Annotated in this window: 186 protein-coding genes and 18 pseudogenes (1 of these 204 cut by a window edge); 97 read left to right on the forward strand and 107 right to left on the reverse strand. The window is 69.2% G+C overall.

Annotation, left to right across the window (positions count from 1 at the left end):
* The first annotated feature begins 2,100 nt into the window (after window positions 1–2,100).
* Together AB5L52_RS45240 and AB5L52_RS45245 are read left to right on the forward strand one after the other, a co-directional pair.
* Complete coding sequence (locus AB5L52_RS45240; RefSeq protein ID WP_351580330.1) at window positions 2,101–2,553, forward strand: hypothetical protein; 453 nt, start codon at window positions 2,101–2,103, stop codon at window positions 2,551–2,553.
* 329 nt (window positions 2,554–2,882) lie between these two features.
* Window positions 2,883–3,857, forward strand: a complete 975-nt coding sequence (locus AB5L52_RS45245) for a site-specific integrase (protein WP_351580327.1) — start codon at window positions 2,883–2,885, stop codon at window positions 3,855–3,857.
* 42 nt (window positions 3,858–3,899) lie between these two features.
* Here AB5L52_RS45245 and AB5L52_RS45250 read toward each other — a convergent pair whose 3' ends face one another.
* Window positions 3,900–4,835 (reverse strand): LysR family transcriptional regulator, encoded by a 936-nt coding sequence (locus AB5L52_RS45250; protein ID WP_369369101.1) that lies wholly within the window; start codon window positions 4,833–4,835, stop codon window positions 3,900–3,902.
* 140 nt (window positions 4,836–4,975) lie between these two features.
* On the opposite strand from AB5L52_RS45250, the gene AB5L52_RS45255 reads away from it, so the two are divergent.
* Both AB5L52_RS45255 and AB5L52_RS45260 read left to right on the forward strand, forming a co-directional pair.
* On the forward strand, window positions 4,976–6,220 hold the full coding sequence (locus tag AB5L52_RS45255) for an MFS transporter (protein WP_369369102.1): 1,245 nt from the start codon (window positions 4,976–4,978) through the stop codon (window positions 6,218–6,220).
* A gap of 91 nt (window positions 6,221–6,311) precedes the next feature.
* A complete protein-coding gene (locus AB5L52_RS45260; RefSeq protein WP_351580318.1) occupies window positions 6,312–6,911 on the forward strand; it encodes a cysteine hydrolase in 600 nt (199 codons plus the stop codon).
* Window positions 6,912–7,052: 141 nt separating this feature from the next.
* On the opposite strand, the pseudogene AB5L52_RS45265 reads toward AB5L52_RS45260, so the two are convergent.
* The 3 genes and pseudogenes from AB5L52_RS45265 to AB5L52_RS45275 all read right to left on the reverse strand — a co-directional run.
* Window positions 7,053–7,246: pseudogene (locus tag AB5L52_RS45265) on the reverse strand (Tn3 family transposase); the annotation flags it as partial.
* Between the two features lie 251 nt (window positions 7,247–7,497).
* A complete protein-coding gene (locus tag AB5L52_RS45270; protein ID WP_351580315.1) occupies window positions 7,498–8,238 on the reverse strand; it encodes an SAVMC3_10250 family protein in 741 nt (246 codons plus the stop codon).
* A gap of 176 nt (window positions 8,239–8,414) precedes the next feature.
* Window positions 8,415–8,677: pseudogene (locus AB5L52_RS45275) on the reverse strand (Tn3 family transposase); the annotation flags it as partial.
* A 28-nt stretch (window positions 8,678–8,705) separates the two neighbouring features.
* Between AB5L52_RS45275 and AB5L52_RS45280 the strand changes: the two are divergent.
* Window positions 8,706–9,404 carry a hypothetical protein gene (locus AB5L52_RS45280; RefSeq protein ID WP_369369103.1) on the forward strand — a complete coding sequence of 233 codons (699 nt, stop codon included), beginning with the start codon at window positions 8,706–8,708 and terminating at the stop codon, window positions 9,402–9,404.
* Window positions 9,405–9,661: 257 nt separating this feature from the next.
* On the opposite strand, the gene AB5L52_RS45285 is transcribed toward AB5L52_RS45280, so the two are convergent.
* The 12 genes from AB5L52_RS45285 to AB5L52_RS45340 all read right to left on the reverse strand — a co-directional run bounded on the left by AB5L52_RS45285 (window position 9,662) and on the right by AB5L52_RS45340 (window position 23,319).
* Window positions 9,662–10,360: a restriction endonuclease gene (locus tag AB5L52_RS45285; protein WP_351580309.1), complete on the reverse strand. Its 699-nt coding sequence runs from the start codon at window positions 10,358–10,360 to the stop codon at window positions 9,662–9,664.
* Window positions 10,357–10,626, reverse strand: coding sequence for a hypothetical protein (locus AB5L52_RS45290; protein WP_351580307.1), 270 nt, complete (start codon window positions 10,624–10,626; stop codon window positions 10,357–10,359). The genes AB5L52_RS45285 and AB5L52_RS45290 overlap by 4 nt, the downstream gene beginning before the upstream one ends.
* 821 nt (window positions 10,627–11,447) lie before the next feature.
* Window positions 11,448–13,703 (reverse strand): Helicase associated domain protein, encoded by a 2,256-nt coding sequence (locus tag AB5L52_RS45295; RefSeq protein WP_369369104.1) that lies wholly within the window; start codon window positions 13,701–13,703, stop codon window positions 11,448–11,450.
* Window positions 13,704–13,782: 79 nt separating this feature from the next.
* Window positions 13,783–16,767 (reverse strand): AAA family ATPase, encoded by a 2,985-nt coding sequence (locus tag AB5L52_RS45300; RefSeq protein ID WP_369369105.1) that lies wholly within the window; start codon window positions 16,765–16,767, stop codon window positions 13,783–13,785.
* On the reverse strand, window positions 16,767–17,966 hold the full coding sequence (locus AB5L52_RS45305; RefSeq protein WP_369369106.1) for an exonuclease SbcCD subunit D: 1,200 nt from the start codon (window positions 17,964–17,966) through the stop codon (window positions 16,767–16,769). Before AB5L52_RS45305 ends, AB5L52_RS45300 begins: the two co-directional genes overlap by 1 nt.
* A 235-nt stretch (window positions 17,967–18,201) precedes the next feature.
* On the reverse strand, window positions 18,202–18,921 hold the full coding sequence (locus AB5L52_RS45310) for an IS3 family transposase (RefSeq protein WP_369369107.1): 720 nt from the start codon (window positions 18,919–18,921) through the stop codon (window positions 18,202–18,204).
* Window positions 18,843–19,112, reverse strand: coding sequence for a hypothetical protein (locus AB5L52_RS45315; protein ID WP_369369108.1), 270 nt, complete (start codon window positions 19,110–19,112; stop codon window positions 18,843–18,845). The genes AB5L52_RS45310 and AB5L52_RS45315 overlap by 79 nt, the downstream gene beginning before the upstream one ends.
* Entirely contained in the window at window positions 19,109–19,408 is a 300-nt protein-coding gene (locus AB5L52_RS45320) for a transposase (RefSeq protein WP_351580965.1), read from the reverse strand. The genes AB5L52_RS45315 and AB5L52_RS45320 overlap by 4 nt, the downstream gene beginning before the upstream one ends.
* A gap of 668 nt (window positions 19,409–20,076) precedes the next feature.
* The gene (locus AB5L52_RS45325) at window positions 20,077–21,543 is read right to left on the reverse strand and encodes a UvrD-helicase domain-containing protein (RefSeq protein WP_369369109.1); all 1,467 of its coding nucleotides are present in this window, start codon (window positions 21,541–21,543) and stop codon (window positions 20,077–20,079) included.
* Window positions 21,540–22,016 (reverse strand): hypothetical protein, encoded by a 477-nt coding sequence (locus AB5L52_RS45330; protein WP_369369110.1) that lies wholly within the window; start codon window positions 22,014–22,016, stop codon window positions 21,540–21,542. Before AB5L52_RS45330 ends, AB5L52_RS45325 begins: the two co-directional genes overlap by 4 nt.
* Window positions 22,017–22,018: 2 nt before the next feature.
* A complete protein-coding gene (locus AB5L52_RS45335; RefSeq protein ID WP_351576884.1) occupies window positions 22,019–22,879 on the reverse strand; it encodes a DUF6083 domain-containing protein in 861 nt (286 codons plus the stop codon).
* A 176-nt stretch (window positions 22,880–23,055) separates the two neighbouring features.
* Window positions 23,056–23,319, reverse strand: coding sequence for a helix-turn-helix transcriptional regulator (locus AB5L52_RS45340; RefSeq protein WP_351576881.1), 264 nt, complete (start codon window positions 23,317–23,319; stop codon window positions 23,056–23,058).
* Between the two features lie 176 nt (window positions 23,320–23,495).
* Here AB5L52_RS45340 and AB5L52_RS45345 point away from each other — a divergent pair, with 176 nt between their 5' ends.
* Window positions 23,496–24,512 (forward strand): hypothetical protein, encoded by a 1,017-nt coding sequence (locus AB5L52_RS45345; protein ID WP_351576878.1) that lies wholly within the window; start codon window positions 23,496–23,498, stop codon window positions 24,510–24,512.
* Between the two features lie 242 nt (window positions 24,513–24,754).
* Entirely contained in the window at window positions 24,755–25,390 is a 636-nt protein-coding gene (locus AB5L52_RS45350) for a hypothetical protein (protein ID WP_351576875.1), read from the forward strand.
* Between the two features lie 298 nt (window positions 25,391–25,688).
* Here the strand turns inward: AB5L52_RS45350 and AB5L52_RS45355 are convergent, their stop codons facing one another.
* The 5 genes from AB5L52_RS45355 to AB5L52_RS45375 all read right to left on the reverse strand — a co-directional run bounded on the left by AB5L52_RS45355 (window position 25,689) and on the right by AB5L52_RS45375 (window position 32,617).
* Window positions 25,689–26,141: a hypothetical protein gene (locus AB5L52_RS45355; RefSeq protein WP_369369111.1), complete on the reverse strand. Its 453-nt coding sequence runs from the start codon at window positions 26,139–26,141 to the stop codon at window positions 25,689–25,691.
* Between the two features lie 71 nt (window positions 26,142–26,212).
* Window positions 26,213–30,163, reverse strand: coding sequence for an SGNH/GDSL hydrolase family protein (locus AB5L52_RS45360; protein WP_351576869.1), 3,951 nt, complete (start codon window positions 30,161–30,163; stop codon window positions 26,213–26,215).
* Between the two features lie 446 nt (window positions 30,164–30,609).
* Complete coding sequence (locus tag AB5L52_RS45365) at window positions 30,610–30,945, reverse strand: hypothetical protein (RefSeq protein WP_351576866.1); 336 nt, start codon at window positions 30,943–30,945, stop codon at window positions 30,610–30,612.
* A gap of 306 nt (window positions 30,946–31,251) precedes the next feature.
* On the reverse strand, window positions 31,252–31,797 hold the full coding sequence (locus tag AB5L52_RS45370) for a hypothetical protein (protein WP_369369112.1): 546 nt from the start codon (window positions 31,795–31,797) through the stop codon (window positions 31,252–31,254).
* 436 nt (window positions 31,798–32,233) lie between these two features.
* Window positions 32,234–32,617, reverse strand: a complete 384-nt coding sequence (locus AB5L52_RS45375; protein WP_369369113.1) for a WD40 repeat domain-containing protein — start codon at window positions 32,615–32,617, stop codon at window positions 32,234–32,236.
* A gap of 572 nt (window positions 32,618–33,189) precedes the next feature.
* Here AB5L52_RS45375 and AB5L52_RS45380 point away from each other — a divergent pair.
* The gene (locus AB5L52_RS45380; RefSeq protein ID WP_351033260.1) at window positions 33,190–33,561 is read left to right on the forward strand and encodes a VOC family protein; all 372 of its coding nucleotides are present in this window, start codon (window positions 33,190–33,192) and stop codon (window positions 33,559–33,561) included.
* A 62-nt stretch (window positions 33,562–33,623) separates the two neighbouring features.
* Here the strand turns inward: AB5L52_RS45380 and AB5L52_RS45385 are convergent, their stop codons facing one another.
* The 13 genes from AB5L52_RS45385 to AB5L52_RS45445 form a co-directional block, all read right to left on the reverse strand.
* The gene (locus AB5L52_RS45385; RefSeq protein ID WP_369369207.1) at window positions 33,624–35,156 is read right to left on the reverse strand and encodes an ISKra4 family transposase; all 1,533 of its coding nucleotides are present in this window, start codon (window positions 35,154–35,156) and stop codon (window positions 33,624–33,626) included.
* 69 nt (window positions 35,157–35,225) lie between these two features.
* Window positions 35,226–35,765, reverse strand: coding sequence for a hypothetical protein (locus AB5L52_RS45390; protein WP_369369114.1), 540 nt, complete (start codon window positions 35,763–35,765; stop codon window positions 35,226–35,228).
* 85 nt (window positions 35,766–35,850) lie between these two features.
* A complete protein-coding gene (locus AB5L52_RS45395; protein ID WP_369369115.1) occupies window positions 35,851–39,498 on the reverse strand; it encodes a hypothetical protein in 3,648 nt (1,215 codons plus the stop codon).
* Window positions 39,495–39,911 carry a hypothetical protein gene (locus tag AB5L52_RS45400; RefSeq protein ID WP_369369116.1) on the reverse strand — a complete coding sequence of 139 codons (417 nt, stop codon included), beginning with the start codon at window positions 39,909–39,911 and terminating at the stop codon, window positions 39,495–39,497. The genes AB5L52_RS45395 and AB5L52_RS45400 overlap by 4 nt, the downstream gene beginning before the upstream one ends.
* 329 nt (window positions 39,912–40,240) lie before the next feature.
* Window positions 40,241–40,972, reverse strand: a complete 732-nt coding sequence (locus AB5L52_RS45405; protein WP_369369117.1) for a helix-turn-helix domain containing protein — start codon at window positions 40,970–40,972, stop codon at window positions 40,241–40,243.
* Complete coding sequence (locus tag AB5L52_RS45410; RefSeq protein WP_369369118.1) at window positions 40,972–43,077, reverse strand: hypothetical protein; 2,106 nt, start codon at window positions 43,075–43,077, stop codon at window positions 40,972–40,974. Before AB5L52_RS45410 ends, AB5L52_RS45405 begins: the two co-directional genes overlap by 1 nt.
* 27 nt (window positions 43,078–43,104) lie before the next feature.
* Window positions 43,105–43,701, reverse strand: a complete 597-nt coding sequence (locus AB5L52_RS45415; RefSeq protein WP_369369119.1) for a helix-turn-helix domain-containing protein — start codon at window positions 43,699–43,701, stop codon at window positions 43,105–43,107.
* Window positions 43,702–43,793: 92 nt separating this feature from the next.
* Complete coding sequence (locus AB5L52_RS45420; RefSeq protein ID WP_369369120.1) at window positions 43,794–44,060, reverse strand: hypothetical protein; 267 nt, start codon at window positions 44,058–44,060, stop codon at window positions 43,794–43,796.
* Window positions 44,061–44,072: 12 nt separating this feature from the next.
* Entirely contained in the window at window positions 44,073–44,981 is a 909-nt protein-coding gene (locus tag AB5L52_RS45425) for a hypothetical protein (RefSeq protein WP_369369121.1), read from the reverse strand.
* An 80-nt stretch (window positions 44,982–45,061) separates the two neighbouring features.
* Window positions 45,062–45,532, reverse strand: a complete 471-nt coding sequence (locus AB5L52_RS45430; protein WP_369369122.1) for a hypothetical protein — start codon at window positions 45,530–45,532, stop codon at window positions 45,062–45,064.
* Window positions 45,533–46,529: 997 nt separating this feature from the next.
* Entirely contained in the window at window positions 46,530–48,092 is a 1,563-nt protein-coding gene (locus tag AB5L52_RS45435; RefSeq protein WP_369369123.1) for an FAD-dependent oxidoreductase, read from the reverse strand.
* Window positions 48,093–48,171: 79 nt separating this feature from the next.
* A complete protein-coding gene (locus AB5L52_RS45440; protein WP_351575991.1) occupies window positions 48,172–49,071 on the reverse strand; it encodes a virginiamycin B lyase in 900 nt (299 codons plus the stop codon).
* Complete coding sequence (locus tag AB5L52_RS45445) at window positions 49,068–49,724, reverse strand: CatB-related O-acetyltransferase (protein WP_351575994.1); 657 nt, start codon at window positions 49,722–49,724, stop codon at window positions 49,068–49,070. The genes AB5L52_RS45440 and AB5L52_RS45445 overlap by 4 nt, the downstream gene beginning before the upstream one ends.
* Before the next feature lie 285 nt (window positions 49,725–50,009).
* Between AB5L52_RS45445 and AB5L52_RS45450 the strand changes: the two genes are divergently transcribed.
* Window positions 50,010–50,570: a TetR/AcrR family transcriptional regulator gene (locus AB5L52_RS45450; RefSeq protein WP_351575997.1), complete on the forward strand. Its 561-nt coding sequence runs from the start codon at window positions 50,010–50,012 to the stop codon at window positions 50,568–50,570.
* A gap of 185 nt (window positions 50,571–50,755) precedes the next feature.
* Window positions 50,756–51,100: pseudogene (locus tag AB5L52_RS45455) on the forward strand (MFS transporter); the annotation flags it as partial.
* On the opposite strand, the gene AB5L52_RS45460 reads toward AB5L52_RS45455, so the two are convergent.
* Window positions 51,087–52,061, reverse strand: coding sequence for a site-specific integrase (locus AB5L52_RS45460; RefSeq protein ID WP_351576000.1), 975 nt, complete (start codon window positions 52,059–52,061; stop codon window positions 51,087–51,089). The pseudogene AB5L52_RS45455 and the gene AB5L52_RS45460 sit on opposite strands and share 14 nt — an antisense overlap.
* A gap of 197 nt (window positions 52,062–52,258) precedes the next feature.
* Complete coding sequence (locus AB5L52_RS45465) at window positions 52,259–52,456, reverse strand: hypothetical protein (RefSeq protein WP_369369124.1); 198 nt, start codon at window positions 52,454–52,456, stop codon at window positions 52,259–52,261.
* A gap of 386 nt (window positions 52,457–52,842) precedes the next feature.
* Here AB5L52_RS45465 and AB5L52_RS45470 point away from each other — a divergent pair, with 386 nt between their 5' ends.
* The 3 genes and pseudogenes from AB5L52_RS45470 to AB5L52_RS45480 form a co-directional block, all read left to right on the forward strand.
* Complete coding sequence (locus tag AB5L52_RS45470) at window positions 52,843–53,397, forward strand: hypothetical protein (protein ID WP_351576006.1); 555 nt, start codon at window positions 52,843–52,845, stop codon at window positions 53,395–53,397.
* Between the two features lie 41 nt (window positions 53,398–53,438).
* Window positions 53,439–53,891: an NUDIX domain-containing protein gene (locus AB5L52_RS45475; RefSeq protein WP_351766544.1), complete on the forward strand. Its 453-nt coding sequence runs from the start codon at window positions 53,439–53,441 to the stop codon at window positions 53,889–53,891.
* Between the two features lie 329 nt (window positions 53,892–54,220).
* Window positions 54,221–54,783: pseudogene (locus AB5L52_RS45480) on the forward strand (IS5 family transposase); the annotation flags it as partial.
* On the opposite strand, the gene AB5L52_RS45485 reads toward AB5L52_RS45480, so the two are convergent.
* Window positions 54,780–55,280, reverse strand: a complete 501-nt coding sequence (locus AB5L52_RS45485) for an N-acetyltransferase family protein (protein WP_369369125.1) — start codon at window positions 55,278–55,280, stop codon at window positions 54,780–54,782. The pseudogene AB5L52_RS45480 and the gene AB5L52_RS45485 sit on opposite strands and share 4 nt — an antisense overlap.
* 679 nt (window positions 55,281–55,959) lie before the next feature.
* Here AB5L52_RS45485 and AB5L52_RS45490 point away from each other — a divergent pair.
* Window positions 55,960–59,280: a hypothetical protein gene (locus tag AB5L52_RS45490; protein ID WP_351576014.1), complete on the forward strand. Its 3,321-nt coding sequence runs from the start codon at window positions 55,960–55,962 to the stop codon at window positions 59,278–59,280.
* Between the two features lie 670 nt (window positions 59,281–59,950).
* Here the strand turns inward: AB5L52_RS45490 and AB5L52_RS45495 are convergent.
* Window positions 59,951–61,018, reverse strand: coding sequence for a hypothetical protein (locus AB5L52_RS45495; RefSeq protein WP_369369126.1), 1,068 nt, complete (start codon window positions 61,016–61,018; stop codon window positions 59,951–59,953).
* A 680-nt stretch (window positions 61,019–61,698) separates the two neighbouring features.
* Window positions 61,699–61,842, reverse strand: a complete 144-nt coding sequence (locus AB5L52_RS45500) for a hypothetical protein (RefSeq protein ID WP_351576020.1) — start codon at window positions 61,840–61,842, stop codon at window positions 61,699–61,701.
* 1,024 nt (window positions 61,843–62,866) lie between these two features.
* Between AB5L52_RS45500 and AB5L52_RS45505 the strand changes: the two genes are divergently transcribed.
* From AB5L52_RS45505 to AB5L52_RS45515, 3 genes and pseudogenes are all read left to right on the forward strand, one after another.
* A complete protein-coding gene (locus AB5L52_RS45505) occupies window positions 62,867–62,992 on the forward strand; it encodes a hypothetical protein (RefSeq protein WP_351576023.1) in 126 nt (41 codons plus the stop codon).
* A gap of 94 nt (window positions 62,993–63,086) precedes the next feature.
* Window positions 63,087–63,294: pseudogene (locus AB5L52_RS45510) on the forward strand (transposase); the annotation flags it as partial.
* 166 nt (window positions 63,295–63,460) lie between these two features.
* The gene (locus AB5L52_RS45515) at window positions 63,461–64,087 is read left to right on the forward strand and encodes a hypothetical protein (protein WP_369369127.1); all 627 of its coding nucleotides are present in this window, start codon (window positions 63,461–63,463) and stop codon (window positions 64,085–64,087) included.
* Here AB5L52_RS45515 and AB5L52_RS45520 read toward each other — a convergent pair.
* Window positions 64,064–65,008: a hypothetical protein gene (locus tag AB5L52_RS45520; protein ID WP_369369128.1), complete on the reverse strand. Its 945-nt coding sequence runs from the start codon at window positions 65,006–65,008 to the stop codon at window positions 64,064–64,066. The genes AB5L52_RS45515 and AB5L52_RS45520 overlap by 24 nt on opposite strands.
* A gap of 232 nt (window positions 65,009–65,240) precedes the next feature.
* On the opposite strand from AB5L52_RS45520, the gene AB5L52_RS45525 reads away from it, so the two are divergent.
* Window positions 65,241–65,597, forward strand: a complete 357-nt coding sequence (locus tag AB5L52_RS45525) for an alpha/beta hydrolase-fold protein (RefSeq protein ID WP_351576108.1) — start codon at window positions 65,241–65,243, stop codon at window positions 65,595–65,597.
* 211 nt (window positions 65,598–65,808) lie between these two features.
* Here the strand turns inward: AB5L52_RS45525 and AB5L52_RS45530 are convergent, their stop codons facing one another.
* The 3 genes from AB5L52_RS45530 to AB5L52_RS45540 all read right to left on the reverse strand — a co-directional run bounded on the left by AB5L52_RS45530 (window position 65,809) and on the right by AB5L52_RS45540 (window position 68,284).
* A complete protein-coding gene (locus AB5L52_RS45530) occupies window positions 65,809–67,041 on the reverse strand; it encodes a Mu transposase C-terminal domain-containing protein (RefSeq protein ID WP_369369129.1) in 1,233 nt (410 codons plus the stop codon).
* A gap of 414 nt (window positions 67,042–67,455) precedes the next feature.
* Complete coding sequence (locus AB5L52_RS45535; protein ID WP_351576035.1) at window positions 67,456–67,770, reverse strand: hypothetical protein; 315 nt, start codon at window positions 67,768–67,770, stop codon at window positions 67,456–67,458.
* Between the two features lie 256 nt (window positions 67,771–68,026).
* The gene (locus AB5L52_RS45540) at window positions 68,027–68,284 is read right to left on the reverse strand and encodes a helix-turn-helix domain-containing protein (RefSeq protein WP_351576038.1); all 258 of its coding nucleotides are present in this window, start codon (window positions 68,282–68,284) and stop codon (window positions 68,027–68,029) included.
* Between the two features lie 547 nt (window positions 68,285–68,831).
* Here AB5L52_RS45540 and AB5L52_RS45545 point away from each other — a divergent pair.
* Entirely contained in the window at window positions 68,832–69,638 is an 807-nt protein-coding gene (locus AB5L52_RS45545) for a G1 family glutamic endopeptidase (protein ID WP_351576040.1), read from the forward strand.
* 143 nt (window positions 69,639–69,781) lie between these two features.
* On the forward strand, window positions 69,782–69,925 hold the full coding sequence (locus tag AB5L52_RS45550) for a hypothetical protein (protein WP_351576042.1): 144 nt from the start codon (window positions 69,782–69,784) through the stop codon (window positions 69,923–69,925).
* A gap of 1,117 nt (window positions 69,926–71,042) precedes the next feature.
* Here the strand turns inward: AB5L52_RS45550 and AB5L52_RS45555 are convergent.
* The 5 genes and pseudogenes from AB5L52_RS45555 to AB5L52_RS45575 all read right to left on the reverse strand — a co-directional run.
* A pseudogene (locus tag AB5L52_RS45555) lies at window positions 71,043–71,427 on the reverse strand (ISL3 family transposase); the annotation flags it as partial.
* A gap of 215 nt (window positions 71,428–71,642) precedes the next feature.
* Window positions 71,643–72,671: a hypothetical protein gene (locus tag AB5L52_RS45560; protein ID WP_351576052.1), complete on the reverse strand. Its 1,029-nt coding sequence runs from the start codon at window positions 72,669–72,671 to the stop codon at window positions 71,643–71,645.
* A 10-nt stretch (window positions 72,672–72,681) separates the two neighbouring features.
* Window positions 72,682–72,951, reverse strand: a complete 270-nt coding sequence (locus tag AB5L52_RS45565) for a hypothetical protein (RefSeq protein ID WP_369369130.1) — start codon at window positions 72,949–72,951, stop codon at window positions 72,682–72,684.
* 177 nt (window positions 72,952–73,128) lie between these two features.
* Complete coding sequence (locus AB5L52_RS45570; RefSeq protein WP_351576058.1) at window positions 73,129–73,743, reverse strand: DUF3592 domain-containing protein; 615 nt, start codon at window positions 73,741–73,743, stop codon at window positions 73,129–73,131.
* A 325-nt stretch (window positions 73,744–74,068) separates the two neighbouring features.
* The gene (locus AB5L52_RS45575) at window positions 74,069–74,578 is read right to left on the reverse strand and encodes a hypothetical protein (RefSeq protein WP_351576061.1); all 510 of its coding nucleotides are present in this window, start codon (window positions 74,576–74,578) and stop codon (window positions 74,069–74,071) included.
* Window positions 74,579–75,230: 652 nt separating this feature from the next.
* Here AB5L52_RS45575 and AB5L52_RS45580 point away from each other — a divergent pair.
* The 7 genes and pseudogenes from AB5L52_RS45580 to AB5L52_RS45610 form a co-directional block, all read left to right on the forward strand.
* Window positions 75,231–75,617, forward strand: a pseudogene (locus AB5L52_RS45580) (group II intron reverse transcriptase/maturase); the annotation flags it as partial.
* Between the two features lie 46 nt (window positions 75,618–75,663).
* Window positions 75,664–75,912 (forward strand): DUF5372 family protein, encoded by a 249-nt coding sequence (locus AB5L52_RS45585; RefSeq protein ID WP_369362228.1) that lies wholly within the window; start codon window positions 75,664–75,666, stop codon window positions 75,910–75,912.
* A gap of 130 nt (window positions 75,913–76,042) precedes the next feature.
* Window positions 76,043–76,543: a recombinase family protein gene (locus AB5L52_RS45590; protein WP_369369131.1), complete on the forward strand. Its 501-nt coding sequence runs from the start codon at window positions 76,043–76,045 to the stop codon at window positions 76,541–76,543.
* Window positions 76,544–76,556: 13 nt separating this feature from the next.
* Window positions 76,557–77,570 carry a recombinase family protein gene (locus AB5L52_RS45595; RefSeq protein ID WP_369369132.1) on the forward strand — a complete coding sequence of 338 codons (1,014 nt, stop codon included), beginning with the start codon at window positions 76,557–76,559 and terminating at the stop codon, window positions 77,568–77,570.
* On the forward strand, window positions 77,567–78,775 hold the full coding sequence (locus tag AB5L52_RS45600) for a hypothetical protein (protein ID WP_369369133.1): 1,209 nt from the start codon (window positions 77,567–77,569) through the stop codon (window positions 78,773–78,775). Before AB5L52_RS45595 ends, AB5L52_RS45600 begins: the two co-directional genes overlap by 4 nt.
* Window positions 78,776–78,782: 7 nt before the next feature.
* Window positions 78,783–79,880, forward strand: a pseudogene (gene ltrA, locus AB5L52_RS45605) (group II intron reverse transcriptase/maturase); the annotation flags it as partial.
* Window positions 79,881–80,512: 632 nt separating this feature from the next.
* Window positions 80,513–81,271, forward strand: a complete 759-nt coding sequence (locus AB5L52_RS45610) for a hypothetical protein (RefSeq protein ID WP_351576067.1) — start codon at window positions 80,513–80,515, stop codon at window positions 81,269–81,271.
* Window positions 81,272–81,339: 68 nt separating this feature from the next.
* Here the strand turns inward: AB5L52_RS45610 and AB5L52_RS45615 are convergent, their stop codons facing one another.
* Both AB5L52_RS45615 and AB5L52_RS45620 read right to left on the reverse strand, forming a co-directional pair.
* Window positions 81,340–81,960: a hypothetical protein gene (locus AB5L52_RS45615; protein WP_369369134.1), complete on the reverse strand. Its 621-nt coding sequence runs from the start codon at window positions 81,958–81,960 to the stop codon at window positions 81,340–81,342.
* Window positions 81,961–82,139: 179 nt separating this feature from the next.
* On the reverse strand, window positions 82,140–82,796 hold the full coding sequence (locus tag AB5L52_RS45620) for a phospholipase A2 (RefSeq protein ID WP_351576070.1): 657 nt from the start codon (window positions 82,794–82,796) through the stop codon (window positions 82,140–82,142).
* Between the two features lie 404 nt (window positions 82,797–83,200).
* Between AB5L52_RS45620 and AB5L52_RS45625 the strand changes: the two are divergent.
* A pseudogene (locus tag AB5L52_RS45625) lies at window positions 83,201–84,576 on the forward strand (IS1380 family transposase).
* A gap of 118 nt (window positions 84,577–84,694) precedes the next feature.
* Here AB5L52_RS45625 and AB5L52_RS45630 read toward each other — a convergent pair.
* Window positions 84,695–85,875 (reverse strand): annotated as a pseudogene (locus AB5L52_RS45630) (IS3 family transposase).
* Between the two features lie 146 nt (window positions 85,876–86,021).
* On the opposite strand from AB5L52_RS45630, the gene AB5L52_RS45635 reads away from it, so the two are divergent.
* The 5 genes and pseudogenes from AB5L52_RS45635 to AB5L52_RS45655 all read left to right on the forward strand — a co-directional run.
* Entirely contained in the window at window positions 86,022–86,321 is a 300-nt protein-coding gene (locus tag AB5L52_RS45635) for a hypothetical protein (protein ID WP_351576073.1), read from the forward strand.
* A 384-nt stretch (window positions 86,322–86,705) separates the two neighbouring features.
* Window positions 86,706–87,038 carry a putative quinol monooxygenase gene (locus tag AB5L52_RS45640; protein WP_351576114.1) on the forward strand — a complete coding sequence of 111 codons (333 nt, stop codon included), beginning with the start codon at window positions 86,706–86,708 and terminating at the stop codon, window positions 87,036–87,038.
* 22 nt (window positions 87,039–87,060) lie between these two features.
* Window positions 87,061–87,695: pseudogene (locus AB5L52_RS45645) on the forward strand (MBL fold metallo-hydrolase).
* Window positions 87,696–87,752: 57 nt separating this feature from the next.
* On the forward strand, window positions 87,753–88,511 hold the full coding sequence (locus AB5L52_RS45650) for an IclR family transcriptional regulator (protein ID WP_369369135.1): 759 nt from the start codon (window positions 87,753–87,755) through the stop codon (window positions 88,509–88,511).
* Between the two features lie 65 nt (window positions 88,512–88,576).
* Window positions 88,577–89,806: pseudogene (locus AB5L52_RS45655) on the forward strand (SpoIIE family protein phosphatase); the annotation flags it as partial.
* Between the two features lie 51 nt (window positions 89,807–89,857).
* Here AB5L52_RS45655 and AB5L52_RS45660 read toward each other — a convergent pair.
* Together AB5L52_RS45660 and AB5L52_RS45665 are read right to left on the reverse strand one after the other, a co-directional pair.
* Window positions 89,858–92,431, reverse strand: coding sequence for an ABC transporter permease (locus AB5L52_RS45660; protein WP_369369136.1), 2,574 nt, complete (start codon window positions 92,429–92,431; stop codon window positions 89,858–89,860).
* A 42-nt stretch (window positions 92,432–92,473) separates the two neighbouring features.
* The gene (locus AB5L52_RS45665; protein WP_351576082.1) at window positions 92,474–93,289 is read right to left on the reverse strand and encodes an ABC transporter ATP-binding protein; all 816 of its coding nucleotides are present in this window, start codon (window positions 93,287–93,289) and stop codon (window positions 92,474–92,476) included.
* Window positions 93,290–93,501: 212 nt separating this feature from the next.
* Between AB5L52_RS45665 and AB5L52_RS45670 the strand changes: the two genes are divergently transcribed.
* From AB5L52_RS45670 to AB5L52_RS45755, 18 genes and pseudogenes are all read left to right on the forward strand, one after another.
* Window positions 93,502–94,176, forward strand: a complete 675-nt coding sequence (locus AB5L52_RS45670) for a response regulator transcription factor (RefSeq protein WP_351576085.1) — start codon at window positions 93,502–93,504, stop codon at window positions 94,174–94,176.
* Window positions 94,177–94,265: 89 nt separating this feature from the next.
* Window positions 94,266–95,342: a HAMP domain-containing sensor histidine kinase gene (locus AB5L52_RS45675; protein WP_351576088.1), complete on the forward strand. Its 1,077-nt coding sequence runs from the start codon at window positions 94,266–94,268 to the stop codon at window positions 95,340–95,342.
* A 124-nt stretch (window positions 95,343–95,466) separates the two neighbouring features.
* Window positions 95,467–95,628 carry a hypothetical protein gene (locus AB5L52_RS45680; protein WP_351576091.1) on the forward strand — a complete coding sequence of 54 codons (162 nt, stop codon included), beginning with the start codon at window positions 95,467–95,469 and terminating at the stop codon, window positions 95,626–95,628.
* 616 nt (window positions 95,629–96,244) lie between these two features.
* Entirely contained in the window at window positions 96,245–103,297 is a 7,053-nt protein-coding gene (locus tag AB5L52_RS45685) for an SDR family oxidoreductase (RefSeq protein ID WP_369369137.1), read from the forward strand.
* Between the two features lies 1 nt (window position 103,298).
* The gene (locus tag AB5L52_RS45690) at window positions 103,299–107,849 is read left to right on the forward strand and encodes a beta-ketoacyl synthase N-terminal-like domain-containing protein (RefSeq protein WP_369369138.1); all 4,551 of its coding nucleotides are present in this window, start codon (window positions 103,299–103,301) and stop codon (window positions 107,847–107,849) included.
* Window positions 107,850–107,914: 65 nt separating this feature from the next.
* Entirely contained in the window at window positions 107,915–108,169 is a 255-nt protein-coding gene (locus AB5L52_RS45695; protein WP_351576117.1) for a phosphopantetheine-binding protein, read from the forward strand.
* A gap of 3 nt (window positions 108,170–108,172) precedes the next feature.
* A complete protein-coding gene (locus AB5L52_RS45700) occupies window positions 108,173–109,096 on the forward strand; it encodes an alpha/beta hydrolase (RefSeq protein WP_351576099.1) in 924 nt (307 codons plus the stop codon).
* Window positions 109,093–110,301: a glycosyltransferase gene (locus AB5L52_RS45705; RefSeq protein WP_369369139.1), complete on the forward strand. Its 1,209-nt coding sequence runs from the start codon at window positions 109,093–109,095 to the stop codon at window positions 110,299–110,301. The genes AB5L52_RS45700 and AB5L52_RS45705 overlap by 4 nt, the downstream gene beginning before the upstream one ends.
* 870 nt (window positions 110,302–111,171) lie before the next feature.
* Window positions 111,172–111,690: a transglycosylase SLT domain-containing protein gene (locus tag AB5L52_RS45710; protein WP_369369208.1), complete on the forward strand. Its 519-nt coding sequence runs from the start codon at window positions 111,172–111,174 to the stop codon at window positions 111,688–111,690.
* A 354-nt stretch (window positions 111,691–112,044) separates the two neighbouring features.
* Window positions 112,045–114,591 carry a class III lanthionine synthetase LanKC gene (gene lanKC / locus AB5L52_RS45715; protein ID WP_369369140.1) on the forward strand — a complete coding sequence of 849 codons (2,547 nt, stop codon included), beginning with the start codon at window positions 112,045–112,047 and terminating at the stop codon, window positions 114,589–114,591.
* A gap of 46 nt (window positions 114,592–114,637) precedes the next feature.
* Entirely contained in the window at window positions 114,638–114,754 is a 117-nt protein-coding gene (locus AB5L52_RS45720; RefSeq protein ID WP_369369141.1) for a SapB/AmfS family lanthipeptide, read from the forward strand.
* Between the two features lie 72 nt (window positions 114,755–114,826).
* Window positions 114,827–114,943, forward strand: a complete 117-nt coding sequence (locus AB5L52_RS45725) for a SapB/AmfS family lanthipeptide (protein ID WP_369369142.1) — start codon at window positions 114,827–114,829, stop codon at window positions 114,941–114,943.
* Between the two features lie 72 nt (window positions 114,944–115,015).
* Window positions 115,016–115,126 (forward strand): SapB/AmfS family lanthipeptide, encoded by a 111-nt coding sequence (locus AB5L52_RS45730; protein ID WP_369369143.1) that lies wholly within the window; start codon window positions 115,016–115,018, stop codon window positions 115,124–115,126.
* Between the two features lie 434 nt (window positions 115,127–115,560).
* Complete coding sequence (locus AB5L52_RS45735; RefSeq protein ID WP_369369144.1) at window positions 115,561–117,396, forward strand: ABC transporter ATP-binding protein; 1,836 nt, start codon at window positions 115,561–115,563, stop codon at window positions 117,394–117,396.
* Window positions 117,386–119,149 (forward strand): ABC transporter ATP-binding protein, encoded by a 1,764-nt coding sequence (locus tag AB5L52_RS45740; RefSeq protein ID WP_369369145.1) that lies wholly within the window; start codon window positions 117,386–117,388, stop codon window positions 119,147–119,149. Before AB5L52_RS45735 ends, AB5L52_RS45740 begins: the two co-directional genes overlap by 11 nt.
* Window positions 119,150–119,217: 68 nt before the next feature.
* The gene (locus AB5L52_RS45745; RefSeq protein ID WP_369369146.1) at window positions 119,218–121,365 is read left to right on the forward strand and encodes a prolyl oligopeptidase family protein; all 2,148 of its coding nucleotides are present in this window, start codon (window positions 119,218–119,220) and stop codon (window positions 121,363–121,365) included.
* Window positions 121,366–121,721: 356 nt separating this feature from the next.
* A complete protein-coding gene (locus AB5L52_RS45750) occupies window positions 121,722–122,276 on the forward strand; it encodes a transposase (RefSeq protein ID WP_369369147.1) in 555 nt (184 codons plus the stop codon).
* 88 nt (window positions 122,277–122,364) lie between these two features.
* Window positions 122,365–122,526, forward strand: a pseudogene (locus tag AB5L52_RS45755) (transposase); the annotation flags it as partial.
* A 36-nt stretch (window positions 122,527–122,562) separates the two neighbouring features.
* On the opposite strand, the gene AB5L52_RS45760 reads toward AB5L52_RS45755, so the two are convergent.
* Window positions 122,563–123,363 carry an ATP-binding protein gene (locus AB5L52_RS45760; protein WP_369369148.1) on the reverse strand — a complete coding sequence of 267 codons (801 nt, stop codon included), beginning with the start codon at window positions 123,361–123,363 and terminating at the stop codon, window positions 122,563–122,565.
* 253 nt (window positions 123,364–123,616) lie between these two features.
* On the opposite strand from AB5L52_RS45760, the gene AB5L52_RS45765 reads away from it, so the two are divergent.
* The 3 genes from AB5L52_RS45765 (at window position 123,617) to AB5L52_RS45775 (ending at window position 126,184) form a co-directional block, all read left to right on the forward strand.
* The gene (locus AB5L52_RS45765; protein ID WP_369369149.1) at window positions 123,617–123,910 is read left to right on the forward strand and encodes a hypothetical protein; all 294 of its coding nucleotides are present in this window, start codon (window positions 123,617–123,619) and stop codon (window positions 123,908–123,910) included.
* 191 nt (window positions 123,911–124,101) lie between these two features.
* Window positions 124,102–124,983, forward strand: coding sequence for a LysR family transcriptional regulator (locus tag AB5L52_RS45770; protein ID WP_369369150.1), 882 nt, complete (start codon window positions 124,102–124,104; stop codon window positions 124,981–124,983).
* A gap of 796 nt (window positions 124,984–125,779) precedes the next feature.
* Window positions 125,780–126,184 (forward strand): hypothetical protein, encoded by a 405-nt coding sequence (locus AB5L52_RS45775; protein ID WP_369369151.1) that lies wholly within the window; start codon window positions 125,780–125,782, stop codon window positions 126,182–126,184.
* A 317-nt stretch (window positions 126,185–126,501) separates the two neighbouring features.
* On the opposite strand, the gene AB5L52_RS45780 is transcribed toward AB5L52_RS45775, so the two are convergent.
* Window positions 126,502–127,857: an MFS transporter gene (locus AB5L52_RS45780; RefSeq protein ID WP_369369152.1), complete on the reverse strand. Its 1,356-nt coding sequence runs from the start codon at window positions 127,855–127,857 to the stop codon at window positions 126,502–126,504.
* Window positions 127,858–127,881: 24 nt separating this feature from the next.
* Window positions 127,882–129,108, reverse strand: coding sequence for a M20 family metallopeptidase (locus AB5L52_RS45785; protein ID WP_351577833.1), 1,227 nt, complete (start codon window positions 129,106–129,108; stop codon window positions 127,882–127,884).
* 118 nt (window positions 129,109–129,226) lie between these two features.
* Between AB5L52_RS45785 and AB5L52_RS45790 the strand changes: the two genes are divergently transcribed.
* Window positions 129,227–130,288, forward strand: a complete 1,062-nt coding sequence (locus AB5L52_RS45790) for an Lrp/AsnC ligand binding domain-containing protein (protein ID WP_351577831.1) — start codon at window positions 129,227–129,229, stop codon at window positions 130,286–130,288.
* A 403-nt stretch (window positions 130,289–130,691) separates the two neighbouring features.
* Here the strand turns inward: AB5L52_RS45790 and AB5L52_RS45795 are convergent, their stop codons facing one another.
* Window positions 130,692–130,925: a hypothetical protein gene (locus AB5L52_RS45795; RefSeq protein WP_351577830.1), complete on the reverse strand. Its 234-nt coding sequence runs from the start codon at window positions 130,923–130,925 to the stop codon at window positions 130,692–130,694.
* Window positions 130,926–131,315: 390 nt separating this feature from the next.
* On the opposite strand from AB5L52_RS45795, the pseudogene AB5L52_RS45800 reads away from it, so the two are divergent.
* Together AB5L52_RS45800 and AB5L52_RS45805 are read left to right on the forward strand one after the other, a co-directional pair.
* Window positions 131,316–131,870, forward strand: a pseudogene (locus tag AB5L52_RS45800) (alpha/beta fold hydrolase); the annotation flags it as partial.
* A 488-nt stretch (window positions 131,871–132,358) separates the two neighbouring features.
* On the forward strand, window positions 132,359–132,646 hold the full coding sequence (locus tag AB5L52_RS45805; RefSeq protein ID WP_351766556.1) for an alpha/beta hydrolase: 288 nt from the start codon (window positions 132,359–132,361) through the stop codon (window positions 132,644–132,646).
* Window positions 132,647–132,937: 291 nt separating this feature from the next.
* Here AB5L52_RS45805 and AB5L52_RS45810 read toward each other — a convergent pair whose 3' ends face one another.
* Window positions 132,938–135,472, reverse strand: coding sequence for an amino acid permease (locus tag AB5L52_RS45810; protein ID WP_351577829.1), 2,535 nt, complete (start codon window positions 135,470–135,472; stop codon window positions 132,938–132,940).
* A gap of 606 nt (window positions 135,473–136,078) precedes the next feature.
* On the opposite strand from AB5L52_RS45810, the gene AB5L52_RS45815 reads away from it, so the two are divergent.
* Window positions 136,079–138,880: an AAA family ATPase gene (locus tag AB5L52_RS45815; RefSeq protein ID WP_369369153.1), complete on the forward strand. Its 2,802-nt coding sequence runs from the start codon at window positions 136,079–136,081 to the stop codon at window positions 138,878–138,880.
* Between the two features lie 571 nt (window positions 138,881–139,451).
* Here the strand turns inward: AB5L52_RS45815 and AB5L52_RS45820 are convergent.
* Genes AB5L52_RS45820 through AB5L52_RS45830 form a run of 3 tightly spaced genes read right to left on the reverse strand, consistent with a single transcriptional unit; the run spans window position 139,452 to window position 146,882 of the window.
* On the reverse strand, window positions 139,452–140,030 hold the full coding sequence (locus AB5L52_RS45820) for a PleD family two-component system response regulator (protein ID WP_369369154.1): 579 nt from the start codon (window positions 140,028–140,030) through the stop codon (window positions 139,452–139,454).
* The gene (locus AB5L52_RS45825; RefSeq protein ID WP_369369155.1) at window positions 140,027–143,998 is read right to left on the reverse strand and encodes a response regulator; all 3,972 of its coding nucleotides are present in this window, start codon (window positions 143,996–143,998) and stop codon (window positions 140,027–140,029) included. Before AB5L52_RS45825 ends, AB5L52_RS45820 begins: the two co-directional genes overlap by 4 nt.
* 25 nt (window positions 143,999–144,023) lie before the next feature.
* Window positions 144,024–146,882 (reverse strand): AAA family ATPase, encoded by a 2,859-nt coding sequence (locus AB5L52_RS45830; protein WP_351577817.1) that lies wholly within the window; start codon window positions 146,880–146,882, stop codon window positions 144,024–144,026.
* A gap of 211 nt (window positions 146,883–147,093) precedes the next feature.
* Here AB5L52_RS45830 and AB5L52_RS45835 point away from each other — a divergent pair, with 211 nt between their 5' ends.
* Window positions 147,094–147,843 (forward strand): ATP-binding protein, encoded by a 750-nt coding sequence (locus AB5L52_RS45835; RefSeq protein ID WP_369369156.1) that lies wholly within the window; start codon window positions 147,094–147,096, stop codon window positions 147,841–147,843.
* 165 nt (window positions 147,844–148,008) lie between these two features.
* A complete protein-coding gene (locus AB5L52_RS45840) occupies window positions 148,009–148,344 on the forward strand; it encodes a hypothetical protein (RefSeq protein WP_351577808.1) in 336 nt (111 codons plus the stop codon).
* An 81-nt stretch (window positions 148,345–148,425) separates the two neighbouring features.
* On the opposite strand, the gene AB5L52_RS45845 is transcribed toward AB5L52_RS45840, so the two are convergent.
* The gene (locus tag AB5L52_RS45845; protein ID WP_351577805.1) at window positions 148,426–148,860 is read right to left on the reverse strand and encodes a hypothetical protein; all 435 of its coding nucleotides are present in this window, start codon (window positions 148,858–148,860) and stop codon (window positions 148,426–148,428) included.
* Between the two features lie 772 nt (window positions 148,861–149,632).
* Between AB5L52_RS45845 and AB5L52_RS45850 the strand changes: the two genes are divergently transcribed.
* The 14 genes from AB5L52_RS45850 (at window position 149,633) to AB5L52_RS45915 (ending at window position 163,789) form a co-directional block, all read left to right on the forward strand.
* A complete protein-coding gene (locus AB5L52_RS45850) occupies window positions 149,633–149,887 on the forward strand; it encodes a LuxR C-terminal-related transcriptional regulator (RefSeq protein ID WP_351766558.1) in 255 nt (84 codons plus the stop codon).
* A 160-nt stretch (window positions 149,888–150,047) separates the two neighbouring features.
* Window positions 150,048–150,857 (forward strand): BTAD domain-containing putative transcriptional regulator, encoded by an 810-nt coding sequence (locus AB5L52_RS45855; protein WP_351577796.1) that lies wholly within the window; start codon window positions 150,048–150,050, stop codon window positions 150,855–150,857.
* 252 nt (window positions 150,858–151,109) lie between these two features.
* Window positions 151,110–151,745: a sigma-70 family RNA polymerase sigma factor gene (locus AB5L52_RS45860; protein WP_351577793.1), complete on the forward strand. Its 636-nt coding sequence runs from the start codon at window positions 151,110–151,112 to the stop codon at window positions 151,743–151,745.
* Between the two features lie 222 nt (window positions 151,746–151,967).
* The gene (locus AB5L52_RS45865; protein ID WP_369369209.1) at window positions 151,968–153,530 is read left to right on the forward strand and encodes an aldehyde dehydrogenase; all 1,563 of its coding nucleotides are present in this window, start codon (window positions 151,968–151,970) and stop codon (window positions 153,528–153,530) included.
* Window positions 153,531–153,615: 85 nt separating this feature from the next.
* Window positions 153,616–154,740: an acyl-CoA dehydrogenase family protein gene (locus tag AB5L52_RS45870; RefSeq protein ID WP_351577854.1), complete on the forward strand. Its 1,125-nt coding sequence runs from the start codon at window positions 153,616–153,618 to the stop codon at window positions 154,738–154,740.
* A 35-nt stretch (window positions 154,741–154,775) separates the two neighbouring features.
* Window positions 154,776–156,032, forward strand: a complete 1,257-nt coding sequence (locus AB5L52_RS45875; RefSeq protein WP_351577788.1) for an aminotransferase class III-fold pyridoxal phosphate-dependent enzyme — start codon at window positions 154,776–154,778, stop codon at window positions 156,030–156,032.
* Between the two features lie 32 nt (window positions 156,033–156,064).
* Entirely contained in the window at window positions 156,065–156,580 is a 516-nt protein-coding gene (locus tag AB5L52_RS45880; protein ID WP_351577785.1) for an SRPBCC family protein, read from the forward strand.
* The gene (locus AB5L52_RS45885) at window positions 156,580–157,122 is read left to right on the forward strand and encodes a flavin reductase family protein (protein WP_351577782.1); all 543 of its coding nucleotides are present in this window, start codon (window positions 156,580–156,582) and stop codon (window positions 157,120–157,122) included. Before AB5L52_RS45880 ends, AB5L52_RS45885 begins: the two co-directional genes overlap by 1 nt.
* Window positions 157,119–158,132, forward strand: coding sequence for a beta-ketoacyl-ACP synthase III (locus AB5L52_RS45890; RefSeq protein WP_351577779.1), 1,014 nt, complete (start codon window positions 157,119–157,121; stop codon window positions 158,130–158,132). The genes AB5L52_RS45885 and AB5L52_RS45890 overlap by 4 nt, the downstream gene beginning before the upstream one ends.
* A gap of 70 nt (window positions 158,133–158,202) precedes the next feature.
* On the forward strand, window positions 158,203–158,442 hold the full coding sequence (locus tag AB5L52_RS45895; RefSeq protein ID WP_351577776.1) for a phosphopantetheine-binding protein: 240 nt from the start codon (window positions 158,203–158,205) through the stop codon (window positions 158,440–158,442).
* Window positions 158,442–159,680: a beta-ketoacyl-[acyl-carrier-protein] synthase family protein gene (locus AB5L52_RS45900; RefSeq protein ID WP_351577773.1), complete on the forward strand. Its 1,239-nt coding sequence runs from the start codon at window positions 158,442–158,444 to the stop codon at window positions 159,678–159,680. Before AB5L52_RS45895 ends, AB5L52_RS45900 begins: the two co-directional genes overlap by 1 nt.
* 41 nt (window positions 159,681–159,721) lie before the next feature.
* Window positions 159,722–160,543 (forward strand): enoyl-ACP reductase FabI, encoded by an 822-nt coding sequence (gene fabI / locus AB5L52_RS45905; RefSeq protein WP_369369157.1) that lies wholly within the window; start codon window positions 159,722–159,724, stop codon window positions 160,541–160,543.
* Entirely contained in the window at window positions 160,543–161,019 is a 477-nt protein-coding gene (locus AB5L52_RS45910; protein WP_351577767.1) for a MaoC family dehydratase, read from the forward strand. Before fabI ends, AB5L52_RS45910 begins: the two co-directional genes overlap by 1 nt.
* 88 nt (window positions 161,020–161,107) lie before the next feature.
* Window positions 161,108–163,789, forward strand: coding sequence for a LuxR C-terminal-related transcriptional regulator (locus AB5L52_RS45915; protein WP_369369158.1), 2,682 nt, complete (start codon window positions 161,108–161,110; stop codon window positions 163,787–163,789).
* Between the two features lie 60 nt (window positions 163,790–163,849).
* Here AB5L52_RS45915 and AB5L52_RS45920 read toward each other — a convergent pair whose 3' ends face one another.
* The 3 genes from AB5L52_RS45920 to AB5L52_RS45930 all read right to left on the reverse strand — a co-directional run bounded on the left by AB5L52_RS45920 (window position 163,850) and on the right by AB5L52_RS45930 (window position 168,784).
* Window positions 163,850–165,112, reverse strand: a complete 1,263-nt coding sequence (locus AB5L52_RS45920; RefSeq protein ID WP_369369159.1) for a glycosyltransferase — start codon at window positions 165,110–165,112, stop codon at window positions 163,850–163,852.
* A 731-nt stretch (window positions 165,113–165,843) separates the two neighbouring features.
* A complete protein-coding gene (locus AB5L52_RS45925) occupies window positions 165,844–167,049 on the reverse strand; it encodes an RNA-guided endonuclease InsQ/TnpB family protein (RefSeq protein WP_369369160.1) in 1,206 nt (401 codons plus the stop codon).
* Window positions 167,050–167,731: 682 nt separating this feature from the next.
* Window positions 167,732–168,784 carry a ketoacyl-ACP synthase III family protein gene (locus AB5L52_RS45930; protein ID WP_351767052.1) on the reverse strand — a complete coding sequence of 351 codons (1,053 nt, stop codon included), beginning with the start codon at window positions 168,782–168,784 and terminating at the stop codon, window positions 167,732–167,734.
* A gap of 253 nt (window positions 168,785–169,037) precedes the next feature.
* Here AB5L52_RS45930 and AB5L52_RS45935 point away from each other — a divergent pair, with 253 nt between their 5' ends.
* Together AB5L52_RS45935 and AB5L52_RS45940 are read left to right on the forward strand one after the other, a co-directional pair.
* On the forward strand, window positions 169,038–170,510 hold the full coding sequence (locus tag AB5L52_RS45935) for an MFS transporter (protein ID WP_369369161.1): 1,473 nt from the start codon (window positions 169,038–169,040) through the stop codon (window positions 170,508–170,510).
* Window positions 170,511–170,836: 326 nt separating this feature from the next.
* A complete protein-coding gene (locus tag AB5L52_RS45940) occupies window positions 170,837–172,069 on the forward strand; it encodes a cytochrome P450 (RefSeq protein ID WP_369369210.1) in 1,233 nt (410 codons plus the stop codon).
* 40 nt (window positions 172,070–172,109) lie between these two features.
* Here AB5L52_RS45940 and AB5L52_RS45945 read toward each other — a convergent pair whose 3' ends face one another.
* Window positions 172,110–172,448, reverse strand: coding sequence for a VOC family protein (locus tag AB5L52_RS45945; protein WP_351580042.1), 339 nt, complete (start codon window positions 172,446–172,448; stop codon window positions 172,110–172,112).
* 538 nt (window positions 172,449–172,986) lie between these two features.
* On the opposite strand from AB5L52_RS45945, the gene AB5L52_RS45950 reads away from it, so the two are divergent.
* Together AB5L52_RS45950 and AB5L52_RS45955 are read left to right on the forward strand one after the other, a co-directional pair.
* Window positions 172,987–173,433 carry a DDE-type integrase/transposase/recombinase gene (locus AB5L52_RS45950; protein ID WP_369369211.1) on the forward strand — a complete coding sequence of 149 codons (447 nt, stop codon included), beginning with the start codon at window positions 172,987–172,989 and terminating at the stop codon, window positions 173,431–173,433.
* An 88-nt stretch (window positions 173,434–173,521) separates the two neighbouring features.
* Window positions 173,522–173,752 (forward strand): hypothetical protein, encoded by a 231-nt coding sequence (locus AB5L52_RS45955; protein ID WP_369369162.1) that lies wholly within the window; start codon window positions 173,522–173,524, stop codon window positions 173,750–173,752.
* 399 nt (window positions 173,753–174,151) lie between these two features.
* Here the strand turns inward: AB5L52_RS45955 and AB5L52_RS45960 are convergent.
* Window positions 174,152–174,466: pseudogene (locus AB5L52_RS45960) on the reverse strand (recombinase family protein); the annotation flags it as partial.
* Between the two features lie 302 nt (window positions 174,467–174,768).
* Here AB5L52_RS45960 and AB5L52_RS45965 point away from each other — a divergent pair.
* Together AB5L52_RS45965 and AB5L52_RS45970 are read left to right on the forward strand one after the other, a co-directional pair.
* Complete coding sequence (locus AB5L52_RS45965) at window positions 174,769–175,323, forward strand: nucleotidyltransferase domain-containing protein (protein WP_351580037.1); 555 nt, start codon at window positions 174,769–174,771, stop codon at window positions 175,321–175,323.
* A gap of 166 nt (window positions 175,324–175,489) precedes the next feature.
* Window positions 175,490–175,834: pseudogene (locus tag AB5L52_RS45970) on the forward strand (FAD-dependent oxidoreductase); the annotation flags it as partial.
* A gap of 267 nt (window positions 175,835–176,101) precedes the next feature.
* Here AB5L52_RS45970 and AB5L52_RS45975 read toward each other — a convergent pair.
* From AB5L52_RS45975 to AB5L52_RS46085, 23 genes and pseudogenes are all read right to left on the reverse strand, one after another.
* Complete coding sequence (locus tag AB5L52_RS45975; RefSeq protein WP_351580034.1) at window positions 176,102–176,578, reverse strand: CYTH domain-containing protein; 477 nt, start codon at window positions 176,576–176,578, stop codon at window positions 176,102–176,104.
* A complete protein-coding gene (locus tag AB5L52_RS45980; RefSeq protein WP_351580031.1) occupies window positions 176,562–177,281 on the reverse strand; it encodes an HAD family hydrolase in 720 nt (239 codons plus the stop codon). The genes AB5L52_RS45975 and AB5L52_RS45980 overlap by 17 nt, the downstream gene beginning before the upstream one ends.
* Window positions 177,278–177,943: a hypothetical protein gene (locus AB5L52_RS45985; protein ID WP_369369163.1), complete on the reverse strand. Its 666-nt coding sequence runs from the start codon at window positions 177,941–177,943 to the stop codon at window positions 177,278–177,280. The genes AB5L52_RS45980 and AB5L52_RS45985 overlap by 4 nt, the downstream gene beginning before the upstream one ends.
* Window positions 177,940–178,593 carry an MOSC domain-containing protein gene (locus AB5L52_RS45990; RefSeq protein ID WP_351580027.1) on the reverse strand — a complete coding sequence of 218 codons (654 nt, stop codon included), beginning with the start codon at window positions 178,591–178,593 and terminating at the stop codon, window positions 177,940–177,942. The genes AB5L52_RS45985 and AB5L52_RS45990 overlap by 4 nt, the downstream gene beginning before the upstream one ends.
* Window positions 178,590–179,546: a hypothetical protein gene (locus AB5L52_RS45995; protein ID WP_351580025.1), complete on the reverse strand. Its 957-nt coding sequence runs from the start codon at window positions 179,544–179,546 to the stop codon at window positions 178,590–178,592. Before AB5L52_RS45995 ends, AB5L52_RS45990 begins: the two co-directional genes overlap by 4 nt.
* Window positions 179,543–180,520, reverse strand: a complete 978-nt coding sequence (locus tag AB5L52_RS46000) for an acetylxylan esterase (RefSeq protein ID WP_369369164.1) — start codon at window positions 180,518–180,520, stop codon at window positions 179,543–179,545. The genes AB5L52_RS45995 and AB5L52_RS46000 overlap by 4 nt, the downstream gene beginning before the upstream one ends.
* Before the next feature lie 4 nt (window positions 180,521–180,524).
* Entirely contained in the window at window positions 180,525–180,743 is a 219-nt protein-coding gene (locus AB5L52_RS46005; protein ID WP_351580019.1) for a (2Fe-2S)-binding protein, read from the reverse strand.
* A complete protein-coding gene (locus AB5L52_RS46010; protein ID WP_351580016.1) occupies window positions 180,740–181,681 on the reverse strand; it encodes a hypothetical protein in 942 nt (313 codons plus the stop codon). The genes AB5L52_RS46005 and AB5L52_RS46010 overlap by 4 nt, the downstream gene beginning before the upstream one ends.
* Before the next feature lie 45 nt (window positions 181,682–181,726).
* Window positions 181,727–183,007: a hypothetical protein gene (locus AB5L52_RS46015; protein WP_351580013.1), complete on the reverse strand. Its 1,281-nt coding sequence runs from the start codon at window positions 183,005–183,007 to the stop codon at window positions 181,727–181,729.
* A gap of 28 nt (window positions 183,008–183,035) precedes the next feature.
* On the reverse strand, window positions 183,036–183,830 hold the full coding sequence (locus AB5L52_RS46020) for an ABC transporter permease (RefSeq protein WP_351580010.1): 795 nt from the start codon (window positions 183,828–183,830) through the stop codon (window positions 183,036–183,038).
* A gap of 3 nt (window positions 183,831–183,833) precedes the next feature.
* Window positions 183,834–184,640, reverse strand: coding sequence for an ABC transporter permease (locus AB5L52_RS46025; RefSeq protein WP_351580007.1), 807 nt, complete (start codon window positions 184,638–184,640; stop codon window positions 183,834–183,836).
* On the reverse strand, window positions 184,637–185,578 hold the full coding sequence (locus tag AB5L52_RS46030; protein ID WP_351580004.1) for an ABC transporter ATP-binding protein: 942 nt from the start codon (window positions 185,576–185,578) through the stop codon (window positions 184,637–184,639). The genes AB5L52_RS46025 and AB5L52_RS46030 overlap by 4 nt, the downstream gene beginning before the upstream one ends.
* Window positions 185,575–186,933, reverse strand: coding sequence for a metallopeptidase TldD-related protein (locus tag AB5L52_RS46035; RefSeq protein ID WP_351580001.1), 1,359 nt, complete (start codon window positions 186,931–186,933; stop codon window positions 185,575–185,577). The genes AB5L52_RS46030 and AB5L52_RS46035 overlap by 4 nt, the downstream gene beginning before the upstream one ends.
* Window positions 186,930–188,297, reverse strand: a complete 1,368-nt coding sequence (locus tag AB5L52_RS46040; RefSeq protein WP_351579998.1) for a TldD/PmbA family protein — start codon at window positions 188,295–188,297, stop codon at window positions 186,930–186,932. The genes AB5L52_RS46035 and AB5L52_RS46040 overlap by 4 nt, the downstream gene beginning before the upstream one ends.
* Before the next feature lie 16 nt (window positions 188,298–188,313).
* A complete protein-coding gene (locus AB5L52_RS46045) occupies window positions 188,314–189,420 on the reverse strand; it encodes a PqqD family protein (RefSeq protein WP_351579995.1) in 1,107 nt (368 codons plus the stop codon).
* Between the two features lie 119 nt (window positions 189,421–189,539).
* Window positions 189,540–189,701, reverse strand: coding sequence for a hypothetical protein (locus tag AB5L52_RS46050; protein ID WP_369369166.1), 162 nt, complete (start codon window positions 189,699–189,701; stop codon window positions 189,540–189,542).
* Between the two features lie 796 nt (window positions 189,702–190,497).
* Window positions 190,498–190,618, reverse strand: a pseudogene (locus tag AB5L52_RS46055) (IS5/IS1182 family transposase); the annotation flags it as partial.
* A gap of 64 nt (window positions 190,619–190,682) precedes the next feature.
* Window positions 190,683–191,552: an IS5 family transposase gene (locus AB5L52_RS46060; RefSeq protein WP_369369167.1), complete on the reverse strand. Its 870-nt coding sequence runs from the start codon at window positions 191,550–191,552 to the stop codon at window positions 190,683–190,685.
* Between the two features lie 258 nt (window positions 191,553–191,810).
* The gene (locus AB5L52_RS46065) at window positions 191,811–192,656 is read right to left on the reverse strand and encodes an IS5 family transposase (RefSeq protein WP_351580793.1); all 846 of its coding nucleotides are present in this window, start codon (window positions 192,654–192,656) and stop codon (window positions 191,811–191,813) included.
* Between the two features lie 473 nt (window positions 192,657–193,129).
* Entirely contained in the window at window positions 193,130–193,849 is a 720-nt protein-coding gene (locus AB5L52_RS46070; RefSeq protein ID WP_369369168.1) for a transposase, read from the reverse strand.
* Window positions 193,740–194,138 (reverse strand): hypothetical protein, encoded by a 399-nt coding sequence (locus AB5L52_RS46075; protein WP_369369214.1) that lies wholly within the window; start codon window positions 194,136–194,138, stop codon window positions 193,740–193,742. The genes AB5L52_RS46070 and AB5L52_RS46075 overlap by 110 nt, the downstream gene beginning before the upstream one ends.
* A 407-nt stretch (window positions 194,139–194,545) precedes the next feature.
* Window positions 194,546–195,256 (reverse strand): hypothetical protein, encoded by a 711-nt coding sequence (locus AB5L52_RS46080; RefSeq protein ID WP_351580798.1) that lies wholly within the window; start codon window positions 195,254–195,256, stop codon window positions 194,546–194,548.
* A gap of 315 nt (window positions 195,257–195,571) precedes the next feature.
* Window positions 195,572–196,639, reverse strand: coding sequence for a PadR family transcriptional regulator (locus AB5L52_RS46085; protein WP_369369169.1), 1,068 nt, complete (start codon window positions 196,637–196,639; stop codon window positions 195,572–195,574).
* A 68-nt stretch (window positions 196,640–196,707) separates the two neighbouring features.
* On the opposite strand from AB5L52_RS46085, the gene AB5L52_RS46090 reads away from it, so the two are divergent.
* Window positions 196,708–196,833 carry a hypothetical protein gene (locus AB5L52_RS46090; protein WP_351027619.1) on the forward strand — a complete coding sequence of 42 codons (126 nt, stop codon included), beginning with the start codon at window positions 196,708–196,710 and terminating at the stop codon, window positions 196,831–196,833.
* Between the two features lie 643 nt (window positions 196,834–197,476).
* On the opposite strand, the gene AB5L52_RS46095 is transcribed toward AB5L52_RS46090, so the two are convergent.
* The gene (locus AB5L52_RS46095) at window positions 197,477–198,451 is read right to left on the reverse strand and encodes a RimK family alpha-L-glutamate ligase (RefSeq protein ID WP_351580804.1); all 975 of its coding nucleotides are present in this window, start codon (window positions 198,449–198,451) and stop codon (window positions 197,477–197,479) included.
* Between the two features lie 436 nt (window positions 198,452–198,887).
* Here AB5L52_RS46095 and AB5L52_RS46100 point away from each other — a divergent pair, with 436 nt between their 5' ends.
* On the forward strand, window positions 198,888–200,093 hold the full coding sequence (locus AB5L52_RS46100) for a transposase (RefSeq protein WP_351580949.1): 1,206 nt from the start codon (window positions 198,888–198,890) through the stop codon (window positions 200,091–200,093).
* 228 nt (window positions 200,094–200,321) lie between these two features.
* Window positions 200,322–201,293 (forward strand): hypothetical protein, encoded by a 972-nt coding sequence (locus tag AB5L52_RS46105; RefSeq protein WP_351766730.1) that lies wholly within the window; start codon window positions 200,322–200,324, stop codon window positions 201,291–201,293.
* On the opposite strand, the gene tnpA is transcribed toward AB5L52_RS46105, so the two are convergent.
* Complete coding sequence (gene tnpA / locus AB5L52_RS46110; RefSeq protein WP_351578048.1) at window positions 201,253–201,684, reverse strand: IS200/IS605 family transposase; 432 nt, start codon at window positions 201,682–201,684, stop codon at window positions 201,253–201,255. The two genes, AB5L52_RS46105 and tnpA, sit on opposite strands and share 41 nt — an antisense overlap.
* 24 nt (window positions 201,685–201,708) lie before the next feature.
* Here tnpA and AB5L52_RS46115 point away from each other — a divergent pair, with 24 nt between their 5' ends.
* Window positions 201,709–203,028 (forward strand): RNA-guided endonuclease InsQ/TnpB family protein, encoded by a 1,320-nt coding sequence (locus AB5L52_RS46115; protein WP_369369170.1) that lies wholly within the window; start codon window positions 201,709–201,711, stop codon window positions 203,026–203,028.
* Between the two features lie 49 nt (window positions 203,029–203,077).
* A pseudogene (locus AB5L52_RS46120) lies at window positions 203,078–203,326 on the forward strand (peptidoglycan DD-metalloendopeptidase family protein); the annotation flags it as partial.
* A 280-nt stretch (window positions 203,327–203,606) separates the two neighbouring features.
* Here AB5L52_RS46120 and AB5L52_RS46125 read toward each other — a convergent pair.
* From AB5L52_RS46125 to AB5L52_RS46140, 4 genes are all read right to left on the reverse strand, one after another.
* On the reverse strand, window positions 203,607–203,780 hold the full coding sequence (locus AB5L52_RS46125) for a hypothetical protein (RefSeq protein ID WP_351578042.1): 174 nt from the start codon (window positions 203,778–203,780) through the stop codon (window positions 203,607–203,609).
* Window positions 203,781–204,342: 562 nt separating this feature from the next.
* Window positions 204,343–204,639 (reverse strand): muconolactone Delta-isomerase family protein, encoded by a 297-nt coding sequence (locus AB5L52_RS46130; RefSeq protein ID WP_351578039.1) that lies wholly within the window; start codon window positions 204,637–204,639, stop codon window positions 204,343–204,345.
* An 18-nt stretch (window positions 204,640–204,657) separates the two neighbouring features.
* On the reverse strand, window positions 204,658–206,049 hold the full coding sequence (locus AB5L52_RS46135; RefSeq protein WP_351578036.1) for an MFS transporter: 1,392 nt from the start codon (window positions 206,047–206,049) through the stop codon (window positions 204,658–204,660).
* Window positions 206,050–206,120: 71 nt separating this feature from the next.
* Window positions 206,121–207,029 carry an alpha/beta hydrolase gene (locus AB5L52_RS46140; RefSeq protein WP_369369171.1) on the reverse strand — a complete coding sequence of 303 codons (909 nt, stop codon included), beginning with the start codon at window positions 207,027–207,029 and terminating at the stop codon, window positions 206,121–206,123.
* Window positions 207,030–207,204: 175 nt separating this feature from the next.
* On the opposite strand from AB5L52_RS46140, the gene AB5L52_RS46145 reads away from it, so the two are divergent.
* Both AB5L52_RS46145 and AB5L52_RS46150 read left to right on the forward strand, forming a co-directional pair.
* The gene (locus tag AB5L52_RS46145) at window positions 207,205–207,663 is read left to right on the forward strand and encodes a nuclear transport factor 2 family protein (protein ID WP_351578033.1); all 459 of its coding nucleotides are present in this window, start codon (window positions 207,205–207,207) and stop codon (window positions 207,661–207,663) included.
* Window positions 207,664–207,668: 5 nt separating this feature from the next.
* Entirely contained in the window at window positions 207,669–208,634 is a 966-nt protein-coding gene (locus tag AB5L52_RS46150; RefSeq protein WP_351578030.1) for a TIGR03619 family F420-dependent LLM class oxidoreductase, read from the forward strand.
* 61 nt (window positions 208,635–208,695) lie between these two features.
* On the opposite strand, the gene AB5L52_RS46155 is transcribed toward AB5L52_RS46150, so the two are convergent.
* Window positions 208,696–209,892: an RNA-guided endonuclease TnpB family protein gene (locus AB5L52_RS46155; RefSeq protein ID WP_351578028.1), complete on the reverse strand. Its 1,197-nt coding sequence runs from the start codon at window positions 209,890–209,892 to the stop codon at window positions 208,696–208,698.
* A 151-nt stretch (window positions 209,893–210,043) separates the two neighbouring features.
* Here AB5L52_RS46155 and AB5L52_RS46160 point away from each other — a divergent pair, with 151 nt between their 5' ends.
* Entirely contained in the window at window positions 210,044–210,604 is a 561-nt protein-coding gene (locus tag AB5L52_RS46160) for a cupin domain-containing protein (RefSeq protein ID WP_351578025.1), read from the forward strand.
* Window positions 210,605–210,622: 18 nt separating this feature from the next.
* Here the strand turns inward: AB5L52_RS46160 and AB5L52_RS46165 are convergent, their stop codons facing one another.
* Window positions 210,623–211,975: a helix-turn-helix transcriptional regulator gene (locus AB5L52_RS46165; protein WP_351578023.1), complete on the reverse strand. Its 1,353-nt coding sequence runs from the start codon at window positions 211,973–211,975 to the stop codon at window positions 210,623–210,625.
* Between the two features lie 306 nt (window positions 211,976–212,281).
* Between AB5L52_RS46165 and AB5L52_RS46170 the strand changes: the two genes are divergently transcribed.
* The 9 genes from AB5L52_RS46170 to AB5L52_RS46210 all read left to right on the forward strand — a co-directional run bounded on the left by AB5L52_RS46170 (window position 212,282) and on the right by AB5L52_RS46210 (window position 219,726).
* On the forward strand, window positions 212,282–212,695 hold the full coding sequence (locus tag AB5L52_RS46170; RefSeq protein WP_351027648.1) for a hypothetical protein: 414 nt from the start codon (window positions 212,282–212,284) through the stop codon (window positions 212,693–212,695).
* A gap of 80 nt (window positions 212,696–212,775) precedes the next feature.
* Window positions 212,776–213,963: a glycogen synthase gene (glgA, locus tag AB5L52_RS46175; RefSeq protein WP_369369212.1), complete on the forward strand. Its 1,188-nt coding sequence runs from the start codon at window positions 212,776–212,778 to the stop codon at window positions 213,961–213,963.
* 82 nt (window positions 213,964–214,045) lie between these two features.
* Window positions 214,046–215,290 carry a low temperature requirement protein A gene (locus tag AB5L52_RS46180; protein WP_351766732.1) on the forward strand — a complete coding sequence of 415 codons (1,245 nt, stop codon included), beginning with the start codon at window positions 214,046–214,048 and terminating at the stop codon, window positions 215,288–215,290.
* 14 nt (window positions 215,291–215,304) lie between these two features.
* On the forward strand, window positions 215,305–215,772 hold the full coding sequence (locus AB5L52_RS46185; protein WP_351027653.1) for a nuclear transport factor 2 family protein: 468 nt from the start codon (window positions 215,305–215,307) through the stop codon (window positions 215,770–215,772).
* A gap of 96 nt (window positions 215,773–215,868) precedes the next feature.
* Entirely contained in the window at window positions 215,869–216,315 is a 447-nt protein-coding gene (locus AB5L52_RS46190; protein ID WP_351027654.1) for a nuclear transport factor 2 family protein, read from the forward strand.
* On the forward strand, window positions 216,315–217,349 hold the full coding sequence (locus AB5L52_RS46195) for an ankyrin repeat domain-containing protein (protein WP_369369173.1): 1,035 nt from the start codon (window positions 216,315–216,317) through the stop codon (window positions 217,347–217,349). Before AB5L52_RS46190 ends, AB5L52_RS46195 begins: the two co-directional genes overlap by 1 nt.
* 45 nt (window positions 217,350–217,394) lie before the next feature.
* Window positions 217,395–217,703 carry a muconolactone Delta-isomerase family protein gene (locus AB5L52_RS46200; RefSeq protein WP_351027658.1) on the forward strand — a complete coding sequence of 103 codons (309 nt, stop codon included), beginning with the start codon at window positions 217,395–217,397 and terminating at the stop codon, window positions 217,701–217,703.
* Window positions 217,704–217,725: 22 nt separating this feature from the next.
* Window positions 217,726–218,421, forward strand: coding sequence for an SDR family NAD(P)-dependent oxidoreductase (locus tag AB5L52_RS46205; RefSeq protein WP_369369175.1), 696 nt, complete (start codon window positions 217,726–217,728; stop codon window positions 218,419–218,421).
* A gap of 51 nt (window positions 218,422–218,472) precedes the next feature.
* A complete protein-coding gene (locus AB5L52_RS46210) occupies window positions 218,473–219,726 on the forward strand; it encodes an MFS transporter (protein ID WP_369369176.1) in 1,254 nt (417 codons plus the stop codon).
* Window positions 219,727–219,904: 178 nt separating this feature from the next.
* Here the strand turns inward: AB5L52_RS46210 and AB5L52_RS46215 are convergent, their stop codons facing one another.
* The 9 genes from AB5L52_RS46215 to glgX form a co-directional block, all read right to left on the reverse strand.
* Window positions 219,905–221,152 carry a cation:proton antiporter gene (locus tag AB5L52_RS46215; protein ID WP_369369177.1) on the reverse strand — a complete coding sequence of 416 codons (1,248 nt, stop codon included), beginning with the start codon at window positions 221,150–221,152 and terminating at the stop codon, window positions 219,905–219,907.
* Window positions 221,153–221,156: 4 nt separating this feature from the next.
* The gene (locus AB5L52_RS46220; RefSeq protein ID WP_351027663.1) at window positions 221,157–221,642 is read right to left on the reverse strand and encodes a TrkA C-terminal domain-containing protein; all 486 of its coding nucleotides are present in this window, start codon (window positions 221,640–221,642) and stop codon (window positions 221,157–221,159) included.
* 19 nt (window positions 221,643–221,661) lie between these two features.
* Window positions 221,662–223,845 carry a 1,4-alpha-glucan branching protein GlgB gene (gene glgB / locus AB5L52_RS46225; protein ID WP_369369179.1) on the reverse strand — a complete coding sequence of 728 codons (2,184 nt, stop codon included), beginning with the start codon at window positions 223,843–223,845 and terminating at the stop codon, window positions 221,662–221,664.
* A complete protein-coding gene (locus tag AB5L52_RS46230) occupies window positions 223,842–225,905 on the reverse strand; it encodes a maltotransferase domain-containing protein (RefSeq protein ID WP_369369181.1) in 2,064 nt (687 codons plus the stop codon). Before AB5L52_RS46230 ends, glgB begins: the two co-directional genes overlap by 4 nt.
* Window positions 225,906–225,993: 88 nt before the next feature.
* A complete protein-coding gene (locus AB5L52_RS46235; RefSeq protein ID WP_351027668.1) occupies window positions 225,994–226,764 on the reverse strand; it encodes a MinD/ParA family protein in 771 nt (256 codons plus the stop codon).
* 55 nt (window positions 226,765–226,819) lie between these two features.
* Window positions 226,820–228,070, reverse strand: a complete 1,251-nt coding sequence (locus AB5L52_RS46240) for a SpoIIE family protein phosphatase (protein ID WP_351027670.1) — start codon at window positions 228,068–228,070, stop codon at window positions 226,820–226,822.
* 11 nt (window positions 228,071–228,081) lie between these two features.
* Window positions 228,082–228,570 (reverse strand): anti-sigma regulatory factor, encoded by a 489-nt coding sequence (locus AB5L52_RS46245; protein ID WP_351577991.1) that lies wholly within the window; start codon window positions 228,568–228,570, stop codon window positions 228,082–228,084.
* 14 nt (window positions 228,571–228,584) lie between these two features.
* Window positions 228,585–228,896, reverse strand: coding sequence for an STAS domain-containing protein (locus tag AB5L52_RS46250; RefSeq protein ID WP_351027673.1), 312 nt, complete (start codon window positions 228,894–228,896; stop codon window positions 228,585–228,587).
* Between the two features lie 18 nt (window positions 228,897–228,914).
* A protein-coding gene (gene glgX, locus AB5L52_RS46255; RefSeq protein ID WP_369369183.1) for a glycogen debranching protein GlgX crosses the window boundary here: on the reverse strand, window positions 228,915–230,686 show its 3' portion. 367 nt of this gene lie beyond the right edge of the window; only the last 1,772 of its 2,139 coding nucleotides appear in the window; its start codon lies off the right edge, out of view; the stop codon is at window positions 228,915–228,917.

Below are 230,686 nucleotides of genomic sequence, written 5' to 3' on the forward strand. Positions count from 1 at the left end.
AGTTGGCCTGACGGCCAACCACGGGCCTGACGGCCCGTCAAGGGAACCGTCGCCGTGCCTGACGGCACGGCTGCGTGTCAAGAAACGGGTTGGCCCTGGCGGGCCAACTTGGTTGATTTCTTTGAGGGTTGGCAGGCCTGACGGCCTGCTGCAGCAGAGGGGGTGTGTCCTGCCTGACGGCAGGACTGGATTGAGTTGAGGCCTCTTCCCCTGACGGGGAAGAGTGCCGGCGCCTGTCGGCGCCGGTGATGTCAAAACCGGGTGGCTGCGCAGATATTTGAGTTGTCTCCACTCCCTCTGCCCGGGGAGCTTGGGTGGCTGTGTCCGGCTGTCGCCGGACGGGTGTCGTCTCTCCCAAAGTTCTATCGGGGCTCATACTTCGTCCGGCTGTCGCCGGACTGAGTGGTTATCAGGGGGGTTCGCCTGGCTGGCGCCAGGTGCTTCCTGTGTTCGGGGGCGGGAGTGCATTGCGGTTCTAGGAGGCTGTGGTGGTGAGCGATGAGGGCATGGTCGGGCATGGCTGTGCCGGCGGTGTACGAGGACTGGGCGCAGGTGCCCTGGTTTTTGGTGTCGAAGAGTCAGCTGGCGTCGGGGGATCTTCCGCGGGTGCCTGCGGGGCCGGTTGACGCTCACGTGCGTTCCTACCGTCGGGGGCGACGAAGCTCGGTGGGGCTGTACCGCGTGGAGCGGAGTCGGCCCACTGCGGCGTCGGCGGGGCAGTTGGAGGCTTCGGCACGGCGGCGCACGCTGTCGGCACATGTGTGCCAGCAGTGTGGCGCATGCTGTGGTCGCTCTCTTTCCGTGCGGGAGGGGGACCGGCTGTGTCCGATGTGCTGGCGGATGCGGGAAGTGGCCGCGTTCCAGGTGCAGTTGCGGGAGCGGCGCGGAGATCTCGAGCGGTGGGCGCGGGAGGTGCTGGGAGATCCGGGCTTGGCGGTGGTGTGGGTGGAGGCGGTGAGTGGAGGCCGGACGGCGTCGGGTCGGGTGCGGCCGGCGGCTGCGGCTGTGATGACCGCTGTGGACGGGAGTGGGGGCAGGCTGGTGGATGTGGTGGTGCGGTTCGCCGGGGTGGGCGGCCATGGGGTTCCCCGGGACGCGTGTTCGCCGGCTGAAGGCGCCATGGTGCTGGGGCGTGCCCTGAGTGGGCGGCAGGTGCTGGCGTGGACGGAGGCTCAGGTGTCGGTGCTGAGTGGCCGGTTGGAGAGGCTGGGGCATTCTCTGCGGTTGGAGGTGATCAGTAGTCAGCCGGGAGCTGGGTGGGACGGGTGGCCGATGTCGGTTCGGGATCGTGTGGCGCAGTGGCGTGGGCAGTGAACGGGACCGGGGCGGCTAGCCTCGCCTCACTGTGCGCGGCCGCCGGTCCGCGCCCGAGCCGCACACCAGGTGGTCCCCCCGGACGCACGCTCGCGGGGCCGCCGACCCGGAAGCGGTGATCCGCCCATCGCGGCTCGGCCACGCAGAAGGCTGCGTTCGCTGTCCAGCAACTGGCGTGGTTCAGCGTCGCGCTAGTGACTGCGACATGCGGATGAGGTAACGGATCCGGTAGCCCTGTCAGCCGGGCCCAAGCCCGCGTCGGCGGGGCTTCGAGGCCCTGGGTGCCGGCACGGCGGCCGCGGCCACCTCACGGCCTGGCAGGTGGAGGTCAACCACGCCATCAAGGGGACCAGACTGTCGTTCAACACCGACGCGGTCTTCGCGATTGGCGTTTCATAGGTGGTCACGGCGATCACCGTACGGGCAAGGGTCCAGCTTCCCGCTCCGGAGCGCTGGAAGGCGAGGGGCCGGACCTGCGGGCCGGAATGCTGCTACGGGCGGCGTTCACCGAGGGCCCTACCGGCGTTCCGCCCGGCCGCGGCTCGCTGACGCCAAGTCGCCGTGCCGGGGCCTGCGCACTAGGCTGGAAGTGTCGAATCCGGTCGTGCTGTGGCGTCTTTCGGCAGTGAAATCAGAGATCGTGGAGCGGTCAACTACCGCGAGGTCACGTGACACCGCCACACCGGCAGCCCACGACCCGTTTCCCGGATTGCTCCAGAAAGAAGGTGAGGGGCAATGCGGTTGCCCTCACGCCGGGGCGCGTTCTCGCTTCTCGCAGGGGGGATCATGGTTCTGGCGGGCTACGGCGGCAGTGCCGCGGCGCAGCCTCTCTTGCTCCAGCCGACATTCCCCGGCACGGGAGCCTCCTGTGCCGTACACGAGGTCGGCCGGGCCGTGACGGACGTCCCCCAGGCGTTGGTGGGTACATGGACCAACGGTTCCGGTGACACCCTCATGACGTGGCAGTTCGCGGCCGACGGATCCTATTCCCGTCAGGGCGGGATCTCCGTCGGAAACGCTGGTGCCGTCACGCAGGAAATCGGCAAGTTCTCCGTCCAGGGGGACACCATCCATCTCGTTCCCCAGATCACCCGGGAGAACGACAGCAACGGCGACGTGCACACCGGCCAGCGCGCCCCGTACGACGTCACCGCTTCGCTGAGCAGTGACTCCAGCGGAAACTCGGTCCTGAGCATCGACGAGAACGGAATCACCAACGATTTCACCCGGACCGGATAGGGAAAAACCGGTGTCGGAGCCCGGCGGCCGGGCCGGATCGGCCCCTGAGTCCTAGCTCAGACACCGGGGAGCAAGTAACCCGCTGGTAGCTTTCAGGGCTTCGCGGCCGCGGTCTTCTTTGGGGGGGGTGAGGAACATCGGAACGAAAACCGGCTCTAAGGATCTGTCGGCCCTGGTGGACGGCTGACGGAGCGTCAGCGGCGGGACCCGTCTGAAGCCGTCCCACGGATAACACCCCAATATCTGCGGTAGCTTGATACGTCACCTGCGGTGACGGTCTACGGGGCCGTACGCGAAGCGGCCCTGTTATCTGTGGCAAGGGGGAAGTGGTGCCCACCGTCGTACAGCTGCCGGCCGGGAAGGCGTTGACCGTCCGTGCGGCGGCGGACGTGTTTCTCGACTCGCTCGGCAACCCGAACACGGTCCGGAACTACGGGATCGGGGTGGGCAAGACCGCTGAACGGCTCGGCGAGGCCCGGCCGCTGGCGGCGGTCGCGGACGACGAGATCGGTGAGGTCCTGGAACTGCTCTGGGGCACAGCGGCGGTCAACACGTGGAACTCCCGCCGGGCGGGGGTGCTGTCCTGGCTCGGCTGGTGCCGTGAGCGCGGTTACGAGGGACCGATGGTCCCGGCCTGGGCGAAGCGGCTGGCGGTGCCGGACTCCGAGACCCCGGCCCGCTCGAAGATGGCGGTCGACCGGCTGATCGCGCGGCGCGAGGTGCACCTGCGGGAGAAGACGCTGTGGCGGATGCTCTACGAGACCGCCGGGCGGTCCGAGGAGATCCTCGGCGTCAACATCGAGGAACTGGACCTCGCCGGGCGCCGTTGCCTGGTCAAGGCCAAGGGAGCCCGGACCAAGGTCCGCCGCCGGGGCCAGTCGCGCGAGGACTACGTGCTGGAGCCTGTGTACTGGGATGCCGGCACCGCCCGGCTCCTGCCCCGGCTGCTCAAGGGACGAACCCGCGGGCCGGTGTTCGTCACCCATCGCCGCCCGGGGCCGGGCAAGGTCGTCAGCCCCCGCGACGTATGCCCGGACACCGGGCTGGCCAGGCTGTCGTACGGGCAGGCCCGCGCCCTGCTCGACGAGCACACCGCCCTGCGCGGGCCGGGTATGGGCTGGGACCTGCACGAGTACCGCCATTCCGCCCTGACCCATCTCGGCGAGCAGGGTGCCTCGCTGTTGATGCTGATGGCGAAGTCCCGGCACAAGAAGCCGGAGAACGTCCGCCGCTACTTCAAGCCCTCCCCGGAGGCGATCGCCGAGCTGACCAGCCTGCTTGCCCCTGGCGACGCCCGCCGTTGACCGCCTGCGCCGGGCAGGGCTGGCTCGCGCGGGCGGGGGCGTTCAGCGAGGAATCGCCCAGTTCGGTGTCCAGGTCCCGGTGGCGTCGTGGCCGGCCGCTGTGGTGGCGAGGTGGGTGCGGAGGGTGGCCAACGCGGGGTGGGGGTTGTCGCGGTGCCAGAGGAGCGAGTGCGGGTAGACGGGCGTCGGGTCGGTCACCGGGATGCGGCGAAGGCCGTGGTCGGCGGGCCAGATGAGGCGGGTGGGCTCGCCTATGAAGGTGGCCAGGGCCGGGGTGTCGGAAATGGTGTCGAGGAGCGCGTCGGTGCCGAAGTTGGGGCCGGTCACCTCGATGGTGAGGCCGAACTCGGCGACGAGGTCGTCGTAGTAGGCGCCCCACTCGGTACCGGGGGCGATGCCGGGCATCCAGATCCGGTGCCCGGTGAGCTGGGCGATGGTCACCGACCGGGCGCCCGCAAGTGCGTGGGCGGGGCCGGTGAGGAGTTGGAGCGGCTCGTCGAGGACCCGGACGGAGGCGATGTCCTCCGGCAGGGGCCGGCCGGGCGCGGCGACGGCGCGGAAGGACGCGTCGATCGCACCGGAGAGAATGGCGGTGACGGCCGTCTCGATGTCGAAGAGCATCATCACGTCGAGGTCGATGTCGGGGTGTGCGCGGTGGAAGCCGCGCATCAGGCCCGACTGCGCGCTGCGCGAGGCGAGCACGTCGACGCGCAGCGGACGGCTGCCGGGGCGCACGGACGCGCCTGCACGCTCGGCGACGCGCAGCAGCTCGCGTGCGTGGGGCAGGAACGCCTGACCGTCGATGGTGAGCTCAGCGCCGCGTGGGGCACGGGTGAACAACCGCACGCCGAGGGTGCGCTCCAGCGCGGCGATGCGTTTGGACACGGCCTGCTGAGTGATCGACAGGTCGGAGGCGGCCTTCTGGAACTGGCCCGCTTCCACGACGCCGACAAAGGTACGTACAGCTTCGAGATCCACACCGACCCACCTTAGTGAACAACTGGTAGTTGTGAACTTCTGGCAGGTCAGTTGTTTGACCTGCTGTTGTCCTGCCCGCTTATCTCTCATCGGTCAACGTCAGTTTGTTCGGGTGAGACCTCAAGGGGGGTGCGCTGAGCATGGTGGGCAGGAGACGGTTGGGCCGGCAGTTCGGCTGGCTGTGGGCGTCATATGCGGTGAGCGCCTACGGGTCCGGGCTGGGGTTCGGGGCATTGCCGCTGATCGCCGTGCTGGTGCTGCATGCCGGACCCGCTGAGGTGTCCGCACTGTCCGCGGTGGGGCCTGCGGTGGGTGCGCTGATCGCGGTGCCGCTCGCGCCGTGGGTGGAGTTCCGGCGTAAGCGCCCGGTCATGATCATGATGGACCTGACCCGGTTTACGGCCATGGCGACGATCCCTGTCGCCTACGCCTTCGGATGGCTCAGTTTCGTCCAGCTGCTCGTGGTCTCGGCCGTGGTCGCCGCAGCCAAGATCGCCTTCAACGCGGCCAGCGGCGCCTACCTCAAAGCCCTCGTCCGACCGGACGACCTGCTCGTCGCCAACGCACGGTTCGAGTCCACGAACTGGAGCTCCATCGCGGTGGGACCACCGCTCGGCGGGGCGGCGATCGGCCTGTTCGGGCCGGTCACCACCGTGGTGGCCGACGCGCTCAGCTACCTGCTCTCCGCGCTGGGCATCACCGCGATCCGCGGCCACGAAGAAGCGCCGCGGACGACCGAAAAGAGCCCGGTCCGCGCGGGCGCGCTGCTCGACGGCTGGCGACACATCATGGGCCACCCCGGTCTGCGGTCGCTCTACCTCAACAACATGCTCGTCGGCGGTCTGATCATGGCCACCGAGCCGCTGCTGGCCGTGCTCCTGCTCCGCCAGCTCGGGTTTCCACCCTGGCAGTACGCCCTCGCCTTCGCCGCTCCTTGCCTCGGCGGACTCATCGGCTCCCGGCTGGCCCACCGTGTCGTGGCCCGCTTCGGCCGGCACTGGGTCTTCCGGACCGTCGGCACCCTGCGTGCCATCTGGCTGATCGGCCTGGCCTTTGTCCGTCCCGGCGTCGTCGGCCTCGTCACTGTGATGGCCGTCGAGCTGGCAATCATCGTCAACATGAGCCTGTACACCCCGGTACTCGCCACCTACCGGCTCGAACACACCCCCAAGCAGCTCGTCGCCCGCACCCTGACGGCGTGGTCGATCGGCCAGCAGACGTCCATCGCCCTCCTCACCGCGCTCGCCGGGCTGCTCGCCGACGTCACCGGCCCACGCACCGCTCTCACGGTCGCGGGACTGCTCATCCTGACCACCCCGCTCCTGCTTCCCCGACAGGACCACACGTCACAGCACGAGCCGGAACTGTCTCGCAGCCACTCATGAGGCACCGCAACTCGCCGCCGAAGCCCACAGGCTGCGGCCGGTCCGCCGGTGCGCGTCGACCAGGCACACCACCAGCAAGGAGAACACTCGCGTGAGCACTGCCCCCGCACTTGACCCCACCCACACCGCGCTTCTCGTCATGGACTACCAGCCCGCGATCCTGGCCTTTGTGCCCGAAGGCAAGGACCGCAACGCCCTGCTCGGTCGCGTGCAAGGGGCCATCGCCGACATTCGCGCAAACGGCGGCACCATCGCCTACGTACGCGTCGGCTTCACCGAAGCCGACTGGGACGCGATCCCGGCCACCAACAAGTCCTTCGCCCCGCTCGCCCAACACCGCGCCATGCACCACGAGGACCCTGCCACCACCATCCACGAGCGCCTGGCTCCCCAGGACGGCGACATCATCGTGCGCAAGAACCGCTACGGCAGCATGTCCACCACCGACCTCGACCAGCAGCTACGCGAGCGCGGCATCACCACTCTGGTCGTCTCCGGCATCAGTACCAGCGGCGTCGTCCTGTCCACCGTCATCGACGCGGCCGACCGCGACTACCAGCTCTATGTACTGTCCGACGGCGTCGCCGACCCGGACACCGAAGTCCACAACGTCCTGCTCCACCGGGTCTTCCCCTCACGGGCCCACATCATCGACACCACCGAGCTGCACTCCCTGCTCCGGGCTGGCTGACTCGGACCACGAGCCGATCCCACCCACGGCCGCCGCACCCACCCGGTGCGGCGGCCGCCCGCACTCCAGTGCCAGCCCAGCAGCAGCCCGGAGCTTTCACCGCCGAGATAGCCCCGGCGGTGAATGCCACCCGCACCGGGTTCACGCTTCTTCGGCGGCCTCCGGGCCACGCAGCGGGCGCAGGCCGCCGGGCAGGTCGGGGAGCTGGAAGGAGTACCGGCCGAGCCAACTTTGATGTGATGCCGTACGAACCGTGACAGACGGGCCACGTCCTCGTCGCGGACGTCGAAGCCGTCCGCGCGCAGTTGGTTGACTGCGGCGTCCATGTACCGGGTGCCGAACGCGAAGGCTGACTCGGCGAAGTCGACGGGCTCAGCGTCAGCCTCGCCGCCGCCGAGGACAAACTTGCGCAACTCGACACCGAAGTCGCCCGCCGATCCAACGTAGTCCACCTCGGCCTGCCCACCTTCAGCCAGATCGCCACCCGATCCACCGAGCCCTCGTAGTTGGTCTTTGGCCGGGCGGCGTTCCCGCCGTCCTGGCGCTATCGGCCCGGCAGGCCGCCGAAGCCGTGCCAGTGCTCCCGTCAGCCCCGTTGGGCGTACTCAACGTACAGTGGCGTGGCAAGCACGCTGGGTGGTCCGGCAGGCGTTGGTATCACTGCGAGGATCCGGGCGTGCCCGCACAGCCGCACCGGCTCGGTAGCCCAGCGATCGCGGCGGTCGTTCCCAAACTGCGCAGTTCGGCATAGAACCCAGAGCCCATAGGCGAGTCCGTCCGCAATACCAGGTGGGGGAACGAACTCGGTGGTCGCGGCCTCATCGGGCAGTTCGGCGAGTTGGCGAGCGTAGGCGATGACCGCTTCCAGGTAGAACCATCCCACCCGCTGTTCCGGCGTCTCCCCTGACTGCCAGCGATCGAGGACATGGACGGAGGAGCCCACGAGCACGAACGGCGGCTCGGCGTGAGTGGTGGCGAAATAGACCAGTCCGGCGAGCGCATGGCCGGAGTCCGGTTCCTCGCTCACATAAGCCGACGTGGCCGCGTCACCGAAGCGGAACTCATCTTCGAACTGGATCCAGTCGCCAGCACGGAGATCCGTTTCGGTCCGCCGCCGAACGCCTTTCGTCTTCTCGATCATCTTCACCGTGGCGTCCAGCAGCGAGATCGACGACGGCTGCTGCGACTCGCTCGGCAGCGTTGCCTTGGCCGTTGCAACCCCGACGTTGACGCCGGTCTCGAAACCTAGCCGTCTCCGGAGACGGCCGGGCAGTTGCGGGACCAGCGCCCGCATCTTGGTCTCTGATAAGTAGAGCAGGTCGCGCATGATGCCCCCGGCGTCCCGTGACCAGTGTGGTCGGCTGTTGCGACAATGAGGCGCAGTGTTTCATAGGTGGTCACGGATCGTCATGGCACACGGACGCTCCCCGCAGTCGAAAATGACACAGCGTGACCAAGTGCTCTGTTTCGCATGCATTTCCTCCGCACCCCTAGTTCAGAGAAGTACGTCGCCAGCCGCAGATAGGTCTGGTCGACGTGGGACAGCCGCCCGTACTTCAGGGCGTCTGAGGCCCCGATGACCGGGGTGTAGCCGACGTTGCAGCTGTGTGCGCGACCAGCAGCGCGGTGATCGTCACGTGCAGGTCCTTCAGTCGGGCCTCGCCACCGGTGACGGAGGTGAACGCCTGATCGGCGCCGGTCCACGAGAACACCTCCAGCAGTGCCTCCGGCAGGTCGACACGGGGCCGCGCACTGTTCGCCGCCGCGTCCCAGCTCGCTCACCTCGCCGGCTGGATGGCCCAGAACGAAGGCGATACCCCCCAACTGCGCGGCATCACTCAGCGCTACTACGCGCACGCTTACCGCCTCGCGGCAGAAGCTGGTGACCGAGAACTCGCCGCCACCGCCCTGCGCGGCCTGGCTGTCCAAAGCATCGACCTCGGCCACCAGGCCGAAGCCGTCCAGCTCAGCGAAGCCTGCGTCGCCTACGGCCGCAACCTCGACAACCCGCGCGCCATCGCCTACTACAACGCCACCCTCGCCAACGCCGCAGCCCAGGACAACGACCGCCCCCTCGCCACCCAGTACCTCACCCTCGCCGAGACCCCCATCGGCAAACCGCCCACCGGCCCCGGCGACTCCTGGGCGGCGCACTACTCCCCCGGCCGCTGGGCCCACGAAACCGGCATGATCCACAGCCGCCTCGGCGACCACACCGCCGCCGAGGAACACCTCCGCCTCGCCCTCGGCATCCACGGCCTCGACCGGCGCCGCACCCGCGCCATCGTCTTGGCCGACCTCGCCGGCGTACGGCTGCGCCAGGGCAATGTGGACGACGCTCTGTCGACCTGGTCCGGCTTCCTCGACTGCGCCGACGGCGTCCGCTCCGTCAAGGTCCGCACCGCCCTTCAGGACATGCTCGTACGACTGCGCCGGTTCCCGGATGCTCCGCAGGCTCATCACCTCAGGACACGGGCCGCCGCTCTCGTTTGAGGTCACGGCCAGCCTCGTAGCGGGAGTCGGGGTTGGGGTCGTGACCACGGCCCGCCGGCGGGGCTCCAGCGGTACAGCAATCCTCGCCGCGATGGACAGGCTCTTGGCCCCCTGCCCTCCTCGGCGATCAACTCTGAGAGTGCTGAGCAGACGCGGCATCTGAGCCACCCGGCTTTACAACCGCCGCCAGCCCAGATTCCTGTCGTGGGGGCTCGCCAGAGTGCCTGGCAGCCCCCGCGTCGGGCACGGGGCGAGGCTCAGGAGAGCTGTGATGGTTTGCGGGGCGGGGGAAGCGCGGGCAGCAGTTCCCACAGCGGCCGTGATCCCGCGGCCCAGGCAGCGAGCAGCCGACGGTCGACGAGGTGCAGGCGCTGCTGCCGGGCAAAGGTGCGGCCGGGTTGGGTGATCCTGCCGTTGGTGACCATCACGACGACGTCCGCCTTGTGCACCGGGCGTCCCGTTCCGTTGAGGACCTGCAGTTCCGGGGTACCCACAGCTGCACCCCGATCGCCGTGCCGGCGGTGCTTGCACTGGATCACCCAGCGGCGGCCCAGCGGGTCGGTGGCCTTCACGTCTGCTCCCAGATCGCCCTGCCCGCCGACCTGGACGGCGTCGGTGCAGCCGTCCCGGTTCATCAGGTCACGGATCGCATATTCGAACTGCTGGTGGGACAAAGCGTCCAGCTGGGCCAGTCCGTAGCGCAGGGCACGTGCCTGCGCTTTTTCCCACTGCGCGCGTTGTGTGCGCTGCTGCCACCATCCGATGCTGCCCAGGACGGCAAGTACGGCCACGACAAGCAGCAGCCACCAGTGCGCGATCAGCCAGTTGACCACCATCACCACAAGGCCGAGCATCGCGATGGCGACCACGCCCAGGGCGACGTGGGCATCCTGCCGGCTATGTCGGCGGCTGGGGCGCCGGGGGGTGCGTCGCCTGGCGGGCGGGCGGCGGGTCATCGCCCACCTCCCAAGGCGGAGAGGTCGATCGGATAGGACACGTTCGGCGTGGGCGCCGCCTTCCGCGGCTTGGGGGTGTCGAACTTGATCGGGTACGACACCGTCGGGCGCGGCACGGCGTCTCCCGGGGTTTTGTGTGTGGTCTGGTCGAAGCGGACGGGATACGACACCGTCGGCCTGGGCTGTGGTCCCGCTCCGCTCTCATCCTGGCCGCCGGCGTGGCCGAAGCCGAGGACGACCAAGCCGAAGACAGCAAAGACCGTCATCTCCCGGCGCGCTCCCGGTGCCCACCGGTAGTGCCCGCGTACGGGTGTTCCGTCCGAGCGCACGTACGGCCGGACTAAAGGCATCGAGCCCTCCCCTAGATCGCCTTGTTCCCCGCGTCACGTAAATCCTGGCGGCGGACACTGACAACTGATCACGCTCGACACCTCAACCCTATTGAGATTTAGGCGAGTTCAGGACACGAGACCTCGAGTTCCCGGACTCTGCGACAAGGATGCCGCGCGTCGGACGGCCCGCTCTCAGGGGATGGCACCGGCCGGGTGATCAGTCTTCTCACCAGGGCAGTCCGGTCACACTGCCGTTGGACAGCACCCGCGGTCAGCCGCTTCGCCGGGCACCGTATCCCGCGTCCAACAGGTGTGCCGGTCAAGCCATTTCCATAAAGTCTGTCGTCAGCTGCGGTGCAGATTCGAAGGAGGCGGTCACGCAGGTCACTGTGCTCCCACACGCCACAGCAGGCAGGTTGGGACACGTCATCACCAGGGTGGTCTGGGCAACACGCCGCAGGAGTGCGCCTGGCGCGGTCCCGCACGGCGTGCGAACGGGTGCGGGACCGCGTGCCCAGCCGTCCTGTCCGAGCCGGGTGTACACGACCATACGGACGGTCAGGCTGAAGGAGCGCTCGACGCACTGTGCGGCGGCGTCAGGCTGTAGCCGAATGGCAGACCTACGCCTCACTCGGGGGGCGCAGGCAGCATCCGCACTGCTGGCTGCACTGGAGGAAGACTGCCGCCAAGCCCCGGGGCCACTCACCCAGACGATCGCCGCAGCACGCCGGTAGGGCCACGGCCACCCGCCGAATCTACAGGCCGAGTTGGGTGAGGGTCTGGCGTCGCTGGGGGCTCAACGCTGCCTTACGGCGGCGCAGGTTGGTCAGCCACTGGCCCAGGCGCACGGGGTCGCCTTCGACGTCTTCGATGTGCCGTTGGGGAACGTTGAGGTGGCCCTCCCGCTCGAGGAACGCTCGCGCGGCAGCCAGGCCTCGTTGAAAGGCACGCTCACGTGCGGGCAGTTGGGGCTGTGGCGGGGTGGAAGCAGACTCTGGGAGCAGGTCGAGTCCGAGGGCGGTGAGGAGGCGTTGCTGCTCGGGGTGTAGGCCTAGGGCGTGTGCACGCTGGGCCTGGAGCCACTCTCCCGCCTCGGGAGCTGTCTTGGCGTCTGTGAGGCTCCGGCGGGTGTCGTGGTAGGCGCGTTGCCAGGTGATCGGCCAGGACGGGTTCCACCACCGGTCCAGGGCAGTGAGGGCCGCAGCGCGTTCGGCGGTCAGCTGGTCGGCGCGCGTGCGTTGGGTGGCCAGCCAGCGGCCCAGGGCGAAGTCGTCATGGATGGTCTCGACCGGTACGGCCAGGTGACCATGGCGGGCGGCGTAGGCGGCGGCATGGGCAAGGCCGCGGTCGAAGGCCTGCTGGCGGGGGCGCCAGATGATGCCAAGGCGTTCGAGAGCCTGGGTGCGTGCCGGGTCGAGAGCGCCAGTGGTGTGGAGGTGGCGCTGCCAGGTGAGCCAGCGGCCCAGAGGGTAGCCGGTGGAGTCTTCGTAGGTCTGGGGGACGTCGAGGTGGTCGTGGGTGTGGTGGTAGCGGCGGGCGGCCTTCAGTCCGCGGCGCCATTCGGCGCTCTTGGGGGCCAGTACCCGAAGGGAGAGGGCGAGGGCGACCTCTTCGGCCTGGGTGGGGCGGTCGAAGTGCAGCCATGCCTCGGGGTCTTCGGGGGGCATGGTGGGGCGGTGGGTGCGGGGGTCGGCCAGGCGTGCTTCGAGGCGGTCGTCGTGGGCGCGCAGGGCCTGGATGGTGTGCCAGAGCGGGGTGTAGGCGTCGGCGCCGAGGAGGTCGTCGGGGTCTTCGCCGGGGGTGAGGTACACGGGGACGACGAGGGTAGCCTTCTTGCCTGCGCCGGGTTGCTGGCGCAGGGCACGGCCGACGGCCTGGACGGTGTCGACGGGGCTGTTCTTGGGGTCGGCGAAGACGACGGCGTCGATGGCGGGCACGTCGATGCCCTCTCCCAGGACGCGGGCGTTGGACAGGACGGCCGGGGTGTGGGGGTCGGTGTGGGAGGCGAACTCGAGCAGGAGGCGGCGGCGGGTCTGGGGGGTGTGGCTGCCGCTGATCCAGTCCGCCCACAGGCCGTCGGGTCTCAAGCTGGCGGGGAGGGTGGCAGCAGTCGCGTGCAGGGTGGTGGCGAAGGCGCGGGCGTCGGCGACGCGGTGATGGAAGGTGAGGATGCGGCGCAGTTGGTGGTCGTGGATCGCGCGGAGGGCGGCGACCTGGCGGCCGGCCAGGCGCAGTCCGTCGACTCCGGCGCCGGGGCCGGTGGCGAGCCAGTCGCGCAGGTCTGTGTCGGTGACGACGGGGACGAGGATCTGGTAGTCGGCGAGCAGGCCGAGGTCGATGGCGTCGGAGAGGGTCAGGCGGTAGGCGACGGGGCCGAAGAGGTTTTCGTCGTCCATGGAGGCCACCGCCTCCGCGTCCCCGTCCTGGTCGGCGTCGGCGTCCGCGTCCCAGATGCGTGGGGTGGCGGTCAGGTAGAGGCGGCGGGCGGCGGGGACCTGATCGTCGTGGTGGACGGCGGCCCAGGCCTTGCCCAGGCGGCCGGCGGTGCGGTGCGCCTCGTCGATGACGACGAGGTCCCAGGGGGGAAGGTTGTGGTCGCGGTGGGCGGTGACCACGGCGGGCAGAGAGGCGTAGGTGGCGTAGGCGGTGACCCGGCCGGTGTGGGCCGAGGCGGCGAGGGCGGTCAGCTCGGCGGGGTCGGTGGTGAGGGGGACGTCGCTGCCGAGCGGTTCATGGTCGAGAGCCTGGCGCGCGGAGCACACCGCGATGGCGGGGCCTTTGCGTCCTGCTGCGCGCCAGGCGCGGATCGTCTGCGACAGCAGGTCCAGCGTCGGCAGCAGCACCAGGACCCGCCCGCTCGGGGCGATGCGGGTGGTGGTGCGGGCGGCGATCAGGGTCTTGCCGGTGCCGCAGGCGGCGATCACGCTCGCGCGGGCGTGGTCGCGGAGCGTGGCGGTCGTGGCAGCGACGGCCTCCCTTTGGTGGGGCCGCAGCTCGATATCGGGGGCCATGGAGGTGTACCGCTCCGGGGGGGTCGGCTGGGTGCTCCAGGAGGGCGGGGCAGGGTGCCCCGCCCTCCTGGAGTGCAGGTTATTCGGCTGCTTCGGTCAGGTGGACGAGGGTGGAGCCGGTGGGGCTTTTTCGGACGTGGAGTCGCTGGGTGATGCGGCGGCGTAGTTCGGGGATGTGGCTGATGACGCCGACGGTGCGGTCGTGGGCGCGCAGGGAGTCCAGGACGTCGAGGACGTTGTGGAGGGTGTCGTCGTCGAGGGTGCCGAAGCCTTCGTCGATGAAGAGGGTGTCGAGGGGGTTGCCGCCGGCTTCGTGGGTGACGACGTCGGCCAGGCCGAGGGCGAGGGACAGGGAGGCAAAGAAGGATTCGCCGCCGGAGAGTGTGTCGGTCTTGCGGGGGCGGCCGGTCCAGGAGTCGGTGATTTCCAGGCCGAGGCCGGAGCGGGCGCCGTGGGCGGCTTGTTGGTCGGAGTGGCGCAGGGTGTAGCGACCTTCCGACATCCGGTGCAGTCGCGTGTTGGCGGCGGCAACGACCTGTTCGAGGCGGGCGGCCAGGACGTAGGCCTCCAGCTGCATGCGGACCCGGGTGCCTGGTGCGTTGCCGGTGGCCAGGTCGGCGAGGTGGCGGGCGGTGTTGTGGGCCAGTTCGAGTTCCTTCAGGTGTTCGACGGCTGTGCCCAGGGTGGTGGCGAGCTGGGTGAGTTCGCTGGTGCGGGTCCGGGCTGCGGTGGCGGCGGTCACGGCCTGGGCATGCTGGTCGTCTGCGGCGGCGCGCCGGGAGGCTGCCGCGTCGACGTCGGCGGGTGGCTGGGCGGCTGCGTGTTGGAGGGCGGGGTCGTCGATGACGGCTTGGTGGGTGGCGCGGGCCTCGCGCCACTGGTTGATCTCTTCTTCCAGAGCGTTGATGTCCTGTTCGCTGAGCAGGGCCTGCTCGGCGGCGGCGAGAGTGTCGAAGCCCTGGGAGGCGGCGGCGTCGGTGGCTTCGCTGGTGCGGGTGTGCAGGGTCTGGGTGAGGGTGGCAGCGGTGCGTGATGCCTCGGCTGCCTGCTCGAGATGGTCGGCGGTGCGGGTGAGGTCGTCGATACGGGCTGCCAGGGTGGGAGCGGTGCCGCGGGCGGTGTCGAGTTTCCGGGTGAGCTCGGCTTGTTGCCGGGACAGAGTTTCGTGGGTCGCGGTGCGGGCGGACAGGCCGGCGGTGGCGGTGCTGTCCTGCTCGGTCATGGCCGTGTGTTCGCGGTCCAGTTTGAGGAGTTCTTCTTCGACGATTCCGCGATCGGCGGCACGCCTGAGGGCGTCGGCAAGGTGCTGGGTGAGTTGGTCGTGTTCGGTCTTGAGGGTGGCCAGCGTGGTGTCACCGGCTTCGCCGGTGGCGCCTGCGGCGTTCTCCCGCAGCTTCTGCAGTTCGGCGGCGACCGCGTCGCGCTGCTCTAGGGCTTGCTGGTGGGTTTCCTCAGCGGCCTGCTCGGCCTCGCGGGTGGGATATCCCTCGGGAGCCTGGGCGGGGGCCGGGCAGGGCGCTCCGTCGGTGAGGCCGGCTGCGAGTTCGGCGGCCATGCCCTCGGTGCGTCGGCGGCGGATGTCGATGTGGGCCTGGGCGGCCTGTTCGGCTTCTTTCTGCGCGGCGGTCAGGCGCTGTTCGGCGGTGGTGATCTGCGCGAGGTGGGCGTCGCGGCGCTGAGCGGCTGCCAGGCGTATGCCGAGGGCGTCCAGCTGGGCCTGGTGGCCCCGGCTGTCTTCCTCGGCCTGGCGGGCGGCTTCCCTGCGGCCCTCCAGGAGGACGCGCTGGGTGGTCTCCTGGTCGAGCCAGTCGCGGGCGGTGCGCTGCTGGTTGGTGAAGTCTTGCTGCTCGGCGTCGATGCGTTTGAGGTCGGCGGTGAGCTGGCGGAGGGTGTCTTCCTCGGGGAGGAGGGTGTTCAGCACGGCGGTGTCGTCGCGCAGTTGCTGTCCGGCCGTGGCGAGGTCGGCGGCCTGAAGTGTGGCATGTTCGGGGAGCAGTCGGGTGCGGGCGTCCCGTTCGGTGTCCTGGGCGCGGGCGTGGTCGGTGCGGGCGGTGGTGACGGCGTGCAGCAGGGGTGTCAGTTGCTGTGCGCGGCGGGCCTGTTCACGGTGCCGGGCCAGCTCCTGCTGGTGGGGGGTCTGTTCGTTGAGCCGGTCCATGTGCTCGCGGGCTGCGGCGTGAGCGGTCTGGCGCTGGTGCAGTTCGCGGGTGTCGTTCTCCAGCTCTTGGTGGGCGAGCTGGTTCTTTCTGGCGGTTTCGGCGTCGCCTTGGGCTTGGAGGGCATCGGCCTGGCTGGCCTGGGTGAGGTCGTGGGCCCAGGTCAGGGCAGGGCTGGTCAGAGAGTGGGGATCGTCGGGGGTGGGGGCGTCGTGCTCGGACTTCAGGTTGGGGCCTGCGGCCTGGTGGATACGGGAGGCAAGGTGGAGAACCTCGTCGCGGGCGGTATCGCGGGTCTTCTGGACGGTGCGGCTGTGGTCGTTCAGCCAGCGTTCGATGAAGGCGTAGCGGTCGGTGTGGAAGAGCTTGCCGAGGAGTTCACGGCGCTGGGGCGCGGCGGCGTAGAGGAACTTGGTGAACTCGTTCTGGGGCAGGAGGACCACCTGGCAGAACTGAGTCCGGCTCATGCCGAGCAGGTCTTTGATCTCTTTGCCGGCTTCCTGGTGTGACTTGCTGGAGGGCTCCCAGTGCCCCTGGCCGAGGGAGTCGGTCGTCCACCGGCTGAGCCGGGTCTCGGCTTTCTGGAGAGTGTCGCCCGTGCCGCTTCTCTTGGGGCGCTTCTGCTGGGGGACGCGGTCGATGAGCAGCCGCCGGCCGGCGACGGTGACGTCGAGGGTGACCTGGGTGAGCAGGTTGTCCGGGGCGTGGTGACTGCGCAGCATCAACTCGCGGTCGACCGGGGGTTCGCCGTACAGCGCGAAGCAGATAGCTGTGAAGAGGGTGCTCTTGCCGGCGCCGGTGTCGCCGTGCAGAAGGAAGAGGCCGTCGGCAGCCAGGGCGTCGAAGTCGACGGTGTGGGTGCCGGCGAAGGGACCGAAGGCCTGCAGGGTGAGGTGGTGCAGACGCATCAGACGGTTTCCTTCTGCAGTTCGTTCACGCGGGCGGCGTCGACGGCCTTTTGGAGCAGGACGTGTTCGTCAGGGGTGGGTGCAGTGCCGCGCAGGTCGGCGATGAAGTCGCAGGCGATGTCGAGTTCGCCGCGGCCTTGGAGGCGCTCGGTGTAGGTGGGGGTGTCGGTGGCCTGGGCGGGGATGAAGGGACGCTGGTGCTTGAGGCTGAGGGTGTGGGGGAAGCGGCGGCGCAGGCGGGCCATGGCCTCGAAGGGCAGGGCGGCGTCGGTGAGGGTGACCTCGAGCCAGGCGTCTTTCAGGTGTTCGTGGGCGGGGTGGGTGAGCAGGTCGTCGATGAGGCCTTCGATGCGTTCCAGACGGTGGGGCTTCGGGCAGGGCAGCCGTTTGAGAACGGGGGCTGTACCCGCGGCGGTGAGGTCGACGAGGGTGAGGGACTTGGTGTGGGTGGCCTCGGAGAAGGAGTAGGCGAGCGGGGAGCCGCTGTAGTGGACTCGGTCGGTGACCTTCTGGGAGCCGTGGAGATGGCCGAGAGCGACGTAGTCGATGCCGTCGAAGACGTCCGCGCCGACGTGGGCGACCCCGCCGACGCTGAGGTCGCGTTCGCTGTCGGACTCTTCTACGTGCTGGTCCTCGCTCTGGCCGGTCCCGGGGGTGACGAAGGCGTGGGCGATGACCACTGAGCGGGTCCCGGCCGGCTGCTGGCTGCTGAGGTCGGCATGGATCCTGTCCAGGGCTGCGGTGAGCACCGCGTGGTGGGAGGCGGCTTCCGCCTCCAGTTGATGGCGCACCATCGACGGTTCGAGGTAGGGGATGCCGTACACGGCGACCGGGCCGTCGGCATCCGCGAGGAGAACGGGGATGTCGCAGGTGGCCGGGTCGGTCCTCAAGTGGATGCCGGCACGGGCGAAGAGGCCGGATCCGAGGCCGAGGCGGTGTGCGGAGTCGTGATTTCCGCTGATCATGATGATCGGCACGTCGAGGTCGGCGAGCTGGTGCAGGGCGCGGTTGAACAGGCGTACGGCGTCCAGGCTGGGGATGGCCCGGTCGTAGATGTCGCCTGCCACAAGGATCGCGTCGACGTCCTCAGTACGGGCGGTGTCGACCAGATGGTCGAGGAAGGCTTCCTGGGCGGGGATCAGGTCTTCTGTGTGGAACCGGCGGCCCAGGTGCCAGTCCGAAGTGTGCAGAAACCGCATGAGCACAGACCGTAACCACAGAGACGACAGCTACGGGCGGTTTTCACGATAAACAGTCTCATTGCAGGGAGTGCAGGAATTAGGAGAGGGCCGGTTTCTCTGCGCCGGCCGTCGCTCAAGCGGCGGGCCTGCACAACGGGCATCACTGGGGTGTGCTGCTGCGTTTGCATCCCTCCCGCCTGGACGCGTGCGCTGCGCGATCTGAAGTTTCCCCGCGATCTCGGACACTCGTTCGTTATGCCGCGAGGGCGTGCTGGTGCCGTTGCCGGGTCTCTGCCGGGGTGAGGTAGCCGAAGACCTTGTGTTTGCGAAGGCGGCGGCGGTTGTAGAACGTCTCGATGAAGGCGAAGACCTCGGCGCGGGCGGTGGCCCGGTCGGGCCAGACACGAGTGCCGATCTCTTCCTTGAGCAGTGCCCAGAAACTCTCCGCAGCGGCGTTGTCGAAGCATGATCCGGTGCGCCCGCAGCTTTGCCGCAGCCCCAACTCCTGCATTAGATCCCCGAATTGGGTCGATGTGTACTCGCTTCCGCGATCACTGTGGATCACGCAGCCGGGCTGCAGGTGGCCCCGGCCGTGGGCCATGTCCAGGGCGTTGACGACGAGTTCGGCGCGGTGGTGGTCAGCCATGGCATAGCCGACGACCTCGCGGGTGGCCAGGTCCAGCCAGCAGGCGAGGTAGAGCCAGCCCTCGGCGGTGGGCAGGTAGGTGATGTCGCCGACCAGTTTGGTTCCGGGCGTATCGGCGTGAAAGTCGCGGCCGATCAGGTCCGGGGCCGGCTTCGCCTTCTTGTCCGGCCGGGTCAGCGAGCGGTGCTTGCGGCGGGTAACACCGCGGATGTCGCGCTCGCGCATCACGCGGGCTATGCGCTTGCGCTTCACCCGCCGCCCGAGGCGGCGCAGCTCGGCGTGGATACGCGGGACACCGTAGGTACGGCGGGAGGCGAGGTGCAGCACGGTGATCTCGTGCGCGAGTGCGTCGTCGGCGGCTGCGCGAGTGCGTCGTCGGCGGCCTGGCGCCTGCGGCGGGCGGCTTCGCCCTCGCGCCAGGCGTAGTAGGAGGAGCGGGCCACGTGCAGCACCCGGCACAGCAGGGTGACCGGGTAGTTCGCCTTCTCCGCATGGATGAACCGGTACAGCTCGCTCACCGGTCGTTCTCCTTCACGAAGAAGGCAGTCGCTTTTTTCAGGATCTCAATCGTCTGCTGCTGTTCGCGGTTCTCCTTGCGCAGCCGCCGCAGTTCCTCGCGCTCGGCGCTGGTCAGCTCGCCGCTCTGACCCCCGCCCCGGTCGGCCTTGGCCTTGCGGTACCAGCCGCGCAAGGACTCCGAGCTGATGCCGAGTTCCCGGGCCACCGCGGTGACCGTCTTGCCCGAGGAGTCGACGAGCGCGATCGCGTCCCGCTTGAACTCCTCGCTGTACCGCTTCGTGTACTTGCTTCCCACCTGGTGCTACTTCCTCTGGACCCTCAGGTCCCAGTCTCCAGGTGTCCACGATCAAGGGGAAGCTTCACGTCGCGGCCGGCATGGCCTGCACCATCACGCCGGCAGCAGCACGTCGCTACTCTCCTCGCCCCGGCATCCGATTCATCCCTATCGATAACTATCCCGGCTCCGCCGTCGCAGTCGCGCACCGGCCCAACTCTCTGAACCCACTTGTCACGGCCTTTGTCGAAGCTGCAGAGACCGTTCGTGATCGCGAGTCAGACACGATTCAGAGGATTGAGCGCTCCGACGTCGCGTCGGTGATCTTCGGCCCGAAGACTCTGGCCACGGTTCGTCGCTCGGCCGCAGCTGTGGAACGCCGAACTCGGAGGCTGGCCAACCGGTACGAGTGTCAACGGCCATGTCGTTCTCCCCGTAGGCGGCCAGGAGTTCGCCCCGCTGGCGGCCATCGAGATGTCCCCGGTGGCGGCCAGTCCCAGTCGAGAATGCCGAGGGCGGTGTCCAGGCGGCAGTGGGGGCAGGCCGCTACCTCGCGCGGGATTGTGCCGGTGTTCCGTGGCAAGATCATCCGGGCACTCGCGGGTCGTTCAGTTCCAGCATCACCAGGTTGCCGCGGCTCTACGATGCAACGGGCTGGCTGGTCGTGATCACGTGCTGAAGCAAGGGTGTCATCTGGTTGGGTTTCCATCCGGGTGGTGGTCAATCCATGACAGTCCGACCATGTCCAGATGATGGCGCGTGCGCGTGACGGCTACATAGGCAAGACGGGCCTCGCTGTCCTCGATGGGCCTGGGTCGGGGGCATCCGTTGGCGTCTTCTTGGTCGCTGTCCTTCGGTGGGGTGAAGTCGTCGGCGATCCTCACGCAGGCCCATTCACGCCCCTTGGCCTTGTGTGCAGTCGAGACGGTCACCTCGGCCTGCTGTTCGGGAGCGAGTGCGGCCACGGCCTTGAGGATTGCGTCGGCGCCGTGCTTGTCGACGAGGTCGACCAGGGGCTGCAGTTCGCGTCCGGCGGGATCGTGGGCGGCGTAGTCCTGCAGTTCTCCCCAGGTCGGAAAGAGAAGGAGTTCGGGGTGGGTGGTACGGCGGCCTTCCTTCAGATCGCGGGCGGCCAGAGCGAGAGCCCTCAGACTGTCGCCTCCCCCGACCAAGGCGACCCGTTGTCCGTCGGCCATCAACGCCATGACCTGGGCCATGGCGCCGACGTTGGTACGGCACAGGACGGCGTCGGGGCTGGTGACGGGGCCGATTTCGGTCGGCACGGCGGGGGTGCCGGTGAGTCGGATCGGGGCATCAGCCAGGTGCAGCCAGCGGTTGGCTTCCTCCGCGAGATGGGGGCCGAAGCGGAAGGACTGGGACAGGGTCAGGTGGGTGCCGTCGAAGCCGGTCATGACGTCTTTGGCGCCGCGCCAGTGGTAGATGGCCTGGGCGGAGTCGCCGACCATGACGAGCTGGGTGTGGCTGCGCTGGTTGAGGAAGATCTGTTCGACGACGGGGTTGGTGTCCTGGGCCTCGTCCAGCAGCAGGAAGTCGGCGTTCAGTGTCGGCTGGGTGAGGGACCAGATTTTCAGGTAGTGGTCGTGGTCGAAGCGCACGGCGCCGTCGTCGGGGTGCTGCAGGTCGCTCCAGGCCTTGCGGGCGAAGGGCACGATGTGGATGGCGAGTTCGCGGTGGAGGTCGTTGTCTTCCAGGCCGCGCAGCTTGGGCACGTGGTGGCGGGTGATCTTGTCGTCGGCAGTGTGGCAGAAGCGGGTCACGGTGCGCAGGGCGGCGTTGGACAGGGCGCGTTGGGAGACCTCGCGGTCGCCGATGCGGACGGCTTTGGTGAGGCCGAGGGCTTGTCCGGTCTGCCAGGCGGGGCGGCGGGGGGCATTGAGGCGGCTGGTGTAGCGGTGGCCGACGGCGGCGTAGGCCAGGGCGTGGGCGGTCTTGCACTGGACGGTGCGGGGGAAGCGGGCGGTTGCGTCCTGGGCGATGGCCCGGTTGTAGGCGAGGTAGCGGCCGCGGCGTTTGGTGGCGTGGGCGAGCAGGGCGAGGGTGGTGGTTTTGCCCGTGCCGGCGCCGGCTTGGAGGGCCAGGTGGTTGCCGGCGTGGAAGGAGTCGGCTGCTGCGGTCTGTTCGTCGGTGGGCTTCATGGCGTGGGGCTTTCGGGGAGTCGGGTCAGTGCGTGTCCGACGGCGGACAGCAGGTAGGCGGGGCTGGTGTGGGCCAGCAGGTGGCGCACTGCCCGCTCGAGCCGGTCGGTCTCCTGGTCGGCGTGTTCCGCCAGGGCCCGGTGCAGGGCCAGTTCCACGAATCGCTCGGGTGTCTGGGCCGCACAGCGGGCATAGGTCTTGAGTGCGGCGTATGTGGCGGGCGGGAAGGCGACGTTGAGCAGGATCTTGTGGTCTGCGTCGGGGTAGTGCGTGGTGATCACGTCGATGGGCAGCCGTGCCCCGAGCTGGCCGCGCAGTCGGTGTGCCGCTCGGTGGGGGGTCTTGGCGGGTACGAGGGCCATGAGGCGGGTGGTGTCGTGGTTGGCGGCGAGCGGTAGCACGCGGGCGGCCTGGCGCAGGGCCGCCGGGGAGAGGGGGCGGGTGAGAGTGATCTCCAGGGCGTGGTGCGGCATGGTCACCCCTGCCTGTGCCGACGTGCTGTGGGGTGTGGCAGGCGGGTGTGGATGTGGGCTGTGTGCAGGAGGGGGTCGAAGGGTTTCCAGACGGTCAGAGCGAGGTCCGCGGCTGTCGGTGCGCAGGCGTGGGCGGGGCAGCGTTGGGCGCGCCAGCGCAGCTGTTGTGCGTAGGGAAGGTGGCTGAGGTCGTAGACCGTCATGAGGGTGTCGGGCAGGGTGAGCTGGCCGTGGTGGGGGGGCGGACAGCAGTAGCCAGCGTCCCTGGGGGTGTGCTGCGTCGAGGACGGTGTGGGTGCAGCGGTGTCTGGTGCGGGTCTGGGCGACGCAGCGGATGGTTTCGATCGAGCCGTCGCCCAGGTAGCAGGTGAGCAGGATCCTGGCGACCGGGTCGGGCGGAGCAGCGTGGGTGCTGGGGGTTTGTGTGATGGTGGGGTGGGGTGCGGGGTGAAGGTGCCGGCGTCGATGCGGCGTCTTGCGTGGAGGGCGAGTTGGCGGCGCAGGGTGTCGAGGCGGGGGCTGCGTGTGCGGGGTCGAGCGGAGCCGGGGCACAGGGCGGCGTGCGGGATGCGGCACCATCCGGTGTCGTCATCGTGCGGGTGGGCGATGCCGCTGCTGAGGTGCCAGCGGCACGCCTCGGGAACGTCCGTGGTGAGAAGTTCGGTGGGGTGCAGAGCGATGGGCCGGTCGTCGTGACGCTGGTACCAGTCGATGCGGTTGCCGCAGTGACGGCAGCGGCCGGTCTGTCCGGCGCGCAGCAGGCGGCTGGGGCTGTTCGCCGAGATCTGCAGAAAGCGGCGGGGAGGGATGGTGCGGGGGCTGCCGTCCCAGTAGCGGTCGGCGTGTGCGGGGTGGGGGCGCATGGCGGCGACCGTGCCAGGTGCCGCGCCGGTGGATGGCGGCGGCTTCCGGGGATGTCATGCGGATGGCTCAGCGAGTGGGAACGCACGCCCTATTGGTGGATCTGTCGTTCGAGATGGTCTCACCTGCATGGGTGGTCTTCATCGCGCGGCGGGGGCCGCTTGTACGCCGTGTCTGGTCAGCGTTGGGGTGTGCCGGGGAGGGGGTGGCCGTCGCACAGGGAGGTGAGGAAACGTTCGATGGGGACGTCGAAGGCGTGTGCCAGGGCGTGCCAGGTGGTGATGTTCCCGGTGGTGCGGCCGTGTTCGAGGTCGATGAGCGTACGTCGGGCCAGGCCGCTGCGTTCGGCGAGTTCGTCGAAGGTCCATCCGCGCTCGCCCCTCAGCCGCGCGAGTTCGACGCGCAGGGCGATGAGGTTGGGATCGGGCGGGAAGATCGTCACCCCACCATCCGACGGTGCAGCCCTCTGCCCTGTCAGTGCAGACTCCTGCACTATTTGGTCGGTGAGTCACGGCGGTCGGGGGTCTGCACTACCGTGCGTCCACCCTGGTACGCATGCCCGGCTGTTGCAGGCGTACCAGCCCCATGAGGCGAACACGACAGGAGGACAGTCAGCCGATGAGGCTCGCCGGCCCAGCCGTACGGCGGATCTGGACGGTGGAACTGCAGTCACGGGCAGGCAGACCCGGCCTCGTGTGCGCCCACTGCACCGCCCACACGTCCCAGTTGGACGGCGCCTCCGCGCGGTCCGCCGCCCTGGCCCACCTCGCCTGCCATGCCCGCGCCGATGTGCTGCCAGGACACCTGCGGACCTGCCAGTGCCGGGAACGAGGGTGCTCATGGCATCCGCGTCACCGCGGCTGCGCCGGCCCCGTCCTGCTCGCTCTCACCCGCGACCGCAACGGCCGCACCTGGCGGCTGGCCGATGCCTGCGCCGCCTGCGCGGCGGCGACCAGCCACACCGCCATCGTGCCGGACACGGTCCTTGCCCCACACCGGTCACGGCCTTCCAGGTGCTCGCCGGCCCCAGCATCCGTCAGGCCGAAGTCGGCAGCATCCGATGAGCGGCTGCGCGTACGGGAGATGCTCACCTACCTGGCAACTGCGCTCCCCCGGTTCACCTCCCCCGCCGCCCGGCTGCTCGCCCTGCAATGCGCCCTGCGCGCAGACGCCCGCGGGCGTCTGCGGGTGCCGCACGGCCTGCTGCGGGGTATGCGGCTGCTGGGGCGCACCGAACTGTGGCAGGAGCTGGCCCAGGCTCACTGGCTCTATCTGCCCGATCTCAAGCCGACGCCGGTTGAGGTGCAACTGCGTGATGCCACACTCCTGGACCAAGCACCCGGTCGCCCTACGCGCTGCCGCGCCGCTTACTGGGCGCTGCACCCCGCACCGTGGGCTTCGCCGGCCACAGCGCCGCCGGCCGTACGACTGGCGGCACTGGTGCTCGCCGCTCACACCACCGCTCATGACCGCCACAGTGTCGACATGGACATCCTCGGCCGCCTGTGCGGACACTCCCCCGAGCAGACCGCGGAACTGCTCGACCAACTCGTGAGCACCCGCGCGCTATCCACCTGGCACTACAACCAGCACTCTGGCGAAGTCCTCTGGATACTTCCCAACAGCATGCACTGAGCGGCCCTACGGACACCCCTGGGACGACGCTATGTGCTGGATCCCTGGAAACCTGCTCGAGCAACAGACATCACTCAAAAGCGACAGTACAGTCCACCTGCCCGTACTATCTCTGCTCCGGGGCTACTCACAGCATTGCCGCTGATGTCCTCTCGGCACCAGCCCTGGGGACATGTGCTTGGCTCTCTGCACTGCGTATCCTGCGCGCCCGCCCAGAAATCCGAAAGGCAGGAACGACCTCTATGTCCGAGTCCACCGCTGTCATCACTGAACTGACATCGCAGTACGCCACCCAGCTGACCAACGACATCGACCGCAACGCCAAAGAGCAGGAACGCATCAGTGCAGAAATCATCGACTTGCAGCAGCAGTTGACCACGCTGCAGCACGACCACACCGCGCTGGTGAACATGCGGCAGGCTCTGGGTGTTCAGCCGGGCACGGCAGAATCCGCGGCCGCGCCCCGCAGCTCCGCCGTGCCTGCCGCTCGGAAGAAGACGGCCGGCCAGCAGGACACCAAGGAACGGGCAGGGGCCAAGAGGGGCACCGCTTCGCGTGGCCGCGTCGCGGCCAAGACGGCCAAGGCCTCCGCAGGCAAGGCCAGTAAGACAGGTCAGTCGACACTGGTCGAACTCGTCCGCCGTCACCTCACCGGCCTCGGCGAACCGCGCTCGGCCGTGGAGATCGCCACGGCGCTCGGCCAGGCCCACCCGGAGCGCGGTATCAAGACCACCGTCGTGCGCACCACCCTCGAAGGGCTCGTGGCCAAGAACCACGCCCAGCGCACCAAGCAGGGCTCCTCCGTCTTCTACACCGCCCCCGAAACGGCCAAGCAGGCGGCGCCTCAGGGCGAAGCCCAGGCCGAGCAAGCCGAATAACACCGTCTGACAGCACCACACTGCGGCAGCTGCTTCGGCGTACTCATTGCTGCACACCTCGGACCGACCAAGCGCCCGCGGGTGGGGACCCTCAACCTCCCAGGCGGCCCGCCCGGGCGACATGCGCGACCGGGCGGCCGGTGGTGCGGACTTCGCGGACGGCCTGCTGGCGGAGCTCGTCCGGGTATTTACGTGGTGCTGGCACTGCTCGTGGTTCTCCTTCGAGCCAGGATCATATGCCTGGCTTCACTCCACGAAACCGGCGTCAGCTCAGTACCGCGGAAATCCTGTCAGGTGGTCAGCGGTACAGAACGACAAGGGATGCAAGGAGAAGTGCGGCTGCTGCGGAGAGTCCCAGGATTCTGTAGCGGCTCCACGCGGCCAGCGCGAGGAAGGATGCCCACGCTCCGCCCGTGATGGTGACAGCCCACCAGCCAGCGCTCGTCTGGGCGGCGGCGAGCGGGATCGGAGCCAGCAGGAGCGTCGGCGGTATGACCGCGAGCCGTGGCCTGATGTTCAGCTGCTTGTAGACGATGATCAGAGAGATCAGTGCCGTTGCGAACGTGAGGGGGATGACGGCCACATCCCACCAGGTGAAGCAGAGGCCGTCTGTCGTCTCGCATGCCTGGTTACTGTGATGCTTGACCCAGGAGAAGAAGCGGCAGGCACCGTAGGCCAGCGCCGCGCCGGTGACAGCCGCTCCGGATACGCGCGGCACGATGGGCCTGGACTCTGCGTTGGGCGTGTTCATGCCTACAGGCTTTCGTAAACGGTGGCTGGAGGCCTGAGTAGGAATACTCAGGCCCCCAGTTCAGTCATCTGTCACTTCCCCTGGAGGGTCTGCTCCAGGGCGTCCGCGTAGAGACGGGCTCCTGCGGGCTTGGGGTGGAATGACTGCATGGACGGCGCCGGTGCGTCGTTGTCCGCCTGCTCCCGTCCGGTCTCCACGATGCCGTGGATGCTCTCAGGATTTCCGCAGACGCCCTTGCCGTCGAACTCGTCCCGAGGGTCGGAGAAGGCCGCCCACGATCCGGCGTCCTGGGTGGCTCCCTTCATCTCGGTTGCGAGCGTGTCGGCCACACTGCGTATCCAGTCGTTTTCGACGTCCTCGTAAGCACCGGGGAGGCAGCTGTGGTCCTTCTCCACCAAGCGCGGGTAGCCCATGAGGACAACCTTCGCATGCGGTGCCTTGGCATGGATGGCGTTGAGGGTTTTCACGATCTGAGGTCGGACCGCGTCGTGCAGCCACTTCGGCGCCCAATCCTTCAAGGCACCAGTCGTACCGCTCGTCTTGTCGCCGGTAGCGGGATCGATGTTGTCCAACTCCGCATACGGGCACGTGGTCGTAGCCGGGACCGGGATGTCAATGCACTTCGCCATGATGTCGGAGAAGCGGGCATCGTTGCCGCCGATCGACATCGTCACCAGGGTGGTGTTGTCGTCGAGGTAGCCGGCCTGGATCTGAGGTACTTCGTCGGATCCCTGCTGTTTGTCGAGGACGTTGTAGGTGCGTGCCCCGGAGCAGGCTACGAAGTGGTAGTCCATCTGTGCATCGAAGTTGTCGGCCATGGATCCTATCGACTTGCTGTAGCCAGGCAGGGTCGCCTGCCGCGACCATGCCAGCTTGGAACGGTGGCACTTGTCGATCAGGTTGTCGTTCAGCTTGTCGTAGTGGTCGGTCTCCGGGAACAAATCGGCGCCACCAGGGGCAGTGGCTCCTTCGCCCGACGAATATGAGTCCCCCATAGCCACCACGAAGTTCGCCGGCTTGGACGCGAGGGGCTGGAAGGCGACGGCGCCCCAGGCGATATCCTCGTCGGCCGTTCCGTCGACCGTCGCGTTCGACAGCTCGACCTGCGGAGTGCCGGTGAAGTGGAACACGCCGAGGCTGACCCATCCGCCCGCACGCTGGAGCACGAACCGCTTGGCACTCTTGCTGTCGGAGCCGTGGACGACGTAGGCGGCCTGCCGGGTCTGAGCGCCGGTGTCGGGCAGGTGGACCAGAACGCGTGCCCAGTTGAGGTTCTGGCCGAGGGTCCAGGTGCCGTCGATGGTCATATAGCCGCCGTCGCCGCCGAAGTGGTCGGCGTTGCGGGTGCGGGTGTACCAGTAGTGGCCACCGTAGCCGCCGCCCACCGAGTGCAGATCGGCCTTCGCTTCGTAACGGCCTTCCGTGCCGGGGTTGAACGAGAACCGGAAACTTCCCGCGGAGTGGATCGTCGCGCAGCCGCTCTGGTCGCTCCAGGACGGCGTTCCGTCCGGGACCGAGGCAACCACCTTGGAGCCGTCCGGGGCACCGGAGCACACCGGCGTACCGGTCTGGAGCCGGTAGCCGCGCCCCGGTTCCTGCACCAGCTTCTCGTACTTGATGTTCTCGTGGCCGCAGCTGGTGGCGCAGTCGGCCTTCCAGGTCACGTTCGGCTGGTTCCACCAGTACTGCGCGTAGCACTCCGCGTCCGGGCACTTAGGCGGCGTGCTGGTGTCGCAGTTGTTCTTGGAGTTGCAGAACGCGTCCAGCGGCGGCTGGACGGCGGTGCGCTGGGCGACCAGGGTCCACCAGGCGGGCCGGAAGCCCGCCGAGGAGAAGCCGGACTCACCGGGCCAGTCCTGGCGGCCGGAGGTGGCGTAGGAGAAGCCGGTGTCCTGGGACCAAGCGGCCCAGCCCATCACCTTCTCCTCGTACGGCCAGTCCTGCGGATGGGCCGCATCCTTGTTCGCCGCCGGTCCGTCCACATCGGTGTTCATGAACGGATGGCCCCAGCCCTTGGCGTAGATCGGGTTGGCCGGATTGTTGTACCAGCCCAGGCCCCAGTGGCCGGAGTGCTGGCCGGCCTGCGACGGAGGGTTGAAGCCGAGGTTGTAGTTCCACACGGCGGTGAACCAGTTCTCCACCCTGGACGAGTCGTCGTTGTTGACGGTGATCTTCTGGCCGTCCTGGTGTACCTCGTTCCACTTGTCCGCGAGGATCTTCAGGGAGGCCGCGACGTTCGTCGCGTAGTCGATCGCGACGAGCTTCTGCAGGCGCGGGTCCAGGCTGGTCTCGTGGTTCTTCTCGTGACCGGCCAGCCGCATGCCGTCGGTCACCTGGCCGACGCCGTAGCCGCAGTCGGACTCGTCCCAGTTGATCTGCCAGTAGGCGGCCGGGTCGTTGGGGTCGGCCTTGTGGCCGTAGTAGCCGTCGACGGCGGCCAGCGGGTTGCCCATCTGCCCGGGGATCGATCCGCCCTCGGCCTGCCACAGGTTGGACTCCTGGGCCATGATGCCGAGGACCACGTTGGCCGGGATCCTGCCGCCGCCGGCGAGTTGGGGCAGTGGGAACAGCGACTGCGGGTCGACGGTGCCGAGGCCGGCCTGGGCACGGTAGCCGCCCTGCCGGATGTAGCTCGCGCTCAGATCACCGCGTACAGCCATGTCAACGGCCCACTCGACCTGGTTCGACGTCGGCTGCAGCGCCTGGACGTTGACGTCGTTGCGGGACACCGCGCACCAGCGGTCGTCGTCGGTCGGTGGGCTCACCGTCAGCCCGGCAGCCTTCGGGGAGCGCTTGGGCCGGGTGTGCGTTGCAGTGGCGGTGGCGAGGACCGGGGAGGGATCGTTGCCCGAGCCGTCACCGGCGTCCTTCTGCACGCTCTGCGTCAGCCTGGTTCCGGTGGTGGTGGCGGTGCTGGTGACCGTCAGGGGCTCGTCGCCGACGGCGCCCGACGTCGCGGTGCGCGGGGCGGGCTCCTCGGACTTCGTGAAGCCCTTGCCCGCGTCCTTGATGTGCGCCAGGCCGGCGCGCACACCGGGGGCGAGGACCGGGTCGACCGCGAGACGGCCGTCGGAGGAGATGTCGGTGCCGGCCGGGGCGCCCAGGCGGGTGACGCCGGTTCCCGCAGTGGCGGAGGTGCCGTGGGGACGCCCGGTGAGGAAGACCCTGCCCGCGCCGCCCTGCACGAGGTCGAGGTCGCCGAGCCGGCCCGAGGCGATCCTCTTCGGCGTGCCGCTGCCGGTGAACAGCTCGGCGTGCGCCGTGGAGTCGCCCGTGCGGTCGAGGAAGGCGACCGTGCCGTCGGCGGCGGGCCGGATGTCGAACGGAGCGCTGTCCGCGTCCGCAAGGTTCTTCACCCTGCCGGAGCGGTCGAGGTGGACCAGGCGGCTGCCGAGTGCGCCGACCGTGCCGTCCCGCACCGGAACAGCGCTCGTGATCTCGCCCTTGGCCGCCACCGTGCCCGTGGTCTTCCCGGACACGTCCACGGTGATCACCCGGGACCGGGTGTGCGCGGCGTCGTTCATGTCCCTGAAGCCGGTGAACACGGCCTGGTGCGTGGTCGTGTTGCAGGACGGGTCGAAGGAGGCCAGCGACACGGTGAAGGGCAGTTTCGTCACCTTGCCCGTCGTCAGGTCGACGATGGCGGCAAACGCGCCGCCCTGCATCAGGTCCGGCTTGTTGGTGAAACTGCGCGGGGCGTAGACAACAGCCGTGTGCCCGCGGTCCATCAGGCACTGGTTGCCGATCCAGGAGTCCGCCGGCAGGCCCGGCTCGGCCAGGACAGCGGCGGTCTTCCACGCGTACGCCTTGTCGCTGTCGGCGACGAGGATACGCAAGCCGTCCGCGTCGGCGGCGGCGGTGACCGCACGGTCCGAACTGGTCTGCCAGTCCCTGCCGAGCTTTCTGTCCGGATCCGTCACGCGGCCGGGAGGCGCCGGCGCGGCGTGCGCGTTGTTGCCGTGGCCGGGGCTGGGTGTCGGCGCGGCAGCGGCGGGTGCTGCCTGCAGCAGGCCGCCGGTCAAGGCCGCGCAGGTAGCCAGGGCAGCTATGGGCAGGTGTGCTCTTTTTCTTCGTCTCAAGAGAGCTTCCCCGTTTCGAGTTGAGAGGTTCCCCTGCCTGGTCGGGGCAGGGCTCGGCCGCCCACCCTCGGGGGGAGACGGCCAGAGCGTGGGCGCGAGTGCGAAGCGAGTTGGCTGGCGGTGGAGGCGCCAGCGGCGCGGACTGCGGACCCGGACTTCTCCAGCCGGGTCGCTCACCCTGGAAACGTGGCGGCAACGACCGCGTACACGTCCATGCCAGAGCTGGTGAACCAGCCGACCACGTGGTGCCAGCCGCCATGGGCGCAGTCGCGCATCAGCGTGTGCGTCCTACATGGGGGCCAGTCGCGCCCCGGACCGACTCACCAAACAGCTCGCGCGAAGAGGCCGTTCTGGATGGTGGTCGGGAAGAGCGTCGAGATTCGGGTTCTCTAGCCCTTGTATTCGGTCCGCTCGACACTCTCGATGGTGATGTGCGGATGCGCGGGGGGCATGTGGCCAGGGTCGCTTACCGTCAGCTCAGTCGGCCACGAGGTCCCCGGATACAGGCCGACAACATCCGCCGATTCGCTGGCCGTTGTGTCGAAACCGCCCGGCCCCGTAACCCGAAGGCGGAATCGATAGAAGGCACGCTTGGTACCACTGTTGACCACCTCGACAGGGACCGTCAGCGCATCTCCGTCCCGCCTAGCCGTGTACACGGTCACGTCTCCTTGGCGGATGAGCGGAGGTCCGAAGTGCTCGCCGCCCTTGGCGATGCCGGTCACTGGCGACGGCGTATTGGTCACTCCAGGCGGTGCAGCCAGCCTGCGCCCCCTTTCCGCCGTCTGTCTGGCCGCCTCTGTGCTGTCAGGCCCCGGAGTGCCAGTTGACGGGTTCGCAGCAACCGACGGCGCAACGGGGGCCGGCGATGAGGGGACTGCTGCAGTGCCCGGCCGATGGCTTTCCTGATCATGCCCGCACGCATCGGTCATCGCTCCGGCAGCGACGAGCAGGACAAGGAGCCGACGGGACACCGGCGTACGTATGGGCATGAACATGTACCTCGTAGAAAGAGAGGGCCGGGGGGAGGGTCAGTCGCAGGAGCCGACGTGGACTTGCCGGTCGATGAACGCGACATCGCCGTCCCACATCAGGGCGTGCACCAGGGCACAGCGGGGCTGGAAGCTCGGATCGCTGCTCTCGTACTTGGCCGGACCCGCGTAGTCGAAGAACGAGCCCTCATCGGCCTTGCAGGTGGTCCAGCACACCTGCAGCTTCATGTGCTTCTTAACCCCGAGGTTGTTGTCGAACAGGGCGCATGCCCCTTTCGGCTCTCCCTTCACTTCCTTGAAGTACGTGAACAGGGTTCCCAGTCGGCGGGAATCCGGAAGTGGTTCTACATAGGACAGTTGGTAACCGCTTCCGCACAGCAGGCCGCCAGCTTGTACCGCTGCAGGATCGGCCGCCGCGAGGGCACGCGTCTGCGGATCACGCGCCGCACTCGGTGAAAACTCCACGTTGGTGCCGGGCACCTTCTCAGGAACCGGATTCGCGTCCTGGGCCAGAGCTTGCGGGGCCGCCAGAACCGAAGAGACGAAAGCTGCGGACACGGCAAGAGCAGGCAGCCACTTGCGCATAGCGTCATTCCCCCATGTTGAAGACACAAAGGGGCCTCGCCCGTGGCGGCACGTGCGTAATTGCGGTCCCCGTTGTGCTGAGCGTGTGTTGGTCGTTCACTCCCGTCCCGCCCGGATGATACGGGCTGGCAGTTCCCCAACTGCCCGAGAGCGGACCGTCACTCTATGCCCACAGTCAGCAGCAGACGCAAGAGCATAAGACCCGACATGGCGAAGAGACGACGCCTGCAGAAGGGTAAGCGGAATCGGAGGGACACCATGTGCCCCATACCTTCGACTACAGAAACGGAGCGCGCAGGACACGCGCGAACCATGGCAGAAATCCGCACCATGTTTGCACCCTGACCAAAATGCTGCAATCACTGCGCGGTGCATCGTCGGTGCGCACCGCGGCATCGTGTTGGTGACGGCCGACCTGGAAATGCAGTGATCTACGTCACTGGCATGGCGGTTGGTAGGGACGGTCCGGCAGGTACTTCTTCCAGTCCTGCTCGGAGATGGGGTCGCCGACCGCGTTGCAGAGGTCGGCGATGACGTGCTGCGGATCGGCATCCCACAGGTCGATGCCCGCGGAGGCGCGGACGACGGCGAGGGTCTTGCCGTCGGGAGTGAATGCCAGGGAGTAGAAGCCCGATGCGGTCGGCATATAGAACTGCCGGGTGGGTGAATCCGGATCGCTCACGTCCCAGACCTCGGGGCGAGAGTCGTAGTCCTTGTTGGTCGCGATCAGCGCGAGGCGGGTCCCGTCGGGGCTGAAGGCCAGCGGGCCCTGGAGCTTGCCGGTGGACACCTTGACGGGGGGGACCGACGAGGCGGTCACGTCGGACGTCCCACATCCGGAGCGTTCCGGTGTCGTCGTAGAGCGCGAAGAGCTTCCCGTCCGGCCGGAACGCGAAATGAGCGTACTCGGTGCCGGTGGGCGGGCGCACCGACCACGACGCGGACGGGTGCGCGGGATCGGTGACGTTCCAACTGCGCACCAGTGGACCCGCTGTTGGGCGGGCCGCCTTCGTGTCGCCTTTGGCGGTCTCGTTCATGATCAGCGATCTGCCGTCCGGGGAGAAGCCGAGTCCGTACCCGGTCGTCTCGATCGTGGAGATGTACCGCGGATGCCGGGGGTCGGCGATGTCGTAGAGCCGGACGACCTGGGGCTTGGGGTTGCTGGCCACGACGCCGTTGTAGTCGGAGACGGCAAGGAGGGGCTTGGTCGGGCTGAAGGCCAGCGCCCCCACACCGTTGTTCACCTCGATCATGCCCAGCTTTTGCTTCGGGCTGGCGGTGCTGCGCAGAAAGAGATGGGTGTGGCTCTTCTGGAGGGGTGAGCCGATGCGACTCGGCGCCTTCGTCTAGCGTGTGCTTCGCGCAGGTTCAGTGATCCAGACCGGAGGCGCCATGTCCTTGCAGATGAAGTTGAGCGCGATAACGCTCGACTGCCCTGATCCGCTGGCTCTGGCGGCGTTCTATCAGAAGGCCACCGGCCTCGAACCGCACCCGAAGTCAGATGCCGAGTTCGCCGGACTCACCCGCGAGGATGGCTTGTTCATTGGCTTCCAGCGGGTCGACGACTACCGGGCTCCGAGCTGGCCGGACCAGATCGTTCCCCAGCAGTTGCACATCTGCTTCAAGGTCGTGGAGGAGCTGGATGAGGCCGAGGCCCAGCTGTTGGAGCTGGGTGCGGGCAAGCCAGAGCAGCAGAATGAAGACAGGTATCGGGTCCTCACTGATCCGGCGGGGCATCCCTTCTGCATCGTGAGCGAGCGGTAGACGTCGGCGGACGTGCTGACGTCCATCCCGCTGGGTTCGCTTGGTTCGAGTGACGGCCGCGATCAAGCGGTGAGGGCGTAAGTGCGCTCGTTGGGGGTCGGGTAGAGGCGTTCGTGCTTGCGGCCGGCGTGGTAGCGCCAGTAGGGGGCAAGGTCGCCGTTGGAGACGACGGCGCGCAGTCGCAGGACGGCTTCCGCTCCGGGCAGGCCCCAGCGGGCGCCGGTGATGTCGAGGCGGTCGGCGATCAGGTGGCGGCAGGCTCCCTCGACCGCGCCGGTCGCGATGGGCCACCCGTTGTTGAGCGCGGTGTCGTAGTGGAGCTGGTCGAGGTGGCCGGTCAGGTAGCGGTGGCAGGCGTCGACGGCCTCGCGCCGCGAGGCCGTCAGCTGTTCCCGCTCGGCCTGGGTGGTCATCTCGGCGGCTGCGCGAGCCGCGTCGCCCGAGAGGATTGCGGTCAGATGGTCGGCCGCCCAGGCCTCGGCCTCGGTGGTGCCCGGTCTGTGGAAGGCATGGGCGCAGGCCCAGACATACTCGGCGACGTGCACGAAGTCCAGCAGGACGTGGACTGTGACGCCGCGTCGGCCGGTCTCCGCTGTGATCAGGTCGAGCTGGTGGCGGGCGCCGTCGACGAGGACGACCCAGGGCCGCAGGTGTTTGGGGTCGCGTGCCTGGGCCTGGTCGAAGGCGTCGGCGATGACCTGCTCGGGCGAACGGACCAGCGAGGCGGTGCACCACTTGTTTACCGCTCTCGGCCCGTGGCGGGCGGGCCGCAGGCCGTTTCGGCCGCCGGGTGGATGGATCACATCGTGCGGGCGCCTGGGCGCCGGGCGTGTGTCGAAGACGCAGGCGACGGTTGCCATCGGCTTCCGGTTCGGTTTCTCGCCCGGCGCGAGTCGGCCGCGATGGCTGGCCGCGGCCTTCTCGGCTGCCCGGCGAGTGGGCTCACGCAGGGCCTCCGGGCGCATGACCACGCCCTTGCCGTCCACCTGGACCACGAGCGGCATCTCGCGGCTGCACGGGACTGGGATCACGGTCCGGTAGAAGTCGTCGACGTCGACCGCGGCCGCGACCACGAGCTCTTCCAGTCTGCGCTTGCCCAGCACGTTCCCGCAGCGGCGTGTCACCGCGTCGTGGGCCTGGTCGAAGGAGCCGCGGACGGCCTCGGTGACGGCAAGCCGCCGTAATCCTGTCGAGTGCCGGCCCGCTGGCAGGGACAGTGCCTGGTCAGCGGGGTGGACGTTGCCCAGGCCCGGTCCCCGGTGCGCGACCCGGGTGACGCGGACGGTCCCGAATACGGTGGCCAGCCACCGCGAGTGCCCGGCCTCCCGCCAGGGCCGCACTCGCCCCTCCGGTCCGGTCACCGCTGGGCCGGCACCGGCGCGGACCTGGTGCTCTTCCTGCCTGGCCCGCAGGTCCAGATGGTCCTGCAGCAGCAGGCGAAGCAGTTCGCGTCCGGCCGCGTCGAGGTATTCCTCCAGTTCGGCGTGGGTCCAGGTGGTCGCCGGACTTCCTGACAGCGTGTGCATTAGCGTCTCGAAGGCGCTGAGGGAGCGCGCAAAGGGGTCAGCGGTGCATCGGGTGTCGTACGGTGTCATCTCCAGGGCTCTTCCCGCCGGCATCGATTGGGTCGCACCTTCGAATGTAGGCGCGGAAGAGCCCTGCTGTTAACGGGAGTTGGGCGGTTTGCCCGTCCGGGGGTGGGCCGGGGTGAACATCCCTGGCGTGTCCTCGTCCAGCCAGCCGCGCTCGACCAGCCGCTTCAGCTTCGAGCGGGTTCCCTCAATCTTCCCGGTCTCGGCCGGCAGCCCGATCCGGGGCACGATCTGCTTGGCGCGGACCGGTCCGGGCGCGTCCGCCACCACTTCCAAGATGTCGCGATATACCTGCGGCAGGACTTCCACCCCCATGCCGGGCTGCCATTTCGGAACGGTCAGTACCCCGACCACGTGCCGTTCGGCCCCCGCATACGCGGACGTCGTCGGCTCACTCGCGGTCGGCCGGTCCGCATCGAAAGCCGCCGCCTTCTCCGGGATCATTTCCGCGAGCACCGCGGCAACCGTCTCGCGCGTGATCCGCAACCGCTCCAGGCTCTCCCGCGCCAGATCCAGCTTCCCGGACAGCTCGGCGAGCTCGGCTTCGAGCCCCTCCACGCGCAACCGGGCAGCCGCCTCGCGTGCCTCCAACTCCTCGAACAGCGAGCCCATTCGACACCCCTCCTCCACCACCACGGTAGAGAGGAGAGGCAGCGAACACAGCCCAGCCAGCGTTCTCGGAGTTCAGCCATTCCCTTCAGAGGAACCGCACCCGAAAGAGATTGGCGTACGTCTTCTTGCCCTGCTTGTAGACCTCGGTGTCGGCGAGGAGGTTGCCGTCCGGGCTGAGGGCGATGTCCTGTCCCGTGAACATGTCGGGGGCGACCGTCGTGGCCAACGGGTTGGATCGCAGATGCCGGAGACTGAGATCCCGCAACCAGTTCGTGCCCACGCCCTGGTAGGCGAGGAGCAGCTTTGTTCCGGACATCGCGAGGGACAGTTGGCCTCCGGTGCCGGGCGCCGGTGGTATGAAGCCCTCCGCCCCCGGCTGGGCGCCGTTGGAGAGGTCCCAGACCTGGACACCGCGGGCGGTGGCCTTGAGCAGCCGTTCGGCGTTGCCGGGGACGAACAGGGCCACCCCGCCGTCCGAGCCAGAGCCGGTATTCTCCACGCCTGGCAGGACCGCGTCGGTTCCGTAGGTGTAGATCCAGGTCTTCCAGCCACCGCCGCAGCTCGCGACGATCCGTTTGCTCTTCGAGGCGAACGCCATCGAGGTCACACTGTCGGTACATCTGCTGGAGCCGCTCGACACGCCTTTGTCCGCTGCCACGACCTGTCGGGGAGCCCGCGGGTCGTCGAGCGTCCACAGGGCCAGGTCGCCACTGAGCGCGAGGGCGTCCTTCGTCTTGGGTTCCTCGGCCGGTGCCGCCAGCAGTCCGCCCGCATTGTCGAAGGCGATCCGGTGCAGGGGCGGTCGTACGGGTCCGAAGGAGTCGGACGTGTACGGCGCCGCGCGCAGCGTGGCGACGGGTGTGGTGCCGGTCGCCTGCCACAGCTGTACCCGCCCGTCGACGCTCGCGCTCGCGAGCAGCCCGCGCTTGGGGGAGACGGCCAGGGAGTCGACCTGCTTGCTGTGGCCCCGCAGCGCGGACAGGGCGTGCGGTGCCGTCGGATCACGGGTGTCCCAGCGGAGGATCTCGCCCGCTGACGTACCGGCGAAGAGGGTGTTCCCGTCCGTGCCGAAGACCAGCGCGGTGACCGTGTCCGATGTCGTGGGCGCGGCCAGCTTCCGCGGGCGGTCGGGGTGGGAGATGTCCCACAGCCGTACGGTCGTCGAGGTGGAGCCTTCGTTGTCGTAGGTGGCCGCGGCGAGCACGGTGCCGTCGGCGGCCACCGCGATCGGGCCGGGCAGAATGCCGCCGATCCTTCCGTCACCGTTGCGGGTGCGCAGCACGATCGAGTCGCCGGTGGAGATGGCGAGCACCCGGCCGTCTGCGCTGTAGGAGAGGTCGTAGGCCGGATCGTCGCCGTTGATCACGCCGGGGGTGCGCTGGCTGTTGAGGAGGGCGCTGCGGCCGGCTTTGTGGTCGAGCCGGTACGAGAGCAGGCTGAGTTGCTTGGCCAGGCCGGGGTGGAGCTCGCGCTGGCCCTCGGCCTCGGCGGCCAGATACCGGGCGAGGTCGCGCTGTTGGGCCTGGTCGGCCCGCCGCCAGTAGATCCCGGCGCCGACCAGACCGGTCGTGGCCAGCAGGGCCAGGACGACGAAGAAGGTGAACGCGGCACGGCGTCGGCGGCCTTCGCGCGTGTGCTGGCGCCAGGAGCTCTCCATGAACTCGGCGGACACCGAGGCGAGTGGTGGGGCGCCCGGGGCGGCGGTGCGCTCTCGCATCGCGGCGAGCCGGTTCCCTCGGTACAGCAGGGAGGGGTCCCGTTCGGAGCGCTCCCAGGACGCCGCGTCGGAGGCGAGCTGCTGGCGGGCGCGCAGCACGTCACGGTCCTCGTCGATCCACTGCTCCAGCTGGGGCCAGGCGCGCAGCAGCGCCTCATGGCTGATGCGGACGGTGTCGAGGTCGAGCGTGAGCAGCCGGGCGTCGGCGAACCGTTCGATCGCGTCCCGGGCGACCGTCTCGTCGGGCACCCCGTGCAGGAGTACGGGCCATTCGACGGGCTGCGCGGTGTCGGCGGCGTCCTCGCTCACCCGGGCCAGCCGGGGCAGCATGAGACGCGCGGCTTCCTGGCCGGCCGCGTTGAGCCGGCTGTAGACGTTCTCCGCGGTGGTCGCGACGGCCTTCGTGATGCCGCCGGTGGCGAGGTAACCGGAGACGGTGAGCCGTAGGCCCTCGCGCTCCTTCCACGTCTCCTGCAGCACGTGGGACAGGAGGGGCAGCGCCTCTGCGGGGGCCCGTCCGCCGGTTGCCCTGCCCAGCTCTTTCAGGATGAGGGGGGCGAGCTCGTCCTCGAGTTCCAACTGCGCGGTGGCCGCCGGTTCCTCGATCGAGGCGCGGAGTTCGCCGGCGTCCATCGGATCGACCAGCAGCTGGCTCTCGCTCAGGACGGTCCGCAGTTCGGGGTGTGCGACTGCCTGAGCGTAGAAGTCCGCCCGCAGCGCGAAGACCACCAGGGCCCGCGGCTCGTGGCCCTCTCCGGGCCGGGCCAGTGCGGTCACGGCCCTCAGGAACGCCGTCTGTTCCTCCCGGTCCGTACAGAGGGTGAACAGCTCCTCCAGCTGATCGACGACCATGACCAGCCGTTGCCCCGGGTGGTCCAGCAGCGGGTCCACAAGTTCGGCCGCGTGGCCGTTCGCCAGCAGCGACTCTGCGGCGTCGGACGACTCGGGCGCGAGGGCGTCGGCCAGATTCCGAAGCGGGTTCTTGCCGGGGGTCAGACGCCGGCTGCGCCAGCCGGTCGACCTGGGCAGGCCGGGTAGTCCATGGGTGCGCAGTCCGGCCAGCAGACCGGCATTGAGCAGGGAGGTCTTTCCGGAGCCGGACGCCCCGACGAGAATCAGGGGGCCGGGTCCGCCGAAGGCCGCCGCCGTCGCCTTCACAAGGCGCTCGGTCATCGTTGTCCGCCCGGCGAAGACATCGGCCCGGTCCACCGTGAAGGGGCCGAGCCCCGGGTAGGGGCAGACGCTGTCAGCGGGCGGCTGCCGTTCCGGTGTGGAGGCGCGGGTCCGAAAAGCCGGGTTCGGCGCGATGACGAGGTTGCCGGAGAGATCTCCGCTCACTCGCCGGGGTACGGGTTGCTGTCTGTCCCGCAGCTTCCGATCCAAGGCGTAGTAGACCGCGTCCAGGGTCAGCGACTGCTGCCCCTCGGTGTCGCCGTGCTCCAACAGCTCCAGGAACGCTCCGGTGAACGTGGTGTGTTCGGCGTCCTCCGGAGCGCGGGCCAGTAACTCCGCCGACCCGAGGAGATACATCCCGTTCCCGGGGGCCGCGTTGAAAGCGGTGACCAATGAGGTGCCGCCGAGCGACGCGCGCCCAGAGAAACAGCAGTCGAGCACGACGACTTTGGACGCCGCCCCGCTCGCCAGCACCGCCTCCCGCAAGGCGGCGAAGGAGTACGCCTGGTGCTCGGCCATGCCGGGAGTGAGCTCCGCGGTGTTGCCGGCGGCCAGATACAGATCCCCGCCCGGGGTGAGCAGACCGTGCCCGATGAAGTAGACCAGCAGAACGGTGTCGGCCCGCTTCGTCGCCCTGGCCACGGCGAGGGCCATGCTCTGGGCGTCAGCAGGGTCGAGCACCGCCGTCACATGTTCCGGGCGCACCCCGCAACGCTCGATCAGAGCCGTCCGCAAATCTCTGAAGCTGCCGGCGACCGAGGGTACCGAGGGCAGTCCGCCGTCCTGGTGCGTCGCGGTGGCGATCAGCAGAACCTGTACGCCCGCGCCGTCCAGATCGGTCATCGGTCCTCGCTGCGCTCGGGCGGGACGATCTCCAGGGTCGCGTCACCTTGCTGGTCCTGCGCGCCGAGCAGGACCGCGACGTCGGCCACTTGCTGCCGTAGGGCTGCCGCGTCGAGATCGGCCACGTTCCTGGCGGAGAGTTCCAGTGAACGGCGGTCCGGGAGCGTCACCTTGATGTGTATCTCACTGCGCCGGGCACGCAACCAGGCAATGACGGTCGTGGCCAGCGCAGTCGCCGCGGCACCGGGACCAAGGGCCACCGTCAACGCCTCGAGCAAAGGCCCGAGCGTGCCCTTCTCGGGTGGGCTCTCCTTGCAGCCGACTCGGCCTCTCAACTCGTCGATATCTGTCAACCAGGCGTGCAGTGAACGAAGTTCGTCAGCCGCCTTCGGGCCGTCGGTGTTCAGCGTCACTTCTCACAAGCCCCCGTCGCCGCCGCGTGTAACCCGCTGCCTTCACGGCTGCAATGAGATTAGCGGCCGCTGCTGGGCCTGACTAGGGCCCTGTTCTCCACGGAACAAAGGTGACTCCACCCTGCAGCGGTGCAGTCGTTCGAGGATCCGGTCAGGCAGGGCAAGAAGCAGGGGAGCCGCGTCCGGCGACCTCGTCGGTGTCCGCAGCAGACCGAAGCGTCACCGAGGTCGCCTGCGCGCGGCTTCACCACCGTGGCGCCTTACAGCCGTACCCCGCGCGATGGTGCCGGGAAGGCCTGCAAGAGGCGAGTGGGTGCTGCCGCATGGCCTCATGTTGCTGCTGGCCGGGGGCGCCAGGTGCGGATTTCGAGGTGGACGATCTGGGCATCGGGGCGGATGCGTCCGGTCTCGACAAGCCACTGGTGGACGGCTGTCGTGACGTCTCCGCCGGCGGCGTCGACGCGGCGGGCGATGTCGGCGGCGTCGAAGCCTCCGGTCTGGGCGGATCCGTAGGAGCGTTCCTCGGTGTGGTCGGCGCGTTGGACGACTTCGCGGCGGATGCCGGGTGAGTCGGTGCGGCTGCCGGAGGGGTGCAGGTAGGCCGTTTTGGCGAGGCGGACGGTGAAGGCCAGGCGCAGCCCGAGGCGGGCGGCTTCGGCGATCAGGGGGCGTAGGCGGGCGGAGCCGGAGGCGATGGCTTGGTGGCCGACGCGGCCGGTGCCGGTGCCGGTGGGGGTGATCAGGACGGCTTTGGTGCGTACGCGGGCGCGGGTGCCGGAGGCGGTGGTGCGGCGGGTGATGTGGCGGGTGGCGATGGCGGCGAGTTCGGGCAGGTCGGTGATGCCTGCGACCTCGACAGCGGCCAGGACCTCGCGGAGGGCGGGGACGAAGGCGGCGCCCTTGTTCTTGGTGTAGAACTGCGAGACCAGGGAGGGGTCGCGGTCGATGATGCGGGCGATGTCGCGCTTGGTGTAGCCGGCCTGTTGGAGCCGGTCGGCGAGGCGGGCGGCTTCGTTCAGCTCGCTTTGCTGTCCTGGTTGGTTGCGGCGGTGGGGCGGCATCAGGCCTCCTGGCCGGCGGTGGTGGTGAGGGCCGTGCGTCCGGTGTCCCGGAGGGTGAGGAGTTCTTCTTCGGTGGTGGGGGCGGGCAGGGGGCCGGTGAGGCGGCCTTTTAGGAGGTAGTCGCCGGGCTGGTGGTGGTGGGGCCAGTTCTGGGGCTGGGTGAGGTAGAGGGCGTCGGTGCGGAAGGCGATGACGGTGCCGGGCGGGGTGTGCAGGGCGCCGGCGTAGGTGTTGTCGTCGCGGTGGCGTTGGGTGAGCAGGGCGGCGCGGGCGGCTGACCAGATGGCGGCGGCCCATTCGGGGTGGGCGTTGGGGTCGCGGGCGAAGCCGGTGGGTTTCTGCCAGGTGATCAACTGGCCGTCGAATCCGATGATTTCGGCGTCCGGCGGTACGTCGCGTTCGGCGGTGCGGGGGGTGGTGCCGGTGACCATGCGGGGGCGCTGGGCGAAGGAGCCGATGCCGTACAGCAGGATCGAGCGCACGGCGCGGGAGGCGAGGTGGGCGGCGCGGGCCTGCTCGGGGTTGCCCTGGAAGTGGGCCTGGGCGGAGAGGTTGGTCCAGGCATCTTTGAGTTTCTTGGCCCAGTCCTCGAGGGGTTTGCCGTCCTCCCACAGGATGCCGTCGAGGATTTCGATCTTCCACGGCGTGAGGGGGTTTGTCAGGGCGGTGTGGATTTCGGGGCCGCCGGCCCAGGTGGTGAAGGTGGTGCCGGGGGTGGCCGGGTAGTGCCAGGCGCGGTCGCCGGGGGCGGGTGCCGGGAGGAGGCCGACGTGGTTCCAGGTGTCGGGGACGGTGACCCGTACGTGCCAGTGCCCGCACCCGTACAGGGCGCGGATCTGTTCCTTCTCCGGCCAGGAAGCGAAGGTGTGGGCGGTGACGCGGCGGGGGGTGCCGACCGGAGACTTCCAGGTGTGTTTGGCGTAGGCGAAGGTGCGGTCGTACTCGACGAGCTGGGGCAGCATGTCCGGGACGCGGGGCGGGGTGATGAGTTCGTTGCGGCCCTGGCCTGCGGTGGCGTGCAGCAGGCCGCGCAGTTCTTCGGACAGGACGGGGAAGCCGTCGGCGTGCTGGCCGCGTTGGGGGATGGTGCGGGTCCACAGGTCGCGTCCGGTCTGGGACGGGGAGCCCATGAGGACCGCGTCGTTCCAGTGGCGGCGCAGGGCCTGCCACAGCAGCACGAAGGCGTCGCGGACGATGTGCGGGTCGTCGCCGGCGATGTCGAACCACTCCCCCACCGAGCGGATCTCCACATGCTGTTCGCTGTTCTCGCGCTGGTAGCGGCCGACGGGGTTGCGGGCGTGGACGAAGTGCCCGGCCATCCGGTCGCGGCCCCGGCCGGTGTCGGTACGCCAGCCCGGGGTGGGGGCGTTCAGCCAGGCGGCGACCGCGTCGCGGAGGTAGGGGTAGCGGTCGGCGCCCTCGTGCCAGGGGTCACCTGCGGTGATGTAGATGCGTTCCACGCCGTCGGGGACGGTGTGGAAGACGGCGGTGAGGATGTCCGCGGCCGACCGGGCCGCGAGGTCGAGGTGGTGGGTCTGGTTGCGGTGGACCAGAACGCCGGTGGTGGTGTCCAGGAAGACGGTGGAGCGGGTCTGCTGGGTGAAGTTAGGCCGGGTGGAGGCCAGGCCGGGGGTAGGGGCGAGCCAGGCATCGCCGCTGGCACCTGCGGGGATGGAGGGCAGATTCCGCGGCGTCTGGGGCGCTGCGGGCGCCTGCGGGGCTGCGGGTTCGGCGGGGGCGGATGGCGGAGCGGGTCGCGCGGCGGCGGTGGTCATCGCGGGGGCGGCCGCTGCCTGCTGCAGCGGAGGCGGTGCGGCTTCCGGGGCGGCCTGAGCCGCGGGCGGCTCAACCGCCAGCGGCTGCGGGGCGTCGTTCACGGCGAGGCTGTCGGGGGCCAGTGCTGGGGCGAGGGCAACGACGTCGGCCACGCCCAGTCCGGCCGCCGGGGCGATCCGCTCTGCCTTCGCCTTCGTGTAAGAGGCCAGCTGGACGATCAGCTTGTCGCGGTCCGCTTCCTGCTTCGCCAGTACGGCCCGGGTCTTTTTGATCTGGTCCCGTACGGTGCGCAGATCGGCGAGCGCGGTGCTGTAGCTCTGTGCGTCCATCGGAGCTTCCTTGTCCGGAGCGGAGGTTCAGCCGGCGGTGTGGGTGGCGACGTAGGCGATCGCTCCGCCCGAGTGGGAGGCGAGCCGGGTGCCCAGGAGCAGTTCGGCGAGTCTGCGGTCGCCGTCCGCGCTGGAGGTGATGGCGGTCTGGGGGGTGGCCAGGTCGGTGACGTAGCCAGCGAGGCGGGCGTCGGGGAAAGCGTGACGGCCTTCGGTGTTCTTCTCCCACGTGTGCAGGCCGGTCAGGACGGCCACGACGTAGCCAGACAGGGTCACCGGCAGCACTCCCCCGGCCGCGACGCTGGCCGCGTCGCATCGCCACCAGCCGCGTAGTGCCTTGAGGAGGTCGTCAGGGGTGAGGGATGTGGCGAAGCCGATCCAGTCCCGGTCCGGCTCGTCGGCCCGCTGAGCCGCATCTACCCGCAGCACGGCGATCTCCTTCGCCTCGACCTGGTCCAGGGCTGCCTGCCTGCGTGTACTGAGGGCCTCTACGACAGCGAGGGGGATCATGACACGTACGCCGCGGTGGGACAGGCCGGGCAGTAGTCCGGCCTGCACGAGACGCCGGAAGGTGGTGACAGCGCACCCCAGCTCCTCGGCCGCTTGTCCGGTCGTCAACAGCACCGAACCACACTCCCGTATGCGGACTCTGATATCTGATTAGGCATTAACATTAGGGCTGAACGGAGAGGCTGTCAAAGGACAGAGCCGGGGTCTCATCCTCCGTACCCCAGGCTTCCTCGGCGGCCGGGCCGTCCGCGTTGGTCTTGATGAAGGCGGGAGGCGATGCCTCCGGCGACGCTGCACCCTTGTTCCGTCTGGTTCTCGTCGACCTCCAGGACGGTGAGCTCGGGCCAGGTTCTCAGCTCCGCGAGGGCGCCTTGTGCCAGGCGCTCGCCCGCGCCGGGACGGGCCGCTTCGAGTTCCTGGATCATGGCGGCGGCCTGGGTCCGGGCGGCGCCGGCGAGCACGTAGTTGACCATGCGGTGTGCCCCCTACTCGCCCAGACGCAGTTCGAAGTAGCGGTCCGTGCGTGCCGTCCAGTTCGGCTGTTTGCGGTCGTCATCGCGTGCGGCGAGCGTGTAGATACCGTAGGCGGCGCGCAGCCGGGCCTCGCGTTCGGTCTCATCGTGCTGAGCGGCGAGTGCCTTGACCTGCTTGCGGCGCAGGGGGCGGTTCAGTTCGTGCACGACGACGGGCGGCAAGGCGGGGTTGGCCGCGAGCAGCTGGCTGGCCGACTGGCCGAGGCGTTCGGCGAGCGTGGCGGCCTGGTCGGCGGTCAAGGCCCGTTGGCCCCTCCAGACGGCGAGCGCCTGGGGCGGCGGCAGTTTCAGTTCGGCCCCGAGCTGCGGGGCAGTGATGCCATGGTCACGAAACAGCTGGTTGAGGCCTCCCGATCCCTGAGGTACCCACCGCGCCGAGGCAAAGAGCGCGAGCTGAGCAGCCAGGACCGCGCGGTACTCGTTGGCCGGCGCGGACGAGACTGTGCCACTCCCCCACTGCGTACCGGGCACGGCGTCGGCGAGCGTGCGGGCGGTGAGGGCGGGAGGACGGTTGGTCAGCTCGCTGACCTGCCGGTCCAGCACACACCACGGAAGGGTGGTCTCCAGGCCCCACCACAGGGCCAGTGACTGTTCCAGAGTGGTTGCCTGGGCGGGCAGGAGCAGGGTGTGGGGGTCTGCGTACCGTTCGAAGGAAGCCGGCACGGCGCGCAGGGTGTCATCGTCGCCGGCCGCTGTGATCAGCAGCAGCTGGATGGTGTCGTCCCATACTGCGCGCCAGATCTGGCCGGGCTGCGGGTCCTGGGGTGGTGCGGTGGCCACCTGGCGGACGGCGTCGGGCACCTTCAGTCCCGCCGCGGCGGCCACCAGCCGTTGGTAGGCAGTGGTGTGGACAGAGCTCATACCGTCTCCCCCGTCTCCTCGGCTGTGGTCCATCAGCGCATTCTCTTCTCACTGGATCCAGACGACGTAACTGGGGCTGTTCACGAAGGAGCCTCCCCGCAGCGCCGCAGCAGGGCGGCCACGACTGCCTGGGGGTCGCTGTCCGCGGACAGGGCGGTGCGGAGCGTTGTCTTGAGGTTCGCCAGGACGGCAGCCGCATGGGCTTGCCGGATCTCCAGCAGCTGCGCCGCGTGATGGGCGTCCTCGTCGAGGTAGGGAAGCAGCAGGCGTTCGTTGGGCGAGAGTCGCTGCCAGATGTCCTCGGCTACTCCGTCAACCCCCGTGGGGTCCGGTGCGGTGGTGGCCGCGTACTGCTCGATGAGTTCGGCGACGGTCCCTTCATCGGCGTACAGCGCGGTGAAACGGGCCGGCGCCAGGAGCTCGAACCGGGCCTCGAGGACCTTGGCGAGGTCTTCCTCCCGCACCGCTCCCTGGGCGTACTGGAGCACGCACCGGAGGATGGTCTTGAGGGCATGGACCGTCTGCTTGGGGGTGGGCCGGAATGGTTCCATCGGGTGATACCGACACCTGTCACCCGTGCCGCCTGGGCGATGAGATCGTCGAGATCTCCCTGCCACACAGCTCCTTCGGCATGGTCGGCCAGCGCCCAGCGCGGCGGTGAGCCGCTACTCTTGCGGTAGGCCGTGTCCTCGTTCATCAAGCGGGCGATGCGGCGCCGGAGCTTGCCCCGCGGCGTCTTCTTCGCCTCATCGATGAGGAAGTTCTTGATCGACGTGAGGAACAGCCGCTCCAGAGAGGCCTCATCTGCGGCCTGAGCGAAACAGACGGTCACGAACCGTTGTCCCGCTCCTTCCTGGGACAACATCGCACGGATCACGTCGTACGCCGCGTCATCGCTCCAGACGGTGTATCCCTCAGGGGGTGGAAAGCCGGAGGCCCGGCGCACCTGGTGGACCAGCCGCCGCAACAGATCAAACGTGGCCGGCTCGAACTCGCCGGTCTGCAGCTCCTCGAAAGCCCCGCTTGCCACGAGCCACCCCCGATCCCCTGCTCCCCGCTCGGCACCTGCAGCCGCGGGGCTTCGGGTCTACATACACCAACATCCCCCCCCCCCCCCCCCCCCCCGGGTGCGCGACGCGCCCAAAGTCCCCTCGTCCGCGAACACTTGGAGCTTGCCGCTACAGCCTGCACTGCAGGCACCATGCGCCTTCAATACCGGCGCTCCCACGACCACCACTACCGGCGGCTCCCCACCCCTGAGCAGTCAACGCTCCTACTGAGCAGGCGACGCAGACCTTCCATAAAGAGCAGGTCAAACCACCTTACCGAGTCCTGTTCCCAACCCAGCACCAAAGCTACCCGTAAGTAACTTCTGCCGAACTCCGCCCCCTGAACCTGAGCAACACCCTGGTCAGCACCCAGGGACTGCTCACTTCCAAGAGAGCCGCAACAGCCGGGACTGAGGTGCGGGCGGCCGCCACACCGGGTGGGGGCGGCGGCCGTGGGCGGAATCGGATCGTGGTTCGAGTCAGTCAGCAGAGCGGCGGATCAGCCCGGCGTCACCGCACCCGCTGGCACTCCGAACCACTCCTCCAGCGCCTCCGCCAGCCCGGCCGTCGATGTCGGCGCCTGCGCCCCCGCGTCGGCCGCCCAGGCCGTGAAGCCGTCCGGACGGACGAGGACCGCCGCCAGTTCCGGGCGGGACGGGCAGCCGGCCGTCAGGGTGTGGACGCGGCTGGCATACCCCGCAGCGAGGGCCCGGAGCTCCGGGTCGTCGGTGAGGTCGAGCAGGAGCGCCCGGCCACCGTGGAGGTGGTCCGCGAGGCGGCTGCCGTCAGTGAGTTCGAGGTCCGGGGTGCTGCGGCCGGTCAGCGGGTGCTCGCCCGGCATCTTGTACCGCACCCCGCCACCGTTGAGCCGTGCGGTGAGGTACGTGGTGCCCGCGACCGTCTCCGCCAGGTCGCTGACGATCTCGCGCAGGGCCCGGGACTGCGGGTCCGGGCGCATGGCCGCGACCTGGGACCGGGTCCAGTTTAAGACCCACGCACCGACCGGATGCCGCTCGGAGGTGTACGTGTCCAGCAGCCTTTCCGGCGCCCGGCCGCCGATCACCGCGGCGAGCTTCCAGCCGAGGTTCATTGCGTCCCCGATACCCAGGCTCAGCCCCTGGCTCCCGAACGCGGAGTGCACGTGCGCTGCGTCGCCCGCCAGCAGCACCCGGCCCTTACGGTACTCGGTGACCTGGCGGGCGTGGTCGGTGAAGCGGGTCGCGGTCCGCACCCCGGTGATCGTGACGTCCACGCCGGATACGTGACGCAGCCGCGCTTGGAGGTCCTCGGGGGTGACCGGCGCGTCCCGGTCGGCCGGCGGGCCGTCGAACTCCACGGTGACGATGCGGCCTGGCATCGGCCCGTGGGCGTATACCCCGGTGTCCGTGGCGGTCCAGCCGACCTTCAGGTCCTCGGCGCCGGTCATCTCCACGACCGCCTGGTGACAGGTGATCTCCGGGTCCGTACCGGGAAATTCGAACCCCGCGAGCTTGCGGACCGTGCTGCGGCCGCCGTCGCAGCCCACGAGCCAGCCGGCGCGTATGGCCCCGTGGCTGGTTCGCACGGTGACGGCCTCGTCGTCCGCGTCGAAGCCGGTCAGCTCCACTCCCTGGCGCACGTCGACGCCGAGTTCGTCCGCCCGCTCGCCGAGCAGCCGCTCGATGTCCTGCTGCGTCACGAAAGCGATCTCGGCGGCGAGTCCGGCGTCGCCGAGGCCCGGCTCCGTACGGTCGACCAGGTCGGCGCGCAGCATGATTCCGGCGAAGTGCCCGACGATCCCGAGCCCTTGGCCCGCGGCCCCGCCTGCGTCCCCGCCGTTCCGCTCGCGTATGAATGCCTGGAAGCGGTCTATTGCCTGCTGGTGCACTTTGGCCAGCGCGGGCAGCAAACCCCGGCGGTACAGCGCCTCGGCGCTGGGCGTGGTGATCGCGCCGCCCTTGATCGTCGGGTTCACTTCGGTGAGGCGCTCCAGGACGGCCACCCGCGCGCCTCCGAGCAGGAGCTCGCAGGCCAGCATCAGTCCGACCGGGCCGCCTCCGGCCACCACTACGTCATAGTCCATGGCGCCCACTAGGAACTTCCTCTCCGGCCGCCGTGCGGGCGACCGCTGTTGACGGTAGATGAAAGGGGGGCGGGTCTGTTCAGGTGGCGCTGCCCACCGGAGCGATGCGGGCGAGCGCGCCGATCTCAAGCGCGGTCCACAGGGCGCCGTCGGGACCGACGGTGATGCCGTGCGGTTCGGAGCGGGGAGTGGGCAGGTCGTGGACGGTGACCGAGCCGTCGGGGGTGATCGTGCCGACGCGGTTGCCTCCCCATTCGGTGAACCAGGCGATGCCCTGTTCGTCGACGGTGACGGCGTGCGGCCGTGCGGCGCGGTCGGGCAGCGGGAACTCGGTGATCTGCCCGTCGGGAGTGATCCGGCCGATCTGGCCGGCGGCGATCTCGGTGAACCACAGAGCACCGTCGCGGCCCGCGGCGATCCCCACCGGCGCCGCTTCCTTCGTCGGCAGGGAGTGGAGGGTGACCGCGCCGTTCATGTCGATCCGGCCGATGGCGGTGGCCTGGTTGAGGGTGAACCACATCCCGCCGTCGCCGCCGGCGGTGATCGCGGACGGGAACGCGCCCGTGACGGGGAGCGGGAACTCGGTGACGTCGCCGTCGACGGTGATGCGGCCGATGCGGTCGGCGGCGGTCTCGGTGAACCACAGCGCACCGTCGGGCCCCGCCGCGATGCCGAACGGCCCGCAGCTGGGTGTGGGCACGTCGAATTCGTCGATGTCGCCGTCGGTGGTGATCCGCCCGATCCGGTCGGCCCGGTACTCGGTGAACCACAGCGCGCCATCCGGGCCGGGCGTGATGACGGTCGGTCCGCAGTCGGGGTCGAGGCGGTGGCTCGCCGGTTCTTCGCCGGGGACGAGCCGGCTGATCCGGCCGCTCTGCACGAGGGTGAACCACAGCGCGCCGTCCGGTCCCGTGGTGAGGGCGTAGGGTCCGGCCGCGCTGTCGGCCACCGTGTGCTCTTCGACGGTCACGTGGGTCACAGGGGCCTCCCCAGGCCGTGCTCGGCGGCGATGCGCTCGATGTCGGCCGGGGTTCCGGCCATGATGGTGCGGGCGTGCTCGGTGACCAGGTCGGCGGGCCAGTCCCACCACGAGGCGCGCAGCAGTCGCTCGATGTCGGCGTCGGTGAAGCGCTGCCGGATCGGTCTGGCCGGGTTGCCGCCGACGATCGTGTAAGGCGGGACGTCGGCGGTGACCATCGCGCCGGCCGCGATGATGGCGCCGTTGCCGATCCGCACGCCGGGCATGACGGTCGCCCGGTAGCCGAACCAGACGTCGTTGCCGACGACCGTGTCACCGCGGCTGGGCATGGCGGTGACGATGTCCAGGGTCTGCTCGGCCCACCGGCCGCCGAACATGGTGAACGGGTACGTGGACACCCCCATCGCCGGATGCCCGGCACCGGCCATCAGGAAGGTGGTTCCCGAGGCGATCGCGCAGTACTTGCCGATGACGAGACGCTCCGGCCCGTAGGCGTAGAGGACGTTGCGGCGCTCGAAGTCCGTGGCGCCGTCCGGATCGTCGTAATACGTGTAATCGCCCACGTCGATGTTCGGCGAAATGACCAGTGGTTTGAGGAACACCACGCGCTCGTGTGCGGGCAGCGGGTGGACGGTGGTCGGATCAGGCGACAAGGTGCGTTCCTTTGCTGGGGCAGGACCCGGATGTGCCTTCATGCGTTGGGCTGTCAGGCGCTCTCGGGGCCGGACAGGGTGACCCATTCGGGCAGCGCCGCTCCGCTGCCTACGACCGCATGCGATGCAGCCATGCGGATCCCCCTCAATCGGTAGTTGCGCCCGGCCACGGTCGACGCGAGTGGCGATACACCCGAGCGCTCTAAAGCAGCCATTGGCTGCGTTAGATGACTATAAGGAGGATCGCTCCACAAACGCAAGCCCTGGCTGCGTTAAGGTGGGAGCATGAACGAACGACAGCGAGCCCGGCGGCCCGGCGGGCGCAGCGCCCGCGTCGGCGCGCAGGTGCACCAGGCCGTCACCGACCTGATCAGCGAGCGCGGCTACGGCAACTTCACCGTCGGCGACGTCGCAGCCCGCGCGGGCGTAGCCGACAGCAGCATCTACCGTCGGTGGGGCAGCCTGGAAACCCTGCTCACCGACGTGGCGCTCGCCCGCCTCAACGCGCAGTCGCCGATGCCCGACACCGGGAGCCTGGCCGGCGACCTGCGCACTTACGCGGCCCAAGTGGCCCGCGAGATCACCGGACCCGACGGCCCGGCGGTGCTGCACCTAGCCGTCACCCTGTCGAGCAGCGGTCAGCTGCAGGCTGGTGACGACCTCCGCGCCGAACGCATGCGGCAATTGCAGTCCATGCTCGATCGCGCCCGCGAACGCGGCGAGCACGCACCCGACGCGTTCGACGTGCTGGACCACATCCTGGCTCCGATGTATATCCGCGTCTTGTTCGGCATGGTCCCGCTCACCCCGGACTACGTCGACGGGCTGGTCGACCGATTGCTGTGACCTCGACCCGGTTCCCGCGATCACGGGTGTGATACTGGTGGGCTCGCCTATTCAACTGTCGCCAGTTCCCCGGGGAGTCCAGCCGCCGAGGCCCGGCTCCGTACGGTCGACCAGGTCGGCGCGCAGCCGAAGTGCCCGACGATCCCGAGCCCTTGGCCCGCAACCCCGCCTGCGTCCCCGCAGCGGCGAGTACCACGCTCGGCTTCCTCGCGGCCATCTCACTGGGACACGGCTGGAGTGCCCCGGCCGTCGCCACGGTGTCCGTGGTCTGTACCATCGGCGAGATTATCTATGCTGGCAGCGCTACCGCGTTCGTCACCGCCCTCGCCCCGGCCCATGTCCTGGGACGCGCCCTCGCCTCCTTCCAGATCTCCACGGGCTTCGGCCTTGCCGTCTCTCCGGCGGTCATCACCGCTTTCGCCTCCCGCGACTCGGCTGCCCTCTGGGGCAGCCTCGCCGCTGCGACGCTTCTGTCCGCCTCCGCCGTTGCCACCGAGAAGGATCAAGGAACGCGGCTCAGCGGTTGCTGACGCCGGGCGCGAGCAGGCTCGTGAGCTCGGCGATCGCCTCGGGGGAGGGCTTGAAGTAGCGGCGGACGTTCTCCGGTTTCTTGTGGCGGGACTTCGCCATCAGCATCAACAGCGAGGCGCCTTGCTCGCCGAGGTGGGTGAGGGCGGAGTGGCGGTACTCGTGCAGGTCCCAGCCGGTTCCCGGACCGCGCACGGCGGTGTGCTCGTCGAGCAGGGCGCGGGCCTGGCCGTAGGAGAGGCGGGCCAGGCCGGTGTCCGGGCACACGTCGCGGGGGCTGACGACCTTTCCCGGGCCGGGGCGGCGGTGGGTGACGAAGACCGGGCCGCGGGCGCGGCCGCGCAGCAGGCGGGGCAGGAGCCGGGCGGTGCCGGCGTCCCAGTAGACGGTCTCCAGCACGAAGTCCTCGCGCGTCTGCCCGCGGCGGCGGGCCTTGCTGCGGGCGCCCTTGGCCTTGACCGGGCAGCGGCGCGCGGCGAGGTCCAGGTCCTCGATGTTCACGCCGAGGATCTCCTCGGACCGCCCGGCGGTCTCGTAGAGCATCCGCCACAGCGACTTCTCCCGCAGATGGACCTCGCGCCGGGCGATGAGCCGGTCCACGGCCACCTTCGAGCGGGCCGGGGTCTCGGAGTCCGGCACCGCCAGCCGCTTCGTCCAGGCCGGGACCGCCGGGCCGTCGTAGCCGTACGACTCGCACCAGCCCAGCCACGACAGCACCGCCGCCCGGCGGGCGTTCCAGGTGTTGACCGCCGCGGTGCCCCACAGCCGTTCCAGGGCCTCGCCGATCTCGTCGTCCGCGACCGACCCCAGCGGGCGGGCCTCCCCGATCCGCTCGGCGGTCTTGCCGACGCCGGTCGCGTAGCTGCGGACCGTGTTCGAGTTGCGGAGCGAGTCGAGGAAGGCGTCGGCCGCCGCTCGGACGGTCAATGCCTTCCCGGCCGGCAGTTGCACGACGGTGGGCACGGCTTCCCCCTTGCCACGGATAACAGAGCCGCTTCACGTACGGCCCGGAGAACGTCACCGCAGGTGACGAACCAAGCTCCCGTAGATAATAGGGCGCTATCTGCGGGACGACTTCAGGCGGATCGCGGAGCCGACACCCCGTCAGCCACCCACCAGGGCCGACGAAGGCTTAGCGCACGATCTGACACGGATGTTCCTCAACCCCCCAGCTCCTGGTCGACCATGCCGGGCAGTTCCCAGCCGTGCAGCGGCGCGGAAGCCATCACCATCTGGAGCGCGACCAGGTGGTGGCACTGCTGTCCCCCGGCGACTTCACTGGCCAGGTCGAGCAGTTCCTCCACCGTGAACGCCTCCTCCTCCAGACCTGCCCACGTGGCGAAGGCGTACCCGGCCACGTGCCCCGGCCGCCACGGCTTCCTCCAGGACGACGAACGCGTCCCGCGTCGCGCGGTGCAGGGTCAGGCGGTCGCCGGGGCGGGCGCGCTCTGGGTTGTGCAGCAGGACCAGGTCCAGCCGCTCGCGCCCGAGCTCTCGCGGTTGCGGCGGCACGTACGCGGCAGCAAGGCTGTGCCCGGCCGACACCTGGGGAGGCGCGAGCTGGACTGGTGTGAGGCGAGCTGTCGGGGTGTGGCGGTCATCGCGCGCGTCCCTACCTGGTCCTGTGGTATCGGTTCCACCGCCCTGGCGCGGTGGGCGGCGTGCGTCTGTGAACGTGCTTCCGTGGCGGGGCCTATGGGCAGCCTCAGTTCGATTGCCTGTCGTTCGCAGCCTCAGGAGAGAAATGGCAGATCCGAACGGGACACGACCCGCGACCACCGAGCCCGGCTCTTCGATTGCCGCCAGTGGTAGTGCCGAAGAACTGACGCCGCGGGAGGAACGGCTCCACAAGGCTGCCCAGGACTTCTCCCTGGAACGCTACAAGTACATCCTCCAGCAGATCCACACCGTCAATGAGAACGTCTACAAGTTCCTCGCCATCTACCAGGCGCTCGCCACCACCGCGGTCGGTGCGGCAGTGGCCCTGTTCGTCAGCTACCGGCAGTGGGGCATGGCGCCGGCAGTGGCACGTACGGGGGTGATCGGCCTTCTGTTACTCGAAACGGTCGTAGCGGTCTTCACCGAAATCCTGATCTTCATCGGCATACTGAACTGGCTTGACTACCGCAGCGAGGAATGCGAGCTGACCGATCGCGCCGTCCGCCCGGGATTCCGGAAGCGGCCACGCCCGGGTAACTTCTTTCGCTGGTACGAGACCTACATCATGGCGTTCATCGTGGTGTCGACCCTCTTCATGTGGACGTACGCCATGGTGTTTATGCTTCCGATGATCAGGTGATCCCAGTGATCCGGCTGTTCACGCTGAGAGGAGCGCAACCGATGGATGAGACGGTCGCCGTCGCCGGGCGCGACTTCATCGGCGTCGGAGTCGGTGCCCTGGTCTTCGACGACGCAGGACGTGTCTTCATGGCACAGCGCGGTCACCGAGCCAAAAACGAGGCCGGATCGTGGGAGTTCCCTGGCGGGTCCCTCACGTTCGGCGAGCGGCTTCAGGACGCGGTGTGCCGCGAGTTCTTCGAGGAGTACGGGATCCGCATCGAAGTAACAGGCTTCCTGGGCATGTTCGACCACATCCTTCCCAAGGAGAGCCAGCACTGGGTATCGGGCACGTATCTCGCCCACCACCTGTCCGGCCTTCCCATCATCCGCGAGCCCGACAAATGCGACGCCATCGGATGGTTCGACCTGGACGGGCTCCCCGAACCGCTCTCTGAGATCACCCGCCTCAACCTGGAAGCCTACGAACGCATGTGGCCTGACGGCCCACGATGACGCGCATCGGTGCCTTCCCAGATGACGCAGCCATCCGCACCGCCGACAAACTCCCCACGCTCGCCGACTTCGGGTTGGACTGGGCGGCGTAGAGAGGAGCGGGGCGACGGCCGGGCCGGGCGATGGCGAGTGTTCGACCACATCCTTCCCAAAGAGAGCCAGCACTGGGTATCGGGCACGTATCTCGCCCACCACCTGTCCGGCCTTCCCACCATCCGCGAGGGTGAAGCTTCCCCTTGAGCGTGGACACCTGGAGACTGGGACCTGAGGTTCCAGAGGAAGTAGCACCAGGTGGGAAGCAAGTACACGAAGCGGTACACAGAGGAGCCGAGCGGCGCCGGGTTCGCCGGCGGCGCCTCGCGCGGCTGAAGGCCGCCGCTCTGGGGCGTTCGCGGGGCGGGCTGACCAGCAAGGTGCACCTCTCATCCGAACGGCGCTGCCGTCCGCTGTCCTTCGTGCTCATCCCCGGGCAGGCCGCCGACAGTCCGCAGTTCATCCCCGTCCTGCGGGGCATCATGGTCCGCGGCCCGGTGGGCCGGCCGCGCACCCGGCCCGACGCGGTCGCCGGCGACAAGGCGACTCCTCCCGCCGTAACCGCAGCCACCTGCGCATACGTGGGATCAAGGCGGTCATCCCGGAGAAGGCCGACCAGGCCGCCAACCGTAAGAAGAAGGGCCGCCGCGGCGGACGGCCCGTGACCCACGACGCCGAGCTCTACCGAGACCGCAACACCGTCGAGCGCCTGATCAACAAACTGAAGGCGTGGCGCGGTATCGCCACCCGCTACGACAAGACCCTCGCCAGCTACCTCGCGGCACTCCACCTCCGCGGCGCGATCATCTGGCTCCGCAGCCTCCGCCCACCGGCACCAGTGACTGGCGCCGGACGCTAAAGAGCGAGCTTGAACCCATCGTGACTGCGCGCGAAGCCCAGCCCGCCATAGAAGCGGTGCGCGTCCTCGCGCCGCTTGTTGCTGGTCAGCTGGACGAGCGCGCAGCCACGCGTGCGGGCCCGCTCGATCGTGCGCTCCATCAAGATCCGTCCGAGCCCGCCGCCCCGACGGTCCGCGCGGATGCGCACCGCCTCGATCAGGGCCCGCTCGGCCCCGCCCTTGCCCAGCCCCGGGATGTACGTCACCTGCAGACAGCCAACCACCCTGCCGCCATCACCCTGGTCGTCGACGCCTTCGACCAGGACCAAAATTTCGTTACGCGGGTCCGCGTCGATCGCCGCGAAAGCCTGCTCGTACGCCTCATCAACTACGAGCGTCGCCGCGTCCACCACCCTCTCCTCGTCAGCGAGCAGAGCGAGCACCCCGGGCAGGTCGGCGCGTGTCGCGGGGCGCAGCGTGAGAGCGGCCACGTGGACGGATTCAGAGACAGCTGGCATGGCACCGACCATAACCGGCCCCTCATCGGAACCTTCCACCCTGCTCCTGATCACGACTCCGCACAGGCCCTAGTTGCCGCACAGTGCGCTTGTTGGGCGGGTGTGCGTTGGGGTGTGTTGTGGCGGTGTTTCTTCGCCCTGATTGCCAGCGTGCGCGCCCCTCGTAGTGCCCGCAAGTTCGGAATTGCCCCCCCGTGCCGCGTAGAGACTGGCCTCGCGCGGTCACCAGTCGGACAGCCCCCCTCGTGAAAGCGCGAGGCTAGTCCAGGTCGGCCCAACGGCCTTGGTTCTGCGGCCCATCACGGTATTGCGGGCAATGCCGATTTGACTCGGTCCTGGGGAGGGCGTGCACTGGAAGTGATGTCAACGTCCTCAGTTCGCCGAGCGGAGCCTGGGACCTGACTGTCCGGTGTGGTCCGACGCGGTGCGGGAAACACCCAGAGAAGGCGCTCCTGCTCACAGAGGAAAAGGGGCCCTTATGTCAGCGAGTCCTGCGGGTAATGCCGGGCCCGGGAGTGCACCGGATCTTCTCGAATTCCCCACAGAAGCACGGCGATTTCCCACAGAAGCACGGCGACACCGCCGGCGCGGTCCATTCCGGCAACCGGGCTTCCTGAGCCTGCACAGTGACCCGAGCGGGCAGCCACGGTTCGACCTGTGGCAGGCGGGGGTGGCCGACATGCGCCGCATGCCCGTCTACACCGGAGCTCCTCCGCCTCCCGCGCCCGGTCCTGGCGGTGACGGCGGCGCCCCGACGGTGACGGCGGGTATCCGGGGGACTCAGTGGAGTCAGATCGGACCGAGTCCGATCCGCGTCGACCACGAGCAGATCTACCAAGGGCAGGGACCGGATTCGGGCGAGGTCGTGGACATCGCCATCGACCCCCAGGGGACCACCGACCAGGTGATCTACATCGCCTGCAACGACGGAGGCATCTGGAAGACCACCGACGGTGGCACGACCTGGCAACCGAAAACCGACCTCATGCCTTCCCTGTCCATGGGTGCTGTGGCGCTCGAACCGGGAAATCCCTCCACCGTGTACGCGGGCACCGGAAACATCTTTGACGGTGGTGGTCAGTTCACAAAGGGTGTGGGGATCTACAAGTCGCTCGACGGCGGCGAGACATGGAGTGTCCAGGGTGCCGCGGCATTCACCAACGGCTACATCAACCGTATGGTGCTGCCGCAGCCCGGCGTCCTGCTCGTGGGCACGCTCAACGGCCTCTACCGGTCGGTGGACGGCGGCCTGAACTTCGGGGCGAATGCTCCTGCGTTCAACGACGGGCGCCCGGTGATAACGGGATACGTCACAGATCTCAAACTCGATACGCACTCACCGACGACCACGGTCTACGCCTCGATCTGGGGCCAGGGTGTATTCATCTCGACAGACGCCGGCGCGACGTTCCCCACCAACCTGTTCGCCAACCCCGGTGCGCCGCCCGCGGGGTTTCGCTTTGTCAGCTTCGCCCAGTCGACCCGGCCCGACGGCGCGACGCTGTACGCCGGCGTGGAGGGAGCGGCGGCATCCGCGTACGACCTATACAAGTCGAGCGACTCCGGTGCCCACTGGACCGTGATGCCCGCGGGAGCCACCGCCGCGGGCCCAAGTCCTCAGTTGGCCTACGACCAGACGGTCGGCGTCGATCCGTTGGATCGCAACCGGGTCTACCTCGGCTTCCAGGAGCTGCACCTGTCCATCGACGGTGCCAACTCCTTCAACGCGGTCCCGATCTCCCAGAACAGGATTCACTGGGATCATCACGCCCTCGTCTTCAGCCCCGCCTCCCATGCGCCGGCGACCGCGCCGACGCCGTTCTACGTCGGCACCGACGGGGGGATCTCCAGCACGCGCGACGGCGGTACCACGTGGGCGAATCTGAATGAGGGGATCGCCACCAACCTCTTCCTGGGGATCGGCATCGGAACCGGCAACAGCGGCAACAATGCCTACACATACGGCGGCACCCAGGACACCGGCACCCTCGGGCACCGTCCCGAGTTTCCCGGTGCGGACTGGCACCTCGGCGTCGACGGTGACGGCGGCCCGGTCGCGGTCGACCCGGTGAACCCCTTGCGCGTGTACGGGTCCGACGACGGATACTTCATCTCCACCATGGACGGTGGGAGCAACTGGGTCTTCGGCGCCACTGGAATCCCACCGGACGTCTCCCGAATCGCCATCGACCCGAACAACAGCTCCAACGTGTACGCCGCCGTCGGCCCGGCCCTCTACCAGAGCACCAACACGGCAAGCACGTTCACCTCGATCGCGAACTTCTCGTCCGACATCCTTTCCATCGCGACGACGCGGCTCGACTCCAACACACTCTGGCTCGGGCTCCAGGACGGCAGCGTCCGGCACACCGAAAACGCCCTCTCCGGAACGAGCTCGGTGTGGCAGTCGTCCACTCCCGGAGCACCCTCCGGCATGCGGGCCGAATCCGTCGCCATCAGCCCGGCCAATCCGTATCGCGTGGTCGTCGCCTTCACCGGATTCTCCTCGATCAGTCCCACCAACCGCACCAAGCACGTGTTCCAGACGGTGAACGGCGGCGCCACGTGGACGGACATCAGCGGAACCGACGGCGGTGACCCTACCCGGAACCTGCCGGACCTTCCGCTGCACTCGGTGGTCCTCGACCCCGGTAACCCCAACGGCAGCCCCGGCGTGGGCCGCCAGCATGTCAGGTCCAACGGCACCGAGCTCCTCAGCCCCGGCCTGGACGGCGTCGTCCTCACGTCGCCCACCGGTACCTACTGGGCAAGGCAGTCCATCGGCACCACGGCCACGTACGCGGACGCCGCCTGGGACGGCCGGCAATGGGTCCTGGTGGGGTTGAGCAACAGCATCCTCACCTCGCCCGACGGCGTCACATGGACCGCGCGGAACGCGGGAGTTCCCCCGGACAACGCCCTGCAGGGAATAGCGTGGTCGGGGCAGCTGCTCGTGGTGTCCAACGCATCGACCGGCAATGTCGTCACCTCCCCGGACGGGCAGAACTGGACGATCAGATCCCTCGGCACCGCCAACGCTCTGCTGGGTATCGCCTGGGACGGAACACAGTTCATCGGCGTGGGCTACGCGGGCACCGTCGTCACCTCCCCCGACGGTACGACCTGGACGGCCCGGAGCTCGGGTACGTCCGAGAACCTGGTGGCGATCGCCGCCGGTTCCGTCCGCGTGGCAGCCGGGGACAACGGCACGATCCTGACGTCCCCTGACGGCGTGTCATGGACCTCCCAGGCCTCGGGCGTCAACGACCAGATCACCGACATCGCCTGGTCGGGCAGTGGCTTCGTGGCGGTGACCAACAGCGGTGCGGTGCTCACGTCGCCCGACGGCACGGCCTGGACACGGCAGTCCTCGGGGACCAACTCGCGGCTGCTCGGTGTCACCTGGCACCGAGGTGGGTTCGTGGCCGTGGGCGACTGGGACATCCTGACGTCCGTCGACGGCATTCACTGGACGTCGCAGCTGGCCGGGCTGGGCATTCCCACGATCGTGGTGGCGAGCGACGCGGGGGTCATGCAGTCGGTCGACGAGGGGGCGAGCTGGTCCGTCCTCGGCGTGGGCCTGCCCACCGTCGACTGCAAGAGCCTTGGCCTCGACTCCAGCGTGAGCCCGTCGCTGCTCCGGGTCGGCACCTATGGACGCAGCGTCTTCGAGCTCAAGTCTCCCAGCGGCCCCGTTCTGGCCACCGACGCGAACCTCGCGTTCGGCGCGGTACCGGTCGGCAGCAGCGCGACTCTGCCACTGCGCTGCTTCAACGTGGGTTCGAGCACCCTCTCCGTGAACACGAGCGGCGGTACCGGAAATCCGCACTTCGCCATCACGCCCGCGGCCAACGTCGCCCTGAGCCCCGGAGACGAGTACGGCTTCACGGTCACGTTCAAGCCACCCGGCACCGGCCACATGACCGCCAGACTGCACTTCCGCACCACGGACCCGAGCCGCCCCATGCACTTCGTCTTCGCGAGCGGGACCGGGGTCTGACGGGCCGCGCGGCACAGGGACACCTCCCTGGTCCGCCGCGTACGGCAGGTGGCGGGCCGGGGAGGGGTGCCGGGCGAGGGTGTCGGCGAACGGCTGGCGGGCGGTGTTCTTCATCGTCTTCAGCACGGAGTCTCCCTGGGGGTGTGCCTGTCTTCGGTGGTGGGCTCTGCCACGAAACCACAAGAGAAATATGCCGCACTATAATCACCAACGGGAGGGGGTGCGCCTGCTTTTCACGCGAATTGGCACGTCAGCGGGACGCCTGCCACCGTACGGTGGTTTGACAGGACTCCGAGAGAGGGGTCCGAGGGTGTGACTGCAGCCGAGTGCAATCCGCCGCGCCTGGTTGTCGGCGCGGGGGCGGTGCGACTGGTTCGTGCACACCGAGCGAGACGGACTGCTCCGCAGGGAACGCACTCGCCGAGTGGCGATGAGGTGGGCGCGAGGCTACGGCGAGCCGTGCGCGGTCTCGCCGCAGGATCTCGTTCCCGAACTCGCTGGCCGGGTCGCGCTGTACCCCGGCGAGGGGCCTGACACGTACGTTCCGCGTCGCTGATCGCATGCGGGCTCAAACGGTGAAGGGCCGGGGCCACCAGAACTTCCGTTCTGATGGCCCGGGCCCTGAATGGATCAGCCTTCGGCCGGATTCGTATGGAGGCCTTCTGCCGGTTCAGCCGTGCACGGCGGTACCGGCCGGGTAGATCGTCTTGGGGCGTCGGGAGCCGTGCCGGTGGTCGGTGAGCGCGGCGAGCAGCTCGGCGGGTTCGGGCTGCTTCTCCTCGCTCAGGTAGCGGATGTCGTTGCCCTCCGGCGGGGTCCCGGTCTCCTTTCCGATGGGGTGGCGCCGGCTGACGGCGGTGCGCCAGCCGTAGCGCTCGTCCCACACCAGGGCGGGTGCACCGGAGCCACTCAGCAACACGGCCGCGGCGAGAACATCGCCCTCCATGCGATGCACCACGACGTCCTGCTGCTCCGCCAGACCGGCGCCGACCAGGACGTCGGCGACGCGCTGCAGGTACGGCTGGACCTGCCGGGCGCGCAGCTCGGTGGCGGCGCTGGCAAGGGCGGTGCGCTGTACCGCGGTCGGGTAGCCGAGACGGGTGGCGACTGCCTCGGGGGTCAGGTGCGGTTCGGCCTGCAGCAGGTCGGCGATCCGCTCCCCGCGCAGCCGGGGCAGGGCTCGCGCGGCCGCGGCGTAGGACAGGCCGAGGCGCTCCTGGACGGTTGCGAGGGTCACCGCCGGGTCCTCGTCGAGCAGGTCGCCGACCCGGGCGAAGATCTCGTCGCGTGGCACCATGTCCCCGCTGCCCTTCGGTCGGCCCTTGGGCCCGGTGCCTGCGCCGGCGTCCTTGCCCGTGCGGAAGGCCTGCACGATGCCGCGCGGGCAGTGCTCAACACCCTTGACCGTGATCAGGTGGGGGGCAATCTGGGGGTGTGTCTTGTAGTTCTTGTCCCAGGTCTTGGGGCTGACGCCCAGCTCGGCGGAGGCTTCGTTGCGGTCGAGGAGGTCCTGCTCGTCGTCCTCCTGCTGCGGTTCGGGGACGGGTCGGCCGGCCAGGTGGGCAGCGGTCTGCTCGCTGTCCCACAGCTTCACCCGCGCCCCGTCGGAGCTGATCAGGGGCGGGAAGTCCTCGGCGGCATAGGGCTTCTTGTTGCGGAAGGTGCCGATCGTCACGCCCATGGCGGCGGCGAGCTCTTCGCTGTTCTGGGCGTACTTCTGGCGTCCGGCGCGGATCATCACTTGCTCCTCGTCGGTTGTGCAGGGCGCCGGCGGCGGCGTTGCGGGCGGGGGTTATGCCGTGAGGGTGGGCGTTCCGGCGGCGGTGGCAGGCCGCTGGGTTTCGAGAGTGCGAACGGCGACGCGGTATCGGTCCTGAGCAGTGCCGGTTCACGCGCCCTGAGCCGTCCTACAGGGCCTCGAACAGCAACAGCTCATCCAGGAATCGGCAGGCCGGGGCGTCGACGAGGCGAGCACCGAGGTCCTCCAGGACCCGATCGTGGCGCGCCTCGAGTGCAGTGCAGCATGACGGAACTCCTTGACGACGCTGATGACTTCGGTACCCGGTGTGCCTGCCACAACACACCCAACGAAAGAAAGTTACCGGACTTACATCATCGCGGGTAAGGAGGCGTTCCTCGAGCCTGTCGCACCGCTACACTCACAGGTCGACGCAACCCGTGCGGGTCACTTCCTGTCCTCAAGCGGTGTGTGTCTTCGGTTGGCCGGTGCCCTTGCCACCCGCCTCGGCGGATTGGGCGCCAGCCGCTTGCTTTGTCCGCGGCCAGCCGAGCGTCCCTGCAGCGTAGGTGCCCCGCCGACGGGGGACGACGGGGCAGGATCAGTCTCGCAGCCCAAGCCCCGCCCCGGGCGGTATTCGCCGCACCCGCGCTTCCCAATGGCTGAGTCCGTGCGCTCGTTCAGCCGTCCTGCTGCCGGCCGAGGATGGCGGCGAGCTGGGCACGCTGCTGCTCTTCATCGGCCATGACCTCGGCGAGGACTTCCCGGTCGATGCAGCCCTCGACGGCCTCCATCACCAGGCGCTTGAGTTCGGCCGGTTCCATATTCGACCTCCTACTGCATGGGGCGGTCGAGGTCGAAGCCGTAGCGGCGGGCGAAGCCGGGCCAGCGCGGATCGTCCCTCTTTCCTTCGGCCGGCGGCAGCTGGTACTCGCGAACCTGCCCGTCTGTCAGCAGGACTGGTGAAGAGGCAGTGTTCCAACGCCTGGCAAGCGGCGAGGTAGTCCGCCCAGCTGTCCTGCGCGAACCGGGCCCACTTGTGCGCGTGCCTGGGTGCTCGTTCTGCACCCTCCGCCGACGGCGTTCTCGAATCCCACCGGTCTGCCGCCCCGGTCCGGCCGTACCGGGGCTCATTGCCCGGGAGTCGGCCGCCGAGCAGCTGGCCCCCGCTCGGGGCGGGGACCAGCTGCACCAGACTGTCAGCCCGCAAGCGGTACATACGATTCGAGGCGGTCGAGACGGGCAAGGAGCAACTGGTACACGCCCCGCAACAGACACTCAGCGTCTTCGCCGCTGCCTCGCGCCAGGCGGCGGCCTGATCCGGCCCGGTTCCAGGCGAACTCTCCGATCCTTGCTGCCGCCGCCACTGGACCGCCGCCCCGGGGGAGCCGTGGACGGCGGCCCAAAACGGCGCGGCGGGCAGCGAGTTGGTGCGAACGCGTTCCTTCCGCGTCCCGGCCAAGGAGGGTTTGCCGGGGCCTCGCCCCGCGCACCTGCGCAGGGGAAGCGTCCCGCTGTCCCGGGCCGTCCGCGATCGCCAACACAGGGGGCGCTCGAAGCGTGTCCCGCAGCGTCCCGCTGAAGGGAACCTGTGACCGCCGGACCCCACGAAGCCCCGGGCCCGTCGTCCCAGGGCTTCTCCGTGGCAGGTGACCACCACCCGGCTCAACGACCCGGGCCCGGCCCAGTCACCCCTGCGCTGATTCGGGCCCCGGGGTCGCAGAGGCCGTCCTCAACGAGCAACTGGTACACGCCCCGCCGGGAGCCGCCCCGCTTCCGGGGCGGGCACAACCATTCGCGCCCGTCACCGGCCCCGCCTCCGCTCGCGGAGCACCGCCAGGCGCCACCATGAGCAGAGGTGCCCACCGCGCCCCCGCCAGGCGGGGCCTGGTCACCGATCCCGTGATCCTCGGCCTCGTCAGCCTCGTCATCGCCGAGTTCCTCGTGGTGACACTGGTCCTCGCAGCCAACTGAAACGCGGAGGTTAGCTGGTCGGTCCAGTGGGCATCAAGTTGGATCACGTTGATCGTGGTCGCGGAAAAGGCGTGCTGGAGGCGGCCTTTCGGCAGGAGGCAACCGCAACGACGTCACCCAGCTCATGCCGCTCATCCAGGCCGTCCCGCCGGTGCGCGGCCGACGCGGACGGCCCCGCCGACGGCCCGACAGTCTCTACGCCGACCGCGGCTACGGCCACGGCAAGCACCGCAAACAGGTCCGGGCCGTCGGGATCACCCGTTATCGCCTGCCGCGGCACCGAACACGGCTCAGGACTCGGTGTCCACCACCTGAAGGGCTTTCACTCCATGAGGTGAAAGCCCTTCAGTGTTGTCCGGGTGTCCTTTCGGGTGGTCGTGTCGTGTTACGGGGCGGACCGCCAGGGTTCCCGGTGATCCGCTGTGTCAGGTTGAGAGCCCGAGCCCCTGAAGCGGAGGTGTCGACGCCATGGCGTCTGTGTTGGACCGCGGCATGACCGCGGTCCTGGTACTGGCCGCGTTGGTGGTGACGGCGAGCTGCCAGGGCGGGGGCGCGCCCACGAACCACACGACGACGCAGCCGACGTCAGCAGCGTCGACCACCACGAACGAAACGACGACGCCCTCTCCGGGCGGAAACCACCAGCACGGCACCATCGACGTCTTCCCGGGCCGCGGCTCGGAGCACGAAAGCGCACCGGCGATCAGCCTGTCGGCCTCGCAGGTGGGCGAGCCGGTCACGGCAACGCTGACCGTCCACAACGGGACGGGAGTGCCCCAGCCCCTTCAGAACTTCGCTGCTCCCGGCACCGAGGACACCGGGACGACCACGATCACCGACGACCCCTGTTCCGGGACGACGCTGCGGCCCGGTGACAACTGTGACGTGGTGGTCGAACACACCGCCTCGCAGCCGGGGCCTTACACCGCAAACCTGGTCATGACGACCCCGGAGGGCACCGTCACGATCCCTGTCACCGGGGAAGCGGTCGAGCCCACCACCATCAGCTCGGGCACCGCGACGCCCACGCCCAGCGCCAACGAGACCACGACACCCGCACCCATCACCACATCACCCAGCGCTGGCTTCACGTGAGGAGGAGATCTCCATCCAGAGACTGTCGTTGTCGGGCAGCGCCACCACGTCGCGGTCTGTCCAGTGCGAGGCGTTGGAGACCAGGTAGAACCTGGCCGGCGCTTTAGCGAGGATACGGAAGTTGAGGTACTCGTAGCGGTACGGCCCGCTCCCGCTTCCATGGTCGATCAGGGTGATGTGCGGGGCACTGGTCATCAGGGGCACCCGTGAATGGACCGCCACGTAGGGCATGCCCTTGTAACCCTGCTTCGCCAGGGAAATGGCGTTGCCCCGGCCGAGTGCTGCCACATACCGCACCATGTCAAACAACAGGCAGAGCGTCAGCAGCCCGAGGAGCAGGGCGCCGCCCGCCAGCCACAGTCGGTCGCCGGTGCGTGCCGGCCGGCTCTGTGCCTCTGAGGTCTGTCCCACACGCAGCAGGACCGCGAAGAAGGCCAGTGTGGCGCCCAGGGCCATCACCAGGGCCGGTGCTAGCTCGCGCAGGAGTTGGCCGTGCGGGAGCGGGACCAACAGCTTGTTCTCGAAGAAGATCGGGACGCCCACCACCATCATGACCAGACCGGCGGCGAGCAGTCCACGGATCACCGCACGGCGCCAGGCCACATGCGCGGGCATGGCCAGCCAATGGCCCACCCAGCCGAGCAGCAGCAGCACGGTCAGGCCACCGACCAGCAACAACCACAGCGGCAGAAAGAGCGCGCTCGGGCTGTTGGCCAGGGTGCCCTGGAAGGAGAAACCCAGGTCCTCGGGGAGCACGCCCAGAGTCGTGTAGTACGCCTTGGTGTAGACGCTGCCGAAGTAGTAGAGCAGCCCCACGACGATGGTTCCCGGTGCGGCGATGTAGGCCGCCTTTTCCAGGTACCCCGACTTAGGAAGGCGTGACGGCGGCGGCACTTCTGACGGCAGCTGAGGCTCGGGCACGGCCCCAGTCTGTCGACCGCTCTGCCCACCCGCACCCGGGACCGCGCCGCCCGGCTGATCCACAGCCCTCAGCGGCCCAGCGCGCAGGGCGCCGTCCGTCCCTTGCCGGTACCCTGCGCACTGGGGGCCCGCATGCCGGATCGTGTGGGCCGTGGCAGCTGTCCACCTTCGCCACCGTCCGGCTGCGGACCAAAGGCACCCGCGGCGCCACGACGGCGAGTGCGTGGACGCGGTGAGCGGCCGACGCAACGAAACCTATCTGGCGGTGGACGTACCAGCGCAGCTGGTGGCCCACTACCAGGTCTCCAACGCGCCCCGGAGCTGGGCGGCCATGGGGTACTCCACCGGCGGGTTCTGTGCCGCCAACGTCGCCTTCCACCACCCGGCACGGTACGCTGCCGCCGCTGCTCTGTCCGGATCTTCAGCCCAGTCACCGACGCCTCCACCGGGGACCTGTACCGGGGCAGGCGCGGCGTGCGGCAGTGGAACAACCCGCAGTGGCAGGCCGCACACCGGCACATCGACGTGTCCCTGTACGTCGTGGCGGGACGGGCCGACCCCGAGGCACAGCGTGCCATCTGGCATCTGAAGGCCGCTGCCCGGGGCCGCGTTCCCATCACCACAGGTGAGTCCCCGGCGGGCGGACACAACTTCACCGTGTGGTCCAAGACATGCCCAGCCGCGTTCGACTGGCTCGCCGGCCACCTCCCGGTGTCCGTGCCCTTGCCCGCACCCCAACCCCAGGACTTGGGGCGGATGAGCCACGGGCAGGACTTCACCTCCCCCTCCGGACCATGGCTTCAGGCGCGCGCCGTCCTCGGGATGAGCGGCGCGCCCGCCCACAGCTCGTTCTTGCTGTCAGTCCCACCGCGGGCCGGGGGCCCGGCGGGCGGGATGAGGCCCGGCATCGCCAGATCCGACAGGGCGGTGCCGGCGGCCTGGGCGAGCTCGGCCTCGGCCTGCGCGGTGGTCAGCGCGCCAAGCCACCGGGGCGCCTCCGGCTGGTTCACAGCGGCGTAGCGCTCGCGCTGGGAAGCCTCCAGGTCCTTCTTCAGACGGCGGGCGCGAGCGGCCCGCGCCCTTCGAACGGCGCTGATCTGTTCGTCGGTGGCCTGGTCGGCAAGGTCCGCAGAGCCCAGGTAGCGGCCGGTGGCCGCGTGATAGACCTCGATCCGGTGATCGTGGTGGGGCATGAAACGGAGTCGGACCTGAATACCTGCCTGGCCGGTCATCCACGGCCCCACATAGTCGCGTCGCCTGAAGCGGATGCCGCGAGTGGTCAGCGTGCGGGTGCCAGCGTCTTCCAGGGTGAAGGTCCACAGATCCGCGGCCGGCACGTCCCGCAGCGGGGTGGGATCGTCCTGCCACGCCTCAAGCGGAGTCTTGCCCCGCAAGGGCGCGGGGCGATGCTCGGTGTTCCACCACGAAGTCCAGGCCAGCAGGCGGGTGGTGAAGTCCTCGAAGCCGAGCAGCCCTTCGTCCTTCGGGCGGGAAGCCCGTTTGCCGGGGCACGGCTGGCGGGCATAGCCGGGCGTCGAAGCCAGGAACATGCTCTCCACCGCCCGGTTCAACCCCTCCACGGTGCCCTTGAGGTGAGGGGCGTAGGCGGGCAGGTCCTCCACCGTCACGTCCAGCAGATCGAACGCCGCGGTCACCGTCCGGGACAAGAAGTCCTTGCCGCGGTAGACACGCACCTTCTCCGGCAGGCCGCCGAACGGACCGTAGGGCTCCTCATGCAGGACCGCGGAGCGCAAAGCGGCCAGCACCGATTCCCGCGACGGATCCCCCGGCGTGACTGCCGCGCCCGTGATCGCGTTCGTCGCGCAGTCGATGAACCACGTGATCCACGGCCTGCGGGCCCTGCCGTCGACGTCGACCAGCAGCGGGGACTGGACGTGGTCGGTCTCCCACACCTGGTTACGCCAGCCCCGCGGCCGGGCCAGGAACGCATCATGCTTGCGCGCCGCCCGCTCACCACTCGCAAGCCCGGCCCGCTCCCCCGGCATCAGATCCCGCTGGATCGCCCGGTGCAAGGTGGGCAGCGACGGCGGCGGAGCCGCAGGCGGGGACTGCCGGGCCGCGCGGGCAGTCAGCTCGCGGTGGACCGCGGCCACGTTGCCCTTCCACAACGCCAGCAGACGGCGCACCTCCGGAGTAACCGTGAAGCGGTCTTTGCTCTGGGCCCGCGCCCCAGGCTCCGCGGCCGCAGACACGCTCGGCAGCGGCCAGCCACCGCCACACCGTGCGCTCGGTCACTTCCAACGACTCGGCTATCAGCCGTACATGACGAGTGGTCAATCTCCCTTCCTGCCGCAGGGCGAGCAGACGGCGCACGGCAGGGCCGCGCAGCGCCGACAGGGAGGAAGAAGGCAGGCCTCCCCGCGCGTCCGCACCGTCCTCGTGCACGCCGGAGCGGGAAGCGCCCTCTCCCGGCCCGGCCGCGCCGGTCACTGCGGCCCCATGAGCCGTGCGCAGGCCCGCTCCAGCATCCGGCGGTCCACCACCGCACGGCTCTTGCCGTAGGTCTCGGCGGTCAGGTGCGAGGTGAGCTTCGCCCAGGTCCGGAAATTGCCGTGGCCCACGTGCTCGTCCACCCACGCGACATCGACCTCGCTCACGTCCTCCCACAGCAGGTGGAAGGCTGTCATCGCCGCTGCCACCTCGCCCGGGCGAAGACGCGGCACCAACTCCCAGGTCAGCACCCGAGAGGCCAGCGCGGGCACCCGGCGCCGCGCCCGTTCGCTGCCTGCCCCCGCGAGCACGAGTGCCGTGTCCGGGTGGTCCCACAGCCCGCGCAGAAACTCCAGCGCCGGCCCCGAAGGCGCTGTGCCTCGTCCAGTACCAGCACGCGGGGCTGTCTCAACGCGTTCACCAGCATCAGGTCGGCCTCTCCCGCCCCGCGCGGCAGACGCCTGCCCAACTCGAGGGCGTCCGCGAGCACCCGGCGCAGTTCGGGAACCGTCGGGTGCACACCGACGTGGACCCAGCGGACCCGCAGCGGCCAGCCGGCGCCTCAGCTCAGCGACATTCCCTCCCACCTCGCCAAGCAGCGCCCACACCTCGTCCGACACCGCGTACCCCGGCCTCCATCCGCCCGGTCGACTTCGCCTGCTCCAGCCAGCGCCACACCGTGCGCTCCGAAACACCCACCGTCTCAGCAACCGCACGCACATGCCGGGTCGACAACTCCCCCGCCTGCTGCCGCTCCAGCAAACGACGCACCACCAACGCCCTGGGCAGCACAGCCCCACGGCCGACTCCTACCGCTCGATCCACCCCGCGATCACACCGGCCGAGCCCACCTCAGCGCATAAGAAATCTTGAACCTGAGACAGCATCAGCTGCCATGCGATAAAGCCCCACGACAGTGGTCCCGCCCATCAATCTCTCACCTCATGACAGCGACCCACCCACCCACAAACAGCCACTGACCAGCCCCACAACACCTCACCCCAGAACACCACCACCGACTCTCACCACCACCGACACGAAGCCGAGAGATCGCAGATGCCGAGTTCGGGCAGGAGATGTTGATCAAGCGAGTCCAGGATGTTGTTGAGTTCCGGGAACGCCTCGTCGGTGTGTCGGTCAGTCGAAACGGATCCTAGATCCCCAGCTCAACGCTTCGCTCATCCAGTGATCGACAGCGGATTTGTCAAATAGGGCTAAACGCAGGTCAACGTCTTGCCGTGGCCATGACCCGTTGAGCACGCTTGCGTGCACCGTCTGAGGAGAGCGGGCCCGCTCGTGGCGGCGTCACCCGGTGCCGGGCGGCCCTGTGCCGTCGGACCGGCAACCCCACGATCAAGGGAGTCCCCCTACCATGCCCCAACGAGCTTCCGCCTGCCTGCTCACTGTCGCCACGACCATAGCCGTCACGGCCCTCACAGCCCCCGCCGCCCGGGCCGCCGCCCCCACCACCCACAGCGTGCTGGAGGCCCGGATCAACGGCACCGCCGCGAGCCGGCAGACCCACGACTTGCAAGGGCTCAGCGACGCCACGAAGACCAACGCCACCTCGGGTAACTGGTCCGGTTATGTAGCCTCCGGCTCCTCCGGCACCTACAAGTCCGTGGCCTCTTCATGGATTCAGCCCGCGGTCAAGTGCGACTCCCACGACTCCTACTCGTCCTACTGGGTCGGCCTGGACGGATACCGGAACAAAGCACTGGAACAAACCGGAACCGAAGCCGACTGCATCGGTGGAAAGGCGCACTACGGCGCCTGGTGGGAGGTAATTCCTGCCGCCGAGAGCCCGTACTCGGTCACCGTCGCCCCCGGCGACCACCTCACCGCCTCCGTCAAGGACAACGGCGACGGCACCTTCACCATGATGCTCTCGGACAGCACCCAGGGCTGGACGAGGGCCACCACCCACGCCGGGTCCGCCGGCTACCAGGACAGCTCCGCCGAGGTCATCGCAGAAGCCACCACCGCGAACGGCAGCATAGCCAGCCTGCCCGACTTCGGCTCGGTGGACTTCTCCGACTCCCAGGCCAACGGCACCACGTTCGGCAGCCTGTCGCCGACCCCACTCACCATGCAGAACCACGACAGCGGTGATGTGATGGCGAAGCCAGGCGCCATCTCCGGCGGGGACTTCGCCGTCACCTGGGAGAGCCCCAACTGACATCGGCTCCTATCCGCTCATCGGCCGCTGGTTCACCCTTACCCACTCGTCGCAACAGGGAGCGAACCAGCGGCCGCTCATGGTGAGTTGCTGGAACCTAGCGGCCGCGTCGGGCCCTAGGCTGCTTGGGCACGGTGGACGGCATGGGAAGCGTTGACGAACGGCAAGAGGCCCTGGCGCTGGCCGCGCAGGCCCGCGACGCGGCACGGGCGGCAGACCGCACGCCCTGGCAGCGGGCCCTACGTGCGATCAGCGGCGGCAGATGGAGCCGACAGCCCACCGGCTAGACCGTGATCACGCTGGATGCACCCTGGCAGGACACTCCCCCTTCGGAACGGCCCGGCTGGAGGGAGCGCGCCGAACGACTCGGGGTCCCTCGAGGACCAGGCGGACATCAAAAGACTGAAGCCCTGGCTTAACTGCCGTACGCAGGATGATCGGGCCCGTAGCCGGACGTCTTCTCAGTGAACCAGGACGGGACCTGCCCCTTGGGCTCGGCACCCTCGCTCCGCAACGATGCCCCGAACCGGCTCGCCGCCTTGTGGGTGACGGGGCCGGCAAGGGGCGCCGGCCACAGCTGGAACAGATAGGTCTCCACCGGGTCACCCTCGTCGCGTACGTCACCGTCGTCGCGGTGGCGGCCGTGGACCAGGAGACGGTAGGTGCCGGGGCCGGGCAGAGCCAGCTGAGGAGCGTCCTCGGGGTTTTCTTCGCCAGGGCCGATGCAGATGCGAGTGGTGGTCCAGGTGATGGAGAGTGCGGTCCTCCCTGCCCTGGCCGACCGTACACGACACCGAATCGACGCGGCGCGTCGACAGCGTGGTGAGGTGCGCGACAGCGCTGTGACGCGGCTCCGGTGTGGGGGCTGCTTGCGCATCCGCAGCGAACATGACACCGACCGCCACAAAAGCGGTCAGGAGAGCCGCCCCCCGTTTGAGCATTCTCACGAGCTGATCCTTTCGCTGTTTTTGGCGGGACCATGCTTCGCATGCGCTTGACGGGGCGTCAACGCCCTATACATGTCCAGTAGTTCTTTTCGGACGCCGGTGACACCTGGGGAGGGGCGCCTGTGCGGTGGCTAGGCGCTGGCTGTGAGGTACCGGGCACCGGGGCAGGACAGGGCTTCCTGTCCGAAATTCTCTTTCCGCGTAACGGAAGCCCCGCAGCTTCGGACGCAGAGAGTGTGGAGAGTTCGGGAAAAGAGTGAAGCCCCGCCGGTGCAAGGAACGTACTGACTGAAGGTGCTGGCCAGAGTGGCCTCGTCAGCAAGGTGGGCAGCGTCTATCCCGGCGGCGAAGTAGCAGAACTAGGACCGGCTGCCGCGTCCCGCTGCGCGTGAGCGCGCGAAGCGCGCGGCCCGGGGGGACGCGCAGCGAGCCCCGGGCACGCGGCAGGGCGGAACGGCAAGCGCAGCGCGGTGCTGCGGGAAACGGGCACGGCCAGCAGGCCGGCCAGGTGTGCGGCCGCCCGGCCGCATAACTCCCGCGCCACCTGGGATATCTGCCCGACAAGACGCACCGTGCGGCGCTGACGGCGCTCCAGCAGTCCGGGAACCTGCTCGCGGAAGGTCTGCCGCCGGCAGCCCAGGGCCAAGCCAGCCGCCGTACGCGCAGATGGACGACGACCTGGCGGCCGTCGACCGGCACGTCCCTCACCGTCCGGCGGTGATTGTCGGTGTCCCGCACACCGGACACCGCACCGCCGCCTCCCGGGTCCGAGCCGTGACCGCCACCGCGTCACCGCCGTCCGCCACGTCCTCGACGACCAATGCCGGCAGCCCCGAAAACACCGTCCCCACAAGGGAGTTGATATCCACAAGATCGTGATCAAGGACAGCTACTCGGCGTCACCACCGACTACAGGCGAGAGCCGAACGATTTACAGTCCCTGATGGGCCGACCTGCGCAATTCCCGTAGATCATGTGCTGATCACATCGCGAGGTTGTGCCCCCTGGGAGCGCTCGGTCACTCACACGCGTCTGAGTAGCCGGACTCGTGCACGTGTCATGCCGGGGGCTTCTGCAGCCAGTCCGCTTCGGTGGTCCAGAACATGTGGCGCGCACCGAGGTAGTCGCGGGCGAAGTCCGTGAACCGTTCGCGGGTGTACGGCTTACCGGTCTTGGGATCCTTGGCGTTGATGTCGGGCTCCTGGACGGCCATCGCGACGAGGGGAAGGGCATCCTTGTATTCGTGGAGGAACTTGTAGGAGTTCTCCATCTGGTACTTCCGGTCCGGCAGGGTGTCCGGTCCTCCGATGCCGATCTTCTTATCCCTGGCGAGGTCGAACATCTCCTTCATGCGCTTGTGGTCGTCGTCATCCGGCAGGAAGTTGATGTACTGGATGAACTGCGTCCTTGTGAAGACCTTCCTGCCGTAGCGCATGTTGTCGATCTCGGCATCGATGTAGGACTTCGAGGTGTACTTGGTCTGATCCTTCTTGGTGTCCACCTCGACCGCGGTCTCCGGAAGGTTCACCCCGGCGAGCTTGCCGTCGAACTTCTCCGCCATCGCCTTCAGCATGGCCTGGAAGTCTGCTCGCACCTCTTTGTTCCACTGCGCGACCATGGCCCCATGGGTCGTGGGGTTGTCAGGGTTCTCATCGACCGTCGGCGCGACCCCGCCCTCGTCCTTCACATATTGGGGAACGTTGGCGTCCTTCATGGCTACATCGAAGAACCGATCCTGAACCTGGACGAACAGCTTCTTATGGCGTTCCTGGAGATACTTCAGGGCATTGTCCAGCCGCGACCACTTGTACTCCCCCTTCTTCCCCTCAAGGGCCTTCCAGGGCGCCACCACCTGTACGCCACCGATGTCCGTACGGTCAATCATGGCCTTGACCTTCGGGTCCTCGCCAGACGTGGCATCCTCGAATGCACCGAGCGACATGTACAGATTGTCCGTCACCTTGCCGTGGGACACCGAGGCGGCGGCCTTGTCGGGGGCGGGAGCCGCGGCGGCCACCCCAACGGTAGCCGTCAACGCCACGGCCGTGAGGACAACAGATCCGACTGCACCACGTTGCATCATCATGAACGAGACGCTAGGGAAACGCTCTAAGTGAAATATAAGAGCGTCCGTCGTCACTCCCGGTGTCGGCACTCCCCGCCACCGATTCCTCCCGGCACTGCACATAGGCGTGTGCCGCTGCAGTGTCGGCGTCGGCGTACGCGATGACGACGGCGCGCCGTTCGTCCATGGCGCGGCCGAGGTCGGTGAGGGTGTTGGCGAACGGCTGGCGGGTGGTGTTCTTCATCGACTTCAGCACGGAGTCCCCTGGGGTGTGCCTGTCTTCGGTGGTGGGCTCCGCCACGAAACCCAGAGGAGAAATATACCGAACTATCATCACCGGTGGGAGGGGAACGCGCCTGCTCTTCACACGAATTGGCAGGTCAGCGGATCGCCCGCCACCGTGCCGGGTTTGACAGCACGCCGAGCGGCGCACCCCGCATCTCGTTCGGGGACACTGCTGCGCGGGGCAGTACGGTCCTCAGGGGGCCGGTTCTGCCATCCGCTGACCACCGGCTGCTTCAGGTCGCTTCTCCGACTTTTGCAGGGTGCGGCGCCGTATCGTGACCAGGGTCGCTCCGGCCAGCAGAAGGACACTCAGCACCAGTGTCACGAGCATCGGGAATGTCACGGTCGGCGGATGCTTCACCCAGTCCGTCGTCAGCACGCGGGTCGGATCGTGTGGATCGTAGGTCACGGACACAGGGCTTCCGGGAACGAGACCGTCAGGACGCCTGCCTCCCCAGTCGCTGAGCACCGTGTTGACCTCTCCCTTGGGGGCGTCGAACCGGATCTTGATATTGCCCGGGCTGCCGAACTTGTCCCGCGGAGATGACGTGACCGTCGCCCGCGTGGCGACTCCACGCGAACGCAGGTCACTGACAAGTGACTGAGAGGGAAGCAAGAAGACGAAGAAGCCGCCGAACATCACAAGGAACAAGACGAACATCGTCGCGATCAATCGCCGCTGCGGCAGCTTGGGCTGCCGCAAGCTGGAGCGCAGTCTGCGCGACTCCGCTTCCCACGCCTGCCGTTCGGCTGACTTCGCCGGCTGTTTCCACTCGCCTTGCGGACGCTTCTTCTTCTTTTTTCCCATGGTGTCCGATTCCTCTGAGTCATAGCCCGAGCCAGCCGCCCACCGTCTCGGCCGTATCGCCTCTTCCCTCGCCGACGTCCCTGACCGTGTTCGTGACAGCGAGAATGGCCTGCTTGCAGGTGTTCCGTGTCGAGGACACAGCAGGCAGCGTAGCCAAGCCCCTGCACTCACCACGAAACCCGCCCCCCAGCGCCATCACACCACGACAGGCCCTCGGAACGGGTCGAGCAATCCTCCGCCATCTGCATGCACTGAGGCGTTGCAGGACTGAGCCGTGTCATCGGCCAGGCTGCACTGCCGGCCGGCCACACCGCGTTCAGGGATGTCAGACCTTCGGGTCGGAGGACGTGAAAACACAGCCCGAGTCGATACTGATGAACATGAACGACTTGTCCTGTACGCCCACCCCGACCCACCAATGGGACTTGGGCAGCGCGCCCCCGACCCTGGCCATTCTCGGGTCCGGGATGTCGAGCCTGTATCCGGCCTTGGCGAAGTACGCCTTAGCCGCGTCCATCACGGGCTGAGAGGCATCCTTGCGAACATTGACCTTCAGAACGTAGGCGTAAGAGAACCTGTGCACACCAGGTGTCTCAGTCGAGCACTTCGACCAACGGCTGCTGTCAACCGACGCGGTGGCCGATCCGATGGTCGGGCGAACCGCTTCAAGCGTCTCCTGCGCAAGCGACTGCGCCCTCTCCACCACCGACTTGGGATCGGTACCGCCGAATCCTGGCCCTCCGCAGCCCGCTGTCGCCGCCAGCGCTGCCACGGCAGCGGCCGCAACGACGGCAATCCTCCGGTGCGGTCCGGGACGGCGATCTTTCTGTGTCATGCACAGCATCGTGCCGACAAGCCCCGAAGCCCGCATGAGTAGACCTACTCGTACGCCATGAGGCGTTGTTCGATTGTGTGGAGGTGAAAGACCTGCACCCCGGCCCTGTCGCAGCAGGGTCGTGAAGCTGAGGACAGCCTGACCCGGGAGGTGCCGGGGAGGGTGGGAGTAGTCCTGACAAAGCCGGGACGTGCCAGTACTGCCAGATAGTGCGGGTCCGGCGAGCGAGATGGAGAGGTGTACGAGAGGAACCGGCGTTTTAAGTCCCTCAACGGCTCACCGGCTCGAACCTGGTGGATATGGGCCGGAGGCGATGCGCACCCAAACCCCCCTTGAGTTGCGGGGTACTTGGGGAACTCCTTGGGCGGGTCTGAGTAGGCCTGCCGGGAGGCCGTACTGAAGGTCTGCGGCGTAGGTACGGCGATATCGCAGGGACATAGTCGGGCGCCTACTCCGTCGAACGATCGGCAATGAACATGGGAACCGCCTGGTGACAGCTCCAGGTCCCGCGTGGCCAGCGCGGAGGCCGGGATGGGTCCACCGTCGGCCGACAGCGCCGGGCGGGGCGGAGCCGCCGTAGTACTCCGAGCCGGGGAGAGCCCGCGCACATGGGGAAGGGCGGCAGCGGAATCGAGAAGGGAAGGAGGCTGCAATGCCGAAAGACGCACCGCTGAACAGCGGTGCTCCGGAGGCCCCGATGGGGTCTCACCAGCGGGTATCGGGGATGCAGGCCAAACTTCACTGTTGGGCGGCGGCCGATCCCGGCCGCAGGTTCGACGATCTGTACAACCTCGTGCACGACCCGGCGACGCTGCTCGTGGCGTTCGAACGGGTCGCGGGGAACAAAGGCGCCAAAACCCCCGGAGTTGACGGCCTGACGGCCGTCAACGTGGAAGAGGAGATTGGCACTTACGGGTTCCTTGAGGACCTTCGCCGCGTACTGAAAACGGGTGAATTTCGCCCGCTGCCGGTGCGTGAGCGGAAGATCCCCAAGCCGGGCGGCTCGGGCAAGGTCAGAAGCCTAGGCATTCCGACGGTCACGGCATAGTGCCCGATCGTCCAGGCCGTCTTTGGGTTTTGTGACGGTGACGCATCCGTTCCACGCGATGGCGGGTGAGCGTCTGGAGATTCTTTACGCCAAGCGCCGGGGTGGTGCGCTGGTGTTCGTGTGTGCGTACGGGGTGGCCCGGACCGTGACGCTGCCGCAGGCGTGGACGGATCGTGGGGAGGTGCCGTTGGACCACCGGCTCTCGGTTGAACAGCTGTGTGCTGCACGGGAGCTGGCGGATGCGCTCCTCCGCCGGGGTGAGCGAGTGGTGGGCGGGGCATCGTGAAGGCGGCGGGGATGGGCCGGTCGCGGGCCTCGGTGAGGCCAGGGGCGAGGGCTGATGCCGCAGGTGGGTGCGTTGTGCGAGCAGGTGATGGTGCTGGCCAACATGGCCGAGTCGGCGCTGGGTGGCGGCCGTGAACGGGCTGTCGAAGATCACGGCGTCGCACCGGTCGAGGACGGCGGCGGTCTACCTTCGGCAGTCGACGTATGTGCAGGTCCGCGACAACACCGAGTCCACGCTGCGTCAGTACGACCTGGTGGAGAGGGCCGTGGAGCTGGGGTGGGCCCGTGAGGACGTGCTCGTCATCGACGCGGACCTGGGCCGCTCGGCGAAGTTCGGGACGGAACGCCTGGGGTTTCGGGACCTGGTCGCGCAGGTCTGCCTGGGCGAGGTGGGGGCGGTCTTCGGGCTGGAGGTGAGTCGGCTGGCCCGGTCCTCGGCGGACTTCGCCCGCCTGCTGGAGCTGGCCCGCCTCACCAACGCGCTGCTGGTCGACGCCGACGGCGTCTACGATCTCGCGGACATCAACGACCGCCTCCTGCTCGGGCTGAAGGGCAGCATGTCAGAGGCGGAGCTGCACATCCTCGCCGGCCGGCTGCACGGAGCGAAGCGGGCCGCGGCCGAGCGGGGCTGAGCTGCGGTTCCCGTTGCCGGTCGGCTATGTCTACGACGACGAGGGCATGTGTGTGCTCGACCCGGACCAGGAGGTGCAGGCCGCGATCGCGGACGTGTTCGCCGTGTTCCAGGAGCAGGGCTCGGCGTTCAAGGTGGTCGGCGAGTTCGTCGGGCGGCGTTTTCCGTTGCGCGCCTACGGTGGCATCTGGGCCGGTCAGCTGCGCTGGGGCAAGCTCACGCACTCTCGGGTGCTGGGGGTGCTGCGCAATCCGAGCTATGCGGGCACCTATGTTTATGGCCGGTACGTCACCCGGCGCACCGTCCGCCCGGACGGCAGCGTGAACACCGGGATCGTGCTGCGGCCCCGTGAGGAGTGGCCGATCGTGCTGCACGATCACCACGAGGGCTACATCGGCTGGGCCGACTACCTGGCCATCGAGGCGAAGCTCAAGGCGAACTGCACGCACGACGGGGCCCGCCCGCCGCGCGAGGGGCTGGCCTTGTGTCAGGGGATCATGTTCTGCGGCTCGTGCGGACGGCCCATGACCACGCGCTATTACGAGCATCAGCAGGCGGCTTATGGATGTTCGTCGTCCCGCGCCGACCACGAGGCCACCGCGACCTGCCGTTCGATCCGGGCCGACGCGGTCGACGAGCCGGTGGCCCGGCTGCTGCTGAGTGCCCTGTCCCCGGGGCAGATCGAGCGGGCCCTGGCCGCCGCCGACGAGGTCACCGTCCGCCACGGCCGCTCTCATCGGGCAGCCGAACTGGCGGTGGAGCGGGCCCGGTTCGATGCCCAGCGCGCCGAGCGCGCCTTCAACGCGGTCGAGCCGGAGAACCGGCTGGTCGCCCGCACACTGGAGTCCCGTTGGGAGGCCCGGCTGGCCGCTCTAACCGAGGCAGAGGCCGCGCTTGCCCAGGTCCGCGAGGCCCGGCCGGCACTGCCGGACCGCGACGGGCTGCGGGCGCTCGCTGCTGATCTGCCCGGGCTGTGGTGGGCTGCCACGACCAAGGACGGGACCGCAAGCGGCTGCTGCGGACCATGATCTCGGACATCACGCTGCTGCCTGAGACGGACCGCACCCGGGCCCGGATCGGGGTGCGCTGGCACACCGGCGCCACCGACATCCTCGACATCCGCCGCCCACACACGTCCGCCCAGAACCGCAAGACCCCAGCTGCGGCACGGGAGTTGATCGCCCGGCTCAGCCCCAGCCACAGCAACACCGAGATCACCGCCGAGCTCGCCCGGGCCGGGCTGACCACCGGCACCGGCCAGCCCTACACCGTCACGGCCGTCAAGTGGATCCGCTACACCTACAAGATCCCCTCCTCGTCGCCGTTCGGCGACGGGGAGATCGGCGTCGACGAGGCCGCGAAAATCCTCGGGATCACCGCGAATGCCGTCTACTACTGGCTCACCCATGACCGCCTGACGGGCCGCAAAGATGCCTCCGGACGATGGTGCATCCCATGGAACCAGCAGGTCGAGGCCGACTGCCGCCGCCAGATCGATGCCTCCGGCCACCTCGTCCCACGAGAGAGCCTCCCGCACGGGATGCAACCCGATGAACTCACCATCCAACGGACTGCCGACCGCCTGGGCGTGAACTGCCATGTCCTCTACTACTGGATCCGCATCGGCCGGCTCACCGCGCGCAAGGGTCCGGACGGCCGCTGGTGCATCCCCTGGGACGCACACGTCGAGACCTGCTGCCGAATCTGGCTCGCACACCCGGAACAGTTCGCTGCCCGCGGGGTCGGCAGCCGTCCGCTGCCGGCCAGCGACACGGCCGACGCCGAGTTAAGCATCCAGCAGGTGGCAGCCCGCCTGGGAGTACTCCCCGCTGCGATCGCCTACCAGGTCAAGGCCGGACGACTTGCGGCCAGGCACCGCGGCAACGGACGCGTCGCGATCCCCTGGAACACCACAGTCGAAGCCGATCTCCGCACACAGCTGACCCGGCTCAAACATCCCGGCCCTACCGGTCCCGGCAGTCACCCGCTGCCCGCCGACGTCGCCGCCCGCGGCGAGATCAGCGTCCAGGACGCCGCCGCGCGGCTCGGCATCCGGCCCGGCACCATCTATCACTGGATCTACTGCGGCGACCTCACCGCCCATCGAACCGCCAACGGCCGGGTCGGCATCCCCTGGACCGCCGGCGTCGAGGCGGCCTGCCGCCAACGCGCCCTGAAATGCACGAAATTCACCCCCCAATCCCGAACGAGTACAGCAGGAGGGGCAGTATGAAGCCACCATGCCGACCGTCACCGACCGCGTGGTCCAGGCCGCACTGAAACTGGTGCTGGAACCGATCTTCGAGGCTGGGTTCCTGCCGGTCTCCTACGGTTTCAGGCCGAAACGGAGAGCACACGACGCGATCGCCGAGATCCAGATGTTCGGCACCAAGGGCTACAGATGGGTGCTGGACGCCGATATCGAGGCGTGCTTCGACTCGTTCGACCACACGGCCCTGATAGACCGGGTGCGCAAACGGATCAAAGACAAGCGCGTGTTGGCACTGGTCAAGGCGTTCCTCAAGGCCGGCGTCCTCACCGAGGGCGGCGGACGCGAGGAGACCTACACCGGTACTCCGCAAGGCGGCATCCTTTCACCCCTGCTGGCCAACATCGCCCTGACCGCGCTCGATGAGCACGTACACGGGCCGTGGCTCCAAGGAGGAGAACTGTCCACCCAGGGCAGGCGGGCCAGCCGTCGCAGAAGGGGACTGCCGTGCTGGCGGATCGTCCGTTTCGCGGACGATTTCGTCGTCATGGCCAACGGTCACCAGAGCGACGTGGAGAACCTGCGCGAGGACATCGCCGATGTGATCAGGCCCCTCGGGCTGCGGCTGTCACCGGCCAAAACCCGGGTGGTCCACATGGCGGACGGCTTCGACTTCCTGGGGTTCCACATCCAGTGGCGCCGCAAGAAGGGAACGAGCACATGGCACGTCTACACCTTCATCGCGGACCGACCCGTCCGACAACTGAAGGAGCGTATCCGGGCCCTGACACACAGATCGTCGCAGCAGAGACCAGCCCACGTCATGACCAGGCTCAACCAGATCATGCGCGGGTGGGCGAACTACTTCAAGCACGCGGTATGCAAACACACCATGTCGGCCTTGGCGCATTTCGTATGGCGCAGGGTCGTCACGTGGTGGCGCACGCTGCACCGCTGGAACGGGACGGATGTCTACCGCTGGCTCCACGACCCGGCAACGGGCCGCTGGAAGAGCCCAGTCGTGGAGGGGACCGAGCTGTTCAATCTCGCAGCAGTCCCCATTACTCGGTATCGCTACCGAGGAGTCGTCAAGATCCCAAGCCCATGGCCCCTGCACAACCACGCCTGACAGCAGAAACCGTGGAGAGCCCGGTGCGGTGAGAGTCGCACGCCGGGTTCGGTGAGCGGCCTGGGGAAACGGGTCGGCGGCAACGCCGAAACCGCGCCCCAGGCCGACTCTACATCCGCTGATCCACGGCAGGGAGCCGACAGCCGTCGGGCGAGCTCCGGCATCCTCGCCTCATCCGATACCGGATGACCGGTGGTGCACGACGTATAGCCCAGTGGGAGCCGAGGCCATACTCGACCACCGGGACTGAGAGATGGCGACACAAGGGACAGGGCCCGGTAACGAGCGTGTCATCCGAGGCCCGACCCCCGCGCGTGGCGCTGGTCGTCATGGGACACAACGACGAGGTCGCCGCCGGGGGGGGGACCAACACAGCGACGGCCCCGACGCCGGGCGGGAGTCGAGGCCGTCACTACACGAAACCGGTGGGGACCGATTCACATCACTGACACGCGTACAACGCGTTGCGCGGACGAAGGTCACTGCCAAAACTCTGCGCCGCACTGACATCTACTCTGCGCCCAACAGGTGATGTCGCCGCGCGTGACCATTTCAGTGACGGCGTCCGCCTAGTCGGGCCGGAGGATCTCGCGCCTCGGGGTGACGGTGCCGGCCGCCCATAGGATCGGCAGATGATCAGACGACCTCCTTCGCCTCCCCCCTCCGTGTGCTTCGATGTGCCCGACGGGCACGGTGTCATCGAAGTGACCGGCGACGAGAGTGGCAGCCTGCTCCTGCTCGCCGGCGACCCGGTGTTCCTGGAAGCCAGCGACGGCCGCGGCAGCGTGGGCTGGCTGGCCGCCCGCGCAGGCACGGGCAGCCCCAGTCTCTCCGAGGTCAAGTACCTCACCGACTGGCTCAGCGCCCCCGGCCTCGTACCCGATCCGCGCACCGGCCAGGCTGAGCCACCGGATCCGGAACGCCTGCGCCCGCTGCTGTCACTGCTCGCACCCGGACGGTACGTGATGACGGCCGCGCTCGCTCCGCACCAGCTGCGAGTTATCCACCCGCGCGCCCTCCAGGTCCACCACTGGTACGCCGACGAGGAACTCGCGCTGGTGACCACCGACGCGTGGCCACCCCACGACCACAGAGCGGTGCGCGGCTATCGCGACCGTATCCGCGCCGGGCACGACCTGCCCGCGCTGGTCGCACTGTTCCCCACCCCCGACAGCTGCGTGGGCTACCTCCTCGACGGACACCACAAACTCGCCGCGTACCAGCACGCGGGGACCCCTCCACTGATCATCAGGCTGACCCCCCAAGTACCCCGCCCCCTCCGGCACGACGACCTCAACCGAGCCCGAGCCGCATTCTCCGACATCGCGCCCCCGCATCAGGACGACGCACTGGACAGCGTCCTCGCCGACATGCAGACGGAATCCGCCTGACTCACATGAGCGCTGCGGCCCTCCTCACGGCCACTGCCCGTTCGCTCGGTCCCCGCCGATGCATGGCGTCAGGCCGCCAGCCCGAGCTTGCTCAATGCGGTGGTCCAGTCGGTGACAATGGCGTTCTGCGCTGCCTTGAGCGTGACCTTGCCGGAACAGACAGCCGTGTGCAGCTTCGTCTCGACCACCGGGTCCTTCAAGTTGTTCACCCCCGAACCCGGCTTATGACCCGGGTCGGCCGGCTCCACCCACAGGTTACGGGAGTCGTTCGGGTCACCGCCCAGCTGGAGGCTGAGGAGATGGTCGTACTCGGCGTCCTTGAAACTGCCCTTGTAGCCGTACGAGGCAGCGTTCAGCTGCTTCTCCTTGCCTGTAACCGCCTCCGGCGGCCGGATCCCCTTGGTGTAGCCGCCCTTGCGGCAGATGGTCGTGGCCAGATTCGCCTGCGTCACCGCCGGCGAGGTGGCCCCCGGCGTGCACTTGGGATCCGGAAGCGGCTCACCCTTCTCATACCGGTAGTGACAGCTACCCGCAGGCGGCTGCTGCTGAACCGTGTACGTCGTCTGCGGCCCCGCACCCTGAGGGATCTCCCCCACCGGCCCCGCGGCCGCCGCCGAACCCGACGGCCCAGCCGACGCCCCGTTCTTCCCCGCCGTGCCCCCACCCGAACCCGAACCGGACGACGCCACGGTCGGTCGCCACGGCGCCAGGTGGGGCGAGTGCGAGGGACTCCAGCTCTGTCTTCGCACAGCGGTGTTGCGCTCCCTCGCCCCGTGCGTACAGCCGATCCCTTGGACCACCGCCAGATCAGTCGAACAGGAACCCTGTTCGACTGATCAAGCCTGCTATGTGGCAAGCGGACGCCCTCTTACCGTTCACCGTCCGAGGGCTGGAACGCACCGTCGGGGTGGTTCTGGCTGTCGAAGGGGCTGCCAGAGCTGCCGTCGAAAGCCGGGAGGTCGTTGACGAAGCTCGGGAGGTTGGTGCCGACGGCGACACCTCCGCTGAGCGGTTCGCCCTGCACAGGGCTGGTCTTGCCCTCGTTCTCGAGTGTGGTTAGGTCCGCGTCGAACTGCCGGTTGGCATCACTCATGCTGTCTTCGTTCCACCGGCCGTTCGTTTGGAGGGTGCGATAGGCGACGTCGTGCCGCTTGCAGGCGATTTCCGCAGCACCGCCTCTCAGGACATCGCTTGTGGAGCAGCCGTCAGCGTCCCACCGGATGCCGTTGTCGTCGATGACCTCCGGCCCAGCCGGTGGCTTTATGGGGTTGGGCCCCTGGCTTCTAGTGGGGTTGTTCTCCTGCTCTTCCTGCGCGAACTGGTCCAGTGGTTCGTGCATGATGCGGTTGAAGTTGTCCACGCTGAACTGACTGTTGGGGAAGCTGACGCCGGAAGGAGAAGGAGCGTCGTCCGCGTAGGCGGCGGACGTGGCCCCGAGGAGCCCGGTGAGGCTGAGGGTAGCGACGGCAGCGCCGGCGGAAAACCGCTGGCCCATACGTCGGGTTGGCGCACGGTGCTTTGGCATGATCTGTCTCCTTTGCTGGATCACTTGCCAGCGGGAGTGCCGGCCGGCTCGTCCAGTCGGTGTAGAAGCATGAGAAAGCACAGGTCAGAGGTGTAACAAGCGCTGGCGGTATGTCCTGGGGCCAGGCCTGTGGGGGCACGTCTTCACGCCCCGGGGGGCCAGTCCCGATACCTGCGGAGCGCCTCGCGTACAGCTACGGCCACGGTTCTGCGCTTGGGGGCACGGCATCCGCTCGGCGTGGAGAACCGAGCAATAACTGCGAGTACCAATCACATCGAGGTCGCTCTCGCCCCGATGTATGTCCCTCGGTATCGTCGTGGTCGTGTCCCAGAAAGTGCCTCTGACCAGCGAGAATGAGGATTGCTGAGGTCCTTGTTCCCGTCACCGCCGGAGGCACTTTCCAAGTGAAGAAGCGTATCGGGTCCTACCCGCGTGTCCGCGTCGAGGGCGGCGGTCGTGGGGTCGTCTCGCAGGCCGGGGCCATGCTGCTGGTCGAGACGATCCGCAAGTCCGGTCTCGACACGGCGATATCGGCGGCGCTTGAGCCGTGGCGGAAGGCCCGGGCGGTGCACGATCCGGGCAAGGTCCTGCTGGATGTCGCGCTCGCGGTGGCACTCGGCGGGGACTGCCTGGCCGACGTGGGCTTGCTGCGGGCTGAGCCGGCCGTGTTCGGGCCGGTAGCCTCCGACCTCACGGTCTCCCGGCTGATCAACACGCTGGCGTCGGGCGGACGGCGGGTCCTGGCAGCACTGCGCACCGCCCGTGCTGAAGTACGCGAACACGTATGGCGGTTGGCCGGTGAAGCAGAGCCGGACGCGGGCGGGCAGGTGATCGTGGACATCGACGGCGTCCTCGTCCTGGCCCACTCCGAGAAGCAGGACGCAGCCGTGACCTGGAAGAAGACGTTCGGCCACCACCCGCTGATGGGATTCGTCGACTACCGCCGCAGCGGTCCGGCGAGCCGGTCGTGGGCCTGCTGCGGCCCGGCAACGCGGGCTCCAACACCGCCGCCGACCACATCGAGGCCACCAGACTGGCCCTGGCCCAGCTGCCGAAACGGTTCCGGCGCGGCCGGCAGACGCTGATCCGTACCGACTCCGGTGGCGGCACCCACGAGTTCGTCGCCTGGCTCGCCCAGCGCGGAAGGTGGCTGTCGTACTCGGTCGGCATGACCATCACCGACGCCATCCACCAGGCCGTCCTGAAGGTCCCGCCCGCGGCCTGGACACCGGCCGTCGAACCCGACGGCGACATACGCGACGGCGCCTGGGTTGCCGAACTCGGCGGCGACTGCCTGACCGGCTGGCCCAACGGGCTGCGGCTGATCGTGCGGAAGGAACGGCCGCACCCCGGTGCCCAGTTGCGCTTCACCGACGCCGACGGCATGCGGTTGACCTGCTTTGCCAGCAACACAGCGGGCGAGGCGATCGCCGCCCTTGAACTGCGCCACCGCCAGCGTGCCCGTGCTGAGGACCGCATCCGCGCCGCCCGCGCCACCGGCCTGCGCAACCTTCCCCTCCACGGCGCCGCACAGAACCAGATCTGGCTGGAGATCATCCAGATCGCCTTGGACCTGCTGGCCTGGATGCCCCTGCTCGCTCTCACCGGCAAGGCCCGCCTACGGGAGCCCCGCCGCCTTCGGCTTCGGCTGTTCTCCACCGCCGCGCAGCTCATCACCACCGGCCGGCGCCGCTACCTCCGCCTGGCCAGGCACTGGCCCTGGGCCGACGTAATCAGCGATGCCCTGGACCGGCTCCACGTCCTCCCGAACCCCGGCTGACCGGCACGTTCCCGTCCCTGCGAGCGGCACCACTCCGACCGGAGCCGTGGAACCCGGCGCACACCCGACGCGACAACCGGGCCGTCGGGGCCTTCCCCGTGACCGTGGACACCGGTTGTCATGCGGCGATAGCCAGCGTAGTTGATCGCTGCTCGTAGGCGATCGGGCTGATCTGGCCGAGGCGGGAGTGCCGTCGGCGGGTGTGTTGTAGCGGGTCGCCCATCGGAAGACCGCGAGACGGGCCTCACGGGCCCCGTTCCACCGTTTCCGTCCCTGCAGCGTCTCGCGTTTCATGGTCGCGTTCAGGCTCTCCACGGTGGCGTTGTCCGCGCTCGTGCCCACCGCGCCGCGTGATCTGGTCACGCCGAGGTCCGAGCAGACCTGGGCGAACTCCTTCGACACGTATTGAGCTCCGTTGTCGCTATGAAAGATCACCCCGCGCTGGCCCTCGGCGCCGCGGGCCGCCGCGGCGGCCCTGAGCGCGTCGGTGACCAGCTCCGTGCGCATGTGATCGGCGATCGACCAGCCCGCCAGCCACTTCGAGCAGAGGTCCAACACCGTTGCCAGATATAGGAATTGGCCGCCTCCGATCGGCAGGTAGGTTATGTCGCCCACATACTTGGTGTTCGGCGCCTGGGCGGTGAAGTCGCGCCGCAGCAGGTCCGGCACCGGTGTCGCCGACGGCTCGGGAATGGTAGTGCGGACCTTCTTGCGCAGGTGCAGCCCGACGATGTTGAACTTGCGCATGACGCGCTCGACGCGCTTGTGATTGACCCGCTCGCCGCCGTCCCGGAGCTCGGCGGTGACGCGCGGTACCGCGTAGGTGCCGTCCGATTCCCGGTGGATTTCACCGATGCATTCTGCGAGCTCGGCGTCCGCCTGGGCCCGGGCGGCCCGTGCGTCCGCGCCAGCCAGCCACCGGTAGAAGCCGGACCGCGAGACCTGCAGGATCCGGCACAGCCACTTGACGTCGAAGACGCCACGGTGATCGTCGACGAACTGGAAGCGGCTGCTCACCAGCTGATCTCAGGCGTAAAATACTTCGCGGCCCTCCGCAGGATCTCCCGCTCGAGCTCGAGTTCCTTCACCCGCGCCCGCAGCTGCCGGTTCTCCTTCTCCATCGCCGTGGCCTCCACCGCCCCGGGCCGGGCGGCCTGCTCGGCGTCCCGCACCCACGCGCAGCGTCTCGTGGTTGATGCCCACGTCCTTGGCCACCGAGGCGTACGTCCCACCCGGGCTGGCGCGGTACAGCGCGACGGCATCGGCCTTGAACTCAGGCGAGTACTTCGACGTCCCCAACGGGAACTCCTGTCCTATGGATCTTCACGATCCAATGATCAGGGTGTCCACGATCAAGGGGCAACGCCCTTGAGGCTCAAAGCAACGGAAGGAAGCTGCCGTCGAACGCGTGGATGGCGATGTGCCGCCTGGGCTGGACTACCTCCGTGGCGGATGGTGTGAAGGCCAACGACCGGATCGTGCGCATGGCCCAGGAGCAGGCCGGGCGCGCTCTGCGGTCAGCGAAATGGCGTGCCGACGTGGCTGGCTGGGGCCTGGCCGCCTGGCCTGCCGATCCGAAGAAGCGGATCTACGGAGAGTGGGATGCGGTACGCGAGGCGATACCGGGCGGCGAGTACATGCCGTCCGGCATCATTCGCTCCCGCACCCGGCAGATCACTGCCTTTGAACCCTTCTCATCCTGTGGTTCGCAGCTGATGACGAGGCGCTGGTGGGGGTTCGTTTGACGCGGCAGGGCTCCTGGTCGTTCGGTTGGTGATCTCACTCCTCAACGCCCGGACAGGAGTTTCAATGACCGAGTCAAGCCGCCTGGGCGACCGGCTGGCGGGGGTGAAGGTTCGCCCGTCGTTCAGGAGCGCCCGGAGCACGTTGACCCGGCCCCGCCGGCTGGGACTGCCCGAGTCACGCCTTTGCGGCTGGCAAGGGACCCCCGTTTCCAGCCTGGATGGAATTGCAACGCCGGACATTTCCAGCAGAGGGCAGCGGTGGGGCAGGGTGAAAGAGCTGGCTCACCCGGAGCGGCACCCGTCACCGCACGGACCGTTCCCGGTTCTCCCGCGCAGCAACTTGCCGGCAATCCACCCACACGACCTACCAGCGAAAGAGCCATGATGATCTTCATCACCGTGAAGTTTCCCGTCCGTCCCGAGCGGAGTGCGGACTGGATGGACCTTGTCGACGACTTCACCCAGGCCACCCGACGGGAGCCGGGCAACCTGTTCTTCGAGTGGTCCCGCAGTGTGGACAACCCGCACGAGTTTGTCCTCGTTGAGGCATTCCGCGATGCCGATGCGGGTCGTGAACACGTCGAGTCCGCGCACTTCAAGCAGGCCACGGAGGCCATGTCGTACGCCGTCGCCGCAACCCCGAAGATCGTCAGTATCGAGATACCCGACCGCGAGGGCTGGGACCTGATGGGAGAGGTCTCTCCCCGTGAGGCATGACGACACCTACAGCGGCGGAGCGGTGACAGTCGACGGCCCGCCAGCCGTGCGCAAGCTGGCAGCTGTGACCATTACGAAGGTCGCGGTCGGCCCGATGGACAACAACGCCTACTTGCTGCGCAACCGAGCCACCGGCCAGCAACTGCTGATCGATGCCGCGCATGACGCCCCACGCTCCTGCGTCTGGCCGGTGACCGCGCCCTCTGCGCAGTAGTTACTACACACTCGCACGAAGACCACTGGCACGCACTGCGCGCGGGCGTTGACGCGACGGTGGCGAGGACTCACGCTGGTAGACACGATGAGGACGGCATCCCCGTGCCCACCGCGGTCCTCGTCGATGACGGGGACAAGATCTACCTGGGCCGCATCGAACTCGTCGCTTATCACCTTGCGGGGCACACGCCAGGCTCCATCGTCCTGCTCTACGACGATCCGCAAGGGCCCCACCTTTTCACCGGGCACTGCCTATTTCCTGACGACGTAGGCAACACCTTCAACGATTCGGCCGCCTTCGCCCGCCTCCTCCACGGAGTGGAAGCCACGACCTTCAATCGGCTGCCCGACACCACCTGGGTCCATCCTGGCCACGGCCGGGACACCACGGTGGGCACGGAGCGGCCCCCCTTGCAAGAATGGCGGGAACGGGGCTGGTAGCCGACTCGACCGGGCACAGGCGTACAGAACCAAGACGAACGACAAGGAGAAGGCGCCATGCCAGGTCAGACCGGGCCGCGGGCAGCGGAGCGCACCCTTGAGGTGCTGGAACTCGTCGCTGACGCGGCCGGGCCAGTATCGGCCAAGGCCCTGGCCCGCAGTCTCGGCTGCGCGCTGTCCACCCTGTACACCCTGCTCACCCCACTCACCCAACGGGGATACCTGGTACGCACAGACGGCGGCTACGTACTCGGCTACCGGGTCCCCGCCCTGCACCGCTCATTCCAGAACCAGATGGGTGTGGACGACGGCATCGACGGGCTGCTGGCGCGGCTGCAGCACGCCACCCGCGCCTCGGCCAACTACGTGGCCTTCCAGGGAAACGGCCTGGTGATCGCGGATGTCAGGACCGCCACCCCCCGAGGCAAGGAGCAACCTGCTCTGGGCGTCGGTATCGACCCGCGCACCCACGCCTACGCCCACGGCAAGATCGCACTGGCGGCTGCGAGCCCGACAGCCCGCCGCCGATACCTGGAACAACCCGGTCTACGCCGGTTCACTCCGCACACGATCGCGTCCGCCACACGACTCGACGAGGAACTGCGGCGAATCCGGCGCTTCGGAGTCGCTCTGGACGTTGAGGAGGCCCAGCCAGGACTGGCCTGTCTGGCAGCGCCCGTACTCGGTACGGATGGGACCCTGATCGGGTGTGTTGCCCTGTCCGTCCATCCGGATGAACTACGCGTCAATCAATCGGTGTTGATCGCCACCGTGCGAGGAGCCGCCCAGGAGGCCACGCAAGTCAACCACCACTGAGCTTGTTCTTGAGCTTGATGTAGCCGTCGATGCCGACGGCCGCCAACTGCACCTGATGGCCGACTGCGCAGGAACTCGCCGCCCGCGCGTCGATCTGCATCGACAACGCCCGCCGCTACACCCGCGAACACAACACCGCCGTCACCCTCCAGCACAGCCTCCTGCCCGGCAGCATGCCCGAGCAGAACGCCCTCGACGTCGCCCACCGCTATCTGCCCGCCCAGGCCGGCGTCGGGGGCGACTGGTTCGATGTCATCCCTCTGCCCGGCGCACGCGTCGCCCTCGTTGTCGGCGATGTCGTCGGCCACGGCCTGCACGCCGCTGCCACCATGGCCCGCCTGCGCACCGCCGTACAGAATTTCTCGGCCCTCGACGTGTCACCCGACGAGCTCCTCGCCCGCCTCGACGATCTCGTCATGCGCCTCGACCAGGAAAGCACCGCGGCCGGACGCGAACCCGTCATCATGGGTGCCACCTGCCTCTACGCCATCTACGACCCCACCACCGGCATCTGCGACCTCGCACGCGCAGGCCACCCCCTGCCGGCCCTCGGCCACCCCGACGGCACCGCGGACTTCCCCAGCCTCCCCGCCGGCCCCCCGCTCGGCCTCGGCGGCATGCCCTTTCAGGCCGCCCGGCTCCGCCTGCCCGAAGGCAGCAGCCTCATCCTCTACACCGACGGTCTCATCCAGGACCGCCACCGCGACATCACCACCGGCCTGACCGCCCTGCACACCGCGCTCGCCCACCCCGGGCGCACACCACAACACACCTGCCAGGCCATCCTCGACGCCCTGCCGCCCACACACGACAGCGACGACATCACCCTGCTCGTCGCCCGCACCCAGCGCCTGGCCCCGGAACACATCGCCCACTGGGACATCCCCTCCGACCCCGCCGCCGTCTCCCACGCCCGGGCCAACACCACCCGGCAGCTCGCCGAGTGGGGCGTACCGGAAGCCGCGTCGGCCGGCGTCGAGCTCATCATCAGCGAACTGGTCACCAACGCCATCCGCTACGGCACCGCCCCGATCACCCTGCGCCTGCTGTACGACCGGGTACTCACCTGCGAAGTCTCCGACACCAGCAGCACCGCACCCCACCTTCGCTACGCAGCCGAAGACGACGAAGGCGGCCGCGGCCTTTCCCTCGTCGCACGCCTCTGCGAACGGTGGGGCACCCGCTACACCCCCAACGGCAAGGTCATCTGGGCCGAATGCTCCCCGTACACCGCCGAAGAACCGTCACCGGAACCACACCTGCTGATCAATATCGATGACATCCCCGAGATTTGAACCGCCCCGGTTCGAGTGGAGTGACGGGTCCACGACCATGACCGAGCCCGGTCACTGGGCGGTGATGGACGTCAGTATCTTCAGCCGGGAGGCGCGGTGGGCCGGCCAGAGTGCGGCTAGCACTCCGACCACGAGGGCGATCAGGAAGAATAGCCCGAGCCGGTCCCAGGGCAGTGCCATTGCGTAGGTCGGCAGCGCCTGGCCTGCCAGCTTGCCGCCGGCCCAGGCAATGAAGACGCCCACGCCGATGCCGAGGACCGCGCCGAACAGTGAGATCACCACGGACTCCAGCCGGACCATCTGCCGGATGCCGGAGCGGGACAGGCCGATGGCGCGCAGCATTCCGAGCTCGCGGGTGCGCTCGAAGACCGACATGGCCAGGGTATTGATGACAGCGAGGACTGCGATGACCATGGCCATGCCCAGTAGCCCGTACATCATGTTGAGCACGGTGTTGGCTTCGCCGGCCTTCTCGCGGCGCAGGTCGTCTTTGTCCTGGACCTTGAGCAGCGGGCTGTTGCCGAGTGCGTCACGGATTTCCTTCTCGAGCCCGTCCGCCTTGCCGCTCGCGGCCTTCACCAGGATCTTGCTGTCTTTGACGGGCTTGGGGAGGTACTGGTCGACCAGGGCGGTGTCGGCGAGCATGTCGCCGGCGATCTGGTTGTCCTGGTATATGGCAGCGACCTTCAGGTCCCGGATGGAGTTCTTGCCCAAGAAGAAATCGGCCTTGAGGGTGTCACCGATCTTCCAGCCCTTCGCCTTGGCCTTGGACTGCGACACCGCGACGTCTTCGCCGTGCAGCGAGTCGGACGAGCCGCTGACGAAGTGGAGGTCGGTGACCTTCTGGAGCTGGCCGAAGTCCGTGGCGGTCATCTGGCCGTACTTGCCGTCGTTCCCGTAGGCGACGGACCGGATGCCGGCGGCGCCCACCACGCCCGGGAGGTGGGCGACCTGCCGGGACATCTTGGGGTCCAGGCCCTCGTAGTAGTGGGTGGTGATCTGGAAGTCGCCCTTGAAGTCCTTGGCGACGGCCTTGTCCAGGGTCTGCTGTACGGATGCGCCGATCACCGTCATGCCGGTGATCAAGGCGAGACCGATCACGAGTGCTGAGGCGGTGGCGGCCGTGCGGCGGGGGTTGCGCAGCGCGTTCTGCTCGGCCAGCTTGCCCGTGATGCCGAACAGGCGAGTGGTGGCCTTGCCGGCCAGGGCGATCAAGGGGCGGGACAGCAGCGGGGCCAGGATGACGGTGCCGGCCATGATCAGCATCGCGCCGGTCATGGCGGGGGTCAGGCCGGTGAGATCCTGCAGAGTGGACGCGTACAGCATGATCGCTACGCCGAGGGCGGTGACGGCCGCGCCGATGGAGTTGCGCAGCACCAGGCTGCGCGGGGCGGGCGGCGCCTCGGCGGTGCTCAGCGCCTCGACGGGGGCGATCTTGGCGGCCTTGCGAGCCGGCAACCAGGCGGCCAGGACGGTCACCGGCACACCGACGGCGAGCGAGGAGAGCACTGGTGCGGCGCCGATGACCGGCGGGCCGTCGGGGAGGCCGGCACCGGAGGCGTTCAGCAGGGGGCGCAGCCCGAGGGCGATACCGGCGCCTAGGGCGAAGCCGATGGCGGAGGAGACCAGGCCCAGCAGGCCCGCCTCCGCCAGTACCGAGCGCATCACCTGGCGGCGGGAGGCGCCGATGGCGCGCAGCAGCGCGATCTCACGGCTGCGCTGGGCGATGAGCATGGTGAAGGTGTTGACGATGATGAACATACCGATGAACAGTGCGATCCCGGCGAAGGACAGCAGGGTCCTGGACATCGCGTCGCTGTCGGCGGCGATCATCTCGGCCTCGACGGCGGCCAGTTCGGTGCCGCTGGTGGCCTTGGCGCGGTCCTTGGGTAGGGCCTGCTGCACCTTCGCGGTCAGCGCAGGGTCGTCGGTGCCGGGCGTGGCCGCCAGCACCAACTCGTTGTACCGACCGGGGCTTGCGAAGAGTTTCTGGGCGGTGGCGGTGTCGAACAGTACGAGGTCGGCGCCCGCCGTCACCTTCGGATCGTCGGTGCCGACGAGCCCGACCAGCTTCTTGTGCAGGGTCGGGCCGTCGATAGCGAGGCGGACCGTGTCGCCGATCTTGTAGCCGCCGGCCGCCGCGGTCTTGGCGTCCAGCGCGATCTCGTCGTCGTCGGCCGGACCGCGGCCTTCCTTCAGCGGGTACGTGCCGTCCTTGCCATCTTTGCCGGGAACGTAGTTGGTGCCCTTGTTGCCCTGATCGTCGCCCAGCAGTTGGTTGTCCTTGCCCACGAGGTAGACAGTTCCGGTGGCGGTGGAGCGTACAGAGGCCACACCGGGAAGTGCGCGGAGTTTGTCGGCCAGCTGATCGTTGAGCACGGAGGCGGGCTTACCGTCCGCAGGCTCCTTCTCGGAGCGGGCGGCGTCGGACGGCGGCCTGCTGTCGGTTACGGAGACGGCCACGTCCTTCAGGCTCGTGGTCATGGCGTTCTGGTACGCGCTGCTGACGGTGTCGCTGAAGATGAGCGTGCCGGAGACGAACGCGGTGCCGAGGACGACCGCGAGCGCGGTCATCATCAAACGGGCTTTGTGCGCGAAGAGGTTGCGCAGGGCGGTACGGAGCATGGTGGTGTCAGTCCTGGGGTTGCGAGGTCTGGGGCTCGGTCGTCAGCTCGTACGGCCCTTGGAGTCGAATCGGCGCATCCGGCCCAGGACGGCGTCGGCGGTCGGTTCGGGAAGGTCGTCGACGATCCGGCCGTCGGCGAGGAAGATCACACGGTCCGCGTAGGAGGCGGCGACCGGGTCGTGGGTGACCATCACGATCGTCTGCCCCATGGCCTGTACAGACTTGCGCAAGAACCACAGCACCTCGGTGCCGGAGCGGGAGTCGAGGTTCCCGGTCGGCTCGTCGGCGAAGACGATTTCGGGCCGGGAGGCGAGGGCGCGAGCGACCGCCACACGCTGCTGCTGGCCGCCGGAGAGCTGGGCGGGGCGGTGGGACAGGCGGCCGGACAGGCCCACAGTGTCAATGACCCGGGTCAGCCACTGCCGGTCGGGTTTGCGGCCGGCGATGTCCATGGGCAAGGCGATGTTCTCGGCGGCGGTCAGCGTCGGTAGCAGATTGAACGCCTGGAAGATGAATCCGATCTTGTCGCGACGCAGCCGGGTCAGCTCCTTGTCGCCCAGCGAGGACAGCTCCACCTCGCCGATGCGGGCCGAGCCGGAGGAGAAGGAGTCCAGGCCGGCCATGCAGTGCATCAGTGTGGACTTGCCCGAGCCGGAGGGACCCATGATGGCGGTGAAGCGGCCGCGGCCGAACTCCACGGACACCGAGTCCAGGGCGACGACGCGGGTCTCGCCCTGGCCGTAGACCTTGCTCAGATCTGTCGCGCGGGCGGCGACGGCCGCGGTGGCGCGGAGGGGGAAAGAGGAGGCGGCCGCTGTACCGGCAGGGGCAGGGGATGAAGCTTCCTGGTCCGGCATCGCATGCATCGTTGGCTCCTGGAATCGCATTCACGGCGTGCGCCGAGGGGTGAAACCACCAGTGAAGAGCGGGCCACGTTGCATGGGAGTCTCGATTTCTCGATACGTTCCCGATATGCGCGTACACGTTTAATGGAGCCTGGCAGCGGACACCGCCGCAGATGCGGAAGGATCGACGCGGGTCGGATGGCAGCAGATGCAGGAGAGGCCGTATGCGAGTGCTGGTGGTCGAGGATGAGCTCTACCTCGCCGAGGCAGTGCAGGCAGGGCTACGGCTCGAGGCGATCGCCTCCGACATCGTCGGGGACGGCGACTCGGCCCTGGAGCGGCTGAGCGTCAATGAATACGACGTGGTCGTTCTCGACCGGGACATCCCCGGCACACACGGTGACGACGTATGCCGCATCATCGTTGAACGGCAGCTGGGATGCCGGGTTCTCATGCTCACCGCCGCAAGTCATCTTCGGGAGAAAGTCGCCGGATTCGAGGTAGGCGCCGACGACTACCTGACCAAGCCGTTCGACTTGAAGGAACTCGTGGTACGACTGCGCTCACTCGCCCGCCGCCCGCGCCAGAGCACACCTCCCGTTCTCGAATACGCGGGAATCCAGCTCGACCCATTCCGACGGGAAGTCTTCCGTTCAGGACGCTACGTGTCGCTCACCCGGAAACAGTTCGCCGTCCTGGAAATTCTGATGACCGCACGAGGCGGCGTCGTCAGCGCGGAAACACTGCTGGAACGAGCCTGGGACGAAAACGCGGATCCCTTCACCAACGCCGTCCGCATCACAATCTCCACACTGCGCAAACGACTCGGCGAACCGTCGGCCATTCACACGGTGCCCGGCGTCGGCTACCGCCTTGACGAAGCGAGCCAGGACCAGTGAACAGCACGGCGACAGGCCACGAGACCACGTCAGGGCCGACCGCACAGCCCCCGGTCCCGACCTGGCGCCCGCGGCGCCTGACCGCACGCATGAAGCTCACCCTCAGCTATGCGCTGTTCCTCGTCGCCGCCGGCGCCGTCACGCTGGGAATCATTTACCTGGCCATGCGCTACATCCCCACCTATCCGCTGACCGCCGCGAACCCACAGGATTCGACCAGCATCGCCTCCCGCTCGACGATCCTGAATACGCTGGTGGCCGTCTCGTCGTTCGCACTCCTGTTCCTGGCGGCCATCGGCCTGGGAGGCGGCTGGGTGATCGCGGGCCGAGTGCTGCGACCGCTGCACGAGATCACCCAGGCAGCACACCGCGCCGCCAACGGCTCCTTGGACCACCGCATCGGGCTGAGCGGCCGGCGCGACGAATTCACGGACCTGTCCGACGCCTTCGACCACATGCTCGGCCGCCTGCAGCAGTCCTTCGAGTCCCAGCAACGCTTCGCCGCGAACGCCTCGCACGAGCTGCGCACCCCGCTCGCCATCACGCGCACCATGCTCGACGTCGCGACAGCCGATCCCGCCGGCCAGAACTACCCTCGGCTCATCACCCGGCTGCGCGACACCAACCAGCGCGGCATCGAGATCATCGACGCTTTGCTGCAGCTCTCGACCCTCGGGCACACCCCGCTCACCACACACCCGGTCGACCTGGCCGGCCCGGCCGCCGAGGCCATCGCCATCACACGCGAAGAGGCCGAAACCCGCGGCATCACGATCTCCACCGACTGCCGCCCGGCCCTCGTCACCGGAGACAGCGTGCTGCTGCGCCAACTCGCAGTCAACCTTCTGCAGAACGCCCTGCGGCACAACCTCGCCACAGGCGGATCCGTCTCGCTGACCACTGGGCCCGACCCTCTCCGCCGCGGCCGCGCACTGCTGACCGTCACCAATACCGGGCCGCAGCTGCCCGACACGGTCGACACCTTCATCGAGCCCTTCCTGCGTGGCAAAGGGCGCATTTCCGGCGCCCACTCCGGGCACCGCGGACACGGCCTGGGACTCTCCATCGTCGCGAGCATCGTCGACGTCCACGGAGGCGATCTCCACCTGACCCCCAACCCCGACGGCGGGCTCACCGCTCGAATCTCACTGCCCACCCACGGATAGCGCCGCCGCAGGACGATGCCGACCAGCGCGATCCCCCCGGGGGCCGATGGGGGCACTGCACGAGGACCCAGCGCTACTGCCGGACGAGGTGGAGGAGATCCTGCGCTAGGCGTATCCCAACCAGATGGCCATCCGACGCTTCCCGGCCGGGGACGTCGACATCGGCGGCACCAGGATCCCTCTCGGCGACACCGTGATGCTGTGCATCGCCTCCGCCCACGCGACCCGCAGCGCTACCCCGAGCCGGACCGCTTCGACATTCACCGCACGGACAAGGCCCAGCTGACGCTGGGACACGGAGCCCACTACCGCCTGGGAGCTCCCCTCGCCCGGCTGGAAGATCCACACCGCAACTGGGCACCCTGCTGCGACGCTGCCCACAGCTCGCCCTCGACATACCTGCGGGCCAGCTCCGCTGGCGGCCGAACTTCCGCAGCCATGCCCTGAAGAAACTGCCGATCACAGCCGGCTAACTCCCTCAAGCCCCCCGATTCGTGCGAACCGTTCCCTCCGCAACCGCACAAACCGGGTGCCCGAGGTCCTTAGCACGGTCTGTTCTGCGGGCATCCGCTACGTACTTCGATGTATCACGCACGCCTCTCGCTGCCCCTGTGCAAGCAGACGCGCCGATTGCGTCCTCGAGCGACCAATCTCTCTGCGGAGTACCCGTGACAACTGCACCAGTGACCATCCTGGGGATCAGTCCGTTTGGTGAACCCGACCCGAGACTCGTCGCTGCCGTCTGCCGGGCCGGTGGGCTCGGTGTGCTCGACCTCGGGAGGGGCGACCGGCGGGCGCGAGAGGCACTGAGCCTGGTCCGGCAGTGGGTACCGGGGCCGTTCGGTGTGCGTATGGGCGCGGGTTGCCTCCTCTCCCCCGCTGATCTGGGGGAGGCCGGGGGCGTGGACACGGTGCTGCTAGCCGCGGATTCGCCCCTGCGGCCGGGTGACCTCGGGGCCGGCCACCGGGTCCTGGTCGAGGTCACCAGCCGCGAGGAGGCGATCGCGGCCGCGAGCGCCCGGGCGCACGGCCTGGTCGCCCGTGGTCAGGAGAGTGGCGGGCGGGTCGGTGAGCTGAGCACCTTTGTGCTGCTCCAGCAGCTGCTGGCGGACGGGGAGTTGACCCTGCCCGTCTGGGCCTGCGGCGGCATCGGGCCGCACACCGCCGCGGCCGCGGTGGTCGGTGGAGCGGCGGGAGTCGTCCTGGACACCCAGCTGGCGCTGCTCGAAGAGTCCGGGCTCGCGGAGGAGGTGGCCGCGGCGGTACGGACGATGGACGGCTCGGAGACGGTCGTGGTGGGCGGCCACCGGGTGCTGCGCCGCCGCGGGCCGCGCGCGCCGATGCCGGAGGACCCGGCCGAGGTGGCTGGCCTGCTCGGCGGCCGGGACCTGCATACCCAGTTGCTCCCGGTCGGGCAGGACGGCTTCCTGGCCGCCCGCTTCGCCGAGCAGTGGAGGGATGTCGGCGGTGCGGTCCGCGCGGTCGGCGCCGCCGTCGTGGATGCGGTGCGGGACGATGCGGCGTCGAACGCGCTGCGCGGTGACTCGCCGCTGAGCCGGTCGCTGGGCACCCGGCTGCCCATCGCGCAGGGGCCGATGACCAGGGTCAGTGACCAGGCGCGGTTCGCCTCGGCCGTGGCCGAGCACGGTGCGCTGCCTTTTCTGGCGCTGGCGCTGTCCGGTCCGGAGCAGACGCGGACCCTGCTGGAGCAGACCCGTGCCGCGCTGGACGGCCGCCCCTGGGGCGTGGGCGTGCTCGGCTTCGCTCCCGAGCAGATCAAGGCCGCGCAGCTGGAGCTCATCCGGGAATTCCGGCCACGTTGCGCCATCATCGCGGGCGGCCGTCCCGCGCAGGCGTCCGCGCTGGAGGAGGCCGGCGTCGCAACGTTCCTGCATGTCCCCTCGCCGGGGCTGCTCAGACAGTTCCTGGGTGCCGGTGCGCGCAAGTTCGTCTTCGAAGGCTCCGAGTGTGGTGGTCACGTCGGGCCGAGAAGCAGCTTTGCGCTGTGGGAGGCCCAGATCGCGGTGCTCAGTGAGTTCCTGGACGGAGCCGAGGGAGCCGGGGGCATCGATCCCGGCGAGCTGAGGGTGTTGTTCGCTGGTGGCATCCATGACGAACGGTCATCGGCGATGGTGGCCGCGCTCGCCGCTCCGCTGTCCGCCCGTGGGGTGGCCGTGGGGGTGCTCATGGGAACCGCGTATCTGTTCACCGAGGAGGCGGTCGAGCACGCAGCGGTGCGGCCGCTGTTCCAACGGCAGGTGCTGGCAGCGCGGCGGACCGAGCTGCTGGAGACCGCGCCGGGCCACGCGACGCGCTGCGTGCGCAGCCCCTTCACCGCGGGCTTCGCGGGCGTCAAGGACGAGTTGCGGTCCCAGGGTGTCCCGGACCGGCAGGCGTGGGAGCAGCTGGAGCGGCTGAACGTCGGGCGGCTGAGGGTCGCCAGCAAGGGAGTCGAGCGGGTCGGCGGGGACCTGGTCGAGGTGGACGAGGAACGACAGCTCGCCGAGGGCATGTTCATGGCCGGTCAGGTGGCGGTGCTGCGTTCCGAGGTCACTACGGTCCCCGCCCTGCACGAGTCGGTCAGCACAGCGGCCGCCGAGTTCTTCGCCGAGCGCGCGGCACAGCTGCGCGACCGGTTCGGTGTCGCCCCGCCCTGCGACGACGCCGCGGCCGCGGACCCGGCCACGGGACCGGCCGCTGCCCCGGAGCCGCTGGACATCGCCGTGGTCGGGATGTCCTGCATGTTCCCCGGCGCCGCGGACCTGGCCGACTACTGGGCGAACGTGGTGGCGGGAGTCGACGCCGTCACCGAGGTGCCCGCCGAGCGGTGGGATCCGGCGGTCTATTACGCACCCGAGGCGGACAGCGCCCACACGGAGTCCAAGTGGGGCGGCTTCCTGCCGGACATCCCCTTCGATCCCTTGCGCTACGGCATCCCGCCCTCCTCGCTGGGCAGCATCGAGCCGGTGCAGCTGCTGGCGCTGGAGGCGGCGCGGCGGGCCCTGCGGGACGCCGGTTACGAGGGGCGGGACTTCGACCGGTCCCGGGCCTCCGTGGTGTTCGGGGCGGAGGCGGGCAGTGATCTGTCCAGCGCCACCACGCTGCGCAACCTGCTTCCGGCCTATCTGGGGGAACTGCCGGCCGGGCTGGACGCGCAGTTGCCCAGGCTCACCGGGGACTCCTTCCCCGGGATGCTGGCCAATGTCATCTCCGGCCGGATCGCCAACCGGCTCGACCTGGGCGGTGCGAACTATACGGTCGACGCGGCCTGCGCCTCCTCGCTGGCCGCGGTGGACGTGGCCTGCAAGGAGCTGTCCGCTGGCACCAGCGACCTGGTGCTGTGCGGCGGCGCCGATCTACACAACGGAATCAACGACTACCTGCTGTTCTCCTCGGTGCACGCGCTCTCACCGACCGGCCGCTCCCGCACCTTCGACGACGCGGCCGACGGCATAGCCCTCGGCGAGGGCGTCGCCTGCCTGGTGCTCAAGCGACTGGCGGACGCGGAGCGGGACGGGGACCGGGTCTACGCGGTGATCAAGGGCGTCGGCAGCGCCAGTGACGGCAAGTCGCTGGGCCTGACCGCCCCCCGCCCGGAGGGGCAGCGCGCGGCGCTGGAACGCGCGTACCGCAACGCCGGGATATCGCCTGCGCAGGTCGGCCTGATCGAGGCGCACGGCACCGGGACCGTGGTCGGCGACCGCGCCGAGCTGAGCACCCTCACCGAGGTGTTCACCGAAGCCGGGGCGGCACCGGGCAGCTGCGCGCTCGGCTCGGTCAAGTCGCAGATCGGGCACACCAAGTGCGCCGCGGGTCTGGCCGGTCTGATCAAGACCGCCATGGCGCTGCACACCGGGGTCAAGCCGCCCACGGTCAACCTGCGGCAGCCCAACCCGGCCTGGCAGGAGGGGACCAGTCCGTTTGTGTTCCACACCGCGGCGCGGCCGTGGGCGGCGCCCGCGGCCGAGCGGGTCGCCGGGGTCAGCGCCTTCGGATTCGGCGGCACCAACTTCCACGTCGTACTGCGGGCCTACGACGGGACGCCGCCGCCGGTGCATGCGCTCGGGGCGTGGCCGGCCGAGCTGTTCGTCTTCCGGGGCGCCGACCGCGCGGACGCCAACCGTGCCATCGAGCAGCTGCTGAAGCTCGTCGAGGCGAACGACCTGGGCGGTGGTCCTTGGCGGTTGCGCGATTTCGCGGTGACCGCGTCCCGCCGCTGCGACACCTCTGAACAGCCCGTTCAGTCCGCCGTGGTGGCCGGTGACGTGGCTGAGCTGGCCGGGCTGCTGCGACGGGCACTCGCCGGCGAGCACGACCCGTCGGCGGGGGTCTTCGCCGCCGGGCCGGCCGACCGGGGAGACGGGGGCGGCTGGGCCAGGGGGATGGGAGCGGACGACCCGGAAGACCACGGCAATGAGCCCAGGACGGCTGGAGCGGATGGTCCGCAAGACCGAGGCGACCGGGCCAAGGTGACGGGAGCGAACAGCAGAGGCGAGGGACCAGGCGACGGGCCCGGCGTGGCGTTCCTCTTCCCCGGGCAGGGCAGTCAGCGGCCGGGAATGCTCGCCGAGTTGTTCGTCGCGTTCCCGGAGGTCCAGCGGTACCTCCAGCTCGGCCGCGAGTGGACCGGCCTCCTCCACCCGCCGGCCGCCTTCTCCCCCACCGTCGCCGCCGAGCAGCGGACCCGGATCACCGACACCAGGGTCGCGCAGCCGGTGCTGGGCATCGCTGGGCTGGCCGTGCACGAGCTGTTCGGCCGCGCCGGTGTACGCCCGGACATGGTGGCCGGGCACAGCTACGGCGAACTGGTCGCGCTGTGCGCCGCTGGGGCCTTCGCCCCCGCGACCCTGCTGGAGCTGAGTGCGGAGCGGGCCGAGGCGATCCTGTCCGCCGCCGGTACGAACCCGGGCACCATGGCCGCGGTCGCGGCCGGAGCCGCGGAGGTATCCGGGCAGTTGACCGCGGACGGCCTGGCGGACCAGATCGTCGTCGCCAACCACAACGCCCCCGGGCAGACGGTCATCTCCGGGCCCGTCGAGGCGGTCGACGCCGCAGTACGGGGGCTGCGCGCGAACGGCTACGGCGCCAAGCGCATCCCCGTGGCCTGCGCGTTCCACAGCCCGCTCGTCGCCGGCGCCAGCGAGCGGTTCGCCCAGGCGCTGCTGGAGCGGCCGGTACGCGAACCCGAGGTGCCGGTGTGGTCCAACCGCACGGCGGCGGTCTATCCGGGACGGCCCGAGGACGTACGGGCCGAGCTGGCCGCCCAGATCGGCGCACCCGTGCGCTTCGTGGAGCAGATCGAGCAGATGTACGCGGCCGGTGCCCGCGTCTTCGTCGAAGCGGGCCCCGGCTCGGTGCTCACCGGTCTGGTGTCCGCGATCCTCCGCGACCGCCCGCACACCACGGTGGCCTGCGACACGCCGGGCAGGCGCGGCCTGCACGGTTTCCTGGGCGCGCTCGCCCAAGCCGCGGTCGCCGGTGTGAGGGTGCGCACCGGCTGGATGTTCCACGGCCGCGACGCCACCGAACTGAGCCGCGCCGCCGCACTCGAACTACCCGGCTGGACCGTCAACGGACAGCTGGTACGCACCCGTGACGGCAGCCCTTGGCCCGGCTCGCTCATGCCGGCCCGACGTATCCAGGAGATAACCGTGACCAAGGCCGAGGGCGGCAGCGCCGTCGCCGACCGTGACCAGATGATCCACGACTTCCTGCGCGCCAGCCGGGAGATCGTCGCCGCGCAGCGCGATGTGCTGCTCACCTACTTCGGCGGCGCGCCGGGCGGTCCGGTCACCGCGCCGCCGGCCCCGAACGCACCAGTCGCCGCACCGGTCGCTGCGCCGCTCCTCCCGGCCGCGCCGGCGGTGCCGGTCTTGTCCACGACGCCGGTGCCCGAGGCCGCCCACCCGGCCGCCCCGCCGACGCCGGAGCCGTCTTCGGCCGCCGCATCGGGACCACAAGGACTGCCGACCGAGGCGGATCTACTGCGGACCGTCCTGGATATCATCAGCGAACGCACCGGCTATCCGGTGGACATGATCGAGCCTCAGCTCGATCTCGAGGCGGAGCTGAGCATCGACTCGATCAAGCGGATCGAGATCGCCGGTGAACTGGCCGCTCGTCTCTTCGCCGGTGCCCAGGGCGGGCCGGGGACCTCCCAGCTCGACGATACGGAGCTGGAGGTGCTCTCCAAGGCCCGTACGGTCGCTCGCATAGCCGAGTTGCTGTCCCAGCGGCTGAACGGCGCCGAGCAGCAGGGCCGGGGCGGCCAGGACGCCCCGGCCCAGGCGAGCCCGAAGCTGCCAGCCCCCGGCCAGCCGGGCCCGGATCAGACAAGCCCGGCCCAGGAACACCCGGCGCACGAGGACCCGGAGCACCACCGTGCGCAGGACCCGGTCGGCCGTCCCGCTCCCGCATCCGTGGTCGCCGAGGCGCCGGTCCGTATGGTGCTGCGGCCCGTCGCTCTCCCCGAGCCGACCGCGGAGGCCACCGCCCTCGCTGGCAGGCGGTTCGCGCTGCTGGGTGAGCGCGGTGCCGTGACCGAGAGCCTGTCCGACCGGCTCGCCGCCCACGGCGCGGAGCCGGTCGTCCTCGACCCGGGGCATCTGCTCACCGATCAGGACGGGCCCTGGGACGGCGTGCTGCATCTGGCGGCGCTCAGGGATGGCGAGGGCCCGCTGCTGCCGGATTCCTTCCCGGTGTTCCAGGCCGCGCTGGGTCGCGGCCCCCGATGGCTGATCGCCGCCGCCCGAAGCACGGCGCCGGGTGGGGCAAGCGCGGCACCGGATGCGGCCGCGGGCGGCACGCCGGGCAACGCCGCCTCGCTCGACGGGCCGGCGGACGGGCTGCGGGGCATGTTCCGGACCATCGTCCAGGAGTATCCGGACACGGTCGCCAGGGTGGTCGAGGTCGCCCCGGAGGACTCGGCGACCGACGTGGCGACGGCGCTGGTCGGCGAACTGCTGTCCACCGAGCGCGCCCCGGTCGTACTCCGGTCCTCCGGCGGGCGGTACGGGCTCGAACTGGTCGAGGCCAGCCTCGGTCCACTGGGCGACAGGGGGGCCGGTCCGGCCGGAGACGGCGCGGCTGAGGCCGCCGCCATCGGTCTGGACCGCGACTCGGTGATTTTGCTGGTGGGTGGTGCGCGCGGCATCACGGCACGGTTCGCCGCGACGTTGGCGTCGGCCGCCCGCTGCCGGATCGAGCTGGCCGGCAGGACCGCCGCACCGGTCGGCCCGGAGGACCCGGCCACCCGGTCGGCGTCCGACAGCACCGCGTTGCGGGCCGCCCTCGCGGCTCAGGAACGCCGTTCGCCGGCCGAGATCGAGCGGGCCGTCGCACAGATCCTGGCGCAGCGGGAGATCCGCGCCACCCTCGAGCAACTGGGCAGCCTGGGCAGTGCGGTGCGGTACCACTCGGTGGACGTCCGGGACGCCGAAGCGGTGCACCGGCTGGTCAAGGAGATCCACGCCGAGCACGGCCGGCTGGACGGCGTGGTCCACGCCGCCGGGGTCATCGAGGACCGGCTGCTGGCGCAGAAGGAGTTCGAGTCCTTCCGCAGGGTGTTCGACACCAAGGTGGACGGCGCGCGCACCCTGCTGGAGGCCATGGCGGACCTGCCGGACCGGCCCAGGTTCGCGGTGCTGTTCGGCAGCGTCTCAGCCGTCGTGGGCAACCGCGGCCAGGTGGACTACGCGGCGGCCAACGACGCCCTGCAGAGCCTGGGCAGCCGATGGGCCGCGCAAAGAGACCACCGGGCACTGACGGTCCACTGGGGGCCGTGGGCGCCCACCGGCGAGCACGACGGCATGGTGACCCCGCAGCTCGCCCGGGAGTACGCCCGCCGCGGGCTGAAGCTGATCGACCCCGAGGAGGGGACGCTCTGCCTGCTGCGCGAGCTCGCCTGGGGCGAGGAGTCGGCGGACGCCGTGGTCTATACGGGATCGGGTTGGTGACATGTCCGGCGACGAGCAAAGGTCCGGGCTGAGCGGCGGGCGCGGGGAGCGCCCTGCGGTCGCCATCGTCGGCATGGCGGTACTGATGCCGAAAGCGGCGGACCTGCAGGCGTACTGGCGGAATCTGGTCGACGGGGTGGACGCGATCACCGACGTCCCGTCCGGACGGTGGGACGCCCGCTTCTACGACCCGCAGGCCGTGGACCGCTCGGACCGGGTGTACTGCCGCCGCGGCGGGTTCGTCGACGAGCTGGCCCAGGTCGAGGTGACGCGGTTCGGCATCATGCCCAACTCGGTGGCGGGTACGGAGCCGGAGCAGCTCATCGCGCTGCAGGTGGCCGCGGAGGCTATCGCGGACGCGGGCGGTGAACAGCGGCTGCCGGACCGGGACCGGATCGGCGTGATCCTCGGCCGCGGTGGCTACCTGTCCCCCGGGCTGTCCCGTGGCGCCCAGTGCGTACTGACGTCCAATCAGCTCGTGCGCACGCTCGGGGAGCTGCTGCCCGAGCTCGGTGCCGACCAGCTGGAACGGGTGCGGCAGGCGTACACCCGGCAGTTGGGGCCGGATGAGCCGGAGCAGGCGATCGGCCTGGTGCCCAACCTCACCGCCTCTCGGATCGCCAACCGGCTCGATCTGCGCGGTCCCGCGTACACGGTGGACGCCGCCTGCGCGTCCTCGCTGGTCGCGGTCGACCAGGCGGTCGGTGAACTGGCCGGCGGCCGCTGCGACCTGGTGCTCGCCGGAGGCGTGCACCACTGTCACGACATCACGCTGTGGTCGGTGTTCGCCCGGCTGCGCGCGCTGTCTGCGAGCCAGCGGATCCGCCCCTTCGACCAGGCGGCGGACGGCCTGCTAATCGGTGAGGGCACCGGTGTGGTGGCGCTCAAGCGGCTCTCCGACGCGCTCCGTGACGGCGACCGGATCTACGCCGTCGTACGCGGCACCGGGGTGGCCAGCGACGGTCGCAGCGGCAGCCTGGTCAATCCGGACCCCTCGGGTCAGGTCACGGCGGTGCGGAAGGCATGGCGGGCGGCCGGTCTGGATCCCGCCGAGCCGGGCTCGATCGGGCTGCTGGAGGCGCACGGGACCGCGACTCCTTCGGGGGACGCCGCCGAGCTCGCCACCCTGGCCGAGGTGTTCGGTCCGCCCGGCGGCGAGGACCGCCCGGTGATCGGGTCGGTGAAGTCGATGATCGGCCACACCATGCCGGCCGCGGGAGTGGCCGGTCTGGTCAAGGCGGCGCTCGCGGTGTACCACGGGGTGCTGCCGCCCACGCTGCACTGCCAGGACCCGCACCCCGCGCTGGCGCATACCCGTTTCCGCCCGATCGCCGTCGCGCGGGCCTGGGAAACCGGTGGTGGGCAGCGGATTCGGCGGGCCGGTGTGAACGCCTTCGGCTTCGGTGGCATCAACGCCCATGTGGTGCTTGAAGAAGCGCCCGACGCCGCGCCCCGTCCCTCGATCCGGCCCACGGCGACGGTACGGGAGCCGGAACGGGTGCTGTGGCTGGCCGCCGACGGCCCGCAAGCGCTTACCGCCCTGCTGGACGCCGATGACCCGGCCGTGCTCGCGGCCGGGCTCGACCGCCCCGTCCCGGACGCGGGCCGGACCCGTCTCGGCGTCGTGGATCCGACCGGCAAGCGCCTGGCGCTGGCCAGGAGGGCGGTAGCCAAGGGCCGCCCCTGGCGCGGCCGCGGCGATGTGTGGTTCACGCCCGAGCCCCTGCTCGGCGGGGCCACCGGCGGCCGGCTGGCGTTCGTCTTCCCCGGCCTCGAAGCCGAGTTCGAGCCCCATGTCCGCGATGTCGCCCAGCACTTCGGGCTGTCCGCGCTGCTGCCCTCGCTCCGCGGCGGGGGGTCCGCCGATGTGGCGGACGTCGGCCGGCACGCGGCCGAGGTGATCGGCGTGGGCCGGGTGCTGGACGCCGCCCTGCGCCGGCTACGGATCGTGCCGGACGCGGTCGCGGGCCACAGCGTGGGTGAGTGGACCGCGATGGCGGCCGCCGGGCTGTACGCCGGCGGTGCGGTGGACGAGTTCACGCAGTCCTTCGACCCGGACCAGGTCCGGGTGCCCGGTCTGGCCTTCGCCGCGCTGGGCGCCCCGGCCGACCAGGTTGCCGCCGCCATCGAGGACCGTCCCGAGGTCGTGCTGTCCCACGACAACGCGCCGAACCAGTCGATGGTGTGCGGTCCCCCCGGCCCGGTGGAGGAGCTCGTACGGTGGTTCCGGGCGCGGCGTGTCTTCGGCCAGGTGCTGCCGTTCCAGTCCGGCTTCCACACTCCGATGCTGGCCCCCTACCTCGACCAGATCCGGCACTACGCGGGCCTGTTCGAGCTGCATCCGCCGACCGTGCCCGTGTGGTCGGCGACCACCGCGTCGGTGTATCCGAGCACCGAGCAGCAGGTGCGCGAGCTGTTCTTGCGGCATCTGCTGGAGCCGGTGCGCTTTCGCCCGCTGATCGAGGCGATGTACGCCGACGGCTTCCGGGTGTTCGTCCAGGCCGGAACGGGGCAGGTCAACTCGCTGATCGACAACACGCTGCACGGCCGGCCGCATCTGGCGATCTCTGCCAACTCCCCGCACCGCGGCGGGCTGGCCCAGCTGCTACGGGTCGCCACGGCGCTGTGGGTGGACGGCGGTGAACCGGATGTCGAGCCGCTGGCGGCCAAGGACGACGCCCCGGCGCGGCGCGCCCCGATGCAGCTGGACCTCAACGGGAGGCTGGTCTCCCTGGACCGGGACACCATCGCCGGCGTCCGCTCGGCCCTGGCCGTCCGGCGCCCGGCGAGGGGCGCCATGGGCAGCGAACTGACCGCGCTGGAACGGCTGTCCGACCGTTTCCCCATGGCGGCCGAACTGCGCGCGCTGCTGCAGGACACCGCGGACACGGCCGCCGCGCTGACCGCCGCCGACGCGGGGCGGCCGCACTCCGCCACGCCGGCGGTGTCCGGTGGCCGGTCCACCGCGGCAGGCCCGCAGATGCCCGAGGGGCGTGAACTGCGCACCGTAGTACGGGTGTCCACGGACGCCATGCCGTATCTGCGAGACCACTGCTTCTTTGTGCAGCGGCCCGGCTGGCCCGACGAAGCGGACCGCTGGCCGGTGGTTCCGGCCACCACGCTGATCCACCACATGATGAAGTTGGCCGAGCGGGACCGGCCGGGTTCGCAGGCGGTGGCGGTGCACCAGGTGCAGCTGAACCGATGGGTGAGCGCCGCACCCGCCATTGACGTGCCCGTCACCGTGACACCGCGGGGAGACACACGCGTCGGCGTGACCTTCGACCAGTTCGCAAGCGCCCAGGTCGAACTGGCCGCGCACCACTTCGACGATCTGCCCCGTCCCTGGCAGTGGGACCCAGGGTCCGAACGGCTGCCGGAGATCACGGCCGGGGATCTCTACAGCGACCGCTGGATGTTCCACGGTCCCCTCTTCCAGGGCGTCACCGAGCTCACCGCGATCGGTGAGGCACATGTGCGCGGGGTGCTCACCACCCCGCCCGCGCCCGGAGCGCTGCTGGACAATGTGGGGCAGCTGCTCGGCTACTGGATCATCACGACGCTGAGCGAGCGGACCATGGTGTTCCCCGTACGGATGGGCCGTATCCGCTTCTTCGGCCCGCACCCGGTGCCCGGCACCCAGGTGGACTGTCTTATCAGGATCACATCGGTCACCGACTCCGCCGTGGAAGCCGATATGCAGCTCCTCGTCGAGGGCCGGATGTGGGCGCAGATTACCGGCTGGCGGGATCACCGGTTCGACAACCACCCGCAGACCAGGGCGCAGGAGCGGTTCCCCGAGCGCAACACCCTCTCCCGCGTACAGCAGGGCGGCTGGTCGCTCGTCTTCGACCGCTGCCGGGACCTCGCCTCCCGCGACCTCGTCATGCGCAGGCATCTGAGCGGCGCCGAACTCGTCGACTACGAGAAGTGTCCGCCCCGGGGCCGCCGCCAGTGGCTGCTGGGCCGGATCGCGGTCAAGGACGCCGTCCGGCAGTGGCTGTGGGACCACGGCGAAGGGCCGGTCTTTCCCGCCGAGATACGGGTGAGCAACGACGAGGACGGGCGCCCGCGCGTGACCGGTCTGCACGGGCGCACCCTGCCCGAGCTGGACGTCACGCTGGCCCACCGCGCGGAGACCGGGGTGGCGCTGGTGCGACCGCGCACCCGGCACGGGCGGTGGGGGGTCGGCATCGACGTGGAGGAGGTCGCCGAACGGCCGGAACAGACCCGGAGCGTGGCGCTCGACGGGGCCGAGCGCGAGCTGCTCGCCACGCTGTGCGCGGCGTCGGGCGAGCCGGAAGCTCTGTGGTTCACCAGGTTCTGGGCTGCGAAGGAGGCGGTGTCCAAGGCGGAGGGGACCGGCCTGCGGGGGCGGCCGAGAGATTTCGTGGTGGTCGCCGCGCAGCCGGACGGGCTGCTGGTGGACGTGGGCGGGCGCCGCCACCGGGTGCACTGCCGGCGGATCAGCAACCCGGCCGATCTGCCCAGCAGGGACTACGTCGTCGCATGGACGACGGGACCGACCGACGGACAGGAGACGGAACAGTGAACAGCGGTCAGCCGGTGACATCAGTCCGCGGGGACGTGGCGGTGGTGTTCGACGAGATCGTCGGGATGCTCCACGCGGTCCTCGACGAGTACGGGCTGGACGAGGCCGAGATCACCATGGACACCCGGTTCCACGATGACCTGGACCTGGAGAGCATCGACCTGGTGACCCTCGGGGGTCATCTGGCGGCGCGGTACGGCGACAAGGTGAACTTCCCCGAATACCTCACCGGCTTGGGCCTCGAAGAGATCATCAACCTGACGATCGGCCGACTGGCCACCCATGTCGCCGGGTGCCTGCGGGAAGCCGGCGAGGACTGAGCCATGGCAATGATCAGCGCCAACGGCGTCGAGTTGCACGTGGAGCGGATGCCGGCTCGGAACAGCCCCGGCACCGCGGCTCCGCCCACCGTGGTATTCGTCCACGGCATGCTCATCGACAGCCTCATCAGCTACTACTTCACCCTGGCAGCGGTGTTCGCCGCCGCGGGGCTCGACGTGATCATGTACGACCAGCGCGGGCACGGCCGCAGCGAGCGGCCGCCGAGCGGCTATCTGCTGGAGGATTCCCTCGGGGATCTCGACGCGCTGCTCGACGGCCTTCAGGTGACCGGGCCCGTGCACCTGGTCGGCTACTCCTACGGCGGCACCATCGCGTTCGGCTATGCGGCGCTTCGGCCGGACCGCGTGGCCAGCGTCTCGATGATCGAGTCGGAGCCGGCGACCGAGGCCTGGTCCCGCAAGATGGCGGTCAACCTCGAACGGGCGGCGGCGGGGTTCGCCGAAGCAGCAGGCGACGAGGGACTGGCCGAGGAACACGGCCCGTTCGTGACCCGGCGGGTGCAGTCGGCCTCGCGGCTGTTGCACACCACGACCCTGGCCCGGGACATCCCTGCCAGCCGGGTGCTGGACGAGGACGAGATACGGTCGGTGCGCTGCCCGGTTCTGGCCGTCTACGGCAGCGAATCGGAACTCGCGGCCCAAGAGCCGTGGCTGAAGTCGCTGCTCACCGACTGCCGGACGGTCGTGGTGCCGAATCAGGAGCACTGGATCCTGTTGGGCGCCACGCAGGTCGTGAGCGACCTGATCATGGCGTGGATCCTCAACCACGAAGCGGCGCACCGGCCCGACCGGAGCCCGCCTGCTCAGAGCTCACCTGCCCGGCCCCGGGAGGCCGCGACTCGGGACCCGGGGACTCAGGACACCAGGGCCCGGGAGGCCCGGACGGCGGAGGTGGAGCACCGATGAGCCGATTCCTGTTCGTGGTGCCGCCCCTGGTAGGACACATCAACCCCACGGTCGGGGTCGCTGGGCAGCTGGTCCGGCGCGGTCACCAGGTGGCCTGGGCGGGACTGCCGGAAATCGTGGGCCCGCTCGTAGGCGAGCGAGCAGCGGTGTTCCGCTGCGCCTCGCCGCCCCTGGACGACCCTGCTCTCCTGCGGCCGCACTCGCTCCGCGGACCGGCAGCGCTGAAGTTTCTGTGGGAGCGCTTTCTCGAGCCGCTGGCGAACGCCATGGCACCCGGTGTCCGGGCCGCCGTCGAGGAGTTCCGGCCCGATGTGCTGGTCGCCGACCAACAAGCCGTCGCCGGCGGGCTGGTGGCCGATCGGCTCGGTGTCGCCTGGGCCACCTCGGCGACCACGTCGGCGGGGTTCACCGCACTGGCCGGAATACCGAAGGTGGACACCTGGATCACCGAGCTGATCCAGGGTCTGCAGCAGCGGATCGGCGATCCGGACAGTACGGTGGACCCACGCCTGTCCGACCGGCTGGTGGTGACCTTCAGCACCGAGGCGCTGGCGGGCCCGGCCGGTTCCTTCGGCGAACAAGTGCAGTTCGTCGGCCCGTCGATCGCCGCCCGGCCGTACACGTGCGACTTTCCCTGGCAGTGGCTGGACCCCGGGCGGGCCACCGTGCTGATCACACTCGGCACCGCCAACTCCGAGGTCGCCGCGCGCTTTCTGACCCAGTGCGCGGAGGCGGTGCGAGCCCGCGCGGACGGGCTGCGGGCCGTGGTCGTCGACCCGTCGGGAACCCTGCAGGAGAGCGACGACCGGGTGCTGGTACGGCCGCGCGTCCCCCAACTGAAGCTGCTGGAACGGTGCGACGCCGTCATCTGCCACGGCGGGCACAACACCGTCTGCGAGGCGCTGTGGCACGGGCTGCCACTGGTGGTCGCGCCCATCCGGGACGATCAGCCCACCGTCGCCGCCCAGGTGGTCAACGCCGGTGCGGGCGTACGGGTCCGGTTCAACCGGGCGACCGCGGCCCACCTCGGGGCCGCCCTGGACGCCGTCCTCCACGAGCCGGGCTACCGGACCGCCGCCGCACGCGTGGGCCAGTCCTTCCGCGATGCCGGCGGCGCAACCGCCGCGGCAACCCACCTGGAAGACCTCGCCGCCCGCGCCGGCCAACCAGAGCAGGACCAGCCTTCGCCGAAGGAGCCGTCGTGAACGGGCGGCGGGCGGTGCGCCCGGCAGGCAGTGAGAGACACACCAGCCATTACTAAGACGGTGTCCTATGTGGTGAGGCGGACGAGGCGCTTGTAGCAGCACATGGCTTCGGGGTGCGGGCGGTGGCGATTGCCGGGTGGTCGTTCGGTGCGGGGTCTCCAAGGTCTTCCCGGTCGTGGGTAAGGCCTTCCGGGTCGTGGGTGGTCGGGGCGGTCGCGTGGGTCAGATGACCATGCGCCGTCCGGTCGCCGCCCATAGGCCGGCGAAGTCGCCCTGCCAGCGACGGTGTTGGGGCGGGTGGGGGATGAGGAGGCGAGCGCCGGTGGCGATACGGGGCGGGCCACCATGCCGGAACACGTCCAGGTCATCGATGCTGTCCCGGCGGTCATGCCGCCCGATGAAACAGGCCCTCGGCTTGAACCGTCCTATGCTCCGCGCCCCCGAGTCAGCAGCCGACCGCCGGACATGGTTGATCAAGTCGAAGCGCAGCCACCGGCTACGGCGTGGGCACCATGCTCAGACAACCCGAGACGATCCTCGACCACGACCGGCTCAGAGATTAAAAACAGGCTTGTCCACGCAAGGCGCTGCTTCCTCTTGCGTATCAGAAGTCACACGGATGTGTTTGCATCACAGGCCCCACGTCAGGGGCTGACGTTTTGCCGTACGACCGGTTTGCGAAGCGACCCCTCGCATATCGGCAAGCTGGCGGATATTCACGGGCCCGGCCGAGCCACAAGCTGGTCTCAGTTCGCAGGAACGCACCCAAAGCGCACCAAGCGCTCGGCACCTGTGAGCCCACTAATGGCCCTGTTTCGCATGGGCCGACCCCCACGACGTCCCCCGCCGGAGATCCCCTTTCCCATGACCATGACCACCCGCACCCGCATCGCCCGCCTGCGCACCCTCGCCCTCACCGGCATCGCTACCACCGGCACCGCAGCCGCCGCCCTCACCCTGATGCCGACGACCGCACAGGCCGCTGAAGCAACGCAGGTGCACGCCTCCCCCGCAGTCACATCCTCCGGCAACGACAGCCACACCACCTCCCAGCAGAAGACCGGCTACGCCGACAACCTCGACGGCTGGATCAAGCACGCTCTGCAGATCATGAAGGCCAAGGGCATCCCCGGCAGCTACGAAAGCCTCAAGCGCAACATCATGCGCGAGTCCGGCGGCGACCCCAACGCCCAGAACAACGGGGACGTCAATGCCCACAACGGGACCCCGTCCAAGGGCCTCCTCCAGGTCATCGACCCCACCTTCCACGCCTACCACGTCACCGGCACTGCCGACAGCATCACCGACCCGATAGCCAACATCACCGCAGCGGCCAACTACGCCGCCCACCGCTACGGTTCCATCGACAAGGTGGACTCCGCCTACTGACCCCAGGCGGAGGCCGATAGCCGTAGGCGGGCACGTCCCCCGGCATTTCGAAATGTCCGTTGGCATCGAGGTCCGCGAGGCAAAGTGCGGGGTATCCGATGGCGACCAAAAGCTGCCCCAGCAGTGCGCACCCCCTGACGCCGCGAACATTGCGACGGCGCAGGCGGAATCCGGCCACAGCCTCGCCTTGGTCCAGGCCCTGAGCCACACCTGTCGGATCGGAATGGTGTGTGCCCCCGGCGGTAAGCGGTGCCGCATGTCGAGATCACCGCTGACGTCCAGGCGCCCCACCTCGGCCGAGAGGTCGGCGTACCACGACAGTAAATTACCCCCAGAGAAACCGAGCGCACAGCCATGCAAGCTGCCCGTTATGCCGAGTACGCCCAGCAGGGCAACCCTTTCTATGACCAGCCGGTCAGCCACCACGCCACGCGTTCCTACGAGCACCTGGTGACCGTTCCCGAAGGCTGGGAGAAGCGCGCGCTGGACCAGTGGACGGTTTTCCGGCCTCCCGGTGCGACTCTGCCTCCACAGGGCTGGAAGATCCATGTATCCGCGACCCATGCGAACGCGGAACGAGTCCTGAAGGCGACCACAGAATACTGCACTGCCGAGCAGATCGCCTTCAAATTCCTTTCCGGGCCCGCTAGCCTCCACCAGCAGAATCATAAATACGCCAACCGCGGCTCCAGCGGAAAATTCATTGCCATCTACCCTGCAGGCGAGGACCAGCTCCGCAGAACACTGGAGAAACTGGGAGATATTCTCGACGGCGAAAATGGGCCGTATATTCTCAGTGATCTGCGCTGGCGGAATGGTCCGCTGTTTGTGCGGTACGGAGGATTCGCGGAGCGCTACGTCGCCGACGCCGCCGGAAAGCCGGTGCTGGCGGTCGAGAATCCCGAGGGTGAACTGGTCCCGGACGAGCGCGAGCCCGTCTTCGCGCCCCCGCCCTGGGTAGACGTGCCGGATTTCCTCCTGGACCAGCTGCCGAACGCCGGGGCGGTGGCGGAGTTCCCCTATCGGCCGGAGGCCGCGCTGCACTTCTCCAACGGCGGCGGTGTCTATCGCGCAACGGAGACCGGCACCGGCCGTACGGTCGCGCTGAAGGAGGCCCGCCCCCACGCGGGGCTCGACATGCTGGGAGTCGAGGCGATCACCCGCCTCCGGCACGAGGCCGATGTCCTGCAGTGCCTGTCCGGACTGCCCTGCGTGCCCCAATACCACGACTACCTGGCTTGGTGGGAGCACCACTTCATGGTCAGCGAGTTCATCGAGGGCTCCACGCTGTGGAAGGAAATGATCACCCGTACTCCGCTGCTTGGTCTGGACGGTGCGTCCGGGCGCGGAAAGGAGTACACCACCTGGGCCCTGTCCGTGTACGAGCAGCTCGAACGCGGTCTGGATGACATTCACTCCCGTGGGGTGGTGCTGGGGGACGTCCATCCGCACAACATCATGGTGCGGCCCGACGGCCGCGTGGTCTTCATCGACTTCGAGTTCGCCGGCATCGACGACCCGCACCACCGCCCGGCCCAAGGCGCGCCGGGCTTCTACCCTCCCCCGCACCTGACCGGCGTCGCCGTCGACGACTGGCTGCTGGCTTGCCTCGGGCTGCACCTGTTCTACCCCCTGACGTCCCTGCTGGACCTCTCCCGTGCCAAGGCGCTGCAGCTGGCTCGGGCCATCCAGGACCGCTTCCCGGTGCCCGACGACTACGTCGAACGGCTGACGCGGAAGCTCGGCCAGGGCATCACGGAAGGCGGCACCGACACGTACGCTGCCTGGGGCAGGGACTTCTCCAGGGCGACACCGTCGATAGCCGACGGCATCCTCGCCAGCGCCACTCCGGGGCGCGCCGACCGGCTCTTCCCCGGTGACATCGAGCAGTTCACCACTGGAGGGCTCAACGTGGCCCACGGCGCGGCCGGTGTGCTCTACGCACTGGCGCAGACCGGCCACGGCCGTCATGAGGAACACGAGCGGTGGCTGATCAGCCACGCGCGTGACGCCGTGGAGCCGCAACTTGGCTTCTACGACGGGCTGCACGGCATCGCATACGTACTCGACCGCCTCGGTCACGAGGACGAGGCGCTGTCCGTGCTGGACAAAACCCTGCACACGCCGGTCCGCCGCCCCAGTATCGACCTGCGCGGCGGCCTGTCCGGCATCGGCCTGAACCTGCTGCACTTCGCGCAGCGCACCACTGACAGGGTGCTGCACCAGCATGCGGTCCGCGTGGCGGAGCATCTGGCATCCGTGCTGCCCGACACCCCTCCGGACGCGACGCGGCTGCTCGGTCAGGCAGGGCTGATGCGCGGCTGGAGCGGCCCCGCGCTGCTGTTCCTGCGCTTGTACGAGGCGACGGATGACCGCGGTTACGTCGACCTCGCGGCCCGCGCCCTGCGTATGGACCTCGCCGGGTGTGCCCGTACGCCTCACGGAACCCTCGAAGTGGACGAAGGCTTCAGGACCTTGCCGTATCTGGCTGGTGGCAGTGCCGGCATCGGTCTGGTCCTCCAGGACTACCTGACCCACGAGGACGACGAAGAATTCCGTGTTGCGCTGGGGCAGATCCTCAAGGCCGCGCACTACGACTTCTACATCCAGCCGAACTTGTTCAACGGAGCTGCCGGAATCCTCTTCCTGCTGGCACGCGAACGCGCCAGGAAGGCGACCACCGCGCACGACGGCGCCATCGACCGCTTGCTGCGGCTGCTCGTCCTCCAGGCCATCCCCTACGAGAGCCACATCGCCTTCCCAGGCGAGCAGTTGCTGCGGCTCTCCACCGATCTCGCTACTGGATCCGCCGGCGTACTGCTGGGCATCGACGCCGCCCGCACGGGCCGTCCCGCCCTGCCGTTCCTGCCGCCCCCGGTCAGCGCTCAGACCTCCGGCTGAGAAGCCGGAGTACCACCCACCCAACACCCAACAAAGGAGAAGAAACATGACCATCCTGAACCTGCAGGCCCTGCCGGCTGCCAACACCGAGGACACCCCCGCCGGCGCCGGCAGCAACATCAGCGCCGCCTGCGGCAGCTTCTTCAGCACCAACTGCTTCTAGTCGCCAACACACACCCACCACGGGCGGGCGGCCCCACACCGCCGCCCGCCCCCCCCATGAAAGGAACCCACCATGACCATCCTGAACCTGCAGACCCTGCCGGCCGCCAACACCGAGGACACCCCCGCCGGCGCCGGCAGCAACATCAGCGCCGCCTGCGGCAGCTTCTTCAGCACCAACTGCTTCTAGTCGCCAACACACACCCACCACGGGCGGGCGGCCCCACACCGCCGCCCGCCCCCCCCATGAAAGGAACCCACCATGACCATCCTGAACCTGCAGACCCTGCCGGCTCCCGAGACCGACGCACTGCCGGGGGGCGGCAGCACCCAGAGCTGGATCTGCGGCAGTTCGATCAGCACCAACTGCTGACTGGCCGAACCAGCCCCCTATCCCAGAAAGACAGAGAGACATGACCGTACTTCAGCTGCAGAACCTGACCGTTTCACAAGAGGAGCAGGCACCGGCGACCAGCAGCAACAGCTACATCTGCTTCACCAGCTACTGGAGCAACAACTGCTGATCGCCCCTGCAAGGTCGGGGCGCCGCGCTCGCGGTGCCCCGACGAACAGCCCCGACGCCGCATGAGGAGCCTTTCCATGCCCGTTCCCGAACTGCCCAGCCATCCCGCCTGTCACGAAGTCCCCGAGGATTCCACCGAAGGCACCCGGCCCCGTCCGGGCTGCTTGCCCGCGCCCCCTCAGCCTGACAAGCCGCTCCTGCCGCGCTGACCCCTGACACTCCGCCCTCGGGCGCCGTCCCTAACGGGGCGCCGCCCGCCCACAGCACCCGAGAAAGTGCCCCTCATGGCCAGCACCCCCCCTACAACAGCACCCGAACGCACCCGGCGCCACGGCGACCGGCTGCTGTGGCAGTCGATCCGCCACCGCCGTGCCGCCCTGGTCCTGCTGGCCGCGGGCCTGCTGCTGGAATTGGTGTCCGACCTGGCACTGCCGCTGGCACTGGCACACGCCCTGGACGCGGTGATCCACGGCAGCCCGACGACCACCGCCCTGATCCTGCTGGCCAGCGCTCTGGCCCTGGCTGCCGTCTCCGAGATCATGATCCAGCTCGCTGACCCCTACGCCTCTGCCACCGCAGTCGCCGGACTGCGAGGACGTGCCATACGCCACTGGCTGTGTGCCGGAGCGGGTCTCGCCCACCGGGGACCCTCGGGTGACGTGGTGACGCGCATGGTGGCCAACACCGCCGACACGGCGGGCAGCGCGATGGCGCTGGCTCGGATGGCAGCCTCGCTCATCGGTGCGCTGGGCGGGCTGATCGCCCTCGGCCTGGTCGACTTCTGGCTGCCGCTGACGGTGCTGGTCGCCCTGCCCGTGGCTGTCGCCCTCGTGCGTGCCTTCGCTCGACGCTCAGCGGAACTCGCCGACGACTACCAGCGGTTGCAGGGCGACGTCGTGGGCCGGTTCTTGGAGGCCTTGCGCGGTGTGCGCACCATCCGGGCATGCGAGAGCGTCGAGCAGGAGGTGGAGCGCTCCCTCGCCCCCCTGCCTGCCTTGCGCCGTGCAGGGGTCGCGGGCTGGAGGATGCTGGCCCGGATCTCCTGGCAGGCCATGCTGCTGGGCCCGTTCGTGTCCCTCTCGGTGCTCGCCGTCGCCGGATTCGGCGTCAGCGCCGGCCGGGTCACGCCCGGACAGCTGGCTGCCGTCAGCTCGTACGCGGGGCTGGTCCTCGGCGCGCTGGAGCACACACGGCTGCTGGCCCGGCTGGCCCGGGCACGAGCCGCCGCCGGCCGCGTTGCCGAGCTGCTCGCGCTGCCGGGCCAGGCGTACGGCGACCTGGATCTGCCACGTGGAGACGGCACCCTCCAACTCCGCGGAGTAACCGTGGAGATGGACGGCCGCCGCATCCTGTCCGACGTCGACCTGGACGTGCCCACGGGGGCATCGCTGGCCCTGGTCGGACGCACCGGCTCCGGAAAGTCCGCGCTGGCAGCCGTCGCCGGGCGCCTTCTGGAGCCCTCCTGCGGCACCGTCCTGCTCGACGGTGTACCGGTGGAGAGGCTGTCCCGGCGGGCACTGCGGTCGGCCGTCGGCTACGCCTTCGACCGCCCCGTGCTGCTGGGCGGTACGGTCGCCGGTGCGATAGGCCTGGCCGCCGAGCCCCTGCCAGCCGAGCAGGTGACGGCCGGGGCGCGGGCCGCCCACGCCGACGGCTTCATCAGGCGGCTGCCTGCCGGGTACAACAACGCCGTCGACGACACGCCCCTGTCCGGCGGCGAGGCCCAGCGCCTCGGGCTCGCCCGTGCTTTCGCCCGCGACGCCCGGCTCCTCATCCTGGACGACGCCACCTCCAGCCTGGACACCGCCACCGAGCGCGAGGTGCAGCGAGCCCTCGACGATCCTGCCCTGTGCCGTACACGGCTGCTGATCGCCCGGCGCCCCGCCACCGCGGCCCGTGCCGACCTCGTGGCCTGGCTTGAGGACGGCCGCGTCCGGGCGGTGGCACCCCACGACGACCTGTGGGCGGACTCCGCGTACCGGGCCGTCTTTAATCCCGCCGAGGCACACCCTGCCCAGGAGCATCACCCCGCTCAAGAGCACCTGGCATGCACCGGACCCGCCGCCGCGACGACCGGTCAGCGCCCCGCTCACCACGAGGAGTTCACCGATGTCGCTTAAACCCACCCCTGCCTGGAAGTTGGTCCGCGAAGAACTGACACACAACCGTCCGGCGCTGCGTCGCCTCGCCGCGTGGTCGGCGCTGTCCGTGCTGCCCGTCCTGGCGGAAGGGCGTGTGGTCCAGCTCGCCGGTGACCGCGGCTTTCTTGCCGGAGCCCCGTGGACGGGCATGGCCTACCTCACCCTGGCCGTCGCCGCCTTCGCCATCGGGGCGCTGGCCACCCGCTGCACGCTCGCCTCCCTGGCGGACGTCGTCGAGCCGTTGCGGGACCGGCTCATGCGCAGGGTGGTCACCGGTGAACTGCACCGTGCAGTGACCGGTCGCGGCCGGCTGGACCCCGCCGCGGCGGCACGGCTTACCGCGCAGATCGAGGTCGTACGCGACCTGCTGGGCGGATTGCTGGCCACCGTGCTGTCACTGGTGTTCAGCTTGGCCGCCGTCGCCCTCGGGCTGTTCGCGCTGCACCCACTGCTCGCCGCCCTGATCACCGTCCCAGTCCTCGTGTCACTGGTGCTGTTCGGCTCGCTCTTGCCCCTCCTGCACACCCGGCAGTGGCACGTGCTGCGGGCAGAGGAACATGTCAGCGCGGTCATTACTCAGGCGGTGGAGGGCACCCGAGACGCCATCGCCTGCGGGGCCGAGGAGCGGCTCGCCGCTGAGGTAGAGGCAGCCGTGGACCAGCAGGCGGCCAGCGAGCGGGGGCTGGCCCGGGTCCAAGCCCTGCGCACCGCCGCGCTGGCGATCGGGCTTTACATGCCGCCGCTGCTGCTCGTCGCCGTCGCCGAGGGGCTGCGCGCGCGTGGCGTCACCACCGGCGCGCTGCTCGGTGCCGGAACGTACATCCTCGGCGGCGTCACGCCCGCGCTGCGCCGCTTCACGGGCGCTGTCGGCTCCTCCGGCCTGAAACTGACCGTCGTCCTGAAGAACGTGACCACCGCCGGTCACCGGCCGGTCTCCACCCGCGCCGCACAAGACGCCCGCACGGCGCCCGTCCCTCGGGGGAGCGAGCTGGAACTGCGGGAGGTGTCCTTCGCCTACGGGCCGCACGCGCGCGTGGTCGACGGGCTGAGCCTGCGACTCGAACCCGGCAGTCGCCTCGCCGTCGTGGGTCCGAGCGGTGCAGGCAAGTCGACTCTGGCCGATCTCATGACCGGCGTCCTCGCCCCTGACACCGGACGGGTTCTCCTGGGAGGTGTTCCCACGTGCGTCCTGTCTGGACAGGTCCGGCGCGATCACATCGCGGTGGTGCCCCAGGAGGCGTACGTCTTCGCCGGAACGCTGCGCGACAACCTCACCTATCTGGTCCAGGACGCGACCGACCGCGACATCGACGCCGCTGTCTCCCGCTTCGAGCTGACGTCAGTGGCGGCCCGGATCGGCGGATACGACACGCCGTTCGACCCGCACAGCCTGTCCGCCGGCGAACGGCAGCTGGTGTCGCTGGCCCGCGCCGACCTCCAGGGTGCTCCCCTCACTGTCCTCGACGAGGCGACCAGCGCGCTCGACGCCGCCACCGAGGCCCGCGTGGAGGAGGCCTTGCGCGCACGGGGAGGCACGGTTGTGGTGATCGCCCATCGCATCAGCTCCGCCCTACGCGCCGACACTGTCCTCGTCCTGGACGCCGATCGGTCCGACATCGGCACCCACGGCGAACTGCTGACCCGTTGCCCTTTGTACGCCGATCTCGTCGGCCACTGGTACGGCAGCCGCCCGGAACCGGCCGAGGCCGCCGCCCTGCCCGTGGCCTCTTGACCACCCGTTCGCCCATCGCACGGCGCCCGTCACGCCGTACCTCACCACCCCACACCGCAGAGGATTCCATGACCACGGCCTCCCCCGACCGACCGGCGCCGACCTATCCAAAGGCCCTTCGCCTGGACCTGGTCGACATCGTCCACCAGCGTCAGGTCCCCGACCCCTACCGCTGGTTGGAGGATCCCGTGTCCTCGGCTACCGGGCAGTGGTTGGATGCGCAGGACGAACTCTTCGCCACAACCCGCGGTACCTGGCCGCACCTTGGGTACTTCACCGAACGGCTCACTGCCCTCTCCGCCGTCCCCATGTCCGGGCCGCCCACCTGGCGCGGCGGACGACGCTTCATCAAGCGCTATGTTCCCGGCCAGCAGCAACCCGCGATCCACGTCACCGATCCGGGCGGCGACGAACGCGTCCTGCTGGACCCGCTCGTCCTCGACCCCTCGGGGCGCACCACGCTCGCCCGCTGGCACCCCTCCCCCGACGGCAGCCTCGTCGCCTACCAGACCGAGCGCAACGGGACCGAGAACTGTGTGCTGCACGTCGTCGAGACGGATACCGGCCGGCTCGTCGACGGGCCCATCGACCGCTGCCGCTACTCGCCCGTCGTCTGGCTGCCGGACGGGAAATCCTTCTATTACGTGCGCAGCACGGCCGACGCGCCGGCCGGCGCGGGTTCCTCCCACCGCCGCGTCCGGCTGCACCACGTCGGACGGGACCCCGAGGACGACATCCTCGTCTTCGGCGCGGGCCACGACCCGCGCAGCTCCTTCGCTGTGTCGCTCACCAGCGACGGCCGCTGGCTGATCATCTCCTCCACCATCGGGACCGCGCCGTACAACCAGACGTGGCTGGCCGACCTGCACTCCTCGTCTCCCGAAACGCCGGACTTCCGGCCTGTACAGCCCTCTGCGCATGCCCAGACGATGCCGCAGATCGGGCCGGACGGGCGGCTCTACCTGCTGACAGACCTCGATGCACCTCGGGGCAGGTTGTGTGTCGCCGATCCCGCGGCCCCCCAGGCGTGGACAGAACTGCTGCCCGAGGACCCTGAGGCCGTGCTCGGCGGCGTCCTGTTCCTGGACTCCCCGGCTCTGGCCGCCCCGCAGCTGGTCGCGGTCCGACAGCGCCACACCACCGCCGAGTTGACCCTCCACGCGCTGGACACCGGCACACCGACCGGCACCGTGCCGCTTCCCAGTCCGGGCACACTGGCCGGTGTCTCACAGCGCGAGGACAACGGACACGAACTGTGGATCGGCTACACCAACCACACGACCCCGGCCCGCATCCTCCACTACGACGCACACACCGGTCGCACCCTGCCCTTTACCGACCCGTCCCGCCGGGAGCAGGTCGCCCGTGTGCACAGCCGGCAGGTGACCTATCTGTCCCACGACGGCACCGAAGTCGACATGCTGATCATCGCCCCGGTCTCCACCACGGCACCCGCCGGCACCGCCCCGGTACCGGATGCCGGATGCCGGCCCGACCGGCCCCGCCCGACCATCCTGTATGGCTACGGGGGCTTCGGCCTGCCGATGGCACCCCAGTACTCCCCTGACATCCTCGCCTGGGTCGAGGCGGGCGGCGTCTACGCCATCGCCTCGGTCCGAGGCGGCGGCGAGCGCGGCGAGCAGTGGCACCGCGCGGGCATGGGCGCGGACAAGCAGAACACCTTCGACGACTTCCACGCCGCCGCCGAATACCTCATTGCCCATGGCTGGACCACTGCGAGCCAGCTCGGCATCCACGGCACGTCCAACGGAGGACTGCTCGTCGGGGCGGCCCTCACCCAGCGCCCCGACCTCTATCGCGCCGTCGTCTGCTCCGATGCCCTGCTGGACATGGCGCGCTACGAGAAAACCGGTCTGGGCCCCACCTGGACCCAGGAATACGGCACCGCCGACGACCCGGAGCAGCTCGACTGGCTCCTGTCCTATTCCCCCTACCACCATGTGACCCAAGAAACGCGCTATCCCTCCGTCCTGTTCACGGTGTCCGACGAGGACACCCGGGTCGATCCGTCACACACCCGCAAAATGTGCGCAGCACTGCAGCACGCCACCACCTCCCCTTCCCACGACCGCCCTGTCCTGCTACGTCGCGAAGCCGGCGCCGGTCACGGAGCACGCTCCGTCGGCCGGAGCATCGGCCAGAGCGCCGACACGCTAGCCTTCCTCGCCGCCCAACTGGGTCTTCCGCACGGCTAATCCCTCCAGCCATAAGAGACCAGACATCGAAACAGCCGATGCCGCTGAAGCGGCTTCGAGGCCTGCGGCGCGGCGTCCGCCGTCCTTGAAACACACACTGCTGCAGTGAACCGCCGACTTGTATGGGGGCAGCGGGACGCGGTCGGGTTGGCCGCTCGTAGCGTGCCGTAGGACGCCGGGCCGGGTGACTCGTGAACCGTCTGCCGCTCTTCGGGGCTGGCTCTCCCGGGGCATGTCGCCGGTCCGGTGTCCGCCCGCGGTCCGACTCAACAGAGGCGTGTCCCAGCCGGTTGGTTCCGGAAGTCGGCGTGTCGGCCGTGGATGCCCTGTCGTCCGACCGTGAGGAACGCTGTCCCGTGATACTGCTCGGTGTCGACCCACACAAGTCCACCCACACCGCCACCGCCGTCGAGCCGGAATCAAACCAGCAGGTCGGGGCGATGCGGATCGAGGCAAGCCTGACGCACTACCGGCGGCTCCTGTCCTGGGCCAAGCGGTGGCCGCAGCGGAAGTGGGCTGTGGAGAACGCCAACGGATTGGGTCGGCATCTCGCTCAGTGGCTCATCGCCCGCGGCGAGAGCGTCGTCGACGTGCCTGCCGCGGCGACCAGCCGGGTGCGCGAACTCTCCCGCGGCGGACGGCGCAAGAACGACCAGATCGACGCCGCGGCCGCGGCCACCGTCGCCTATCTGCAGGGAGACGGACGGAATGTCGAACCCGAGGACCACACCACGGCACTGGCGCTCCTGGACGAACGGCGTGTGAACCTGGCCCAGGGTCGGGTCCGCACGGTCAACCAACTCCACGCGCTGCTGCGAACTGCTGCGGTCCGTCCATCCCGTCGGCGACGTCGAGACCGTCCGCAAGGACATCGCCTGGGATCTGGTCGCCGAGATCCGGAAGCTGGATAAGCAGCTGACGGACAACGCTGCCCGGATGCAGAGCCTTGTGGAGGCATCGGGCAGCGCGTTGATGGACACCCCGGGCATCGGGCCAGTCATGGCCGCCCGGCTGATCGGCCGCACCCGATGGGCTCACCGATTCCCCACCTCTGCCGCGTTCGCGAACTACGCCGGTGCCGCCCCGGTGGAGATCGCCAGCGCGGACAAGGCCCGCCACCGGCTCTCCCGCTCCGGCGACCGCCAGCTCAACTCTGTCCTCCACACCATCGCAGTCGTGCAGATACGGATGCCGAAATCACCCGGACACGCCTACTACCAGCGCAAACTCTCCGAGGGCAAGACGCCGAAGGAAGCAAAGCGGTGCTTGAAACGCCGCTTGGCCGACCACGTGTGGCGCGTCATGATCGCCGACGCACGAAGAGCCAACTGCCTCCCTGACCGGGCGACTTGACAAGACACAGAGGCACCCCGGGTTCGGTAGAGATCTCAGTTGGTGGCTGTGAGCTGGGGTTTCGTGGTTGCTCTCCAGCAGGTCGTCCAGCTGGGGGGTGCCCGGCCCGGAACGGATCGCCACCAGCACCAGCAGCGGCAGCTGCCGGGCCAGCCGCCCGATACGCTGCAGACACATCACGCTGTGCGGATCCGCCCACTGCGCATCATCGAGCACCAACGCGAGCGGGGACTGTTCACAGTCGTCCTCCACCAGCGCGATCACCTGCTGGACCAGCCCGATGTCATCGCCGGCTGCCGGCTGCGCCGTGCCGTCTATCTCGGGGTGGATCTGAACGGCAAGACGTGCACGCTCGGGGTCTGGGCTGCGGCGGTACACCTGAAGACAGTCCGTGATCGCACTGAACGGCCAGCGGGCCTCCAGCATGTCCGCCGTGCCGCTGTACACCTGCATCTGAAGGCCCCGCAGACGGGCCAGCACGGCGTTAACCAGCGTGGTCTTGCCGATACCGGCCTCGCCCGTGACGAAGACGACGCCACCCTGCCCGGCCACAGCCCGGCGAGCAGCCTCCACGACCGTGCACACCTCATCCTCACGGCCCACCGGCGCCGACGCACCAAGACCGCCTGCGACGCTCGTCGCCATGCTGCGAAGTATCCCATCGGGGGCAGTGAATGCGCGCCGCACGGACCCCCGCGGGCTCGCAGACGGGCCAGGCAGATGGGCACCCGGCCCTACTGGCGGGTTTTTCTGTCAGGTGGCGGATGTTCTGCCCGGCGCATCCGGCGAGGGTGGATGTCAGATCAGACGGCCGTGCACCCGCCGGCCGGACCAGACCCGGGACCATCGGCCCGCCGATGCCCGCTTCCCCTCGTTGTCACAGCAAGGCACCGCTCTCATGTACCACTGGACCGTCACCATCCCCACCATCCGCAGCACCGGCACCGAACCGGTGCACGGCAGCCAGACCTGGGTCATCCACGCCAACCACCAGCAGCAGGCTCGCGAACTCGCCCTGGCCAATGCCTCCACCCCTGACGCAGTACGCCACCGGCGCCAAGCGGCGATAGACGCCACCCGCGTCGAGGTCACCCCCTGGCGCAGCATCGGCTCTTCCCGCTGGTCCGCTGACCTCCCCGCCATCTGTGTCGCTATGTCCTCGCCCTCTCACCCCCGCATGGTTGCACGTTGAACCAGTATCACGGCAGCACGTACCCCTTCATGGGACGAAGTGTTGAGCTGCGCATGTTCGAATCCAGCGAATCCGCTGACTACGGGTCCGGCCCTTACTGCGCCGCGTATCCAGGACGTCCCCGCACCACCGGCGCTCTCCTCTCCGCCGCGCCGGTACCCGCTCGCGTTGCCTCGCCGCGGCGGTGACGCATGTCGATACGACGCCTGGCCTACTTCCTCGCGGTGATCGATCACGGGTCTTTCACCCGCGCGGCCGCAGAACTGTTCGTCTCCCAGTCCGCGCTCTCGCACCAGATGCAGGCACTCGAACGCGAGGTGGGAACACCACTGCTGAACCGGCTGCCGCACGGCGTGGAACCCACCACCGCCGGAGAAGTTTTCGCTACCCACGCCAGGAAGGCTGTGGCCAGCATCGAACGCGGACACGCCACCGCGAGGGCCGCCGGCCGGCAGCGGCCGGCCGACATCCGACTGGGCATGCTGCCCTGGCTCGGCACCCCCCTGCTACGGCCCTGCGCCCAACGCTGGCTGGCCGAACACCCCGACGCACCACTGACCATCAGACACTTTCCCAACCCGCAACGGCTCTATTCGGCCCTGAACGCGGGCGAAATCGACGTAGCAGTCGGCCCTCCGCCACAAAGCCAGAGCGGCGACCACGCGTGGATCGGACACGAGGACATCCTGCTCATCACCCCCGCCGACAGCCCCCTCAGCCACGGCACCCCCCTGGCACACCTGCACAAACGAAGCTGGATCCATTACCCCGACGGCAGCAGCATGGCCGCCCTGCTCGATGAGGCCTGCCACCAGGCGGGGTTCGCCCCACGTGTCGCCGTCACCGTGCCCGAGGCCAACGCCGCACCGCCCCTCGTAGCAGCCGGTCTGGGAATCGCCCTGGTCCCCGGACCACTGGCCCGCAAAGCCCCCCATGTACACGCCGTGAAACTGCATCCCCCGCTGCGCCAGCCCCTCGTCGTCACCACCCCCGCACACCCCTCCGCCCTCGCACAGACGCTGGCCGCGCAGTTGCGCAACACCGCCGCACAAACAGATGAGCATGAGGAATAGGGTCGCCCGCGAAGACAGAGCAACGGCGCCGGTCCATGGTCCGCCGGCGGCGGGCCACGGACCGCAAGAAAGGCGTTCTGGGACAAGTACGGGCACAAGCTGTACCGTCCTGGCCGCCGTCATCGACTGCAGCACACGCTGACGCCACTGGTATGACGCCGACTACGGCCCCACAGCCCCCGGGAGTTCCGCAGGAGGTGAGACGTGCTGCGCCGGCGGGCGATCCTGGTTCTGGGGCGGCTCGGACGCAGGTCCCGAGGGCGACTGCTGTCCGGCATTGCCCTCACATCCGGTCAGCAAAAGCAGGCCCAAGCCCATGTCGGCAAGAAAGCCACCGAGCGCGGCCGCGGCTGCGGAGCGGCGCGGCACGAGCGCACACTTCTTGCGACCGTGTCGCCCCGGGGCCCTCGTCCCCTTGGCCGACGGTCCGTCCGAGGACTCCGCGGGCACCTGCTCCCGAAGACGACGCTGGACGAGCGATATCCGGCTCGCCCATCCGTGATGCTGTGGGACGCCGGCCACGGGTGTGGTCGAAGGTTTCGCAGGGGCGTGGGCCCGAGCGCAGCGCGTCTCGGGCTTGCTCGCATGCGGCCGGAATCTCGTGGCGCGCCAGCCCCGTGATACGAGCCGTCAAGGACGGCGGATCCCGATCTACCAGCCAGTGCCACAGCAAGAGCTGGGTATTCGCCGGCAGACGCCCGAACGCGAGACCCAGCTGTACGTCATCGCCCCAGGGCCACCGGGATCCCGCTGCGACCCAGTCCCGCAAGTCCGGCGCCAGGGTTTCGGGTTCTTGGTGCCAGCTCGCGACAGCGGTCGTACGGACGTTCGCCAGCAAGTGGGGGCGCAGGCAGCCGGGATAACGGCGCCCGACGAAGGACTCACCGGCCAGTACCTGCTGCAACAGGCCAGTGAAGACACGCGAGGTCACCTCCTGCGCGTGCAGCGGGCCTGCCATGCACTGGGAGGCATACGCCTGCACGCAAGCATAGTGCCGGCGATACAGGTGCCGAAAATTCTCAACCTCCCCTTTGCGTATCGCGAGCATCAACGCCGCATCGGACAGGGGCTGCTGCGGCGGCCGGAAGCCCAGGAGCAGTTGCATCATCGAGCCTTTGCACTTTCCGGAACGAGTGGTGGACGGTATGGGCTGTCCGTCACCTCCTCGGCGCAGTACCGCAACGGTGAGCCGGGGAAGTAGTCGTATGCGAGGGCGGCTGCCGCGGCCTGCCCGTTTGCCTTCTGCAGCTCCGGCACCCCGAGTTCCAGCGAGCGATGTCAACCACGTCGCGGCACACTGGAAGAAGGCGTTGAACCAGTTCTCACTGTTCTTCGAGGACCGGCTCAACACCATGTGACCCCCAAGGACTTACACAAAGTCACTAACACGCCCCGGGCTGCAGGTGTGAGGTCTCAGGACGGCCTTGGCGGTCTGCCGCCAAAAGCAGATTCTGACGGCCTGTTCGGTTTCCATGCCTTGTCATGGAGCGCATCTCTCAGGATCGGAAAGACGGCTACTTATGTCAGCGGCTTGGCCCGTGTTTCCGGGCTGGTGAGTACGACGAGTGCGCACAGGAGCAGCAGGGCGATGGCGTAGCCGGTGAAGTAGGACTGTGCATGGATGCTGGCGAGCCAGGTCTGCAGGTAGGGCGTGGTGCCGCCGAAGAGCGCGACCGCGATCGCATAGGGGACTCCGGTGCCGGTGGTGCGCACTTCGGTGGGGAAGAGTTCGGCGAAGACCGCCGGTGCGACGGACGCGATCAGGGCGATGAAGAGCAGGGCGATCACCATGGCGAGGCCGAGCTGCCAGGCAGCGCCCGCGCGGGACAGGCGTGTCAGAGGGTAGAACAAGGCGGCGGTGCCCAGGGCGAAGGTGAGCAGGACGGGGCGGCGTCCGATGCGATCGGAGAGGGATCCGCACAGCGGCAGGGCGGCGATGAAGACGCCCAGTGCGACGGCCTCGGCGAGGAGCACGGCCGTGGAGTTCAGCTTCATGACGCTGATGGCGTAGGCGGGGGCGGCGGTGGTCCAGGCCTGGTAGGCAATGGTGAAACCTGCGGTGAGGCCGATCACGCGGCCTGCGGCGGCGCGGTTGTGCCAGATACCACGCACTACCGATGGGCGTTGTGGGTCCGCGTTCCTGGGTGTCTGGTTCTTAGTGAAGATATGAGTCTCGGTGAGCCGGCGTCGCAGGAACAGGGCGTAGATGCCGAGGAGCCCGCCGACGATGAACGGCACCCTCCAGCCCCAGGCGGACAACACGTCCGTACCGAACAGGCTGGACAGCCCTGTGCCGAGTACGGCGGCAGTCAGCATGCCGCTGGCACCCGAGACGTAGATGACGCTGGTCCACCGGCCGCGGTGCTCGGGGGGTGCCGTCTCGGCGAGGTAGGTCTGGGAGGAGGGGAGTTCGCCGCCGTGGGCCAGGCCCTGGGTGAGCCTGGCCAGTAGCAGGATCAGTGAAGCTCCGGCGCCAATGTCGGCGTAGGTCGGGGCGAGGCCGATGATCAGGCTGCCGGCTGCGCCGAGCGCGATGGAGGTGACCATGGCCAGGCGCCTGCCCCTGCGGTCGGCGAGCCGGCCGAAGACGACGGCGCCCACGGGGCGCATGAGGAATCCGATCGCGAAGATGGCCAGGGTGGACAGCAGAGCCGACAGTTCGTTGTGCGGGTTGAAGAACTGCTGGGCGAAGAAGGGGGCGAAGATGCCGTAGGCCTGCCAGTCGTACCATTCGAGCGCGTTGCCGAGGCCGGTGCCGACAAGAGCTCTGCGCCGGTCGTTCTTCGAGGGTCTGCGGTCGTGGGTAGCGTCGTGCTGTGCCGGCTGATCGGAGGATGGGCCGATGGCCGGACGGGGTGCGGGTGTGGGCGGCATGGATCCTCCAGGCAAGGGGCGGGGTCAGCAGGCGCTGGCGCAGGCGAGTACTTCGGCCGGTTGTGCGGCCAGTCGGCGGGTGGTGAGTCGGGCCAGGAGGGCGGCGCCGTCGCTCAGCACGCCCTCGTCGAACTCCACGTAGGAGGAGTGGTTGTTCGCGACGGTCGAAGGGTCGGCGCCGGAGGGCGTGGCGCCCAGCATCACCAGGCTGCCGGGAACCTCGGCCAGGACGCGGGAGAAGTCTTCGGCGCCGGTGAGCGGGTGGGTGAGCGGCTGGAAGCGGTGCTCGCCGAAGGTGTCGTTGACGGTGTTCTCGACGAAGGCCGTTTCGTACTGGTCGTTGACTGTCACCGGGTAGCGCGGGGTGAATTCCACTTCCGCATGCAGACCGTGGGCGGCGGCGATCTGCCGTACCAGGGTCACCACCGCGTCCTTCATCCTGCCCTGTGCCTGGGTGGAGAACGTGCGCACGGTGCCCTCGAAGCGGACGTTTTCGGGGATGACGTTGCGGCGGGTGCCGGCGTGGAAGGAGCCCACGGTCAGGACTACCGGGTCGAACGGGTCGCAGGTCCGGGAGACCATCGTCTGTAGCGCGGTGACCATCTCGCATGCCGCGGGCACAGGGTCCTTGGCCCGGTGGGGCGCCGAGGCGTGGCCGCCGGCTCCTGTGACCGTGACGTCCACGTCGTTGGTGGCGGCCATGGTCGGGCCGGTGCGGGCCATGAAGACGCCGGTGGGGAATCCGGTGGTGAACACGTGGAGCGCGTAGGCCGCGGCGGGACGACGGCCTGCCGCGTCCAGGACGCCTTCGGCCAACATCGCACCGGCACCGTCGTAACCCTCCTCGCCTGGCTGGAACATCAACACCACATCTCCCGTGAGGTCTTGACGACGGGAAGCGAGCAGGTGGGCAGCGCCGATCAGCATCGTGGTGTGCAGGTCGTGACCGCAGGCGTGCATCGCACCGTCCACGGTTGAGGCAAAGTCCACATTGGTGAGCTCCGGCAGCGGCAATGCGTCCATGTCGGCCCGCAACAGTACCGTCGGTCCCGGCTTGGCACCGCGCAGTACGGCGGTCACGGAGGTCAGTCGGCTGCCGGTGGAGATCTCCAGCGGCAGGCCGTCCAGCGCCGCGAGCACCTTCTCCTGAGTGCGCGGGAGGCGAAGCCCCACCTCCGGTTCGGCGTGCAGGCTTCGCCGCAGCCGTACCAGATCATCGCGTAGAAAAGCCACGTCATCGAAACTCGTCATATCAGAAAGTGCACCTCCGAAAGACTGCGGCCGGATTCGAACAGCCGATGTCATTAGGGTGGACAGGAGAGCCTCATTACGGCGTAGGTTGACGAAAAGATTCACGAGACGAGGTTTTGTGCAGGATTCGTTCACTCTCGAAGAGGCCGATCTGTCGCTGATCAATGTGATGCAGATCGCGCCGCGGGCCACCTGGACGGAAGTGGGCGAGGTTTTGGGCGTCAATGCGGTGACCGCGACCCGGCGCTGGGAGCGTCTGTCCGCCGAGAGGGTCGCGTGGGTGACCGCCTACCCGGGCCTGTCCTGGTGGACGGAACGCCACTGCCTGGCCTTCATCGAGGCCGACTGCGAGCCCAGCGCGCGGCAACAGGTGGTCGACACGCTCGCCCACGTGCCCCAGGTCGCCTCGGTCTCCCAACTCGCCAACGGCCGCGACCTGTTCCTCGTCACCCTCTTCACCGACCTTGAGGCACTGTCACATTTCGTACTCGACCACGTCGGCCGACTGCACGGCGTGCGCGCCACCCGCACCCACACCGCCACCCGCTTCTACAGCGAAGGCAACAAATGGCGGCTCCAGGCCCTCTCCCCCGACCAGCGCACCCACCTGGCCCGACACACCCGGCACAGCCCTGCCAAGGACGATGCCTTCCCGGCATCAGGCCGCGACGTGATGCTCGCGCTCGGCCCCGACGGGCGCCGCACCATCGCCGACCTCGCCCACCTCACCTCCCACAACGTGTCCACCACCCGGCGTCGCCTGGAACGGCTGATCCACGGCGGCCTCGTGTCCTTGCGCTGCGAAGTCTCCGACGTCATCAGCGGCTGGCCCATCAGCGCCTACTTCTGGGCCAGAGTCCCGCCCCAAGACCTCGACAAGACCGCTCAATTGCTGCTCGCCCTGCCGGAGATCCGGATGTGCGCCGCGATCACCGGGACAGACAACCTACTCATCATCGTCTGGCTGCGCTCCCTCGGCGACAGCCAACGGCTGGAGACCAAACTCGCCGAACGCATCCCCACACTCACCCTGGCCGAACGCGCCATCGTCCTGCGCACCACCAAACGCATGGGCCGCCTGCTCGACGGCCGCGGCCGCAGCACAGGCACCGTGCCCATCAACCCCTGGGCCCACGAGACGACCTGGCAGCCGTCGCCCCGTAAGCGGACGCGTGGGTAGGACCCGTTCCTCGCTCTCAGCCCCACGCAGACCAAGGTGACGAGTTGAAGATCTGCACACCTACTTTGGGCCCCGAGGCCAGCTCTGGAGGTCAGCTCGCTGCTGCGGTAGGGCGTGGGCTGACCTGCGGATTGCTGTAATCGGCAGTACAGGGCGTCTTTGAGGCCGACTGCACACCAGTTTGAGGCAGCACCTGCGCAGTGTGTTAATGCCGACGGTCCAGCGGGGCATCACAGAGACCTTGCGAAGGGTGTTGACCGCCCGGGGGAGCCAGCAGTCTGCCGGGGGCACCGGGCGCAGTACGCCTGCGGCACTGCTGGCGCCGATGCTCCGGCAGGATCCGCCATCAGCGCCCCTGGTGCGGTGCCCAGGGAGTTGTCCGCCGCATCGGAGGACAACCCGGTCAGCATGCCGGCTCCCGGAAGTCACCGCTGCGCCAGGGGGCGACGTCGATGCCAGCAGTGTCCAGCAGCGCTCCGCGCCAGCGGCGTACGGCCTTGTCGGTGACGGCCGCGGCCAGCACCAGATCGCGGGCCTGCTGCTGCCCGTCCGCGCAGACGACCCATGTGTGGCTGCCACGCACCACCTGGGTGGCGACGGTGCGGACGGTGGGGATGGTGACGGTCCACTGGTACATATCCGATACCTGTTTGTCGAACGGAGGAAGCGTGCCGTGTCATCGCACGCCCGGACCGGTTAACTGACCGGTCATGGCCGGTTCCCGGCCTCGGCCTGACACCCACGATCCCCGCCGCGGCCCGGCGCAACATCCGCCACGTGGCGCAGATGTCCACCACCGGCTCTCACGGAGTCGCCTGACAGGCGACATACCGGGTAAACATGAATGAATGGTGATGCGCCCTATCGCAACTGTGTCCGGTCTGTGTACTGCCTCCGCGTGCTCCTCGCCACAGGGTGCAGCCTCAGCCCGACGGGTTCCACAGGTTCCCCGGGCCACCGTCCCACGGCACAACGTTTTGCGCCCAGCAGCCTGGTCTGGAAGGGCTGTGTGCTGCCGGGGCAGCCGATGCGCCGGTGCACGACGGTGAGCGTGCCCGTGAATCCGGCAGATCCGCAAGGGCAAAAGATCGGGATCGCCGTATCGCTACTGCCCGCAGCCGACAGCAGCAAGAGGATCGGGGCTCTTGTGTGGAATCCGGGCGGGCCGGGGATCGCGGGGTCGTACGTCCCAGCGGCACAGTTGCCGCAGGAGCTGGCCCAGCACTTCGATCTGGTCGGTTTCGACCCCCGGGGCTCGGGGCGGAGCGGCGCCGTACCCGAGTGCGGGCAGGACGACGCCGTCACCAAGGCGCTAGAGGGTGGCCACAACGCGGCGGCAGGCACTGCGGCGCGTGCGTACGCGGACGCCTGCTCAAAGAAGCTCGGCGCGCTCGCGGGGCACCTGGGCACGCGCGCCATGGCAGAGGACCTGGACGCGATCCGCGCGGCGCTCGGCGAGGAGCGGCTGAGCCTGCTCATGGGCTCCTACGGCACACTGCTCGGCCAGCAGTACCTGGCGGCGCATCCGCAACGCGTCCGGGCCATGGTGCTCGACCGAACGATGGACCCTGCGGTTTCGGGTGTACACGCGGCCCTGGACGCCTCAGGGACCATCGAAGACAAGTCGTACACAGGTGGCAACGCCGAGGAGGCGGCGCGCCAGCAGCTCCAGTCCGTGCTGTCCGGCTTCACCCTATGGTGCAAGGACAACGCTTCCCGCTGCCCTGTGCACAAGGACCCGGTGGGCCACGCACTCGCCGCAGGCAGCGGTGACGACAAGGGCCGCAAGCAGGTCCTGGCCGCGGCGGCCGCAGCCGGGTACATGCCGGAACGCTGGCCGGAACTGGCCCACGCACTGGACGCCGCGGGGCACGGCGACCGCACGGGCCTGCGCGAGCTCGCCGACAAGGGGTTCCCCGAACAGCTGGGGCCGAAGCGAGCTCGACCCTTGATCTGGGCTACGACCTGGGTGTCTACTGCACCGATTTCGCATGGGCGGACACCCCGACCGCCATCGCCGACGCCTTCCACAAAGCCGACAAGGACTCGTCCTCCACCGCAGCCGAGTATCTGCCCTGCGCCTTCTGGCCGGGCAGGGGCGCACCGCTCGGCGCGCTCAAGGCTCCGCCGTCCACGCCGCGCCCGCTGGTCATCAACGGCACAAACGATCCTCGTACGGGACTCTCGGGCGCCCGGACGGTCGCCCAGCGCCTCGATGCGAAGCTGGTGACCTTCCAGGGGCGCACCCATGTCGCGACCCAGAACGGAGTGGAGTGCGCGCAGCGGACGGCAGCCCGCTACCTGCTGACAGCAAGCACACGCAGTCAGCGGTGTCCCCCGCTCTCACTGCCCAGATAGTCGCGTTCACGGATCTCGGCCAGCAAATGCGTGATGGGCACATCGGGCCGTCCGTGAGTCGGCGTCAAAGGTGGCCGCGTGCGAATGGTGCCTGGTGCAGACCCAATCGGTCGACAAGGGCAGCCAAGATGCCCCATCACCTACGGGAGGATGCCCAGTACGCGCAACGTTCTCTGGTGCGCGCTCCCCGTCCCCACGTGAGATCAGCAGGCGCTTGGCGGTGCGCGAGGTGGACAACTCCTTGGCGACCAGGTCGGCTACGTCGCGGAGCGCTGGCGGTGAGGGCATGCCCTACGTGGCGCCGGGCTGGGAGTCCTCGGCCGGCAGCTCCTGCTCGGTCCAGATGGTCTTGCCTGCGTCCGTGTAGCGCGTGCCCCACCGCTGAGTAATCTGGGCGATGATGAACAGACCGCGGCCGCCCTCGTCATCGCTGGCGGCGTGGCGGAGATGGGGTGAGGTGTGTCCGGTGTCGGAGACCTCGCAGATGAGGCTCCGGTCGCGGATGAGCCGGACGTGGATGGGCGCGCCGGCGTAGCGAATGGCGTTGGTGACCAGCTCGCTGACGATCAGTTCGGTGGTGAACGACAGCTCTTCCAGCCCCCACTCGCCCAGTTGCCGGGTGGTCGTGGTGCGGGCATGCGCGACTGCTGCAGGGGCGGTATCCAGCTCCCACACGGCCACCTGGCCCGCGTCGAGAATTCGCGTGCGGGCGAGGAGCAGCGCCGCGTCGTCGTCCACGGGGCCGGGGAGCAGCGTCGCCGTCGCACGCTCACAGAGTTCCTCCAAGGGCTGCCTGTGGTCAGCGAGGATGTCGGCGAGCAGGCCGTGTCCCACTTCGATGTCGTCGGCGGCCTGGATGAGGCCGTCGGTGAACAGGGCGAGGATGCTGCCCTCGGGCAGCTGGAGTTCGCAGCTCTGGTAGGGCAGGCCGGGCAGTCCCAGGGGCGGGCCTGGTGGCACCTCGGGGTAGGTGACGGCTCCGCTGTCGGGGTTGACGACGGCGGGTGGTGAGTGGCCCGCTCTTGCCATGCTGCATTGTCCGGACACGGGGTCGTAGACCGCGTACAGGCAGGTCACCGCGGGGACTTCGTCGCCCTCGGGTCCCGGGCTTGCCTTGCCGTGGGTGCTTGCCCTCTCCTCCATGGTCTGCCCGACCACGTCGTCCAGGTATGCGAGGAGTTCGTCCGGGGCGAGGTCCAGCCGGGCGAGGACCCGTACGCTCGTGCGCAGGCGTCCCATGGTGGCGACGGCGTGCAGTCCGTGACCGAGTACATCCCCGACGACCAGGCCGACGCGGGTGCTGGAGAGTGGGATCACGTCGAACCAGTCACCGCCCACCCCGGACCGGCTGTCCGCGGGCATATAGCGGCTCGCCAGTTGGACAGCCGTCTGTGCTGGCAGGCTTCGGGGCAGCAGGCGTCGTTGAAGTCTGAGGACCGCCGTGTGCTCCCGTGTGACGAACGGCATCAGCACAAGGCCGAGCAGCAGCGCTCCCAGGCCCACGACGGTCACCCCGCCCGTTCGTCCGAAGAGCGGCAGGTCAAAGGAGGTCGTGCCGTATTCGGGGCTGGCGTAGACGACGAAGGCGGCGTAGCAGAAGAAGTAGAGCATCATGAGCCCGCCCAGCCCCGGAAGCAGTCCCTTGAACAGAAGGTCTCTGCGGCTGCGGGTGAGAACCCTGCGGTGGTACCAGGCGCAGGCGAAGCCGGTGAGGCCGTAGTAGAACGCGATGGCGAGGCCGATGGAGCTGATGGAGTCGGCCAGCACGTTGTGGCTGAGCGCCGTGAGCAGGACGAGGAAGCCGACAGACACCAGGCCCATGCCGACGGTCGACCAGGTCGGGGTGAGATATCTGTGGTGCACCCGGGCGAAGCGGGAGGGGACGGCTTTGTGCGCGGCCATGGAGAAGACGGTCCGGGCCAGGGGCAGGATCGTGGTCAGGGTGGAGGCGAGGGAGGAGGTCAACACCATGAGGATCAGCAGCTTGGTGAAGATCCTGCCGGGTCCGTGGCTGCCGAAGACGGCGGCGCCCAGTCCGGAGAGTACGTCCCCGGAGTTGTTTGTGTTGCCCAGCCCGATGCCCTGGCTGCCGACTCCGGCGAATGCCTGCGCGGAGGTGGAGACCAGACTGTAGATGATCAGCAGAAGCACGGTGGAGATGATCGCTGCACGCCCGGGGGCGTGTCTGCTGTCGATGGTTTCCTCGTTGACCGTGATGGCGGTGTCCCAGCCCCAGTAGACGAAGACGGCGGCGAGGATGCCTGCGGTGAATGCTTTGGCCGAAGCCACATGGAGGGGGTTGAACCAGGAGGCGGAGACGTGCATCGCGGTTGCGGGATTGCCGGTGTAGACCTTGATCAGGGCGGTCACAGAGAAAAGGATTAGCACTGCCACCTCGACGGACAGGAGCCAGCGCTGGACGGCAGCCGAGATCTCGATGCCGACGTAGCAGACCGCGGTCATCACGCTGATCCAGACAACGCCCGCGACGGTGGTCCACAGCCTGCTGCCCGCGAGTGAATCGAATCCCAGGAGCCGGAAGCCGTAGATGCCGGCGATCTCCGCGAGGTTCGCCATGACGATGACGTCGGCGACGATGATGCCCCAGCCGCCCATCCAGCCGGCGCGGGGTCCAAAGGCGCGGCTCGCCCAGGTAAAGGTGGTCCCGCAGTCGGCATCGCTCGTGTTGAGTTCCTTGTAGGCGTAGGCGATCAGCAGCATCGGGAGGAAAGCGAGCATCGTGATGATCGGGGCCTGGAGGCCGACGCCCGCCACGATCAGGCCGAGCGTTGCCGCCAGGCTGTAAGCCGGAGCGGTGGATGCCAAGCCGATGACAACCGAGGACCACAGTCCCAGGGCATTGGCCTTGAGCCCTTTCTCACCTGCGCCGGCGCCCAGTGCAAGCGGCACGGCGGACTCGGCAGCGTAGCCGAAAGGCTTCATACCTGATCCCAACTCCGCATCTCGCTGGCGCGCAACGCCACGGCCGGGACACCTCCCCCGCCGCTGCCGGCGCCCAGCCTGGGCCTCGCGCACCCAGGCCATGCGTTCCGCAAGGCCGGGCCTGGGCACGCTCCTGCGCGGTGGCCGCTCCGGTCCACGGGCGCATGCTCCGAGACCAGGCTTAACGATCACCATATTCCCTGCAGCCGACGCAGGCTGCCAAAGAAACGGCGGAACGCGGCTTGTCGGGAAGGGGCGAACCGCCGCCGCAGGCTGGGACGGCAGGCAGCGGCGCTGTGCCTGGCCTTGCCTTTCCCGGTCAGCCCCCACCGTCCCGTCGTGTTGCTGTTGCAGGAGGTGGCCGACGGCGCGACGGCGGTGTACGTACGCTGTGGCTGCCGGTCGTCCGCGGCCCGGCCCCGTGTGCCGGCCTGTGCTGCGCCGTCGTAGGCAGCGCGTCACGCTGTCTGTGATGGGATACTGCGGTGTATGGCGACGAGCGTCGCAGGCGGTCCTGGTGCGTCGGCGCCGGTGGGCCGTGAGGACGAGGTGTGCACGGTCGTGGAGGCTGCTCGCCGGGCTGTGGCCGGGCAGGGTGGCGTCGTCTTCGTCACGGGCGAGGCCGGTATCGGCAAGACCACGCTGGTTAACGCCGTGCTGGCCCGTCTGCGGGGCCTTCAGATGCAGGTGTACAGCGGCACGGCGGACATGCTGGAGGCCCGCTGGCCGTTCAGTGCGATCACGGACTGTCTTCAGGTGTACCGCCGCAGCCCAGACCCCGAGCGTGCACGTCTTGCCGTTCAGATCCACCCCGAGATAGACGGCACGGCGCAGCCGGCAGCCGGCGATGACATCGGGCTGGTCCAGCAGGTGATCGCGCTGGTGGAGGACGACTGTGAACAGTCCCCGCTCGCGTTGGTGCTCGATGATGCGCAGTGGGCGGATCCGCAGAGCGTGATGTGTCTGCAGCGTATCGGGCGGCTGGCCCGGCAGCTGCCGCTGCTGGTGCTGGTGGCGATCCGTTCCGGGCCGGGCACACCCCAGCTGGACGACCTGCTGGAGAGCTGGCGCAAGCGTGGCGCCGTCATCATCGCCCTGCAGCCGTTGGAACAGCCGCAGGTGGAGAAGCTGCTGACGAACCTGGCCGGTGCCGTGGCCGGCCCGCACCTGCGCCGCCTGGCCGCGGATGCGGCCGGCAACCCTTTCTACCTCACCGCACTGGTCGAGGCCCTGACCGCCGCCAAGGCGCTGTCGGTGGACGGCAACCAGGCGGAGACCACCTATGTGAGCGGCCCGGACTCCTTGCACGAGGTCATCACCCAGCGGCTCACGTTCCTTCCCGACCAGGTGGTGGGGGCTCTGCGAGCCGCCGCATTGCTCGGCAGCCGGTTCTCGGTCAGTGAGCTGGCGGCCGCGACCGGTACACCCCCGCATGAGCTGGTGGCCTGGCTGGAACAGGCCGAACAGGCCGGGGTCCTCATCGAGACCGGGGAGCAGCTGGCCTTCCGGCACGACCTGGTCCGTCAGGCGATGGAGCAGACGATGAGTGTCTCGGCCCGCCAGGCGATGCACACCCGGCTCGGTCTGGCACTGGCCGCGGCCGGGTACCCAGCCGAGCGCGTCGCCGACCAGCTGCGGCGCTCCCCGGCCGCACTCGGCCACGCCGGCTTGGACTGGTTGGACGGCGCCGCCAGCCAGCTGGCCGCCCGCAACCGCGACATGGCGCTGGAACTGTTCGAGCGGATCCTGCCCACCACCGACCCGGCCGATGCGCGGGTGCAGCGCCTTTATGTGCTGTGGGCCGAGAACCTGCTCGCCCAGGGCCACACCGACCAGTGCCGCAAGGTCGCCACCTGGGCTCTGGAGCGCTGCCAGGACCCGACGCTGCGCACCCGCCTGCGCTGGACCCTCTTCCACCACGCCACCGCCCATGACCTGCGCCTGGCCGAGCAGGCGGCGGACCATCCCGACACCACCCCTGCCGAGCGCCTGCGGTTTTTGGCGTTCCGCGCGCTGTGCCTGTGTGACGACCTGGGCGAGTACGAGCAGGCCGCACGGCTGGCGGAGCAGGTGCGCGGCCAAGCCGCCGACCTTGGCGAGCAAACCGCCCTGTCAGAAGCCCTGGCAACCCTCGCCCTGGTTGAACTATGTTCCAAGAACCGGCCCAGCACCGCGCTGGCCCTGCTGGAGCAGATACCGCACGGCCGGCGCAACGTCGACACCTTCCGGGCCGCCGCCCTGCTGGAGCTGGGCCGGCTACCGGAAGCGCTCGCCGCCGCGCGCCAGTCCTCCGTCTGGCCGGCCGAACCCGAAACCGCAGGCGACATGCTCTGGCGGCACCTGTATACGGCTTGCGTGCAGTTCGTCGGCGGCTGGTGGGACGACGCCCGCGCCGAGGTCGAGGCGGGCCAGGAACTGCCCGAGTACGGCGACGCGCACCGGGGGCTGCACGGTCTGGGAGCACTGATCGCGCTGCACCGCGACGACGCGGCCGCCGCCGAGGCCTACCTGGGCCTTTCGCCCTTGCGTGATCCCTATGTCACCGCTGATGCGTTCACCGGCTCCATGCTCCGCTGGGCGCACGCGGTCCACGCCCAGTATCGCGGCCGCACGCAGCGGGCACTGGAGCTGTTCGAGCACCTGTGCCGCGACGACGCCCGCGACCTCCCGGCACTGTGGCTGGCCGGACTGGCCCCCGAAGCCGTCCGCCTGGCCCTCGAGGCCGGGGAGCGGGATCGCGCTCTGGACCTGCAGGCCCTGGTGCTGGAGCAGGCCAAGCAGGCGGAGCCCGGCCTGCTTCAGCCCGCCGTGCTCGCCTGCCAGGGCCTGTTGGAACAGGACCCCGATGCCCTGCACACCGCCGCCAGCCTGTGCGAAACGCTTCACCGGCCCCTCGCTCAGGCACGCTGCCACGAGGACGCCGCCGCCGTCCTGGCAAAACGCGACCACCGCGACGACGCCTGCCGACAGCTGCGCCAAGCCGCCACCGGCTACCAGCAACTGGAGGCGGCCTGGGACCTGGCCCGCGTCAGCGCCGCCCTGCGCACCCTCGGAGCCCGCCAAGGCGTCCGCGGCCCGCGCGGCCGCCCCAGCCACGGATGGGAAGCACTGACCGCCACCGAACGCAAGGTCGCCGATCTGGTCGCCCAGGGCCTGTCCAACCCCCACATCGCCGAACGCCTGTTCATCTCCCGCCGCACCGTACAGACCCACGTCTCCCACATCCTGGCCAAACTCGACATGAACTCCCGCGTCGAAATCGCCGCCCTCGCCGCCCAGCACACGAACTAGCCCTCCCCTCGCGCCGGCACCACAGAGCCGCCCCCAGCAAGCGATTCGCCCCTCAGCCGTTCAGCCAGCGTGGGCCGGTCCCGTATGCCGGAAACCTTGAAAGCCAAAGCCACAAGGCGGTTGCGTGCCTGCCCGGTATGTGGACCCGAGAACCCAAAAAGATCCTTCTCCGTCGGTGATACGGCAGCAGACGAGCCCGCGATGACGACGAACGCGAGGACGCCCCCGGTCCTCATAGCAACCCGAGGGCTGTCACAACGGCCGAACATGTCCCCGGCCACGATCCCAGCCGCGTCAGTGAGCACGCGGGCCGGCGCTGCAGCCGCCCTCCACACAGTGATCGCTGGCACACCGCGGTCCAGACCAGGGCACTTGCCGGACCGGGGCCACTGGCCCGACAAGCCGGACCGAATACCACTGCCGACCGTGACCCGCCCGGCCCTCGCACCCGCTATGAACCGGCGGCTCCCAGAGAAGGTTCCCGCAGCGTCCAAGGCCCGCAGGCAGGCTCTGTGGACCGGCATGTCGGCCGGGACCAAAACCCGGTTTTGATCACAACCACAGACAGTCCCTAGCGGTAACCGGGGGCGAACGTGGTGGCGATGACTCGTTGCAGGATTCGCGCGCACTCCCCGAGGCGGTCGTCGCGGTCGGCGACGGCCTGCAGCGTGGCGGGCTTGTATGTGCGGCTCTCGACCGCGGTGAGGGCGTCGATCAGGATGCCGAGCTGCGCCCCGAAGTCCTCCTTCTCCTCCTTCACCCGCCCCAGTTGCTTGCGGACCAGGATGCTGTCGACGCGGGCCATCAGAAGGAGGGAGTTGAGCGGCTTGGGGAGGTAGTCCTCGGCTCCCAGCTCAAGGCATCGCATCACGCTGTCCATCTCGTCCAGCTGCGAGATCATGATCACCGGGGTGTCCCGCAGCGCCGGATCGCCCTTCATGACCTCAAGGGTGGCGAAGCCGTCCATCTGCGGCATCAGGATGTCGAGCAGTACGAGGTCGAAGGGCTCCGTGCGCAGCAGGCGCAGTGCCTGCTGTCCGTTCTCCGCGGCCGCGGTGTGGATCCCGTTGATCTCCAGCCGGTAGGTCAGCATCATGCGGTTGGTCCGGTCGTCGTCCACCACCAGCACGCGGCGTGTCTCCCGGGTCATGACGTGAGTTCCTCTCGCAGTTGCTCCAGGGCCTTGCGGAACCTGCCGTACTCGGTGTGGATGCGCGGCACCAGCGGCAGGGCCTGGTCCAGGTCGCCACCCTTGGCCTGCTGTTCGAGGTCGGTGCACAGGGCGGACAGACGTGGCGCGCCGAAGGTCGCCGCGTTCGATCGCAGCGTGTGGGCCGCACGGCGGACTTCGGCCGGATCGCCTGTGGGGACGCCCTCGCGGATGGTGTCGACCAGGGCGGGTGAGTCCTCAAGGAACACGTCGATGAGTTCGGCGGCGAAGCTGGGGCGCAGTGAGTCCACGAGTCCTCGCACGGTGGTGGCGTCGAGCGCCTGCTCTTCGTTGCCCACCGGGGACGGGACGTTCGCGCCGGGGGGTGGCTCGGTGCCGGCGTCGCCTGCCGTGTCGGCGGGTGGATGGTCCTGGCGCGGGCAGCGGTCGAGGGCGTGGGACAGTTCCTTCAAGCGCAGCGGTTTGCTGATGTAGTCATCCATGCCTGCGGCGAGGCAGGCTTCGCGGTCGCCGGGCATGGCGTTGGCGGTCATGGCGATGATGCGGGGTCGTGCTCGATCGCGCCATTCCTGGTGGATGCGGCGTGCTGCCTCGAGCCCGTCCATGATGGGCATCTGGACGTCCATCAGGACCACATCGTAGGGCTGCTGCCGCAGGGCCTCCAGGGCCTGAACGCCGTTCTCGGCCACCTGCGCGACGTATCCGAGGCGTTTGAGCATGTGCAGCTGAAGCAGTCGGTTGGTTTCATTGTCCTCCGCGAGCAGGATCTTCAGGTCATGTCCTGGTGTGGGCTGTTCGCACGGCTGCGGCGCTGCCGGGGCGGCGGGGGCCGGCGGGCGGGCGGGGGGCAACTGCCGGCTCCGTAGTGCGCGGCGCAGTTCGTCGTAGAGCTGGTCGGCTTTGATGGGTTTGGTGTGGTGGCACTCGAACTGGTCGAGGTTCTCGCTGGTGCGGCGGCCCACCGAGGTGAGCAGGATCAGGGGTAGGGCGGTTCTGTCCCGCCAGCGGCGGATCTCACGGGAGAGGGCGGCGCCGTTCATCTCGGGCATCATGTAGTCCAGGATCCCGATGTCGAACGGGTCACCGCGGCGGATCCAGTTGAGGGCCTGGCTTGGCGACTCGGTGGCGCGGACGACCATGCCCCAGGACTCACCGTGGAGCGTGAGGATCATACGGTTGGTGGCGTTGTCGTCGACGACGAGCAGGCGCTTGTCCTGCAGGTCGAGGGCTTCGATCTGCTTGGTGTCGACCCGCACGGTGGCGGGGACGTCCTGGGTGCGGATGGTGAAGTGGAAGGTGGAGCCCTGGCCTGGGCTGCTTTCCGCCCACATGGTGCCGCCCATCAGCTCGGTCAGGCGACGGCTGATAGCCAGGCCGAGGCCGGTTCCCTCGAAGCGCCGGTTGCTGGAGGTGTCGAGTTGCTCGAATGCCTGGAAGAGCAGCCGTATCCGGTCAGCGGGGATGCCGATGCCGGTGTCGCGGACGGCGAAGTGGAGCCACAGGCCGTCGCCGTCGGCGTGCTCGGCGTCCTGGCGCTCGCCGGAGCGGTTGGTGTGGCCGTCCGGGACGGGTGGTGATCCGGCGTCGCGGCTGACGGACAGGACCACCTCGCCCGCGGGGGTGAACTTCACTGCGTTGCTGAGCAGATTGCCGATGATCTGGCGCAGGCGGACAGGGTCGCCCATCACTTCGGGTGGGGTGCCGGGACTGATGATGTAGGCGAGGTCGAGTTCCTTCTGGGCAGCCCGGCTGGCGACCATGTCGAAGGCGGTCTCGATGCAGTGATGCAGGTCGACGGGTTTGTTGTCCAGGTCCAGCTTGCCGGCTTCGATCTTGGAGAAGTCCAGGATGTCGCTGATGATGACCAGGAGGTTCTCGCCGCTGTCGTGGATGATTTCGGCGAAGTTGCGCTGCTCGCCTTGGAGCGGGGTGCCGAGGAGCAGCTCGGTCATGCCGATCACGGAGTTGAGCGGGGTGCGGATCTCGTGACTCATGGTGGCCAGGAACGCGCTCTTGGCCTGGTTGGCGACCTCGGCGTTCTCCTTGGAGATCCGCAGTTGCTCGGCTGCGTGCGCCCGTTCGAGGACATGCCCGAGCTGGGTTCCGACGTTGAGCATGAGTCCGCGCGTGACGTGGTCCGGTTCGGTGGGTCCGGGGGCGAGGAAGTCGAGTACTCCTGCGACCTGCGCGCCTTGCAGGACGGGGAATGCCAGGTAGGTGCGCAGATCGATCCCGGCGGCCCTCCGCTTGGCGGCGAGGGCCGGGTCCTGGTCGATGTCGGTGATCCAGGCGGGCTGTCCGCCGGCCTGGAGGCGTTCGGAAACCCCAGCGGCCGGTGAGGCATGGAGGGCGTCCATCAGGTCCATGACGTGCTGGCAGGGGGAGATACTGATGTGCCAGACCGGGGAGCCGGTGGTCGCGGCGACGTCTTCGCGGTCGGGTGCGTCGGGGAGCGACGGCAGAGAGTCCGTGGCCAGGCGTGCGCGACCGACCGGCCACCGGGTGTAGGAGCAGACCAGGCCGAGGATGTTCTGCGCTGCCTGCTCGGGCGTCACTGCCACGTTCGCGGCGGAGGCGACGCCTCCGAGCATTTCCAAGGAGGCGTTGCGCTCGTCGAGCTGCCGGGTGCGCTGGCGGACCTTGCCTTCGATGGCGGTGTAGCTCGCCTGGAGCCGCTCGGCCATGCTGTTGAAGGCGGTGGCCACCGTGGCGATCTCGTCGCGGCTCTTGACGCGTGCCCGCCCTCCGAGGTCGCCCCGGGTGAGGGCTTCGGCGGCGCCCGCCAAGTTGCCCAGGTCCTTGACCATGCGGCGGCTGATGGCCGCGGTCAGGACGATGACCAGGGCGAGGACGAAGGCGATGCTGAACAGGGTGACAGTTCTGCGGAGGACTTCGAGGTGCTGACGGGTGTGCACTATGGCGTTCGCCTGGCCCCACAGTGCCTCCGCGAACTGGACGTTGGCGTGCTGCGCGGCGGACGTCAGGCCGGCGTAGGCGTTCGCAGACACGCCCGGTCGGCCCGAGGCGGGCAGCTGGCCGCTGAACGCGGTCAAGCTGGCGACCGACTGGTCGAGGCGCTGGAGCAGGGGGCCGAGCGTGGGCTGGAGATTGCGGTTGTTGTTGTGGTGGTGGAGGGTCTCGACGAAGGCGCGGGACATGTTGCGGCTGAGCTGAGAGACGTCCTCCTTGAGGGCGCTGCTGATGCTGTTGACGGCGCGCACGCCACCGGGGGTGACCGTGGGCTGCTGCAGGAGGGTTTCGGTGGTGTCTGCCAGGTCGGCTATGCGATCGGTGATAATCGGTTCCCACAGGCTCATGGCGATCAGTACGTAGCTGGTGTCCAGGTCGGGGTCGAGGAGCAGTTTGCCGTGGTCGCCCGCGTAGGCGATGAGGTCCACGAGGTTGGTGGACAGCTGGTTGTACTGTGCTTCGCTGCTGGCCAGGTCGCGTCGCCCGGTCTTGATGTGGTCCCACTCGGTGGTCAGTGAGGCGGGCAGCAGCCGGGACATCCTGTGCTGCGCCAGGGCGGTGCTGGAGGTGTCCAGAGATGACCGCAGCGACTGGTTGACGGCGTTGAGTGAGGCGAACTCCCGGTCGATGGCGTGCTCGGTGTCGGTGATTTGGCTGGGTGCGACGGGCTGGCCGGTCAGTTGGCGCCGCACCAGGGTCCGGTGCGTGGAGACGTCCTGCAGCAGGCGGTTGAGCGGGTGGATGTATTTCAGTCCGTTGATCTCAGCCCTGGACAGGGCGATCCGGGTGTTCTGCTCACGGATCAGGTAGGCGGTCGTCAGACCCAGGGGCAGTATCAGGGCGAGGCAGATGGCTGCCAGCTTGTGCCAGATACGCGGTGTGAACGGCGGGCGCGAGACCGTTCGTTCGCCTTCGGCGCGGGGGGTGCCGACGGCCTGCTCGGTGGTCCGCCCCTCTGGGTTCGTGCTGTGGTGCATGTTGTATCTCCCAGGAGGGGGCTGCTCATGTGGGCGCGGGCAGGTGGTCGGCTAGCTGGCGTCGGCTCGTGATGTCGAGCTTGCGGTACGAACTGGCCAGGTGGGCCTCGACCGTCTTGGGCGTGACGAACAGCGCTTGGGCGATCTCGCGGTTGGACCGGCCGGCGGCGGCCAGCTCGGCGACGCGCAGTTCGCTGGGGGTCAGGGACTCGACGCCGACGCCAGCATGGCGGCGCGGGCGGGCGCCCGCGGCCTTGAGCTCGGCGGTGACCTGCTCGACGAGCGGCTCGGCACCGCAGCGGCGGGCGATGTCGAGAGCCTCGGCGAGAATGCGCTGGGCGGGCCTGCGTTGGCCGCCGCGCCGCAGGGCGGCGCCGTATTCCGCGGCGGCCTTGGCATACTCCAGTCGGGCCGGTGTCGATTGGAGTCTGCGCGCTGCCTCCTCGAGGAAAGCAGTGCTCTGCTCGCCTTGGTGGACGAGCCCCGCTGTTCGTAGCGCCCGTCCCCAGGCCAGGGGCGCGCTCCAGCCGTGGGCGAGCCGGACCTCTTCCAGGGCCAGCGGCTGGGCTTCCTCGTCCCGGTCCAGCAGGTGCAGGCACAGTGCCGCCTCAGACTGCCAGGGCAGTACGGCGGGGTTCTGCCCGCCGGCCGCCACGAAGGCATCTCCCGCCGCCATGGCGGCATCGAGGGCCTTGCCCGGGTTCGCCTGCAGGCGCAGCAGCCGCGCGCGGCGCAGCAACAGGTGATAGATGAGACCGGTCCGGGGGGGTGCGTCGACGCCCACGGCCCAGTCCAGCGCCTCCTCGGCCGGGCGCATGCGGCCTTGTTCCAGCAGGATGTCGGCGAGGATCGGGCCGAGGACGAGCCGGTGCAGGCTGATGCCGGCGGTCTCCGAGGCGAGGACGGCGTCGCGGGCGTCGGCTTCCGCCTCTGCCAGGCACCCGCGGCGCAGCCGGGCCAAGGCGCGGTAGGTGAGGGCGGCCGTCAGGCTGCTGGTCGAGCCTTCCTGGTAGGCCTGGGTGACCGCGCGGTCCAGGCTGGTCAGGGCTTCGGGCAGGTCCGCGCAGATCAGCACCCACCATGCCAGGGCCAGCGGGGTCGCGCCGCCGGCCTGCCGGAGCAGTTCCCCGTCCTCCAGGGCCCGCAGTGCCCGCGGCACCGCGCGGGGGTCGCCGACGACCAGGTCGTGTCCAGCGATCACGCAGTCCAGGAATTTTCCTCCCAGGGTGGAGCCTGGGCCCAGCAGCCGCTGTCGGCCCACATCGCGCAGGATGTCCCGCCGCAGCTCGGGGGCGGCCGGTTCGAACAGGGGGACCGAGAGGATGTCGGCCTGCAGCCTGGCGCTGAGGTCCGGCTCGTCGGGGGGAAGCCGGCTCAGGGCCTCCCGCCAGACCTCGAGCGCCTGCGGAATGCACTGCGACAGCAGCAGCCCGTTGCCCAGCAGGCTGGCGATAGCGGCGCGGCGGCGGATGTCGCTGGCGAGCGACATCGCCTCCCGCAGGTAGCGAACGGAGGCATCGGTATCGGTGAGCTGCAAGGTCCGCCCCAGTTGGTGCAGGACCTCCAGGCGCTGGTCCCGGCCTGACGCCTCGCCCAGGCACCGCCGCAGGTAGGTCGCTCCCGCCTGCGGTGACCCCCGGCTGCACGCGTCGTGTGCCGCGCGCATCAGGACGGGGACCAGGCGCGGCTCGGCGGTGGACGGCAGGCGCAGCAGGTGCGCGGCCACTTTCTCGGCCTCGGCCCCGGCTCGGGACAGCAAGTCCGCGGCTTCGCGGTGTGCCTTCCAGGTCTCGTCGGTGGTCATGGCCTCGTAGACCGCGGTGCGAACCACGGGATGGCTGTAGCCGATCACCGCGTGCGGCCCATGGCCGGTCCCGGCGCGCAGCAGCTCGATCCGCTGCAGGTCGGCCTTGGCCTGCGTCGCAGCGCTCAACGGCAGGCCGGCCAGCGCCGCAGCCTGGTCGAGAGGGACATCCTCACCCAGTACGGCTACCGCCCGGGCCAGCGCCATGTCCCGGGCCGGAAGGCGCCGAGTCCACAGCGACACCCAGCGGGCGACGGCGCGTGGCCCCAGGGCGGCTACCTGCCCGGCGTTCGCCGCTCGCGGCGCGACGTGCTCGAGCACCAAGTCGGCCACCGTCTCCTTGAGCAGCAACGGGTTGCCGCCGGTGGCACTGTGGCAGGCGGCCAGGAAGGCTTCCTCCGCCTGCTCGCCCGGTGCGCCCTTGGCGAACTCATCGCGCACCAGACTGCGGGCGGCGGAAGCGCTCAGCGCTTTGGGCCGCAGCAGCCGGCAGGCCGGGTCGGTGATGATCCGTTCCAGCAAGTGCCACTCGGTGCCGGGCTCGGCGGGGTGCAGGGCCACCACGACGCACACCCGGAGGGTGTCCAGTCGTGGCAGCAGGTAGGCCAGGTAGCGCAGCGAGGCACTGTCGGCCCAGTGCAGGTCGTCCACAAGCAGCAGCACCGGGCGCTGCTCGCACAGGTTGCAGACGAGACACAGCAGTCCGTGCCGGATCGCGAAGTCGGCGTCGCCGCTGCGGTCGGCGGTGACGGCTCCGAAGACGGGCGCGGCCTGGCCGGCCGCGCCTGACAGCAACTGCTCACGCTCGGCGGAGCCGCCGGTGGCCAGCACCGGTTCGAACAGCTGGCGCACGATACCGAAGGCGAAATCGTGCTCCAGTTCCATACCGCGGGCGGAGACAACGTGGAACTCGGAGGACACGGCGAAGTTGCGCAGCTCGGCGAGCAGCCTGCTCTTGCCGATACCGGCCGGTCCCTCGATCGCCGCGAGCCCCCCTTCTCCGCTCTGGGCCCTGCTGACCAGGTTGGTCAGAGTGGCGATCTCGGCGTCGCGCTCGTACAGAGCGGTGGCCCACCTCACGTGCCCAGTATGCGCCGGTAGGCATCGGCGTGCCGCCCGTCGCCTGCGCTGCCACGGTTCCCGGCCTGTCAGGGTCGTGGGACACCCGGCAGCTCAGGGACGGTCAGGGTGCTGGCCGCGCCGTTCGGGTGGTCTGGGGGGCCGGAGGTAGGGCGAAGGTTAGGGGGGTTCCCGAATGTTCGGAGGCGGGCCCGTCTCTAAAACGGATCACATGAACGAATCCCCGGCCCTACCTCGGACGATCATCGTGAACGGCTTCTTCCGGACCGCGCCCGCCACCGAAACCGCCGACCAGCATCGGCCCGCAGAGATTGGCCACGTGCCGCCCGAACGCCACCATCCGGTGGTCGAGCACCGGGACGAGTACCCGCTGCCGCACCATGCCACCGCGGCCGCGGAAGCCAGACGCCACGCCCGGCAGGTGCTGGCCGGCTGGGGCCTTGCGGAGGACGTGGTCTTCGACGCCCTGCTGGTCGTCTCCGAACTGGTCACCAACGCGGTCGAGCACGCGCTGCCGCCCGTCGCCCTGTGCCTGCGGACCAGCGCCGCCACCGACGGGCCCGCCGCCGTCCGGATCAACGTCACCGACGGCGGCCCCGCCCCGCAGGACGGGGCGTGGACGAGAAGTTGCGCGGCCGATGAGCACGGGCGCGGCCAGCAGATCGTCAACGCACTCGCAGAGCACACCAGCGCCCGCAGGTGCGGTCACGGCAGCGACTACGGTGCCACGCTGCAGCAGTGCGACCCGATAGTCGTGGAGGTCGCGGTGAGCGCGGAAGCAGCGCGGCGGGCTGGCCCACCCTACGCCCACCCCGGGGAGGACGCTTGCGACACGGGACGAGGACTTGCCCTGGCCAGCCGGAGCCGGGAGCTGGACCTGCTGACGGCTCTGCTGTCAAGGCTGCCCGCGGTCGCGCTGATGGAGGAGGCAGGCATGGGCAAGTCCCGGCTCGTCTACTAAAGCCGCCCGGGCCCTGCGCGGGCAGGGCACGCGGGTGCTGATGGGGCACTGCCCCCGCTGCGTGAGCCGCTGCCCTTCGGCCCCGTACTGGAGGCGCTGTCGGCGGTAGGCGGCGGCTGCCGGACGCAGACCGGCTCGCCCCCCCAGACCGGTGTCCTGTCCCGGTTGCTGCCCGCCCTCGCCGACCACCTGCCGCCGCAACCGTCGGATCCACGGGCGGGCCACTTCCAGATCCTCGGGGCGGTGCGCCGGATCTTCGCAGCGCTCGGCCCGGCGGTGCTGGTGGTCGAGGACCTGCATCGGGCCGATCGGACCACGCGGGAACTCCTGCTGCTGCTCGCCCGTAACCTGCCCGAAAGCCTGGGACTGGTCCTGACCTACCGCCGCGAGGACCTTCCGTCCGCCACTGCGGTGCTGGGCGCGCCATACCACCGTCCGCCGGGAGTGAACGGCGTGGAGTTCTCCCTGCAGGCGCTGACCGAACAGGACGTGCAGGACTAGGTGCGCAGGACCCCGGGACCGCGAGCCGACCGCGCCGTCCACCGACGCAGCGCCGGGCTGCCACTGGTCATGGAGGAGGATCTACGCACCCTCACTGAACAGGCCCGGGGCGGTCAGGACAGCGGTGAGGAGATCGCCGCCTTGGAGCGTGCCGAGACACCCCGGGCCGTACGCGAAGCGATGCTCAGCCGGATGACGGAGCTGTCCGCCAGCGCGCTGAACGTGGTCCGCGCCGCGGCCGTGTTGTCCGTCCCGCCTGGTCCTCGCGCAGGTCGCCAGCCTGGACGCCGAGCGGACCCCGGCCGCGGTGGCGGAGGCCCTGCAGGCGGCGGTACTGCACGAGAGCGACCCGGGACGGTACGGGTTGGCCACCTCCTGGCCCAGCAGTCCGTCTACCGCGACATCCCCGGCCCGTTCCGCGAGGGCCTGCACCGCCGTGCCCGCCAGGCCCTGCGCGCGCACCCCGTCACTGGTCCACATCGCGCACCACACGAGGGCGCTGGGTGACGCCGCCACGGCCGTCCTCCTCCTGTATGCCGTCCTCGCCCAGCCGCACCTGGCGCCCAGCGCCACCCTGGTGTGGACACCCGTGCGTTCCTGCAGAGCGCGGTCCTGTATCCGCTGGTCTCGGTCCCACGGCGTCGTCCGCTCAAAGCCCACACCGCGGCGACCTGTCCACCGCCGAGCGCTATCTGGCCCGTGTTCCGGTCCACTCTCCCTCCGACAGGTTCACCGGGTCCTTCGCACGATGGGCCCATAGCCCGCTACGAACAGAGCTGCGTTCACCACGCGCAAACCCTGGAATTATTCGAACACCTGTTTGACAATGGCAGTCGGGACCTGTCGTCCGTCTGGCTGACGACCCTGGCACCCGAGGCGATCCGCCTCGCCCTGGAAGACTGCGATCTGGTCCGGGGCACGCGATCTGCACGCCCTCGTACTGGAACAGGCTGAGCAGGCCGAAGCCGGTGTGCTCACCCCCGGCCTGCTGCACTGCCAAGGACTCCTCGACGATCGTACGGACGCGCTGCTGGCGCGGCCGACGCATGCGACCGGCTCCGCCGCTCCTGGCAGGCGGCACGGTGCCACGAGGACACCGGCGTGCTGCTGACCCGGCGCGGTCACCGGGACGAGGCCCGCCACGAGCGGGAGCTGGCCGCTGCCGGCCATCAAGCGCTGAACGCGGCCCGGGACGTCGCGCCGGCCTGCGCGAGTTGGGGGTCCGGCACGGGGTACGCACGTCCGCCCCGCTCACGGCTGGCAGAGCGTGACCAACACCGAGCTCAAGGTGGCCGGTCTGGTCGCCGAAAGCCTGTCCAACCCGGACATCGCCGAGCGTCTGTTCATCTCCCGCAGGACCGTCCAGATCCACGTCCAGCATCCTGGCCAAACTGGACCTGACCTCCCGCGTCGAAGTCGCCATCCGCATGGCACAGCAAGACGCACGTTGACACCGTCTCCGCTTTCTCGGAGACACATCCCCCGGCTTCTTCACGGACCTATCCGGCGCAGGGGATCCTGCCACCAGCTCTGCAGCCGGTAGGGGGCCGCGCGCGACGCCTATCAGTGACATGGCCGATGTTCGCCGGCCGCCGTCGGGGGACCGTTGGAGGCAGCTCGGGTCAGCCGGTACCGCTGCAGGCGGAGGCCGCCCCGGGTCCGCACATCCTCCCCGAGACCTACGAGTACCGGAGAAGCCGCTGATGTCCCCGGCCACACCATCGAACGCACCTGCGCTGAGTATCGGTGTGCTCGGCGCGCTCTCCGCGCTGCGCGATGGTCGAGCACTGGACCTCGGCTCGTTGCGGCAGCGCGCCGTCCTCGCCGCGTTGATCGTCGCGGACGGCCGCCCGCTCAGCACCGACAGCCTCATCTACGACGTGTGGCAGGACACTCCCCCGCGGTCAGCGGTCGGCACGCTCCACAGCTATGTCTCCCACCTGCGCCGAGCGCTGGAACCCGGCAAGGGCCCTCGGACGCGCAACTCGGTCCTGCGGTCCCGTGACGGCAGGTACAGCCTCGCCGTCGGCCGACTCCGGGTCGATGTGTGGGCCGTGCAGGACACCATCGACCTCGCGCGGCGGCGTCGGGAGCAGGGCCGCACACGAGCGGCGTCCGCTGCCTTCGAGGCCGCCCTCGGGCGGTGGCGGGGCGAGGCGTACACGGAGCTGCAAGGATACCGCTTCGCCCGGCGGGAGGCGTTCCGGCTGGAGGAACTGCGGCTGAGCGCCGTCGAAATGCGTGCGGACTGCGATCTCTCCTGGGGGCGCGACCCACATGCCGTGGTGCGCGACCTGAACGAGCCGTCGTCGCAGGAGCCGGCGCGGGAAGGGCTCAGCCGGGCTCTGATGGCCGCGCTGTGCCGAGCGGGCCGGTTCAACGACGCCGTACGCGTCTTCGACAGGACCCGGCGCGTACTCGCCGCGGAACTGGGCACCGACCCCGGCCCGGAATTGCGTCAGGCATTCACGGCGGCACTGCGGCAGCAGACACACCTGACCGGACCGGCGTAGGCAGCGACGCTCCCCACGTGACGCTGGGGCCATTCGAGACTCGTGCCATTCAAGTTCTGTCCAAGAAGAGCCCACCATCCTCGTCTCCGAGGGGCGGGACACATCGCGGTGCCCGGTGCAGGAGGCCGAAATCGCGAACCGCGCCAGGAATCGCAGCGCCTCCTTCTTACGGTCGTCGGACCGTAGCGACAACCGCCGCCCCCGTCACCAAGATGATCGCCGCAAGCAAGACCGAGCGGAGCAGTGGCAGGAATGGCGACGGAAGACCATCCCAACGGATCCCCGACAGCGGCCCATGCCGTCCGAAACCCCCCAGAGGCCGTCCAGCATCTGGATATCGGCGAACTCCTCGCCCGCTGCCGGCAGGACGACCAACACGCATGGGGCGAACTGATCCGTCGCTTCTCACCTCCGGTGCGGACAGTGGCCCGCTCTTTCCGGTTGCAACCGGTCGACTGCGAGGACGTCTGCCAGTTGACCTGGATCCAGATGATCGAGGGGATTCGCTCGATCCAGCACGCCAGCAAGTTGCGGGCCTGGGTCGTCACGGTCGCCCGGCGTGAGGCGATGCGTCACCGCGCCCGCTCCGACCGGCAGGTTCCGATGGGGGGCGGGCACGAGTTCCGCGACATCGTCGACACCTCGGTGACCCCGGAGGAGCGCGCGATGGCCCAGGCCGAGGCCGCTTCGGTGCGGGCCGCGGTACAGATGCTGGGACCGGACCAGCGCGCGCTGCTGCTCCTTCTGTTCTCCGAAACACCCGCCAGCTACACGGAGATCAGCGCGCGGCTAGGCATTCCGCACGGGTCGATAGGGCCCACTCGGCGACGGGCTCTGGAACAGATGAAGGCCCTCCTCGCATCTGAAGACTGGGTTAACGGCAGATAAATTCACGCATTCTTGTATCTACCGCCGCCAGACGGCGCCCTGTTGGGGTGACAACGCCACCCGGCGTGTGCGGGATTCGAGAAGTCTGGACGGAAAATGGGGTTGGAGATGGGCGGCGGCAGACACCGGGCCGATTCGAACGGCATCGGTGTATTCGAGCGGCTGCGATGCGACAAGACTCAGCCGGTACCGACCTACCCGTCCTATGTCAACGGCCAGGAAATCCACTCCGACCGGTATGCGTACACGGTCAGCAGCCGGTCCATATTGGAAGACGTATTCACCAGCCTCACACTCAAGCGCAGGCTTGAACAGGGCCGGCTGGATGTGAGCACCGTGGCTGACAAGGTCGTCGGGCGCTGCGCCGTCGCTGACGCCGAGACGGTCGAGGCGGCTGTGCGGGCCGCCGCCGCGGCGGCGCCGGTATGGGCGGCGTTCCCGCTGCAAGAGCGGGTTCGGGTGGCCGGGATCCTCCGCGAGCGGCTGCGGCGGCACAGCGCGGAACTGGTCGAGGTGCTGATCGCCGAGGGCAACCCCCGTGCCCTCGCCGAATGGCAGGTCGCCGGCATGCTCGAAGGCGCCAGCGAGGAGACCGTCGGCTGGTGCGCGGAGCAGCTGCACCGCGAGTTCCGGCACGGACCGCGCCGCCTGCTGGTGCGTCGCATGCCCGACGGCGTGGTGTGTGTGAACCCTCCGCAGAACGCCCCGGCGGCCAGCGCCCTGTTCGCGACCACAGCCCTGCTCGCGGGCAACGCCGTGGTCATCAGGGCACCGCAGAGCGGCCCCCTGGGCGTGATGTACGTGCTGCGCGAACTGGTCGTGCCGGCCCTGGCGCAAGTAGGCGCTCCGCCGGGCGTACTGAACGCCTTCTGCGCACGGCCCGCGCCGGTGCTGCAGTCCTGGCTGGACAGCCCGCTGGTGAACGACATCTTCTACACCGGCGGCGTGGAACGAGGCCTGGAGCTGGAGGCCGAGTGCGTGGCGAAGGGCAAGAAGCCCATCCTTGAGCTGGCCGGAAACGACTGCGTGGTCGTCTGGCGGGACGCCGACCTGGACCTGGCCGCCGAAGCGCTGACCGAGTGCTTCTACGGCTCCGGGCAGATCTGCATGCTGCCCAACCAGGTCGTGGTCCACCCAGAAGTCGCCGACGCCCTGATCGAGCGGTTGCGGGCCGCGGCGGCCGCCTTGCGCCCCGGCTATCCCGAGGACGAGGGCGCGCTGCTGTCCCCCGTACTGCGCAGCGAGCGCTTCTTCGCGTACATACGGGACGCGGTGGCGCGAGGGGCGACGGTCGTCCATGGGGCGCGTCGGCTGGAGGTGGACGGTTCGGTGTCGGACACCGGCCCGTTCCTGGAGCCCACCGTGATACGAGTGAACGGCCTCGACGGCTGCCGCGACGTCCAGGCGGTGGGCGAGGAGACGTTCTTCCCCCTGCTCCCGGTCGTCGTCCCGGAGCCGCAGGCCGACGACGCGCTGCTCGCGCGGATCATCGACCACGTCAACACCAATCGCTACGGCCTGCGCAACTCCCTGTGGGCCAGAAGCTCTTCGGTGGTGGACGAATTCGTGCGCAGGGTCGGCAACGGCGGCCTGCTGAAGGTCAACGACTCCCACATCGGCTTCGTGCCGTATCTGCCCAGCCACGGCGGTACCGGACTGACCGGAGGCGTCTTCGGCGAGGCCAACTACCTCATGCTGCGCACCTCTCATCTCCAGGGCGTATCCATCGCCCACGGCGTACGGCCTCGCAGCGCCGTCTTTGACGCCTACGACGCTCGCACCTGAGCCGTTCTTCACCCCTCCCCCGCACCCCGTCACCGCCCCGACCCGTACCGGCCGTCGCCGGAGCGAGGAGTCAGCCGTGCAGTTCATGGAAGCCGACAACCACACCTGCGACACACTCATGCCGGGCCTGCGCAAGAGCCTGGCAGCCATAGCGCTGAGCGAGCTGGAGTCCGAACAGAGCGGTGCCATCGACCTGTTCCGCGTCCACAGCGGACCGAATCTGGTCGTGCCGGCCTCGTACGGCGGCACCGGTGCCACGGCGCTGGAGGCGGTCCGGGCGGTCCGCGCGCTGGGCGCGGTCGCGCCGTCGCTGACCGTGGCGACGATGATGCACCACTTCTCGGTCGGTTCCCTGTTCGGCATGGCCGAGGTCGCCGGCACACCCACGTTGGAAGCGGCGCTGCGGCGCATCGCCGGCCAGCGGATGCTCGTGGCCTCCGGCTTCGCCGAGGGCCGGGTCGGCCAGGGCATCCTGGCCCCGACGATGCAGGCCCGCCCCGTCGACGGCGGATTCGTGATCAACGGGGTGAAGAAGCCGTGCAGCCTGGCGGACTCCATGGATCTGCTGACGGCCAGTGTCGCCCTGCCCTCCCCGGACGGCTCGACAGAGCTGGGACTGGCGCTGATCCCGGCCGACGTCGACGGGCTGACGGTCCACCCCTTCTGGTCGACCTTCGCCCTGGCCGGAGCCCAGAGCCATGAGGTGCGGCTGAACGACGTCTTCGTCGGTGCGGAAGAGGTCCTCGTCCCACAGCCGGAACTCATCGAGAAACTGCTGGAGTTGCACGGCGTCGGTCTCATCTGGTTCCAGATGATCATCTGCGCCGCCTACACGGGGATCGCCAGCAGGCTGGTGCACCAGGTGCTGGAACGGTCCCGCGGCACCGTCTCCGACCGCGCCGCCCTCGCGGTGCGGATCGAATCCGCCGCCGCTCTCACCGAGGGCCTGGCCCTGCGGGTGGACAGCGGTGAGACGGCCAACGACACGCTGGCGCGGGCTCTGGTCACCCGTTACGCCGTGCAGGACGCGGTGGTCGGTTCCGTCGGCCAGGCCGTGGAGCTGCTGGGCGGTATGGCCTACGTCTCCTCTTCCGACGTCGCCTATCTGGCCGCCGCCGCGCAGGCCATCGCCTTCCACCCGCCGTCCCGCACCAGCACGGCCGAGGGCCTGCTGGGCTACTTCGCCGGCCAGCCGCTGCTGGTGGGCTGACCGATCGGGTCCCGAACGAGAGGAGCGCAGCACTGATGACCATCACCACCTGGCCGGAGTGGCCCGAGGATCCGGTACGGACCGGCGAGCGGTGGCGCAGCCACCTCAGCAGGGGCCGGGCCGCGGTGGCCGAAATGGCAGGCAGTGAGGTGGAGATCGCCTCCTTTGGTGCCTGGGTGCGCACCAGCAGCGGCCGCGATCTGCTCAACTGCGGCGGCTACGGCGTCCTGATCACCGGTGCCCGGCACCCCCATGTGGTCGGCGAGGTCCAACGGCAGCTCACCACGAACCCGGTGTCCACCCGGATGCTGCTGGAGCCGGAGGTCGGACGGGCGGCCGAGGCGCTTGCCTCGGTGGCCCCCGCCGGCCTGGAGAAGGTGCACTTCGCCTGCTCCGGTGCCGAGGCCGTCGAGGCGGCACTGAAGATGGCCCGTACGCACGGCAAGTACCACCTGATCTCCATGGAGCGCGGCTACCACGGCAAGACGTTCGGAGCGCTGAGCGTGACCGCGCGCGAGGTGTTCCAGGCCCCGTTCCGACCGCTGCTGCCCGAGGTGTCCCATGTGCCCTTCGGCGATGCCGAGCGGCTGGAGAGCGAGCTGGCCCGGTACAAGGGGGTGGCCTGCGTCATCGTCGAACCGGTGCAGGGCGAGGGTGGTGTCATCGTCCCTCCCGACGGATATCTGCGCGACGTCCGGCGGCTGTGCGACGAATACGGCGCGTTCCTCATCCTGGACGAGGTGCAGACCGGCCTCGGCCGGCTCGGATCCTGGTGGGGCGCGGACCGCGACGGCATCGTCCCCGATGTCCTGCTGGTGGGCAAAGGCCTCAGCGGCGGGATCGTACCGGTGTCGGCGGCCGTGGCCACGCAGGAGGCGTTCGCCGCCTTCGACCGGGACCCCTTCATCCACACCTCCACCTTCTCCGGCAGCCCGCTGGCGGCCGCCGCCGCACGCGCCTCGATCGAGGCCATCGGCGACGACGGCCTGGTGGAGCGGGCCCGCCACCTCGGGGAGACGATCCGCCCGGAGCTGGCGCGCATCGCCCGCTCAGTCCTGGGCGACCGCGTCCGCGAGGTCCGCGGCCTGGGGCTGCTGATCGGCATCGAGTTCACCGTGCCGGGCCTGGCCGCCGATCTGCTGATCGAGCTGCTCGCGGCCGGTGTGATCGCCAACCACTCCCTCAACACCTCGCGCGTGCTGCGCCTGACTCCGCCGGCCGTGCTCACCGAACACGACGTGAGCGTGCTGCTGTCGGCGTTCGACCAAGCCGTGCACGCCGTACTCACCTGACGATCCGGCCGGACCAGACCGAGGAGCCCCCGATGAGGACCATTCACCTGCGGACCGTGGTGCCCGCCGATGATCCGGACAAGGCATTCGAAAGACTCGTCGACTTCACCGAGTACTCGACTCTGGCCGAGGACGTGCGGTCGGTGCGCGTCCACCCCGCACCACAACCCGGGCAGCCACGGGTCAGCGAGTGGGAGGTCAACTTCCGGCGCGGGATCATGAAGTGGTCCGAGCGCGATGTGATCGACCCTGTCCAGCGACGGGTGGTGTTCGACCAGATCGACGGCGACTTCGAGCGGCTCCAGGGCACCTGGCAGCTCGACGGGGCCGAGTCGGGCTGCGAGATCACCTTCGAAGCCACCTACGACTTCGGCATCGACAGCCTGGCCGGGATCATGGACCCGCCCGCCGAACGGGTGATCAAGCGGTCGATCTGCTCCGTACTCGCCGCCCTCTTCGGAGAGGTCACCGTCGTCGACGGTGGCGAGGCGCTGACCGACCTGGCGGCACCGGGCGAGGGCGTGCGCGTCGTGACCGGAGGCCGGTGATGGCCGCGCCCGCCGGGCCCATACAGGCAGCCTGGGCGCCGCAGTCCGCTCCTGATCCCGTCCACTTCTGGAGGGTGGCACGGCAGTTCGCCACCGGGGTCTCGGTAGTGACCACCGGTCAGGGGGTGTCCGCGCACGGGGCGACAGTGACCTCGTTCACCTTCATCTCCCAAGCTCCGCCCCTGGTCTCGGTGTGCCTGAAGCGGGAGAGCGTGCTGCTGGACCTGATCGGCCCGCGCGGCAGGTTCGCGGTCAATGTCCTCTCCAGCGAACAGACGTCACTTGCACGGCACTTCGCCGACCGGCGCCGCCTGCCCGGAGTGCGCCAGTTCGACGGAGTGTCCTGGAAATCCGGCCTGGACGGTATTCCCCTGCTGGCCAACGCGGTCGGATGGCTGTGGTGCCGGTCCTGGCGCCGGATCCGGGCCGGCGACCACGAGCTGATCCTGGCCGGTGTCACGGCGGTAGCCGACGGCATGGGCCGGCCGTTGCTCTACTTCGGTGGCCGGCTGCACCCTGGGGCGATCGAGGACACCCCATGAGCCCGCCCGTCCCGGTCGGCGTCGTGTGCGGAATCGGCTCGTGGGTTCCGCCTCGGGCCGTGACCAATGAGGAGCTGGCCCAGCGCCTGGACACCTCCGACGAATGGATCCGGACCCGGACCGGCATCAGCCGACGCCATGTGGTGAACCCGGGCGTTGCCACCTCGGAGCTGGCTGTCCAGGCAGGGAAACGCGCACTGTGGTCGTCCGGCCGACCCGATGCCGACGCGCTCGTCCTGGCCACCACCACACCGGACCGCTCGTGCCCGGCGACCGCTCCGGAAGTGGCCAGCCGCCTGGGACTGACCGGGATCGCGGCCTTCGACGTCGCGGCGGTCTGTACCGGGTTCGTCTACGCGCTGGCCGCGGGCACCGGGCTGATCAGCTCCGGGATCGCCCGGCGGGTCCTGGTGATCGGCGCCGATGCCTTCACCACGATCCTCGACCCGCAGGACCGCACCACCACCGCGATCTTCGGCGATGGGGCGGGCGCCGTGGTGCTGCGCGCCGGTGCCCCGGAGGAACCCGGCGCGATCGGGCCGTTCGACCTCGGCAGCGACGGCGAGCTGGCCGACCTGGTCGCGGTGGCGGCCGGAGGGTCACGCCAACGCTCCACCGGAGGACCGACGGCCGAGGCGGACCACTACTTCCGGATGGACGGCAAAGCGGTCTTCCGTCAGGCCGTGCTCCGGATGGCCGAGTCCGCCCAGCGTGTGCTGGAGCGGTCCGGCTGGCGGATCGAGGACGTGGACCGCTTCGTGGCCCATCAGGCCAACGCGCGGATCCTCGCCTCGGTCGCAGCCCGTCTCGACCTGGACGAGACGCGGGTGGTGCGCAATATCGACCGGGTCGGCAACACGGCTGCGGGCTCGGTCCCACTCGCGCTGGCCGACGCGGTGGCGGACGGCGTCATCCGGCCAGGCCACCGGGTACTGCTGAGCGCCTTCGGCGGCGGGCTGACCTGGGGTTCCACCGTACTGCGGTGGCCCGACTGCGCACCGGTCTCCTGACAGGCCGTCATCAGCCAATCCACACCTTTCCTTTCGTCAACCGCGTGATCGACATGATTGAGGAGTCCCCATGAGTGCCCTGTTCGACCACATGACCGCCCTGCTCTCGGAGCGATTCGGCATTCCCACCGAGGAGATCCGCCCGGAGGCGAAGCTGCGGAACCTCGATCTGGACTCGCTGGCCATGGTCGAGTTCAGCCTGGTCGCGGAGAAGGAGTACGGCATTCAGATCTCCGAGGACGACGTGTCCTCGGAGGACACCGTCGCCGATCTGGCCCGGGTGATCGAGGAGAAGGGCGGGAAGGTCTGATGTCGTACCGACACACGCGGTGCGACGTCGCGGTGACCGGCATCGGCCTGGTCACGCCGGGCGGCGTAGGAGTGTGGCCCAGCTGGGAACGGATCCTGCGGGGCGAATCCACCGCCGCCTCGGCCGATCCCGAACTGACGGGCCTTCCCGTCGACTTCAGCTGCCGTGTGCCGGGGTTCGACGCCGACCAGCTGCTGGGCCGACGGATCGCGTGGCGGCAGGACCGCTTCGTGCACCTGGGGCTGGTGGCCGCCCGCGAGGCGCTCGCCGACGCCGGCCTTGATCCGAAGAGCTGGGACGGCAGCCGGGTGGGCATCGTCGTCGGCAACGCGCTCGGCGGGACCAAGCTGTTCGAGGAGGCGCGCAGCACGCTGGACTCCGAAGGGGCGGGGAAGGTGTCCCCCGTGCTGATCCCGCAGATGGGGCAGAGTTCGCTGGGCGGCTTCCTCTCCATCGACTGCGGGGCCACCGGACCGAACATCACCACGGTGACCGCGTGCGCCTCCGGCGCGACCGCCATCGGCACGGCCCGCGACCTGCTGCGGGCGGGCGTGTGTGACGTGGTGCTGACCGGCGGCACCGAGTCGGCGATCAGTCCGACGATCATCGCCGGCTTCCATCAGCTGGGTGCGCTGTCGAAGCGGGGCGACGACCCGGCCGGCGCGTCCCGGCCGTTCGACGACGGCCGCGACGGCTTCGTGGCCGCCGAGGGGGCCGGGATGTTGGTGCTGGAACGGGCCGCCGACGCCCGCGCCCGCGGAGCCCAGCCACTGGCCCTGCTCAGCGGTTACGGGGCCTCCGCGGACGCCTACCACCCCACGGCGCCCCGGGCCGACGGGGCCGGAGTGGAACAGGCGGTGCGGATGGCGCTGGCCGACGCCGGAATCGGGCCGCAGGAGGTGGATCACATCAACGCGCACGGCACGTCGACACCACTCAACGACGCCGCCGAAGCCCAGGTGATCCGGCGGATCTTCGGCGACCGGCCCGTGGTCACCTCGGTCAAGGGCGCCCTCGGGCACACCCTCGGCGCGGCGGGTGCCATCGAGGCGATCTGCACGGTCCTGTCGGTCCGGCACGGTGTCGTACCGCCGACGGCGAACCTCGACAGTCCGGACCCACGGGTCGAGTTGGACATCGTCACCAAGGTGCACCGCACGATGCCGGTGCGCACCGCGGTCAGCAACTCCTTCGGTTTCGGCGGGCTGAACGCGGTGCTCGTCTTCAACGCCGCGTGAGGCGGCGGAGGTTCACCTCTCGCGTAGGAAGGCATGGACAGTTGTTGTTGCAGAACAAGAGACTCCTCGTCACCGGGGTGCTCACGGAAAGTTCGATCGCCTACCGCATCGCCCGGATCGCCCAGGAGCAGGGAGCCGAGGTCGTGCTCACCGGGTTCGGTCGCGGGCTGGGGATCACGCGCGCGGTGGCGGAGCGGCTGCCGGCCCCTTGTGACGTCCTCGAGATGGATGTGACGAAGCCCGAGCACCTCGAACGGGTCGCCGAGGACCTCCGGCAGCGCTGGGGCCGGCTCGACGGGGTGGTCCACGCGGCCGCCTTCGCACCGGCCTCCGCGCTCGGCGGAGGGTTCCTCACCGCCGCGTGGGAGGACGTCGCCACCGCGTTCCATGTGTCCACCTACTCGTTCGCCGCCTTCGGCCGGGTCTTCGGTCCGTTGCTGGCCGCCTCCGAGCACGGGTCGTTGGTGGGGCTCGACTTCGACGCCGACCGGGCCTGGCCGGGCTACGACTGGATGGGCGTCGCCAAAGCCGGTCTGGAGAGCTGCTGCCGCTACCTCGCCCGGGAGCTGGGGCCCCAGGGGGTACGGGTGAACCTGGTGGCCGCCGGGCCGCTGAGGACGATGGCCGCCAAGTCCATCGAGGGCTTCGCGGCTTCGGAGCAGCTGTGGCCCCGGCTGGCACCGCTCGGCTGGGATGTCGGCGACGCCGAACCCGTCGGCCGGGTGGTGTGCGCGCTGCTGTCGGGCTGGCTGCCCGCGGTGACGGGGGAAGTGCTGCACGTCGACGGCGGGGCCCACGCGATCGGCGCGCCAGCCCAGGACGAGCCCGGGAATTCCCCGGCAGCGGTGAAGGAGCCTACGTGATGCGCGTGTTCAACACCCCCGCCGACCTGGCGCTGGCCATCGGCGACCGGCTGGGCGAGAGCCCATGGCGTCGCGTCGACCAGCGGCAGATCGACCAGTTCGCCGAAGCCACCGGCGACCACCAGTGGATTCACATCGATACCGAGCGAGCCCGCACCGGTCCGTTCGGCGGGACCATAGCCCACGGCTTTCTGACCGTGTCCCTGCTGCCTTCGCTGCTGAACCAGATCGTCCGGATCGACGGCGTGGAACTGACGCTCAACTCCGGAGTCGACAAGCTGCGGTTCCACCGCCCCGTACCGGCCGGGGCACGCGTGCGTGCCGTCGCCCATCTGACCTCGGTGAAGCCACGAGCCGGCGGCTTCACCGAGGTGGTGCTCTCGGCCTCCCTGGAGGTCGAGAACCGGCGCCGGGCTGCCCTCACCGCGGACGTGCGTGCGTTGCTGCGCGCCGCGGAGCCCGCGCCGGCCGCATGAGCGCGTGGGGGTCCGGTGGCGGGCAGCGGACCCCCACGCGCTCCCAGCCGGACGGGTCCAGGTGACGGGCAGGGACGAAGGAGGACCAGTGGGCCGCAGGCTGGCGCCCGGAATCCTCGGACTGCGGGGCGAATTCGAGGAACTGCGCGGCCATCTGGTGCGGGCGCTCCTCTCGGGACCGTCGGTGATCACCGTCCGCGGAGTACCGGGCAGCGACAGGACGAGGCTGTTCGGCGCTGCGATCGACATCGCCGCCGACGTCGGATACCGGGTGGGCACCGGGCGAAGCCGCCCACCGATTCGGGACCGCGCCTTCGGCGTCGTACACCAGATGCTCGACGAGCTCCTGGCACAGGGCGAGAGTCCGTGGGCGACCTCCCAGGCCCGAACGGTCATGGAGGAACGGTCGGCCGATGCGATGTTTCCCGCATTCGACCGGCTGCTGGCGCGTCTGGCGACACACGAACCCGTACTGCTGGCCCTCGACTACGCAGATCTGTGCGACGCCGCGTCACTGCGCTACCTGGCCCACGCGATGCGACGCGTTCATGGCAAGCCGGTGGTCCTTGTTCTGGCACATGACGACACCGAACAGGCCGCCGCGGACGCGTCCTTCCGGGAGTTGACGGCCACGGCGCACCGCGTCTCCGCGGAGGGCCGCTCCTCACCGGACACGGCCGCCTGCGTCTCCCGGACGGCGGGTCCCCAGGCCGCCGACGCCGCCACCCGGGACGGACTCACCCCCGGACCGGCCGACATCGACGAGTGGCTCGGTGACCGGCTCAGCCGCCATCCCGCCTCGACGACCCTGGCGCAGGCGATCGCGATCCTCGGCGACGACGCCGATTTCGGCCGCGCGGCGGCCCTGGCCCGGCTCGACCTCGATGACGCCTCCGCCAGGCTCGACCGCCTCATCCTGCTCGGGCTGGTAGACAAGACACTCCCGCTGCGCTTCCGGTACGACGTCCTGCGTGCCGCGGTCCTCGACGCCATCCCCATGGGCACGCGCATCGCCTGGCACACCCGCGCCGCCAAACTGCTCCACGAGGCGGGCGAGCCCGACGAGACTGTAGCCGCGCATCTGCTGCACGCCGACGTCGTCCGGATCGGCTGGGCCGCACCCACACTGCGATCCGCCGCCCGACACGCGATGGGGCGCGGCGAGCCGGAGCAGGCCGTGCCCCTGCTGCGCCGGGCCCTGACAGCCCGCTCGACACCCGCGCATCGCGCGGCCGTGCTCCGCGAACTCGGCACCGCCGAGCTGGCCTTCGACCACTACGCAGGCACCGCCACGCTGCGGGCCGCCCTGGAGAACGCACCAGACGCAGACGAGGCAGCCCACACCTCTCTCATCCTGGTGCCCGCCCTGCTCTCGACCGAGTCCAACGAGGAAGCGATCACGGTCGCGGACCAGGTGGCCGCATGGGTGACCGAGGGGGACCCTGACACCGCCTGGCACCTGGGCAGCCTGGCCTACCAGGCCGCGCTCAGCCGACTGGACACCGTCGCTGACGCCACGGCCCGGTCCGTGGCCCTGTTCAGCAAGGCGCCGGAGGACCCCCGCCTGCGACAGGCCCGGCTGGCCTACCTCGCCCATCACCACAGTTGGCGTGGCCTGGACCGCCCGAACGTCGTTCGGTACGCCACGGAATCGCTCCGCGATCCGCCCCCGGGAATGGCCCAGAGCCCCTACCACCTCGCCCTGCTGTCCCTGCTGTACGCCGACGCACTCGGCAACGCCGATGCGGCCCTGCAGCAGCTGGAGACGAGCGCCGTGGGCAAGGGATCCCGCTGCGACCGGGCCGCCGTGGTGCTGCTGCGCGGCGTCGCCTTCCGGATGTCCGGGATCCTTGACGCCGCGCTGAACGGCTTCCGCACAGCGCACGGCCTCCTCGACGCCTGGAGTGCGGGGAACCCGACCCGCGAGGGCATGTGGTGCCTGGCGCGGATGGCCGAAACGCTCGTCGAGCAGGGGGGCATCGAGGAAGCTCATGAACTTCTGGCGCAGCGCGGCCTGTTGGGAGAACTTCCCGACCTGGTGCACTACAACTGGGTCCTCTTCGCACGCGGTCGCATCCGCATGGCCCTCGGTGATCACGAAGGCGCCCTGGCGGACCTCCTGGAGTGCGGATCCCGCCTCGCGGAGTGGGGTATGGACAACCCGGCCGTGCTGCCGTGGCGATCGCAGGCGGTGTCTTCCTGTCTCGCCCTTGGTGACCGCCGCCGGGCGCGCGAGCTGGCCGAGCAGGAGCTGGCCGCCGCACTGCGCTGGGGAACGCCCCGCGCGGCGGGAACCGCCCGGGCAGCCCTGGGGCGGGCGAGCATCGGCCCGGAGGCGACCAAGCTACTGGCCGACGCGGTGGCCGTCCTACGGGAGTCGCCAGCACGTCTGGAACTGGCACACGCGCTGTACGCCCTGGGCGTGGCGTGCCGCGGCCAAGGGCGATTGAACGAGGCCCGCGAGCACCTGGTGACGGCCGAGACCTTGGCCCAGCGATGCAGTGCCGGACCACTGGCCGTCCGCGCGGCGCAAGAGCTGGCGGGGATCAACCCGTCATCCGGCTCGGACGCACCCTGGGGCCCGTTGACCCGGCAGCAGCGGCGCGTCGCCGAGCTCGCCGCACAGCGCCTGAGCAACAGGCAGATCGCCGTACAGCTGGATGTCACCGTGCGGTGCGTGGAGTTCCATCTGTCCGCCGCATATCGCAAATTGGGTATCTCGGGGCGCCATGAGCTGCGCGGAGTGCTGGGCATCGGCGCCGGTGGTTAGGCGCCGCCCGACCAGGTCCGTGACCGGCCCGTGCGCCGATGGGCGGCGCCCACTCCACCGTCAGCGCCGCAGGCCCGTCAACCACTGCTCCAGCACATCAGCCGCACGCTCCGCACCACGTTCGGCGGCCACGCGCCCCTGAAGAGCACGGGCTCGTTCCCGCATGGGCCCCTCGACATCGGCCGCACGGCCCACCGCCTCGGCCAGGTTCTCGGCGGACAATTGCCGGATCGACAGGGGCGATGTGCCAACTCCCAGCGCGTGCAGGCGCTCTCCCCAGAAGGGCTGATCGAAGAAGAACGGGGTCGTGACCTGGGGCACACCGGCACGCAGAGCCGCCGCGACGGTGCCCGCACCGCCGTGGTGGACCACTGCAGCCATGCGAGGAAAGAGCCACTGGTGCGGAGCCCCGCCGATGACATGGAACTCGTTGTCCGAAGGCTCGGCGTCGGGGTCACCGAGCAGCACGCCACGCAATCCGGCCCGGCGCAGAGCGTCCCGTACCACCTCTCCGGTACCCCGCTGATCCTTCGGAACCATGCTGCCGAAGCCCACGAAGACCGGCGCCGGCCCGGCGGCTAGGAACTCCTGCAGGTCCGGCGGCGGCGTCCACGAGGCAGGCGTCTCGGTGAACCAGTACCCCGTGACGTGCACGAAGGACGGCCAGTCAGCAGGCCGCGGAACGACGGACGGGCTGAACCCACAGAGCAGCGGGTGCCCGGCGCGCCTCAGCTGCGCGGAGGGTGCGCGCAGCGGCGGCCGCGGCCCGGCAGTCGCCCGCCGAGCCAGGGCTGCACGGACGCAGAGCCACATCACGCTCTCCACCGCGCCGTGACTCCACCGGTTGCCCCAGGCGCCGAGTGAGCGCCGTTGGGAGAGCTGGATGGTGGGGAAGGTCCGGGACGGATATGTGGGCTGGAGCCCGCCGTAGGCGAACGGGATGGACGGCGGCACGATCGCGGGCCGGAACATCATCCCGAGCAGGGAGCACACGACCGCGTCGGCCGCCGCGCACTCCCCCGCCGCATCGGCGACGACTTGGTCGACATAGGACGCCGCCAGCGGCTCCAGTCGCCGAGCCAGGCGCAGCGGGTTCCGTTCCGCGCCGAGCCACTGCTGTCCGTCTTCGCTCTTCAGGACCTGCTCGACGTCCACATCGATCGGTATGTGGTCCAGCCCGGACTGACGCACCAGTTCGGCGTAGCACTGCCCGGTGGCGATGCTCACCCGGTGTCCGCGCGCCTTGAGTACGCGGCCGACAGCCAGGTAGGGCTGGGTGTCACCGCGAGAACCGAGTGCGAGGAAAATGATTCGGTAGCTCATGCTGCCGGACGCTAGGCAAGGGCGGTAGCATCATGCATCGATGTCACAGGGCTATTGGCGCAGCTGCCGGCAATCGGTTAGCATCCCCGGATCCGCTACCCCGCCGATTCCATTTCGAGTGTTCTCAAGACACTTTGCGGTGCGGGGCAATGAACATCGGCGAGACCGTGAGCCCGTAGCTGCTTCTCTTCTGTGATCGTCTGCTCAGTTCAGTTGCACGGATCTCGCCTCGAACCTGAACAAACAGCGAACGGCACGATAAATTCACACGCTCTCGTATCTGCGGGCGACGCCCGGTGCCCTGTTCACATGACGACGCCGACCGGTGTTTGCCGAAATCGAGACAGACAACGGGCGTCAAAGAAATACCCGAATCCCGGGCCAAGCGCATGCACATCGTCCAGCGGTCGGTCGCCGCGGGACTCCAAGCGCCGGGGCAATCGCCGCGACCGCACCGGTGCAGGCAGCCACGACGTCCCGGGGCATCGAGGTGCCTGACCCCGCGCTCCACATCCTTGGAAGTGAACAGGGCGCCCGACGACCGTCAGGAAGCATGCGCCCTGAGCCGATCACCCCGTCGGGTGTTCCGCAAGTCGTTCCACCAGCAGCGTTCCGAACGTCCCGTACGGAGCCGACGTCCGGTACGGTCCGGTCATGCGAACCGACAACCGTTCCTAATCAGTGGGAGCGGGATTGACTGCTCCCCTGCCTGAAGGGAGGGGATTCCTGGCTCAGGCTGCCTGCTGAGGCAGCGCCTCAGCGGGTCTTGTGCCCTTGGCACCAGCCGGGTTCAGACCCGCCCGGACCAGCATCACGCGGGCGGAGTTCTTATCCCGGGGGGATACGGCTCCGCACGCGGTGCAGGCGTAGGTTCTCTCGGAAAGAGGTAGTGCGTGCTTGGTTCTCGCGCCGCACTGCGCACAGTCCATGGTGGTGTGCGCGGGGTGTACCAGGTGCACGGTGCGCCCGTGCTTGCGGGCCATCTCAACAAGCGCGCGCTTCGCGGCGCCGATCGAGGCATCGGCCGCCTTGCGCGCCATCGAGGTTTTCGCGAGGAACTTCGGGCGGAAGTCCTCCACCGCCAGTACGTCGTGGTCACGGACCACGGACTTGGCCCATGTGCGGGCGGTGTCCTGCCGCTGCCGGGCCACCTTGGTAGGCAGCCTGGCTGTCTGCGCCTTCGCCTCCCGGTAGCCGCGGGATGCGGCGTGGCCGCGCGCCGGCCGGCGCCGGGCCATCATCCGCTGGTAGCGGGCGAGCTTCTGTGCGGCCGTCCTGCCGTGCTGCGGGTGCGGAAGGTCGTGGGCGTCCGATGTGGTGGTAGCCGTCTCCTTGACACCCCAGTCGATCCCGATCACACGCCCCGTGGGAGCGAGAGGCTTCACGGGCGCGGGTACGACGAACGAGGTGTACCACGCCCCGGTGGCGTCCTGGTACACACGCACGCTGGACGGCTGTGCGGGAAGCTCACGGGACCACACCCCCCGCACCACGATGTCGCCGGCGAGATGCAGACGGCCGTCTTTGAGCCGGAAACCGCGCCGGATGCAGTTCAGCGTCGGCCGCGTTTCCCGCTTCTTCTTCCAGCGCGGCATCCCGGCCCGGCGGTGCTGCGGGACACGGTCCTTGATGTCCTTCAGCGCCTTGGCGCGCGACGTCCCGAAATCGCGTATCGACTGCTGCTGAGGAACACTCGGCCCAGCGGCCAGCCAGGGAGTTACCCGCCGCGCCTGGGTCAGCATCTTGTCCAGCGCGGCCGGGCCGGCCTTTTCACCCTCGGTGTGGGCCTTCTTCGAACGGGCCACGCACTCGTTCCAGATCCACCGGCAGCGTGCCCATTCCGCTTCGAGCGCCACGCGGGCCGTCTTCGACAGGCGCACACGACACGTGTACCGGGCATGCCCGGCATCCCCACCCGTGACGGCTTCTGTCGTCATTCACCCGAACCTACCCGATAAGGACTGACAGTTGAGAGTTCTTGATCATTGTGGGCTACCTCATCCTGCCACGGGGTGGCCGCCGGATCGCCCAGACGGCGATCCAGCTGTTCCTGCCCTGCACCGCAGGAATCCGATTCCTCCCCGGCCCGAAGGCCGGGACATCCTCGCAGGCACCGGGTGAACCGCTCCGCCAGGCCGTCCGCGTCAGCCCGCTGGGCCGCCTCAGCGGGCACCGCGGGTACGTAGTCGATGATCGTGACGTGGTGCCCGCGAGCGGCGAGGCGCGCCGCGTCACCGCCGTCCCCTCCGACGAGGTCGACGACGCACAGTGGCTCATCTGGCAGACCGTCGAGTCGGCGGACCAAGTTCGCCTCGGCAATCGCATAGCGCAGGCGGCTCCAAGGAGCGTCCTGCCACTCCTCCCAGGTGGATATGGCTGTGGTGAACTTCTCGGGCGACTCAGGTATCTGGCGACGAAAGCGGTCAGCTCGGGACCGCTCTGGATGCGGGTAGCCGTGCCGAAGTCGCACCGGCTCCACAGCAACGGGCCCGGTCAGGGGCTACTCCGTTGCCTTTTTCGGCGGGTACTACTGGGCCCCCCGCTCGGCGACATCAGGAACGGGGCCGGTACGCCGACGGATTCCGGTGCCGAACCTGACCACTGCAATCCGCTCTACCGTCAGCTCGTGCTGGCGGACCACTGCGGAGACCGCAGGATCTCCAGCACTGCACAGCCAAAGGAATATCCCGATCCCGTCCCGACCAGGGCAACACGGTCACCAGGCCGCGCCTTGCCCGATTCCAGAAGGTGGGTGAGCCCTGCGGCCTGGTCCCCGGCGCCGAGATGTCCGACCCAACGGCCCCACGGCCACGTCGTACGCTCCTCGGCAATGCCGAACTCCCGACGCCGGAACTGCCAGTCGACGATGGCATAGCCGGAATGCGGGAAGACGAACCACGCGACATCGTCGGCCGTGATCTCCGCTTCGCCAAGAGCCCGGCGAATGGTGGCCTGCTGGCCGCTTCCCAGCCGCGCCACGATCTCCGGCACGCTGCCGCCGGAACCGGCGAGGTACTGCTTGGCCCTGGCTCGCAGGTCCGTCGGCCTGCCGTGGGTGCCACGGCAGGCAGCCCACGCCAGGTCGCCGCGCTGCAACCCCTCGTACGTTGCGTCGCCAGCCAGAACGGTGGACACCAGCCGTGCCACGCCGCCCTTGCGCCGCGAGAGAACCAGCCCGGTTGCTCCGTCTCCACGGGGCTGCCCCCGGTCCGCCCGATAGCGGTCGAAGTCCGGGAGGATGTAGCGGTCTGCGGTGGTGATCAAAGCGGCAGAGTCCGAGCGATCGGCCGAGAGATAGCCGGCAGCCAGAGCCAGTGCCGAGATCCCGCCGTTGCACGCCTGCTGTATGTCGAGCGCGGAGGCCGTGCCGCCTACGGTGTGGTGCTGAATGTACGAAGCAGGCCACCAGTGGTCGAGCCCCTGATAGCTGCCCGATGCGTGCAGGAGAAGGCAGAAGTCGTCAACCGGGACACGGGCCCGGTCCAGCGCCAACATTCCTGCATAAACTGCCATTTCGGCAGGTGCCGTGTGCTCCGCAGTCCGCACCGCACAGAAGCCGTCCGTACGTGCCTCGTCGGGGTCGTAACGGTTCATGGCCACGGCCTCGGTGACCGTCACGGGATCGCCCAGCCAGACGGCAGAGGCATGAAGATACACATCGTTCCAGCGCATTCCTGGCGTTCCTTTCCCCGAGGGATGCTGGACGCCGAGGCTAGGCAGTGGTGGGTCGAAAACGTCAGTCCCAGGGGAAGCGGTTGACACGGCGCTGGATTTCGTGTTTAACCCGCCTCCGCGAGCGCGGACCACAAGGGGCACTACCACATCACACGAACCGAACACCAACGCGGAACCGTAAAAGCGACACGCCACGTCCACCTCCATCAGCGTCGGCCCTTTCCCATCACCTCACCCGGAAGAGGGCCCGATGTTGTCTTCATCCACCCGCCCCCCACACAGGTGTGGCAGACACCGACGGCCTCACGCTCACCGCCCATGGAAGACGTTGGTCGCGGTCTGCCTGGGCACGATGATGGTGACCCTGAACACCACAGCCGTAGCCATCGCCAACCCGGCCATCGCCAGGGAATATCATGCCGGCCTCGCCAAGCTGGAATGGGTGACGAACAGTTATCTGCTGGTGCTCGCCTTCACCCTGGTCCCAGCCGGCCGTCTGGGCGATCGCCGCGGGCACCGGGGCGTCTTTCTGGCGGGCATCGTCGGCTTTTCACTCACCTCACTCACCATTGCTCTGGCTCCCGACATCGGCTCCATGGTCGGACTGCGCGCCCTACAGGGCTTGTTCGGCGCGCTGCTGCAGCCCTCGGGACTGGGGTTGCTGCGCAGCGCTTTCCCTGGCCATCGGATCGGCGCCGCCCTCGGGGTACGGGGCATGTCCATGGCCGCCTCCACCGCGGCCGGGCCGATCGTCGCCGGGCTCCTGGTGGAGGTCAGCGGCTGGAGATCGGTGTTCCTGCTCAACGTCCCGATCGGGGCCTGCGCACTCGTCGTCGGTGCCGGAGCCTTGCGCGGCACGACGCCGAGCGCTGGCGACCCCCGGAGCCTGCCGCTTCCCGGCACGTCGCTTTTCCGGTCGAATGCCTTCCGTGTCGGCACAGTTCTGACAGCCCTCACCTCGTTCGTGATGATCGGTGCACTGTTCTTCTTCACGCTCTATCTACAGAACGTGCTCGGCGAGAGCCCCGTCCAGACCGGCCTGCGACTGCTGCCGCTCACCGTCGCCATGATCATCGCCTCGCTGCTGGCCGGCTGGGCACTGAGGCATGTCGGCCGCAGCACATTGATCGTCGCCAGCCTGACCGTCACAGCGGCGGCGCTCCTGGGCCTGGGCCTGTGGGGCGTCGGTCACGGTTCATGGGCAGGCGCGCCCTGGCTCGCACTGCTCGGTGCCGGCCTGGCACCGGCCTTCGTCGTGGCCACCCATCTCATCGTCCGAGACGGACCGGCTCAGTCGATCGGCATGGCCTCAGGAATGCAGCAAACTGCCGTGCAGCTGGGAGCCATAGCAGGTACGGCACTGCTCGGTACAGTACTCAGCCATGTCATCGACGCAGTGCTCCCAGACCGGCTCCATGGCGTTCAGACGGCGACCATCCCTCGCGAACAACTCGACTTGGCACACCAGGAAATCGCTTCCGGAACAGTGCCCCGCCTGTCCGGGATCCCACTCCCCCTCCTGGAAGGCATCACACGCCAATGCTTCGAGTCCGCATTGACCCTGATTCTGAAAGTTTCCGCGCTCATCGCCTTGGCAACCAGCGCGCTGGGGTTTGCTGTTCGCAACTGCCGCTGCGTGGCAGAGCATTGCGAGTGCGGTGCTCGGCGTCTGTATACACGACCGCGACGGAATAGACGCGATCCGAGCCGCGCCGGGCGATAACGCCTTCCACAATGCGCAGGGCCCCCTCAAACGTCTCGTCTCGGTCACGCCCGGCATGTCGTCGGCCCGGCCGGGCCGATTCTGGCGCGGAGTGGCCGAGGTGGACCGGATGGCGGCGTTGCTCGGGGAGCGTCGCTTCACCCCGGCCTACCGCACCCCACTGGAGCGCGAACTCACTTCCTGAGAACGAAAGATTATACCTGGATGGGAGGCCCCCGGGCAACGGCAGGCCCGGTAGGGCGTTCGGCGTCCTGTTGGGCGTATAGCTTCGGCGGCGTTCGCTCTTTCCGTTCGCCCACTCCCTTGGCAGAGAGGTTTCGTCATGCCTGACGTCAAACGTCATCACCTTTCCGCAGGAGCGTACGTGCCCCTATCAGTCCCCGGAGGGCTATCGACGACTGTGGGATCAGCGCCCCCTGGCACGAGTGGTCCTCTACGACGGACGGGTGGTGTGGGCGGTGACCGGCGAGGCCGAGGCCCGTCGGCTGTTGCGCGATGCGCGGCTGTCCTCCGACAACACCCACCCGCGCTACCCGGCCCTCGCCGCCCGCTTCGCGGACCTGAAGGGGACGACCCTGCCCCTGCTGGCCGTCGACGACCCCGAACACCGGCGGCAGAGACAGTGGCTGACCCCGTATTTCGGTGTCCGGCGCATCGCTGCCCTGCGTGAGACGGTCCAGCGTGTGGTGGACCGGCACCTGGACGCCATGCTCTGCCAAGGCTCGCCAGCCGATCTGGTCTCCGCGTTCGCGCTCCCGGTGTCGTCCACCGTCATCTGCCAGCTGCTGGGCTTGCCCTATGCCGACCACGACTTCTTCGAGGAACGGACGCGCTGGCTGATGCGTGAGGCGACGGCCCAGCAGGCGCGGGACGGGTACGACGAACTCTACGCGTATCTCGAGACGTTGGTGGACCGGAAGGAGTCCCAGAGCAAGTCCCGGAAAGGGACTGGGAAGGAGGTGGGTCATGGCGATTACGGATTGCTGGACGAGCTGGTGGAAGGGCGCGGCCACAGTGGCGGCCCGGACCGGGACGAGTTGGTGGCGCTGGCGCTGGTGCTGCTCATCGCCGGGCACGAGTCAACCGCCCACTCGATCGCAACCGGCGTGCTGATGCTGCTGGAGCATCCGCGGCAGCTCGCGGCGCTGCGCGCGGATGAGTCGCTGTTCCCGTCCGCGGTGGAAGAGCTGCTGCGCTATGTGTCCACCGCGGAAGGCACGGTACGGGTGGCCGTCGAAGACGTGGAGACGGGTGGAACCGTGATCAGGGCCGGGGAGGGCGTGGTGTTTCCCATGGCGGTGCTCAACCACGACCCCTCGGCCCATCCTCGTCCCGACGAGGTGGACGTGCGCCGCGCCGATCGCCGTCATCTGGCGTTCGGGTTCGGCGTCCATCAGTGCCTGGGGCAGCATCTGGCCCGGCTGGAGCTGGAGGTCGCCCTGCGGACGTTGCTCGCCCGGCTTCCGGGACTGCGGCTGGCCGTTCCGGCTGCGGAGCTGTCGTGCACGCCGGGTGATGCCCCGTTTCAGGGCGTCACCACACTGCCCGTCACCTGGTAGACCGTGACCGGCAAGCCCGCCGGGCGGCGGCGGTGGCCCGTCAGGCGGGTGAGCCGGTGCCATCGCCGCGGTCCTGGGGGAGACAGCAGTTGGTCTCGCAGATGACGCCGCACTTGTCTCGGACGGCACCGTAGGCGGCGCCCCAGAACTGGTTGGCCAGGGCTTCGAGGACTTCGCCGTCCTTGGCGAGCTTGTCGAAGGCCGTGCGCTGCTCGGCCGAGTCCTCGTAGACCAGCCCGACGTGAAGGCTGTTGCCGATGACGTGGTCACCGCCGGCGGTGGCGTAGGCAGTGAGTTCGGCGACGCCCAGCGCGCTGCCGTCGGTGAACTGGAGCTTGGAGTAGACGACCGTCCAGTCCGCGCCAGGGGTCGTGTCCATGCCGGGTACCTGGGACAGCAGCACCCCTCCTGCTGTGGAGACCGTGACCGCAGGGATGGTCGGGGTGATGGAATCCAGGAAGCGTGTCTACGACGCCGAGTTCCGCGAGGGAGCGGGACGGATCGTGACGGAGACCGGGAAGCCGATGTCGGAGGTAGCCGGGGATCTGGGCGTCCGCCCGGGGGCGTTGCGCAGCCGGGTGTCGCGGACGCGGCACAAGTGGGACTGCCGTCGCCGGATCGGCCGGTGGCCGAGGCATCGCCCGGAGGTCGTCTGCGGGAGAGCGAGCGCGCTGAGCTGGAGCGGCTGCGGGCCGAGGCCGGGGAGAAAGACAAGCGCACCCGCGAGCTGGAGACGGAGCGTGATGTGTGCAAGCGATGCGTGGCCTTGTGGGTGAAGCAGCCGGGGCGGACCCGGCCGTCGCGGTCGGGGTGATCAGCAGCTGCAAGGCCGAGCGGAAGATCCCGCACCACACCGCCTGCCGGGCACTGGGGTGTCCGAGTCGTGGCTCTACAAGTGGCGGGATCGTGCGCCGACAGTGCGTGTTGCACGGCCTGCCCGGAAACCGCCCCCGCCGGCCCGGACCCGACACACCGCCGCTGGCCGACCTGGTCAACCGCGGCTTCACCCGCAAGGCGCGCGACAGCTGTGGGTCAGGGACATCACCGAACACCCCGCGCCGGAAGGCAAAGTGTACGGCGCGGTCGTGCCGGACACCTTCTCTGGCCGGGTGATCGGCTGGTCCATCGACACCTCACCCACCGCGGCGCTGGCCACCAACGCACTGGCCATGGCCATCAGCAACCGCCAAGCGCAGGGGGCGGCACCATCATCCACTGCGACCACGGGGGCAGCCGGCTCCCGGGCCCTCACCGAACGCGCCCCCGCCTCCGGCCTGGTGCCGCTCCACGGCGTACTCCTTCCGCCGAGACTGCTGCGGTTGAGTGACAAAGAGCATGGCACCTCGCGGGGGTTCACGACGTGAGGAGTTGATTTCCCTTAACTTCTTCTGAGATTCGGATGTGTCGCCCAGCGGGCGGCCGCCTGCGTCCGCAACCCATGGAGGTCATCGGATGAATCTTCGTCCCTGGGTTGCAGCGCCACTGGTGGGTGCGGCTATCGTCGTCGTGTGCCCGTCGGCCGACGTCGCTGCGCAGGCATCTGCACGGCAAGCGTCCGGCTTTCTGTGGCTGCAAGAAGGGGACGGGCACCACGGTCACCACAATCCCTGGCGCAACTGCTCCAGTCACCGCCGTGTCGTCCTCATCGACAAGGACTACAGGACGATTTTGACCAATGGCTGACGCGGGCCGGGGGCTCTCGTCCTCCAAAGAGACACGGGCCCTCTTCTTCGTCGCCGGCGGGGCCGTGGTCCGGCTTCAGTATCTCGTCGTATATGGACGTGAAATATCCCATCAGCGGCTCCGACCAATATGAGTTTGAGATCCGTGACTTCTTCAGGGTGCACCCGCTCTTCGTGGTGAAGGCCTTCGACCGCCACGAGCGCGCCTTTCCCTTCCCGGCCGCCCACTGCACCGACGACCAGGACGACGGTGACCGCGAGGACCGTACTCGCCCGCATAGTGGTACAGCCGCCGACGGGAGTGGCTGGTCCCCGTCCCTCCAGAAAGGGGACCACGTCAAAACGGCCAGGACGAGCAGGAGACGGCTGCCGGCTGGAACGCCGGCCTTCTGAGCTCGAAGTCCATCGCGGAGAACGCGCCGTCGTGGATGCGCAGGGCGAGGCGATCACGGTGGAGGACTTCGAGGACGTCGAGAATGTGCTGGTTGCCGCGGACCAGGCGGAACATCTCGGAGATGTGCACGGTGTCGCCCGGCCGCGCGTAGGCGAGCAGCTTGCCGAACTTCGCGCGCTCCAGGGGATGGAGGCGGCTGGAAGTGCCGGCCTCCTCCTCGAAGACGACCGGGTTCTCGATCCCGGCCTCGGCGAGGACCAGGTCCTGCCGGGCGGTCGACTGCTGGTCGGTCGACACCCGCTTGTAGACGAGATTGGCCACGCTCTTCCTCGCTTCCTTCTGCCGTCGTATCGGGCCCTGGGTGTCATCTAACCCTGTCGCCATTCTTCATCGGATCTCATTGGATCTGATTCGTCATCAGGCGCCGGAAATCCTGGGTCCAATGGACGCGTCGACCGCCTGTCGTCATTCGATCGAATGACGACAGGCACGGCAGACAAGGGGGCCGATGTCCGCGCCGTGGGTGGTCTGGACCTGGGCAAGGGGCACCCGGTTATCCCGGGTCCAGTGAAGCCCGCAGTAGTCGCCAGACGTGGGGTCGGGCCGGCCTCTACCCTGATGCGGTGAGCGATTATTCGATGTCAGCCAAGGATGTAGTCGCGCTTGTGGAGCGGCTCGACGCCCACGGTGTAGATGCGTGTATCGGGGGCGGGTGGGGCGTGGATGCGCTGCTCGGGGAGCAGACGCGAGAACATTCCGACCTTGACGTATGGGCGCCCGCCGCACATCTTGAGCAGTTGTTCGTCGCGTTTGCTGAGGCTGGTGTCGACCGGATCTTCCCGTGGCCTGGTGACAGGCCGTGGAACTTCGTCCTGCACGACGGCGTTCGGTTGCGGGTCGACTTGCACCTCTACGAGCCGCTCGCGGACGGATCACTGCACTACGGATCCGTGGTGGAGGGTGGTCCTTTTCCGGCTGAAGCACTCGCCGGACGTGGTTCGGTTGCCGGCACGGCGGTTCGGTGCGAGTCGGCCGAGTGGGCGGTGCGCTGGCATACCGGCTATCCGGCTCGTGATGTCGATCGCCACGACGTGCCCCTGCTGTGCCAGCGGTTCGGGATCACTGTGCCTGAGGGCTTCGGGCCGCTTGAGGAGCGTTCCCCAAGCGGCCCGGCGTAGACGCAAGGGGCCCTTCTCGATCGGGGTCTGCCCGTGCCCGACGGGGGAGGCTCAGTCTGAGTTTGGGAGAGGACCAACGAGCCCCCGCCCGACGACAGTTCAGACCAGTAGCGCCGAGCAACACATCGTTCCGCCGGGCCTACGGCATGTTTCCGGCGTATTCCGGCTGCCCTCCTCCTACAGCTGGTCCGATGACGCTCTCAAGTGGGACGCCTACGCCGACGACGAGCGATATCTGCGCGCACTCGCCGGAGTGCAGGCCATCTATGGCCGCCGCTGCGAGGTCTTCTTCACCACCAAGTGCAAGACCCAGTCGTGGATGCGCGACCACTACGCCTACGGGGAGGCATCCGTACTGTTCCCCGGCCAGCACACGGAACTGTTCCCCGACATCCCCTCCCCCGAAGGGCCGCTGCATTTCGCAGGAGACCACACATCCATCAAGCCCGCCTGGATCGAAGGCGCCCTCGAATCCGCTGTCCGGACGGCACTGAAGGTCCACACAGGCTGACAACTGCTCCCGGCGGCGACCGCCGCCGACCGGCGTCGCGGTCCGACAGAGCGGACGAAGGGCAGTGTTCGGCACCGATCCGGTCGTGAAACCACCCGTGGCGGGCGCGAAAGGCGCCCGCCACGGCTGCGGCCCGCGAACACGCCAGGTGTTCGCGGGCCGCAGCCGTACAGGCAGGCAAGTGGGCGGCCCATGTGTTCTGCCACCCCGCCGCCAGAACGGCGGGGAGGCCAGGGCACGCTCAGGCGTGCGTCGACCGGACCGGGATCAGGCCGGGTTCTGGGGAAGTCCGTCGACCGCCAGACGGCGGTTCTTGTACTTCTTGGCCCCGGTGATCTCGGGACCGAACCAGTCCGGGGGAGTGAAAGCCCTGGCCGTCTCCTCGGACGGGAACTCGACCTCGACGGTGCGCAGGCCGCACAGCTCCTGCGCGTACACGTCCACATAGGCGAGGGTGTCGGCCACGCGCACCGAGTGGCGGGTCTTCACCAGCCGGGCGCCAGCCGTGGCGGGCCACAGTTCCTCGAACTCGCTCTCCGTGAGCGGGCATTCGACCTCGGTACGAGAGAGCCCGCCGTTTCCCCGCTTGACGCCGAGGACACACCGGCCCGCGATGCGACGCAGGCGCACCTCGGTGCCGTCGTCGGTGACGGCGATGTAGCCCTGCTCGATGTCCTGGGTCTCCACGGCGGGCGGCACGGCCTTGCCCGTCAGCAGGAACTTGCGCTCAATCTCCAGCGGCATCGGTCACCTTCTCTGCTGTGTGTGCCGTGATCAGGCCGGGCAGCCGGCGCATGTCGGTGAAGACAACCGTCGTCGGACCGGTGAGCCAGTCGGCCGGAGTGAGGCCTCCCGCATATCCGTAGGAGCGCATCCCGGCTGCGGTGGCCGCCTGGACGCCGAACCTGCTGTCCTCCACGACGGCGCAGCGGGACGGGTCAACGCCCATCCGCCGTGCGGCGTGCAGGAAGAGGTCCGGGGCGGGCTTGCCCCGCACGACCTCGTGGGCGCTGAAGACGCGGCCCTCGAACCTGTCGTAGAGCCCGGCCCTGCCGAGTGTGTGGCGCATCTTCTCGTGGCTGCCGCTGGAGGCGATGCACCAGTGCCGTGCTCCGAGGCCCGCCGCCTCCAGGCCGTCAAGGGCCTCGACGATGCCGTCGACCGGGGTCAGGCTCTCGTCCACCGCCTTGGCGTGCATCTCGCGGAACCGCTCGTCCCAGACACGGGCGGTCTCGGCGCCGAGCCGCTCGGCGATCTGTTCGCCGATCGACGTGGTCGAGCGGCCGACGAAGCGGTTCATGACGTCGGACTCGGTCAGCGGCCAGCCCAGTTCGGCGCCCAGGGCGACGTGCGTGCGCACGGCGATCGGCTCGCTGTCGACGAGCACGCCGTCGCAGTCGAAGACGATGAGCTCGACCGGCTCGTGGGCGGTGGGGATCCCGGTCAACGGATGCAGCCCTGGCTGATCAGCAGCTGCCTGATCTCCTCGATGCGCTCGGCGCCGAGCCGGCGCTTGGCCTGGTCCTCGGGCTTCTCGTCCTTCTGGCCGTACTGCCACCAGGCCTCGCCGGTGTCGCGGTTCATCACCACGAAACGATCCTTCTCGGAGGGGCCGCGGACGATGAGGGACGTGGTGTCGGGGGCGGAGCTGACGGTGTGCACCATCGTGTGCCGGATGACATAGCCCGAGCCGGCGACCTCCTCGCGCACCAGCGCCGGGCTGCCGATGCGGGTGCCGGTGTCCAGCTCCTCGTAGTCGCCGAAGAGATGGTGCTGGTAACTGCCGTGCAGGATGCGCGAGCCGAAGCTCCAGCGGTGGTTGTGCGGGCGGTCGAAGTCGCTGCCGGTGAAGACGTGCAGCCGGATCCGCACGTCGCTTGCCCTGTCGTTGACCAGGACGACACGGTCGAGCTCCTGGAGCCGCTCGCACTGGTTGAGCAGCTCCGGGGTCGCCAGGACGTGGTCGAAGGCGTCGTTGAGCCAGGTGGGGTGGGACGCCAGCTCTTCGAGGAGTTCTTCCATCGGCTGGTGCAGTGCGGGCATGTCGGACCAGTCCAGGGCGGCCAGCCGGGCCGGGTCGATCAGGGGCTGGGATGCGGTGGTCGTCATCGAGCGGGTGTCTCCTGTGGGTGCTGGGCCAGCCACTTGCGGGCCTTCTCATGGTGTTTGGGCAGCATTTCCGGGGCGTCCAGGAAGCGGGGCATCAGGTGCGGCTCGGTGGTCAGCGCCCTGAGCATGTAGCCGATGGTCACTCCGTGGCCGGGGCGTTTGATGATCTCGACGGGATCGCCGGCCCCGACGGTGCCTTCCTTCAGCACGCGCAGATACGCGCCCGGGGCGCCGTGCGCGATGAAGCGCTTGACCAGGGCGGGGACGTCCCAGAAGCCGGCGAAGACCTTGCAGGGCTTGCGGGCCCGGATGACCTCGAACACGGCGTCGCCGATGGCCCACTGCTCCCCGACCTCGGCTCCGGTGATGTCCAGGCCGACGGTGGAGAAGTTCTCCCCGAAGTTGCCCGGGGGGACCTCGCGGCCGAGTTCCTGCTCCCAGAAGACGGCGTCCTCACGGGCGAAGGCGTACACCGCCTTGTCGGGTCCGCCGTGCACGCGCAGGTCGGCGACCAGGTCGCCTTCCAGGCCCCAGCTGCGGGCCATGACGCGGTGGCCGACGGGCCTCTTGTCGATGCCGCTGCGGCCGACGCTGGTCCAGGAGCCCTGTCGTTCGACGGCGAGGTTGACCGTGGCGAGGACGGCGGTCACGAGGCGACCCCGTCCAGTCGCCGCGGCGCCCAGGCCTCGGTGACGTTCGGCACGGCGGGGGTGACGCCGTCGACGTTCATCTCGGTCAGCAGGTGGGTGACGACGGTCAGCAGGTCCCAACGGTGCGCACTGTCCAGCGGCGTCCGGTGGGTCAGGTCGAGCAGCTCCGCCAGCCCGGGACGCCGGTTGCCCGCCTCCCCGAGCGGCCCGGGGGCCGCGGCGAGCCGGCTCCAGCTGGCCTCCAGGTCGAAGTCGTGCTCCGGGTGCCGGTCCTCCAGCTCCTGGAAGACGGCCAGGGCCTCGGCACGCGCATCGTGGCTCTCCAGAACGCGGCGGCGGACCAGTTCGCGCCGGGGCTCGTCACAGATGACGGCGAGCTCGCGCAGTACGTCCGCGGGCTCGTCCGAGATGTGCGTGAAGTTGAACAGCCCGTTGACCACGCCCAGTTGGTGGCGCAGGTGCTCCGGCCTGCGCAGGGTGGGGTCGGCCGGGCCCTTGAGGGCGTTGAGCCGTACGGCGGCGGGGATCGCCCCCGGCCGCCAGCGCTCGTCCCTGAGGACCAGCGCCACCGTCTCGGTACTGGGCAGGATGACGTCCATGGCCTCGATGCGCTGCCGACTGGCGATGTTGAACTGGTAGCGCCAGACCTCGCGGATTGTCAGCCGGTCGTGCCTGAAGCGCACCGCGTCGACCGGGTGGAACCCCGCCTCACGCAGAATGCGCAGCGCGGGCCGCAGCCTGCGCCCGGCGGTCGCCTCCGGCTTGAGCATGCACAGGGCGATGCCGAGCATCTGCTCGACGATGTCCCCGAAGGTCCAGCTCGCCTCGCGGAAGTACTGGTCGACCGCGTAGAGATCGGCCTTGCGCTGCGACCAGGTGACTGCGTCGAGGACGGCGGCGGCCACCTCGGTCAGCTGTGGGACGGGCGGGCTGTCCGGATGCAGGTGTCTCATCTGTCGTGTCCTTCCTGCCAGAACGCGGGAGCGTGACGGGGGGCCCGGGAGAAGACGTCGGCCAGGAACTCCGCCTCGGCGAGCCGCAGCGGCGTGTTGGGCGCGGCGTGTTCGGCCAGTGGCCAGGTCAGGAGCCGCTTGGGCGCCGGGTAGCGGGCGTGCACGGCATACCCGGTGTCGGGCAGGCAGCGCTGGTCCCGGCCGGCCACGGAGAACAGCGCGGGGCAGCGCCCGTAGGCGGCCAGCTCGGCGACGTCGAAGAAGCCGAGCGTCCGTGACGCGCACGGCGCGAGGTCCGGGTAGGACTCGGCGAAGCGCAGCAGCTCCCGGTAGGGCTGCCGGTCGGGGACCCGGGTCAGGTCCGGGAGCGCGGCGAGGAAGGGGGACTCGACGAGGGCGGCGGCGACCCGGGGGCTGAGGACGGCGGCGGCCAGGGCCAGCTGGCCGCCCTGGCTGCGGCCGGTGGTGGCGACGCGGTCGGCGTCGATGCCGGGGTGCCCGGCCGCGACGGCGACGGCGCGCACCGCGTCCACGTACGCGTCCCGGTAGTAGTACGTGGCCGGGTCGAGGATGCCGCGTGTGGTGAAGCCCGGTACCTGCGGGTGGGTGAGGCCGACCGGGTCCGGGGTGGCCCCCGCGCGGCCGCCGGCGCCGCTCTGGCCCCGGGTGTCGACGACGAGCGTGGCGTAGCCGAGCGCCGGCCACAGGAGGCTGTCCAGGACGTGGCCGCGGCCTTCTCCGTAGCCGAGGAACTGCACGGTGCACGGCAGCGGGCCGTCGTCCGCGCCGTTTTCGGGCAGGATCAGCCAGGCCGAGATGCGGTGACCGTGTGCTCCGGCGAAGGAGAGGGCGTACGCGGTGGCGTGGGCCAGCGGGGTGTGCTGCTCGCTCAGGTGCACATCGAGGGGCAGCGGGGCGGTCTCTTCGAGCGTGCCGCGCCAGAACCGGGTGATCTCCTCGTCAGTGGTGGGCATGTCGTCAGTGGTGGGCATGGCCCACCGCCTCGATGCCGTCGGCGTCGGTCTCGTCACCGAAGTCCTCAAGGAGTTCCTCAAGCATGTCGTGGCAGTCGCCGCAGCCCCGTCCGGCGTTGCAGCGCTCCCCCAGGCCCTCGACGGTCGTGACGCCCCGGCGGATCCAGCCGACGATCTCGTCCTCGGTGACCTCGTAGCACACGCAGATGTTGCCGCCGCTCACGCCCGCTCCTGCCAGGCGCTGAGCAGCACGTTGGGGTAGATGCGCTCGATGCCGGGGGTGTTGAAGCGCACGGTGGCGGTCAGCACCGACAGCAGGTCCCACAGGTCGTCGGGGTCGGCGTCCGGGTGGTGTGCCGCCCGGAGCAGTTCGGCGGCGGTGACGGTGGCTCCCCGGGCGCGCAGGCGGGCAAGTGCCCCGGCGGGGGAGCCGGACTCCTGCAGCCGCCGCCAGCTGTGGTCGGGATCGAGGTCGTGCGGTGCGACGGATCCCTCGACGTCCTCGCGGATCCGGGTCACCTCGTCGGACGCGTCGTGGCCGCAGACGATGCGGTCGCGTACGAGTTCGCGGCGCTGGGGTTCGAGCAGTAGCCCGAGGTCGCGCATGACGTCGATGGGTTCGTCAGTGGTGTGGACGAAGTTGAACAGGCCGTTGAGCGAGCCCAGTCGCTCCCGCAGGTGCTCCGGCTTGCGCAGTTCGATGGTCGCGGGGCCCTTGAGGGAGGCGAGCCGGACGGAGGCCGGTACGGCGCCCGGCCGGTGGCGCTCGTCACGCAGGACGAGCAGGACACAGTCGAGGGAGCGCAGGTACAGCTCCATGGTGGCGATGCGCTCGCGGTCGGCGAAGTTGAGCTGGAAGCGCCAGGTCTCGCGGATCGTCAGCCGGTTGTGCCTGAAGCGCAAGGCGTCGACGGGGCTGAATCCGTTGTCCCGCAGTGCTTGGAGAGCGGCGCCGTAGCGCCGCCCTGCAGCGGCATCCGGCTTGAGGACGCAGAGGGCGGTGCGCAGCAGATCGGCCGTGTGGTCGCCGAACGTCCAGGCGGCCTCCCGCGTGTAGGTGTCCATACCGAACAGGTGCGCCTTGACCGGCGACCGTGTGACGGCGGCCAGCAGGCTCGGTGGTATGTCGTGGGGGCGCTCGGCGATACGCTGCGTCTCCATTCCCGTGCTCCTCATGTTCGCCTCGTTTTCTTGAAGGGGCGCCGCTCAGATGAGGGCGCGGCGCTGCCGCTCGGCGTCGACGTGGCAGCCCCGGGTGAACCCTGCCGCGCAGAGGTCCAGCTCCGGGAAGAAGGTGCGGTACGCGGTGAACGAGACCAGGTGCCAGATGTCGGCCTCGGGAACGCCCAGGGCGCGCACGTTCGCGATCTGCTGGTCGATGGGCTGGGTACCGGCGGCGACCACGCCCTTCTCCTGGTACCAGAGATCGCTGCCGGGCTCCTGGTGCAGGTCCTGACCGGCGAGGCGGGCGACGTCGCTGCGGTCCGTCATCAGCATCATGTTCTGCGCGCCGACGATCTCGATGGCCCGCTTGGCGATGGCGAAGTCGACGTGCTCGCCGTCGAAGTTGAGGCAGGCGGCGATGCGGCCCGCGTGGGCACCGCGCATGATGGCGGCCGGCACGGGCCCGATCTGCTCGTGCAGGTCGGCGAGGTTCCACGACGGCAGGTCGTAGCTGGCCAGCAGCGCGTCACGGTTGGCGCGCGCCTTGGAGGTGCGGAACGCGTGCTTGATCAGCAGCGGCATCTCGTTGAAGAGGTGGTCGGTGACGACCCGGACGCCGTGGTGCGGGCAGTCGGCGGCCTCGGCCGCGGCGAGCACCTCCTCGATGCAGTCGGCGCCGAGCTGCGGGTCCTCCTTGGCGAAGTGCCCCAGCGCGGGCCGGATGCCGTGCTCGACGAGGCGGGTGACGATCCACTCCAGGGACGGGTGGTCCGGGGTGAACTGCGCGGCCAGGTAGGAGCTGGACTGGAGGGCGTCCGGCGACAGCATGATGTAGACGAGGCCCAGCGGACCGCAGCTGGCGAGCTTGTCCCACTCCTCCTTGGAGGGGGCCCACACCGAGCTGGCCGGCGTGCCGCCGAAGCTGGCGACGAGCGGGCCCTCCAGGGCGATGGCCGGGACGAAGGGGAGTTCGCCGTCGGCCTTCAGCGCGGCGAATCCCCGCATGAACTCGACGAATCCGTCGAGGCGTTCCTGGCGCAGGTAGAGGGTCGGGATGCAGAGCAGGCCCTCGGAGGCGGCGTGCTTGTCGACCTCGAAGAGGTCGATCTCCGCGAAGTTGGAGAAGTCGACGCTGCCCAGACCGTGGCAGTGCACCTCGACGGGGAGCGAGGGAACGAGGTACGGCTCGGTGGCGCCCAGCGGGGCGGCCGTGAGAGAGCCGGGGGTGATCAGGCCGTCCTTGTGCTGTACCGGGCCGGCGAAGGTGCCGCGCGGGTCGATCCAGGCGTTCGCGGACCAGGTGGATGCAAGGGTGTCGGTCACTTGTCTTCTTTCTCTTTCCGGGAGCTGGTCAGGCGTTGCCGAGTGCGACGCGGGCCGTCGCGCGGCGGGCGGCCAGGTGCACGAAGAGCACACCGGCGAGGGCCCAGGCGGCACCGACGGCGAGTTCGGCGATCAGGGGCACGGCGCGTGCCCGCCCGGCGAGCAGGCCGTCGACGGCCTGCATCACATGGCTGAGCGGCATCGCCTCGCTCAGCGGGATCAGGAACGCGGGGAGCCGGTTCTGGGGCACCAGGGTCCCTGAAAGGACCATGAGGACGAGTTCGGCCGTGTTGGGGCCGACGAACAGATCCTCGATGAGCAGGGCGAGGGCCGAGAGGGTCAGCCCGAACCCCGCGGTCGTCAGTACGCCGACGGCCAGGACGGCGGCGTACTGCGGGATGCCGATCGGCAGTGTCGTGTACAGGAGGCTGCACACGAGGTAGGTGCACAGGCCGCCGACGAAGCCGTCCACGATGTGCGGCAGGGCGCGCTGGCAGGCCGCGGCGACCTTGTTCTGGGGTGAGGCGAGCCAGATGCCCAGAGTGCTGAACGAGCGCTCGTTGCCGATCGACAGAGCCATCCCGTACACGACGGCACCGGCGCCGGCCAGCAGGCTGGAGGCGACCAGCATGCGGTCGGCTCCGGCTCCGTAGTGGGTCGCGAGCGAGGTGAACGCGATGGCCATGCCGATGGGGCGCACGATGCGCGAGCTGAGGTATCCCAACGGGTTGAACCAGGTGAACAGGGCCCGGTAGGACAGGGCCGCGCCGCGCAGCGCGGCCCGTGCCGCACCGGCTCGGGGAGCTGGGGCAGGGGTCTGCATCGGTCATGCCTCCAGTGGCAGGGCGGTTCGGCGCACGGTGTTCTCCAGCCGTTGGACGGCGAGTACGACCAGTGCGCAGAAGAAGCCGGTGAGGGCCACCGCCGCGAGCAGCCGGCCCGGGCCCGCGCCGCGAATCCAGGCCATGACGTGCGACTGCGGCACGATCAGGGCGATCTTCTGTACGGGGGCCGGGAGGGCGGACTGGGGCACGATCAGGGCGCTGAGCGCCATGATCAGGCCGGTCAGCCCGTTGGTCATGCCCGCCGAGAACGGAAAGCGCAGGACCACGAAGCCCAGCAGCCCGATCATGGAGGCGGTGGCGAACGCGAGGAGTACACCGCCGACGAGCCAGCGCACCCAGTCGAATCCGCCGTCGATGCCGAACAGCAGGCCGAGGACGATCAGCGTGCCGGGCAGTGCGGTGAGCGACTGGAGCGCGGTGCCGGTCAGCCTGCCCAGGACCACGGGGACGAGGCCGCCGGGGCTGCCGAGCGCGGCGTACAGCGTTTTCCACTGTTTCTCGCCGATCATGCTGAAAAGGACCAGCACGATGATCGAGTCGAGCATGCCGATGCCCGCCGAGCCGACGGCCATGTCGGTGGTGGAGTGGTGCGAGAAGCCGCGCGTGGCGTTGGCGTGCACGACGAAGGCGAAGACGCAGGGCATCGCAAGTGTGGAGAAGATGGCCATGGGGCTGGTCGCGTGCATCCGCAGCTGGTCCACGACCGCCCGGGCGAAGGTCGCGGCGGAGCCGGACCGGCCGATTCGCCGCCCCGGCGCGGGGGCGGTGCCGGTACGTGCAGCGGTCATGACGCGGCCACCATGTCCAGGAAGACCTCTTCGAGGGTGGGCGGGGTGACGGCGACGCTGGTGGTCTGTCCGGGGTAGGTGGCCAGCAGCCACTGCACGGCGGCGGGGCCGTCAAAGACGCGCAGGGTCACGGCGGAGCCGTCGTGCTCGACGCGCAGGACGCCGGGGCAGTCCTTCACCCCGTCGGGTGCCTTGGCGGCGGAGAAGAGTGCGTTGACGACGTGGCCGAGCCGGTTCGCCGCGTTCAGCCTCAGCTCTCCGGCCGTGGACTCCACGTGGATGCGGCCGCCCTTCATCAAAACGATGCGGCTGCTCAGTTCCTCGGCCTCCCGCATGTCGTGGGTGGTCAGCAGGATGCTGCGGCCCTCGCCCGTCAGGCGGGCGACGAGGGCACGCATGGTGGCGGCGGACTGGGGGTCGAGGCCCGCGGAGGGTTCGTCGAGGATGAGGACGGCCGGCTCGTGGAGCAGCGCGCGGGCGAGGTGGAGTCGCTGCTTCATGCCGCGCGAGAACGAGCCGACGAGGTCGCCCGACCGGTCGGAGAGGTCCACCTCCGCCAGCAGGTCGTGTGCGCGCTGCGCGAGCCGTGAGCCGCGCAGGCCGTACATGAGGCCGAAGAACTCCAGGTTCTGATAGGCCGTCAGCCTCGGGTACAGGCCGGTGTCGCCGCCGAGGCTGAAGCCGCAGGCCATGGCCGCACGGCGGCGGGCACGCACCATGTCGTGCCCGTCGATGTGCACCTGGCCGGCGGTCGGCAGGAGCAGACCGGTCAGCATCTTGACGGTGGTGGTCTTGCCGGCGCCGTTGGGGCCGAGCACGGAGACGAGTTCGCCGGGCCGCACGACCAGCGTCACGTCGTCGACGGCTCGCCGTACGGAGCCGTCCTTTGTCGTGAACTCGCGTACGAGTCCGCGGGCTTCGAGCCCTCCACTGGTCACGGTTGTGATCCCATCGCCTTCGAGGTGATCCGGCTGATGTCCATCTCCAGATAGGCCCCACCCGCCGAGATCTGGCCCGGGAAGTAGGACACGGTGTCGCCGACGGCCGTGACCGACGCGAGGAAGTCGATCGCCGATCCCTCGACGGACATCGGGGTGCAGGCCTCCTGCGGGACGCCGTCCACGGTGCGGGCGGCCAGGAGCCGGAACGCGAGCTGGCCGCCGGAGCGGAACTCCTCGACGCCCAGGGTGCGGGCGTCCACGATCACGCAGCGTTCGCCGTCCAGCAGGGCGTCGGCGGTGGTGTCCGGGGTGGGGAGGAGCCGGACGTTTCCGGCCGTCATCTGGGGAAAGTTCTTCAGCGGGTTCCACCAGGCGTGACCCGTCAGGGGGGTCCGCTCCCCGGGCCGGCCCTCCGCGAGCACCACCTTGCGGGTGGCGAGGGTGCGCTGCCGCCCGTCGCGGCCGACCAGCTCCGTGGCCCCGGTCGCGGTGCCCTCGCAGTCGAAGGAACGGGCGCCGCAGCCTACCGTGCGCGGGCCCTCGTCCACGAGGGAGGTGGCCAGCGGCGCGGGGTGGGTGATCGGGTTGAGCAGGATCGTGTTCACCAGGGCGCGCAGCACCTGGGCGACGGCGGACGGGGCGAACACGACGAGGGTGCCCGTGAAGGGGCGCTCGCCCGCCGCCATGCCCGTGTGGATCAGGCTCAGTTCGCGGCCCAGCCCGGCGAGGTCGATGTCGTCGAGCGCGGTGGCGTAGCGCGTGGCCGACACCATGGGCGTGCCGGCCTCGTCGGTGACGACGGCGGTCAGTTCGACGCCGTAGCACTGGTCCTGGAGGCGGGCTTCGCTGGAGTCCAGGAACACGGACTCGCGCAGGATGTCACTCACGTGCACCCCGGCCACGCTCTGGCCGGGGCTCAGATGGGCCCCGATGGCCGCCATCAGCTCGCCGGTGCGCAAGGCTGCAGAGGCCATGTCGAGGCGGTCTGGTGTGGTGTGCCAGCAGCCGTCGGCGGACTGCGCGCGGGGGTGGGCGTGCGGCTGTCCGCCATCCACGGCGGGGCTGCCGAGGCGGAAGAGGGGGCGTCCGGTCGCCAGCAGCCGGGCCGCGGTCGGCTCGGTGAGCTGGTTGGCGTTGAGGTACAGCTCCTGGCCGTCGCGCTCCAGCCGGACGAAGCCGCTGAAGGCGGGGTCCTCGATGAGGAGTTGCTTCTTGCCGGTGGCGTCGCACACCAGCCGGCGCCGAGCCGTGCGCTCCAGGAACGTCGCCGCGGTCTCCGCCGGGCGCAGGGACGACTGGACGGCCTCGGCCGTGGCGAGCGCCTGGTCGGCCCGGTGGTGAAGGATCTTCACGCTGCGCTCCAATCCAGGGCGGAGAAACGCATCGAGGGGGAGAACAGGCCGATGCCGATCATCTGGCCCTGCTTCCCGCAGGTGACGCTGTCCCCGCCGAAGTCCGTGCCGATGCCCTCCACGTGGGCGAGGGTCTTGAGGGCGTCGCCGAAGAGGCTGACGTCGCGTACGGGGACGCGGTGACCGTCGGGGGTGACGTAGGTGCAGTTCAGCGCGGCGAAGGAGAACTCCCCGGTGCTGAGGTTGATCATCCCGGCCCCCAGGCAGCCGACGTGCAGGAGGCCCTTGGCGGACGGCGCCATGAGGGCGTCCGGGTCGTCCGTGCCGCGCGGGAAGACGGTGTTGCTTGCACGCGGCAGCGGCAGGGCACGGTAGTCGCGGCGGCGCCCGTTGCCGGTGGGCCGGTAGCCGTGGCGCTGCGCTGTGCGGACGCTGGACAGCGGGGTGCCGAGTTCGCCGTCGGATACCAGCATGGTGATGCCGCCGACGATGCCCTCGTCGTCGATGTCGTACGAGCCGTAGCCGTCGGCGATGGTGGCGTCGTCGTACAGCGTCACCGAGGCGGGAACGGCGCCCGGCTTGCGGAGCCCCGCGACGTAGTCGCTCTGCATGGCGAAGTTGTCGCCTTCGAGGGCGTGGCCGATCAGCTCGTGCAGCAGGCCGACCGCGGCAGACGGTCCGAAGACCACGGGGGTGCGGTGGCGGCCGCCGAGACGGGCGCGTGCGGAGTCATGCGCATGCTCCACGGCGATCCGTGCCACGTCCTGCGGCACGGCGTCGCGGTCGGCGGTGCCAGCCTGCGGGCCGCGCTCCAGCCACCGGTTGAGCCCGCGGTAGCGGTTGCCGTCGTGCGCGACGCTGGCCTCCACGCGGCGCCGCACGAAGCGAGAGGTGGCGGCTGACCGTATGCCGTCAGTGTCGGCGACGGCGACGCTGCGGAGGGTGAAGTCCTCCATGGTGCGCAGGGAGTGGGCCGGGGCGGCACCCTGGACCAGCCAGTCCCGCGCGGCCACGGCCTGGAAATCCACGGCCGGAGCGTCTTGCCACGAGGGGATGTCCTCCTCGGCACCTACCTGATCACCCGCCAGCCACTTGTGCAGCAAGGGCAGTTCGGCGACCGAAAAGGCCCGGTGGCGCCAGCGGCCGTCCTGGCGGACCATGCACGCGAGTCCTTCGCGGGGCTCGACGCAGGTGGCGAGTACCTCGCCGTCGAGGCACTCCACGCGTACCTCGACGGTGCGCTCCGCGTAGGCCTGCACATAGTCCGCCGACGTGCCGAGCCGCTCGATGGCCCACTGGGCTGCCTCAAGCAGACCCTCGGTGCCGGTCGGCCGGGTGGTCTGCCGGGTCGTCGTCACTGCCATGGCTCTCGCTGCCCGATCAGATGGTGCCGAGTACGGAGTACGGTTCGCCGCTCACGAGGTCACGCGAGCGCAGCGACTCAAGCAGCCGCTCGATGCGCTCGGCGGTCATGGCCTTGAGCGCGGGAACGTGGTCGGCCAGCTGCTGCACGGCGTCGATGACGCCCTGCCGACTGCGGCCGTCACACAGCGCCCAGACGAAGGCGGCGGGGTCGCGCAGCATCAGCTGGCGGCGCAGCTCCCAGTGGAGAAGGATTCCGTCACGCTGCCCGAGGACGTTGTACGAGGGGTTGCGCCACATACCCTCGTCGGCCGGCTCGGTCGGCGGGGCCCACGGCCAGGCGTCCAGGGAGACGCCCTGGCGGCTCAGCAGCTGGCTCGCCGCGACGCAGGTCTGCACGAAGAAGACGAGTTCTTCGGCGGCGCGAGTGCCGCGGCCGGTCCAGTTGCCGCGCTGGAAGTCGATGAAGGTGTCCTTCGGGAACCCCGCGACAGGAGTGCGGTCGAGCTGCTTGTAGACCCACTTCTTGCTGTAGTAGAGGTCGCCGGAGGCTGCCACGACGGCTTTGCCGGCATAGGCGGTCAGCTCCTGGCCGACGAGTGCTGCCGTCTCGAGGTCGCCGTCCACGGAGGCACCGAGGAAGTCCTCGAGGTGGCCATTGACCGCGATGGCGGAGTAGTTGACCGCGACCTGACGGATATTCGCAAGGGAGGAGTCGATCCGCTGCTTGAAGCCGTCGAGGGAGGGTGAGGGCACCACGATCTCGGAGGTGTACAGGCGGCAGACGAAGTCCAGCTTGTCGGGCAGCTTGTGGAGGTCCGTCAGGTTGTCACGCTGCAATTCGAAGGAAGTGATGGTGTGCACAGCTTCCTCGACGAATGCGAGCGTGTAACGCTCCACATCGACCCGGTGACCGTTCACGTTGTACTGCGTGACGTCGTCACCCCTGGCGGACTCGTCGACGCAGAGGACGAAAAGGTCGGCATCACTCGTGGGATTTCCGAGACCCGCCGTCAGGCTTCCCGCAATATACATTGAATCGATTGATCCATTGTCGTCAGCGGCAAGCGCCTCCGCCAACACGCGGGCCGCTTGCAGCTTTTCTTCAATCACCGAGCGCGCCACAGTCTGGTTTTACCTTTCAACAGGATCGCGGGTACATCACCGGGGTTCCCGCCATCAGCTCCGGTGTTTTGGTACGGAGAAGACGGGGTGACGGGGGAATTCCCCGTCACCCAGCCTCATTAGATGTTCGCCACGTTGGCGACGTTGGCCACGTTGGCCACGTTGGCGACGTTGGCCACGTTGGCCACGTTGGCTACGTTCGCCACGTTGGCCGCGTTCTCCTCGGCGGACTCGAACTCGACAATGTCATCCTCGAGTTCAATGACGTCGACGTGCTCCATGCTTTCCACCCCCTTTCACTGCAGAGTCGCCCTGATGCGGGCGCGGTCGGAGTCCATGCGCTGAGGACTCCTTCGGCAATCCCTTACGACGCAATAGGCATACGCAAAGGACTGCCGAAGTCTCATGAGGAATTCGCGCAGGCTGGCCAGGTATCTCGGAGTGACGCCGATTTCAACCCACGAGGGTGAACCAATCGACGAACCTGCAGAACTACGCAGAAGATTCAGGAACTCGTCGGCCTGTCGCGGCCAGCGTTCCAATCAAAGAGCCCCCCGGTTCCTTTTGCCTTCCCCCGAAGGCACGTCCAGAACTTAACCGCAGCCGCAGGAAGCGTCAAGATCCTTTTGCCATCAGGTTACGCTCCAGTTCACTCGGGCAACAAAGATCAACCATATGTCCCTTTTGGCGGGACACAGAAGGCATCACAGAGGGCATCAGAGGGCAGGTCTTTTGTTGAGCATTCACTCAACCTCTTTCAGGGGCGGCTGAGACGGTTGGCCGAGCGGCATGTCCTTCGTTGCGCGCGCCAGGACTTGAGTTGGGCGGAGGCGCGTTGGTCGGGGGCACGGAGGGGACGTGGTTGCGGTTGTACTGCTGGTGGTGGTGCTCGGGCAGGTCGCCGTGTCCGTAGCCAGGACTTTTGTCCTCAGCCGGCGATCGGCCGCAGACGCTTGGACCAGGGTCGCCGCCTCCCGAGCGTCCGCGGCGCCTCCCGGAGCCGTGATCATCCGAGAGGCGAGGCGTCCTCGGTGCCGCCCGAACTGGCGCAGAAACGCTGCTCCTTGCCGCCTACGAAGCCAGGATGAGGATCTGCCGGGTCGGGCAGGCCCGGACGATGCCGTTGGGCGCGGGCCGCGGTCAGGTCATGGGCTCGCCCCTGTGTGGCCCGTGAGGACCACAGCAGGGTTCCGTCCCGCGTGCTGATGTCCATTCCCTCCGAGTGTGGAGGGTTTCGTTAGAGGTCGTTTTCTCCCGTTGTTTCATCCCGGAATCTGTCGTTTGGTCTGCGGTGTCGGGTCGCGCCAGGAGATGGTGTTCTCGCCGGTGAGGCGGCGGGCCATGAGGTCGGCCATGGCGAGGTGAATCATGGCTTCGGAGCGGACGGACAGGGTCTCGTAGTCACGGGCCAGTCGGCGGTGGAGCATCAGCCAGCCGTAGGTCCGCTCGGCTGCCCAGCGTTTCGGGATCGGGGTGAATCCCCTGGTCCCGGGGTTGCGTTGAGTGATTTCCATGTCAATGCCGAGGGTGGCCGCGTGCTCGACGAGGTGCTGGCGGTAGCCGCCGTCGCCCCACACCTTGCGGATGCCGGGGTGTTCGGCAGCGACCTGGTCCAGGAGTCTGGTGCCGGCGACGGAGTCCTGCACGCTCGCCGCTGTGACCAGCACGGCAAGCAGGAGACCGATGGTGTCGGTGACGATGTTCCGCTTCCTGCCCACGATCTTCTTCCCGGCGTCGATGCCCTGGCCGGCGGCGGGGACGCTGGTGGAGGTCTTGACGCTCTGGGCGTCGATCACACAGGCCGATGGCTCGGCATCCCGCCCCTCCTTCTCCCGGAGAAGCTGCCGGAGCAAGCCGTTGAGCTGCGCGAACACGCCCTCGTCCGCCCACTTGGCGAAGTAGCCGTAGACCGTGTTCCAGTGTGGAAAATCGTGCGGGAGACAGCGCCACTGAACGCCGGTCCGGCCCACGTACAAGATCGCGTTCATGATGTCGCGCAGATCGTGCTCGGGCCGCCGGCCGAAGTCCAGGGCCCTGCCGCGGCGCTCGAAGCGCCAGGCCGAGAGCACCGGCTCGATCAACTCCCAGCGCGCATCGGACAGATCACTCGGATACGGGCGTCGCGTCAGCATGCTTCCGGCGTATCGCCGCAGATCGAGTGCGCCCAGGCGCACAGCAGCGGCGACGGAAGCACACAGCCAGGAAGACCGGACGTCCTGGGATGAGACAGGAACAAGCCACATCCCACCCCACCAGTCACCCCGCCCAGCACACAGGCCCCGACCACATCCCGCTACCTCTTCCGCACCGCAATCCCACACTCCAAGAACCGCCCTATATCCAGGCAGTACAGATGAAAACGACCTCTCAGAGGGCGTCTGAAAAGCCTGTCAGCGGGGCCTTCTTGCGAGTCGACGTAGGAGCAGCATGGCCATGGCGAGGTAGATGACGTTCTCCGAGTTGACGCGGAGGTATTCGTAGTCCTTGGACAGGCGTCGGCACCGTCCCAGCCAGGCGAACGTCCGCTCTACCCCCCACCGACGTGGGACGACAGCAAAGTAGGGCACTTCACGGGGCGGTGCTCCGGCCTTGGCCCAGGTGTGGCGAAGTCCGCCGTCCCGGCGTTGCACGACCTGCACCGTGATGCCGGTGGCCTGCCGGATCCAGGCGTGGAAGTCGGCGCCGCGGTAACCCTGGTCAGCCCAAATGTGCTTCAGGCGTGGGAAGTTGTCGGCTGCTTGACTGAGCAGCACTTCGGCGCCGTCCCGGTCGTCGACGTTGGCCGGGCTGACGCAAGCCAGCAGGACGGTACCGAGGGTGTCCACCAGTACGTGGCGCTTGATGCCGTTGACCTTCTTGCCGCCGTCGTAGCCGTGCAGGCCGCCCCGTTCGGTGGCTCGCACGCTCTGGCTGTCCATAATGCCCGCACTCGGGGTGGGGTCACGGCCCAGCCGCAGCCGTTCACGTTCGCGCAGCTCAGCAAGCATCCGTTCCCACAAGCCGTCGCGTCGCCACTGCCGCCAGTAGTGATATGCGGTCCGCCAGGGCGGCAGATCGTGCGGCAACAGCCGCCAGGCACAGCCGGCCCGCAGCCAGTACGCGAGGGCATTGACGATCTCCCGCCGCGTGTGTCTGGCCGGCCGTCCACCCGGCTTCACCGCCGGCACCAGCGGTCGCAGGATTTCCCACTCGGCGTCGGACAGGTCCGTTGAGTAACGGGCGCGCGGCTCGCCCACCCCAGCCCCCGAAAGTGCGCCACCGCCCCGCTACCTGCCCGTATGCCCCGCTGACAGGCTTTTCAGACGCCCTCTAGCCACGTCGACGCATCTCCGCCCGGCGGACGAGGGCGCCTGCGAGTCCTACTTGCAGGGACGAGGCTGCATCGTCGGCCCGAAGGTCAAGGAGGCATGCTACGAGGGACAACACGGCGATTGGCCTGGGCCTGCGATCTGCACCGCTGACCTGGTCGCGATCGAGGTGACCTCGGACGACGCGGTGAAAGCCTGCGATCTGGCCAAGCCGTAAGATGTTGCCGGGTGGTACGGGAGTTGGTGAACAACTCCCGTACCACTTGTGTGGTTACGAGCAGCACCGACTGACAGCGTCATCCCGGTCGGGATGCAGAGCAGCCCCTGAGTGCCCAGAGCCGACACGTCGAGGAAGTCGCGCACGGCGGGGACGCACTGATGGTCGGCGAGTTGTCCACAGATCAAGGAATGAAGCCGATCTTCGAGCCTTGTCCTTGACATGTGCGGCCTCGGGCCCGGCTCAGTTCCCCGGCTTGTTCCTGGGCGGTGCGGCAGGCTTCCTTGCCCGAGGGCCGCACCTGGAGCACGGCGAAGTGCGAGGTCATCGCGCCTTTGCTGCCCTGCCGCCACGTGACCTCCTCGAACACGGTGGCGTCGTCAACGAGGCCGGGCAGCGAGCGGGGCCTGTCGCGGTAGCGGGGCAGCGTCGGTGGTCCCAGTCCGCCATAAGCGGGGTGATATGGCTCGGCATCGGCAGGCCGTGCGATCTCTTTGGGGGCGACGGCCACGACATAGGACCAGCCGCGTTCCTCCAGCGCGAGCCGGAAGGAGACGCTGCGGCCGTAGCCGGCGTCCGCCACGATCACCGGCACCGCCAGATGAGCCTGTACGCCGACACCAGGCGCCGATGTAACCCCAAAGCAGCATCGAAAATGCCGAGTGAGGGACAGGGCACTACTTTCTATGAGTGAGAGCCGCAGCACACAGTGTGACCGGCGACGAGAATCCGGAATCCCGGAAACGGCAGACCCGGCGGCAACGGCCGTGCGGCCAATCCTCTGCGGCGACACCTCAAGAACGCGCCATGCCTCCCCTCTCTGCGAGCACGGCGCCGGCCATCCACACCGCGCCCTCCCCATAGAGCCGCGCGAGGTGATGGAAACAGAAGGGCGATTTCCCATGCGAGCACAGCGCATCAGGCATTATGCCGTGATATCCGCAGCAGGCTTCCTGCTGGCCGGCGGAGCCGCGATCGGCGCGGCGGGCACAGCCTCGGCAGCCCCCGCACACAACGCCTGCGGCGGTTGTCACGGCAACCAGGGCAGCGAGGGACAGCAAGGCCACGAGGGCCAACCGGGCCACGAAGGACAGCAAGGCCACGAGGGCCAACAGGGGCACGAGGGCCAGCCGGGCCACGAAGGTCAACCTGGCCACGAAGGTCAACCTGGCCACGAGGGCCAGCAAGGCCACGGATGCGACTGATACGACGCCGATAGCGCCGTGCCGGCCTCGGGCTGGGGCGGGCGGGGACACCCCCGGACTGCCCGCCTCTGGTCGCTGCGCCCTCGGCCTGGAATGGGCCGAGGGCAGCCAGGCACGGACGTAACCCCACAGCAGCACGGCAAAAGGGGGCCGACCGGAACTCCCGATGGCGTCCCGCGGACGTCCACCTGCGTCGCCACTCAGTACACCGGGATCCGTCGCGAGTGCGACCCGAACGAGAAGACCTCCAGCCTGGAGAACCGCCTGCGCGAGCTCACCAAGTAGCCGGAGATGGCCAACCGCGCGCGGATCGCGATCTCCACGGATGAGTACGCGCCGCCGGCCCGCTCCAGAGGGCCAGTCCGCTCGCCCCGGTGTACGGGAGTCGGAAGATGTCAGGATGCCTGGACCAGGGTGGCCAGGGGAGCTTCTGCCGCGTCTGTCGCGGAACGCGACAGATACAACGTGGAGTGGAAGTAGCCGTGGGTCTCCCTGGCCTGCGGATCCTCACCGGCCGCGGTCACCGCGTCGATCGCGTACCGCTGCTCCTGCTCGCTGGTGAAGCGGCGTTGCGGAAACGTGTGGGTGGCGGCTCTCTCGGTGCTGAGGCCGTACGGTTCCAGGCACTTGGCGATGCGACGGTAGGAGTGGGTCCGCAGCACGAACGCGGCGACCCACACCGGGCCGTGGACGCAGTCCAGGAGCGGCCCGAAGGTGAGGGGAGACAGGAAGCTGGATCCGCCGGTAACGGTGATGAGGCGGGTGTGGCGTGCGGCCTGGCGCAGGGCCGGGCTGGGCGGCGCGGTCTCCAGATTCTCGGCGAACGCCTCCTCCAGCAGGCCGACAGCGTGCGCGTATGAGACGGCACGGGAGGCGGCGTCGAGCCCGATGACGCGGGCCGGCTCAGGGCGCCGATGCGCCGCGTAGTAGGCCCGGTCCCACTCGATCAACTCTGCAGTGGTCAGCTCGGTGGCCTGCGGCGATGTGTAGTGGGCGTACAGGTCCTCCAGGGTGAGCTCGTGGTTGAGCAGGGCGGCGTTGATGCCGTAGGAGCAGCACAGGTCCAACACCGTGCCCGCACCTGCGGGCCGGCACGCTGTGAGCATGCGCCGGAAGATGGGCTGAGCATGATGAGGGGTCTGGTATTCCCAGGGGCTCAGCTCACGAAAGTACGCACGAGGGTCCGGCTGGTCGTAGATGCCGTCGAACTGGGTCATGGTCCCTGAGGCGAGGGCAGCCGTCTGCCGAGAGTCGCTGACCACGGGTGCTTGTGAGCCGTTCGACCGATCATGGGTCATCACGTGTTCCCTCTCGCCCTGATCCGGAACTGCCTTGCGACAACAACTAGTGGGCGACGGAGCCGGTTGAAAACAGGGCGGAGACGAAACCAGCCAGGCCCGCCTTCAACACCCACGCAGAGGTCACCAACTGTCCTCGCTCCGCAACCGGGTGAACCACCTGCCGGCTGTGGCATCGGGCAGCTTGTGCACACCGGCCATCACCATCGCCGACACGGCCACGAGCACCGAAACGGGCAACGCGAACAGTCCATGTCGCGGCAGCATGACCAAGGCGGCGATGCCTGCGACCACTGCTGTCACTGCCGCACTTGCGCAGGCCCGTGCAGCCTGCACACGCCCCGCCGTACGCAGCGCTCCCACCAGGCACCCGGCCAGAGCGCCAGCGATCAGGGCGCCGATCCCCACCAGTGACGCCGACGACACCTCAGCCCACGGGCCGTCACGGAGCCAGTGCATCACGGACAGCACCAGTGCCCAGAACCCCGCCAGTATGAGCGAGTTGGTGACTCCGTGACGCGGCGAAGCGTGAAGGTGGCAGCCCGCCTCTCGTCCTCCTTGTGTGCCCACCGGATTTCCGTTGTCGCGGCCACCATTTCTTCCCCCCTCTGCCGGCGCCGTCACCGTGGTCTTGAAGTTCCCCCACGCCCGGCGCTGCTCGCCAAGGCGCGCCCGCCCCTGCTCCGTGGTGCTGTAGTACTTGCGCCCCGGACCGCCCTCCCCGGCTGCCCACCCGATCTCCACCATGCCCTCCTCCGCGAGACGGGCCAGTGCGGGGTAGAGAGTGGCGGGTTTCACCGTGTCGAGCCCAGCCGCGGGCAGCCGGCCGGGCAATGCGTGGCCGTAGCTGGGCCCTTCGGGCTCCAAGACGCCCAGCAGGCACAGCTGCAGCAGCGCGCGGGCCCACGCTCCCTGAGGTGAGGCCACCTGACGCTCCCGGCCTCCGGCCGGCTCGGCAGCCCACCGGACGGAACGGAGAGGAAGACCCGCAGGAAGACCGCAGAAGCTGTGCACCCAGGCATGCCTGCATGGGCGGGCGCCCGTACGACTTGCGCTACCCGCGTGGTGTTCGTGGATCCGGCACCCATCCGGCACCCCTGCGCGGATTCGGGCCCCGGGGCTGCAGAGGTCGTCCTCAACGAGCAGTTGGTACACGTCCGGCCGGGGCCGCTCGGTTCCCGGGGCGGGCACAACCAATCGCGCCCGTCACCGGCCCCGCCTCCGATCGCGGAGCACCGCCAGGCGCCACCATGAACACTATGAGCAGAGGTGTCCACCGTGCCCCCGCCAGGCGGGGCCTGGTCGTCGATCCCGTGATCCTCGGCCTCGTCGTCCTCGTCGTCGCCGGGTTCCTGGTGGTGACGCTCATCCTGGCAACGGGATGACCCCGCCGGCCCGCGCCCACCCCCCTCGCGGGCCGGCAGTCCCCGGCCGGCGCCCCGGGCCGACGGCTGCCAGCGGTACGGAGTCACCGCCGGACCCGCGGAAAAGGGCGAGCCGCTGCCGCCGCGCCCGGCCCCGGCCCCGGCCGAGGCGAACTCCCACCGACCGGGCAAGGCACTGCGCCACGTCCCAGACCCTGCCGCCGCCCGGACGGAAGGCACAGCAGACCCTCGACGCCCGCGTCGACGACCTGCCCGAAGCCGCCGTACGGGACCGGTCACCAGCCCGGGCGCCCGGGAGGCGGGGCACTCGCTGTCACGGGTGCCCGGCCAAAGGCCGCAGTCGCCGGGGCGTGGCGATCTGCGGGAGGCCGGCGTACAGCGGCTTTCTCGGCCCTACTGCCAAAACAGCCGTTGCTGGTAGCCCGGTTGCCGCGTTACTCAGCCTCGGTGATGCAGCCGTCCGCGGACGGCTCCTCCAGCTCGGGCCGGCCACGCGGTGGCAGGCGGTGAGCACCGCCCGGTCAGCCGGCCGCCGACTGCTGTCCTGGTCCATTCGTCTCGCCGGCGCCGGATCGCGGCCGCCGGAGACTTCGACAGCCAGGACCTTCGTGCCGTCGTGGTCGATCACACGGAGCTGCCGCGCTCAGGGTCTGTCGGCCCCGGGCAAGGAGCTGTGAGCGGGCCGTGTCCGCAGGGCGCGGTCGACGGTCTTGAGGACGGCAGGCACGACCTCCGTCATCCCCGGGCGCCAGCCGGGCACGGAGTTGACCTCGCAGACGAAGAAGGCGTCCTCGTCGTCCGGGCCCTCGGAGTCGAAGAGGAGGTCCACGCCCGCGATGACGAGCCCTGCCGTACGGGCCGCGGCAACGGCCAGGGCTTCGGCCCGCGGATGGCGGCCCAGGCACAGGGTGGGACGGCCGCCCCGGGCGAGGTTCGAGACGAGCGTACCGCTGTGGGAGGTACGCACCTCGGCCCCCACGGGCTTCCCGTCCACCACGACCACCCTCAGGTCACGGCCGTGCGAAGCGGTCACGTACTCCTGGAGGAGGAGCGGCGCCTCCTGCTTCAGAGAGCCCGCCAGGTCGCGCAGCAAGGGCATGTCGGAGGCGAGGAACACCCGTTTGCCCTGGTAGCCGTTGACGGACTTGACCACGTACGGACCATCCAGGCCCCGGATGCGCAGCACGCCGTCCAGGGGCGCGGTGGCGTACGAGAGGGTGTTGGGCACGGGCAGTCCGGCCAGGGCCAGTTCCTGGAGCTGCCACACCTTGTTCCGGGAGGCCATGTGCCCTTCCAGTGGGTTGAGGAGTACGGCTCCCATGCGCTCCAACTGCCGCAGCAGCGTCACCTCGCGGTCGTGGCGCATGGAGCCGGGTACCTGCCGCACGCACACCACCTTCGGCGCGGGCACGTCCAGACCGCCGAGGGTGCGCAGGAACAGCTTTCCGCCCTGGACGCCGAAGACCAGCTCGTCGGTGCGCCAGGAGACGAAGCGGTCGCCGTACGCCGCGCCGAGCGCGTCAGCCAGCTCCTGGGTCGAGCGCAATAGAGGGAACGGGTTCTCCCGGGCCAGGAGCCAGACATCGGCAGCCGTCGGCGCCGTCGCCACATCCGCCATGCGTGTCTTCTCCCCTTCTCCCCCTCGGTACAGGACCGGCGCCAAGCGGGTCAGTCGACCAGTCTTGCGTATGCAGCGGCGACGGGCGCGACCTTCGCCGAGCAGCCGGAGGGGATTTCACCCTCCGGCCCTCACAGAGTGAAGTAGGCCGCCGACGAGGTAGCCATGGCTCGGGTCCTTTTCCGACGGCCCCTTCCCGAACCGCGGCTCCGCCTTCCGTCCGCGACGGCGGCGGGGCCAGATCGTCGGCGTTCACCCGGTGCCTCCGGGGATGCCCTGGCCTTCAGGCTGGGGAGGAATCGGATTCCTGCGGTGCAGGGCAGGAACAGCTGGATCGCCGTCTGGGCGATCCGGCGGCCACCCCGTGGCAGGATGAGGTAGCCCACAATGATCAAGAACTCTCAACTGTCAGTCCTTATCGGGTAGGTTCGGGTGAATGACGACAGAAGCCGTCACGGGTGGGGATGCCGGGCATGCCCGGTACACGTGTCGTGTGCGCCTGTCGAAGACGGCCCGCGTGGCGCTCGAAGCGGAATGGGCACGCTGCCGGTGGATCTGGAACGAGTGCGTGGCCCGTTCGAAGAAGGCCCACACCGAGGGTGAAAAGGCCGGCCCGGCCGCGCTGGACAAGATGCTGACCCAGGCGCGGCGGGTAACTCCCTGGCTGGCCGCTGGGCCGAGTGTTCCTCAGCAGCAGTCGATACGCGATTTCGGGACGTCGCGCGCCAAGGCGCTGAAGGACATCAAGGACCGTGTCCCGCAGCACCGCCGGGCCGGGATGCCGCGCTGGAAGAAGAAGCGGGAAACGCGGCCGACGCTGAACTGCATCCGGCGCGGTTTCCGGCTCAAAGACGGCCGTCTGCATCTCGCCGGCGACATCGTGGTGCGGGTGGTGTGGTCCCGTGAGCTTCCCGCACAGCCGTCCAGCGTGCGTGTGTACCAGGACGCCACCGGGGCGTGGTACACCTCGTTCGTCGTACCCGCGCCCGTGAAGCCTCTCGCTCCCACGGGGCGTGTGATCGGGATCGACTGGGGTGTCAAGGAGACGGCTACCACCACATCGGACGCCCACGACCTTCCGCACCCGCAGCACGGCAGGACGGCCGCACAGAAGCTCGCCCGCTACCAGCGGATGATGGCCCGGCGCCGGCCGGCGCGCGGCCACGCCGCATCCCGCGGCTACCGGGAGGCGAAGGCGCAGACAGCCAGGCTGCCTACCAAGGTGGCCCGGCAGCGGCAGGACACCGCCCGCACATGGGCCAAGTCCGTGGTCCGTGACCACGACGTACTGGCGGTGGAGGACTTCCGCCCGAAGTTCCTCGCGAAAACCTCGATGGCGCGCAAGGCGGCCGATGCCTCGATCGGCGCCGCGAAGCGCGCGCTTGTTGAGATGGCCCGCAAGCACGGGCGCACCGTGCACCTGGTACACCCCGCGCACACCACCATGGACTGTGCGCAGTGCGGCGCGAGAACCAAGCACGCACTACCTCTTTCCGAGAGAACCTACGCCTGCACCGCGTGCGGAGCCGTATCCCCCCGGGATAAGAACTCCGCCCGCGTGATGCTGGTCCGGGCGGGTCTGAACCCGGCTGGTGCCAAGGGCACAAGACCCGCTGAGGCGCTGCCTCAGCAGGCAGCCTGAGCCAGGAATCCCCTCCCTTCAGGCAGGGGAGCAGTCAAATCCTGCGCCTTCCCGTCATACGGCAACTCGCCCAAGGCCTCTGACTGGTTGGTGGCACGAATCCGTCACCGCATACCCGGACCGCGGGAGCACACATGCACGATCTAGCCGAGAGGCACGAGGGCGCCGCCGCGCTGGAGAACCTGCTGAACTCCCAACCCGGGCGAATGGACGCGGATCGCCCCCGAGGTGGTCGACGGCATCGGTGCGCGACGCCTGCAGGAGATCATCGAGGCCACACGAGAGCGCATCGGTTCCTTCACCCACGTCTCCGACAGTCCCGACGGACTGCTCATCCACGGCACCGACGCAAGCGTCCTCGCCTGGGCACTGCCCGGCTCCGACGGCACGCTCAAGGCGCTGAGCATCGACCGGGAGGTCCACCAGCCCTCCCGCTCCCGGCAATGGACACGGTGGGGGCCACTGTTCGCACCGGCCACTCTCAGCGCGCTTGCCGTCTGGCTGCTGTGGGAGGCAGCGACCGCCTCCTCGGTCACCGCCTGGGCCCAGGTGTGTGCCGCCGCCTTGATCGTGTGGCTGACCCTGGAGGCATTCACCGCTCCGGCGACCCTCCCACGGTGGACCGCATACCTGATACGAGCGCTGAGTGCCGCTACGGTCCTCACCTCCTGGCGCCTGGTCCACCTGCCGCAAGGCCAAGACACCGTCACACCGGTGATCCTCCTGTGCGTGCTCGGGTACCTGGCCTGGTCGACGTACCGGACCCGTTCGCATCAGTGGGGCACGCCGCTGTCGGCACCACTGCGCTGGCCTTTCGAAGACGGCGCCTGGTGTGTCTTCCAGGGAGGCGGCAAGGCGACCAACCACCACGCGTCGATTCCCGAACAGCGCGGGGCGGTGGACCTCGTGGGGGGCCGGCCCCCTCCTGCCCTCCCGGTCCCTGCACGCCTACCGCTGCTACGGGCGCAAGGTCTACGCCCCCTGCGGCGGACAAGTGGTCTCGGCCGCCAACCGGATCGAGGAGCAGACTCCGGGACACATCCGGTACGCGCCGCTCTACCTTTGATCTTGGCCAGTGCTCCGGCCTTCAGGCCGGATGGCGAAGGCCGTCTCAAAATAGGTGTGACCCTCACCGGAGTACGGGGCCGCAGTGTCCAGCTCAGCTCACGGGGCGTTGCTGCCGCTCGATGTACTGCTTGACGACGGTGAGGGGTGCGCCGCCGCAGGATCCGGCGAAGTAGGAGCCGGACCAGAAGTGTCCGCCCCACAGGTAGCGGCGGACGTGGGTGTCGTATTCCTTGCGCAGGAGGCGGGCGGAGACGCCTTTGAGGGAATTGACGAGCTTGGAGAGCTGGACTTTGGGCGGGTAGTGCACGAGGAGGTGGACGTGGTCCTGCTCGCCGTTGAACTGCTTCAGGTCGGCCTCGAAGTCCGTACACACCTCGCGCATGATCTCTTCGCAGCGTGTCAGCATCTCGTCGGTGAACGCTCTGCGCCGGTACTTGGTGACGAACACCAAGTGGACGTGAAGGTTGTACACGACGTGACGACCGGTGCGTACATCGGGATTCGGGTTCCATCTTGGTGACATGAACCAAATGATATGCTTCTGATCATGAGTCAAGGTGCTCTGGTGAAGCGGCAGTTCGGGCACCGCGCCCGGCTTGCACTGTCGGGCGCCGAGGTGTTGAAGACCGATGAGCAGGCACACGCCGCCCGGACCCTGTGGAACTGCCTGCACGCGTGGTGGCGGATGATGCCGAAGGAGAAGCGGACCCTGGCGAACGCGGACGCCGCGATACGCCAGGCCCGCAAGGACATCGATTTCCTCGCGGCCCTCCCCGATCAGGCAGCCCAGGCCGTGCTGAAGACGTACTTCCAGGCATGGAAGAACTGCTGGGAAGGCCGGGCGGACGCCCCGACCTTCAAGGGCCGTTTCCGGTCGGTGATGTCCGTGGACATCCCGCAGGGCCGTGATCTCCAGGTCAAGCGGGTACACCGCAGGTGGGGCATAGCCAACATCCCCAAGGTGGGGCGGGTCCGCTTCCGCTGGACCAAAGACCTGCCCATCGGGAAGCGTGCAAACGCCGACAACCGGATCACCGGCGCCCGGCTCGTCAAGGACCACCTCTGCTGGCACATCGCCTTCCGCGTCACCGCCGTGGACATCGCGCCCGAGCTCCACCAGGGGCCCGAGGCCGGCATCGACGCCGGAGTGAACCTTCCCCTCGCCCTCTCCGACGGCAACCACCAGGACCACGGCCGCCCCGCCCGCCTGGCGGACGGCACCGCCGACCGCGACAAGTGGCTCAACCCCGGCGAGAAGGCCAAGCTGCTCCGCCTGGAGCGGCGGGCCGCGCACCGCAAGAGCTTCCGCAAGCCGAAAGAGCGCAGCTCCAACCGGCTGAAGGACACCTACGACCAGATCCGGGGGGTGCGCGCAAAAGCCACGCGACGCCACCAGGACTGGCAGCACAAGACCACCACCCGCCTCGCCAAGACGTACGGCGTCCTGGTGGTCGAAGCACTCACCATCACGAACATGGTCAAGTCAGCGAAGGGCACCCTCGAAGCACCGGGCAGCAACGTCAGACAGAAGGCCGGACTCAACCGCTCCATCAGCCAGGAAGCATGGGGACGCACGGTCACACTGCTCACGTACAAGACCAGCCGGTACGGCAGCGCCCTCGTCAAGGTCCCGGCTCCCGGCACGTCCCAGCGCTGCTCGGCCTGCGGCACCACCACGCCCGGCAGCCGCGAGGACCAGGCCACGTTCGTGTGCAAGAACCCCGAGTGCGGATGGTCAGGCAACGCCGACTGGAACGCAGCCCGGAACATCTTGCACCTGTACCGGATCGGCCACGTGGCGATCCCGGCTGCCGGGAGGGCAGTCGTCAGGCGCACCAAACGCGTCAAGCCGGTCACCGCGAGGTAGACAGGAATCTCCTTCCTGAGCTTGCGAAGGGAGGAGAGCACTTCAAGGCAACCACGTCATCATCGACACCGGGCGGGAACGCGTCCTCCTGGCCCACCTGCGTCCCGGTACCGTCACCGTCACCACCGGTGACAAGGTTCTGCCCGGCGACCTCCTGGGGGAGGTGGGCAACTCGGGGAACACCACGGAGCCGCACCTCCACCTGCACGCCGAACGCGGCGGTATCGGCCTGGATCTGCGCTTCGAAGGGATCCGGGGAAGCCTCCACCGTGGACGTGTCATACGCCCCCGCAGCTGACCGCCTCCCCTCCCCCTCCACGCACTCCACCCCCGGTGCACGTCCCCCGGCGCGCCGAGGGTGGTTCTACGCAACCTGCCCAGAGACCGGATCTCATGAGGCATCGCATACGCCAGTTGACGACCGCTGCGACCATGGCCGTCCTGTGTACGACGGCAACGCTCCGACCTGCCAATGCCGACACTCCGGCGCGGCACCTGCTGCCCGGATCGCACCCCGCGTACGCCACGCCACAGGCGGACGCCGGGCCGGTTCCCGTGTCCGTTCCCATGCCGCAGGCTCACCAGAGCCCGACGGGCTCCCTTCCGGCCGCCCGGACCAGGATGTCCCGCGTGGAGCCCATCCCGTACTTGTCGACGTCACTGGACAGTTCGGCCACGTTCAGCAGGAGCTGCCGGATGTCGACACCGGCGTCCCGTGCCTGCCCGCACAGATCGTTCAGGGCGACCATCAAAGATCGCGAGGATGTGCAGCACGGCAGGGCACGCGAACTTGCTGTGAGGTCCGGTCGAGCGATGTCCTGAACGTGATCAGCCGGACGAGGATTCACCGGACGTGGACATGGCGATTCGCCGTCTTGCTGTGCACTTGGGATCGGGCCGGGCGGCCTCGAGTGCCCTGCAGGCGATCGTCGCCTTGCCGGTGACCAGAACCGTCGGCAGCTCGTTGACCCGGGCGCTGTCACATGCAGTGCGGGCCGGGCCGAACGTCTCCCGGCCCGGCCCGCGCCCACGGCGATCCAGCCGTCCAAGACGTGGCACGGGACACGGTCCGGGTGATCCGCCGCGTTCCCGGACCGGTGCGTGAGGCAATCGCACAGCGGCACGCGGGAGTTGGACGCGGCGGACACACTCACGCAAGACTGCGACGACAGGGCCTTCGGAAGCTCGGGCTGACTCGCATCGCCGAGTTACCTGAAGGCCCTGCCCTCATGCGCCGTTGCCGCCACGGGCACCCGGACAAGAACCCTGTTCGGTCACATCCGCTCACGTCCGGAATGCGGTTGGCTTCTGAGGCTAGCTGTGGTCGTCCGCCAGTTCCAGTGTGAGGGGGTGGGTGGCCAGCGGGGTCACCTGGATGTCCGCGTGGGGGCGGATGGGGAGGGAGGAGAGCACCTGCTCCAGGGCGTCGGCGTCGGCGGCCGCCCAGATGCCGACGTTGCCGCGCTGGCCGGGCATCCGCCAGATGTGCTTGAGCACGCCTTTGGCGATCAGTTCATGAGCGTGTGCGTGCTCGCGTTTGATGATCTCGTCGCGTTCTTCGGCCGGCAGGTCGTAGACGCGGGAACCGTCGAGGTGGATCATGAAATCCATGGAAGTCCTCCTTGGGTGCTATTCGACTGAGTTGGCTTCAGCGGCTTTCGGCTCGGGTGCCGCAGGGTTCAGGTGCTGGTGGCCGGGGGGCAGGTAGCGGGCCACGGCCAGCATCGTGACGACCAGGACGGCGGCCCCGATGATCAGGCTGATGTGCATGCCCCTCATGAAGTGGTTCGAGTCGGCGATGAGTGCGCCCAGGAGGGCTACGCCGATGGCTCCGCCGAACTGACGGGCCGCGCTGAGGACTCCGGAGGCCAGGCCCGCCCTCTCGTGCGGGACGGACTCCAGCATCGCCGTCGTCAGGGGCGGGATGGCCAGGCCTCCGCCGATGCCCATCGGGACGAGCAGCAGCAGGAGCAGGGGAGTCGGGGTGTCCTGGGAGACGAAGAGCAGCCCCAGGATGCCCAGTGTCTGGATGATCTGGCCGAGCATCAGCGGGAAGCGCGGTCCGTGGCGGTTGGTGAGTTTGCCGGCCAGGAGGTTGACCAGGGTGGTGAAGGCCGTCATCGGGATGAACATCAGGCCTGCCACCAGGGCCGAGGCGCCGCGGTGTTCCTGGAAGAAGATCGTGAAGACGAAGACCAGGCCGTAGTAGCCCAGGTTCAGGGCCATGCCCGCGCTGGTGCACACGGCCACCGCGGGGTTGCGGAACAGGGTCAGCGGAACCGCCGGATTGCTCTGGCGGGACTCGGTCAGCAGGAACGCGACGGCGGCGATGACCGCGACCGCGAAGCCGGCGATGGTGGCCGCAGCCGCCCAGCCGTGGGAGCCTCCGTTGATCACCGCGAACACCAGAGCCGCCAGGGCCAGGACGGCCGTCACCTGGCCTGCCGGGTCCATCGGAGCCCGTCCGCGCGGGGATCGGGGGGCGCGGAGCATGCCGATGAGGGCGACGATGCCGACCGGGACGTTGATGAAGAAGATCCAGCGCCAGCCGAGCCCGGTCGTCAGTGCTCCGCCGACGACCGGTCCCGCGGCGACCGCCGCGCCGCCGCCCGCCGTCCACCACGCGATCCCGCGGGCGCGGTGGTGCGGTTCGTCGTAGGCCTGGCGGACCAGGGCGAGCGAGGCCGGCATCATCACCGCCGCCCCCGCGCCCTGCAACGCCCGTGCGACGATGAGTACTTGGAGGCTGGGTGCGAGTCCGCACAGCGCGGACATCAGGGTGAAGACCAACAGGCCCACCGTGAAGGCCCGGCTTGCGCCGATGCGGTCCGAGATGGCGCCGGCCGACAGCAGCAGCGCCGCGAAGAGCAGGGTGTAGGCCGTCACCACCCACTGCAGCGCCGAGACCTGGCCGCTCCACTGCGCGCCGATGCTCGGCAGCGCAACATTCACCACCGTCGTGTCCAGCGTGATCACGAAGAACGCCAGACAGGCCACGAGAACCGTGGCGTTGGGGCTCAACGTCGGCCGGGCGTCAGCCGCTGTTGACTCGGAAGCCTCGCTTCGCGGTGCATCGGCGGCGGGTCGCCGGCTCACAGTGTCCTTCCGAAGTGGGCCCCGACCGAGTCCAGTGCCGGCGCCACTGTCGGTTCCTGGTCGTAGAAGTCGAACTGGGTGCCGGTCGTCCACTGCAGTTCCTTGGGTGCCGCCAGCGCGTCGTGGAAGCGACGGGCGCCTTCCGGAATGGCGGCGTCCGGGCTGTGCAGCATGAAGGTGGGTGCCGTGCATCGGGGGGCGACCGAGATGGGGTCGAAGGTCAGCCACTGCGGCCAGCTCATGACGGCGAACCGGTTGCGCCACTGCGGGACGGCCCCGCGGTCGGCGTTGAGGTAGTAGTCGAACGGGCCGTACATCGCGGCCTGCACGTCGGTGTCGCTGGCTGCCGGGACGTAGTCGACCTCGCCTGTCGACTCGTACTTGTCCCGGGCCGCCTCGCCCAGCGTCATCCGCTCACGGATGCCCTCCGCGCCACCGTAGATGTCCGGGACCAGGGTTCGGTCGTGCAGCCAGGGAGCCACCATGGCGACGGAGCGGATCTGCGGGGTGCGGGAGGCGGCGACCGCGACATATCCGGAGCCGGCGCAGATGCCGAGTGCGCCGATCCGGGACGAGTCGATGTCCGGCCGGGACGTGAGGTAGTCGACGGCGTTGACGATGTCCGTGATCTTGCGCTCCGGCGACTCGAAGTCCTGCGGGTCTCCCTTGGACTCTCCGTAGCCCCGGAAGTCGAAGGCGAGCGCGGTCAGTCCTCGCTGAGCCAGTCCGGCGGCGTACCGGCCCGCCATCTGTTCCTTGATCGTGGTCCACGAGCCGACGACGACCACCGCGGGACCTGCATCCCCCGTCGGCCGCGAGGCGGGTCGGTAAAGGCTGCCGACCAGTTCGACCCCTTCGCTGGGGAGTGCCACCCCCTCGACACACACATCACCGTTGGGGTTCATGAGTCTCCCTTCCAGGTCCTGCCAGTGCTCTGTGTACTCTGCCAGGCAGCATAACAAGGTTCTTTGACTGTATGTCAAGTGCAGAGTCATTTTGCTTGATCGAACATGACAAAATAGTTGACAGTTGGTTCATCACGGAGTCATTCTCGACCGATCACCGAACAAGGAGTCGAATATGACGCAGGATCAGCTCGCCCCGCCGCGCGACGCCCAGTCAGTGGGGCGCTACTTCCTGGACCAGATCGGCGAAGGGCGCCTCGAAGCCGCGTTCGCCTGCCTGGCCGACGATGTAGTCATGGAAATGCCGTTCGCCCCACCAGGCAGCCCGACCCGGCTGGAAGGTGCGGACGCGCTGCGCAGCCTGTACACGGGCGTCGTGAACGCGGCCCTGTCGATCGAGCTCCCGGTGAGCACCACTCGGCCGTTCGCCGATCCCGAGTGGGCACTGATCGAGTACACGAGCCGTCTCGTGCAGCCCGGCGGACGGGAGTACACCAACGTCTACCACGGTCTGTTCCGGGTCGTCGACGGGCGGATCAAGCTCTTCCGGGAGCTCTACGACACCTACCGGTTCGCGGAGCAGGTGCCTCTCGAGGCACGTCGGGCGATGTTCCCGACCACCGACGAGGGGTGAGCGGGATGTCCGCGGCCACCACCCGTGCTCTCGGTGTGGGCGCCCCCCTGTCCGGAGCCTGGGCAACGCCCGCCGCCCAGGTGCGGATCGCCCGGCAGGCCGAGGCACTCGGCTACCAGTCCCTGTGGACCTTCACCCGCCTGCTCTTCCCGATGCAGAGCAACGATGCCGAATGGTCGTCCGACTTCCAGCCGGCCTTCCACTACGGCGTGGCGGAACCCCTCATCACCCTCGGCCACCTGGCCGGCTGCACCGAGCGGATCCGGCTGGGCACCTCGGTGCTCAACGCGCCGTTCTTCGCTCCTGCGGTCCTGGCCAAACAGCTCATCCAGCTCGACCGGGTGTCGAACGGACGGCTCGACGCCGGGCTGGCCCAGGGATGGTCCGAGGAGGAGTTCCGGGCGGTCGGTCTGCCCATGGAGCGGCGAGTGGCCCGCACTCTGGAGTACGTGGAGGTGATCCGTCGGATGTGGGAGCAGGATCAGGCGGAGTTCCAGGGCGAGTTCACCGAGCTGCCCCGCACCCTGGTCCGCCCCCGCCCGGTCCAGCCGGTCTTCCCGTTGCTGCTCGGCGGCTCCACGGAGCAGGCCTGGAGGCGTGCGGGGCGCCTGGCGCAGGGCTGGGTCAGTCCGGGTTTCGTCACCGTCGCGGAGGTGGCCGAGGCCGCGTCCGGGGTCCGCTCAGCCGCCGAACGCGCCGGGCGTTGCCCCGATGACCTGCGCGTCGTCGTGCGCGCCACCGTCTTCCTCGGCCAGGAACACGACGCCGGACGCACCGCCTTCCACGGTTCGGTCGCTCAGATCCGGTCGGACATCGAGCAGATGCATGATGCCGGAGCCACCGAGGTCTTCCTCGACTTCAACTTCGATCCGCAGATCGTCGGTCCTCAGGCAGAACCTGCCGGTTCGCTCGCCCGGGTCGAGGAAGCACTGGCGGAACTCGCTCCGGCTGCCCTTCCCGCCGCACGGTAGGCGCCGCGCAAGAGACTTGGAGACACCTTGACTTCCTCCTCCTCGTGAACGAGGGGGATTCCTACGGCTCGCGCCGTGGGGTTTTCTGCTTCGCCGCCGACTGCCCGCCCGGAGAACTCCGTTGAGGTCTTACACCAGCTCCACAGACTGTCACCGCCAGCCCGGCGGCCAGAAGGTTCTTTGCTGCGTTCACGTCCCGGTCATGGGTCGTACCGCAGTCGCACGTCCAGGTGCGGACGTTCAGCGGCATCTTGTCAGCCAGGGTGCCGCAGACGGAGCACAGTTTGGAGGAGGGGAAGAAGCGGTCCACCGCGATCACTTCCCGCCCGTACCAGGCGGCCTTGTACTCCAGAAGGCCCCTAAACTCCGACCACGCCGCGTCGCTGATGGCGCGGGCAAGGCTCCGGTTTTTGACCATGTTCCGGACGGTCAGGTCCTCGATGACGATCGTTTGGTTTTCACGAACGAGTCGAGTGGCCAGCTTGTGCAGCCCGTCCCGGCGGCGGTCGGCGATCCGCGCGTAGATCTTCGCGACCTTGCGCCGGGCCTTGCGCCGGTTGGTGCCGTCCCCCGTGGCCTTGCGGGACAGTTCCCGCTGGGCCTTGGCGAGCCGGAGGCGGTCGCGGCGTTCGTGGCGGGGGTTGGCGATCTTCTCTCCGGTGGAGAGGGCCAGCAGGTGGTCCAGGCCGACGTCGACGCCGACCGCCGCATCCGTGGCGGCCAGCGGCTTGACGGACGGGTCTTCGCACAGCAGAGAGACGAACCAGCGCCCGGCGCTGTCCTGCGACACCGTCACCGTGGACGGCTTCGCCCCCTCCGGCAGAGAACGCGACCACACGATGGCCAGGGGCTCCGCCATCTTCGCCAGAGTCAGCTTCCCGTCACGGAAGCGGAAACCGCTGGTGGTGTACTCGGCGGACGTGCGCGACTTCTTCCGCGACTTGAAGCGCGGGTACTTCGCTCGCCTGGCGAAGAAACTGGTGAACGCACTCTGCAAGTGCCGCAGCGTCTGCTGCAACGGCACCGACGACACATCATTGAGGAACACCAGTTCCTCGGTCTTCTTCCAGGCCGTCAGCATGGCCGAGGTCTGGTTGTAGTTGACCCGCTCCTGCCGCGCCCACGCCTCAGTACGGGCCGCGAGCGCCAGGTTGTAGACCTTCCGCACGCACCCGAACGTGCGCGACAGCTCAGCCGCCTGCGCATCGGTTGGATAGAAGCGGTACTTGAACGCCCGCTTCACACACGCCGTCGTCATGCTCACAAACTAGCGAGACAACGGTAACGATCAAACCTGCCGGTCAGAGCACTGCGATCCGCCCTGACGGCGAATCGCAGCCCCTTGACCTGCTCCACAGGAGTCCGTTTCCTCTCCGCCCTGAAGGGCGGAGTATCCACGGAGGAATCAGATGATCCATGAGATTTCGCGTCTGGTCGCGGGGTGCCGGCCCGACGGCACCTCGGTGGTCGAGGCGAACGGGCCGATCGCCCCCGTGACCGTCGGCGCGCTGCCCGGCGTCGAGTTCTATCAGGTCTGGGGGCGCAACGACACTCCGACCATCGGCGACGGCGGCACGGAGGCGGCCTTCGTCCCCTACTTTCCCGGGGACAGCGGGACGCGCTTCGTGATACTGCGCTGGCCCCCGGTGACCGGGCACGGCCCGGACGGTGATCCCGACCAGCTCTCCGCCGAGGTCGAGCAGGTCTTCCCCGGGCTGCTCCAGGCTCTGGCCCCGGACGAGCAGGGACACCATGCGACGGACACCGTGGACATGTCGATCATCCTCGACGGCGAGCTCTGGCTCCAGCTGGAGGACGGCTCCGACACCCGGCTGACCCCGGGCAGCTGCGTCGTCCTGCGCGGCAACCGGCACTCCTGGTCCAATCGCAGCGCCGAACCGGCCGTCATGGCCTGTGTCTTCATCGGTACCCACGACAGCCCCGACAGGCTCACCGACCAGGCACGGTGAACGCCGGCTCCGGATCGGCTAGTAGCCGCCGGAGGCGGCCGCCCGGTCGGTGGAGGTGAGCAGGCCGGGCAGTCCCGCATCGTCCAGGGCCTGCTGATAGGCGGCGGTCGCCTCGGCCGGGTACCCGTACTGCTGCCAGATGTCACCGATCCGGCGCCACACGGCGGCCGACGAACGGGCCCGGGGCAGTTGGCGAAGCTGCGTCGCCGCAGTACGCAGGCTCTCCTGCGCCCGCGGGCTCTCCCCCGCGCTGAACTGGGCGTGCGCCAGCACGGCACGCGCCTCGACCGACTCCCGGCACGGCTCGTCACGCACCAACGCCAGTGCTCTCAAGGCGTGTTGCTGGGCTTCGGCAGCCTGGTCCAGCCGCAGGCACGCCATCGCGATACCGCTCTGCGCCGACGCCTGTTCGGCTGCCGTGCCGACTTCCACCAGCTGGGCGTGGGACCGCTCCAGCAGCCGGCGGGCCCGTTCGGGGGCACCGGGGTCGGAGCCGAGCAGCAGCATTGCGTAGACGCCGCAGAGCAGTGCCTGGTGGCGCACGTTGTCACCCTCGACGAGCAGCGTGCGTGCGCGTTCGGCCAGCGCCAGAGCCTCGTCGGTCTGGCCCTGGGACTGTGCCACGAGAGCGGCGTTCCAGTACGTCTGCTGCTGTGCGGCCCGGTCTCCGTGGTCGTCGGCGATCCTGATCAGACGTTCTGCCACGAGGCGGGCCTTGGCCAGGTCGCCACGGATCCGATAGCAGCCGACCAGCACCGCTCCGAGCTGGATGTGGTCGCTCGTGGCCTCCAGGCCGAGCTGGTCCAGCCGGCGCAGTGCCCGCTCTGCGATCTCGACACTGAGGACCTGATCGCCGAGGGCTTGGTGGCAGCGGCACAGCGCCGTGGCCAACTGGCTCCATTCCGCCGAGCCGGCGACACACTTGGGGTCCTCGTACAGCATGGTGAGCGCCTGGACCGCGGCCTCCAGGCGGCCGAGTTTCTCCAGGGCGAGCGCCTGTCCGAGCCGCGCTCGGCGCACGGTGTCCTCGGGCAGGACGGGCGCGGAGGCGAGGACCTCGCTGTAGGCCTGCAGGGCCTCCCCGTTCGCACCGTTGTGCAGGGAGAGGTCGGCGAACGCCGCCTTGAGCTCCAGCTCGCGCGTTCGTGTCCCGTCCTGCCCCGTGAGCAGGTAGCCGGTGGTGCATCCGAGGCGCTCGGCGAGGAGCGTCACGACATCGGCCGAGGGAGTTCGCTTGCCCGACTCGATCAGGGAGATGTAGCTCACCGAGACGTCGTCGCTGGCGAGGTCCTGTTGCCGCAGACCGCGAGCACGGCGCAGTTCCCGTAGCCGTCGGCCGATGCCGTCACCGTCTTCGGCGGTGCTGTCCACAGTGTCTCCTCGGGTCCTGCTGGTGTGCTGGGTCGGCCGGGCGAGAGAGGACTTTACAGGATATTTGACAAGTTCCGCTATCGGCGGTGAAAGAAGTCACATCATCTGCCCCGCGGCGGCCGGGCAGCAGAGCGGGCGCGCGGGAGAGTCACGGCCCGCTCCAGCTGCGGGACACCCCAACTTCAGGATGTACAAGGTCCGTTGTGACGGTCTTGCGCCGCCCTTGGCTATGGTCACGGCGACTGACGGCAGTGCTGTTCGCCCGGGTGTCAGGGTGACGGTGAAACGGCAAGTACGGGAGTGGGCATGTTCCGACCGATGCGGCGTGCGGCCTTCTTCGACCTCGCGCATCCGGAACGCTCTCCGAACGAGGACGTGGCCCTTCGGCAGGCGCTTGAGGGCCACCGGGCCGACGGGGACCTGTGTGTCCTGGTCGTGGACGCCGGCCGGCGGTTACCGGGGGCGCTGTCCGCCGCGGGCACCCTCGTGCGGCTTCCTCCGTCCGCCACCGGCGACATGGACAAGTGCACGGCGGTCGTCGAAGCCATGACCCGCCTGGGCATCGACCCGGTCAGTTGCTTCGGCTACGGGGACCTGTGCGCCGGGACCGGCCTGCTCAGTGTCGTCGGCAACCCGCGCGTCATCGCCTGCAGCGCGGACGGCAGCAGGCTTGCCCAGGAGCGGGGCTGGCCCGTGATCAAGGCGCCTTCCGCCGTCTGAGGCCGTCCCCGAACCCCGCCAACGTCCACGGACCTCAGGAAGTCGCGATGCATCTGCAGCAGCCTGCTCATCCGTCCCGCATACGCGTCGACTTGCTCACCAAGGAGTTTCCTCCGGAGATCTACGGAGGGGCCGGTGTCCATGTCGCCGAACTCGCCAAGGAATTGGGCGCACTTGTCGACCTGCAGGTGCGCTGCTTCGGTGCGCCGCGCAACGAGCGGAACGTGACCGCCTACGCGGAGTCCGAGCTGCCGGGAGAGCAGAATCCCGCCCTTCGTACGCTCGGGGTGAACGTCGAGATGGCCTCGGCATGCGCGGGAGCGGACCTGGTCCACAGCCACACCTGGTACGCCAACGCGGCGGGCCGGCTCGCGCAGGTCCTGCACGGCATCCCGCATGTCGCCACCGCCCACAGCCTCGAACCGCTGCGCCCCTGGAAGGCCGAACAGCTGGGTGGTGGCTACGCACTGTCGTTGCTGGTGGAGCGTTCGGCGCTGGAGAGCGCCGACGCGCTGATCGCCGTGTCGCACGGCATGCGCCGGGACATCCTGCGCGTCTATCCCGACGTGGATCCACAGCGCGTCCATGTGGTCCACAACGGCATCGACACCCGGGCCCACCGTCCCGACCACGGCACCGCGGCGCTGGAGCGGCACGGGGTGGACCCCGACCGGCCCATCGTCCTGTTCGTGGGCCGCGTCACCCGGCAGAAGGGGCTGCCGCAACTGCTGCGTGCGGCCTTCGAGCTGGACCTGCGCGCCCAGCTCGTGCTGTGCTGCGGGCAGCCCGACACGGCCGAGATCGCGGCCGAGACCGCGGCACTGGTCGACGAGCTGCGCCGGGTGCGGGACGGGGTCGTCCGTATCGACGGCATGCTCGACCGGGCCTCGCTCCTGCAGTTCCTCACCCACGCGTCCGTCTTCGTCTGCCCGTCCCTGTACGAACCGATGGGCATCGTGAACCTGGAGGCCATGGCCTGCGGCACGGCGGTGGTGGCCACGGCGACGGGCGGCATCCCGGAGGTCGTGGTGGACGGGGAGACGGGTCTTCTGGTGCCCCTCGATCAGGAGCAGGACGGCAGCGGCACGCCCCTGGACCCGCGGCGCTTCGCCTGCGACCTGGCGGCCGCGGTGAACCGGCTCCTCGCCGATCCCGGGCACGCCGAGCGGCTCGGGGCCGCCGGTCTCGCACGGGCGCAGAAGGAGTTCGGGTGGGACGTGGCGGCCGAGCGGGCACATGCTGTGTACCGGCGCGTGTTGGATCGCTGAGCGCGTGCCCGACGTCCCGACCTCATGTTGTCCGTCCGTCTTCGTTGACCGGACCACCTACCCGGTCGCTACGTTCGCAGACATGTCTCACACGACTTCCGCGCGAGATGTTGAAGGTGTCCCGGAGCAGTCGGCGGCCGTGCGCGACCCCCTTTTCGGGGGCAGGGCAGAGCGATCCGCGGAGCCTGCCGCGCCGGCCGCGGATCCCTCCCCGAAGAGCGGGGCCCGGGTCACCACCCTGGAGTTGTTCTTCGACCTCGCGTTCGTCTTCAACTTCACGCAGCTGGCCGGTGTGTTCAGCCGGGACATGACGCTGCGTGGAGTCGGCCGAGTGCTTCTGATCTTCTGGCTCCTGTGGTGGATGTACGGCGGATACGCGTGGCTCACCAACCACCTTCCGCCGCATCGCCGGCACCACCGGGTCCTGCTGCTGCTCGGCATGGCCTCGTTTCTGGTCCTCGGCCTGGCCACGCCCAACGCCTTCCACGGGGACGGCGTCGCGTTCGGCATCGGCTACCTGGTGATCGTCTCCGTGCATGCCGCCCTCTTCGCCTTCGGCGGCCCGGGAGCGGCCCGCAACATGCTGCGCATCGCCCCGTTCCACACGGTGGGCGCACTGCTGCTCATCTGCGCCGGCTTCCTCGACGGGTGGCCCGTGTACGCGCTGTGGATCTCGGCCGTCGCACTGGAGGTCGTCGCGCCGGTGCTGACGGGCGTGTCGGGCTTCGAGCTGAAGCCGGGCCACTTCGTGGAACGCCACGGACTGCTCATGATCATCGCGCTCGGGGACTCGTTCCTGGCGCTCGGTATCGGCACCGACGGCGGCCAGGCGGGGCCGTCGGTCGTGACCACGGCGGTCCTCATCTTCGTCATACCGGCCGGCCTGTGGTGGGTGTACTTCGACGAGTCCGAGAAGGCCTGGCGGGCCGAGCTCGCCCTGGAGCGGCAGGACGCGGTGCAGCGCTCGCGGCTGGCCCTCGCCGCGTTCTTCTACGCCCACGTGCCGATGCTGCTCGGCCTGATCCTGATCGCGGCGGCAGTCAAGAAGACCATCGTGCACCCCTACGAACCACTGGCCGTGGCCCCGTCCGTCGCGCTGGCCTGCGGTGTGGCGCTGTACCTCGGCGGCATCGCCTGGTTCCACAGAATCCTGAGGATCGGCCCACAGCGTTTCCACTTCACCGCCGCACTGCTCGCCGTCCTGGCCATTCCGATGGGGCATTTCGGAACGGCAGTGGCCGAAGTCATCGTACTTGGTGTCCTCATCGGCGCCGCCCTGCTCAGCGACCATCGCTGGACCGTGAAAATGGCACATCTCTATCACTGAAAGAAGAAAACTCCATGAGTTCTGTAGCCGACCGGCTGGACGTCATCGAGACCTGCACCCGCATGGGCTGGTACATCGACCAGCGCGAGTGGGAGTCGCTGGGTGACGTGTTCAGCGACGAGATCATGCTCGACTACACCAGCCTCAACGGCGGCGAGCCGGGCCCCGTGTCCAGGAAGGACCTGGTCGGTGCCTGGTCGGGCCTGCTCGGCAACTTCGCCGCCACGCAGCACCTGCTCAGCAACTTCCTGGTCGACGTGCAGGGTGACAGTGCCGTCGCGACCGCGATGTTCCAGGCGACGCACCGCATGCCCAACGAGCACGGCGCCCCGCTGTGGACGCTGGGCGGTACCTACCGCATCGACCTGGAGCGCACGGCAAACGGCTGGCGGATCAACGCCATGGTGATGACGGCCACCTGGGCCGACGGCAACCAGCATCTGTTCCACCGCGCCGCGCAGGCTCAGTCCGCCGATTCCTGAGCGACGATCTCATAAAGTCGACCACCGTTTTCTTGCCGACTTCTGAGCATCTCACTCAGGATTCCCCTGGAATTCCCTCCATTTCTAGGAGATTTCATGAGCAACGCCACGGAAGAAACCAGGAAAGTAGTTCAGCGGTGGTTCGGCGCACTCACGTCGGGCGACTTCGAAACGGCTCTCGACACGCTCGCCGAGGACGTCGAGTGGATCAACTACACGCCGGTGCCCGGCTACAACGACGACATGAAGTGGATCGGCAGCTACCGCGGCCGTGACGCCGTCCTCGAAACCCTGAAGATCTTCACCGGGGCAGTGGACGTCCGCTTCGAGAAGTTGGTGAACCTGGTCGTCGACGGCGACCAGGCGGCGGGGGTCATCCACGAGATGTCCACCGTGCGGGGCACCGGCGTCGAGTTCGAGATCGAGTTCATCCAGTGGCTGACGGTCCGCGACGGCAAGATCGCGCGCTGGAAGTCGTACACCGACCCGTCGCAGATCATCCGGGCCCTGCGGGGCGACACGTCGGGGCAGGAGGCCGCCTGATGAGTGCCGAGCTGATCACCGCCGTACGCAACCGGGACACCACCCGCGTCACCGAACTGCTCGCGGCCGGCGCCGACGCACGCCACCGCGAGTCCGCCACCGGGCTGACCGCCCTGATGATCGCGGCGGGGCAGGCCGACGCGCCCACCGTCCGCGCCCTGATCGACGGCGGTGCCGACGTCCTGACCGCCGACACCCGGGCCGGCGCCACCGCGCTGCACAAGGCCTGCCAGGGCGGCAGCCTCGACGTGGTGAAGGCCCTCGTCGAAGCCGGTGCGTTCGTGGACGCGGTGGCCCCCACCACCGGGCACACCGCCCTGATGGACGCCCTCTGGTACAAGTACCCGGACATCGCCGCGTACTTGCTGGCCCGGGGCACGGTGCTGCAGGTGTACACGCACTACGGCTTCTCGCTGGAGCAGCACTTCGCCTACGAGCTGAACGTCAACACCTTCGGCAAGGACAAGCTGCTCAAGGCCGAGGAGCACCTGGGCGCCCGCCGTGCCGACGACGAACGCGCGGTGGCCGCTCAGGAACTGATGGCGGCGACCGCGCAGGGCGACACCGACCGGGTGCGCAAGCTGCTGGAGGGCGGCGCCCAGGTCGACGAGCGCTCCCCCAACCTGGGCGGATTCAACGACAGTCACACCCCGCTGCTCGTGGCCTGCCGTGACGGCCACGACGAGATCGTGCGCCTGCTGCTCGCCGCGGGTGCCGACGTGAACGCGGTCGAGCCCACCTTCGGCGCCGTACCGCTGCACAAGGCCGTCTACAACGGTCACGCCGGCATCACCGCCGACCTGGTCCGCCAGGACGGCATCGACCTCGACTTCCAGGGCGCGACCAACGGCTACAGCCCCCTGCACGACGCGCTGTGGCACGGCTACGAGCAGTGCGCGCGCACGCTCGTCGAGGCCGGCGCCCGGCTCGACCTGCTCGGCCACGACGGCAAGACGCCGCTCGACCTCGCCGTCGAGGTCTTCGGCGCCGACCACGCGCTCACCGAGCTGATCCGCACCCGCAGCGCACGCTGACCGCGCACATCCCCCGACGCCCGGCCATGCACACGGAGTTGAAACATGCTGTTCTACGTCCAGATGAAGTGGAAGCACGAGGGACGCATCACCCTCGACGAGCTGTGGGAGCTGGAGCAGGACGAAGCCGTCCATGCCCAGGAGACGGTGGACTCCGGCTTCTGTGTGGGCATCTGGAAGGTCGCCGCGCAAAAGCGCGTGATCGCCATCATCGACTCGCCGGACGCCGAGGAGCTCGACCGCACCGCTCTGGGCCGTCTCCCCATGCGGGAGTACCTGGAGTTCGAGACCGTCTGGCCGCTGCGTGACTACCTCGGCTTCGCCGAGGACGTCAAGCAGCGCTACAAGGTCTGATCGCGACGAGGAGTACGAGAACGTGAACCGGCAGCGCAACCGCACCGCCCTCGTCACGGGCGCGGGCCGCGGCATCGGTCTGGAGACCGTCCGCCAGCTGGACCTGGCCGGCCTCGATGTCGTGCTGGCCGCGCGTGATCCGGAGCGCGGCCGGGCGGCCGCGCGCACGCTCGGCAGCCCGCGCATCCGGGTGGAGGAGCTGGATGTCTCCGACGCCAAGAGCGTCGAGGCATGTGCCAAGCGGCTGGCCGACGACGGGGTCGACGTCGACGTCCTGGTCAACAACGCCGGGGTCTACCCGACCGTCTCGTTCTTCTCGCTCGACGAGGACGTCATGCGCCGAGCCCTGGACGTGAACCTCATGGGGGCGTTCCGCACCTGCCGGGCCTTCTGCCCCGCAATGGTACGGCGCGGCTACGGCCGCGTGGTGAACGTCTCCTCCGGGCTCGGCGCCCTCACCGGCAACGTGCCTTCCCCGGCGGCCTACGGCATCTCCAAAGCGGCGCTCAACGCGCTGACCCTGGTGGTGTCCGCCGCGGTGCCGCAGACCGTCAAGGTCAACGCGGTCTGTCCGGGTTGGGTGCGTACCGACATGGGCGGCCGTGGCGCGCCGATCAGCGTGGAGAAGGGCGCCGACACCGTGACCTGGCTGGCGCGCCTGCCGGACTCCGGGCCCACCGGGGGGTTCTTCCGCGACCGCAGAAGGATCGACTGGTGACCGCGCCCTCGCACCCTGTTTTCCATCCCCTTCCCAAGGAGTGGCTCTCCCATGAGTACCGCCACCGCAACGGGGCCCGGCGAGACCCGCAACAAGGTCGCCCTGGGCGCCCTCGGCCTGGGCGCCTTCGTCATCGGCACCGCTGAACTGGTCATCGTCGGCGTCCTCAATCTCATCGCCGACGATCTGCATGTCTCTTTGAGCACGGCCGGCCTCCTGGTCACCGCCTACGCGCTCGGCATCTCCATCGGGGGCCCGATCGTCACGGCGGCGACCATCAAGGTGCCGCGCCACACCCTCCTGTGCGGGGCGGTGGCCCTCTTCGTGCTCGGCAACGCCGGCGCGGCCTTCGCCGGGCTGTTCGGCCTGCTGGTCCTCGCCCGTGTCCTGTGCGGCGCCCTGCACGGTCTGTTCCTGGGCGCGGCGTCCTCCGTGGCCACCGGCCTCGTGGCCCCCGAGCACCGGGGGCAGGCCGTCGGTCTGGTCTTCGGCGGCATCTCCGTGTCGACCGTGTTCGGTGTGCCGCTGGGCACCCTGCTGGGCCAGAACCTCGGCTGGCAGGCCACTTTCGCCGGCGTGGCCGTGCTCGGTGTCCTCGCCCTGACCGCGATCATGATCAAGGTCCCGGCCGCCCCGGGCAGCGGGTCGGGCAACCTGGGCTCCCAGGTCAGGCACGCCTTCCACCCCCGGGTGCTGGCCATGCTGGCCGCGGAAGTCCTGCTGATGGGCTCGCAGTTCATCGCCTTCACGTATCTGGCGGCGTTCCTGGAGGACGTCACCGGCATCAAGGGGGCCGTGGTGAGCGTCTTCCTCATGATCTACGGCGTGTTCAGCGCGATCGGCACGTTCGCCGGCGGGCGCTTCGCCGACATCAACGCCTCGCGCACGCTGCTCATCGGCAACAGCGCGCTCGTCGTGGCCCTGCTCGGCCTGTACTTCTTCCGTCAGAGCCCGGCGCTGGTCGGTGTGTCCCTGGCGCTGTGGGGCGTCGTCGGTTTCGGTGTCACCCCCTCGCTCCAGTTGCGCGTCATCTCGCTGGCCGGCGAGGGCGCCGATCTGGCCGCCACCCTGGGCGCGTCCGCCGCGAACGTGGGTGTCGCCTCGGGCGCCGCGGTCGGCGGCTGGGCCCTGGCCTCCTTCGGTATGGCGGACGTCCCGCTGACCGCTCTGGTTTTCGCGGTCCTCGCGCTGCCCGCGGTATGGGCCACCCGGTTCCTGAAGGTGCCGGTCGCCCGGGGCGCGGTGACCGGCTCCGTGCCGGCTGTCGTCGCGAGCGACGACGCCCCCGTGTCCAGCGGACGCTGAGCCGGAGTCGGACCGGGTGGGACAGGCCCGTTGCCCTGGCGTCCTTGAGCGCCGCGGCAACGGGCTCCGTCGTTCGGGCACCGGCCGTTCCGGGGCCGGACGCGGTCGGGGGCCCCGCAGGGCCCCGAAGGCGGGAACGGAACGCGGGTACCGGAGCGGGCCGGACCCGGCCCCGGCGTCATTCCGACGCCGCGGCCGTGGGTTCCGGCTCGGTCTGCCGGGGCGCGACGGGCCGCCGTACGTGCCCTGCGGCGGGATACTCCCTGCCGCGCCACAGGATGATCCGCCGCGCGACCGGCTCCGTGAAGCGGGCCGCCAGGGGGCCCAGGACGACCAGCAGCAGGACGTACGCGGTGGCCAGCGGCCCCAGGGAGGGCTCGACCGCTCCGGCGGAGACCGCGAGTCCGGCGATGACGATGGAGAACTCGCCCCGCGCGACCAGGGCGCCGCCGGCCCGCCACCGGCCCCGTTCCCCGATGCCGGCCCGCTTCGCGGCCCAGTACCCGGTACCGATCTTCGTCAGGACGGTGCACAGGGCCAGCGCGAGCGCGGGCAGCAGCACCGACGGGATGGTGCTGGGGTCGGTGTTCAGGCCGAAGAACACGAAGAACACCGCGGCGAAGAGGTCGCGCAGCGGCATCAGCAGATGATGGGTGTTCTCGGCCACCTCGCCGGACAGGGCGATGCCCACGAGGAACGCTCCCACCGCGGCCGACACCTGCAGCTGCTGGGCGACGCCGGCGACGAGCAGCGTCGTTCCCAGGACAACGAGCAGCAGCTTCTCCGGGTCGTCGCTGGACACGAACCGGGAGATGACCCGCCCGTAGCGCACCGCGACGAGCAGGACGGTACCGACCGCGGCGAGGGCGATGCCCAGCGTCAGCCCGCCCGTCAGCCAGCCCGAACCGGCCAGCAGTGCCGTCAGGATCGGCAGGTACAGCGCCATGGCGAGGTCTTCGAGGACCAGGATGCCGAGGATGACCGGGCTCTCCCGGTTGCCGAGCCGGCCCAGGTCGCCGAGCACCTTCGCGATGACGCCGGACGACGAGACCCAGGTGACGCCCGCGAGCACCACGGCGGCCACCGGCCCCCAGCCGAGCAGCAGCGCCGCGGCGGCTCCGGGTATCGCGTTGAGCAGGAAGTCGACCAGTCCGGCGGGGGCCTGGGTCTTGAGGTGACCGACGAGATCGCCCGCCGTGTACTCCAGACCGAGCATCAGGAGCAGCAGGACGACGCCGATCTCGGGGCCGACCTCGATGAAGTCCTGGCTGCCGCCCAGCGGGACGATGCCGCCCGCGCCGAACAGCAGGCCCGCCAGCAGATACAGCGGGATCGGCGAGAACTTGAGGCGTACGGCGAAGCGGCCGAGCAGGCCGAGCGCCAGGACGACCGCACCGAACTCGATCAGGAAGACGGTGGAGTGCACGTGATCAGCCCCGTTCGAGGATCTCGTGGGCGCCGTCCACGCCTTCCCGGGTGCCGATGACGATCACGGTGTCGCCGCCGTGCAGGCGGAAGTCCGGTCCGGGCGAGGGGATCGCGTGGGAGCGGCGCATGACGGCGACGACGCAGGCCCCGGTCTCGGTCCGCATCCTCGTCTCCCCCAGGGTGCGCCCGTTCCAGTACGAGGTGCCGGTGATGGTGACCTGCTCGGCCAGCAGTCCGAAGTCGCTGGTGTGCAGCAGGTTCGGGTTGTTGTGGCCGGGCAGCAGGGCATCGGCGAGGGACAGGGCCTCCGCGCCGGTCAGCACCAGGGAGATGCCCGCCGAGTCCGGATCGTCGTCGTGATGCACGTTCAGGGTGCGCTTGGTGTCACGGTGCGCGATCACCGACAGCGTGTCGTGCCGCCGCGTCGTGAGCTCGTACTGCACTCCGATGCCGGGCAGCGGGGTGGTCCTCAGACGGGGAGCGGGCATGGTGTCTCCTTAGGCTGCGTCATTGCTTGCGGAACCAGACGCCGCCGAGCGGCGGCAGGACCACGTTCGCGCTGGCCGGCAGGGATTGCCGGGGTTCGGGCACGGCCCGGATCCGGCCGGGGTTGGTGACTCCGGAGCCTCCGTAGGGCGCCGCGTCCGTGTTGAGCACCTCGGTCCAGTGGCCTGTTTCGGGCAGGGCCAGGCGGAAGTCGCGGCGGACGGTGGGCTGGAAGTGGAAGACGCACACCAGCGACTCGCCTCCCTCGCCGTACCGCACGAAGGAGTACACGTTGTCCTGGGCGGCGTCCGCGTCGATCCAGCAAAAGCCCTCCGGCCGGGTGTCGAGGCTCCACAGCGCGGGGTCGTCGAGATATCTCCGGTTGAGGTCGCGCACCAGGTCGCGCACGCCCGTGTGGGAACGGTGCCGGAGCAGGGACCAGTCCGGGCCCCGGTCGTGGGACCATTCGGTGTCCTGGGCGAACTCCTGTCCCATGAAGAGGAGTTGCTTGCCGGGGAACGCCCACATGAAGGAGAGGAAGGCGCGCAGGTTGGCCAGCTGCTGCCAGCGGTCGCCGGGCATCTTCGTCAGCAGCGAACCCTTGCCGTGCACGACCTCGTCATGGCTGATCGGCAGGGTGTAGTTCTCCGCGTACGCGTACACCATCGGGAACGTCATGCAGTGGTGGTGGTGCTGCCGGTGCACCGGGTCCTCGGACATGTACGACAGCGAGTCGTGCATCCAGCCCATGTTCCACTTCAGTGCGAAGCCGAGCCCTCCGTGGTCGGTGCGCCGGGTGACGCCGTCCCAGGCCGTGGACTCCTCCGCGATGGTCAGCACACCGGGGCAGCGCCGGGGCACCGTGGCGTTCATCTCCTGGAGGAACTCCGTCGCGTCCAGGTTCTCGCGGCCTCCGTACACGTTCGGCAGCCACTCGCCGTCGGCGCGGGAGTAGTCGAGGTAGAGCATCGAGGCGACCGCGTCGACCCGCAGGCCGTCGATGTGGAACTCCTCGCACCAGTACACCGCGTTCGCGACGAGGAAGTTGCGCACCTCGTTGCGCCCGTAGTCGAACACGAGCGTCCCCCAGTCGGGATGCTCGCCGCGGCGCGGGTCCGGGTGCTCGTACAGCGCGGTCCCGTCGAAGCGGGCCAGGGCCCACTCGTCCTTGGGGAAGTGGGCGGGGACCCAGTCCATGATGACGCCGATGCCCGCACGGTGCAGCGCGTCGATCAGGGCCCGCAGGTCATCGGGGCTTCCGAGGCCTGCCGCCGGAGCGTAGTACGAGGTCACCTGGTAGCCCCAGGAGCCGCCGAACGGATGCTCCGCCACCGGCATGAACTCGACGTGGGTGAAGCCCAGTGCCTTGACGTAGGCGGGCAGTTCGAGCGCGAGCTCGCGGTAGCCGAGGCCGGGGCGCCACGACGCCAGGTGCACCTCGTAGACGCTGATCGCGGCCCGGTCCACGGTGCGTTCGCCGCGCCGGGCCATCCAGGCGTCGTCGCCCCAGTCGTGGCGGGAGCGGAAGACGAGGGAGGCCGTGCCCGGCGCGGCCTCCGCCGCGGTGGCCAGGGGATCCGCCTTCTGGGTCCAGCGGCCGTCGGGGGTGAGGATCTCGTACTTGTACCGGCACCCCTCGCCGATGCCGGGGACGAACAGCTCCCACACCCCGCTGACGCCGAGTGAACGCATCGGGTGGGCTCTGCCGTCCCAGTGGTTGAAGTCGCCGATCAGGCGCACGGCACGGGCGTTCGGGGCCCACACGGCGAACGCCGTGCCCGCGGCCGTGCCCCAGCCGGACTCGTGCTCGCGCACCCGGGCCCCGAGCACCTGCCACAGCTGCTCGTGGCGGCCTTCGCGGATCAGGTGCAGGTCGAGTTCGCCGAGCGTGGGCAGAAAGCGGTAGGGGTCGTCGTAGTCGAACACGTCCGTGCCGTAGCGGGCGCGCACCCGGTAGTCGGGGACGACCGTGCCCGGCAGGCTTCCCTCGAACACCCCCTCGCCGCGGTGCTCCAGTTCCTGCCGCGGCTCGCCGCGGGGCGTGGTCAGCCACACCTGGTCGGCGAGCGGCCGCAGCACCCGCACGGTGACGCGGTCGGCGGCCGGGTGCGGGCCGAGCAGCGCGTGCGGGTCGCTGAGGTCCCCCGTGGTGAGCCGCTTGAGATCGGTGGCGGTCAGGGCCGTCTGGCGCTGTGCGGTGGTCACGACTGCGAAGTCCCGTCCGTGAGAATGTGGGCCACTCGATGCTGTGGGTCGAGACGTACGTAGTTGTCGCGGCCCCAGCGGTAGCTCTCGCCGGACAGCGCGTCGTGCACCTCGTAGGTCTCCGAGCGTTCCAGTCCGAGCGCGGGCAGATCGAGGGTGATCGTCGCCTCGCGTGTCTCGTGCGGGTCGAGGTTGAGCACGACGACGACCCAGTCGCCGCCGGCGGCCCGCTTGGAGAAGCAGATCACCGCTTCGTTGTCGGTGCGGTGGAGGCGCAGGTTGCGCAACTGGTGCAGGGCCGGGTGGGCACGCCGGATCTCGTTGAGCGCACGGATCAGGGGGGCCAGGGAGTCCCCCGCGGCCTCCGCGCCCTCCCAGTCGCGAGGACGCAGCTGGTACTTCTCGGAGTCCCGGTACTCCTCGCTTCCGGGCCCCATGGGCACGTTCTCGTACAGCTCGTAGCCCGCGTACACGCCCCAGGCCGGACCGGCGGTCGCGGCGAGCACGGCGCGGACGGCGAAGGCCGCCCGGCCGCCGTACTGGAGGTAGGCGTTGAGGATGTCGGGCGTGTTCACGAAGAGGTTGGGCCGCAGGTAGGCCGAGCTCTCCTCGCCGCCGAGGCCCGCGAGTTCGGCCAGGTAGGCTTCCACCTCGTCCTTGGAGTTGCGCCACGTGAAGTACGTGTACGACTGGTGGAACCCCACGCGCGCCAGGGCGTGCAGCATGGCCGGGCGGGTGAACGCCTCGGCGAGGAAGAGGACATCGGGGTCGGTCGCGTGCACCGTGTCGATCAGCCGTTCCCAGAAGGCGACGGGTTTGGTGTGCGGATTGTCGACGCGGAAGATCCGTACTCCGTGGTCCATCCAGTGCCGCAGCACGCGCAGGCACTCCGCGTGCAGTCCGTCCGGATCGGTGTCGAAGTCGATCGGGTAGATGTCCTGGTATTTCTTCGGCGGGTTCTCGGCGAACGCGATCGAACCGTCGGCCCGGTGCCGGAACCACTCGGGGTGCTCGGTGACCCACGGATGGTCGGGGGAGCACTGCAGAGCGAAGTCCAGGGCCACTTCGAGTCCCAGTTCACCGGCGCGTGCCACGAAGTGGTCGAAGTCCTCGAGGGTGCCCAGGTCCGGGTGGATCGCGTCGTGTCCGCCCTCGGCCGATCCGATCGCCCAGGGGGAGCCGGGATCGTGCGGCCCCGCTTCGAGGGAGTTGCCCGCTCCTTTGCGGTGGGTGGTGCCGATGGGGTGGACCGGGGGCAGATAGACCACGTCGAAGCCCATGTCCGCCACGGCCTCCAGCCGCTTGGCCGCGGTCCGCAGGGTGCCCGACCGCGGCGGCTGCGCCACCCCGTCCACGACCCGGGGGACGACGGCTCCCTCGGACCGGGGGAAGAACTCGTACCACGCGCCGTACAGAGCGCGTTCGCGGTCCACCCGCAGCGGCAGTTCCGGGGAGCGGGTGAGCCGTCTGCGCAGCGGGTGCGCGGCGAGCAGCGCGGCCACGGGGGAATCGGTGACGGCGGCGAGCCGCTCCTGCGCGTCGAGGCGCCCGTCCCGCAGCAGTGCGGCCGCCCGCGTCAGCTGCGCCGCCGCGTCGGCCGGGAGCGTGCCGGCGACCTCCTCGGCGACCTTCTTAAGGAGCAACGCGCCTTCCTCCAGGACCAGTTCGGTGTCGACCTCGGCCGGAATCTTGATCTCGGCGGCCTGCCACCACGTTGCCCAGGGGTCCGTCCACGCCTCCACCCGATAGGTCCAGTCGCCCTCCCGGCCGGCGGTGATCCACGCGGTGTAGCGGTCGGTCCCGGGGGCCACGAGACGCATCGGGATCCAGCTGCCCGCACGGCCGTGGGGATCGGTGAGCACGACACCGGCTCCGACCGCGTCATGCCCTTCCCGGAAGACGGTGGCCGAGACCTCGAACTCCTCGTCGGGTACGGCGCGGGCGGGGGTGCGGCCGCCGTCCACCTGGGGCGACACGTCCACGATGGGGATACGGCCCACACCGGGCCCGGATCCGGCGGACGGGCGCGTCGCCTCGCGCTGCATGGGCTTGCCCTCCATAGTGCTCGTGCCTCCTCGCACCGGGGTGCGGTCGCTGGACAGTGGGTGTTCGGTGGTGCGAGCGGTGCGCGTGGGGCTGCGGACGCGGTCAGCGGCGGATCGCGGTGGTCCCGTTGCTGACCTCGGAGATGATCCGGCGGTATCCCGACACCAGCGGATGGTGCGGATACGCCGTGGAGAACAGCCGCTCCCCCGCGAGCGACGCCATCTCGGGCGCGTACGGCAACACCGTGGTGATACGGGTGTTGTACGCGCTCTCCACATCGCCGCGCAGCCGGTCGCCCACGGCGCCGTCGGGGGCCATGTTCACGGCGATGCTCATGCCGTCGAAGCCGAGCCGGTGCGCCAGCGCCCTCGTCTCCCTGGCGCCCACGAGGTCCAGGCGGTCGGCCCGGGTCACGACCACGAGCGCGTCCGAGCTCGCCATCGCGGTGACGGTCTCGTTGTTGAAGCCCGCGTGTGTGTCGAGCAGCAGCACGTCGAGTGCCAGGGTGTCGATGAGCCGGTCGAAGCCCTCGCGCAGCAGGCCCACGTCGTAGCCGCGCCCCATGATCTCGTTCACCCCGGTGGCCTGGCTCCTCGCCGGGACCAGGAAGAACCCGTCATGCCCGGCGCTCTCGTCGACGGCGTACGCCGCTTCCTCGATCTCGCAGCGGCCGATGAGGTAATCGGTGAGCGACCGCCGCGCGTGCGGCGCCGCCATGTCACCGAACATCACGTCCAGAGCAGGTGTCTGGATGTCGGTGTCCACCAGAGCGACCCGCAGGCCCGAAGAGGCCAGCAGCAACCCGAGGTTGGCGACCGTGCTGGATTTTCCGGTGCCCCCTCGGTAGGAGTGCACTGTGATGATCTGTGACATGTCTCCACCTGACGGTTTCTGATGAGTTGGCACGCCGGCCGGTGCGCTGTCCCGGTCAGTCGGCGGCCCCGACCGGCGCCTGCCAGTTCACGGCCAGCATCGTGATGTCGTCGGACTGCTCGGCCTGGCCGACGAACCCGCTGAGCGCGCCGTCCATGTGGTCAAGGAGCTCCTCGCCGCGCACCGCGGCCTCGGTCAGCTGCTGGAGGAGCAGTTCCTCGCCGAAGAAGAGCCCCGTCTCCGAGCGGGCCTCGGTGACCCCGTCGGTGTAGATGAAGAGCGTGTCCCCGGGGCTGATCTGCGCGTACCCCAGCGAGAAGGTGCAGTTCGGCATGACGCCCACGGCCGGTCCCGTCGGCCGGAGCAGTACGGGTTCGCCGCCGCTTCCGCTGACGAGGACCGGTGGATTGTGCCCTCCGTTGATGTAGACGAGGTTGCCGGTGACCGGGTCCAGGACGCCGAAGAACATCGTGGCGAAGTAGCCCTGCTTGATGTGGTTGCGGGTCAGGTAGCTGTTCGTGCCGACGACCGCGTTCAGCAGCGGGGTGGCGCCCACGACCGGAATGGCCCGCGTGTGCTCGGCCCCGCCCATCTCCTCCCCCATGAGATCCGCCGCGATGAGGTTCTGCAGGCCGCTCTGCTCCGCGGTGTGTCGCAGCAGGGAGCGGATGAGCGCCATGAACAGGGCAGCGCCGACTCCCTTGTCGCACACGTCGGCCACGACGAGGGCCAGCCGTCGCCGGTTGACCAGTTCGAAGACGTCGTAGAAGTCCCCGGCGACGGTCCGCGCGGGCCTGAAGCGCACCCGTATGTTCCAGCCGTCGGGACTGGGCAGCGAGTCCGGCAGGAATCCCAGCTGGATCTCGCGGCCTATCTCCAACTCCCGTTCATAGCTGAGCAGTTCGGCGTGTGCGGCGACCTCCTCCAGGTTCCGGTTGAGCTCCGCGTGCTGATGGCAGTCACGCAACCGCGCCTCGACCAGAACGGGGTGGAACGGCGGGAGCAGGTAGTCCGATCCCGCGCGCACATGGCCGTCGAGGAGATGCAGATCATCCTCCGCGTACGCCACCACGGTGGGTTGCTGTCCCTCGTCGGCCAGTCTCCGGGCCACCGATCTGACGGTGTGTGGAGACAGCGTCGCGCTGGCGAGCAGAGCGGTCACCGGCGGCATCCGGCCGGGCGACGCCGCCAGAACGTCGCCCGGGGTACGGATGTACGCCTCGGCGCCCACGGCGTCCAGCGCCTTGGACAACCCCTGCGGGACCTCCCGCCGCTCGTCCAGTATCAGCACTCTCGTCTGCGCCATCTCCGCCTCGTCTAGTCCGCTGTCGGCCGGCGCATCACGAGGGTGCTCACATTGCGCCCCGCGACGAGCTCGTACTCGAAGGTGTCCACGGCTGTGAACGCCAGGAAGACCCCCAGGCCGCCGATCTGCCGCTGCGCGAGCGGCACGTCGAGCGCGGGCTGCTGCATGCCCTGCCTCGGGTCGAAGGCCGGCGCGTCGTCCTGGAAGCGAACCCAGACGTCGCCCGGGTCGATCCCGCCGTCCACGGTGATCTCGCCCGGCTCACCGCGGTAGCCGTGCAGGACGATGTTCGTGGCCAGCTCGTCGGCGGCGAGGCGCAGCCGGTACAGCGAAGTCTCCGGAAGGCGGGCCTTCTTGCCCAGGCGCAGGACGAAGGCGGTCACCGGTTCGAGCGATTCGATCGTCGCGGGAACACTGAGTGCGTCCGTCCTGCCGCACTCGGGTACCTGTGCGACGCCCGCTGCCCTTCCGGCCCCCGTGGCCTCGAAGTCGAACGTCATCTCGGTTCGTCCCTTCAGGCGTCCACGAGCTCGATGCTGTGGTCGAATCCGGCGAGCCGGATGGTCTGTGCCACCGGGTCGGTCGCCCCCACGATGGCGATGCGCACCTCGTCGCCCATCTTCTGGCGGGCGAAGACCAGGGAGCGCAGCCCCGCGCTGGAGAGGTAGCCGAGCTGCTCGGCATGGATGACCAGTTCGACGGCTCCGGCCCCGGCCGCCCGGCCGACGGTGTCGTGGAACTCGCCTGCGGTCGAGGCGTCCAGCTCACCCTTGAGTTCGATGGTGGCGACCTTGTCGTTGATCTTCAGCCTCACGTCGAAAGCCACGATGGTTCTCCTTCGGGGTCAAGCGGTCGTCTGCTGAGCCGCGCGTCCCACGAGGACGACCGCGGAGTGGGCGCCCAGATGGAAACGCCCGGGGTGCTGGAGCTCCGGCTCGGCGCCGAGGGGATGAACGGCGGTGGCCGTGTCGGCGAAGAGGTGCCAGCGTTGCCCTTCCGGCAGGGCGGGCAGCTCCAGGTCGTGCGCCTCCCAGTGCGCGTTCACGGCGATGTACACGTGGTCGTCGGCCACGCTGCCGCCCTTGGCGTGCCTGCCGCACCGCATCATCGCGAGGACCCGGCCGTGGTCGGCCCAGTCCGGTGCCCAGGCGCGGACGCCGTGCCAGCTGATGTCGGGATAGCCGCTGCCGACCCGGTCCGTGCCGCTCGGATGGTCGCTGGAGCGCAGGACGGGGTGTGCGTGCCGGAAGGCGATCAGCGCTTGCGTGAAGTGCAGAAGCCCGGCGTTGGCCTCGACGAGTCCCCAGTCGAACCAGGACAGTTCGTTGTCCTGGCAGTAGGTGTTGTTGTTGCCGAGCTGGGTGCGGCCGACCTCGTCGCCGGCCAGGATCATCGGAATGCCCTGGCTCGTCAGCAGGATGGTCAGCAGGTTCTTCATCTGCCGCATCCTCAGCTCGCGCACGTGCGGGGAGGCGCTGGGACCCTCCTCTCCGCAGTTCCAGCTGTTGTTGTCATTGGCGCCGTCGTTGTTGTCCTCGCCGTTGGCCTCGTTGTGCTTGTCGTTGTACGAGACGAGGTCGGCCAGGGTGAATCCGTCGTGGGCCGTGATGAAGTTGACCGACGCGGACGAGGTCCGGCCCTGGTACAGGTCGGGCGAGCCGGCCATCCGGGTCGCCAGCTCACCGACCAGTCCCGGCTCCCCCTTGACGAAGCGTCGGACCGTGTCGCGGTACTTGCCGTTCCACTCCGACCAGCGGCCGTAGTTGGGGAAGTTGCCCACCTGGTAGAGCCCCGCCGCGTCCCATGCCTCGGCGATCAGCTTCGTGTGCCGCAGGATCGGGTCGTGCGCGAGCTGTTCGAGCAGCGGCGGGTTGGGCAGCGGAGTACCGTCCGGAGCCCGGTCGAGGATGGCCGCGAGGTCGAAGCGGAATCCGTCGATGTGATACTCGGCAACCCAGTGACGCAGACAGGACAGCACGAAGTCCCGCACCACGGGGTGGTTGCAGTTGACGGTGTTCCCGGTGCCGCTGAAGTTGTAGTACTCGCCGCGGGGCGTGAGCATGTAGTAGGTGGCGTTGTCGAGTCCGCGGAACGAGATGGTCGGACCCTGTTCGTTGCCCTCGGCCGTGTGGTTGAAGACCACGTCGAGCACCACTTCGATGCCGGCCCTGTGCAGCTCCTTGACCAGCGACTTGAACTCGTCGGCCTGCATGCCGAAGGGGCCGGTGGCCGCGTATCCGGCCTTGGGGGCGAAGAACGAGACGGTGTTGTAGCCCCAGTAGTTGTACAGCCGTTCACCGGTGGCCGGATCGGTGCGCGGATTGTCCAGCTCGTCGAACTCGAACACCGGCAGCAGTTCGAGGCAGTTGACGCCCAGCTCCCGCAGATACGGAATCTTCTCCCGCATTCCGGCGTAGGTGCCCGGCGCCGACACCTTCGAGGAGGGGTGCCGGGTGAAGCCGCGCACGTGTGTCTCGTAGATGACGAGGTCCTCGGCGGGAATCCGCAGGGGGCGGTCGCCGTCCCAGTCGAAGTCGTCGTTCAGCACCTGCGCGCGGTAGTGGTAGACGTTGTCCCAGTCCGGCTCCCGGCCCCACACCTCCCGCCCCGAGATCA

Source organism: Streptomyces sp. CG4, assembly GCF_041080655.1.
Classification (GTDB): Bacteria; Actinomycetota; Actinomycetes; order Streptomycetales; family Streptomycetaceae; genus Streptomyces.

Excerpts from the sequence above, each read along its gene's own strand:
- AB5L52_RS45240 (WP_351580330.1), top strand. The coding sequence starts at position 2,101 with ATGGTTCTGGCGGGCTACGGCGGCAGTGCCGCGGCGCAGCCTCTCTTG.
- AB5L52_RS45255 (WP_369369102.1), top strand. The coding sequence starts at position 4,976 with ATGGTGGGCAGGAGACGGTTGGGCCGGCAGTTCGGCTGGCTGTGGGCG.
- AB5L52_RS45270 (WP_351580315.1), bottom strand. The coding sequence starts at position 8,238 with ATGCGCGACCTGCTCTACTTATCAGAGACCAAGATGCGGGCGCTGGTC.
- AB5L52_RS45280 (WP_369369103.1), top strand. The coding sequence starts at position 8,706 with ATGGCCCAGAACGAAGGCGATACCCCCCAACTGCGCGGCATCACTCAG.
- AB5L52_RS45285 (WP_351580309.1), bottom strand. The coding sequence starts at position 10,360 with ATGACCCGCCGCCCGCCCGCCAGGCGACGCACCCCCCGGCGCCCCAGC.
- AB5L52_RS45290 (WP_351580307.1), bottom strand. The coding sequence starts at position 10,626 with ATGACGGTCTTTGCTGTCTTCGGCTTGGTCGTCCTCGGCTTCGGCCAC.
- AB5L52_RS45295 (WP_369369104.1), bottom strand. The coding sequence starts at position 13,703 with ATGGCCCCCGATATCGAGCTGCGGCCCCACCAAAGGGAGGCCGTCGCT.
- AB5L52_RS45300 (WP_369369105.1), bottom strand. The coding sequence starts at position 16,767 with ATGCGTCTGCACCACCTCACCCTGCAGGCCTTCGGTCCCTTCGCCGGC.
- AB5L52_RS45305 (WP_369369106.1), bottom strand. The coding sequence starts at position 17,966 with ATGCGGTTTCTGCACACTTCGGACTGGCACCTGGGCCGCCGGTTCCAC.
- AB5L52_RS45325 (WP_369369109.1), bottom strand. The coding sequence starts at position 21,543 with ATGAAGCCCACCGACGAACAGACCGCAGCAGCCGACTCCTTCCACGCC.
- AB5L52_RS45330 (WP_369369110.1), bottom strand. The coding sequence starts at position 22,016 with ATGCCGCACCACGCCCTGGAGATCACTCTCACCCGCCCCCTCTCCCCG.
- AB5L52_RS45335 (WP_351576884.1), bottom strand. The coding sequence starts at position 22,879 with ATGCGCCCCCACCCCGCACACGCCGACCGCTACTGGGACGGCAGCCCC.
- AB5L52_RS45345 (WP_351576878.1), top strand. The coding sequence starts at position 23,496 with ATGAGGCTCGCCGGCCCAGCCGTACGGCGGATCTGGACGGTGGAACTG.
- AB5L52_RS45350 (WP_351576875.1), top strand. The coding sequence starts at position 24,755 with ATGTCCGAGTCCACCGCTGTCATCACTGAACTGACATCGCAGTACGCC.
- AB5L52_RS45355 (WP_369369111.1), bottom strand. The coding sequence starts at position 26,141 with ATGAACACGCCCAACGCAGAGTCCAGGCCCATCGTGCCGCGCGTATCC.
- AB5L52_RS45370 (WP_369369112.1), bottom strand. The coding sequence starts at position 31,797 with ATGCGCAAGTGGCTGCCTGCTCTTGCCGTGTCCGCAGCTTTCGTCTCT.
- AB5L52_RS45380 (WP_351033260.1), top strand. The coding sequence starts at position 33,190 with ATGTCCTTGCAGATGAAGTTGAGCGCGATAACGCTCGACTGCCCTGAT.
- AB5L52_RS45385 (WP_369369207.1), bottom strand. The coding sequence starts at position 35,156 with ATGACACCGTACGACACCCGATGCACCGCTGACCCCTTTGCGCGCTCC.
- AB5L52_RS45390 (WP_369369114.1), bottom strand. The coding sequence starts at position 35,765 with ATGGGCTCGCTGTTCGAGGAGTTGGAGGCACGCGAGGCGGCTGCCCGG.
- AB5L52_RS45395 (WP_369369115.1), bottom strand. The coding sequence starts at position 39,498 with ATGACCGATCTGGACGGCGCGGGCGTACAGGTTCTGCTGATCGCCACC.
- AB5L52_RS45405 (WP_369369117.1), bottom strand. The coding sequence starts at position 40,972 with ATGCCGCCCCACCGCCGCAACCAACCAGGACAGCAAAGCGAGCTGAAC.
- AB5L52_RS45410 (WP_369369118.1), bottom strand. The coding sequence starts at position 43,077 with ATGGACGCACAGAGCTACAGCACCGCGCTCGCCGATCTGCGCACCGTA.
- AB5L52_RS45420 (WP_369369120.1), bottom strand. The coding sequence starts at position 44,060 with ATGGTCAACTACGTGCTCGCCGGCGCCGCCCGGACCCAGGCCGCCGCC.
- AB5L52_RS45425 (WP_369369121.1), bottom strand. The coding sequence starts at position 44,981 with ATGAGCTCTGTCCACACCACTGCCTACCAACGGCTGGTGGCCGCCGCG.
- AB5L52_RS45430 (WP_369369122.1), bottom strand. The coding sequence starts at position 45,532 with ATGGAACCATTCCGGCCCACCCCCAAGCAGACGGTCCATGCCCTCAAG.
- AB5L52_RS45435 (WP_369369123.1), bottom strand. The coding sequence starts at position 48,092 with ATGGACTATGACGTAGTGGTGGCCGGAGGCGGCCCGGTCGGACTGATG.
- AB5L52_RS45450 (WP_351575997.1), top strand. The coding sequence starts at position 50,010 with ATGAACGAACGACAGCGAGCCCGGCGGCCCGGCGGGCGCAGCGCCCGC.
- AB5L52_RS45470 (WP_351576006.1), top strand. The coding sequence starts at position 52,843 with ATGGCAGATCCGAACGGGACACGACCCGCGACCACCGAGCCCGGCTCT.
- AB5L52_RS45475 (WP_351766544.1), top strand. The coding sequence starts at position 53,439 with ATGGATGAGACGGTCGCCGTCGCCGGGCGCGACTTCATCGGCGTCGGA.
- AB5L52_RS45485 (WP_369369125.1), bottom strand. The coding sequence starts at position 55,280 with ATGCCAGCTGTCTCTGAATCCGTCCACGTGGCCGCTCTCACGCTGCGC.
- AB5L52_RS45490 (WP_351576014.1), top strand. The coding sequence starts at position 55,960 with ATGCGCCGCATGCCCGTCTACACCGGAGCTCCTCCGCCTCCCGCGCCC.
- AB5L52_RS45495 (WP_369369126.1), bottom strand. The coding sequence starts at position 61,018 with ATGATCCGCGCCGGACGCCAGAAGTACGCCCAGAACAGCGAAGAGCTC.
- AB5L52_RS45500 (WP_351576020.1), bottom strand. The coding sequence starts at position 61,842 with ATGGAACCGGCCGAACTCAAGCGCCTGGTGATGGAGGCCGTCGAGGGC.
- AB5L52_RS45505 (WP_351576023.1), top strand. The coding sequence starts at position 62,867 with ATGAGCAGAGGTGCCCACCGCGCCCCCGCCAGGCGGGGCCTGGTCACC.
- AB5L52_RS45515 (WP_369369127.1), top strand. The coding sequence starts at position 63,461 with ATGGCGTCTGTGTTGGACCGCGGCATGACCGCGGTCCTGGTACTGGCC.
- AB5L52_RS45545 (WP_351576040.1), top strand. The coding sequence starts at position 68,832 with ATGCCCCAACGAGCTTCCGCCTGCCTGCTCACTGTCGCCACGACCATA.
- AB5L52_RS45550 (WP_351576042.1), top strand. The coding sequence starts at position 69,782 with ATGGGAAGCGTTGACGAACGGCAAGAGGCCCTGGCGCTGGCCGCGCAG.
- AB5L52_RS45560 (WP_351576052.1), bottom strand. The coding sequence starts at position 72,671 with ATGATGATGCAACGTGGTGCAGTCGGATCTGTTGTCCTCACGGCCGTG.
- AB5L52_RS45570 (WP_351576058.1), bottom strand. The coding sequence starts at position 73,743 with ATGGGAAAAAAGAAGAAGAAGCGTCCGCAAGGCGAGTGGAAACAGCCG.
- AB5L52_RS45575 (WP_351576061.1), bottom strand. The coding sequence starts at position 74,578 with ATGACACAGAAAGATCGCCGTCCCGGACCGCACCGGAGGATTGCCGTC.
- AB5L52_RS45600 (WP_369369133.1), top strand. The coding sequence starts at position 77,567 with ATGATCTCGGACATCACGCTGCTGCCTGAGACGGACCGCACCCGGGCC.
- AB5L52_RS45610 (WP_351576067.1), top strand. The coding sequence starts at position 80,513 with ATGATCAGACGACCTCCTTCGCCTCCCCCCTCCGTGTGCTTCGATGTG.
- AB5L52_RS45620 (WP_351576070.1), bottom strand. The coding sequence starts at position 82,796 with ATGCCAAAGCACCGTGCGCCAACCCGACGTATGGGCCAGCGGTTTTCC.
- AB5L52_RS45640 (WP_351576114.1), top strand. The coding sequence starts at position 86,706 with ATGATCTTCATCACCGTGAAGTTTCCCGTCCGTCCCGAGCGGAGTGCG.
- AB5L52_RS45650 (WP_369369135.1), top strand. The coding sequence starts at position 87,753 with ATGCCAGGTCAGACCGGGCCGCGGGCAGCGGAGCGCACCCTTGAGGTG.
- AB5L52_RS45660 (WP_369369136.1), bottom strand. The coding sequence starts at position 92,431 with ATGCTCCGTACCGCCCTGCGCAACCTCTTCGCGCACAAAGCCCGTTTG.
- AB5L52_RS45665 (WP_351576082.1), bottom strand. The coding sequence starts at position 93,289 with ATGCCGGACCAGGAAGCTTCATCCCCTGCCCCTGCCGGTACAGCGGCC.
- AB5L52_RS45670 (WP_351576085.1), top strand. The coding sequence starts at position 93,502 with ATGCGAGTGCTGGTGGTCGAGGATGAGCTCTACCTCGCCGAGGCAGTG.
- AB5L52_RS45675 (WP_351576088.1), top strand. The coding sequence starts at position 94,266 with ATGAAGCTCACCCTCAGCTATGCGCTGTTCCTCGTCGCCGCCGGCGCC.
- AB5L52_RS45680 (WP_351576091.1), top strand. The coding sequence starts at position 95,467 with ATGGCCATCCGACGCTTCCCGGCCGGGGACGTCGACATCGGCGGCACC.
- AB5L52_RS45690 (WP_369369138.1), top strand. The coding sequence starts at position 103,299 with ATGTCCGGCGACGAGCAAAGGTCCGGGCTGAGCGGCGGGCGCGGGGAG.
- AB5L52_RS45695 (WP_351576117.1), top strand. The coding sequence starts at position 107,915 with ATGCTCCACGCGGTCCTCGACGAGTACGGGCTGGACGAGGCCGAGATC.
- AB5L52_RS45700 (WP_351576099.1), top strand. The coding sequence starts at position 108,173 with ATGGCAATGATCAGCGCCAACGGCGTCGAGTTGCACGTGGAGCGGATG.
- AB5L52_RS45705 (WP_369369139.1), top strand. The coding sequence starts at position 109,093 with ATGAGCCGATTCCTGTTCGTGGTGCCGCCCCTGGTAGGACACATCAAC.
- AB5L52_RS45710 (WP_369369208.1), top strand. The coding sequence starts at position 111,172 with ATGACCACCCGCACCCGCATCGCCCGCCTGCGCACCCTCGCCCTCACC.
- lanKC (WP_369369140.1), top strand. The coding sequence starts at position 112,045 with ATGCAAGCTGCCCGTTATGCCGAGTACGCCCAGCAGGGCAACCCTTTC.
- AB5L52_RS45720 (WP_369369141.1), top strand. The coding sequence starts at position 114,638 with ATGACCATCCTGAACCTGCAGGCCCTGCCGGCTGCCAACACCGAGGAC.
- AB5L52_RS45725 (WP_369369142.1), top strand. The coding sequence starts at position 114,827 with ATGACCATCCTGAACCTGCAGACCCTGCCGGCCGCCAACACCGAGGAC.
- AB5L52_RS45730 (WP_369369143.1), top strand. The coding sequence starts at position 115,016 with ATGACCATCCTGAACCTGCAGACCCTGCCGGCTCCCGAGACCGACGCA.
- AB5L52_RS45735 (WP_369369144.1), top strand. The coding sequence starts at position 115,561 with ATGGCCAGCACCCCCCCTACAACAGCACCCGAACGCACCCGGCGCCAC.
- AB5L52_RS45740 (WP_369369145.1), top strand. The coding sequence starts at position 117,386 with ATGTCGCTTAAACCCACCCCTGCCTGGAAGTTGGTCCGCGAAGAACTG.
- AB5L52_RS45745 (WP_369369146.1), top strand. The coding sequence starts at position 119,218 with ATGACCACGGCCTCCCCCGACCGACCGGCGCCGACCTATCCAAAGGCC.
- AB5L52_RS45760 (WP_369369148.1), bottom strand. The coding sequence starts at position 123,363 with ATGGCGACGAGCGTCGCAGGCGGTCTTGGTGCGTCGGCGCCGGTGGGC.
- AB5L52_RS45765 (WP_369369149.1), top strand. The coding sequence starts at position 123,617 with ATGTACCACTGGACCGTCACCATCCCCACCATCCGCAGCACCGGCACC.
- AB5L52_RS45770 (WP_369369150.1), top strand. The coding sequence starts at position 124,102 with ATGTCGATACGACGCCTGGCCTACTTCCTCGCGGTGATCGATCACGGG.
- AB5L52_RS45780 (WP_369369152.1), bottom strand. The coding sequence starts at position 127,857 with ATGCCGCCCACACCCGCACCCCGTCCGGCCATCGGCCCATCCTCCGAT.
- AB5L52_RS45785 (WP_351577833.1), bottom strand. The coding sequence starts at position 129,108 with ATGACGAGTTTCGATGACGTGGCTTTTCTACGCGATGATCTGGTACGG.
- AB5L52_RS45795 (WP_351577830.1), bottom strand. The coding sequence starts at position 130,925 with ATGTACCAGTGGACCGTCACCATCCCCACCGTCCGCACCGTCGCCACC.
- AB5L52_RS45815 (WP_369369153.1), top strand. The coding sequence starts at position 136,079 with ATGGCGACGAGCGTCGCAGGCGGTCCTGGTGCGTCGGCGCCGGTGGGC.
- AB5L52_RS45820 (WP_369369154.1), bottom strand. The coding sequence starts at position 140,030 with ATGACCCGGGAGACACGCCGCGTGCTGGTGGTGGACGACGACCGGACC.
- AB5L52_RS45825 (WP_369369155.1), bottom strand. The coding sequence starts at position 143,998 with ATGCACCACAGCACGAACCCAGAGGGGCGGACCACCGAGCAGGCCGTC.
- AB5L52_RS45835 (WP_369369156.1), top strand. The coding sequence starts at position 147,094 with ATGAACGAATCCCCGGCCCTACCTCGGACGATCATCGTGAACGGCTTC.
- AB5L52_RS45855 (WP_351577796.1), top strand. The coding sequence starts at position 150,048 with ATGTCCCCGGCCACACCATCGAACGCACCTGCGCTGAGTATCGGTGTG.
- AB5L52_RS45860 (WP_351577793.1), top strand. The coding sequence starts at position 151,110 with ATGGCGACGGAAGACCATCCCAACGGATCCCCGACAGCGGCCCATGCC.
- AB5L52_RS45870 (WP_351577854.1), top strand. The coding sequence starts at position 153,616 with ATGGAAGCCGACAACCACACCTGCGACACACTCATGCCGGGCCTGCGC.
- AB5L52_RS45875 (WP_351577788.1), top strand. The coding sequence starts at position 154,776 with ATGACCATCACCACCTGGCCGGAGTGGCCCGAGGATCCGGTACGGACC.
- AB5L52_RS45880 (WP_351577785.1), top strand. The coding sequence starts at position 156,065 with ATGAGGACCATTCACCTGCGGACCGTGGTGCCCGCCGATGATCCGGAC.
- AB5L52_RS45885 (WP_351577782.1), top strand. The coding sequence starts at position 156,580 with ATGGCCGCGCCCGCCGGGCCCATACAGGCAGCCTGGGCGCCGCAGTCC.
- AB5L52_RS45890 (WP_351577779.1), top strand. The coding sequence starts at position 157,119 with ATGAGCCCGCCCGTCCCGGTCGGCGTCGTGTGCGGAATCGGCTCGTGG.
- AB5L52_RS45895 (WP_351577776.1), top strand. The coding sequence starts at position 158,203 with ATGAGTGCCCTGTTCGACCACATGACCGCCCTGCTCTCGGAGCGATTC.
- AB5L52_RS45900 (WP_351577773.1), top strand. The coding sequence starts at position 158,442 with ATGTCGTACCGACACACGCGGTGCGACGTCGCGGTGACCGGCATCGGC.
- AB5L52_RS45910 (WP_351577767.1), top strand. The coding sequence starts at position 160,543 with ATGCGCGTGTTCAACACCCCCGCCGACCTGGCGCTGGCCATCGGCGAC.
- AB5L52_RS45920 (WP_369369159.1), bottom strand. The coding sequence starts at position 165,112 with ATGAGCTACCGAATCATTTTCCTCGCACTCGGTTCTCGCGGTGACACC.
- AB5L52_RS45925 (WP_369369160.1), bottom strand. The coding sequence starts at position 167,049 with ATGACGACAGAAGCCGTCACGGGTGGGGATGCCGGGCATGCCCGGTAC.
- AB5L52_RS45930 (WP_351767052.1), bottom strand. The coding sequence starts at position 168,784 with ATGCGCTGGAACGATGTGTATCTTCATGCCTCTGCCGTCTGGCTGGGC.
- AB5L52_RS45935 (WP_369369161.1), top strand. The coding sequence starts at position 169,038 with ATGTTGTCTTCATCCACCCGCCCCCCACACAGGTGTGGCAGACACCGA.
- AB5L52_RS45945 (WP_351580042.1), bottom strand. The coding sequence starts at position 172,448 with ATGGACACGACCCCTGGCGCGGACTGGACGGTCGTCTACTCCAAGCTC.
- AB5L52_RS45955 (WP_369369162.1), top strand. The coding sequence starts at position 173,522 with ATGAATCTTCGTCCCTGGGTTGCAGCGCCACTGGTGGGTGCGGCTATC.
- AB5L52_RS45975 (WP_351580034.1), bottom strand. The coding sequence starts at position 176,578 with ATGCCGCTGGAGATTGAGCGCAAGTTCCTGCTGACGGGCAAGGCCGTG.
- AB5L52_RS45985 (WP_369369163.1), bottom strand. The coding sequence starts at position 177,943 with ATGACGACCACCGCATCCCAGCCCCTGATCGACCCGGCCCGGCTGGCC.
- AB5L52_RS45995 (WP_351580025.1), bottom strand. The coding sequence starts at position 179,546 with ATGAGACACCTGCATCCGGACAGCCCGCCCGTCCCACAGCTGACCGAG.
- AB5L52_RS46000 (WP_369369164.1), bottom strand. The coding sequence starts at position 180,520 with ATGCCCACCACTGACGAGGAGATCACCCGGTTCTGGCGCGGCACGCTC.
- AB5L52_RS46010 (WP_351580016.1), bottom strand. The coding sequence starts at position 181,681 with ATGGAGACGCAGCGTATCGCCGAGCGCCCCCACGACATACCACCGAGC.
- AB5L52_RS46020 (WP_351580010.1), bottom strand. The coding sequence starts at position 183,830 with ATGCAGACCCCTGCCCCAGCTCCCCGAGCCGGTGCGGCACGGGCCGCG.
- AB5L52_RS46025 (WP_351580007.1), bottom strand. The coding sequence starts at position 184,640 with ATGACCGCTGCACGTACCGGCACCGCCCCCGCGCCGGGGCGGCGAATC.
- AB5L52_RS46040 (WP_351579998.1), bottom strand. The coding sequence starts at position 188,297 with ATGGCAGTGACGACGACCCGGCAGACCACCCGGCCGACCGGCACCGAG.
- AB5L52_RS46050 (WP_369369166.1), bottom strand. The coding sequence starts at position 189,701 with ATGGAGCACGTCGACGTCATTGAACTCGAGGATGACATTGTCGAGTTC.
- AB5L52_RS46060 (WP_369369167.1), bottom strand. The coding sequence starts at position 191,552 with ATGCTGACGCGACGCCCGTATCCGAGTGATCTGTCCGATGCGCGCTGG.
- AB5L52_RS46070 (WP_369369168.1), bottom strand. The coding sequence starts at position 193,849 with ATGGGAAATCGCCCTTCTGTTTCCATCACCTCGCGCGGCTCTATGGGG.
- AB5L52_RS46080 (WP_351580798.1), bottom strand. The coding sequence starts at position 195,256 with ATGCTCACAGCGTGCCGGCCCGCAGGTGCGGGCACGGTGTTGGACCTG.
- AB5L52_RS46090 (WP_351027619.1), top strand. The coding sequence starts at position 196,708 with ATGAGCAGAGGTGTCCACCGTGCCCCCGCCAGGCGGGGCCTGGTCGTC.
- AB5L52_RS46095 (WP_351580804.1), bottom strand. The coding sequence starts at position 198,451 with ATGGCGGATGTGGCGACGGCGCCGACGGCTGCCGATGTCTGGCTCCTG.
- AB5L52_RS46100 (WP_351580949.1), top strand. The coding sequence starts at position 198,888 with ATGACGACAGAAGCCGTCACGGGTGGGGATGCCGGGCATGCCCGGTAC.
- tnpA (WP_351578048.1), bottom strand. The coding sequence starts at position 201,684 with ATGTCACCAAGATGGAACCCGAATCCCGATGTACGCACCGGTCGTCAC.
- AB5L52_RS46115 (WP_369369170.1), top strand. The coding sequence starts at position 201,709 with ATGAGTCAAGGTGCTCTGGTGAAGCGGCAGTTCGGGCACCGCGCCCGG.
- AB5L52_RS46130 (WP_351578039.1), bottom strand. The coding sequence starts at position 204,639 with ATGGATTTCATGATCCACCTCGACGGTTCCCGCGTCTACGACCTGCCG.
- AB5L52_RS46140 (WP_369369171.1), bottom strand. The coding sequence starts at position 207,029 with ATGAACCCCAACGGTGATGTGTGTGTCGAGGGGGTGGCACTCCCCAGC.
- AB5L52_RS46145 (WP_351578033.1), top strand. The coding sequence starts at position 207,205 with ATGACGCAGGATCAGCTCGCCCCGCCGCGCGACGCCCAGTCAGTGGGG.
- AB5L52_RS46150 (WP_351578030.1), top strand. The coding sequence starts at position 207,669 with ATGTCCGCGGCCACCACCCGTGCTCTCGGTGTGGGCGCCCCCCTGTCC.
- AB5L52_RS46155 (WP_351578028.1), bottom strand. The coding sequence starts at position 209,892 with ATGACGACGGCGTGTGTGAAGCGGGCGTTCAAGTACCGCTTCTATCCA.
- AB5L52_RS46160 (WP_351578025.1), top strand. The coding sequence starts at position 210,044 with ATGATCCATGAGATTTCGCGTCTGGTCGCGGGGTGCCGGCCCGACGGC.
- AB5L52_RS46170 (WP_351027648.1), top strand. The coding sequence starts at position 212,282 with ATGTTCCGACCGATGCGGCGTGCGGCCTTCTTCGACCTCGCGCATCCG.
- AB5L52_RS46180 (WP_351766732.1), top strand. The coding sequence starts at position 214,046 with ATGTCTCACACGACTTCCGCGCGAGATGTTGAAGGTGTCCCGGAGCAG.
- AB5L52_RS46185 (WP_351027653.1), top strand. The coding sequence starts at position 215,305 with ATGAGTTCTGTAGCCGACCGGCTGGACGTCATCGAGACCTGCACCCGC.
- AB5L52_RS46190 (WP_351027654.1), top strand. The coding sequence starts at position 215,869 with ATGAGCAACGCCACGGAAGAAACCAGGAAAGTAGTTCAGCGGTGGTTC.
- AB5L52_RS46195 (WP_369369173.1), top strand. The coding sequence starts at position 216,315 with ATGAGTGCCGAGCTGATCACCGCCGTACGCAACCGGGACACCACCCGC.
- AB5L52_RS46200 (WP_351027658.1), top strand. The coding sequence starts at position 217,395 with ATGCTGTTCTACGTCCAGATGAAGTGGAAGCACGAGGGACGCATCACC.
- AB5L52_RS46210 (WP_369369176.1), top strand. The coding sequence starts at position 218,473 with ATGAGTACCGCCACCGCAACGGGGCCCGGCGAGACCCGCAACAAGGTC.
- AB5L52_RS46220 (WP_351027663.1), bottom strand. The coding sequence starts at position 221,642 with ATGCCCGCTCCCCGTCTGAGGACCACCCCGCTGCCCGGCATCGGAGTG.
- AB5L52_RS46230 (WP_369369181.1), bottom strand. The coding sequence starts at position 225,905 with ATGGAGGGCAAGCCCATGCAGCGCGAGGCGACGCGCCCGTCCGCCGGA.
- AB5L52_RS46235 (WP_351027668.1), bottom strand. The coding sequence starts at position 226,764 with ATGTCACAGATCATCACAGTGCACTCCTACCGAGGGGGCACCGGAAAA.
- AB5L52_RS46240 (WP_351027670.1), bottom strand. The coding sequence starts at position 228,070 with ATGGCGCAGACGAGAGTGCTGATACTGGACGAGCGGCGGGAGGTCCCG.
- AB5L52_RS46245 (WP_351577991.1), bottom strand. The coding sequence starts at position 228,570 with ATGACGTTCGACTTCGAGGCCACGGGGGCCGGAAGGGCAGCGGGCGTC.